This window comes from Arthrobacter echini (genome assembly GCF_008107445.1).
Taxonomy (GTDB): domain Bacteria; phylum Actinomycetota; class Actinomycetes; order Actinomycetales; family Micrococcaceae; genus Arthrobacter_D; species Arthrobacter_D echini_A.
The window spans coordinates 288,358-490,684 of sequence record NZ_VSLD01000003.1 but is presented as its reverse complement, the minus strand read 5'-3'; the positions used below and the strand labels follow the sequence as shown (position 1 = coordinate 490,684).

Annotated in this window: 188 protein-coding genes, 2 tRNA genes and 1 riboswitch (1 of these 191 cut by a window edge); of the genes, 50 read left to right on the top strand and 140 right to left on the bottom strand. The window is 69.1% G+C overall.

The annotated features are described in order from the left end of the window. Positions 1 to 221: 221 nt before the first annotated feature. The 8 genes from FQ377_RS09270 to FQ377_RS09235 all read right to left on the bottom strand — a co-directional run bounded on the left by FQ377_RS09270 (position 222) and on the right by FQ377_RS09235 (position 9,710). Positions 222 to 1,703 carry a gamma-aminobutyraldehyde dehydrogenase gene (locus FQ377_RS09270; protein WP_148600991.1) on the bottom strand — a complete coding sequence of 494 codons (1,482 nt, stop codon included), beginning with the start codon at positions 1,701 to 1,703 and terminating at the stop codon, positions 222 to 224. A 29-nt stretch (positions 1,704 to 1,732) separates the two neighbouring features. Next, positions 1,733 to 3,127, bottom strand: coding sequence for an NAD(P)/FAD-dependent oxidoreductase (locus FQ377_RS09265; protein WP_148600942.1), 1,395 nt, complete (start codon positions 3,125 to 3,127; stop codon positions 1,733 to 1,735). Between the two features lie 24 nt (positions 3,128 to 3,151). Further along, complete coding sequence (locus FQ377_RS09260) at positions 3,152 to 4,012, bottom strand: ABC transporter permease (protein ID WP_148600941.1); 861 nt, start codon at positions 4,010 to 4,012, stop codon at positions 3,152 to 3,154. Next, positions 4,005 to 5,012, bottom strand: a complete 1,008-nt coding sequence (locus FQ377_RS09255) for an ABC transporter permease (RefSeq protein ID WP_148600940.1) — start codon at positions 5,010 to 5,012, stop codon at positions 4,005 to 4,007. Before FQ377_RS09255 ends, FQ377_RS09260 begins: the two co-directional genes overlap by 8 nt. Next, complete coding sequence (locus tag FQ377_RS09250) at positions 5,009 to 6,184, bottom strand: polyamine ABC transporter substrate-binding protein (RefSeq protein ID WP_148600939.1); 1,176 nt, start codon at positions 6,182 to 6,184, stop codon at positions 5,009 to 5,011. The genes FQ377_RS09255 and FQ377_RS09250 overlap by 4 nt, the downstream gene beginning before the upstream one ends. Next, positions 6,174 to 7,313 (bottom strand): ABC transporter ATP-binding protein, encoded by a 1,140-nt coding sequence (locus tag FQ377_RS09245; RefSeq protein ID WP_148600938.1) that lies wholly within the window; start codon positions 7,311 to 7,313, stop codon positions 6,174 to 6,176. The genes FQ377_RS09250 and FQ377_RS09245 overlap by 11 nt, the downstream gene beginning before the upstream one ends. After that, on the bottom strand, positions 7,310 to 8,974 hold the full coding sequence (locus FQ377_RS09240; RefSeq protein ID WP_148600937.1) for an amidohydrolase: 1,665 nt from the start codon (positions 8,972 to 8,974) through the stop codon (positions 7,310 to 7,312). Before FQ377_RS09240 ends, FQ377_RS09245 begins: the two co-directional genes overlap by 4 nt. A gap of 103 nt (positions 8,975 to 9,077) precedes the next feature. Beyond that, the gene (locus FQ377_RS09235; RefSeq protein WP_187393308.1) at positions 9,078 to 9,710 is read right to left on the bottom strand and encodes a TetR/AcrR family transcriptional regulator; all 633 of its coding nucleotides are present in this window, start codon (positions 9,708 to 9,710) and stop codon (positions 9,078 to 9,080) included. A 154-nt stretch (positions 9,711 to 9,864) separates the two neighbouring features. On the opposite strand from FQ377_RS09235, the gene FQ377_RS09230 reads away from it, so the two are divergent. Further along, positions 9,865 to 10,296, top strand: coding sequence for a GNAT family N-acetyltransferase (locus tag FQ377_RS09230; RefSeq protein WP_148600935.1), 432 nt, complete (start codon positions 9,865 to 9,867; stop codon positions 10,294 to 10,296). 65 nt (positions 10,297 to 10,361) lie between these two features. Here FQ377_RS09230 and FQ377_RS09225 read toward each other — a convergent pair whose 3' ends face one another. The 3 genes from FQ377_RS09225 to FQ377_RS09215 form a co-directional block, all read right to left on the bottom strand. After that, a complete protein-coding gene (locus FQ377_RS09225) occupies positions 10,362 to 11,159 on the bottom strand; it encodes a GNAT family N-acetyltransferase (protein ID WP_148600934.1) in 798 nt (265 codons plus the stop codon). A gap of 95 nt (positions 11,160 to 11,254) precedes the next feature. Continuing rightward, a complete protein-coding gene (locus tag FQ377_RS09220; protein ID WP_262364359.1) occupies positions 11,255 to 11,734 on the bottom strand; it encodes a DUF421 domain-containing protein in 480 nt (159 codons plus the stop codon). 249 nt (positions 11,735 to 11,983) lie between these two features. Further along, positions 11,984 to 12,454: a hypothetical protein gene (locus FQ377_RS09215; protein ID WP_262364358.1), complete on the bottom strand. Its 471-nt coding sequence runs from the start codon at positions 12,452 to 12,454 to the stop codon at positions 11,984 to 11,986. Between the two features lie 51 nt (positions 12,455 to 12,505). Here FQ377_RS09215 and FQ377_RS09210 point away from each other — a divergent pair, with 51 nt between their 5' ends. Then, positions 12,506 to 12,943: a group III truncated hemoglobin gene (locus FQ377_RS09210; protein ID WP_148600931.1), complete on the top strand. Its 438-nt coding sequence runs from the start codon at positions 12,506 to 12,508 to the stop codon at positions 12,941 to 12,943. A gap of 73 nt (positions 12,944 to 13,016) precedes the next feature. After that, positions 13,017 to 13,982: a quinone oxidoreductase family protein gene (locus FQ377_RS09205; protein ID WP_148600930.1), complete on the top strand. Its 966-nt coding sequence runs from the start codon at positions 13,017 to 13,019 to the stop codon at positions 13,980 to 13,982. A gap of 51 nt (positions 13,983 to 14,033) precedes the next feature. On the opposite strand, the gene pheT is transcribed toward FQ377_RS09205, so the two are convergent. Next, a complete protein-coding gene (pheT, locus tag FQ377_RS09200; protein WP_148600929.1) occupies positions 14,034 to 16,577 on the bottom strand; it encodes a phenylalanine--tRNA ligase subunit beta in 2,544 nt (847 codons plus the stop codon). Next, on the bottom strand, positions 16,578 to 17,660 hold the full coding sequence (gene pheS, locus FQ377_RS09195) for a phenylalanine--tRNA ligase subunit alpha (protein ID WP_148600928.1): 1,083 nt from the start codon (positions 17,658 to 17,660) through the stop codon (positions 16,578 to 16,580). It lies immediately after the preceding gene. 204 nt (positions 17,661 to 17,864) lie between these two features. On the opposite strand from pheS, the gene FQ377_RS09190 reads away from it, so the two are divergent. Further along, complete coding sequence (locus tag FQ377_RS09190; protein WP_148600927.1) at positions 17,865 to 18,365, top strand: eCIS core domain-containing protein; 501 nt, start codon at positions 17,865 to 17,867, stop codon at positions 18,363 to 18,365. Here FQ377_RS09190 and pcp read toward each other — a convergent pair. Beyond that, a complete protein-coding gene (pcp, locus tag FQ377_RS09185; protein ID WP_148600926.1) occupies positions 18,343 to 18,981 on the bottom strand; it encodes a pyroglutamyl-peptidase I in 639 nt (212 codons plus the stop codon). The two genes, FQ377_RS09190 and pcp, sit on opposite strands and share 23 nt — an antisense overlap. 65 nt (positions 18,982 to 19,046) lie before the next feature. Between pcp and FQ377_RS09180 the strand changes: the two genes are divergently transcribed. Further along, positions 19,047 to 20,111, top strand: a complete 1,065-nt coding sequence (locus FQ377_RS09180; protein ID WP_148600925.1) for an Rv2578c family radical SAM protein — start codon at positions 19,047 to 19,049, stop codon at positions 20,109 to 20,111. Here the strand turns inward: FQ377_RS09180 and FQ377_RS09175 are convergent. Then, complete coding sequence (locus FQ377_RS09175; protein WP_187393307.1) at positions 20,093 to 20,572, bottom strand: (deoxy)nucleoside triphosphate pyrophosphohydrolase; 480 nt, start codon at positions 20,570 to 20,572, stop codon at positions 20,093 to 20,095. The genes FQ377_RS09180 and FQ377_RS09175 overlap by 19 nt on opposite strands. A gap of 156 nt (positions 20,573 to 20,728) precedes the next feature. On the opposite strand from FQ377_RS09175, the gene FQ377_RS09170 reads away from it, so the two are divergent. Continuing rightward, positions 20,729 to 21,940 carry an MFS transporter gene (locus FQ377_RS09170; protein WP_148600924.1) on the top strand — a complete coding sequence of 404 codons (1,212 nt, stop codon included), beginning with the start codon at positions 20,729 to 20,731 and terminating at the stop codon, positions 21,938 to 21,940. On the opposite strand, the gene FQ377_RS09165 is transcribed toward FQ377_RS09170, so the two are convergent. From FQ377_RS09165 to infC, 4 genes are all read right to left on the bottom strand, one after another. Continuing rightward, a complete protein-coding gene (locus FQ377_RS09165; RefSeq protein WP_148600923.1) occupies positions 21,925 to 22,872 on the bottom strand; it encodes a TrmH family RNA methyltransferase in 948 nt (315 codons plus the stop codon). The two genes, FQ377_RS09170 and FQ377_RS09165, sit on opposite strands and share 16 nt — an antisense overlap. 44 nt (positions 22,873 to 22,916) lie before the next feature. Beyond that, positions 22,917 to 23,306: a 50S ribosomal protein L20 gene (gene rplT / locus FQ377_RS09160; protein WP_148600922.1), complete on the bottom strand. Its 390-nt coding sequence runs from the start codon at positions 23,304 to 23,306 to the stop codon at positions 22,917 to 22,919. Positions 23,307 to 23,396: 90 nt separating this feature from the next. Then, a complete protein-coding gene (gene rpmI / locus FQ377_RS09155; RefSeq protein WP_148600921.1) occupies positions 23,397 to 23,591 on the bottom strand; it encodes a 50S ribosomal protein L35 in 195 nt (64 codons plus the stop codon). A 104-nt stretch (positions 23,592 to 23,695) separates the two neighbouring features. Beyond that, positions 23,696 to 24,886 carry a translation initiation factor IF-3 gene (infC, locus tag FQ377_RS09150; protein ID WP_395858480.1) on the bottom strand — a complete coding sequence of 397 codons (1,191 nt, stop codon included), beginning with the start codon at positions 24,884 to 24,886 and terminating at the stop codon, positions 23,696 to 23,698. 479 nt (positions 24,887 to 25,365) lie between these two features. Here infC and FQ377_RS09145 point away from each other — a divergent pair, with 479 nt between their 5' ends. Next, entirely contained in the window at positions 25,366 to 25,683 is a 318-nt protein-coding gene (locus FQ377_RS09145; protein WP_148600988.1) for a DUF1844 domain-containing protein, read from the top strand. Positions 25,684 to 25,750: 67 nt separating this feature from the next. On the opposite strand, the gene FQ377_RS09140 is transcribed toward FQ377_RS09145, so the two are convergent. The 8 genes from FQ377_RS09140 to FQ377_RS09110 all read right to left on the bottom strand — a co-directional run bounded on the left by FQ377_RS09140 (position 25,751) and on the right by FQ377_RS09110 (position 31,903). After that, complete coding sequence (locus tag FQ377_RS09140; protein WP_148600920.1) at positions 25,751 to 27,043, bottom strand: MFS transporter; 1,293 nt, start codon at positions 27,041 to 27,043, stop codon at positions 25,751 to 25,753. A 28-nt stretch (positions 27,044 to 27,071) separates the two neighbouring features. After that, the gene (locus tag FQ377_RS09135) at positions 27,072 to 27,923 is read right to left on the bottom strand and encodes an SseB family protein (protein WP_148600919.1); all 852 of its coding nucleotides are present in this window, start codon (positions 27,921 to 27,923) and stop codon (positions 27,072 to 27,074) included. Beyond that, complete coding sequence (gene priA / locus FQ377_RS09130; protein ID WP_148600918.1) at positions 27,920 to 28,678, bottom strand: bifunctional 1-(5-phosphoribosyl)-5-((5-phosphoribosylamino)methylideneamino)imidazole-4-carboxamide isomerase/phosphoribosylanthranilate isomerase PriA; 759 nt, start codon at positions 28,676 to 28,678, stop codon at positions 27,920 to 27,922. Before priA ends, FQ377_RS09135 begins: the two co-directional genes overlap by 4 nt. Before the next feature lie 38 nt (positions 28,679 to 28,716). Beyond that, positions 28,717 to 28,875 carry a hypothetical protein gene (locus tag FQ377_RS14835; RefSeq protein WP_187393306.1) on the bottom strand — a complete coding sequence of 53 codons (159 nt, stop codon included), beginning with the start codon at positions 28,873 to 28,875 and terminating at the stop codon, positions 28,717 to 28,719. Positions 28,876 to 28,879: 4 nt separating this feature from the next. Next, on the bottom strand, positions 28,880 to 29,515 hold the full coding sequence (gene hisH / locus FQ377_RS09125) for an imidazole glycerol phosphate synthase subunit HisH (RefSeq protein WP_148600917.1): 636 nt from the start codon (positions 29,513 to 29,515) through the stop codon (positions 28,880 to 28,882). Then, entirely contained in the window at positions 29,512 to 30,129 is a 618-nt protein-coding gene (gene hisB, locus FQ377_RS09120; RefSeq protein WP_148600916.1) for an imidazoleglycerol-phosphate dehydratase HisB, read from the bottom strand. Before hisB ends, hisH begins: the two co-directional genes overlap by 4 nt. Before the next feature lie 129 nt (positions 30,130 to 30,258). Continuing rightward, entirely contained in the window at positions 30,259 to 31,392 is a 1,134-nt protein-coding gene (locus FQ377_RS09115) for a histidinol-phosphate transaminase (protein WP_148600915.1), read from the bottom strand. A gap of 118 nt (positions 31,393 to 31,510) precedes the next feature. Continuing rightward, positions 31,511 to 31,903, bottom strand: coding sequence for a LysM peptidoglycan-binding domain-containing protein (locus FQ377_RS09110; protein WP_148600914.1), 393 nt, complete (start codon positions 31,901 to 31,903; stop codon positions 31,511 to 31,513). A gap of 416 nt (positions 31,904 to 32,319) precedes the next feature. Between FQ377_RS09110 and lexA the strand changes: the two genes are divergently transcribed. After that, a complete protein-coding gene (gene lexA, locus FQ377_RS09105) occupies positions 32,320 to 33,033 on the top strand; it encodes a transcriptional repressor LexA (protein WP_187393313.1) in 714 nt (237 codons plus the stop codon). 79 nt (positions 33,034 to 33,112) lie between these two features. Here lexA and FQ377_RS09100 read toward each other — a convergent pair whose 3' ends face one another. Both FQ377_RS09100 and hflX read right to left on the bottom strand, forming a co-directional pair. Beyond that, entirely contained in the window at positions 33,113 to 35,188 is a 2,076-nt protein-coding gene (locus FQ377_RS09100) for an ATP-dependent DNA helicase (RefSeq protein WP_148600913.1), read from the bottom strand. After that, positions 35,181 to 36,764, bottom strand: coding sequence for a GTPase HflX (gene hflX, locus FQ377_RS09095; RefSeq protein ID WP_148600912.1), 1,584 nt, complete (start codon positions 36,762 to 36,764; stop codon positions 35,181 to 35,183). The genes FQ377_RS09100 and hflX overlap by 8 nt, the downstream gene beginning before the upstream one ends. 123 nt (positions 36,765 to 36,887) lie before the next feature. Here hflX and FQ377_RS09090 point away from each other — a divergent pair, with 123 nt between their 5' ends. Further along, a complete protein-coding gene (locus FQ377_RS09090) occupies positions 36,888 to 37,496 on the top strand; it encodes a class I SAM-dependent methyltransferase (protein ID WP_148600911.1) in 609 nt (202 codons plus the stop codon). A 24-nt stretch (positions 37,497 to 37,520) separates the two neighbouring features. Here the strand turns inward: FQ377_RS09090 and dapF are convergent, their stop codons facing one another. From dapF to FQ377_RS09060, 6 genes are all read right to left on the bottom strand, one after another. Beyond that, positions 37,521 to 38,516 (bottom strand): diaminopimelate epimerase, encoded by a 996-nt coding sequence (dapF, locus tag FQ377_RS09085; protein ID WP_148600910.1) that lies wholly within the window; start codon positions 38,514 to 38,516, stop codon positions 37,521 to 37,523. Between the two features lie 4 nt (positions 38,517 to 38,520). After that, positions 38,521 to 39,432 carry a tRNA (adenosine(37)-N6)-dimethylallyltransferase MiaA gene (gene miaA, locus FQ377_RS09080; RefSeq protein ID WP_148600909.1) on the bottom strand — a complete coding sequence of 304 codons (912 nt, stop codon included), beginning with the start codon at positions 39,430 to 39,432 and terminating at the stop codon, positions 38,521 to 38,523. Further along, positions 39,429 to 40,964 (bottom strand): tRNA (N6-isopentenyl adenosine(37)-C2)-methylthiotransferase MiaB, encoded by a 1,536-nt coding sequence (gene miaB / locus FQ377_RS09075; protein WP_262364357.1) that lies wholly within the window; start codon positions 40,962 to 40,964, stop codon positions 39,429 to 39,431. The genes miaA and miaB overlap by 4 nt, the downstream gene beginning before the upstream one ends. Before the next feature lie 53 nt (positions 40,965 to 41,017). Continuing rightward, positions 41,018 to 41,521 carry a regulatory protein RecX gene (locus FQ377_RS15135; RefSeq protein ID WP_262364356.1) on the bottom strand — a complete coding sequence of 168 codons (504 nt, stop codon included), beginning with the start codon at positions 41,519 to 41,521 and terminating at the stop codon, positions 41,018 to 41,020. A gap of 573 nt (positions 41,522 to 42,094) precedes the next feature. Beyond that, entirely contained in the window at positions 42,095 to 43,138 is a 1,044-nt protein-coding gene (gene recA, locus FQ377_RS09065; RefSeq protein ID WP_148600907.1) for a recombinase RecA, read from the bottom strand. A 290-nt stretch (positions 43,139 to 43,428) separates the two neighbouring features. Then, positions 43,429 to 43,650 carry a DUF3046 domain-containing protein gene (locus tag FQ377_RS09060; protein WP_148600906.1) on the bottom strand — a complete coding sequence of 74 codons (222 nt, stop codon included), beginning with the start codon at positions 43,648 to 43,650 and terminating at the stop codon, positions 43,429 to 43,431. Positions 43,651 to 43,832: 182 nt separating this feature from the next. Between FQ377_RS09060 and FQ377_RS09055 the strand changes: the two genes are divergently transcribed. Beyond that, positions 43,833 to 44,336, top strand: a complete 504-nt coding sequence (locus FQ377_RS09055) for a MarR family winged helix-turn-helix transcriptional regulator (RefSeq protein ID WP_148600905.1) — start codon at positions 43,833 to 43,835, stop codon at positions 44,334 to 44,336. 50 nt (positions 44,337 to 44,386) lie between these two features. Here the strand turns inward: FQ377_RS09055 and FQ377_RS09050 are convergent, their stop codons facing one another. From FQ377_RS09050 to dapA, 6 genes are all read right to left on the bottom strand, one after another. Next, positions 44,387 to 44,815: a helix-turn-helix domain-containing protein gene (locus FQ377_RS09050; protein WP_148600904.1), complete on the bottom strand. Its 429-nt coding sequence runs from the start codon at positions 44,813 to 44,815 to the stop codon at positions 44,387 to 44,389. Between the two features lie 115 nt (positions 44,816 to 44,930). After that, a complete protein-coding gene (locus FQ377_RS09045) occupies positions 44,931 to 45,485 on the bottom strand; it encodes a CinA family protein (protein ID WP_395858479.1) in 555 nt (184 codons plus the stop codon). Further along, a complete protein-coding gene (pgsA, locus tag FQ377_RS09040) occupies positions 45,482 to 46,069 on the bottom strand; it encodes a CDP-diacylglycerol--glycerol-3-phosphate 3-phosphatidyltransferase (protein ID WP_148600903.1) in 588 nt (195 codons plus the stop codon). The genes FQ377_RS09045 and pgsA overlap by 4 nt, the downstream gene beginning before the upstream one ends. Before the next feature lie 9 nt (positions 46,070 to 46,078). Next, the gene (locus FQ377_RS09035; protein ID WP_148600902.1) at positions 46,079 to 49,042 is read right to left on the bottom strand and encodes an FtsK/SpoIIIE family DNA translocase; all 2,964 of its coding nucleotides are present in this window, start codon (positions 49,040 to 49,042) and stop codon (positions 46,079 to 46,081) included. 54 nt (positions 49,043 to 49,096) lie between these two features. Next, positions 49,097 to 50,797: a ribonuclease J gene (locus tag FQ377_RS09030; protein WP_148600901.1), complete on the bottom strand. Its 1,701-nt coding sequence runs from the start codon at positions 50,795 to 50,797 to the stop codon at positions 49,097 to 49,099. Next, the gene (gene dapA / locus FQ377_RS09025) at positions 50,794 to 51,720 is read right to left on the bottom strand and encodes a 4-hydroxy-tetrahydrodipicolinate synthase (protein ID WP_148600900.1); all 927 of its coding nucleotides are present in this window, start codon (positions 51,718 to 51,720) and stop codon (positions 50,794 to 50,796) included. The genes FQ377_RS09030 and dapA overlap by 4 nt, the downstream gene beginning before the upstream one ends. A 140-nt stretch (positions 51,721 to 51,860) precedes the next feature. Between dapA and FQ377_RS09020 the strand changes: the two genes are divergently transcribed. Next, a complete protein-coding gene (locus FQ377_RS09020) occupies positions 51,861 to 53,042 on the top strand; it encodes a heparan-alpha-glucosaminide N-acetyltransferase domain-containing protein (RefSeq protein WP_148600899.1) in 1,182 nt (393 codons plus the stop codon). Positions 53,043 to 53,061: 19 nt separating this feature from the next. Here FQ377_RS09020 and FQ377_RS09015 read toward each other — a convergent pair whose 3' ends face one another. From FQ377_RS09015 to FQ377_RS08985, 7 genes are read right to left on the bottom strand one after another with little or no spacing between them, the layout of a single operon-like run. Then, positions 53,062 to 53,547, bottom strand: coding sequence for a hypothetical protein (locus FQ377_RS09015; protein WP_148600898.1), 486 nt, complete (start codon positions 53,545 to 53,547; stop codon positions 53,062 to 53,064). Then, positions 53,544 to 54,314, bottom strand: coding sequence for a 4-hydroxy-tetrahydrodipicolinate reductase (dapB, locus tag FQ377_RS09010; RefSeq protein ID WP_148600897.1), 771 nt, complete (start codon positions 54,312 to 54,314; stop codon positions 53,544 to 53,546). The genes FQ377_RS09015 and dapB overlap by 4 nt, the downstream gene beginning before the upstream one ends. 9 nt (positions 54,315 to 54,323) lie before the next feature. Further along, positions 54,324 to 54,755 carry a molybdenum cofactor biosynthesis protein MoaE gene (locus FQ377_RS09005; protein WP_148600896.1) on the bottom strand — a complete coding sequence of 144 codons (432 nt, stop codon included), beginning with the start codon at positions 54,753 to 54,755 and terminating at the stop codon, positions 54,324 to 54,326. Beyond that, complete coding sequence (locus FQ377_RS09000; protein WP_148600895.1) at positions 54,742 to 55,227, bottom strand: MogA/MoaB family molybdenum cofactor biosynthesis protein; 486 nt, start codon at positions 55,225 to 55,227, stop codon at positions 54,742 to 54,744. The genes FQ377_RS09005 and FQ377_RS09000 overlap by 14 nt, the downstream gene beginning before the upstream one ends. Continuing rightward, positions 55,224 to 55,712, bottom strand: coding sequence for a cyclic pyranopterin monophosphate synthase MoaC (gene moaC, locus FQ377_RS08995; protein ID WP_148600894.1), 489 nt, complete (start codon positions 55,710 to 55,712; stop codon positions 55,224 to 55,226). Before moaC ends, FQ377_RS09000 begins: the two co-directional genes overlap by 4 nt. A 48-nt stretch (positions 55,713 to 55,760) precedes the next feature. Beyond that, positions 55,761 to 57,050 (bottom strand): molybdopterin molybdotransferase MoeA, encoded by a 1,290-nt coding sequence (locus FQ377_RS08990; protein WP_148600893.1) that lies wholly within the window; start codon positions 57,048 to 57,050, stop codon positions 55,761 to 55,763. Positions 57,051 to 57,108: 58 nt separating this feature from the next. Continuing rightward, positions 57,109 to 58,659: a molybdopterin-dependent oxidoreductase gene (locus FQ377_RS08985; RefSeq protein ID WP_316245920.1), complete on the bottom strand. Its 1,551-nt coding sequence runs from the start codon at positions 58,657 to 58,659 to the stop codon at positions 57,109 to 57,111. Between the two features lie 169 nt (positions 58,660 to 58,828). On the opposite strand from FQ377_RS08985, the gene moaA reads away from it, so the two are divergent. The 5 genes from moaA to FQ377_RS15230 all read left to right on the top strand — a co-directional run bounded on the left by moaA (position 58,829) and on the right by FQ377_RS15230 (position 61,029). Beyond that, a complete protein-coding gene (gene moaA, locus FQ377_RS08980) occupies positions 58,829 to 59,899 on the top strand; it encodes a GTP 3',8-cyclase MoaA (protein WP_148600892.1) in 1,071 nt (356 codons plus the stop codon). Between the two features lies 1 nt (position 59,900). After that, positions 59,901 to 60,152, top strand: coding sequence for a MoaD/ThiS family protein (locus FQ377_RS08975; RefSeq protein ID WP_148600983.1), 252 nt, complete (start codon positions 59,901 to 59,903; stop codon positions 60,150 to 60,152). A gap of 54 nt (positions 60,153 to 60,206) precedes the next feature. Continuing rightward, positions 60,207 to 60,500, top strand: coding sequence for a DUF503 domain-containing protein (locus tag FQ377_RS08970; protein WP_148600891.1), 294 nt, complete (start codon positions 60,207 to 60,209; stop codon positions 60,498 to 60,500). An 80-nt stretch (positions 60,501 to 60,580) separates the two neighbouring features. Continuing rightward, entirely contained in the window at positions 60,581 to 60,823 is a 243-nt protein-coding gene (locus tag FQ377_RS15235; RefSeq protein ID WP_316245919.1) for a maleylpyruvate isomerase family mycothiol-dependent enzyme, read from the top strand. Between the two features lie 32 nt (positions 60,824 to 60,855). Next, positions 60,856 to 61,029: a hypothetical protein gene (locus tag FQ377_RS15230; RefSeq protein ID WP_316245918.1), complete on the top strand. Its 174-nt coding sequence runs from the start codon at positions 60,856 to 60,858 to the stop codon at positions 61,027 to 61,029. 61 nt (positions 61,030 to 61,090) lie between these two features. Here the strand turns inward: FQ377_RS15230 and FQ377_RS08960 are convergent, their stop codons facing one another. From FQ377_RS08960 to truB, 8 genes are all read right to left on the bottom strand, one after another. After that, on the bottom strand, positions 61,091 to 62,467 hold the full coding sequence (locus FQ377_RS08960; RefSeq protein WP_148600890.1) for a M16 family metallopeptidase: 1,377 nt from the start codon (positions 62,465 to 62,467) through the stop codon (positions 61,091 to 61,093). 109 nt (positions 62,468 to 62,576) lie between these two features. Further along, complete coding sequence (locus FQ377_RS08955) at positions 62,577 to 64,829, bottom strand: polyribonucleotide nucleotidyltransferase (RefSeq protein WP_148600889.1); 2,253 nt, start codon at positions 64,827 to 64,829, stop codon at positions 62,577 to 62,579. 258 nt (positions 64,830 to 65,087) lie between these two features. Next, positions 65,088 to 65,357, bottom strand: coding sequence for a 30S ribosomal protein S15 (rpsO, locus tag FQ377_RS08950; protein WP_136452925.1), 270 nt, complete (start codon positions 65,355 to 65,357; stop codon positions 65,088 to 65,090). A 103-nt stretch (positions 65,358 to 65,460) separates the two neighbouring features. After that, a complete protein-coding gene (locus tag FQ377_RS08945; RefSeq protein WP_148600888.1) occupies positions 65,461 to 66,480 on the bottom strand; it encodes a bifunctional riboflavin kinase/FAD synthetase in 1,020 nt (339 codons plus the stop codon). Between the two features lie 155 nt (positions 66,481 to 66,635). Continuing rightward, entirely contained in the window at positions 66,636 to 67,301 is a 666-nt protein-coding gene (locus FQ377_RS08940; protein WP_148600887.1) for a DUF4345 domain-containing protein, read from the bottom strand. Between the two features lie 45 nt (positions 67,302 to 67,346). Then, the gene (locus FQ377_RS08935) at positions 67,347 to 67,766 is read right to left on the bottom strand and encodes a hypothetical protein (RefSeq protein ID WP_148600982.1); all 420 of its coding nucleotides are present in this window, start codon (positions 67,764 to 67,766) and stop codon (positions 67,347 to 67,349) included. Between the two features lie 47 nt (positions 67,767 to 67,813). After that, positions 67,814 to 68,182, bottom strand: coding sequence for a hypothetical protein (locus tag FQ377_RS08930; protein ID WP_148600886.1), 369 nt, complete (start codon positions 68,180 to 68,182; stop codon positions 67,814 to 67,816). A 2-nt stretch (positions 68,183 to 68,184) separates the two neighbouring features. Next, entirely contained in the window at positions 68,185 to 69,132 is a 948-nt protein-coding gene (gene truB, locus FQ377_RS08925; protein ID WP_148600885.1) for a tRNA pseudouridine(55) synthase TruB, read from the bottom strand. A 44-nt stretch (positions 69,133 to 69,176) separates the two neighbouring features. Here truB and FQ377_RS08920 point away from each other — a divergent pair, with 44 nt between their 5' ends. Continuing rightward, positions 69,177 to 70,358: a pyridoxal phosphate-dependent aminotransferase gene (locus FQ377_RS08920; protein WP_148600884.1), complete on the top strand. Its 1,182-nt coding sequence runs from the start codon at positions 69,177 to 69,179 to the stop codon at positions 70,356 to 70,358. Between the two features lie 78 nt (positions 70,359 to 70,436). On the opposite strand, the gene rbfA is transcribed toward FQ377_RS08920, so the two are convergent. From rbfA to FQ377_RS08895, 5 genes are all read right to left on the bottom strand, one after another. After that, complete coding sequence (gene rbfA / locus FQ377_RS08915) at positions 70,437 to 70,868, bottom strand: 30S ribosome-binding factor RbfA (RefSeq protein ID WP_148600883.1); 432 nt, start codon at positions 70,866 to 70,868, stop codon at positions 70,437 to 70,439. 107 nt (positions 70,869 to 70,975) lie between these two features. Next, a complete protein-coding gene (gene infB / locus FQ377_RS08910; protein ID WP_148600882.1) occupies positions 70,976 to 73,864 on the bottom strand; it encodes a translation initiation factor IF-2 in 2,889 nt (962 codons plus the stop codon). 124 nt (positions 73,865 to 73,988) lie between these two features. Continuing rightward, a complete protein-coding gene (locus FQ377_RS08905; protein ID WP_148600881.1) occupies positions 73,989 to 74,390 on the bottom strand; it encodes a YlxR family protein in 402 nt (133 codons plus the stop codon). A 41-nt stretch (positions 74,391 to 74,431) separates the two neighbouring features. Next, a complete protein-coding gene (gene nusA, locus FQ377_RS08900; RefSeq protein WP_148600880.1) occupies positions 74,432 to 75,421 on the bottom strand; it encodes a transcription termination factor NusA in 990 nt (329 codons plus the stop codon). Beyond that, entirely contained in the window at positions 75,411 to 76,061 is a 651-nt protein-coding gene (locus FQ377_RS08895) for a ribosome maturation factor RimP (RefSeq protein WP_148600879.1), read from the bottom strand. The genes nusA and FQ377_RS08895 overlap by 11 nt, the downstream gene beginning before the upstream one ends. Positions 76,062 to 76,234: 173 nt before the next feature. Between FQ377_RS08895 and FQ377_RS08890 the strand changes: the two genes are divergently transcribed. Further along, positions 76,235 to 77,230, top strand: a complete 996-nt coding sequence (locus FQ377_RS08890; protein ID WP_187393305.1) for a DUF4439 domain-containing protein — start codon at positions 76,235 to 76,237, stop codon at positions 77,228 to 77,230. A 6-nt stretch (positions 77,231 to 77,236) separates the two neighbouring features. Here the strand turns inward: FQ377_RS08890 and FQ377_RS08885 are convergent, their stop codons facing one another. From FQ377_RS08885 to dxr, 9 genes are all read right to left on the bottom strand, one after another. Beyond that, positions 77,237 to 78,049, bottom strand: coding sequence for a sulfite exporter TauE/SafE family protein (locus FQ377_RS08885; RefSeq protein WP_148600877.1), 813 nt, complete (start codon positions 78,047 to 78,049; stop codon positions 77,237 to 77,239). Positions 78,050 to 78,052: 3 nt separating this feature from the next. Continuing rightward, entirely contained in the window at positions 78,053 to 79,852 is a 1,800-nt protein-coding gene (locus FQ377_RS08880) for a proline--tRNA ligase (RefSeq protein ID WP_148600876.1), read from the bottom strand. 133 nt (positions 79,853 to 79,985) lie between these two features. After that, a complete protein-coding gene (locus FQ377_RS08875) occupies positions 79,986 to 80,888 on the bottom strand; it encodes a GNAT family N-acetyltransferase (protein ID WP_148600875.1) in 903 nt (300 codons plus the stop codon). Beyond that, positions 80,842 to 82,008, bottom strand: coding sequence for a flavodoxin-dependent (E)-4-hydroxy-3-methylbut-2-enyl-diphosphate synthase (gene ispG, locus FQ377_RS08870; RefSeq protein WP_148600874.1), 1,167 nt, complete (start codon positions 82,006 to 82,008; stop codon positions 80,842 to 80,844). The genes FQ377_RS08875 and ispG overlap by 47 nt, the downstream gene beginning before the upstream one ends. 98 nt (positions 82,009 to 82,106) lie before the next feature. Beyond that, on the bottom strand, positions 82,107 to 82,397 hold the full coding sequence (locus tag FQ377_RS08865) for a YciI family protein (RefSeq protein WP_148600873.1): 291 nt from the start codon (positions 82,395 to 82,397) through the stop codon (positions 82,107 to 82,109). Positions 82,398 to 82,407: 10 nt separating this feature from the next. Continuing rightward, positions 82,408 to 82,857: a hypothetical protein gene (locus tag FQ377_RS08860; RefSeq protein WP_148600872.1), complete on the bottom strand. Its 450-nt coding sequence runs from the start codon at positions 82,855 to 82,857 to the stop codon at positions 82,408 to 82,410. Positions 82,858 to 83,034: 177 nt separating this feature from the next. Continuing rightward, entirely contained in the window at positions 83,035 to 83,643 is a 609-nt protein-coding gene (locus FQ377_RS08855; protein WP_148600871.1) for a MarR family transcriptional regulator, read from the bottom strand. A gap of 39 nt (positions 83,644 to 83,682) precedes the next feature. Beyond that, on the bottom strand, positions 83,683 to 85,026 hold the full coding sequence (locus FQ377_RS08850; protein WP_148600870.1) for a M50 family metallopeptidase: 1,344 nt from the start codon (positions 85,024 to 85,026) through the stop codon (positions 83,683 to 83,685). Continuing rightward, complete coding sequence (gene dxr, locus FQ377_RS08845) at positions 85,023 to 86,294, bottom strand: 1-deoxy-D-xylulose-5-phosphate reductoisomerase (protein WP_148600869.1); 1,272 nt, start codon at positions 86,292 to 86,294, stop codon at positions 85,023 to 85,025. Before dxr ends, FQ377_RS08850 begins: the two co-directional genes overlap by 4 nt. Before the next feature lie 698 nt (positions 86,295 to 86,992). Between dxr and FQ377_RS08840 the strand changes: the two genes are divergently transcribed. Beyond that, complete coding sequence (locus FQ377_RS08840) at positions 86,993 to 88,327, top strand: HNH endonuclease signature motif containing protein (RefSeq protein ID WP_187393304.1); 1,335 nt, start codon at positions 86,993 to 86,995, stop codon at positions 88,325 to 88,327. Positions 88,328 to 88,347: 20 nt separating this feature from the next. Next, the gene (locus FQ377_RS08835; protein ID WP_148600867.1) at positions 88,348 to 88,536 is read left to right on the top strand and encodes a hypothetical protein; all 189 of its coding nucleotides are present in this window, start codon (positions 88,348 to 88,350) and stop codon (positions 88,534 to 88,536) included. A gap of 76 nt (positions 88,537 to 88,612) precedes the next feature. Here the strand turns inward: FQ377_RS08835 and FQ377_RS08830 are convergent, their stop codons facing one another. From FQ377_RS08830 to FQ377_RS08795, 8 genes are all read right to left on the bottom strand, one after another. Continuing rightward, complete coding sequence (locus FQ377_RS08830; RefSeq protein ID WP_148600866.1) at positions 88,613 to 89,677, bottom strand: hypothetical protein; 1,065 nt, start codon at positions 89,675 to 89,677, stop codon at positions 88,613 to 88,615. A 115-nt stretch (positions 89,678 to 89,792) separates the two neighbouring features. Beyond that, positions 89,793 to 90,632 carry an HpcH/HpaI aldolase/citrate lyase family protein gene (locus FQ377_RS08825; RefSeq protein WP_148600865.1) on the bottom strand — a complete coding sequence of 280 codons (840 nt, stop codon included), beginning with the start codon at positions 90,630 to 90,632 and terminating at the stop codon, positions 89,793 to 89,795. After that, entirely contained in the window at positions 90,629 to 91,159 is a 531-nt protein-coding gene (locus tag FQ377_RS08820; RefSeq protein WP_148600864.1) for a MaoC family dehydratase, read from the bottom strand. Before FQ377_RS08820 ends, FQ377_RS08825 begins: the two co-directional genes overlap by 4 nt. Continuing rightward, positions 91,156 to 91,803, bottom strand: coding sequence for a CoA transferase subunit B (locus tag FQ377_RS08815; RefSeq protein ID WP_148600863.1), 648 nt, complete (start codon positions 91,801 to 91,803; stop codon positions 91,156 to 91,158). Before FQ377_RS08815 ends, FQ377_RS08820 begins: the two co-directional genes overlap by 4 nt. A gap of 2 nt (positions 91,804 to 91,805) precedes the next feature. Beyond that, positions 91,806 to 92,603, bottom strand: a complete 798-nt coding sequence (locus FQ377_RS08810) for a CoA transferase subunit A (protein ID WP_148600862.1) — start codon at positions 92,601 to 92,603, stop codon at positions 91,806 to 91,808. A gap of 81 nt (positions 92,604 to 92,684) precedes the next feature. Continuing rightward, the gene (locus tag FQ377_RS08805) at positions 92,685 to 93,857 is read right to left on the bottom strand and encodes an acyl-CoA dehydrogenase family protein (RefSeq protein ID WP_148600861.1); all 1,173 of its coding nucleotides are present in this window, start codon (positions 93,855 to 93,857) and stop codon (positions 92,685 to 92,687) included. Beyond that, complete coding sequence (locus FQ377_RS08800; protein WP_148600860.1) at positions 93,854 to 95,950, bottom strand: acetyl/propionyl/methylcrotonyl-CoA carboxylase subunit alpha; 2,097 nt, start codon at positions 95,948 to 95,950, stop codon at positions 93,854 to 93,856. Before FQ377_RS08800 ends, FQ377_RS08805 begins: the two co-directional genes overlap by 4 nt. Before the next feature lie 4 nt (positions 95,951 to 95,954). Continuing rightward, positions 95,955 to 97,571, bottom strand: a complete 1,617-nt coding sequence (locus FQ377_RS08795) for a carboxyl transferase domain-containing protein (RefSeq protein WP_148600859.1) — start codon at positions 97,569 to 97,571, stop codon at positions 95,955 to 95,957. A 120-nt stretch (positions 97,572 to 97,691) separates the two neighbouring features. Between FQ377_RS08795 and FQ377_RS08790 the strand changes: the two genes are divergently transcribed. Both FQ377_RS08790 and FQ377_RS08785 read left to right on the top strand, forming a co-directional pair. Further along, the gene (locus FQ377_RS08790; RefSeq protein ID WP_148600858.1) at positions 97,692 to 98,303 is read left to right on the top strand and encodes a TetR/AcrR family transcriptional regulator; all 612 of its coding nucleotides are present in this window, start codon (positions 97,692 to 97,694) and stop codon (positions 98,301 to 98,303) included. A gap of 87 nt (positions 98,304 to 98,390) precedes the next feature. After that, entirely contained in the window at positions 98,391 to 98,858 is a 468-nt protein-coding gene (locus tag FQ377_RS08785; protein ID WP_148600857.1) for a GNAT family N-acetyltransferase, read from the top strand. A gap of 93 nt (positions 98,859 to 98,951) precedes the next feature. Here the strand turns inward: FQ377_RS08785 and FQ377_RS08780 are convergent, their stop codons facing one another. Genes FQ377_RS08780 through pdhA form a run of 3 tightly spaced genes read right to left on the bottom strand, consistent with a single transcriptional unit; the run spans position 98,952 to position 102,663 of the window. Further along, positions 98,952 to 100,448, bottom strand: coding sequence for a dihydrolipoamide acetyltransferase family protein (locus FQ377_RS08780; protein ID WP_262364354.1), 1,497 nt, complete (start codon positions 100,446 to 100,448; stop codon positions 98,952 to 98,954). Continuing rightward, positions 100,445 to 101,467, bottom strand: coding sequence for an alpha-ketoacid dehydrogenase subunit beta (locus FQ377_RS08775; protein WP_148600856.1), 1,023 nt, complete (start codon positions 101,465 to 101,467; stop codon positions 100,445 to 100,447). Before FQ377_RS08775 ends, FQ377_RS08780 begins: the two co-directional genes overlap by 4 nt. Next, positions 101,467 to 102,663, bottom strand: a complete 1,197-nt coding sequence (pdhA, locus tag FQ377_RS08770; RefSeq protein WP_148600855.1) for a pyruvate dehydrogenase (acetyl-transferring) E1 component subunit alpha — start codon at positions 102,661 to 102,663, stop codon at positions 101,467 to 101,469. The genes FQ377_RS08775 and pdhA overlap by 1 nt, the downstream gene beginning before the upstream one ends. 185 nt (positions 102,664 to 102,848) lie before the next feature. Here pdhA and FQ377_RS08765 point away from each other — a divergent pair, with 185 nt between their 5' ends. Beyond that, entirely contained in the window at positions 102,849 to 103,325 is a 477-nt protein-coding gene (locus tag FQ377_RS08765) for an Lrp/AsnC family transcriptional regulator (RefSeq protein ID WP_148600854.1), read from the top strand. 87 nt (positions 103,326 to 103,412) lie between these two features. Here FQ377_RS08765 and FQ377_RS08760 read toward each other — a convergent pair whose 3' ends face one another. Both FQ377_RS08760 and FQ377_RS08755 read right to left on the bottom strand, forming a co-directional pair. Beyond that, positions 103,413 to 105,050: a solute symporter family protein gene (locus FQ377_RS08760; RefSeq protein ID WP_148600853.1), complete on the bottom strand. Its 1,638-nt coding sequence runs from the start codon at positions 105,048 to 105,050 to the stop codon at positions 103,413 to 103,415. After that, positions 105,047 to 105,430 (bottom strand): DUF485 domain-containing protein, encoded by a 384-nt coding sequence (locus FQ377_RS08755; protein ID WP_148600852.1) that lies wholly within the window; start codon positions 105,428 to 105,430, stop codon positions 105,047 to 105,049. The genes FQ377_RS08760 and FQ377_RS08755 overlap by 4 nt, the downstream gene beginning before the upstream one ends. Before the next feature lie 203 nt (positions 105,431 to 105,633). Between FQ377_RS08755 and FQ377_RS08750 the strand changes: the two genes are divergently transcribed. Genes FQ377_RS08750 through FQ377_RS08735 form a run of 4 tightly spaced genes read left to right on the top strand, consistent with a single transcriptional unit; the run spans position 105,634 to position 109,462 of the window. Beyond that, a complete protein-coding gene (locus FQ377_RS08750; protein WP_148600851.1) occupies positions 105,634 to 106,821 on the top strand; it encodes a sensor histidine kinase in 1,188 nt (395 codons plus the stop codon). Positions 106,822 to 106,840: 19 nt separating this feature from the next. Further along, complete coding sequence (locus FQ377_RS08745; RefSeq protein ID WP_148600850.1) at positions 106,841 to 107,560, top strand: LytR/AlgR family response regulator transcription factor; 720 nt, start codon at positions 106,841 to 106,843, stop codon at positions 107,558 to 107,560. 47 nt (positions 107,561 to 107,607) lie between these two features. Further along, positions 107,608 to 107,985: a DUF485 domain-containing protein gene (locus tag FQ377_RS08740; protein ID WP_148600849.1), complete on the top strand. Its 378-nt coding sequence runs from the start codon at positions 107,608 to 107,610 to the stop codon at positions 107,983 to 107,985. Next, positions 107,978 to 109,462 carry a sodium/solute symporter gene (locus tag FQ377_RS08735; protein ID WP_148600848.1) on the top strand — a complete coding sequence of 495 codons (1,485 nt, stop codon included), beginning with the start codon at positions 107,978 to 107,980 and terminating at the stop codon, positions 109,460 to 109,462. Before FQ377_RS08740 ends, FQ377_RS08735 begins: the two co-directional genes overlap by 8 nt. 20 nt (positions 109,463 to 109,482) lie before the next feature. Here FQ377_RS08735 and FQ377_RS08730 read toward each other — a convergent pair whose 3' ends face one another. From FQ377_RS08730 to rpsB, 6 genes are all read right to left on the bottom strand, one after another. Beyond that, positions 109,483 to 110,097, bottom strand: coding sequence for a DivIVA domain-containing protein (locus tag FQ377_RS08730; protein ID WP_148600847.1), 615 nt, complete (start codon positions 110,095 to 110,097; stop codon positions 109,483 to 109,485). 61 nt (positions 110,098 to 110,158) lie between these two features. Next, positions 110,159 to 111,025, bottom strand: coding sequence for a phosphatidate cytidylyltransferase (locus tag FQ377_RS08725; protein ID WP_148600846.1), 867 nt, complete (start codon positions 111,023 to 111,025; stop codon positions 110,159 to 110,161). Continuing rightward, a complete protein-coding gene (gene frr / locus FQ377_RS08720; protein ID WP_148600845.1) occupies positions 111,025 to 111,582 on the bottom strand; it encodes a ribosome recycling factor in 558 nt (185 codons plus the stop codon). Before frr ends, FQ377_RS08725 begins: the two co-directional genes overlap by 1 nt. A gap of 114 nt (positions 111,583 to 111,696) precedes the next feature. Continuing rightward, the gene (pyrH, locus tag FQ377_RS08715) at positions 111,697 to 112,437 is read right to left on the bottom strand and encodes a UMP kinase (RefSeq protein WP_148600844.1); all 741 of its coding nucleotides are present in this window, start codon (positions 112,435 to 112,437) and stop codon (positions 111,697 to 111,699) included. A gap of 162 nt (positions 112,438 to 112,599) precedes the next feature. After that, positions 112,600 to 113,436, bottom strand: a complete 837-nt coding sequence (tsf, locus tag FQ377_RS08710) for a translation elongation factor Ts (RefSeq protein WP_148600843.1) — start codon at positions 113,434 to 113,436, stop codon at positions 112,600 to 112,602. Between the two features lie 120 nt (positions 113,437 to 113,556). Beyond that, entirely contained in the window at positions 113,557 to 114,501 is a 945-nt protein-coding gene (gene rpsB / locus FQ377_RS08705; protein WP_148600842.1) for a 30S ribosomal protein S2, read from the bottom strand. A gap of 509 nt (positions 114,502 to 115,010) precedes the next feature. Here rpsB and FQ377_RS08700 point away from each other — a divergent pair. Next, a complete protein-coding gene (locus tag FQ377_RS08700) occupies positions 115,011 to 115,613 on the top strand; it encodes a M23 family metallopeptidase (RefSeq protein ID WP_262364353.1) in 603 nt (200 codons plus the stop codon). Between the two features lie 9 nt (positions 115,614 to 115,622). On the opposite strand, the gene FQ377_RS08695 is transcribed toward FQ377_RS08700, so the two are convergent. The 6 genes from FQ377_RS08695 to FQ377_RS08670 all read right to left on the bottom strand — a co-directional run bounded on the left by FQ377_RS08695 (position 115,623) and on the right by FQ377_RS08670 (position 121,922). After that, a complete protein-coding gene (locus tag FQ377_RS08695; RefSeq protein ID WP_148600841.1) occupies positions 115,623 to 116,813 on the bottom strand; it encodes an acyl-CoA dehydrogenase family protein in 1,191 nt (396 codons plus the stop codon). Positions 116,814 to 117,004: 191 nt separating this feature from the next. Next, a tRNA-Ile gene (locus FQ377_RS08690) sits at positions 117,005 to 117,078 on the bottom strand. 59 nt (positions 117,079 to 117,137) lie between these two features. Beyond that, positions 117,138 to 118,403 carry a glycosyltransferase gene (locus FQ377_RS08685; protein ID WP_148600840.1) on the bottom strand — a complete coding sequence of 422 codons (1,266 nt, stop codon included), beginning with the start codon at positions 118,401 to 118,403 and terminating at the stop codon, positions 117,138 to 117,140. A gap of 49 nt (positions 118,404 to 118,452) precedes the next feature. After that, entirely contained in the window at positions 118,453 to 119,328 is an 876-nt protein-coding gene (locus FQ377_RS08680) for a DMT family transporter (protein ID WP_148600839.1), read from the bottom strand. Positions 119,329 to 119,545: 217 nt separating this feature from the next. Beyond that, positions 119,546 to 120,361, bottom strand: coding sequence for a phage holin family protein (locus FQ377_RS08675; RefSeq protein WP_148600838.1), 816 nt, complete (start codon positions 120,359 to 120,361; stop codon positions 119,546 to 119,548). 127 nt (positions 120,362 to 120,488) lie between these two features. After that, a complete protein-coding gene (locus FQ377_RS08670) occupies positions 120,489 to 121,922 on the bottom strand; it encodes a sugar porter family MFS transporter (RefSeq protein ID WP_148600837.1) in 1,434 nt (477 codons plus the stop codon). A 262-nt stretch (positions 121,923 to 122,184) separates the two neighbouring features. Between FQ377_RS08670 and FQ377_RS08665 the strand changes: the two genes are divergently transcribed. Further along, positions 122,185 to 123,411: a multidrug effflux MFS transporter gene (locus FQ377_RS08665; RefSeq protein WP_187393302.1), complete on the top strand. Its 1,227-nt coding sequence runs from the start codon at positions 122,185 to 122,187 to the stop codon at positions 123,409 to 123,411. Between the two features lie 88 nt (positions 123,412 to 123,499). On the opposite strand, the gene FQ377_RS08660 is transcribed toward FQ377_RS08665, so the two are convergent. The 5 genes from FQ377_RS08660 to dusB all read right to left on the bottom strand — a co-directional run bounded on the left by FQ377_RS08660 (position 123,500) and on the right by dusB (position 129,846). Then, positions 123,500 to 124,996 carry an SDR family oxidoreductase gene (locus FQ377_RS08660; RefSeq protein WP_148600836.1) on the bottom strand — a complete coding sequence of 499 codons (1,497 nt, stop codon included), beginning with the start codon at positions 124,994 to 124,996 and terminating at the stop codon, positions 123,500 to 123,502. 140 nt (positions 124,997 to 125,136) lie between these two features. Next, positions 125,137 to 125,209 (bottom strand) — tRNA-Asn (locus tag FQ377_RS08655). A gap of 54 nt (positions 125,210 to 125,263) precedes the next feature. After that, a complete protein-coding gene (gene dnaG / locus FQ377_RS08650) occupies positions 125,264 to 127,186 on the bottom strand; it encodes a DNA primase (RefSeq protein ID WP_148600835.1) in 1,923 nt (640 codons plus the stop codon). Positions 127,187 to 127,280: 94 nt separating this feature from the next. Further along, positions 127,281 to 128,561 carry a deoxyguanosinetriphosphate triphosphohydrolase gene (locus FQ377_RS08645; protein ID WP_148600834.1) on the bottom strand — a complete coding sequence of 427 codons (1,281 nt, stop codon included), beginning with the start codon at positions 128,559 to 128,561 and terminating at the stop codon, positions 127,281 to 127,283. A gap of 52 nt (positions 128,562 to 128,613) precedes the next feature. Beyond that, positions 128,614 to 129,846 carry a tRNA dihydrouridine synthase DusB gene (gene dusB, locus FQ377_RS08640; RefSeq protein ID WP_395858478.1) on the bottom strand — a complete coding sequence of 411 codons (1,233 nt, stop codon included), beginning with the start codon at positions 129,844 to 129,846 and terminating at the stop codon, positions 128,614 to 128,616. A gap of 143 nt (positions 129,847 to 129,989) precedes the next feature. Here dusB and FQ377_RS08635 point away from each other — a divergent pair, with 143 nt between their 5' ends. Next, on the top strand, positions 129,990 to 130,805 hold the full coding sequence (locus FQ377_RS08635; protein WP_148600833.1) for a lysophospholipid acyltransferase family protein: 816 nt from the start codon (positions 129,990 to 129,992) through the stop codon (positions 130,803 to 130,805). A gap of 22 nt (positions 130,806 to 130,827) precedes the next feature. Here the strand turns inward: FQ377_RS08635 and FQ377_RS08630 are convergent, their stop codons facing one another. The 3 genes from FQ377_RS08630 to FQ377_RS08620 all read right to left on the bottom strand — a co-directional run bounded on the left by FQ377_RS08630 (position 130,828) and on the right by FQ377_RS08620 (position 134,277). Further along, positions 130,828 to 131,739, bottom strand: a complete 912-nt coding sequence (locus FQ377_RS08630) for a GNAT family N-acetyltransferase (protein ID WP_148600832.1) — start codon at positions 131,737 to 131,739, stop codon at positions 130,828 to 130,830. Next, positions 131,739 to 133,127, bottom strand: a complete 1,389-nt coding sequence (locus tag FQ377_RS08625) for a glycine--tRNA ligase (protein ID WP_148600831.1) — start codon at positions 133,125 to 133,127, stop codon at positions 131,739 to 131,741. Before FQ377_RS08625 ends, FQ377_RS08630 begins: the two co-directional genes overlap by 1 nt. Positions 133,128 to 133,299: 172 nt before the next feature. Then, positions 133,300 to 134,277 carry a DMT family transporter gene (locus FQ377_RS08620; protein ID WP_148600830.1) on the bottom strand — a complete coding sequence of 326 codons (978 nt, stop codon included), beginning with the start codon at positions 134,275 to 134,277 and terminating at the stop codon, positions 133,300 to 133,302. Between the two features lie 40 nt (positions 134,278 to 134,317). On the opposite strand from FQ377_RS08620, the gene FQ377_RS08615 reads away from it, so the two are divergent. Next, complete coding sequence (locus FQ377_RS08615) at positions 134,318 to 134,548, top strand: RNA-binding S4 domain-containing protein (protein ID WP_148600829.1); 231 nt, start codon at positions 134,318 to 134,320, stop codon at positions 134,546 to 134,548. Positions 134,549 to 134,579: 31 nt separating this feature from the next. Here the strand turns inward: FQ377_RS08615 and FQ377_RS08610 are convergent, their stop codons facing one another. Then, a complete protein-coding gene (locus tag FQ377_RS08610; protein WP_148600828.1) occupies positions 134,580 to 135,254 on the bottom strand; it encodes an alpha/beta hydrolase in 675 nt (224 codons plus the stop codon). A 116-nt stretch (positions 135,255 to 135,370) separates the two neighbouring features. Between FQ377_RS08610 and FQ377_RS08605 the strand changes: the two genes are divergently transcribed. Further along, on the top strand, positions 135,371 to 136,252 hold the full coding sequence (locus tag FQ377_RS08605; RefSeq protein WP_148600827.1) for an SGNH/GDSL hydrolase family protein: 882 nt from the start codon (positions 135,371 to 135,373) through the stop codon (positions 136,250 to 136,252). Positions 136,253 to 136,291: 39 nt separating this feature from the next. Here the strand turns inward: FQ377_RS08605 and FQ377_RS08600 are convergent, their stop codons facing one another. The 3 genes from FQ377_RS08600 to FQ377_RS08590 all read right to left on the bottom strand — a co-directional run bounded on the left by FQ377_RS08600 (position 136,292) and on the right by FQ377_RS08590 (position 139,125). After that, positions 136,292 to 136,534: a hypothetical protein gene (locus FQ377_RS08600; RefSeq protein ID WP_148600826.1), complete on the bottom strand. Its 243-nt coding sequence runs from the start codon at positions 136,532 to 136,534 to the stop codon at positions 136,292 to 136,294. 113 nt (positions 136,535 to 136,647) lie between these two features. Further along, positions 136,648 to 137,796 (bottom strand): homoserine O-acetyltransferase MetX, encoded by a 1,149-nt coding sequence (gene metX, locus FQ377_RS08595; protein ID WP_148600825.1) that lies wholly within the window; start codon positions 137,794 to 137,796, stop codon positions 136,648 to 136,650. Between the two features lie 12 nt (positions 137,797 to 137,808). Next, positions 137,809 to 139,125 carry a bifunctional o-acetylhomoserine/o-acetylserine sulfhydrylase gene (locus FQ377_RS08590; protein WP_148600824.1) on the bottom strand — a complete coding sequence of 439 codons (1,317 nt, stop codon included), beginning with the start codon at positions 139,123 to 139,125 and terminating at the stop codon, positions 137,809 to 137,811. Between the two features lie 82 nt (positions 139,126 to 139,207). Beyond that, positions 139,208 to 139,323, bottom strand: a riboswitch (SAM riboswitch). Between the two features lie 138 nt (positions 139,324 to 139,461). On the opposite strand from FQ377_RS08590, the gene FQ377_RS08585 reads away from it, so the two are divergent. Continuing rightward, positions 139,462 to 140,103, top strand: a complete 642-nt coding sequence (locus tag FQ377_RS08585; RefSeq protein WP_148600823.1) for a VOC family protein — start codon at positions 139,462 to 139,464, stop codon at positions 140,101 to 140,103. Between the two features lie 25 nt (positions 140,104 to 140,128). Here FQ377_RS08585 and FQ377_RS08580 read toward each other — a convergent pair whose 3' ends face one another. The 6 genes from FQ377_RS08580 to FQ377_RS08555 all read right to left on the bottom strand — a co-directional run bounded on the left by FQ377_RS08580 (position 140,129) and on the right by FQ377_RS08555 (position 147,376). Then, complete coding sequence (locus FQ377_RS08580) at positions 140,129 to 140,926, bottom strand: CPBP family intramembrane glutamic endopeptidase (protein WP_148600822.1); 798 nt, start codon at positions 140,924 to 140,926, stop codon at positions 140,129 to 140,131. A 71-nt stretch (positions 140,927 to 140,997) separates the two neighbouring features. Next, positions 140,998 to 142,188 (bottom strand): imidazolonepropionase, encoded by a 1,191-nt coding sequence (gene hutI, locus FQ377_RS08575; protein ID WP_148600821.1) that lies wholly within the window; start codon positions 142,186 to 142,188, stop codon positions 140,998 to 141,000. After that, a complete protein-coding gene (locus tag FQ377_RS08570; protein ID WP_148600820.1) occupies positions 142,188 to 143,648 on the bottom strand; it encodes a formimidoylglutamate deiminase in 1,461 nt (486 codons plus the stop codon). Before FQ377_RS08570 ends, hutI begins: the two co-directional genes overlap by 1 nt. Continuing rightward, positions 143,645 to 144,868, bottom strand: a complete 1,224-nt coding sequence (locus tag FQ377_RS08565) for an allantoate amidohydrolase (RefSeq protein ID WP_148600819.1) — start codon at positions 144,866 to 144,868, stop codon at positions 143,645 to 143,647. Before FQ377_RS08565 ends, FQ377_RS08570 begins: the two co-directional genes overlap by 4 nt. 70 nt (positions 144,869 to 144,938) lie before the next feature. Next, on the bottom strand, positions 144,939 to 146,636 hold the full coding sequence (locus FQ377_RS08560) for a urocanate hydratase (RefSeq protein WP_148600818.1): 1,698 nt from the start codon (positions 146,634 to 146,636) through the stop codon (positions 144,939 to 144,941). Then, positions 146,633 to 147,376, bottom strand: a complete 744-nt coding sequence (locus FQ377_RS08555) for an IclR family transcriptional regulator (protein WP_148600817.1) — start codon at positions 147,374 to 147,376, stop codon at positions 146,633 to 146,635. Before FQ377_RS08555 ends, FQ377_RS08560 begins: the two co-directional genes overlap by 4 nt. A 102-nt stretch (positions 147,377 to 147,478) precedes the next feature. Between FQ377_RS08555 and hutH the strand changes: the two genes are divergently transcribed. Next, positions 147,479 to 149,074, top strand: coding sequence for a histidine ammonia-lyase (hutH, locus tag FQ377_RS08550; RefSeq protein WP_395858477.1), 1,596 nt, complete (start codon positions 147,479 to 147,481; stop codon positions 149,072 to 149,074). A 49-nt stretch (positions 149,075 to 149,123) separates the two neighbouring features. Here hutH and FQ377_RS08545 read toward each other — a convergent pair whose 3' ends face one another. The 11 genes from FQ377_RS08545 to FQ377_RS08495 all read right to left on the bottom strand — a co-directional run bounded on the left by FQ377_RS08545 (position 149,124) and on the right by FQ377_RS08495 (position 160,468). Further along, positions 149,124 to 150,317: a cation:proton antiporter gene (locus FQ377_RS08545; RefSeq protein WP_148600816.1), complete on the bottom strand. Its 1,194-nt coding sequence runs from the start codon at positions 150,315 to 150,317 to the stop codon at positions 149,124 to 149,126. A gap of 6 nt (positions 150,318 to 150,323) precedes the next feature. Beyond that, positions 150,324 to 150,806 carry a cation:proton antiporter regulatory subunit gene (locus FQ377_RS08540; protein WP_148600815.1) on the bottom strand — a complete coding sequence of 161 codons (483 nt, stop codon included), beginning with the start codon at positions 150,804 to 150,806 and terminating at the stop codon, positions 150,324 to 150,326. 9 nt (positions 150,807 to 150,815) lie between these two features. Beyond that, positions 150,816 to 151,805 (bottom strand): cation diffusion facilitator family transporter, encoded by a 990-nt coding sequence (locus tag FQ377_RS08535; protein ID WP_148600813.1) that lies wholly within the window; start codon positions 151,803 to 151,805, stop codon positions 150,816 to 150,818. A gap of 197 nt (positions 151,806 to 152,002) precedes the next feature. Beyond that, on the bottom strand, positions 152,003 to 153,100 hold the full coding sequence (locus tag FQ377_RS08530; RefSeq protein ID WP_148600812.1) for an NAD(P)/FAD-dependent oxidoreductase: 1,098 nt from the start codon (positions 153,098 to 153,100) through the stop codon (positions 152,003 to 152,005). Positions 153,101 to 153,138: 38 nt separating this feature from the next. After that, entirely contained in the window at positions 153,139 to 154,392 is a 1,254-nt protein-coding gene (locus FQ377_RS08525) for a glycine C-acetyltransferase (protein ID WP_148600811.1), read from the bottom strand. A 14-nt stretch (positions 154,393 to 154,406) separates the two neighbouring features. Further along, the gene (gene tdh, locus FQ377_RS08520; RefSeq protein ID WP_148600810.1) at positions 154,407 to 155,450 is read right to left on the bottom strand and encodes an L-threonine 3-dehydrogenase; all 1,044 of its coding nucleotides are present in this window, start codon (positions 155,448 to 155,450) and stop codon (positions 154,407 to 154,409) included. 121 nt (positions 155,451 to 155,571) lie between these two features. Beyond that, positions 155,572 to 156,468: an aminoglycoside phosphotransferase family protein gene (locus tag FQ377_RS08515; protein ID WP_148600809.1), complete on the bottom strand. Its 897-nt coding sequence runs from the start codon at positions 156,466 to 156,468 to the stop codon at positions 155,572 to 155,574. 34 nt (positions 156,469 to 156,502) lie between these two features. Beyond that, the gene (gene gatB, locus FQ377_RS08510; RefSeq protein ID WP_148600808.1) at positions 156,503 to 158,017 is read right to left on the bottom strand and encodes an Asp-tRNA(Asn)/Glu-tRNA(Gln) amidotransferase subunit GatB; all 1,515 of its coding nucleotides are present in this window, start codon (positions 158,015 to 158,017) and stop codon (positions 156,503 to 156,505) included. Then, positions 158,017 to 159,531 carry an Asp-tRNA(Asn)/Glu-tRNA(Gln) amidotransferase subunit GatA gene (gatA, locus tag FQ377_RS08505; protein WP_148600807.1) on the bottom strand — a complete coding sequence of 505 codons (1,515 nt, stop codon included), beginning with the start codon at positions 159,529 to 159,531 and terminating at the stop codon, positions 158,017 to 158,019. Before gatA ends, gatB begins: the two co-directional genes overlap by 1 nt. Before the next feature lie 3 nt (positions 159,532 to 159,534). Continuing rightward, on the bottom strand, positions 159,535 to 159,831 hold the full coding sequence (gene gatC / locus FQ377_RS08500) for an Asp-tRNA(Asn)/Glu-tRNA(Gln) amidotransferase subunit GatC (RefSeq protein ID WP_148600806.1): 297 nt from the start codon (positions 159,829 to 159,831) through the stop codon (positions 159,535 to 159,537). Positions 159,832 to 159,940: 109 nt separating this feature from the next. Further along, positions 159,941 to 160,468 (bottom strand): GNAT family N-acetyltransferase, encoded by a 528-nt coding sequence (locus tag FQ377_RS08495; protein WP_148600805.1) that lies wholly within the window; start codon positions 160,466 to 160,468, stop codon positions 159,941 to 159,943. A gap of 229 nt (positions 160,469 to 160,697) precedes the next feature. On the opposite strand from FQ377_RS08495, the gene FQ377_RS08490 reads away from it, so the two are divergent. Then, positions 160,698 to 161,762, top strand: a complete 1,065-nt coding sequence (locus tag FQ377_RS08490) for a 2,3-butanediol dehydrogenase (RefSeq protein ID WP_148600804.1) — start codon at positions 160,698 to 160,700, stop codon at positions 161,760 to 161,762. A 3-nt stretch (positions 161,763 to 161,765) separates the two neighbouring features. On the opposite strand, the gene FQ377_RS08485 is transcribed toward FQ377_RS08490, so the two are convergent. The 7 genes from FQ377_RS08485 to FQ377_RS08455 form a co-directional block, all read right to left on the bottom strand. Further along, on the bottom strand, positions 161,766 to 162,230 hold the full coding sequence (locus FQ377_RS08485) for a DUF2087 domain-containing protein (protein WP_148600803.1): 465 nt from the start codon (positions 162,228 to 162,230) through the stop codon (positions 161,766 to 161,768). A 33-nt stretch (positions 162,231 to 162,263) separates the two neighbouring features. Next, positions 162,264 to 164,588 carry an NAD-dependent DNA ligase LigA gene (gene ligA / locus FQ377_RS08480; RefSeq protein WP_148600802.1) on the bottom strand — a complete coding sequence of 775 codons (2,325 nt, stop codon included), beginning with the start codon at positions 164,586 to 164,588 and terminating at the stop codon, positions 162,264 to 162,266. A gap of 84 nt (positions 164,589 to 164,672) precedes the next feature. Continuing rightward, positions 164,673 to 165,611 carry a PP2C family protein-serine/threonine phosphatase gene (locus FQ377_RS08475; RefSeq protein ID WP_148600801.1) on the bottom strand — a complete coding sequence of 313 codons (939 nt, stop codon included), beginning with the start codon at positions 165,609 to 165,611 and terminating at the stop codon, positions 164,673 to 164,675. A 711-nt stretch (positions 165,612 to 166,322) separates the two neighbouring features. Continuing rightward, positions 166,323 to 167,630 carry an adenylate/guanylate cyclase domain-containing protein gene (locus FQ377_RS08470; protein ID WP_395858476.1) on the bottom strand — a complete coding sequence of 436 codons (1,308 nt, stop codon included), beginning with the start codon at positions 167,628 to 167,630 and terminating at the stop codon, positions 166,323 to 166,325. Between the two features lie 2 nt (positions 167,631 to 167,632). Beyond that, entirely contained in the window at positions 167,633 to 168,223 is a 591-nt protein-coding gene (locus FQ377_RS08465) for a PH domain-containing protein (RefSeq protein ID WP_187393301.1), read from the bottom strand. Between the two features lie 9 nt (positions 168,224 to 168,232). Continuing rightward, positions 168,233 to 169,204 carry a biotin--[acetyl-CoA-carboxylase] ligase gene (locus FQ377_RS08460; protein ID WP_262364352.1) on the bottom strand — a complete coding sequence of 324 codons (972 nt, stop codon included), beginning with the start codon at positions 169,202 to 169,204 and terminating at the stop codon, positions 168,233 to 168,235. Positions 169,205 to 169,240: 36 nt separating this feature from the next. Continuing rightward, on the bottom strand, positions 169,241 to 170,107 hold the full coding sequence (locus FQ377_RS08455; RefSeq protein ID WP_148600799.1) for an SDR family oxidoreductase: 867 nt from the start codon (positions 170,105 to 170,107) through the stop codon (positions 169,241 to 169,243). Positions 170,108 to 170,338: 231 nt separating this feature from the next. Here FQ377_RS08455 and FQ377_RS08450 point away from each other — a divergent pair, with 231 nt between their 5' ends. Together FQ377_RS08450 and FQ377_RS08445 are read left to right on the top strand one after the other, a co-directional pair. Further along, positions 170,339 to 171,922 (top strand): acyl-CoA carboxylase subunit beta, encoded by a 1,584-nt coding sequence (locus FQ377_RS08450; RefSeq protein WP_148600974.1) that lies wholly within the window; start codon positions 170,339 to 170,341, stop codon positions 171,920 to 171,922. A 2-nt stretch (positions 171,923 to 171,924) separates the two neighbouring features. Then, complete coding sequence (locus FQ377_RS08445; protein WP_148600973.1) at positions 171,925 to 172,149, top strand: acyl-CoA carboxylase subunit epsilon; 225 nt, start codon at positions 171,925 to 171,927, stop codon at positions 172,147 to 172,149. A gap of 2 nt (positions 172,150 to 172,151) precedes the next feature. On the opposite strand, the gene FQ377_RS08440 is transcribed toward FQ377_RS08445, so the two are convergent. Beyond that, the gene (locus FQ377_RS08440; protein ID WP_316245917.1) at positions 172,152 to 172,577 is read right to left on the bottom strand and encodes a hotdog fold thioesterase; all 426 of its coding nucleotides are present in this window, start codon (positions 172,575 to 172,577) and stop codon (positions 172,152 to 172,154) included. 116 nt (positions 172,578 to 172,693) lie between these two features. On the opposite strand from FQ377_RS08440, the gene FQ377_RS08435 reads away from it, so the two are divergent. From FQ377_RS08435 to FQ377_RS08415, 5 genes are all read left to right on the top strand, one after another. Beyond that, the gene (locus FQ377_RS08435) at positions 172,694 to 174,409 is read left to right on the top strand and encodes a DUF885 domain-containing protein (protein ID WP_262364351.1); all 1,716 of its coding nucleotides are present in this window, start codon (positions 172,694 to 172,696) and stop codon (positions 174,407 to 174,409) included. 161 nt (positions 174,410 to 174,570) lie between these two features. Continuing rightward, a complete protein-coding gene (locus FQ377_RS08430; protein ID WP_395858475.1) occupies positions 174,571 to 175,980 on the top strand; it encodes a dicarboxylate/amino acid:cation symporter in 1,410 nt (469 codons plus the stop codon). A gap of 135 nt (positions 175,981 to 176,115) precedes the next feature. After that, positions 176,116 to 176,676, top strand: a complete 561-nt coding sequence (locus FQ377_RS08425) for an AMIN-like domain-containing (lipo)protein (protein WP_148600796.1) — start codon at positions 176,116 to 176,118, stop codon at positions 176,674 to 176,676. A 90-nt stretch (positions 176,677 to 176,766) separates the two neighbouring features. Next, positions 176,767 to 177,399: a Maf family protein gene (locus FQ377_RS08420; protein ID WP_148600795.1), complete on the top strand. Its 633-nt coding sequence runs from the start codon at positions 176,767 to 176,769 to the stop codon at positions 177,397 to 177,399. A gap of 107 nt (positions 177,400 to 177,506) precedes the next feature. Continuing rightward, positions 177,507 to 179,330 carry an acetyl/propionyl/methylcrotonyl-CoA carboxylase subunit alpha gene (locus FQ377_RS08415; protein ID WP_148600794.1) on the top strand — a complete coding sequence of 608 codons (1,824 nt, stop codon included), beginning with the start codon at positions 177,507 to 177,509 and terminating at the stop codon, positions 179,328 to 179,330. Between the two features lie 80 nt (positions 179,331 to 179,410). Here the strand turns inward: FQ377_RS08415 and FQ377_RS08410 are convergent, their stop codons facing one another. Both FQ377_RS08410 and FQ377_RS08405 read right to left on the bottom strand, forming a co-directional pair. Next, complete coding sequence (locus FQ377_RS08410; protein ID WP_148600793.1) at positions 179,411 to 180,823, bottom strand: MFS transporter; 1,413 nt, start codon at positions 180,821 to 180,823, stop codon at positions 179,411 to 179,413. Between the two features lie 165 nt (positions 180,824 to 180,988). After that, positions 180,989 to 182,407 (bottom strand): NAD(P)H-quinone dehydrogenase, encoded by a 1,419-nt coding sequence (locus tag FQ377_RS08405; protein WP_148600792.1) that lies wholly within the window; start codon positions 182,405 to 182,407, stop codon positions 180,989 to 180,991. A gap of 95 nt (positions 182,408 to 182,502) precedes the next feature. Here FQ377_RS08405 and FQ377_RS08400 point away from each other — a divergent pair, with 95 nt between their 5' ends. The 4 genes from FQ377_RS08400 to FQ377_RS08385 all read left to right on the top strand — a co-directional run bounded on the left by FQ377_RS08400 (position 182,503) and on the right by FQ377_RS08385 (position 186,191). Beyond that, complete coding sequence (locus FQ377_RS08400) at positions 182,503 to 183,303, top strand: purine-nucleoside phosphorylase (RefSeq protein ID WP_148600791.1); 801 nt, start codon at positions 182,503 to 182,505, stop codon at positions 183,301 to 183,303. 67 nt (positions 183,304 to 183,370) lie between these two features. Next, entirely contained in the window at positions 183,371 to 185,113 is a 1,743-nt protein-coding gene (locus tag FQ377_RS08395; protein ID WP_148600790.1) for a phospho-sugar mutase, read from the top strand. A gap of 74 nt (positions 185,114 to 185,187) precedes the next feature. After that, positions 185,188 to 185,868, top strand: coding sequence for a deoxyribose-phosphate aldolase (gene deoC / locus FQ377_RS08390; protein WP_148600789.1), 681 nt, complete (start codon positions 185,188 to 185,190; stop codon positions 185,866 to 185,868). A 35-nt stretch (positions 185,869 to 185,903) separates the two neighbouring features. After that, positions 185,904 to 186,191: a DUF2207 domain-containing protein gene (locus FQ377_RS08385; RefSeq protein ID WP_148600788.1), complete on the top strand. Its 288-nt coding sequence runs from the start codon at positions 185,904 to 185,906 to the stop codon at positions 186,189 to 186,191. Positions 186,192 to 186,328: 137 nt separating this feature from the next. Here the strand turns inward: FQ377_RS08385 and mfd are convergent, their stop codons facing one another. Beyond that, positions 186,329 to 189,925, bottom strand: a complete 3,597-nt coding sequence (mfd, locus tag FQ377_RS08380) for a transcription-repair coupling factor (RefSeq protein WP_148600787.1) — start codon at positions 189,923 to 189,925, stop codon at positions 186,329 to 186,331. A 243-nt stretch (positions 189,926 to 190,168) separates the two neighbouring features. Between mfd and FQ377_RS08375 the strand changes: the two genes are divergently transcribed. The 4 genes from FQ377_RS08375 to FQ377_RS08360 are packed head-to-tail and all read left to right on the top strand — an operon-like array spanning position 190,169 to position 194,002. Continuing rightward, positions 190,169 to 190,666 (top strand): DUF2505 domain-containing protein, encoded by a 498-nt coding sequence (locus tag FQ377_RS08375; protein ID WP_148600786.1) that lies wholly within the window; start codon positions 190,169 to 190,171, stop codon positions 190,664 to 190,666. A 42-nt stretch (positions 190,667 to 190,708) separates the two neighbouring features. Continuing rightward, positions 190,709 to 190,930, top strand: coding sequence for an SCO4848 family membrane protein (locus tag FQ377_RS08370; RefSeq protein WP_148600785.1), 222 nt, complete (start codon positions 190,709 to 190,711; stop codon positions 190,928 to 190,930). A 41-nt stretch (positions 190,931 to 190,971) separates the two neighbouring features. Beyond that, positions 190,972 to 192,330 carry a Na+/H+ antiporter NhaA gene (gene nhaA, locus FQ377_RS08365; RefSeq protein WP_148600784.1) on the top strand — a complete coding sequence of 453 codons (1,359 nt, stop codon included), beginning with the start codon at positions 190,972 to 190,974 and terminating at the stop codon, positions 192,328 to 192,330. Continuing rightward, positions 192,308 to 194,002: an ATP-binding protein gene (locus FQ377_RS08360; RefSeq protein WP_148600783.1), complete on the top strand. Its 1,695-nt coding sequence runs from the start codon at positions 192,308 to 192,310 to the stop codon at positions 194,000 to 194,002. Before nhaA ends, FQ377_RS08360 begins: the two co-directional genes overlap by 23 nt. A gap of 30 nt (positions 194,003 to 194,032) precedes the next feature. On the opposite strand, the gene sufU is transcribed toward FQ377_RS08360, so the two are convergent. The 5 genes from sufU to pth all read right to left on the bottom strand — a co-directional run. Then, positions 194,033 to 194,485: a Fe-S cluster assembly sulfur transfer protein SufU gene (sufU, locus tag FQ377_RS08355; RefSeq protein WP_148600782.1), complete on the bottom strand. Its 453-nt coding sequence runs from the start codon at positions 194,483 to 194,485 to the stop codon at positions 194,033 to 194,035. Then, on the bottom strand, positions 194,486 to 195,805 hold the full coding sequence (locus tag FQ377_RS08350; RefSeq protein WP_148600781.1) for an aminotransferase class V-fold PLP-dependent enzyme: 1,320 nt from the start codon (positions 195,803 to 195,805) through the stop codon (positions 194,486 to 194,488). Between the two features lie 469 nt (positions 195,806 to 196,274). Continuing rightward, positions 196,275 to 198,950, bottom strand: coding sequence for a LuxR C-terminal-related transcriptional regulator (locus FQ377_RS08345; RefSeq protein WP_148600780.1), 2,676 nt, complete (start codon positions 198,948 to 198,950; stop codon positions 196,275 to 196,277). Next, positions 198,947 to 201,574, bottom strand: a complete 2,628-nt coding sequence (locus FQ377_RS08340; protein ID WP_148600779.1) for a LuxR C-terminal-related transcriptional regulator — start codon at positions 201,572 to 201,574, stop codon at positions 198,947 to 198,949. Before FQ377_RS08340 ends, FQ377_RS08345 begins: the two co-directional genes overlap by 4 nt. A 183-nt stretch (positions 201,575 to 201,757) precedes the next feature. Next, positions 201,758 to 202,327, bottom strand: partial view of an aminoacyl-tRNA hydrolase gene (pth, locus tag FQ377_RS08335; RefSeq protein ID WP_148600971.1) — the 3' portion only. Its footprint extends 12 nt past the window's final position; only the last 570 of its 582 coding nucleotides appear in the window; its start codon lies off the right edge, out of view; the stop codon is at positions 201,758 to 201,760.

Here is a 202,327-nt window from a genome sequence, read left to right as displayed (position 1 = left end):
TCATCGTGATGATGCCTTTCGAGTGTGATGTGAGAGTTTCCTCGAAGGATCACGCGGTGGCCGCCTTCATGTCCATCACGATGATGAACCCGGCAACCGCGCTACACCACCATATGGGGCACTACTGTCGGACTCGGAGAGCTCGCGGGCGAGGAGGGTACACAGGTGCCGACCGCGGCCTCAACCTCGGGGCCAGCTCGAGATCCGCGACACGAGCGCAGCTAACGAACCCGGAAGACCGTGTCCTGCCATTCCTTGTGAGCCGCGGAGTCGCGGCTGATCGACACGTGCTTGATGTTCGTGTACTCCTCCAGGGAGTAGATCGACATGTCGTTGCCGAAGCCTGAGGCCTTGTACCCGCCGTGCGGGAGTTCGGAGACCACGGGGATGTGGTCGTTGATCCAGACGCAACCTGCCTGAATCTCCGCGCTCGCGCGCATGGAACGGCTCACGTCCCGGGTCCAGGCCGATGCCGCCAGCCCGTACACGGTGTCATTGGCGAGGTCGATGCCCTCGTCGTCGGTATCGAAGGGCAGCGCCACGAGCACAGGTCCGAAGATCTCGTCCTGCACCACCTCCGAGTCCTGCTGCACGCCGGTGATGAGCGTGGGTCGGTAGAAGGCGCCCTCCGCGAGGTCGCCGTCGGGCGCGTACCCTCCTGCCAGCACCGAGGCTCCGGCCGCACGCGCCCGGTCGACGAAACCCGCCACCCTGTCACGGTGGTCGTGCGTGATCAGGGACCCCAGATCGGTGTCGGGGTCGGTGGGATCGCCCACGACGACGGCGTCCATCAGTTCCGCTACCCGCGTGGTGAATGCTTGGAAGAGGGGACGCTGCACGTACGCACGTGTGGCCGCCGTACAGTCCTGGCCGCCGTTGATGATCGCCCCAGCCACGGCACCGTGCGCCGCGGCTTCCACATCCGCATCGTCGAAGACCACCAGCGGTGCCTTGCCTCCCAGTTCGAGGTGGACCCGTTTTCCGGACTGCGCGGCACATGCCATGATGTGCCGGCCGACGGCGGTGGAACCGGTGAAGGAGACCATGGCGACGTCCTGGTGGCTCACCAGGTACTCGCCGATCTCGCGCCCGCGGCCTGTGACGATATTGATGACTCCGGGCGGGATGCCGGCCGCGCCAGCCGCTTCCGCGAAGAGCAGGGAGGTGCCCGGAGTATTCTCCGCCGGCTTGAGGACGATCGTGTTCCCCGCAGCAATCGCGGGCAGGATCTTCCAGGCCGCCATCTGCAGCGGATAGTTCCACGGGGCGATCGACCCGATGACGCCGACCGCCTCGCGGCGCACCATCGAGGTACCCCCGGTGCCGTACTCACCTGCTGCCAACCCACCAAGCTGACGTGCTGCGCCTGCGAAGAAGTAGATGTTGTCGATCGTCCCCGGTACATCGAACCCGCTTGCCAGGCGGATGCTCTTGCCCGTCTGCTCGGTCTCGAGCGCTGCGAACTCGACAGCCCGGCGCTCGACCTCGGCCGCGAAGGCCAGCATCGCCGTCGAGCGTTCGCCAGGGGTGCGGGAGGACCACCCTGGCAGGGCCGCCCTGGCAGCGGCGACGGCGTCGTCGACATCCTCGGTGGTTGCGTAGAACTGGGTTCCGGTGACCTTGCCGGTCGCAGGATCGATGCACGTGGCCTCGGCGCCGCGTCCGCGCCGGTAGGCGCCGTCGATGAACAGGTGCTTCTCCATGGTCTCCTCCTCCAGCCTGAACTGTTCCGTCACGAGTCGAAGCCGATCCCGATGGCGTCGAGCAGCTTCAGCAGCGGTCCCCTCTTACCTTCGTTCTGATCGGACTTGATCATGGCGCGGGTAGTCACCTTGATGCCGGCCCAGGCGAGGGGTTCGGGCGGGAAGGGCAGCGGTGTCTTCTTGACCATCTGCAGCTCGGTGCGTTCGGTGGAGGCGCCGGAGAGCAGGTCCAGCATGACGTTGCCGGCGAAGCGTGTTGCCCCGACGCCCAGTCCCGTGAAGCCCGCCGTGTAGACGACCCGGCCGGAGTAGGCCGTGGTGAAGAAGGGGAAGAAGCGCGAGCAGGTGTCAACGGCACCTCCCCACTTGTGCGTGAACCGCACCGTCCCCAGCTGCGGGAAGGTCTCATGGAACTGTCGGGCCAGCGTCTCGAAGGTTTCAGGGCGCTGGTCGTACTCGCGCTTGAGGGTCCTGCCGTAGTAATACACAGCATCCCAGCCGCCCCAGAGGATCCGGTTGTCCGCCGTCAGCCGGTAGTAGTGGAAGCGGTTCGCCAGATCAGCCATACCGAATCTTTCCGACCAGCCGATCGACTCGAGCTGTGCATCGCTCAACGGCTCCGTCATCAGTGCGTAGTCGTAGACCGGGACGGTGTGCCAGCGCATGCGCCGCAGCAATGACGGGAAAGCGTTGGTGGCCAGTGCCACCTGGCTGGCGGTGACGTCTCCCCCGTCCGTGCGCAGCACCATGTGCCCGTTCCGCCGCGACAGCGAGCGGACCGGGGTGTGTTCGTGGATCTCGACGCCGAGTTCGCGGGCCACGCGTGCGAGTTCCCAGACGAGCTTCGCCGGATGGAGCATCGCGGTGGAGCGCTTGGTCCACAGCCCGGCCTTGAACGTGGGAGAAACGATGTGCTCGGCCAGTTCCGCGGCATCCATGAAGTACGCGTCGGCGTCGGGATCGTGTCCCGCCGCCAGCTCGGGGATCTGGTAGTCCTCCGTCGCCACATTCATCTCACCTGTGCGTTCGAACTCGCAGTCGAGTCCGTACCGTTCTACCGCCTCCTGGATCTCGTCCAGATTCTGCAGGCCCATGCGGGTCAGAAGCTCGTTCTCCTCGGGAAGGTGCTTCTGCCCGTTGCCCTCGCCATGGGTCAGGCTGAAGTCGCAGAAGCCACCGTTGCGTCCGGAGGCCGACCACCCGAGGCGCTGGCCCTCCAACAGCATCACGCGTCGGTCAGGTTCACGTTCCTTGGCCAGCAGGGCGGTCCAGAGCCCCGTGTACCCGCCGCCGACGATGACCAGGTCGGTTGTCGAGGATCCCGACAGGGGCGGCAGGGCTTCCGGTCGGTTCGGATCATCGAGCCAGAACGGTGTGGTGGATGCACTGGCGAGGGAGGACGTCGGATCTGTGGAGTCTTGCATGGTGTGTGTCCTTTGCAGTCGGCTCTAGGAGCCGGCCATCGTTTTGACGATCTGGGAGGAGGAATTGCCCGAGCGCTTGAGCACCAGTCCTACCAGCGCCAGGGCCAGGAGGGTCAGGACCAGCATCGCCGTGGAAATGGCTGCCACTTCGGGTCGGAGGGCTACGCGGACGGCGGAGAAGATGTACACCGGCCAGGGCGTGTAGCCCGGCTGCTGGACGAAGCTGGAGAGGATGGTGTTGTCGAGGCTGAGGGTGAAGGCCATCAGGGCGCCGGCGAGGATCCCTGGCCCGGCCAGCGGCAGGGTGACATCGCGGAAACTTCGCCACTTGGTTGCGCCGAGGTCCTCAGCGGCCTCCTCGAGCGAACTGTCGATACCGGCCATGCGGGCCCTGATGATGAAGGTGACGATGGCCGTGGAGAACGCGGTATGCGCGATGACCAGGCGGAAGAGTCCGTTGTTGAAGGGAGTCAGACCGGCGTCGACACCGAGCGTGACGAACCAGGGCAGCATCGCGATGCCGTCCACCACTTCCGGGGTCACCAGGGTCAGTGCCAGGAGCGCCGTGAGGAGCACGGGCCACTTCGCCCCCTTCGTGGCGCGAGCCAGGGCGATGCCTCCGAAGGTGCCGAGCACGGTGGCCAACAGCGCCGTGCCGGTGGCGGCCTTCAGCGACGTCATGACCGAGGCGATGATGACGTCGTTCTGCAGTCCGGAGACGTAGGCCTGCACGCCGAGTTCATCGAAGGATGCCAGCAGCCGTCCATTGTTGAACGAGTAGAGGACGATCACCGCGATGGGCAGGAAGAGGAAGACGAAGACCACTGCTCCCCACACCCATAGTGCGGTATCGGTCAGCGAACGACGGCGGATGCGCTCAGGCATGTGGACCTCCTGTTGTGGTTCCGGAGACAGCAGGTTCGGCCTGCCGGACGCGGCTGCCCTCGGGCAGATCCGCGGCGGTTCCGGCGTCGGTTCCGGCGTGCTGCCCGGTTGGCAGTTCGACCCGGCCCACGTACCTGATGATCGCTTTCACGACCAGCGCCAGCAGGGCGGTGACGACCACGACCGCGAGGGTGAAGAGCATCAGGACCACCGCCATCGCCGAACCGAGCGCCCAGTTCTGCGCGTTCTGGAACTGGTTCGCCACCAGCTGGCCGATCATGGTCCCGTTGGCACCGCCGAGCACGGAGGCGGTGATGTAGTCACCGGTCAGGGGGATGAACACCAGGAGGCATCCGCTGACCACGCCGGGGGTCGCCAGCGGGAGGGTCACCTGGAAGAACGTGCGCCACTTGCCGGCACCCAGGTCGGCGCTGGCCTCGCGCAGTTGGACGCCGGCGGAGTCCATGGCCACGAACAAGGGCAGGATCATCAGCGGCAGGTAGTTGTAGATGACGCCGATCTGGACTGCGGCACGCGAATAGAGGATGTCCAGCGGTGAGCCGAGCAGTCCGATGCCCTGCAACGCCTCGGAGACGAAACCGTCGGGAGAGAGGATGATCTGCCAGCCCAGCGTCCGGACCAGGAAGTTGGTCCAGAACGGCACCAGGACCAACGCCAGCAGCAGCCCCCTGCGACCCGGTGGCACCTTCACGGCGAGCCAGTAGGCGAACGGCACCGCGATGACGAGGCACGCGAGGGTGCCGACGATCGAGATGCGCAGTGTGGCCGTGAAGACCGACAGGAACGTCGGACTCACAACCTCGCGGTAGCGGCCGAGGGAGAGCTGCTCCATCGAGTGCGTGGTGAACTGGTCGGGCTTGAACCCGAAGCTGTACCACATGACCAGCGCCACGGGCAGGGCGAAGAAGAACAGCATGTAGGCCCACGTGGGGAAGGAGAGCGCACTGTCCCCGAGGAACTTCCGGAACCTCGATGTCATGCTCCGCTCCTTGCCTGAGCACTGGAGAAGATCTCCACGCGCCGCTGCTGGGCTTCGTTCATCTCCGAGGGAGTGAGCCGGTCGAGGACGTCCTGCGCGGGGAAGATCAGCTCCGGCAGCTCCACGCCCTCCTCCTCCGCCCGCTCTTCGAGGCCCTTGGTCCCCACCGGGTATCCGATGTAGTCCATCTGTTCGAAGGCGACCTCAGGAGAGAGCATGTGGTTGATCAGTGCATGGGCGGCGTCAGGGTGCGGCGCACCGGTTGCGATCGCCCAATTGTCCATCCACAGGTTCGCGGACGGTGTCGGGTAGACGAACTTCCATTGCTCCGGATCATCCATCTCGAGCATGCCCTGCCGCGCGTCCCCGTTGTAGGACTGCAGGAGAGCGAGGCCGCCCTGGACCATCCCCGTCGAAGCCGCACCGAAGTAGGCGCGCACGTGCGGAGCGAGGTTGTCCAGCAGCACTCGCTCGCAGGCGTCGAGCTTCTCCTCGTCCGTGGTGTTCAGGTCCTCACCGGCAGCTCCGAGCGCGATCGAGCAGACCTCCCACGGATCCTCCAGCAGCGCGGTCCGACCCGAGGCCTCCCCCATGGCCGCCTCCAGGAAGTCCTGCCAGGACGCCATGGGCCGGGTGATCGTGTACGTGTCGTACACATACCCGGTGGTCCCCCAGGCCTTGCAGATCGTGTATTTGTTTCCCGGGTCCCAGACCTGATCGGTGAAGTTCGGGTCCATATTGGTGAAGTTGGGGATGAGCTCCTTCTGCAGGGGCTGCAGCAGGCCGTGTTCGGCCATCTGCGGGATCATCAGCCCGGTCGGGACGACGACGTCGTAGCCGGAAGTTCCGCGGGTGGCGGCGAGCTTGGAGATCAGCTCCTCGTTCGAGCCGAAGGAATCGACCTGCACGGTTGCTCCCGTGGCCGCCGTGAACGAGGAGATGCTCTCCGGCGGATCGTAGTCACCCCACGAGTACAGGTTGACGTTGTTCTCGATCTTCCCGTTCGGAGCCGGCGAACTGGCCATGGCACGATCGCCACCGCACCCCGCGAGTCCCAGCAGTCCGACGACGGCGGTGCCGGCGAACAAGCTGCGACGGGAGAGCTCGCGGCTCAGAATGGTGGGAGCGAGCAGCCGGATGTCTGCTGTGCCCGTTGCCTTCCTAGCCTTCATCGCAGTACACCGCCACATCCGCGCCGTCCCACTCGATGAGCACATCCTCGTCCGTGGGCAGGGGCACGGCGTCCGAGCGGGGGACCCGGGAGAGGATCTCCGTGTCCTCACCGATCAGCAGTACGTACTGGACCACGTCTCCGAGGAAGGAGACCCCGGCGATCCGACCGCGCACGGCATTTGGTGCCGAGGGCACGCCGTCGGCGACGCGGAGCCGCAGTGTCTCCGGCCGTATGGCAACCCGCACAGTGTCACCGACCGACGGCACCGGCCGGCCCGTTGCACCGGGATCGCCTGCCGCATTCGGCTCGGGCAGGATCGTGGTGTTGTTCACCGAACGCAACCGCAGCGCGCCGCCGTCGTCGGACACCACGACCGCTTCGACGAAGTTCTGCTTGCCGATGAATCCGGCCACGAAGCTGTTGGCCGGACGCGTGTACACCTCCTCCGCGCTGCCGATCTGCTGGATACAGCCGTCATACATGACCACGATCCGGTCGCTCATGGCGAGCGCCTCCTCCTGGTCGTGCGTGACGAAGATGAACGTGATACCCAGCCGCTTCTGCAGCAGCTTGAGCTCCACCTGCATCTCCTCGCGCAGCTTGCGATCCAGCGCGGACATCGGTTCGTCCAGCAGCAGGACCTTGGGCCGATTGACCAGCGCACGGGCCAGGGCAACACGCTGCTGCTGGCCTCCGGAGAGCTGTCCGGGGCTGCGGTCCGCGAACTCCCGCATCCGCACCATGGTCAGGGCCTCGTCCACCCGCTGACCGATCTCCTTCTTCGGAGTGCGCGACTGCTTGAGGCCGTAGGCCACGTTCTCGGCGACCATCATGTGCGGGAAGAGTGCATACGCCTGGAACACGGTGTTCACCGGTCTCTTGTGCGCGGGCATCTTGGTCAGGTCCGTCGATCCGAGCTCGATGACACCGGCCGTGGGCTCCTCGAACCCGGCGATCATCCGCAGCAGGGTGGTCTTTCCGCAGCCCGAGGGGCCGAGCAGGCACAGGAACTCGCCCGCACGGATGTCCAGGTCGAGGTCCTTGATGGCCGCTACACCGCCGAACTCCTTGTGCAGACTGCGGATCGAGAGTTCCCCGGCTATGGCTGGCGAGAGAGTGGCGCTCATGCTTCTCCTTCGGTTCGGTTGCGGGCATCGTGAACGATTGCTCCGGCCACCACGGTCAGGCGGTTGGAGAGACGGTGAAGATCGGATTCAGGGACGGCGAACGGATCGCGGTCGGCCAGCGCGAGATCGGCGGGTCCGCCGATCTCGATCCGCCCGCCTGCTGCGGACCGGTTCAGGCGGGCGGAACCGGAGGTGTAGGCGCGCAGCGCGTCCAGCAGCCCGATGGCCTCACTGGGGTTCAATGGCTCCCGCGGTTCCTCCGCGCCTCCCTCCGTACGGTTGACCGCGATATGGATCGCCTGCCACGGATCCGGGGTGGAGACCGACCAGTCCGATCCCATCGCCAACCGTGCTCCGGCGTCGAGCAGGGACCGGAAGGGGTACTGCCAGCCGGCGCGCTCCTCCCCGAGGACAGGCACCGTAAGGTCCCGCATGGAGTCGTCGTTGCAAGCCCACAGAGCCTGCAGATTCGCCGTCACATCGAGTTCCGCAAAACGCGGGACGTCCCTGGGATTCACGACCTGCAGGTGCGCGATGTGGTGACGTCGGTCGCGTCCCGGGTTGGCGCCGCGCATCGCCGCGAAGGCATCCAGTCCCTGACTGACCGCCCGGTCCCCGATGGCGTGCAGGTGGATGTCGAAGCCCGCCGCGTCGATCGCCGCGAACGCCTCAGCCAGGAAATCTGCCTCGAAATAGCTCAATCCGGACCCGGCACCGGGGCAGCCGCACGAGTGGTACGGCTCGGCCATCGCGGCCGTCCGACTCTCGACGACGCCGTCGAGCATGAACTTCACCGCCGTGGCCCGGAACCCGGTGCCGGACGAGGCGTGCCGGCGTCGTTCCCGGAAGATCCGTACCTGTTCCGGGATGTCCTGCACCTCGCGCGGCCACCAGAGGGCCCCGACGACGTCGGAGTGCAGTTCCCCGGCGGCATCGGCCGCGCAGTAGGCGGCGTACGGGTCGGCGTGGCCGGAGTACTGGCCGATGATGGCGTCCTGCCAGCCGGTGATACCGAAGGTGTTGAGGTAGCGCTGGCCCTCGAGCAGTCCGTGGCGCAATTGCTCCTGGGTCTCCTCTGGGATCAGGCGGCTGACCAGGTCCATGGCGCCCTCGTGGAGCGTGCCGGTGGGAGTGCCGGAGTCGTCGCGTTCGATACGGCCACCGGGTGGGTCAGGGGTGTCGGCCGTGATGCCCGCCAGTTCGAGGGCGTGCGTATTCACCCACGCGCTGTGGTGGTCACGGTTCACCAGAAAGGCGCCGCGGTCCGGGATGAGCTCGTCCAGCTCCACGGCTGTGGGAGTTCCGCCCGGGAAGTCGGACATGGTCCAACCTCCGCCGGAGATCCAGCCGTCGACAGCTTCGGTGCGAGCGGCGTACGAGCTGATGGCGTCCCGGCATTCTGTCGCATTTCCTGCGTCGCTCAGGTCACAGCCGAGCCGCTCCACACCCCCGGCGACTGCATGGACGTGCGCGTCGGTGAAACCTGGCGTGAGCAGACCGCCATGGGCATCGATGAGCTCGGTGTGGGGGCCGGCCGCTGCAAGCAGGTCCGAGCCCGTACCGAGGGCGACGACACTGCCGCCGGAGACCGCCACGGCGTCAGCAGCGATGAGCTGATTCCCATCGAAGATCCGGGCGTTGTGGATCAGCAGGACGGGCATAGTGCCCCGTAAAAGTGTCCGGAAGTGTGGTAGAGCTCACATAGCATGCGGCTCACACTAAGCGGGTAACAGTTTTTAGTCAACGATGTTGACTATCTGCCTGCTACCTCTTGGCCTCGGCGTCCGGAACGGCACGTCGGGCTACCGACTCAAGCAGCAGGTCCACTGCCAGCTCGTACGTGGGGTCTTCCTGGATGGTGGCCAGCATCGGTGCCGCCTTCGCGATGAATGGGAATCGTTCGGCGTCGAGTGCCGCGTACTCATTGCTCCACGCCGCGGTGTCCTTGGCCTGTTCCTCGCTGGGAAGGATCCGGAAGGCGGCGTCGAGCCCTGCGAAGGCCAGGTTCAGGTCGTCGATCACGCGATAGAGTCGCGCTGCCTCCTCCGGATCGAAGCCTCCTCGGGACAGCGCTGCGAGGATCTCCTCCACGATGCGGATCTCGCCGGGTCGGCGGGTGACACGCGTGACGCCGAGGACCGCTGCATGCGGGTGGGAGAGATAGGCGCGGCGGCCCCGGTGCATGAGGTCGCGGATGGTCCCGAGCCAGTCATCGTCGGGTTCGAAGTCGTCGAGCGCCGAGACCATGAGGCTGTCGGTGACGGCGAGGATGAGCTCATCCTTGTTGCGGAAGTGCCGATACAGGGCAGTCGGGTCGACGTTGAGGGCAGCTCCCAGCTTGCGGAAGCTCAACCCTTTGACTCCGTCGCGTTCGAGGGCATCCAGGGAAGCAGCCACGATCAATTCCGGCGATAGCGAGTTGCGGGGGGCCCTCATCTAACTACCCTATGTGAGGGCCTGCTACCGGGCGGGGCGGATCCGGGCCGAGAATTGCGGGCCCTCCCGAATGCGAGATTGCTGAGCCTAGCGCGCCGAGCGTCCCCGCTGACATTTGCCGGTCCACGACGTCGGTCCTGCGGAGGCCCAGCAGATCAAGGGCGACGAAACCGTCGACGGGTTCCATCCACCCGACCCGCTCCCTGTCTTCGGCCTCTTGTTGCTCAAGGTGGTGGGATACGTGGACCTGCACGATGCCGATCCGAGGGATAAGGAACTCGGCTTTCTCGTTGGACCCTCGCACCGCTGGGTGCACGGACTGGGTCGCCGGCTGGCGGAGGCCGGTCTCGCCTACGGTCTCGGCGAGCTGTCGCTCGACCGCATCTGGGCCGAAGCGCCTGAAGCGAACACAGCGTCCGTGAGCATCCTGCGCTCTCTCGGTATGAGCGAAACAGGTCGAGGTGCTCCCGGACAATTCCTGCAGATCGACAGCTACCAGCTGCAGTTCCGGATCAGTCGACAGGAGTGGCTGCAAGGTCCGAAGTGATCAAGCCGTCGTCGAGCTTTCGCATCGCTGAACGATGCACTGACGCTGTCACGTCGATCCAGTCCTCAGCGGCGCCAGAGATAGGGCGTTGTCGTCGATACCTTCACGAGCCCGGAACGCTCGAGAATGGGCCGCGAGTATTCGGTGGAGTCGCTGTGGATGAGGGTCTTCCCCCTCTCGATCGCTGACTGGGCCCGTCGAGCTGTCAGCGCCCGGTAGATACCGTGGCCGCGCCACTCCTTACGGGTCGCCCCTCCCCAGATGCCGGCGAACTCTGTTTCGGGAACCGGCTCCAACCGGCCGGCACAGACTATCTGTCCCTTCGCCTCGGCCACCCAGAGCTCCGTACCGTCACCGGCTGATAGCTGGCGGAGCAGGGCATCTGCCGACTCGCGGGTGACCGCGTTGCCGAAGACCTCGTCCTGCATGGCGCTTGCAGAGCGCACGTCCGGCTCGTCCGTGACCTGTCGGATCGTCACCTCGGCGGGTAGTGGAACCTCGACGCTCAATGCCTTCGCCTCGCCGATCATGATCGATTCCGGCTCGCCCCCAACGAAGCCGTTCTCCAGCAGAGCCTCATGCAGTCCGGGCGCATGGTCGTGTCCACGAGTCTTCCATTCGACCAGGCGAATCTCCGGGTTGGCCCGATAGTGGGCGACGACGTCCCCCACTATCCTCGGTATGCTCTCCGCGCCGACTTCGCCCAGCTCCTTGTAGGTGACGAAGCCACGTCCGTGCATGAACGTCACCAGATGCAATGCATGGTGCCGGGTCACTGTGATGGCACCGAGGATCTCGGCATCGGTGCGCAACTGGTCATCATACGCAGCGAGGAAGCGGGCGAGTCGATCGATCTCGGTCATTCCGCGACCCGAGCCTGAGCGCAATGGTCTGGATCGCCAGGACCCTTGAGGTCAGCCATCTTCCGCGGTAAAACGCGGCTGGATCCGAGGTCTATCTAGTTCTCCGGATCGGCGAGGAATGCTGCGGGAACCAATTCTGCACCCACCACATCTTCCAGCATGCCCCGCTCGATAGGCATGCCGCGCCGTAGAACGCTGATCTCTCCGGTCAATTCCAGGATCACACAGGCCACTTCCGACCAACTGCGGATGCCGGCCAGGCGCAGCCGCGCGGTGATCTCGTGCTCGGCGACATGGGTGCGCCGCAGGTTCGCCATCACGATGCGCTCTCCTGCCATGAGCACATACGCCCTGTTGCTGACCGCATTCAGTCCCTTCGGGAACCGGCGTAACTGTCCAGTAACCGCCTGCAACACCAGCAAGGTGATGACACCCAAGGCACCCGCCACCAGCGTCGGGGTGTAGCCGAGGATCGCGCGACCGATCACGGCTCCGAGTGCCACCGCTGCGGCGAGATCGAAATTGGACAGGCGCGCCATCGTCCGTTGCCCCATGACCCTGATGAGGGTCAGCATGAGCAGATACAGACCGACGGTGGAGACCACGACCCGGAGGGCGTCGGCCCACGTCAGTCCCATCTCATGCCACATGACCGCCCCTTCCTCAGGCGGTTCAGCCTAACCGACCCGTTCCGAACGGCAGCCCAGGATCGACGACGCCGCCGCACGGCGATGTCGTCGGCTGCACCTGGGGCCCGCGACGGGACAGGAGGACGCACGACGCAGAGTGGGCTCTGGTCCGCCGGTGCTCGGCCCGCTGCGGACCTACGGTGCGCGCAGGTGGGCCAGCGTCAGGCCGATAGGGATACTCGTGAGGATGACGACGAGCAGGAGCCGGTAGGTCCACAGCGCCCACGCAGGCCCGTCGCCCTTCCCCCGCACCGTCCGGATCAGCAGCGCGAGGGCGACCACGAGCACCACACCACCGGCGTCGACGATCAGCGGTGCGCCGAGCACTGTGCCGGCGAGTACCGCCAGACTGCCCAGATTCCAGGCGACCAGCTCCGTTGCGACAGTGCTCCGTGACAGTGGCTGCGGCGCCAGGGCTGCCTGCGCAATGCCGAAGGCACTCTGGGCAATGCCGGCCACGAGAACCTGATAGGCGGCGGCCCACGAGCCGTACTCGAGGTGCAGTGGCCCCGTCACTGCCGCGGTCAGTCCGCCGGCGATGATCCAGGCCGTCGCGATCACGCGGAACGTACTCGAGCTTGTCCATCGAAGGCGCTCAGAATCCATGCCGGCCATGCTGCAAATCTACAGCTTTTCTACGAAACGTAGAATGAGTGCGTGGCTACCATTCGAGCTGACCTGCAGGACCGCGACGACGTCGAGACCCTCCTCACCGCGTTCTACCGGCGCGCCTTCGCCGACGAGCTGCTGGGGCCGATCTTCGTGGACGTGGCCCGGATGGATCTCCAGGCGCACCTGCCGATCATCTGCGACTTCTGGGAGACCGTGCTGTTCAAGGCCGGGCTCTACCGTCGCAATGCCCTCGAACCGCATCTGGAGCTTCATCGACAGGTCCCGCTGACAGCCGCGCACTTCGAGCGCTGGCTGACACTGTGGTCGGCGACGCTCGACGAGCACTACGCCGGGCCGAAGGCCGAGCTGGCCAAGGTGCAGGCCTCCCGCATCGCACTGTCCATGCGCCGGCGGTTGCAGGGACGCTCCGGCAGCGCGATGGAGACGATCAGTATCGGGGACGCTCCGACGTCGGAGGGGTGACCCGAGCCCATCGGGGCCAACGGCGAAGCACCGGCCCTAGCATGGAGGGACGCCACGGAAAGGAACACTCATCATGTCCTCAGCAATCGTCGTCCAGCAGTCCGGCGGACCCGAGGTCCTCACCCTCGCCTCCGCCGACCGGCCGGAACCGGGTCCCGGCCAGCTCCTCGTGAAGGTCGCCGCCGCAGGAGTCAACTTCATCGAGACCTACCAGCGCAGCGGCGTGTACCCCGTGGAGCACCCGTTCACCCCGGGAGCCGAGGCCGCCGGGACCGTGGAAGCCGTCGGTGAGGGCGTCACCGACTACAGCGCGGGAGACCGCGTGGCCTTCGCCGAAGGCAAGGGAACCTACGCCGAGTACGCACTCGTGGACGCGGACCGCGCCCTGCCCGTGCCCGACGGCGTCGACCTCGAGACCGCGGCGGCGCTCCCCCTGCAAGGCATGACCGCGCACTACCTCATCAACTCGACCTTCGAGGTGCAGCCGGAGCACACGGTGCTCGTCCATGCCGGCGCCGGCGGCGTCGGGCTGCTCATCATCCAGCTCCTCAAGGCCAAGGGCGCCCGCGTCTTCACCACCGTCTCCACCCCCGAGAAGGAGGACCTGGCCCGCGGAGCCGGCGCCGACGAGGTGCTCGGCTACGAGGGCTTCGCCGACGCCGTCATGTCATTGACCGACGGCGTGGGCGTGGACGTGGTGTACGACGGCGTGGGCAAGGCGACCTTCGACGAGTCGCTGCGCTCGCTGCGCATCCGGGGCACCATGGTGCTCTTCGGTGGAGCTTCCGGCCCGGTACCGCCGGTCGATCCGCAGCTGCTGAACAGCAGCGGCGGGCTCTACCTCACGCGCCCGTCGATCGTGCACTATGTGCGCACCCCGGAGGAGCGGCGCTGGCGGTCCTCCGAACTCTTCGACGCCGTCCTGGCCGGACAGCTCGACGTGCGGATCGGAGCCCGTTACGCGCTGGGCGATGCCGCCCAGGCCCACGAGGATCTCGAGGGTCGGAAGACCACAGGCAAGGTTCTGCTGGTCCCGTAGGGTCCGGAACGGTCCTCTCGGCCGGGCGCCGGCCGGGTCGAGAGGACCGGTTCAGCGCTGCACGGCCCCGAACCGCTCCCCCGCGAGCGCCACCGCGGCATCGCGTGCAGCGCTGGCCTCCTCGGCCGTCAGCGTCCTGTCGGGCGCCCGGAAGCGCAGGGCGAAGGCGAGTGACGTGCTGCCCTCGGCGATGCCGGGTCCGGTGTAGACGTCGAACAGGCTGACGTCCTCGAGCAGTTCTCCCGCACCCTCCCGCAGGGTCTCCAGCACGTCACCGGCGACGACGGCGGAGTCCACCACGAGCGCCACGTCCTGCGTCGCCGTCGGATACGTGGACAGCGAGCGGGCCACGATGATGTCGGCGGCGGCGTCGAACAGGCGGTCGACGTCGATCTCGAACGCCACGGTCCGGGCCGGCAGATCGTGGAACGCGCTGACCTTCGGGTGCAGTTCCCCGGCGTGACCGAGCACCTCACCGCTGCGCAGCACGAACTCCGCGATCCGCCCGGGGTGGAACGCCTGGTGACTGCCCTGCCGCACCACCACGTCCACGCCGGTCACGCTCCCCATGAGCTGCACGACGTCGACGGCGTCGGCCCAGTCCCAGGCCCGCGCCTCCACTCCGGCGGACGGCGGCACCTCGAGACCCGTGAACAGCCCGGCGATGACCTGCGGCTGGTGCGGGATCCCGTCGTAGAGGGCGTCGAGGACGTCGTCGTCGGGCTTGATGCCCAGCGGCGGGATCGTCTTCGTTCCCATCTGCTCACCCGGCAGGAAGACGGACCCCGACTCGAACAGGGCGAGATCGCGGAAGCCACGCGAGTGGTTCCGCTTGGCCACCTCGATGAGGCCGGGCAGGACGGACCGCCGCAAGTAGGCGCGCTCCGCACTGAGCGGATTGGCGAGCCGGACCGCCGGTGCGGCTGCTCCCTCCTCGGACGTGCCGAAGAGCGCGTTGGCCTGCTCGCTGACGAACGGGTAGGACAGCACCTCGGTGAGCCCCGCCGCGGCAAGGGCGTTCAGGAGCCGACGGCGCTGCTGCTGCACGCGGGTCAGACCGCGACCGGGAGGCGCCACGGGAAGCGTGGACGGGATGGTGCTGTACCCCACGAGGCGGATGATCTCCTCGGTGAGGTCCTCGCGCGTCTCCAGATCCGAGCGCCAGCTCGGCGCCGTGACGCGGTAGCCGCCGTCGACCGGCTCCACCCCGGCACCGAGATCGGTGAGCGTGCCCGTGATCTGGTCCTCGGTGAACTCGCGGCCGATCAGGCGCGCCGGGAAATCGGCGGCGAGCTCGATCACGCGGGGCGCGGGTGCCTGCCCGACGTCGGTCACGGCGTCGTCTGCCGTGCCGCCGGCGAGCTCGAGGAGGAGATCGACGGCGCGCTGTGCGGCGACGTCGGCGATCTGCCAGTCGACATCGCGCTCGAAGCGCCTCGACGCCTCCGACGGGAGCTTGTGGCGACGGCGGGAACGTCCGATGCTCACGGGGTCGAAGTGGGCCGACTCGATGACGACGTCCACGGTGCTGTCCGACACCTCGGTGGACGCGCCTCCCATGACCCCGGCGATACCGATGGGCCCGGACGCGTCGGTGATGAGGAGATCCCCGACGTCGAGTGCGCGCTCCCTGTCATCGAGGGTCCGCAGCGTCTCACCCTCGATGGCGCGGCGCACCACGATCTCACCGGAGAGCGTGTCGCGGTCATAGAAGTGCAGGGGCTGACCGAGCTCGAGCATCACGTAGTTGGAGATGTCCACCACGAGCGAGATCGACCGGATACCGGCCAGGCGCAGGCGCGCGGACATCCACGGCGGGGTGGGGCGGGTGGGGTCGACGCCGCGAACGGTGCGGGCCACGAAGCGGTCGCAGCCGTCCACGCCGTAGATCGGCGCCTCGTCGGCGAGGCGCACCGGGTACCCCTCACCCGCAGCGGCGGGCACGACGACGGCGTCGGCCGGGTCGGTGAAGGCCGTCCCGGTGGCGTGGGCGTACTCGCGCGCCACACCGCGGATGGAGAAGCAGTAGCCGCGATCCGGTGTCACATTGATCTCGGCCGCCTCGTCGTACAGTCCGAGGAGGTCCATGGCGTCGGCACCCACCTCGGGGTCCAGCCCGAGGGTGGAGAGCACGAGGATGCCGTCGTGGTCCTCCCCGATGCCGAGCTCCTTCACCGATGCGATCATTCCGGCCGAGACGTGACCGTAGGTCTTGCGGGGGCTGATGCGGAAGTCACCGGGCAGGACGGCGCCCGGCAGCGTGACCACCACCTTGTCGCCCTCCTCGAAGTTGTGCGCGCCGCACACGATGCCCTGCACGCCCGAGGGGTCGATCCCCTCGCCCGTGAGGGTCTGCTCCTCACCCTCGGGCACCACGCGGACCTGGCACCAGTTGATGGTCTTGCCGTTGGTCTGGGGCTCCGCGATCTTGCTGAGCACCTGGCCCACCACGATGGGGCCGCTGAGCTCGTCGGTGGGACGGTGGACGTCCTCCTCCTCGAGGCCCACCTTCACGAGCTCGGCCATCACGTCTTCCGCGGTGGCGTCCGCGGGCACGGCTGCGTACTCGCGCAGCCAGGACAGTGGGATTCTCATCTAGATCTCCATCCCGAAGTGGTCGCTGAAACGGACGTCGCCCTCGATCATGTCGTGCATATCGACGACGTCGTTGCGGAACATGAGCGCCCGCTCGATCCCCATACCGAAGGCGAAGCCGGAGTAGACCTCCGGGTCTATGCCGGTGGCCCGCAGCACATTGGGATTGACCATGCCGCAACCACCCCACTCGATCCAGCGCGCGCCGCCCTTGGCGCCCGGGTGCCAGATGTCGAGCTCGGCGCTCGGCTCGGTGAAGGGGAAGAAGTTGGGGCGCAGGCGCACCTTGGCCTCGTCGCCGAAGAGCTGCTGCGTGAAGTACTCGAGCGTGCCCACGAGATCGGCCATGGTGAGGCCCTTGTCGATCGCGAGGCCCTCGAACTGGTGGAAGACCGGGGTGTGGGTGGCGTCGAGTTCGTCGGTGCGGAACACCTTGCCCGGGCACAGCACGTAGATGGGCAGCTCACGCTCGAGCATCGATCGGATCTGCACGGGCGAGGTGTGCGTGCGCAGCACGAGGTGCGCGTCGAGCGGCTCCACGAAGAAGGTGTCCTGCATCTCGCGTGCCGGGTGGTCCGGCTTGAAGTTCAGGGCGTCGAAGTTCAGCCACTCCGATTCGAGCTCGGGCCCCTCGGCGATCTCCCAGCCCATGCTGACGAAGACGTCGCTGACCCGCTCCTGCAGCGTGGAGAGCGGATGGCGCGCGCCGTGCCGCCGACGGCGGGGGGCTGCCGTCACGTCGACGGCCTCCTCGACGAGGATCCGCGCGTCGCGCTCGGCCTCGAGCTCAGCGGTCCGTGTGGTGAGTGCCTGGTTGATGCGGCCGCGTGCCGGGCCGATGTTCTTGCCCGCCGCCGACTTCTGCTCCTTCGGCAGCGCCCCGATCCCCCGGTTCGCCAGGCTAAGAGGCGACTTCTCACCCGTGTGCGCGATCCGCACAGCCTTGAGCCCGTCCAGATCTGCCGCAGCGGCGATGGCGGCCAGCGCGGTGTCGACGGCGGCTGCGACCGAGGTGGGATCCAGCGGGTCGGGAACCGTCGCCTCGGGGCCGGTGTGCCCGGGGTTCTCTGGGGTTTCGGTCATGGAGGTGGGATACCTTGCACTCTCGGACAGGCCGCGATGGCTCCACTACGGGGAGCCACTGCCGACGGGAACAGGAAAACTGGAAGGAACCGGTCCACGGCGGGGCCGCTCCGGCGTGTCAAGTCTAGGCGACCGGGTCGACGGCGCCGCAACCGTGGGGCGGCTCGCTCCGGAGCGTACCGGGGGCGTCACTAGGATGAGCGCATGCAGCGACGGCTCGTTCCCCTCCTCAACTGGATGAATCTGTCCACGCCCGTCGGCCTGGCGGTGGCTCGGCTGTCCGGCTGCCGGATCTCCCCCGGCCCGCTCGGCCTGCTGCTGGCCGAGGGGTATCGCCGGAGATTGCCCACAGCCCGGGCGTTCACGATCGGCAGCGTGGTGCTGCTCCGCGGCAGCGCTCCGCAGCGGGCACACGCCGGCTTCACCCGGCTGCTCGAGCACGAGGCGCGCCACACGCACCAGTACGCCGCCTGCCTGGGCCTGCCGTTCCTCCCCGCCTATCTGCTGGCAGCCGGCTACTCGCTACTTCGGACGGGCGATCCGGCGTCGCGCAATGCGTTCGAGCGCCGCGCGGGACTGGCCGACGGCGGCTACACCGAGCGTCCACTGCGGCCCGTCAGGGCGGCCCTGCGCTCCCTACGGGTACAGGGACCCAGCGGCGCGACGGGCGACGGATCCCGGGTCAGTGCTCCGCGCCGGCGGTGACGCGGAGGTCACGCGTGGTGCTCGCCGTCGTCGTCGCGATGGCCACGAGCCCGGCCGCCATGGCATCGATCGAGAGTCCCGGCTGACCGTTCGATCGCCCCTGCTCGAGGGAGTACGGCACGTGGATGAACCCGCCCCTCACCTCAGGACGATCCGCGAGTAGGTGCATGAGCCCGTAGAAGAGGTGATTGCACACGTAGGTCCCTGCCGTCTGGGACACCTCGGCCGGGATGTCGAGGGCGACCAGCGCCTGCCTGCAGGCCTTGATGGGCAGCGTGGAGAAGTACGCCGCCGGCCCGCCGTCCACCACGGGTTCGTCGATCGGCTGGTTGCCGGCGTTGTCCGGGATCCGCGCATCGTCGACGTTGATCGCCACGCGCTCCAGCGAGATGCGCTCCCGCCCACCCGCCTGCCCCACGCACAGGACCGTGTCCGGGCGGTGCTCGACGAGGGCGGCGTCCAGCACGGCGAGACCGGCTCCGAAGACGCACGGAATCTCGACGGCGACGGCCTCGTGCCCCTGCGCCCGCAGCAGCTCGGAAGCCTGGCGCGCAGCGAGCCAGGACGGATTGGTGGCCTCTCCCCCGAAGGGTTCGAAGCCGGTCAGCAGGATCATCCAGTCAGCCTAGGACAGGCGGACAGATCCTGACAGCGCACTAGAACACGTGTTCTAATAGTTCCATGCGGTGGCAGGAGCAGCGGATCACGGACGACGGCGATGCAGCCGCCTCGCCCGCGCTGCTGCCCCTCGCCGGTCTCGTCCGTTCCCTGCGCACCCCGGAGTTCGGCGGGATCACGTTCCACGAGGTTGCCGCCAAGTCGGTACTGAACCGGGTGCCGCCCACGTCGTCCATGCCCTTCTCCTGGACCATCAACCCGTTCCGGGGGTGCTCCCACGCCTGCGTGTACTGCTTCGCCCGCAAGACGCACAGCTATCTCGATCTCGACACCGGGCTCGACTTCGACGCCCAGCTCGTGGTGAAGATCAACGCCGCGGAGGTACTCAGGCGCGAACTGGCCCGCCCGTCCTGGAAGCACGAGCACGTGGCCCTCGGCACGAACACCGACCCCTACCAGCGCGCCGAGGGCCGGTACCGGCTCATGCCGGGCATCATCACGGCGCTCGCCGAGTCGGGTACCCCGTTCTCCATCCTGACGAAGGGCACCCTGCTGGCACGCGACATCCCCCTGCTCAGCGAGGCGTCACAATCTGTGAGCATCGGCATGGGCATCTCGCTGGCTCTCGTGGATCCGGCCCTCGCCGAGGCGATCGAACCCGGGACGCCCTCCCCGAGGGCGCGGCTGGCCCTGATCTCCCGGCTGCGCGAGGCGGGTCTGCCGTGCAACGTCATGGCCATGCCGATCCTCCCCTGGCTGACAGACGGCGACGAGTCCCTCGACCGGTTGTTCGGTGCTCTCGTTGCGGCCGGAGCCACTGGTGTCAGCGCCGGCCCGCTCCATCTGCGTCCCGGCTCACGGGAGTGGTTCATGCAGTGGCTCGCGCGCCACTACCCGCTCCTCGTGCCGAAGTACGAGCAGCTGTACAGCGGGGGCAGCTACGCGACCAAGGAGTACCGGGACTGGCTCACGGGCAGGATCAGGATCTTCCGGTCGAAGCACGGCCTGTCCGCCGGTGCCGGCTTCTTCCGCAATCTGTCGCCCACACCGGGCGGCGCGACCACACCTATGACCCCCGCGCCTCCCTCCGGTCTGCCGGTCGGACCGGCTCAGGCCTCCCTCTTCTGATCGGGTGATTCTGCGCCCGGGCCGGGAAGCAGTGAACGGAGCGCGGTGAGGATGGGTCTGTCGGCAGGGATCCAGGGAAGGTCCTCCACAGCGCCGCCCTCGGCCAGGTCCACCCACCGGAGATCGTCGTGGTCCTGCAGCGCCGTGGGCCGTCCGTCCGTCACCTCGGCGAACCACACGCGCATCGCGGCCCTCCCGTTCAGCGGCCACCCCTGCTCACCCGGCCCCTCGATCTCCCCGCCGAGCCGGAGGGCGACGCCCAGTTCCTCGTCGAGCTCACGGTGCAGAGCCTCCTCGCAGCTCTCGCCCGCCTCGACCTTCCCGCCCGGGAACTCCCAGAGACCGGCGAGCTGGGGCGGGGACGAGCGCCGGGCCACGAGGAGACGCGTGGGCAGCTCAAGGGAGTCGACGACGGCCGCTCCGACGATCTGGAGGAGCAATCCTGAGGCTGGGGTGGTCACCGATCGAGTGTAGCGAGGCCGGGCCGACGATCACCGGATCGTGCTGCGGCTAGTGTTGCTCAGGACGACGACGTCCGCGTCGCCCCTCTCCTCCGCCCACCCGGGCGTGCTCGGCGGCCGACCCACCTCCTCGACGATCTCTGCCGCAAGGACACCATGACCACTTCTGCTCCCCCGCTCCCCAGTCAGCGCCTGGCTGGTCGGCGACTCGCCCTCGCGATCGCGGCGCTGGCCGCAGGCGGCTTCGCGATCGGGACCACCGAGTTCACCATCATGGGACTGCTCGAGGAGATGCGGGCGGATCTCGGCATCGACTACGCGCAGGGCGGTCATGTGATCTCCGCCTACGCGCTCGGCGTGGTGATCGGCGCTCCCATCCTGGCGACCATCGGGGCGAAGAAGCCCCAGCGGGCCGTGGCGATCGCCCTCATGCTGGTCATCGCGCTGGCCAACCTGTCGTCCTTCTTCGCCGCCGGGTTCGGCTGGATGCTCGCCTCGCGCTTCCTGTCCGGGCTCCCCCACGGCGCGTACTTCGGGGTCGCGGCGGTCATCGCCGCGACCCTGGCGGACCCTGCCAGGCGCGGGCGCGCCATCTCCATGGTGATGCTCGGGCTGAGCATCGCGAACGTGGTGGGCGTGCCCTTCGCCACCTGGCTGGGCCAGCAGTTCGGCTGGCGCTCCATGTTCCTGCTGGTGGGCCTGATCGGTGGTGTGACCGTCGTACTCATCCGGATCTTCGTGCCCGATGTGCCCGTGCGGCCGGGCGCAAGCATCCGGGCGGAACTGAGCGTGCTCCGCCGGCCGCAGCTCTGGCTGACGCTGCTCATCGGGATCGTGGGTTTCGGCGGCTTCTTCGCCGTCTACTCCTTCATCTCACCGATCATGACGGAAGTGGCCGGACTCGACGTATCCCTGCTGCCACTCGTGGTGGCCCTGTACGGCGTGGGGATGGTGGTGGGGAACATCCTGGGCGGCCGGCTCGCCGACCGCTCGGTCATGGGGAGCATCTACGGTGTCATGGGAACCATCACGGTGGTGCTCCTGATGTTCCCGCTCGCTGCCACCACCCCGTGGTCGGCCTGCTTGTTCGTCTTCCTCGTCGGGGCCAGTGGGTCCACGCTCATCCCGCCGCTGCAGGCACGACTCCTGGACGTCTCCCCCGGCGCACCGTCGCTGGCCTCGTCGATGAACCACTCGGCGCTCAACACGGCCAACGCCCTGGGAGCAGCGGTGGGAGGAGCCGTCATCACCGCCGGATGGGGGTTCACCTCCCCTGCCCTCGTGGGCGCAGGTCTTGCGGTCCTCGGACTCGGCGTCGCCCTTCTCAGTGGGCGCCTCGACCGCGGGGCGGTTCAGGACTCGCGCTGAGCGCGTGCCGAGGCGTAGAGGCAGACCGTCGCGGCCGTACCGACATTGAGGGATTCGGCGCTGCCGTAGATGGGCACGGCGACACGGGCGTCGGCCTCCTCCGTGACAGTGTCGTCGAGTCCCTGCGCCTCGTTGCCGAACAGCCAGGCGGCCGGATCCTCCAGGCGCACCGTGTCCCCTCTCGGTGGGGCAGGTTGCGAGTCGAGCCGCAGGGCAATGCCCTCCGGCGTCACCCCGATACGGCGCGACGCACTGGCGTCCTGCAGCTCATCGAGATCGGTGGTCCCGTAGCCATCGGCGGCGAGGATCGTCAGGCCCGCTCCGCGCAGCCGATCGGTAAGGCCCTCGAGCTGGGCACCGTTGACGAGGGGCAGATGGAAGAGCGAGCCCACCGTGGAGCGGACGGTCTTCGGGTTGTAGGGATCTACACTGGACCCCGTGAGGATCACTGCATGTGCTCCTGCGGCGTCGGCCGCGCGGATGATCGTCCCCGCGTTCCCGGGGTCCCGCACCCCGACCAGGACGGCGATCAGCTGCGGTCCCGACGCGAGGACCTCGTCGAGGGACGTATCCACGAACCGGCACACGGCGATGAAGCCCTGCGGTGTGACGGTGGAGGACATCGCGGCGAGGACCTCAGGGGTGACCCTCCGGAGCCGGGGAGCGTCGGGGGACGCGAGCAGGGCCGCGAGGTCGTCATGACGAGCCAGTGCCTCGCCCGTGGCGAAGACATCCACGACGACGCCGTCGGCGCCGGCGTCGACTCTGCCGAGATGGAGCCGCACGGCCTCTCTCGCGGCTTGCGGGCCTTCGGCGAGGAACTCACGACGCCTTGAGCGCGAAGGACGCCCGGCCAGGCGTGCCACCTCCTTCACCCGGTCAGCTTGGGTGTTGGTCATCAGTGGCGCCTGGGGGCGTCCGTTCGCAGTCATCGTGGACAGCGGATCGGCCGATGGGCCGACCACAGCTGCTGCGCCTAGGCCGAAGCCTTGACGGGTGCCGACGTGTCGGCCGGAAGGGCGGTCCGGGCAAGCTCCACCAGGGCTGCGAAGGCAGGACCGTCCGTGACGGCGAGATCGGCGAGCATACGGCGGTCAACCTGGATCTCCGCGGCCTTCAGCCCCTGGATGAGGCGGTTGTACGTGAGGCCATTGGCGCGGGATGCGGCGTTGATGCGCTGGATCCACAGGCGACGGAAGTCACCCTTGCGCTTGCGGCGGTCGCCGTAGCTGTAGACGAACGAGTGGAGCAGCTGCTCCTTGGCCTTGCGGTACAGGCGCGAACGCTGCCCGCGGTAGCCCTTGGCGCGCTCGAGGACGACCCGGCGCTTCTTGTGGGCATTGACTGCCCGCTTCACACGTGCCACGTGTGTACTCCTTCAATTCTTGTCGGTCACGGCGTCAGCCGCAGCGCTGCGCAGTGCGCGCAGGCGCTTTCCCGAGAGGTGGGTGGGTGGTCAGATGCCGAGCATCTTCTTGAGGACCTTGGTGTCGGCCTTCGAGACGATCTGGTCGCTGGCAAGCCGGCGCTTCACGGTCGAGGACTTGTGCTCGAGGTAGTGGCGGCGGTTGGCCTGCTGGCGCTTGAGCTTGCCGCTGCCGGTCAGCTTGATGCGCTTCTTGACGCCGCTGTGGGTCTTCATCTTCGGCATGGGAACCGATCTCCTTCTGCTAGCCGGGCGGATGCACCCGGACGTCGGCACCCATAGGTGCCTGGTTGGTATGTGGACTGATCCCTCGGACCAGGACTGATGCCCTAGTCCGTGCTCTCGGGCTTCGACCCGCCGGACGGACTCCTGGGAGGCGCGGTCCGTCCAGCCGGCTTCGGGGTGGCCGACGGCTTAGGCGCGCCTGGCTTCGGCATCGGCCTGGGCTTGCCGGTCCCGGCGGGCTTGGGAGCTGCGCCTGTGCCGCCCGTGGCAGGTGCCTCGGACTGCGGCGCCGCCGGACGGCTCGCCTCGGGGCGTTCTGCCGCCGGCCGCGGTGCTGCTGCCCGAGGAGCCGCTGTGCGGGGTGCAGACGTCCGGGGTGCAGATGTCCGGGGTGCGGACGTCCTGGGTGCTGCCGCCCGAGGTGCCGACGCCGCTCGGGTCGGCGCTGCCTTCGGTGCCGCAGGAGCGGTGGTCTCGTTGGTCGCAGTCTCCTGCGCTGCAGGTGCGGGGGCAGTAGTGGTCGTCTCCGACGTCGTCGCCGCAGTGTCCGTCGAGGTGTTCCCGGTCGAGGTGTTCTCAGTGGAGGTGTTCTCCGTGGATCCGGCAGCCGCCGCTCCCTCTGCGGGAGCGTCCTTCGCGGGCGCCTCCGGCTCCGAGGTGATCGAGTAGCCCTCGGGCAGCAGATCCGCCAGGGACTGCGTCATGGGAGCGTTGCCCGAACCGGACGTCTGGACACGGGGGGGCTCACCGCCGGTCTTGGCGGCTTCGTTCGCAGCCTTCGCGTCGGCCCGCTGCGTTGCACGCCGCGCCTCGGCCTTCGCCTCGGCCTTGTTCTTGGTGGGTCCGATGACCATGACCATGTTGCGGCCGTCGATGCGCGGGGTGGACTCGATGACCCCTACCTCGGAGACGTCCTCGGCGAACTTCTGCAGCAGGCGGATGCCCATCTCGGGCCGCTGCTGCTCGCGTCCGCGGAATTGGATCATGGCCTTGACCTTGTCGCCGGCACCGAGGAAGCGCAGGGCATGCCCACGCTTCGTCTCGTAGTCGTGCGTGTCGATCTTGAGCCGGAAGCGGATCTCCTTCAGCACCGTGTTGGTCTGGTTCTTCCGCGCCTCGCGGGCCTTGACGGCCGCTTCGTACTTGTACTTGCCAAAATCCATGAGCTTCGCCACCGGCGGCTTTGCCTGCGGAGCTACCTCGACCAGATCCAGATCGGATTCGGCGGCAAGGCGGAGAGCGTCCTCGATACGGACGATGCCCACCTGTTCGCCGGCAGGCCCGACCAGCCGCACCTCGGGGACGCGGATACGATCGTTGATTCTTGGCTCGCTAATGTGTGACTCCTGTGGATTTCCGAGCGGACACCGCGTGCGGACGAAAGAAGGCCTCCCATCGCATGCGCAATCGGAGGCCTCGAGATCCGGTCCTGGGTGGTCGTCAGGAGTTCCCACTCCTGACCGATCAACAGGTCCGACCAGGTGACCCGGCTGCCTGCAATGCGGCCGTGGGGCTGCACCAGGCAAACGCGGGTGGGAGAGGTCTCCGCTTGCAGACCGGCACCTCGCTGCTCCCTCGCAGGAGCATGACGAGTAATCGTGACCGGTTGGTCTATGCCAAGCTTACCAGTATGAACATGCCACACGACAATCCGCAGCACTCACCCGACGACGATGGGCCGGAGGCATCACGGCGCAGCTTCGCCGAGGAGCAGGAGCGGGCGGCAGGAACCCCGGACCCCGCGGACGACGTGGAGCAGGGCGTCCGTCAGCAGATGCGGGACATCTCCGAGGTGGCAGCCGTCGAGGTGATCGTCACCTCGGCCGTCCATCTGATGAGCGCGGCGGCGGTGAAGTGCGGTCTGGCCCAGGAGGACGACGCCGAGCAGCTCAAGGATCTCGACGAGGCGCGGAAGCTGATCACCGCACTGGCCGGTTTCGTGACGGCGGCCGCACCGGAGATCGGCTCCCAGCATGCCGGACCGCTGCGCGACGGCCTGAGGTCGTTGCAGCTGGCGTTCCGCGAGGCGTCGATCATCCCCGATCCGCCCGGGAAGGGCCCTGGAGAGAAGTACACCGGCCCCGTCAACTGACTTTTCGCTCCCCGGCGGCCTGCTCTCCAGCTCCGGCCGGGGCGCTGGCTCAGGCCGGGAGGCGGCCTCAGGCTGACGAGCGGGCTGGGACCGCCCGCTGCCCCCGGTCACGAACCACGAGACCGATCAGGGCGATCGCGGCAGCCACTGCGGCCACGGCGGTGAAACCTGCCCAGGGATCGACGGCGTCGATGAGCACTCCCGCCACCGGTGCACCGAGCGCCACCCCGGAGGTCAGCGCGGAGCCGTACCATCCCATGGCCTCGCCCCTGCGGTCCTCGGCCACGAGATCGGCAACCTTCTCCGAGGCGGCCGAGAGCACCGGGGCCACGAGCAGACCCGCGGGGATGGAGAGCAGCGCCAGCGACAGGGTGCTGCCGGCGAGGCCCAGGGGAAGACTCAGGAGCGCCATGCCCAGCAGGAGCAGCGCGGGCGGGACGGGGCGGTGCAGCGCGCCGTAGATCAGCCCTCCCACCACGGAGGCGGCGCACCAGGCGGCGAAGACGATCCCGAGCCGGCCCTCGGCCCCCGAGAGTTCGAGCGCGGCGACCATGCCCACCTCGGACCCCGAGAGGACGAGGCCGGCTCCCACGGCGATCACCATGACCATGACCAGCGGTACGGTCAGCCACGGCAGCGCCCTCCTGACCCCGCGGCGCAGGAGTGAACCGCGTGGCCGGAGCGGGGGCAGATCGGTCGGCAGGCCGATGAGATCAGCGGCTGCTTCCATGACATCGGCAGGCGCTGCGGCGGACAGCAGGGCGGCGTCGGGCAACTGGTCCGAGCGGGTGGGCGGATTGAACCACAGGAGGAAGATCCCGGCGGAGGCTGTGGCCAGGCCCACCAGCGTCAGGCCGAGAATCGTGGACACCTGGGTTGCCAGCACGATGCCCACGGCCGGTCCTGCCATGAAGATGACCTCGGTGGAGATCGCGTCGAGGGTGAACGCCGTCCGCCGCCGGTCACCGTCCACGAGTACGCCCAGCGCCTGCCGGATCACGGAGAAGGCCGGGAGCGTGAACAGTCCGCCGACCAGCGCGGCAACCAGGAGCCACCGGTACGGCAGGTGCGGGGCGATCGACCAGATGAGCGCTTCCGCGACGATCGAGGGGATGAGCGCCCGGCGCAGGCCCACGGTATCGATGCGCCGACCCCGCCACGGCGCTCCGACGGCGATGCCGATCGTGACGATCGCCGCGACGGCACCTGCCTCGGCGTACCCGCGCTCGAGGGTCTGGACCACGTGCAGCGTGAGGAGCACGCCCGCGGCGGAGTGCGGGAAGCGGGCGATCATGCCGACCAGCAGGAGGGTCCTGACGGCGCGGATGCTGAGCAGGTCCCGGTATACGGCGAAGTTCACGGCCAGTCTTTCTGTGCCGACGGATTCGTCAGCGGAGGAGTTTGATGTCGAGCGAGTCCACGCGCTCCACAACGTCCGGGAGGGCGAGGAGCTTCGCGCGGAGGGACGAGACGGTGTGGCGCACGGCGTCGGGGGTCAGACCGGCTCTGAGCCGCAGGTCCAGGCGGAGCTCGGGGCCGGGCCCGCCACCGCCGGCAACGCTGCCGTCGGCGGTCCTTGTCACGACGCCGGCGGCGGGCCGGACTCCCACCGACACGACATCCGGCAGGGTCTGCGCGGTGGCCCCGATGAGCTCGGCCAACCCGGCGTCCTCGTAGGAGGGCGTCCACGCGAGCTGCTGCGCCAGCGCCCAGACGGCCGGTCGCCTCAGGACGAAGGTCAGGGCGGCCCCCGGATCGAGCACGAGCAGTTCGGCGCTCTCCGACGCCGCCGCGAGGGCTGCCCGCGCCGCGTAGACCGCCACGGGCCGGGCCTCCGGATGCCACCGCTGCAGCGCCGGGGTGGAGGAGAAGACCGGGAGTGCCTTGCGCCCGTCGGGTGCCGACAGGGTCACGAGGGACATGTCGGCCTCCTTGTCGGCCTGCAGCCCGGCGTCGGTCCGTGCGTGAGCACTCACCTCCGCCACGATCGGGATGAATACCCGGGCGGTGGTGAGTGCTCCGAAGACGGCGCGTTCACCGGGTCCGGGCTGATCGGTCGGCACGCGGAGGCTCTCCAGGGCTATGGTCAGTCCCGCGTCGGCCGCGCCGTCGTCGTCGTCGAAGGCGTGGAGGGGATTGTCCGGGCCGGAAAGGTCCCTGCCGGCCCACGCCTGCCCAGCGGAGTCCGCCCTGTTCCCCCCGAGGGCTGCGGCGATGTGGGCGGGCAGCTCGCGCTTCACGCGTCGGCGCCGGGCAGCCCTGCCACGTCCAGGGCCTGCGGGAGGGTGAAGGCCCCGGCGTAGAGCGCCTTGCCGACAATAGCTCCCTCGAGACCCTGGGGCACGAGCTCGCGGAGCGCTGCGATGTCGTCCAGGCTCGAGATGCCGCCCGAGGCCACCACCGGGCGGGCGGTGCGGGCGAGGACCTCCTGCAGCAGCTCCAGGTTCGGTCCCTTCAGGGTGCCGTCCTTCGTCACGTCCGTGACGACGTACCGGGCGCAGCCGGCGTCCTCGAGTCGCTGGAGGACCTCCCACAGGTCACCGCCCTCCTGCGTCCAGCCGCGGGCGGCCAGCGTGGTCCCGCGGACATCGAGCCCGACGGCGATCGCGTCGCCGTAGCGGGCGATCGCCCGTTCGGTCCACTCCGGATTCTCCAGCGCCACCGTGCCGAGATTGACGCGTGTGGCGCCGAGCTCCAGAGCCGCTTCGAGCGACTCGTCGTCCCGGATACCCCCGGAGAGCTCCACCTTGATGTCGAGGTGCCTCACCACCCGCTCGAGCAGGTCCTTGTTGGAGCCGCGACCGAACGCGGCGTCGAGATCCACGAGGTGCACCCACTGCGCCCCGTCCCGCTGCCAGGCCTCGGCGGCGTCGAGCGGATCGCCGTAGCTGGTCTCGCTGCCGGCCTCGCCCTGGACGAGGCGCACGGCCTGGCCGTCGGCCACGTCGACGGCGGGAAGGAGTTCGAGGACTGGGGAATCGGTGAGGGGGCTCATGGTCTGCTTTCGTGCGGTCGGTCGGCGGGGGGATCGGGCTAATCGCCCGGGAGGGTGAACAGGTAGGCGGCGACGAGGGCGAGGCCGGCCAGGGCGAGGAAGGCGATCCACACCCAGCGCGGGAAGTCCTGACCCCGCAGGGAGAAGGCTCCCCCGACGAGCAGGCCCGCGACGCCCATCAGGATCAGGCTCAGCACCGGGTCACAGCGCCCCGATCCAGTTCCGCAGCAGCTGGGCACCGGCGTCGCCGGACTTCTCCGGGTGGAACTGGGTGGCGCTGAGGGGTCCGTTCTCGACGGCGGCGACGAAGGGGCCCCCGTGGTCGGCCCAGGTGACCTGGGGCGGCTTCATGTCCGGCTGGGTGACGTCGAAGGACCAGTCCTGTACGCCGTAGGAGTGGACGAAGTAGAAGCGCTCGTCGGCGATCCCGTCGAACAGGACGCTCCGGGCGGGAGGCTGCACCGTGTTCCAGCCCATGTGCGGGACGACGTCGGCCTTGAGCCGCTCCACCGTCCCGGGCCATTCCCCCATGCCCGGCGTCCGGACGCCGTGCTCCACGCCCTCGTCGAACAGGATCTGCAGACCCACGCAGATGCCGAGCACGGGCCGGCCGCCGGCGACCCTGCGCCCGATCATGCGTAGGGCATCGACGCTCCTGAGTCCGTCCATGACGGCCGCGAAGGCGCCCACGCCGGGGACCAGCAGCCCGTCGGCGTTCAGGACGTCGTCGGGCTTCGCGCTCAGGACTACCTCGGCACCGACGTGCTCGAGGGCCCGCACCACGGACCGGACGTTGCCGGAGCCGTAGTCGAGCACGGTGACGGTCCGCGCGCTCACAATGCTCCCTTCGTGGACGGGATGCCCTCCACGCGCGGATCCGGTTCGACCGCCGTCCGCAGGGCGCGGGCGAGGGCCTTGAACTGGGCTTCGGCGATGTGGTGGGGGTCCCGCCCGGCGATCAGCGTGACGTGGAGGCAGATGTGGGCGTGCAGCGCGATGGCCTCCAGGACGTGCCGCGTGAGCGATCCGGTGAAGTGCCCGCCGATCAGGTGGTACTCCTGTCCCGCGGGCTCCCCCCCGTGAACCAGGAACGGACGCCCGGAGATGTCCACGACCGCCATGGCCAGTGCCTCGTCGAGCGGGACCGTCGCCTCGCCGAAGCGGCGGATACCCGCCTTGGTCCCCAGCGCCGTCCGGAGTGCCTCGCCGATGGCGATGGCGGTGTCCTCGACCGTGTGGTGGACGTCGATGTGCGTGTCTCCCGAGGCCTCGATCCGCAGGTCGATCAGGGAGTGCTTGGACAGGGCGGTCAGCATGTGATCGAAGAACGGCACGGTGGTGCTGATCGAGGACTCTCCGGTGCCGTCCAGATCGAGCTCCACGATCACGCTGGACTCGCTCGTGGACCGCTCGATGCGTGCCGTACGTCCGCGGGCATCATCAACTGTCATGGCATTCCTTCTGTGCGCCTCGAATCGTCCGGGCGCGGCTCGATGGGTGGTGTATCGCCTTGTCAAGGGTCGACCGGCGGTGGTCCGAAGCCTCTGGGCGACCTCCCGGAGGACCCTGCTCCCCGATGGCTATGACCCCGCTGTCTGCGGCGCCGACCCTCCTGCAGGCCCGAGGATACGCCTCAGTGCCGTGAGGAACGCCGTCGTCTCCTGCTCGGTCCCGGCGGTGACCCGCAGGGAGCCCGGGATCCCGACGTCACGGATGAGGACTCCGGCCTCGAGCAGTCCCTCCCAGACCAGCCGGGGATCCTCGAGTCCGGAGAAGAATACGAAGTTGGCATCCGACGGCGCCGGGGTCAGACCGAGCTGCCCGAGCTCCCGGACGATCCTGTCCCGCTGCACCTTGATGGCCTCGACATTGGAGAGCAGCGTGGCCGCATGGGTCAGGGCCGCGTTCGCCGTGGCCTGGGTGATTGCCGAGAGATGATAGGGCAGCCGCACCAGTCTGAGGGCGTCGGCGACCTCGGGAGCAGCGGCGAGGTAGCCGATCCGCGCGCCGGCCAGTGCGAATGCCTTGCTCATGGTGCGGGACACCAGGAGCCGGGGCCTACCGGGCAGCAGGGACAGGGCACTCGCGGTTCCCTCCTGGGTGAATTCTCCGTACGCCTCGTCGACGATGATGATCGCCCGGGCGTCCTCACCCGCCGCATAGGCCGCCTCGATGACCTCGAGATCGAGTGCCGTACCGGTCGGGTTGTTCGGCGAGCACAGGAAGACGATGTTCGCCCCGGAGTCGCGGACGGCCCGCGCCGTCCCCTCCGGCGTCATCGCGTAGTCACCCTCCCGCTCGGCGGTGATGTAGCGCGTGCCGGTCCCGCTCGAGAGGAGCGGGTACATGGAGTACGTGGGAGGGAACCCGAGCGCCGTCCGGCCCGGACCGCCGAAGGCCTGCAGGATCTGTTGCAGCACCTCGTTGGATCCGTTGCCCGCCCACAGCTGATCCGCCGTGAGCCCGTGGCCCAGGTAGGCGGCGAGATTCTTCCGCAGCTCCGTGAACTCCCGGTCGGGGTACCGGTGCAGACCCCGGCTTGCGTCCTCGACGGCCTGTACTATCGCCGCGTGGACATCCTCCGGGACACCGTGGGTGTTCTCGTTCACGTTCAGCAGGATCGGGACGTCCAGCTGCGGAGCCCCGTACGGGGCGAGCCCGACGAGATCCTCACGCAGGGGCAGATTCGCTAGGGACTCGGCAGAAGATGGCACCTCCCGAGTTTAAGCGATGCGACCGCGGGTCCCTAACCGGAGCTCCCACTGCCCACGAGGCCCTGACGGCACGTGGCGCGCTCCTGCAGGGTCAAGAGCCTCGACCCGCAGGAAGGACCTATCCGACGGGGATGGCGATGGGCTGCCCCGCCTGGACCACCGAGCTGCGCAGCTCGTTCAGTTCGACCATCTCGGCGACGACGTCACGCGGATCGCGCTCGGGTGCGTACTGCACGGCGAGGCCCCAGAGCGTCTCACCCGAGGACACCGCCACCTCGACAGTCTCCGTCACCTCCGGCTCCTCGCTTCCGGCCTGCGCCACCGAGGTGAGGAAGGCGCCGAGGAGGATCAGCGCGGCCACGCCCAGTGCGAGCGGCAGACCGACGAGCAGGAACCGGCCGCGACGGGTGAGGGTCAGCGGCCGCTCGGCGTAGTGCTGGGCGGTCACATCGCGCAGCGCTGTGCTGCCGTGCAGTACGGATACTCCGTGCAGTACGGGTACTTCAGCCATCGTGTGTCCTCTTTCCCTTCGACCGTCCGACGCACTTCTCGAACCACGTTCGAACATGCGTTCTATTTCTACTACGTCCATTCCTAGCACCTGCTCCGGCACGCTGTCGAGACTCACTCGAACATATGTTTGAAATTAATCGGTGTCTGTCCTACCGTGAAGGGAACAGGACGACGACGCCGTCCAGCGGCCGGGTCCGGTCACCGGACCGTCGGCGTTCTTCGAGACAATCACCCGCCACCGACATTCCGGCTCCCGGTCGGACGCACGGTACGGCGGACCACAGCGTGGATCAGGGTGCAGGATCCCAGGCGAAAGGCACCACAGTGGCGGACACCACACCGGCGGACTCCATCCCGACGGAACGGAGCGCGGAGGACCGGCAGGAATCCGGCGCGGACGGCCCAGGTGCTGCCATCCCCCTGACCACAGGGCGCGGACGGCCCCGTGGGCGTTCTGCCTCGAAGGGACTCTCGGCGCGCCAGCTGACCATCCTCGAGACGATCCAGCGCTCCATCGCCGACAACGGGTACCCTCCCTCGATGCGGGAGATCGGCGACACGGTGGGGCTGGCGAGCCTGTCCAGCGTGACCCACCAGCTCTCGCAGCTCGAACGCCTCGGGTACCTCCGGCGTGACCCGAAACGTCCGCGCGCCATGGAGGTACTCCTGCCGCTGACCCTGGCGCCGGAGATGGGCTCCGGCACGAACGGGGACGACGCCGAGGGGAAGCCGGCGGAACGCCAGATCGCCGTGGACACCGCGCTCGTCCCGCTCGTGGGGCGCATCGCCGCCGGTGGGCCGATCCTGGCCGACCAGGTGGTGGAGGACATCATGCCGCTGCCCCGACAGCTGGTGGGCCACGGCGATCTCTTCATGCTCCGGGTCTCGGGCGACTCGATGGTGGACGCCGCCATCTGCGATGGCGACTGGGTTGTGGTCCGGCGTCAGCAGAGCGCCCAGAACGGCGATATCGTCGCCGCGCTGCTCGACGAGGAGGCCACGGTCAAGACGTTCCGGCAGCGCGACGGCCACACCTGGCTGCTACCGCAGAACACGCGCTACGAACCCATCCTCGGGGACCACGCGAGCATCATGGGCAAGGTCGTCTCCGTCATGCGGGCCCTCTGACACTGCCCGTTCGACGTGGGCCCGTGCGGAAGGAGCGCGTGCGGAACGCGCCCGTCCCACACGAATCCGTCGGGGCCGATCAGCGGGCGGAGAGCCGCTCCAGGATGCCGGTCGCTGTGGCCCGGTCGGTGGTCGCCCAGAACGGCGGCAGGGCCGCGCGGAGGAAGCCGCCGTACCGGGCGGTGGCGAGGCGGCTGTCCAGTACGGCGACGACGCCGCGGTCGCCGTTGGCGCGGATGAGCCGGCCGGCGCCCTGGGCAAGGCGGACCGCCGCATGGGTCGCGGAGACACTCATGAAACCGTTCCCGCCATTGCGGGCAACAGCCCTCGTCCTGGCGGTCATGAGCGGATCGTCCGGCCGCGGGAACGGGATGCGGTCGATGGTCACCAGCCTGCACGCCGAGCCCGGCACGTCGACACCCTGCCAGAGCGACATCGTGCCGAAAAGGCAGGTGTCCGGTTCATTGGCGAATCTCCCCACCAGGGCGTTGAGCGAGGAGTCACCCTGGCACAGGATCTCGAAGTCGACCTCGGGCCGCAGCGCTTCCGCAGCCTCCTCGGCAGCCCGTTTGGACGAGAAGAGGCCCAGCGCTCCTCCCCGGGAGGCCTGCAGGAGCACGAGCAGTTCCGCCAGCTGGGCGTCGGACGTGCCGCGCTCGGGCTTCGGCAGGTCCTTCGCCACGTACAGGACGCCCTGGCGCGGGTAGTCGAACGGGCTGCCGACATCCACACCGCTCCAGGTCGGTGCTCCGGGGCCGTTGAGGCCCAGTGAACCTGCCACCGGCCCGAACTCGGAGCCGATGGCGAGCGTCGCGGAGGTCAGGATCACCGTGTGGTCCTCGAACAATCCCTCGCGGAGCCGCTGGGCCACGGAGAGCGGAGCCACGTTGAGCAGCGCCGGTGAGTCGTCCTCCGGCTGGCCGAAGCCCGACCCCGGAGAGAAGGTGCTCGGCCGCGACGCCCACACCACCTCGTCCAGGGCGGAGGCGGCGAGCAGGCGTTCGGAGAGCTCGAAGACGGCCGTGACGCGCGAGCGCGCAACCTGCCTGCCGCCGTCGGCGTCCGCCTCGGTCTTGCCCTCCGTCTTCGAGTCGGAGAGGGCAGCGCGCGCGGCGTCGCGCACCTGTCCCAGGGCCTGCTCCAGCTCGTCGGGGAGGCCTCCGGGCAGCAGGCCCGCGGCGATCGTCCCGGTCGCGGCCTCGAGGGCCTCAGCGGCGGCCTCCAGGGCCGCCGTCGTGATCGAGGCGTGACGCCGCATGGCCGTCGCGGCAGTACTGACCATCGCCGCCGAGAGCTGCCCGGACACTGCCCCGGTCACCCGGTCATGGAGTTCGTGGGCCTCGTCGATCACGACGACGTCGTACTCCGGCAGCACGGCGAGGCCCTCGAACGCACTGATCGCGAGCATGGCGTGGTTGGTGACCACGATGTCGGCCTCCGCCGCGGCGGCGCGGGCCTTCTCGCTGAAGCACTGCTGCGCCACGGGACAGCGGGCCGCGCCGAGGCAGTCCATGCTCGAGACGGAGACCTGGCGCCAGGCGCGGTCGCTCACGCCGGGCACGAGGTCGTCGCGGTCGCCCGTCGCCGATTCCTCGGCCCAGTCCCGGAGCCGCACCACCTCCGCGCCGAGCGCCGAGCCCGGCGCTCCGGTGGTCTCCGCGGGCGCGGGGTGCGGTGCGGCGTCCGGCAGGCTGAAGAGGGTGCCGGGGGCATCCTCCTCCGGGAAACCGCCTCCGGTCTTGTGCAGGCACACGTAGTTGGAGCGCCCCTTGAGCAGGGCGATGTCCACCGGGCGGTCGAGGGCCGGGCCCACGGCGTCGAGGAGCCTGGGCAGGTCCCGGGTGATGATCTGCGCCTGCAGTGCCAGGGTTGCCGTGGAGACGACCGAGGGGCGCCCGCTCCCCATGGCGTGGGCGATCAGCGGGACCAGATAGGCCAGGGACTTCCCCGTGCCGGTCCCGGCCTGGACGAGCAGGTGTTCGCGGGCTCCGATGGCCTCGCTGACGTGTCGCACCATCTCGTGCTGCCCGGGGCGGGGCTGGCCGTCCATCGCCGCGACGGCGGTATCGAGCAGGCCGAGGGACTGCCGGGCCAGGGCCGACCGGGGCGCGGACTCCGGCGCCCCGTCGGCGCCGGATCGCGTGCGCTCACTCATGCCGGAGATACGGCTCCAACTCCGCTGCCAGGCCCTCCCGGACCATCACTTCGAGCCGGGTGCCCTCGCTCTCGTGCTCCAGGCCGAGGATCTCCGCGTCCTCCTCGTGCAGTCGGCTCACGATCTCCCCGTGGTCGTACGGCACCATCAGGTCGAGCTTCACACCGGGACGCGGGATGCCCGCGCTGATGAGCTCACGGAGCTCGGTCAGACCGGCGCCGGTGCGGGCGGACACGACGACGGAGTGCGGCTCCCGCTGGCGGAGGCGTTCGACCACGAAGGGATCCGCGGCGTCGGCCTTGTTCAGGACGATGATCTCCGGGACCGCCCGGGCGTCCACGTCGCTCAGGACCGAGCGGACCGCCCTGATCTGTCCCTCCGGGTCAGGATGTGACGCGTCGACCACGTGCAGGATCAGATCGGCGTCGGCCACCTCCTCGAGGGTGGAGCGGAAGGCCTCGATGAGCTGCGTGGGGAGCGACCGGACGAACCCGACCGTGTCGGCCAGGGTGTAGCCGATGCCGTCGGGGGTCTCCGCCCGGCGCACCGTGGGGTCCAGGGTGGCGAAGAGGGCATTCTCCACGAGGACGCCCGCGTCGGTGAGCCGGTTCAGCAGGGACGACTTCCCCGCGTTGGTGTAGCCGGCGATAGCCACGGACGGCACCTGGTTCCGACGGCGGTTGGACCGCTTGGTCTCGCGCGCCGGCTTCATCCCGGAGATCTCCCGGCGCAGCTTGGCCATGCGCGTGCGGATCTTCCGGCGGTCGAGTTCGATCTTCGTCTCGCCCGGTCCACGCGAACCCATGCCTGCACTCGCGCTGCCCACCTGGCCGCCGGCCTGCCGGGACATCGATTCGCCCCAGCCACGCAGCCGCGGCAGCAGGTACTCGAGTTGCGCGAGCTCCACCTGCGCCTTGCCCTCTCGGCTCTTGGCGTGCTGGGCGAAGATGTCGAGGATCAGCGCGGTGCGGTCGATGACCTTGACCTTGACGATGTCCTCCAGTCCGCGCCGCTGCGACGGGGAGAGCTCGCTGTCGATGATCACCGTGTCCGCGCCGGTCGCCTGCACGATCGCCTTCAGTTCCTGGGCCTTGCCCGAACCGAGGAAGGTGGCCGGGTCCGGCTTGAGTCGACGCTGCACGATGCCGTCGAGCACCTCGGACCCTGCCGTCTCGGCGAGGGCCGCCAGCTCCTGCAACGAGTTCTCGGCGTCCTGGGCGGTGCCCTCGCTGCGAAGACCCGCGAGCACCACCCGCTCGAGCCGCAGCTGCCGGTACTCGACCTCCGTGACGTCCTCGAGTTCCGTGGAGAGTCCGGCCACGCGCCGCAGGGCGCGGCGCTCCGAGAGCTCCTCCTGGTCGCCGTCGGCGTCCGATGCCGTGTTCTCCCCGGACAGCGCAAGGGCCCGGGACCGCCAGGTGGACTCCTCGGGTGCGGCGGGCCGCTCGGGCTTCGTCGCCGCGCTCCGGGTCCGTGCCGCCACGGCTCCGTCGGTGTCGAGGATGCGGTCGATGACGGCCTGGATCTCGTCCGGGCCCATGTCGGCGGCGTCGGAGGATGCGTTGTTCTCGGTCATAGTCTCCCTAGCTGGATGTGATTAGAGTGTACGTCCGCCCACCGACCCCGGTACGGCCACTTCTCCCAGCGCTGAACCGGACCGGCCCAGGATGCCTGCCGGGAGGCCACTAGGCTTTCCCCCATGGAGTCCCAGCACTATTTCAGCGCGCAACCCACCGGACCGGATACGCGCCGGCCCCTGACCGTGGTGCTGGCCGGTGAGCGCCGCGACCTCGTGACGGCCTCGGGCCTGTTCAGCCCGGACGGCATCGACAAGGGGACGGCGATCCTCCTCGACCACGTTCCCGCACCGAGCGGCAGGCATCTGCTGGACATCGGCTGCGGGTGGGGACCGCTCGCACTCAGCATGGCGCTGGCCTCAGGGGATGCCGCGGTCCATGCGATCGACGTCAACGAACGGTGCGTGGCCCTGACCACGGAGAACGCGCGGCGCCTGGGCCTGGACCATGTCGTGGCGACCACACCCGACGCCGTGGATGGTGACCTCGAGTTCGACACCATCTGGTCCAACCCCCCGATCCGGATCGGCAAGCAGGAGCTGCACGCCCTGCTGCTGCGCTGGCTGCCGCGCCTCGCCCCGGACGGGCGGGCCTGGCTCGTCGTCCAGAAGAATCTCGGTGCGGACTCCCTGCAGCGCTGGCTCGGCGAGGCACTCCCCGAGCAGTTCGCCGTGCGCCGTGCACACACCGCGAAGTCCTTCCGCGTCCTCGAGATCCACCGGGCTCCGTAGACCGGGCGGCCCGGGTGCTCCCCGTCAGTACGCCGCGAGCAGTGTGCCCTCCGCGACCAGTTCCGCGGGGCCGCTGAGCTCCACGTGCTCCCGCCCGTCCGGACCGGGGAAGAAACGCACACCCACCACTCCGCCGGGGACCTCCACGAGCCAGCGGTCCGGTGCACCCGTTCCGGCCCAGAACCGGGTCGCCACCGCTGCCGCGCACGCGCCCGAACCACAGGACTGGGTCTCCCCCACCCCGCGCTCGTGCACGCGCATGGTCAGCCGCCCCACACCGTCGTCGCCGACGAGCGGCTCGGCCGGTACCACCACCTCCACATTGGTCCCCTCGGGCGGTCGCGGCTGGACGGTGGGAGCCCGGTGGAGCTCGGCCGCGCGCAGTTCGGCGAGTTCGGCCAGTGCCACGACCGTGTGCGGATTGCCCATGCTCACGGACAGGGCCGGGCGGTCCACCTCGAGCCCGGCGATCTCCACGAGTGAATCCATGCCCCGCGCCACGGCCGCGTCGGGGAAAATGAACTCCCAGGGGCCCATGTCCACCGCATAGCCGTTCCCCGCGCGCGTGACGCGCTTGACGCCGCTCCGCGTGCCGACCGCGAGCTCGCCGCCGTCCTGCAGCTCCACGGTGCCCTGGTCGAGGAGGAAGTGCACGAAGACGCGAACGCCGTTCCCGCACATCTGCGCCACCGAGCCGTCCCCGTTCCGGTAGTCCATGAACCACTCGGCCTCCGGGTCGCTCTGGAGGAGTGCCTGGCCCTCGGGGAGCGACGACGAGCGGACGGCCCTGATGAAACCGTCTGCCCCGATGCCGCGATGCCGGTCGCAGAGTCCGGCGACGAAGGCGGCGTCCGTGCGGCCCACGCCCTCCGGATCGAGGGTGAGGATGAAGTCGTTGCCCGTGCCATGGCCCTTGGTGAAGGCCAGACCACGGGTTTGCCGGTCGGCTCGGGGGACGGCGGTGTCAGTGACGGCGGCGTCAGTGGCGGCGGTGTCATGGGCTGCGGGGTCATCGGTCACCCCTCTAGGATAGGTCGCCGTGCGCGCGGAGGTGGTCGACGGCCCGGTCCACCAGGGCCGGGGACTCCGCGTCGAGCCAGGTGACGCGCGGGTCGCCACGGAACCAGGTCAGCTGGCGCCGGGCGAAGCGTCGGGTGGCCGCGATGGTGTCGGCTATCGCGTCGGTCTCGGTGAGGACGCCGTCGAGCACCTGCAGGAACTGCCCGTAACCGAGGGCGCGGGAGGCGGTGCGGCCCTCCCGCAGGCCGCGGGAGGCCAGCCGCTCGACTTCCTCTGCCAGGCCTTGCCGGACCATCGTGTGGACCCGCAGTGCGAGCCTCTCGCGCAGCATCCCGCGGTCAACGCCGAGCCCGAGCTGCACGGCCGGCTGGTGGTACTCGCGGCTGGGCATGAACGCACTGAAGGGACGACCGCTGATCTCGTGGACCTCCAGCGCCCGGACGAGGCGCCGGTCGTCCTGGATGCGGTCGGCCGACAGCGGGTCCACGGCACGGAGGCGCTCGCGGAGCACCTGCGCTCCGTGCGCCGCGAGATCGGCCTCGAGCCGGGTCCGCACTGCAGGATCCGTGGGCGGGAAGTCGAGCCGGTCGAGCGCGGCCCGGACGTAGAGCCCCGACCCGCCGATCAGGATGGGCACCCGTCCCCGGGCGCGCACCGCATCGACGGCGTGCCGCGCGTCCACCTGGTACGCGGCCACACTGGCTTCCTCCCGGAGGTCGAGCACGTCCAGCAGGTGGTGCTCCACACCGCCGCGTTCGTGGACCGGGAGCTTGGCCGTCCCGATGTCCATTCCCCGGTAGAACTGGAGGGCGTCGGCGTTGATGACCTCGCCGCCGAGTCGCTGCGCGAGAGCGACACCGAGCTGCGATTTACCGGAGCCCGTGGGCCCCACCACCGCGATGACCGGCAGGGTCAAGGGGCTGTGGACCGTGCGGGCAGGGAGGGCATCCCGAGCAGAACCGACCCGGAGGGTGTGGTGCCGGGGGTCGGGGCGCCGCAGGACTCGGCGAGGCTCCTGTCCCAGGCGTCCCCGGCCCGGGAGCGCCGCAGCGCGTACTCCGACGGGAGCGGGTCCGAGATGAGGTGGAAGGACGCGGCCTCCGTGACCGGCAGCGTCACGAAGTCCCCGGGGCGTGGGACGGACGCACCCTCGGGCACCGTGAAGTGCACGAGGCGCTGGTCCTGGGCCCTACCGGTCAGCCGGTGCGTCCGGTCGTCCTTGCGGCCCTGCTGGTCCGTCACGAGCACCTCGACCGTTCGCCCTACCTGCGCCGCGTTCTCCTCTGCCGCGATCCTGTCCTGCAGGGCGGTGAGACGTTCGAAGCGTTCCTGCACCACGGCCTTCGGCAGCTGGTCCGGCAGATCCGCGGCGGGCGTTCCGGGGCGCTTCGAGTACTGGAACGTGAAGGCGGTGGCGAAACGCGACTGCTCGACGACGTCCAGCGTAGCCTGGAAGTCCTCCTCGGTCTCCCCCGGGAAGCCGACGATGATGTCGGTGGAGATGGCGGCGTGCGGCATCCGGTCACGGACCCGTTCCAGGATCCCGAGGAAGCGGGTGGACCGGTAGGACCGTCGCATGGCCCTCAGGATGCGGTCCGAGCCGGACTGCAGGGGCATGTGCAGTTGTGGGGAGACGTTCGGCGTCTCGGCCATCGCGTCGATGACGTCGTCGGTGAAGGCCGCCGGGTGGGGGCTGGTGAAGCGCACGCGCTCGAGCCCCTCGATCGATCCGCAGGCACGCAGCAGCTTGGCGAAGGCTCCGCGATCGCCGAACTCGCTGCCGTAGGAGTTGACGTTCTGGCCCAGGAGCGTGACCTCCACCGCGCCGTCGGCCACGAGCGCCTCGATCTCCGCGAGGATCTCCCCGGGACGTCGATCGCGCTCCTTGCCCCGCAGGGACGGGACGATGCAGAACGTGCAGGTGTTGTTGCAGCCGACGGAGATCGAGACCCAGCCCGCGTAGACGGATTCGCGCCGCGTGGGCAGGGTCGAGGGAAAGACGTCGAGAGACTCGAGGATCTCGAGCTGCGCCTCCGCATTGTGCCGGGCGCGCTCGAGCAGAGCGGGCAGCGCCCCGATGTTGTGGGTGCCGAAGACCGCGTCCACCCAGGGCGCCCTCCGCAGGATCGTCTCGCGATCCTTCTGCGCCAGGCACCCGCCGACGGCTATCTGCATGTCCGGCCGGGCATCCTTGACGGCCTTGAGCATCCCGAGGTTCCCATAGAGCTTGTTGTCGGCGTTCTCCCGCACGGCGCACGTGTTGAAGACCACCACGTCGGCCACGGTTCCCTCGGCCCGGTCGAGTCCGGCGTCCTCGAGCAACCCGGAGATGCGTTCCGAATCGTGCACATTCATCTGGCAGCCGTAGGTGCGCACCTCGTAGGTGCGCCGTTCCGGGTCCGCATCGGTGTGCTGCCGGGCGTCGAGGCTGGGAAGTGTGATGCTCACGTGCCCAAGCCTACGGCGGCGGACGGCGACGGCGGCAATCGCGGACCACGGGATCACCCGGCCGCCTGTGCCTCCGCCACGACGTCCTTGACGATGGAGAACGCCGCGCCGGGACTATAGCCCTTGCGGGCGAGCATACCGACCAGACGGCGCACCTCCCGATCCCGCCCGGCTCGATCCGTGAGATCGGCGCTTCCGCGGAGTCGGCGCCGCACCATGTCATGGGCCTGGTCGCGCTCGTCGTCGTCGGTGACCTGGAGCAGGGCCTCCTCGGCGAGTTCGGGGTCGATGCCCTTGTCCGCCAGCTCGCGCCGCAGCGCGGCACGTGACAGGGCCTTCAGTGCGGTGCGACTGCGGACCCACATCATGGCGAACTCGGCGTCGTCGATCAGCTGCACTTCCTCGAATCTGTCGAGGAGAGCGGACACGACGGCGGGCGGCACCTCGCGTTCGGCGAGCTTCCGCTCGAGCTGATGGCGGCTCCGGGGGCCCAGGGCGAGCTGGCGCAGCAGGACGGAGCGACCCAGCGAGGTCCACTCGTCGGAGGTGCGAACCACCCCGGTGTCGCCCTGCCCGTCTGCACCGCCACTGCCAGGGGCAGTGGTCCGCACTCGATCATCACGGGTGCTGCGTCGCCGGGCCGACCGACGTGCTGCAGTGTCGGTGCTGTCCGCTGGACCGCTCTGTCCCGTTCCGGACGCAATCGCCGATCCCGACCCGGACAGGCCGGGATCTTCCGCGATGGTGTCCGGTGCGTCCGCCGACGAGCCGACGACGGGACCGAACGGATCCGCAAAGGAGCGTGTCCCCGCCCCCGGCCGCCCGCGGGAGCCGCGTTGGGACTTCCCGCTCCGTCCGGACGTCTGCTTCCCCAGCGACGACGAGCGACCGGCTGCCTGCCGCGAGCGGTCGCCACGACGGGCGGACCGGATGCCGCGAGGCTTGCCCGGTCCCGATTCAGCACCGCCCCGGTCCGTACCGTGACGATCATCACCGTCCCGATCCACACCGCCCGCCCCGGGCCCCGATGCTGCCGCCCGGTCGGCGTCCCCGGCGGAACTGTCCCTGCCGAACATCCCGAACGAGGTTCCCCAGTCGGTCGGCTCCGATCCCGCGCCCGCCGGCATCGGTTACTCGCCGCTGACGGCCTTGAGCTTGGGAGTGTCCTCTTCTTCCGGCTGCACCCCGATGCCCAGTTTCACGCGGATCTTCTGCTCCAGCTCGTCGGCCAGATCCGGGTTGTCGATGAGGAACTTGCGGGCGTTCTCCTTGCCCTGGCCCAGCTGGTCGCCGTCGTAGGTGAACCAGGCGCCGGACTTCTTGACGAGGGCGTTCTCCACGCCCACGTCGATCAGGCCGCCCTCCCGGGAGATGCCGTGACCGTACAGGATGTCGAACTCCGCCTGCTTGAAGGGCGGGGCCATCTTGTTCTTGACGATCTTGGCACGCGTCCGGTTGCCCACCGGATTGACACCTTCCTTCAGCGTCTCGATGCGGCGAACATCGATACGGACCGATGCGTAGAACTTCAGCGCCTTACCGCCCGTGGTGGTCTCGGGGCTTCCGAAGAACACGCCGATCTTTTCGCGCAGCTGGTTGATGAAGATGGCCGTGGTCTTGGTCTGGCTCAGGCGGCCGGTGATCTTCCGGAGGGCCTGGCTCATCAGCCGGGCCTGCAGACCGACGTGGCTGTCACCCATCTCGCCCTCGATCTCGGCCCTAGGAACCAGCGCGGCCACGGAGTCGATGACCACGATGTCGATGGACCCGGAGCCGATCAGCATGTCCATGATCTCCAGCGCCTGCTCGCCGGTGTCCGGCTGGGAGACGAGGAGGGCGTCGGTGTCCACACCCAGGCGCTTGGCGTACTCGGGATCCAGGGCGTGCTCGGCGTCGATGAAGGCGGCGATCCCCCCGTTGCGCTGCGCACTGGCGACGGCGTGGAGGGCCACGGTGGTCTTGCCGGAGGATTCCGGTCCGTAGATCTCGACGACCCTGCCCCGGGGAAGGCCTCCTATGCCCAGGGCGGCGTCGAGCGCGATGGAACTCGTGGAGATGGTCTCGATCGGCGCCCTGATCTCGTCACCCAGGCGCATGACCGAACCCTTGCCGTACTGCTTGTCGATCTGGGCGAGAGCTGCTTCGAGGGCTTTCTCGCGGTCTGGAGCGGCCATTCTTCACCTCGGTTGCTAATGGCCGTGAGGCCTGTGTTCGTATTCTGCTGGACTGTGGGGATCCGCACCGTGGGGGTGTGGACCGTCGATGCCGACCGTGTCGGTCCGGAATCCGTTGCTCAGGAATCTAGTAGCCCGCGCCGACACTTTGAGGTGCGGCTGCGTCCATGTGCACAAGAGCGCCACCGCCGTCACCAGTCTAGCGCGGTACGAACAGATATTCGATTGTTTGCCCCGCTCCCGAGCGTGTCCGCAGCGCAGTGTCCCGCGTGGTCCTACCGCCCCGGGCCTCAGGTCCGGGGCGTGATGTCCCGCCCGAGCCAGCGCTCCCGCGGGACGTCCTGGGCCGCACAGATCGCCTGCCAGACAGTCTTCGGATCCGCACCGGCCGCGAGTGCCTCCGCGGCGCTCCGATCACCCAGCCGGTCCACGACCAGCTCGCGGGCGAGGGTCCGCGAGTAGGCCTCCCCGAACTCGTCGTCCATCAGTCGCCAGAAATCGCTCACGCGCATCGATCATCCTTGCCGTCGTTGTTCCAGGGTGCCGCTCGATCGAACTCCGGGGACCATTCTGCCCGCCCGGTCCTCCCACGCGCACCGCCTCCCGGGCCGTCGGCCGCCCGTCGCCGCTCCGTCCGTTCTCCTCGCCGCGGCCGGGAGGCGCTCCCACGCCGCCCTGACCCTACAATTGCCCCATGGACGCGAAGCTCAACACCCCTGACCCCGGCCATGCCGTCGCGCCCGGGGACGACGCCGTCGCCGATGCCGCCGTCGAGGCCCTGGAACAGCAACTGAGCATGCTGTGGAGACGCGCGCGCTCGAACTCCTACAAGGTGGCGCGCCGGGTCCACCCCGACATGGAGCCCGCGGCCTACGGCCTCCTGGTCATCCTCCAGCGGGAGGGGTCCATGCGCCTGACCGACATCGCTGCGAGCGTCGGGGTGGGCAAGCCGTCGGTGAGCCGCCAGATCGCGATGCTCGAGCAGCTCGGGCTCGTGCAGAAGGAGGCCGACCCGCTGGACGGGCGCGCCCAGTCGATCTCCCTGACCGATGCGGGGAACCGGCAGCTCACCGCCGCCCAGACGGCGCGGAGGCAGGCGTTCCACGAGCTCATGGAGGACTGGGACGTCCAGGACCTCACCTGCCTCGGCACGCTGATCGCCCAGCTCAACGAGACGTACATCCAGGACAGCTGGTAGCGGACAGCAGAAAGGCCCGCCCCGGGCGGGGCGGGCCTTTCCTGTCGCGACTAGCGGTTCGTCGTCGCGAGTCCCCGACCGAAGTCGTCGGTCAGGTCGTCCCCGAACTCCCGCGCGAACTCCTGCGGGACGGTGTCGGGGATGGATACGCCTTCTGCTTCTGCCAGGCGGTCGCTGACTTCCCGCAGCATCGAGGAAAGAGGAACCTCGAGAGCGCTGCAGATCGATGAGAGGAGTTCAGAGGATGCTTCCTTCTGGCCACGCTCAACCTCACTGAGGTATCCGAGGGAGACCCTCGCACTATGAGACACCTCGCGCAGGGTTCGCCCCTGGCGCTGGCGGACGTCGCGGAGGACATCGCCGATCTCATGGCGAAGGACGACCATCTTGCGCTCCTTGGGCTTGCGCTGGGCATCATCTGCCAACCCCACATCACGCCAACGGACCACGCCGTTTACGGATACGGGCTGCTTTACCATCTGTATCGCCTTGCTCCCTCATGAAGGGGGCACCGCCCGCTGGTGGACGAGTGCCCGTGATGACCGACCCCTGTCTTCGGAGCCCGTCGCGCCAACCCTATCAAGGCAGCTATGTCTATAACCGACCCGATTCGCCGTTTGTTCCCCTGGACAGGACGCCGAACAGTTCGGTCAGTACGGCGTTGCACGCCGCCTGCCTGATCGCGGCCCGGTCCCCGGGGAAGTGGTATTCGAAGGTCGCTGTGGCCGTCGCGGAGGAGATGGCCGTGAAGACCGTCCCCACGGGCTTGCCACCGTGCGCGGACGGCCCCGCCACGCCGGTGGTGGAGACACCGATGTCGGCGTCCAGGGCGGTCCGTGCACCCTCGGCCATCGCCGCAGCGACGCGCGGGTCGACGGCGCCGGCGCGAGCGAGCAGCTCCGCGTCGACCCCCAGGAGATGCTGCTTGACCGAGAGCTGGTACGCGACGATCCCACCCTGCAGCACCGTCGAGGCGCCGGGAACCTCGGCGAGGGTGGAGGCGATCAGTCCCGCGGTGAGTGACTCGGCGGTGGCCACGGTGCGGCCGAGTCGTCCGGCCGCGGCCACGATGCCGGACGCCGTGGCCATGTCGAAGCCGGTCGCCCCGTCCACTGCAGTACCGACGCCGGACGCGGCACCGGCGTTCACCGGCGGGCTCCCGCCCGGAGCCGCGCCGCCTGCACGATGTAGTCGACGCCGGTCACGACCGTGATGAGGACGGCCACCGCCATCACGAAGGCAGCGATCCACCACGCCCAGTCACCGAGCAGTGACTGCAGCGGAAGGAGGAACAGGAGGATGGCGACAGTCTGCACGACGGTCTTCAGCTTTCCCCCGCGCGAGGCCGGCATCACGCCGTAGCGGATTACGGCGAAGCGCAGCACCGTGATGCCGAGCTCGCGGACCAGGATCACGATGGTCACCCACCACCACAGCTCGCCGAGCACCGAGAGCAGCACGAGAGCCGACCCGATGAGCAGCTTGTCCGCGATCGGATCGGCGATCTTGCCGAAATCGGTGATGAGCCCCCTGCTGCGGGCGAGGTCGCCGTCGAGCTTGTCCGTGTAGATCGCCACGGCGAAGGTCAGGACGGCGAGCCAACGGAACAGCTCGCCCCGCGCGTCGTCGAGCAGGAGGAACCAGATGAAGAAGGGCACCAGCAGGATCCGCACGACCGTCAGGACGTTCGCGATGTTCAGGACCGGCACCGCCGGGGTCGGGGAACTGTTCATGATGCCCACCTATCGTCCGGTCAGGTTCCAGGCGTCACTGGAGCCCTCGTCGCCCTCGCCGCTGTCGGCGCCGTCGTAGTACTCCACCGCCTGCGTCCTGGAGGCAAGATCGTCGGCCACGAGATCGACGGGCTCCCGGGGAGCAGCGGACGGCGCGGGCGGATCGTCGCCGCGCATGGCGGCCAGCACCGGCGCGAGGTCATCGGGTTTGACCAGCACGTCGCGCGCCTTCGAGCCCTCGGAGGGTCCGACGACGCCGCGCGATTCCAGCAGGTCCATGAGCCGGCCGGCTTTCGCGAATCCCACCCGGAGCTTGCGCTGGAGCATCGAGGTGGAGCCGAACTGGGTGGTCACCACGAGCTCGGTGGCCTGGAGCAGCACGTCGAGATCGTCCCCGATGTCGTCGTCGATCTGCTTCTTCGGCGCCTCCACGGCGACGTCCTCGCGGTACACGGCCTGCAACTGGCCCTTGACGTGCTCCACGACGCGATGGATCTCGGACTCTGTGACCCAGGCGCCCTGTACGCGGATGGTCTTGGAGGCGCCCATCGGCAGGAACAGGGCGTCGCCCTGGCCGATCAGCTTCTCGGCGCCGGGCTGGTCGAGCACCACACGGGAATCGGTGACCGACGACGTCGCGAACGCCATGCGGGAGGGGACGTTCGCCTTGATCAGGCCTGTGACCACATCCACCGAGGGTCGCTGCGTCGCGAGGACCAGGTGGATCCCCGCGGCCCGGGCGAGCTGCGTGATTCGCACGATCGAGTCCTCGACGTCGCGGGGGGCGACCATCATCAGATCGGCGAGCTCGTCCACGATGACCAGCAGATAGGGGTAGGGCCGCACCACACGCTTGGAACCCTCCGGCGGGACAACCTTGCCGTTGCGGACCGCCTTGTTGAAGTCGTCGATGTGCTTGTACCCGTAGTTGGCCAGGTCGTCGTAGCGCGTGTCCATCTCGCGGACCACCCACTGGAGCGCCTCGGCGGCCTTCTTGGGACTCGTGATGATCGGCGTGATCAGGTGCGGCACGCCCTCGTAGGCCGTCAGCTCGACGCGCTTGGGATCCACCATGACCATGCGTACCTCGTCGGGGGTGGAGCGCATGAGGATGGAGGTGATCATCGAGTTCACGAAGGACGACTTGCCCGCGCCGGTGGCACCGGCCACGAGCAGGTGGGGCATCTTGGCCAGGTTCGCGACGACGAAGCCGCCCTCCACGTCCTTGCCGACACCCATCACCATCGGATGGTCCGTCTTGCGGGCATTGCCCGAGCGCAGGACGTCGCCGAGCGAGACCGTCTCGCGATCGGTGTTCGGGATCTCGATCCCGATGGCGGACTTTCCGGGGATGGGCGAGAGGATGCGCACATCGGAACTGGCGACGGCGTAGGAGATGTTCTTCGACAGCGCGGTCACCCGCTCCACCTTGGTGCCCGGCGCCAGCTCGATCTCGTAGCGCGTGACGGTCGGCCCGCGGGAGAAGCCGGTTACCCGGGCATCCACGTTGAACTGGTCCAGCGTGTGCGTCAGGGCGGCGACGACGGCGTCGTTGGCCTCCGAGCGTTCCTTCGGCGGGGTCCCGGCAGGCAGGTAGTCCGAGGGCGGCAGCGTGTAGGCCACGTCGCCGGCGAGCTGCAACTGCTCGGTGCGCTGCGGGATCGGCGACGGCGGCGCCTGCGGCTGGACAGGGGTCGAGGGGACCAGCAGCGCCTTCGCCGCCGGGACGATGTCGATGGCCTCGGTGCTGCCCTCCGGAGCGTTCCGCGGCGGGCGGCCGGGAACGGCAGGGGCGTGGTCCGGCGACTCCGGGACGCCGATCCCCTGCGCTCGCTTGAGATTCTCCGCGGCGCGCTCCTGCTTAGTGGGACGGCGCACCCCCGGCGGCACGGCGGCACCGCCCTCACCGGCACCGCTCTCACTGGCACCGCTCTCGCGGGCGCGGCGCTCCTCGTCCTCGACGACGGCCCGCTCGAAGGCCTCGTCGCCCACGAAGCCGGTGTCGTCGTCGTCCGCCGGGCGGTCCTCCGACTGGTCCTTGCCGAACAGGCGCTTGCGCCGCTTGGGCTTGGGGGTGGCCGTGGAACCGTGGCCGGCGTAGAGATAACTCTGGTCGTGCTCCTCGGCATCCTCCGGGTGGTCGCCGGATCCACGCGCGTCCGCGAGGTCCTGGCCCATGAGGTGCTCGTACAGCGCCCGCAGCCGGGACGGGATGTGCCGGAAGGGTGTCGCCGTGATGATGAGCAGACCGAGGAAGACGACGACGGAGAGCAGGATCCCCACCGGCCAGGCGGTCAGGAGTGCGGTGAGGGGGCCGGCCACGAGGAAGCCGACCACTCCCCCGGCCCGCCACAGGGCGTCGAGTCCCTCCGAGAGCGTGGGCTGTCCGCCCACGAGGTGCGCGATCCCGGATCCGGCGAACAGGATGAACAGCTCACCGATGGCGATGCGGTTGTTGGCGCGCTGACGCTCCGGGTAGCGGAAGAGGCGGACGGCGCCGATGCCCAGCATGAACGGCACGAGCAGTGCCATCCAGCCGAAGGTACCCCCGGCGGCGGCGTGGACGCTGTCGGCGATGATCCCGGTCAGGGCCCACCACTCGACGGCGGCGACGGCCAGCGCGAGCAGGAGCAGGAAGAATCCCGAGCCGTCCCGCCGCAGTTCGCGCTCGGGATGCACGTCGTGACCGAACTTGCGGACTGCCGAACCGGTGAGGCGAGCCAGGGACATCCAGGTGGCACGGATCACCCGCACGGGGAGGGCCGGACGGTCGTCCTGCCGCGGCTCGGGTGTCGCCTCAGACTGGCGCGTCGCGGGAGTCGTGCGCCCCTGGTCCTTCGGGGAGCCGCTCGCCCTGGCGGGTCGCGCGGCGGCTGTCTTCCCGCGGGCCGTCGTCGTCGGGCCCTTTGCCGTCGCGCCCTTGCTGCGGGTGCGCTGCTGGCCGCGGGGGGCAGGGGACGTTCGAGTTGCCATGGTCATCACGGTACCCGACGGGGCCCGCGATCCAGCAGCTCCGGGGCGTGCGGATCAGGCCTCGAGGACCACGGGGATGATCATGGGGCGCCTGCGATAGCGGCGGTTGACCCAGGTCCCGATGATGCGCCGGACCACCTGCTGCAGCTGGTGGACGGTGTGGTCGGCGTCGGCCGTCACGGCCTCCTCGAGACCCGCACTGATCGCGGGCTTGATCTCGTCGAAGACTGCATCGTCCTCGGCGAAACCGCGGGCGTGGATGTCGGGGCCCGAGACGATCTTGCCGGTGGTCCGATCCACCACCGTGATGATCGAGATGAAACCCTCCTCGCCGAGGATCCTCCGGTCGAGCAGATCCGCATCGGTGATCTCACCGACGCTCGCCCCGTCCACGTAGACGTAGCCGCACTCCACGGTGCCGACGATCCCGGCCGTGCCGTCCACCAGGTCGATCACTGAGCCGTCCTCGGTGAGCAGCACATTCGACGCCGGTACGCCGGTCTGCTGCGCGAGCCTCCCGTTGGCGATGAGGTGACGGGTCTCCCCGTGCACCGGCATGACGTATCTCGGCCGGAGGATGTTGTAGCAGTAGAGCAGCTCGCCGGCCGCCGCGTGCCCGGACACGTGCACCTTCGCGTTGCCCTTGTGGATCACGTCGGCACCGAGTTTGAGCAGCCCGTTGATGACGCGGTAGACCGCGTTCTCGTTCCCCGGGATCAGCGACGAGGCGAGGATCACGGTGTCCCCCGTACCGACGGTGATGCGGTGCTCACCGGCGGCCATGCGCGAGAGCGCCGCCATCGGTTCGCCCTGCGAGCCGGTGGACATCAGGACCACACGGTCGTCCGGCAGCTCGTCCACGTTCTTGATGTCCACCAGGATGCCGTCCGGCACCTTCAGGTAACCCAGTTTCGCGGCGATGGCCATGTTCCGCACCATCGACCGACCGGCGAAGCACACGAAGCGCTCGTGGGCGGCAGCGGCGTCGAGGACCTGCTGGACCCGATGCACGTGCGAGGAGAAGGAGGCGACGATGATCCGCTTGCGGACCTGGCCGAACAGGGACTCGAGGACCGGGCCGATCTCACGTTCGCCGGTGGTGAAGCCGGGCACGTCGGCGTTCGTCGAGTCGACCATGAGCAGGTCCACACCCTCCTCGCCGAGGCGCGCGAAGGCCCGCAGGTCGGTGATGCGGCCGTCCAGCGGCAGCTGGTCCAGCTTGAAGTCGCCCGTGTGGAGCACGGTGCCCGCCCGGGTGCGGACGAAGACCGCCAGTGCATCCGGGATGGAGTGGTTGACCGCCACGAACTCGCATTCGAACGGCCCGAACTGCTCGATCTGGCCCTCCGTCACCGTGAGCGTGTACGGCCGGATGCGGTGCTCCTGGAGCTTCGCCTCGACGAGCGCGAGGGTCAGCTGGGAGCCGATGACGGGGAGGTCCGGCCTGTGCCGGAGGAGATAGGGCACCGCACCGATGTGGTCCTCGTGACCGTGCGTGAGGACCAGCCCCACGACGTCGTCCATCCGGTCCTCGATGAAGGAGAAATCGGGCAGGATCACGTCCACCCCGGGCTGGGTCACCTCGGGGAAGAGGACGCCGCAGTCGACGATCAGCAGTTTGCCGTCGATCTCGAAGACCGCCATGTTGCGCCCGATCTCCCCGAGGCCGCCCAGCGGGACGATCCGCAGGGTGCCCGGCGCGAGCTCCGGGGGCGGGCCGAGCGGCAGGGACGCGCGGGCGTCCGCGCGGCTCACGCGCGCTGTCCCGTGCCGGCGAGGTCCCAGCCTGCCTCCGCCAGGTCGGCGAGCACCGGTGCCAGTTCGGCCTCCGTGGGCTCCACGAGGGGCAGGCGCACGACGGCGTTCGGCAGCACTCCCGTCAGCTGCAGGATCCGCTTGGTGGAGACGGCTCCGGGGATGTGGGTCATGACGGCGCGGACCACCGGGTCGAGCTCGAAGTGGATCCGCCGGGCCTCCACCATGTCGCCGCGGGTCGCGGCGTCGACAAGGGACCGGAAGGCGGCGGTGGCCACGTGTGCGCTGACGCTGACCACACCGACGGCCCCCGCGGCCATCCAGGGAAGGGTGAGACCGTCGTCGCCCGAGTACACGTGGAGATCGGTGGAGGCGAGGACGCGGGTGACGGCCGCGAAGTCAGCCTTGGCGTCCTTGAGCGCGCCGATCCTCGGGTTCTCGGCCAGGCGCAGCATCGTCTCGGTGGCGATCGGGATAGCCGACCGGCCCGGGATGTCGTAGATCATGATCGGCAGCTCGGTCGCCGCGGCGATCGCCTCGAAGTGTGCCACGACACCCGATTGGGAGGGCTTGTTGTAGTACGGCGTCACGACGAGCTGTGCGTGTGCCCCGGCCCGCTGGGCGCGCCGTGCCATCTCGACCGAGTGCGAGGTGTGGTTCGTCCCCGTTCCGGCGATGACCCGAGCGCGGTCCCCCACCGTCTCCACGACAACGCGGTAGAGGTCCTCCTTCTCGGAGTCCTCGAGCGTGGAGGTCTCCCCCGTGGTTCCCGAGACCACCAGCGCGTCGCACCCGTCATCGACGAGCTTCGCGGCCAGGGCCGCCGTGGTGTCGAGGTCCACGGCGCCGTCGGCGGTGAACGGGGTGACCATGGCGGTCACGAGTGAGCCGAACGGAAGGGAGCGCGAGGGGGTGTCAGCCATGAAAACGAGATTACCCGTTCGGACTCCTCGGCGGTGCGAGCCGCGTGGGGCAGCGGGTGGCGGCATCGGGGGTATCGACGGCGACGGCGGTGGCGCGCGCGTCGGATCGGGCGCGCAGGCCCCTGTGGGACCATGGCTGGATGCACACGATGCCCGCTTCCCGGCGGCTGACCGGGATCGATGCTGCCCGCGGGGTGGCGCTCTTCGGCATGATGAGCACGCACGTGCTTCCCCTGTACGTCCCGGGGACCGTCGAGGCGACCTGGACGGCACTGCTGTTCGCGGGCCGCGCCTCGGCCCTCTTCGCCGTGGTCGCCGGTATCGGCCTGGCACTGCTCACCGGCGGCAGCACTCCCCACCGCGACCGGACCCTGTCCGCGGACCGGAGGGGCATCCTCGTCCGCGCCCTGATCATCGCCTGCATCGGTCTCGCGCTCGGCGGTCTCGAGACGAACATCGCGATCATCCTCTTCCATTACGGCGTCCTGTTCCTGGTCGCCCTGCCCTTCACAGGCCTGCGGGCCGGAGCGCTCGCCGGCTGGGCTGCGGCCTGGTTGCTCCTGTCACCGGTCGTGGCGTACCTGCTGCGGCCCCCGGTGTCCGCCACCGTCGACCCACCCGCCCTCGGCGACAATCCGGTCTTCGAGCATTTCCTCGTTCCGCAGACGCTGGCCGCCGACATCTTCCTCACCGGGTACTACCCGGTGCTGCAGTGGCTCGGACTGGTGCTCGTGGGCATGATGATCGGGCGGCTCGAGCTGGCCCGCCTGGGTGTCCAGCTGGCGCTCGTCGGTGGCGGTGTCGCCGCTGCCGTCGGCGCGAAGCTCGTCAGCGCGCAACTGCTCGGACCGGGCGGCGGACTGGCGGCCCTGCTGCAGACGCCGGACGGGAGCAGGTACCCGCTGGAGGCGATGCTCGACGTGGGGCTCGGCGGCGTGGACCAGTCGGGGTCCTGGTGGTGGCTCGCGGTGAGCGCGCCCCACGCGGGGACGCCGCCGGATCTGGTGCACGTGGCGGGGTGCGCGGCAGCCGTCGTGGGTCTGTGCCTCCTGCTGACCCGTAGATTCCCGCAGGTCCTGCTGCCACTCTCGGCGCCGGGTGCCATGACGCTGACCCTCTACAGCCTGCACGTCGCCGCCATGAGTGTCGCCGACCAGCTGGAGCAGCTGCCCGATCCGCTGCTGCTGCTCTGGGTGCAGATCCTCGTCGCGGTCGGCGTCGGCATCCTCTTCCGCCGCCTGAACTCCCGCGGACCGCTGGAGCTCCTCACCTCGGGAGCTGCGGGAGCTGCACGCGAGGGCGTCATCGAGCGCCAGCGCTAGGGGCGGTCCCGCGCCGGTCTCAGGCCGCGGATCCCTCGCCGTGCTCCCGGTACAGCCGAGCGGCGTCGCGCATCGCCTGCCGGGCGCGCTTGCGGTCCCCCGCGACGTCGTACGCGCACGAGAGCCTGAAGCGGCCTCGCCAGCTCTCCGGGTCGGCCTCGACCTCGGCCTGGTACGCGGGGAACGCCGCGTCCGCCGCGGACCGGACGATCCGCCCGGCCGGCGTCCTCGGCAGGTCGTCGACGGGCAGGCCGCCCTCGCTCTCGAGCTGCCTCGCCATGCGCTGCGTCCGGGCGCCGAACAGCAGTTCACGGATCATGGCCCAGGCGCCGATGCACGGCAGCAGCAGATAGCCCGCACCGATCGCCTTCGCCACGGGCTCCGGATCGCCGAGCAGCAGGAAACTGCGCTGGAAGGCGATGACGAGCCAGAAGACGAGCAGCGCGGTCACGAGCAGCACACCGAGCTTCACGCTGTGCTCCCGGTAGAACTCCAGGAGTTTCACGACGCGGCGCCGGTCTGCAGGTCCAGATAGCCGTCGAGTCCCACCGTGAGCCCGGGATGCTCCGCCACGGAGCGGATACCGAGCAGCACACCGGGCATGAAGGAGGCGTGATCGAAGGAATCGTGCCGGAGCGTCAGCAGCTCACCGGGACTGCCGAGCAGCACCTCCTGGTGCGCCGTGAGTCCGCGCAGCCGCACGGAGTGCACCGGGATACCGTCGATCGTGGCCCCGCGCGCGCCGTCGAGCGGGTCCCGCGTGGCGTCGGGTGCCTCCGGCACACCGGCTGCGCTGCGTGCTGCGGCGACGAGCCGTGCGGTGCGTGCCGCCGTGCCCGACGGTGCGTCGATCTTGTCCGGGTGATGCAGCTCGACGATCTCCACGGACTCGAAGTACCGCGCCGCCGTAGCCGCGAAGGCCGTGGCGAGCACGGAGCCGAGGGCGAAGTTCGGGGCGATCAGCACCCCGGTGCCGGGCGCTTCGACGAGGACCGCCGAGAGCTGCTCCAGCCGCTCCGGCGTCCACCCGGTGGTCCCCACCACGGCGTGCATCCCGTGCCGGACGGCGAACACCACGTTGTCGTACGTCGCGTCGGGGACCGTGAGATCGACGACCACACGGGCTCCGGCAGATACCAGCGGGTCGAGCGGGTCACTGCTGCCGAGCGCTGCGACGAGTTCCAGCCCGGGTGCGGCCCGGATCGCGGCGACGGCCGCGGCGCCCATGCGTCCGCGTGCACCCAGCACGCCGACGGGCATCAGTTCGGTCATGCCTCCAGCCTACTGTCCGATACCCACCCATTCGACGGTGCCGTCCGAGAAGAACTGCTCCTTCCAGACGGGTACGCGCTCCTTGACGAGGTCCACGAGATCGGAGCAGGCCCTGAAGGCCTCCCCGCGGTGTGCTGCCCCGACCGCGGCGACCAGCGCCTGGTCCCCGATGGCCAGCGGTCCCACCCGGTGCGCCACCCAGATCCGGATGCCGTCGTGCCTGCTCGCGATCTCCTCGGCCACCTCGCGGATGACCCGTTCGGCGCTCGGGTGCGCGGAGTAGCTGAGCGACGTCACGCCGCGGCCGCCGTCGTGGTCCCGGACGACGCCGCTGAAGCCCACGATGGCGCCGCAGTGCGGCGAGTCGACGCCGGTATGCGCCTCCTCGGGGGTGATCGCCTCAGCGGCGACGGCGGCGTGGACGACTTCACCGGTGGTCATTGTGGCCCTCCAGTTGGGAGCAGATGTGGTCGATGAGGGGTGAGAGCACGGCGAGCCCGTCGCGCACGCCGCCCGGGGAGCCGGGCAGATTGATGACGAACGTGGAGCCCGCGCTGCCGGCCAGACCACGGCTGAGGACGGCGGTGGGGATCTTCCCGGCTCCGGCGCCGCGGACGGCCTCCATGACGCCCGGCAGACTGCGGGTCAGGTACGGCAGGGTCTGCTCCGGGGTCGTGTCGTCGGGACTGAGACCTGTTCCCCCACTGGTGATCAGCACGGCGGGACGGTCCTCGAGTGCGGCGCCGATCGCGGTGCCCACGGGGTCGCCGTCGGCAACCACGACGGCGGTGCCGACGGCGAAGTCATGCTCGTAGAGCCAGGCCGCGATGATCGGGCCGCACTCGTCCTGATAGGTGCCGGCGGCCGCGCGGGTGGACGCGATGACCACGGCTGCGGGTCGAAGGGTCGTCATACGGTCCAGTCCCCGCTCTTGCCGCCGGACTTCGCGAGGACCCGCGTGCCGTTGATCACGGCACGCTTGTCCACCGCCTTGATCATGTCGTAGAGCGTCAGTGCGGCCACCGAGGCGGCGGTCAGCGCTTCCATCTCCACGCCGGTCAGCGCCGTCGTCCTGACGAGCGCGACCACGCGGATGCTGCCGCCGGCCGGTTCGAAGTCCACGGTGACCTTGGACAGCGGCAGCGGGTGGCACAGCGGGATCAGCGTGGAGGTCTGCTTGGCCGCCATGATGCCGGCCACCCGGGCCACGGCGAGGGCATCGCCCTTGGGCAGCTGCCCGTCGGCGACGAGGGCGACGACGTCGGCGGTGGTCTCGAGCGTCGCCTCGGCGACGGCCTCCCGGGTGGTCGCCTGCTTCCCGGAGACATCCACCATGTGGGCCGTGCCGTCGGCCCGGACGTGGGACAGCCCCTCGACGGAGGGGGGAGATTCACTCATGGCATCCTTCTCTGCAGTCCTGGTCGATCGATGATGTTCCCGCGGCACTCACCCCGTACCGACGCTCTCGGTGACGAGCACGTCGACCACGGCGAAGGGATCGCCCGGTACGGGGCCGATCAGGGTGATCTCCACACGCTCCCCCTCCCGCACCGCGGAGACCCCCTCGGGCAGGTGCACGAGGCAGTTCGACCTCGAGAGCGCATGGAGCAGATGTGAATCAGGGCCTCCCACCAGGGCCACCCTGCCCTCGCGGTAGAGCCCACGCCTCAGCTGGTGCTTGGCCTCCGGGCTGCGGACGTCCTCCACGAGGATCGCCTCCAGGACGGGCCGCGGTGCGGGAAGGCCGGTCAGCTGGTGCAGGGCCGGGCGGAGGAACATCTCGAAGGAGACGATGGCGCTGACCGGGTTGCCGGGGAAGCCCAGGAAGGGGATGCCCGAGATGGTGCCGTGGGCCTGGGGGCCTCCGGGCTGCATGGCGACGGAGGAGAATTCCACGCTGCTGTCGGCCAGCGCCTGCTTGACCACCTCGTACGCACCCTGGCTGATCCCTCCGGTGCTCAGGACGAGGTGGGTGCTGCCCGCGGTGATGGCCGCGAAGGCCTCCCGCAGCACGGCGGGGTCGTCGCCGAGCAGTCTGTGGCGGGTGACGTCGGCGCCGGCCTCCACCAGCGCCGACTCCAGCAGTGTGGTGTTGGCGTCGTAGATCCGGCCGGGGAGGAGCGCCGCTCCCGGTTCGGCGACCTCGTCACCGGTGGACAGCAGCAGGACGCGGAAACGGGGGCGCACGGGGACGGCGTCCACCCCGCAGGCGGCGAGCAGTCCCAGCTGCGAAGGTCCGAGGAGTGTCCCGGCCTCCAGCGCGGTCTCCCCCGCCGCGATGTCGCTGCCCGCACGCCGCACGTACTGCCCGTCCGTGCTGCCTCCGGGGAGCTGCACCTGCGCGTGCCCGTCGGCCAGCTCGGCCGCGGAGTAGAACTGCGCGGGCACGGCGCGCTCGATCGGGACGACGGCGGCTGCCCCGTCGGGCAGCATGGCGCCGGTCATGATGGGGGCGGCGGTTCCGGACTCGAGCCGGGAGGACCCCGATCCGGCGGCGATGGCGTCCGTCACCGTCAGCGTGACCGGCTCCGCGAGATCCTCCGCGCGCACCGCGTAGCCGTCCATCTGGGAGTTGTCGAAGGGGGGCAGGCTCACCGGGGCTCGGACGTCCCCGGCCAGCGCCCGCCCGAGCGCCTCTCCGAGCGGGAGGACCTCCGCCGCGTCGTCGTGGTACCCGCTGCTCCACCTGAGCAGTCCGGCGATGGCGGCACGGTGTTCGACGACGGTTCTTCTCATCACTGCCTCTCGTGCGGGGTCTGCGGACTGCGTCCTGCACGACGGTGGTCGCGGGGGTCTAGGTCACCGTGAACGATACCGTGTGCAGGCCCTCGGACCCGTTGGGCGCGGGAGCGACGTCGGCAGCCGACTGGACGCCCCCGTCCCGGTCGATCGCCCGCGACTGCACCGTGTGGGAACCTGCCTCCAGCGGCAGCGTGGCCCTGTACTGCACCCAGGTGTCCGCGGAGACGGGCGTGGCGAGGGTCGCTGCCTGCCAGGGGCCGCCGTCCACCCTCACCTCGACGCGCCCGATCCCTGTGTGCTGGGCCCAGGCGACGCCTGCCACCACGACGTCGCCCGCCGGGAGATCTCGGCCGGAACGGGGCACGTCGATGCGCGAGGACGTCTTCACCGGTCCGCGCGTCGACCAGCCGCGCGTGGACCAGTACGCGGAGGCGTCGGCGAAACGCGTGACCTCCAGCTCGGTGACCCACTTGGTCGCGGAGACGAAGCCGTAGAGCCCGGGGACCACCAGGCGGACGGGGAAGCCGTGCTCCACCGGCAGGGGCTCGCCGTTCATCCCGACGGCCAGGAGCGCATCGCGGTCGTCGGTCAGCGCATCGAGCGGTGTGCCGGCGGTGAAGCCGTCCACGCTGCGCGAGAGGACCATGTCGGCACCCGGGCGGACACCTGCCCGGGCGAGGAGGTCCCTGACCGGCCAGCCCAGCCATCGTGCGGTCCCCGTGAGATCCCCGCCCACGGTATTGGACACGCACGCCAGGGTGACATGGCGTTCCACCAGCGGCAGCGCGAGCAGCTCGTCGAAGGTGATCTCCACGTCGCGGTCCACGAGGCCTGTGACCTTCAGCGACCACCCGGCGGCGTCGACCACGGGTACCACGAGGGCGGTGTCGATGCGGTAGAAGTCGTCGTTGGGTGTCACGAGCCGGCTGATGCCCTCGACGTCGAGGACGGCGCCGTCGGGCACGAAGGAGCCCTCCGCCGGCGGCGTGGAGCCGACCGGTGCCGGGAGGGTGATCGCGGAGCGCTGCCGGGTCACCGTGGACTGGCCGGAGCGCACGACCGAGGCCGCAGCACCCGTGGCCGCGACGACGACGACGGCGCCCCCGGCCCCCTGGAGGAATCGCCGTCGTGCGGGGGCCGGGCCCACCTGATCGCTCCCGGGCTCACGCGTCCACCTGTCCAGGGACCGGAGGAGCGCCCGGAGCACGAGGATCGCCACGAGGGCGGCGGTGACAGGCGCCACGAAGGACACGAGCGAGGCCTGCGGCCGGGATGCGACAGCGAGGGCGCCGAGTACACCGAAGGCGAGAACCACCGCGCGCCCCGCGAAGGGCCGCCGGTGTTCGAGCACGCCCGCGGCGAGGGCCAGCACGAGGATCAGTACGGCGATGGTGAGAAGGAACACGGTCTTGTCCGCTGTACCGAACCAGGCGATGGCCCAGTCCTTGACGCCGGGGGGCAGCACATCGATCACGAACGACCCCACGGCGCTCACGGGTGACACCGACGGACTCACCGCGGCCGCGGTCAGCTCTCCCCCGATCACGCCCAGCGCGACGGCGAGAGCGCCGGACACGGCTGCCCAGGTGGTGGTCCGCATCATCCGCGCCTTCCCGGCCGCGCCCCCGACCACGACCCTTCGTCGGAGCTCGCGGGGAACGACCCGACCCTTACACGAGCGCCGGGGGCAGGGCGTTCCGTGGTCCGTCCCACAGGCTCCTCTGCCGCAGCCTGGTGCGCCCTCCGGGGGCCCGAGGGCGTAGGCTCGAGCCATGGGAACACACCTGGGAATGCCGAGTGTTGCCGGCCGATCCGCGACGACGGGCCTGCTGGACACCCACGGCCGACAGGCCACCGACATGCGCCTGTCCCTCACCGACAAATGCAATCTCCGCTGCACCTACTGCATGCCCGCCGAGGGCCTGAACTGGCTGCAGAAGGACGCCGTGCTGTCCCGCAAGGAGATCGTGCGCCTGGTCCGCATCGGCGTCGACGATCTGGGCATCCGGGAGCTGAGGCTCACCGGTGGCGAACCGCTCGTCCGCGCGGACCTGCTGGACATCATCCGCGACATCCGCGCGAATCATCCGGAGCTGCCCATCTCCATGACCACGAACGCGCTGGGGCTGGACCGCCGCGCCGTGCAGCTGAAGGAGGCGGGGCTCACGCGGATCAACGTGTCCATGGACTCGCTGCACCCCGAGACCTTCGCCCAGCTCACCCGGCGCCCCTTCCTGGACCGGGTGCTGAAGGGCATCGAGGCGGCGGCTGCGGCCGGACTGGGACTGGTCAAGATCAACGCCGTCCTCATGCGCGGCATCAACGATCACGAGGCACCCGATCTCGTGGAGTGGGCCGTGGCCCGCGGCTTCGAGCTGCGCTTCATCGAGCAGATGCCCCTCGACGCCGACCACGGCTGGACGAAGGAGGGCATGGTGACGGCAGCCGAGATGCGCGCCCTCGTCGAGACGCGCTTCGTCCTCACCCCGGATCCCCGCAACCGCGACGGCGCGCCCGCGGAGCGCTGGGAGGTCCGCTCGAAGGAGGCGCCCGACGTCGTCCTCGGCACCGTGGGCATCATCGCCTCCGTCACGGAGCCCTTCTGCGCCGACTGCCGCCGCACGCGCGTCACCGCGGAGGGCAAGATCATGAGCTGCCTGTTCTCCCGGGAGGAGACGGACCTGCGGGACCTGCTGCGGTCCGAGGCGGGCGACGACGCCGTGGCGCAGCGCTGGCGCGACGCGATGTGGCTGAAGCCCCGCGCCCACGGTATGGATCACACCGGCCTCGGCGCGGCAGACTTCGTACAGCCCGATCGATCGATGAGTGCCATCGGTGGCTGAGGTGCTGGTGAGGTATTTCGGGGCGGCTCGTGCGGCCTCCGGAGTCGACGAGGAACGCATTGCCGCCGGGCGCGAGCTGGGGGCCGTGCTCGAGGACCTGCGAAGCAGGACGGCCGTCGCCGGACTCCCACCGCTGGGCAAGGTCCTGGACCGGAGCAGTTTCCTGCTCAACGAGGTGGCCCTGCGGGACCATGGGACGGTACTGCAGGCCGACGACGTCCTCGACATCCTTCCGCCCTTCGCGGGCGGATAACCGAGCCCGAGCCCGCATCTCAGGCCGTGCTCCTGAGCGAGAAGGGAGACCGAGGTGTGGATCGGTTTCGTGGAATTCGACCTCCTGCTCGGCGACGTCCATTCACTGAAGGGCAAGCGGTCGGTGGTCCGCCCGCTGATAGCAGATCTGCGCAGGACGTTCGACATCTCCGTCGCCGAGGTGGGCCATCAGGAGCTGCACCGCCGGGCCGTCGTAGGAGCGGGCCTGGTGGGAGCGGACCGGCAGCACGTGGTGGATGTCCTGGACCGTGTGGAGCGCCACGTCGCGGCACGTCCCGAGCTGGAACTGCTCAGTGCCCGGCCGCGCGTCCTCCACAGCGAGGACTGACGTGACCGGGTCAGGGCAGGGCCTACCCTCGCCCCGGCGACATGCCGGGTCAGGTTGAGGTACGAAGCACTATGGCACCTGTGACGAAAGCTGAGACCTGGGCCGCGGTCCACGCCGAGCGCCAGGCCCTGATCGATGACCTGGCGGTACTCGACGCGGCTGGGTGGAACACTGCCTCGCTGTGTCCCGGCTGGGACATCCACGATGTCCTCGCGCACCTCGTCGATTCGGCCAGGACCACCCGACGGGGCTTCATGCGCGGGATGCTGGCGGCGCGGTTCGACGTCGACCGGGCCAACGCCGACGGGATCAGGCGCGCCTGAGAACGAGCGTCAGAATCGGCGGTGGCAAGGAGATGGCGCAGGGGTATCGCCTGATCGCCTCCGATACACCCTTCGATCACGGGAGCGGACCCGAGGTGCGCGGATCCGGCATCGCTCTTCTCCTCGCGGTGTCGGGCAGACCGATCGGGACCGACGAGATCGCCGGTCCCGGAGTCCTCGGTCTCCTCGGGACGGACGCCACTTGACCGGCCCGGCCGAGGACAGCCCGGCCGAGAACCCTGGACGCCGGGCCCTGGCGGCTTCGGCCTAGGCGCCTGCTGAGAAGTCCTCGGCCGAATCGAACGGCCCGACGACGACGGTGGTCCTGGGCGCGGCCGCGAGCTCACGGGCGAGTGACTGCACGTCCTCAGCCGTGACCGCGCGGATGCGCTCCAGGGAGACGTCCATGTCGGCGAACTCGCCGGACACCAGCTCCGACCTCCCGAGACGGGACATCCGGGAACTGCTGTCCTCGAGCGCCATGACGAGCCCTCCGGAGAGCTGGCCCACGGCCTTGCGCAGCTCCTCCGCGTCGATGCCGTCCGCTGCCAGCCGGTCCAGTTCGCTGCCCAGCAGCTCGATCACCTGGCCGGTCTTGGCCGGCGAGCACCCCGCATACATGCCGAAGTAACCGGTGTCGGCGTAGGCGGCCGAGAAGGAATAGGTGGCGTAGACCAGGCCGCGCTTCTCGCGGATCTCCTGGAACAGTCGTGAGGACATCCCCCCACCCAGGACGGCGTTGAGCACGCTCATCGCGAATCTGCGCTCGTCCGTCGCCGTCAGCGACGGGCAGCCGACGAGGATGTTCGACTGCTCCACGGCCCTGCGGATCACGTGCGTGCCGGACACACCGCGGACCGCGACAGGTTGCGCCAGGCGACGCCGAACCGGCACGGCGCCGTCCTCGAGCTCCCATCCCGCGCTCTCGAGGGCGCGCTGCACCAATCGGCAGACCACGTCGTGGTCCAGTCCACCCGCGGCCGTGATGACCAGTTCCCCGGGCTTGTAGTAGCGCCGGTAGTGCGCCAGCACTGCCTCCCGCGGAACCGCCTGGATGGCGTCCGGGGTGCCCCCGATCGGCCGGCCGAGACTGTGGTCGCCCAGGACGAGCTCCACGAACTTCTCGTGGGCGACGTCCGCGGGGTCGTCGCTGTCCATCGCGATCTCCTCGAGGATGACGTCGCGCTCCTGCTCGAGTTCCTCGGGGTCGAGCACTGCCGAGGTGACCATGTCCGCGATGACGTCGATGGCCATCGGCAGGTCGGTGTCCAGTACCCGGGCGTAGTAGCAGGTGTTCTCCTTGGCGGTGGCCGCGTTGGACTCTCCCCCCACCTCGTCGAAGGCGGAGGCGATGTCCATGGCGCTGCGCCGTGAGGTGCCCTTGAACAACAGGTGCTCCAGGAAGTGGGTGGAGCCGTGCTCACCCTCCGCCTCGTCGCGGGAGCCCACACCGACCCAGAATCCGATGGTGGCCGAGCGCTGGCCCGGCATGGCCTCGGTGAGCACCCTCACGCCTCCGGGCAGGACGCTGCGCCGCACCACATTGCCGCTCGGATCACCGGAGACGAAGGTGGGGTCACTGCCGTCACCGCTCGGGCGTGGCGTGGGTTGCAGGGGCAGGGAGACGACCGAGGACAGGGACATGCCGATCTTTCTTGAGGGTTCGGAAAAAGGCGGACGGCCCCGGCGCGATCCCGAAGGACCGGTGTGCGCCGGGGCCGTCCAGTGCTCAGCAGGAGCGGTACAGCTTCGATCAGCTCTCTGCGCCGACGGCTTCGGGCAGCTCGGTCCCGGCCTCGTCGTCGGCGACATCCGCCACGACGGGCGAGAGGGAGAGCTTTCCGCGGTCGTCGATCTTGGTGATCTCCACCTGGACCTTCTGGCCCACGGAGACGACCTCGTCGACGTTGTCGACACGCTTGCCACCGGCGAGCTTGCGCAGCTCGGAGATGTGCAGCAGTCCGTCCTTGCCCGGGGTCAGGGAGACGAAGGCGCCGAAGGTCGTGGTCTTGACGACCGTGCCCAGGTAGCGCTCACCGATCTCGGGGACCTGCGGGTTGGCGATCGCGTTGACGGCGGCGCGCGCGGCTTCGGCCGACTCGCCGTTCGTCGCGCCGATCAGCACGGTGCCGTCGTCCTCGATCGAAATGTCCGCTCCGGTGTCCTCCTGGATCTGGTTGATCATCTTGCCCTTCGGGCCGATGACCTCGCCGATCTTGTCCACGGGGATACGCACCGAGATGATCCGCGGAGCGAACTCGGAGAGTTCGTCCGGGGTGTCGATCGCGGCCTGCAGCACGCCGAGAATGTGCAGGCGGGCCTCGCGGGCCTGCTTCAGCGCCGCTGCGAGCACCGAGGCGGGGATGCCGTCGAGCTTGGTGTCCAGCTGGATGGCCGTGACGAACTCGGAGGTCCCCGCAACCTTGAAGTCCATGTCGCCGAAAGCGTCCTCGGCACCGAGGATGTCCGTCAGCGCCGCGTAGCGCGTCTGGCCGTCCACGACGTCGGACACGAGGCCCATGGCGATGCCCGCAACGGGCGCACGCAGTGGCACACCGGCATTGAGCAGGGACAGCGTCGACGCGCAGACCGAACCCATCGAGGTGGAGCCGTTGGAGCTCAGCGCCTCGGACACCTGGCGGATCGCGTAGGGGAACTCCTCGCGCGTCGGCAGGACGGGCACGAGGGCGCGCTCTGCCAGTGCTCCGTGACCGATCTCGCGGCGCTTCGGCGAACCGACGCGGCCGGTCTCACCGGTGGAGTAGGGCGGGAAGTTGTAGTTGTGCATGTAGCGCTTGCGCGTGACGGGCGACAGCGAGTCGATCTGCTGCTCCATCTTGAGCATGTTCAGCGTGGTGACACCCATGATCTGGGTCTCGCCGCGCTCGAAGATCGCCGACCCGTGGACGCGGGGCAGCACCTCGACCTCGGCCGTGAGCTGGCGGATGTCACTCAGGCCGCGACCGTCGATCCGGACCTGGTCCTTGAGGATGCGCTGGCGGACCACGGCCTTGGTGAGCGAGCGGAAAGCTGCGGACAGCTCCTTCTCGCGTCCCTCGAACTGGCCGCCGAGGCTCTCCATGAGCTCGGCCTTCAGCGCGTCGGATGCGCTCTCGCGCTCCTGCTTGTCGGCGATCTGGAAGACCTGGGTGAGCTTGTCGGAGCCGGCGGACTCGACAGCCGCGTAGACGTCGTCCTGGTAGTCGAGGAACACGGGGAACTCGACCGTGGGCTTGGCTGCGCGTCCCGCCAGATCCGACTGTGCATCACACAGTGCGCGGATGAAGGGCTTGGCCGCCTCGAGGCCGTCGGCCACGATCTCCTCGGTGGGAGCAGTGGCGCCGTTCTCCTTGATGAGGTTCCAGGAGTTGTCGGTGGCCTCGGCCTCGACCATCATGATGGCGACGTCGTCCCCGGTGACGCGTCCGGCCACCACCATGTCGAACACGGAGTTCTCGAGCTCGGAGTGCTTCGGGAAGGCGATCCACTGGTCGTTGCCGCTGCCGTCGGAGACGAGGGCCACGCGGACGCCGCCGATGGGGCCGGAGAAGGGCAGACCGGAGAGCTGCGTGGACATGGACGCCGCGTTGATGGCGACGACGTCGTAGCGCACGTCGGGGTTGATGGCGAGGATGGTCACCACGACCTGGACCTCGTTGCGCAGCCCCTTCACGAAAGCGGGGCGGAGCGGGCGGTCCATGAGACGGCAGGCCAGGATGGCCTCCGTGGAGGGACGGCCCTCGCGACGGAAGAACGAGCCCGGGATGCGCCCTGCGGCGTACATGCGCTCCTCGACGTCGACCGTCAGCGGGAAGAAGTCGAAGCCCTCGCGCGGGTGCTTGCCGGCCGTGGTGGCGGAGAGCAGCGCTGTGTCCTCGTCGATGTAGACCATGGCGGAGCCGGCGGCCTGCTGGGCGAGACGCCCTGCTTCGAAGCGGATGGTGCGTGTTCCGAAGCGACCGTTGTCGATCACTGCTTCGGCGAACTGGATTTCGGGACCCTCCATTGAGAGTCACCTCCGTTTCCTAGTAGCGGAGGCAATCGGCACCCGTCATGGTGTGTCCCTCATGGACCCACCACTGCACCTGGTCTTCGATGGAGATCCACGGAGCTCCCAGTGCGAGGCTCCGGAGATCACTACCGAGGACCGCGGATGCGCGGTGCCGGCTGGCTCCTGTTATGCGGTACGAACCTGCTCGGGCAGGTTCTTCGATGCGTGACAGAAGGCGGCTCCCCATCCGGGGACGCCGCCTTCGTGTGTCAGCTAGCGGCGCAGGCCGAGACGCTCGATGAGCGTACGGTAGCGCGTGATGTCGGTGTCGCGCAGGTAGTCCAGCAGACGACGACGGCGACCGACGAGGAGCAGCAGACCACGACGTGTGTGGTGGTCGTGCTTGTGCATCTTCAGATGCTCGGTCAGGTCGAGGATGCGGCGGGACAGCATGGCGATCTGTACCTCGGGCGATCCGGTGTCGCCTTCGGCGAGGGCGTACTGCTTGATGATGTCCTGCTTGATGGCGGCGTCAAGGGCCACGAGTAACTCCTGGGGTTGTACCGTGAGCATGAACCGTGCAGCACGTGCGTGCGTGCACGAAAAAATCCAGCCACCACGGACTGCAGCCGGATCAAAGCCCAGTTTAGCCTTCGGCCCGCTGTTCTGTCGAAAGCAGGGCGTGAGGCTGCGCCGAGAGCAGCGTGCGGGCCTGGCCCACGTCGAGCTTCATCTGCTCGATCAGCGCCTCGGGTCCCCGGTAGGTCACCTGGCCGCGCAACCGGTGCAGGAATTCGACCACCACGGACTGCCCGTAGAGATCGAAGTCCTGGACACGCTCGGGCGGACGGTTGATGACGTGGGCCTCGACCTGGCGCGAGACGCCCTCGAAGGTGGGATTGGAGCCGACGGAGATGGCCGCGGGCCAGCGGACCCCGGACTCGTCGATGAGCCATCCGGCGTAGATGCCGTCCGCGGGGATGAAGCCCTGCGAGGAGGGGGCAAGATTCGCCGTCGGATAGCCGAGCTCGCGACCCCGCGCCGCGCCGTGCACCACTTCGCCTCGCATGCGGTGCTCGCGCCCGAGGACACGACCGGCGGTCTCGACGTCGCCAGTCTCCAGGGCCTCCCGCACCCAGGTGGACGAGCAGCGCCGGTCCCCGTCGGCATCCGTGGACCGCAGCGGATAGCTCGCTCCGAAGTCCTCGATCGCGATGACCTCGAACCCGAGCTTCGCGCCGAGCTCGCGCATCGTGTCGAGATCCCCGCTGTTCCCCCGGCCGAAGCGGACATCATGGCCCACGACCACGGCCTTGGCCCCCAGTGCGCGGACGAAGACCTGCTCCACGAAGTCCTCCGGCGAGTTCGCAGCGAACTCCAGCGTGTAGTGCATCATCAGCAGGGCGTCGATCCCGGCATCGGCGAGCATCTCCACCCGGTCCTCGAGCCCCATGATCAGCTCCGGCGCGGACTCCGGACGGTGCACCTGGGCAGGGTGCGGGTCGAAGGACACCACGACGGCGGCGGCGGAACGCTCCCGTGCCGCATCGAGGACCTGCTGCAGCACCTGCTGGTGGCCTCGATGCACGCCGTCGAAGTTACCGAGGGTCAGGACGGACGGCCCGAAATCCTCGGGCACCTCGCCCAGATCTCTCCAGTAATACACACAGCTCCTTCAGGATCGGTCGACGACGCCACGAGCCCTCCTGCAGGGTCGCCGCTCCCATTATGGCCGAAAGGCGCGGCGCGGCGGTCACCGGCGCAGCGCACGCAGGCTGCGACCGGCGGGCTGTGACCGGAGCGCCGCCGGCGGCACGATGATCAGGCGCGCTCGTCGAACTCGCGGCGCAGCTCGCTGGTCTTGGCGATGAACTTGTGCCACACCAGGAGCGCAGGCGGGAAGGCCAGTTCCACGACCATCAGGATGATCATGATGTAGTTCGGTGTGCCCGAGAAGGCCCAGGACAGTACCCGGCCAATACCACCGATGAACACCATGAGGCAGACGAGCCACAGCATGTTGGCCCACTGGAACTTCACCGCTATGGTGATGAACGCCGCTCCCACGCCGATCATCATGGCCGAGAAGAAGCGGAACTGGCTCTCGAGCGTCGGGTTCACCACACAGGTCTCCGTGTCGGGCAGACCTGCCGATCCGAGGATCAGGTAGTACGCGCCGAAGCCGGCGAGGACGAGCCCGACCAGGATCACGACGGTGCGGAAGACACTCCAGTCACTCCCCCGGTCCTTTGCCCCGCCCTTGCCGGCACTGCGGTCGCCGGGTGTGCCGGAGGCGTCCACCCCCGCCTTCTTCGGGTTGGTGGCGCTGCTTCGTCCCGCGTCCTTGCGGGCGTCCCTGGCGGTGACCGGCGGCGTGCTACCGGGCGTCGCGCTACCGGCGCTGCGGCCGGCTCCGCTGCCGGAGCCCGTGGCCGCCGGGCGACCGGCCGGGGAGGCATCGTGGTTCTCGGGGCTCGTGCTCGTCATGTCGCTCCAAAGGGGCCGGGCGGATGGTGTTCCAGCGTCATACTCTCACGGGCCGTCCCGGCCCGGCCGGGTGCGACGCAGCCAGAGCAGCCCGAGCACGGGCAGGACGAGGGGCACGAAGCCGTACCCCCGGCCGAAGGCCGACCACACCGTATCGCTCGGGAACGCCTGCGCGTCGAAGATGCTCAGGGCGCCCACGGTGAGGACCCCCACGAGTTCGAGGCTCACGGCGATGAAGGACACGGCGTAGGCGCGCGCACCCGGGCGGGCGAGGGAGACCGTGGCGACGACATAGACGACGGCCGCGAGAGCGGAGAGGAGATAGGCCACGGGCGCCTCGGCGAACTTGGTCGCGATCTGGAATCCCGCCCGCGCGGTCGTGGCGAGGGCGAAGATCCCGTAGACCGCGATCAAGAGGCGCCCTGGCCCCTTGGCGCGGCTCGAGGGCAGCCCGTCGAGGCCGATCTCCGCGGAGCCGGGACGGTCCGCGCCGTCGGTGCGCTTCCTGCTGCTCACAGCCCGGCCACCCCTTCCCATATCTGCTGCATCCTGAAGAGCATGACGAAGACGGTCAGACCGGCCGCGGCGAGGACGATGTTGCTCCATCGCGTCTTGTCGAGGATCGACCACCAGAACGCCGCGACGGGGACCACGAGTGCGGTCAGCAGATAGCCCCAGAACTCCCAGGGCTCCCCGAGGACGGGCTCTCCGGTGAGCTGCCGGACGGCCGCACCCACGGCGTAGGCCAGCAGGAACAGCTCCACCGCAGCGACGGAGAGGATCGTGATGTCGTTGGGTGGCTGGCGCAGCAGCGCGGCTCCGACACAGAGCACGGCCGACAGCACACAGACCAGGACGCCTATGACGAAGAACGGATCCACGCTCAGCTCCCGCCGGGCGCGAAGACGAGAACGGTCCGCGCCGAGTCGGCACGATTCTCCAGCAGCGCCACGAGGGTGCCGTCCGGTGCGTAGGCCGCCACGGGGTCGGGTGCCTCGCTGGGGCCGATCCTGCGCCCGTGCGAGACGTCGGCAGCCTCTGAGTCGGTGAGTTCCCGGACGGGGAACAGGGCGCGCCCGGCGTCGTCGAGCGGGAGGAGCTCGAGGGACTCCGCGAGCTGGTCGAGCGTGCGCGCCTGCTCGATCGGGTAGGGCCCCACCCGCGTGCGGCGCAGCGCTGTCAGGTGGCCGCCGACGCCGAGGGCCTCGCCCAGATCCCGGGCCAGGGCGCGGATGTAGGTTCCGGAACTGCACTCCACGGTGACCTCGACATCCTGCATCCGGCCATTGCTGACGCGCTGGATGGCGTGGATCTCGAATCGGTGCACCGTGACGGCGCGCGCAGGGAGATCGACCTCCTGACCCGCACGGACCCGGGCATAGGATCTCTCTCCCTTGACCTTGATGGCGCTGACGCTGCTCGGCACCTGCTGGATGTCACCCGTCAGTGCGGCGGCTGCTGTGTGGATCTCCTGCTCGGTGACGGCGGCGGCGATGCTCCCGCCGGTGACCTCACCCTCGGCGTCGTCGGTAAGGGTGGACTGGCCGAGCCGGATCGTCGCCGTGTAGGTCTTGGTCGTGCCCACGATGAAGGTCAGGAGCCGGGTGGCACGATTGATCCCGATCACCAGGACACCGGTGGCCATCGGATCGAGGGTCCCCGCGTGTCCCACCTTGCGGGTGCCGGCGAGCCGACGCAGCCGTCCCACCACGTCGTGGCTGGTCCAGCCCTGAGGCTTGTCCACGATAATCAGTCCTGAGTGGACCTGCCCGGAATTCACGCCTCCCAGTATATGGTCCGCCACCCTGTCCCCCGCGCCGAACGGGCCCATCCGGGCAGCAGCCGCGCGGGCGCCCGCGCGATACGATCTGGGCTATGCCCTCCGCTCCAGCCCACGTGGTGAATGTCCCCGTCAACCAGATCCGCGAGATCACGCAGGCCGCCTGGGCCCTGCCCCACTCGATCGTCCTCAGTATCGGTGAGCCGGCCTTCCCCGTGGCGCGGCACGTACTCGAAGCAGGCATCGCCGCACTCGACAGGGACGACACGGACTACACGCCGAACGCGGGGATCGCGGAGGTCAGGGCCGCCTTCGCCGAGCGCTTCTCGCAGCTCTCCGGGGTGGCGGAGGAACCTCACCGCGCCTTCGTCGTCGCAGGCGCGCAGCAGGGCCTGCACCTGGCGCTGAGTACCCTCATAGCCCCCGGTGACGAGGTCCTCGTCCCGGACCCCGGATATCCCACCTTCGCCATGACCGTCGGTCTGCTCAATGGTGTGCCCGTGCCGTACGCGCTCTCACCGGAGCACGGTTTCCAGCCCCGGATCGAGGAACTGCAACGGCTCGTCACGCCCCGCACCCGGGTGCTGATGCTCAATTCGCCCTCGAACCCGCTCGGCTCGGTCTTCGACCACGACCTGACGCGGGACCTCGTGAGATTCGCCCACCAGAACGACCTCTGGGTCATCTCTGACGAGTGCTACGAGGCCTTCACCTACGACGTCCCGCACGTGAGCCCCGCACGGTTCGACGCCGGTGGCCCCGAAGCCGTCGACGAGGCAGGGGAAGCCCGGGTGTTCACCTCGCTCACGCTGTCCAAGACCTACGGTCTGACGGGTCTGCGGATCGGCGCACTCATCACGCCGCCCGGCATGGAGACCCTGCTCGCCAACATCATGGAGGCGACGGTCTCGTGCGTCTCGGCGGCGTCGCAGTACGCGGGCCTTGCCGCCCTGCGCGGACCCCAGGACTACGTCTCCGAGGCCCTGGCGCACTACCGCCGCAACCGCGACGCCGCCACGGACGTGCTGGGCGGCCTGGGGATCGCCTCCCTCGACGCGAAGGGAGCCTTCTACCTGTGGGCCGATGTATCGCACGCGACGGGCGGGGACGTGCGGGCCTGGACGAGGTCCTTCCTCGCGGAGCGTGGGGTGGCGCTCGCTCCGGGCACGGCTTTCGGCGCGATGGGCGAGGGGTGGGTCAGGATCGCACTCTGCGGCAGGACCGACGATCTCGTCGAGGGCCTCTCACGGCTGCCGCGTTCGCCTGGGCCCTCCTGAGAACCGCGTAGCAGCGAGAAGGGGAAGCGGACCATCCGGTCCGCTTCCCCTGCCCGTTCAGGTGGACCGTCCGCTTCTCTAGCGGTCCGCCTCGTCGGCGGTCCGGTACGGATCGGCGTCCCCCGCGAAGTCGGCGCCCTGGGCGATCTCCGCCACTTCGGCGTCGCGCTCACGGGCCCGCTGCAGGAGTTCCTCCAGATGACTCGCATTGACCGGCACCTCGTCCGGGACGAATTCGAGGGTCGGTGTCAGGCGCGCCGTGATGTTCCGGCCCACCTCGGACCGCAGCACACCGCGCGCTGATTCGAGGGCCATCCTCGTGGCCTGCTGCTCGGCCGGGTCACCCAGCACCGTGTAGTAGAGGGTGGCGTGCTGCAGGTCGTTGGTCACGCGGGAATCCGTGATGGTCACGGCTTCGAGTCGTGGATCCTTCACACGGCGCCGCAGTGCTTCGGCGACGATGACTTTGATGCGCTGCGCGAGCCGCGCGGCGCGGGCCGGATCTGCCATGGGTCTTTCTCCTACTGACACGAAGGTGGTCGGACCCTGCTGGGGGGTCCGGGGGTCCGACAGGAACAGGCGCCCCGTGCTCCGGGGCGCCTGTTCCGACCGAGGTACTACGCGCGGGGCTTCTCCCGCATCTCGAAGGTCTCGATGGTGTCGCCTTCCTTGACGTCGTTGAACGAGCCCAGGCCGATACCGCACTCGAAGTCCGTGCGGACCTCGGTGGCATCGTCCTTGAAACGCTTGAGCGAGTCGACGGAGAGATTGTCCCCGACCACCTTGCCGTCGCGGAGGACACGGGCCCTGGAATTTCGCCGGATGATCCCGGAGCGGACGATCGAGCCGGCGATGTTGCCGACCTTCGAGGACCTGAACACCTCGCGTACCTCAGCGGTACCGAGCTGCACCTCCTCGTACTCCGGCTTGAGCATGCCCTTGAGAGCCAGCTCGATGTCGTCGATCGCGGCGTAGATGACCGAGTAGAAGCGCATGTCCACGCCCTCGCGCTCGGCGAGATCCGCCACGCGCTCGGCCGGCTTCACGTTGAAGCCGATGATGATCGCGTTGTCCACCGTCGCCAGGTTGACGTCGTTCTGCGTGATCGCCCCGACCCCGCGGTGGATGACGCGCAGCTGCACGCCCTCGCCGACGTCGATCTTGAGGAGCGAGTCCTCGAGTGCCTCGACGGCACCGGAGACGTCACCCTTGAGGATGAGGTTGAGGGTATCCACCTTGCCGTCGGCGACGGCCTGGTCGAAGTCCTCGAGGCTGATGCGCTTGCGACGCTTGGCGAGGGCCGCATTGCGGTCCGCCGCCTCACGCTTCTCGGCGATCTGGCGTCCGGTGCGCTCGTCGTCGGTGACGAAGAACGTGTCGCCGGCTCGGGGCACGTTGGACAGACCCAGCACCTGGACGGGGCGCGAGGGCCCTGCCGTGGTGACCACGTCGCCGTTCTCGTCGAACATCGCACGCACCCGGCCGTGGGCCGTACCCGCGACGATGGTGTCCCCGACATTGAGTGTCCCGGACTGGACGAGCACCGTGGCCACTGCGCCGCGGCCGCGGTCCAGATTGGCCTCGATCGCGATGCCGCGGGCGTCCTTGTTCGGGTTCGCCCGCATGTCCAGCGCTGCATCGGCCGTGAGCAGCACGGCTTCGAGGAGCTCGTCGATGCCCATCCCCTGGAGTGCGGAGACGTGCACGAACATCGTGTCGCCGCCGTACTCCTCGGGAACCAGGCCGTACTCGGTGAGCTGGCCCTTGACCTTGTCCGGGTTCGCGCCTTCCTTGTCCATCTTGTTGACGGCGACGACGATCGGCACGTTGGCGGCCTGGGCGTGGTTCAGCGCCTCGACCGTCTGCGGCATGACGCCGTCGTCGGCAGCCACCACGAGCACCGCGATGTCCGTGACCTTCGCACCACGGGCACGCATCGCGGTGAACGCCTCGTGGCCCGGGGTGTCGATGAAGGTGATGGCACGCGTGGTGTCCTCGTGGACGTGCTGGATCTGGTAGGCACCGATGTGCTGGGTGATGCCTCCGTGCTCGCCCTCGACCACCTTGGTGTTGCGCACTGCATCGAGCAGGCGGGTCTTGCCGTGGTCCACGTGTCCCATGACCGTGACCACCGGCGGACGGGCCTCGAGCTGATCGTCGCCCTCGGCCTCGAGCTCGGCATCGAAGTCGATGTCGAAGCTGCTCAGGAGCTCGCGCTCCTCGTCCTCGGGCGAGACCACCTGGATCTTGTAGCCGAGTTCGGTGCCGAGCACCTCGAAGGTCTCCTCGTCCAGCGACTGGGTCGCCGTGGCCATCTCACCGAGGTGGAACAGCACGGTGACCAGTGCGGCCGGGTTGGCCTCGATCTTGTCGGCGAAGTCCGTGATGGACGAGCCGCGGCGCAGGCGCACCGTCGAGCTGCCGTCTCCGCGGGGTACGCTCACGCCACCCAGCGAAGGAGCCGACATCTGCTCCAGTTCCTGCCGCTTCGCCCGCTTCGACTTGCGCTGCTTGCCGCGACCGGCGCCACCCTTGCCGAAGGCTCCGGCGGTACCGCCGCGTCCGCGGCCGCCCTTGCCGAAGCCGCCACCGGCCGGTGCGCCGCTCGGGCTGTTGGGGGCTCCACCGGGCCCACGGCGTGGACCGGCTCCTGCACCGGGCGCTCCGCGGCCCGGCGCCGCCGGACGCTCGGTGCGATTCGGCATCATGCCGGGAGTGGGACGCGAGCCGGGTGTACCGGGACGCGGAGCCCCGGGACGGGGTGCTCCGGGGCGGGGCCCACCCGCACCTGCGGCCGGACGGGGTCCGCCCGCTCCGGCGGCCGGGCGCTGCTGCGTGTCGTCACGTCGGCCGGGACGGGGCATGCCCTGCGAGGGTGCGAAGGGGTTGTTCCCCGGACGCGGTGGGCGATCGGCGCCGCGGTCGGCACCACGATCGGTGTCGCCGCGACGGGATCCCATTCCCTGCGAGGGTGCGAAGGGGTTGTTCCCCGGACGCGGTGCACCGCCGGGGCGGGCGCCCGAGGGCCGGGTCGCTGCTGACGGCGCCGCGGGCGGGGTGGCCGGACGGGGTCCGGGCCGGTTGCCCGAATCCTGGTCGCCCTGTGCCTGCGGCGCGGGCGTCTCGGCTGCAGGGGCTTCCGCACCTGAGCCACCGGAGAAGGGTGAGGCCTGCGGTGTCGCCTCGGCCGCGGGCGGTGCCGCCGGCGAGGGTGCCGCGGGAGCCGGTGAGGGCGCCGCGGGCGTCTCCGGAGCGGGTGCTTCCGGGGTGGCCTGGGCAGCGCCCGGCTTGGGACCGGACGGTGCCGGCGCGGCCGGCCGCGCCGGAGCGGTGGCCGGCTTGGCCACGGCGTCGGGGAATGCGCCGCGAAGCTTCTTCACGACGGGCGCTTCGATGGTGGATGAGGCTGAACGGACGAATTCGCCCAGTTCCTGCAGTTTCGCAACTGCGTCTTTCGAGGTTATACCGAGCTCTTTTGCGAGTTCATGTACGCGGACCTTGGCCACATTTCTCCTGTCTCGGTCCGCACCGAGTCAGGCACGAACCGTCTATTTCCTACTGCTGGTCCCGGCCGCCGGAGCGGTCGGTACATCGAGTGCAGTGCGCAACGGATTGATCATCGTTGCGCACTCATCGCTGGGTGCTCATCGGATTTCCATGAGGGTGCTGACCCGCTTTCAGGGAGGGCGATGGTGGGTCGGAGCGTCCGTCTCGACGCTCCAGGTATGCGCGGAAGTCCACCGCGAACTGCGCGGTGTCCACCGGCCCGCGGAAGGCCCTGTTGAAGGCTCTCCGTTTGACGGCCGTGTCCAGGCATGCCGGGTCGGGGTGCAGCCAAGCTCCCCGTCCGGACAGTCGGCGCCGCTCGTCGATGACGGCGGCAAGCTGTCCGTCGATCGGTCGTGCGACGATCCGTATCACGTGTGACTGGCGGTCCCGCAGGCGACACCCCACACACGTGCGTCGCGGCTGGGTGTCCTCCTGTCGGCGCCCGAGTTCTTCCGGGCACAACTCGACAGCAGTCGGTTCCATTCTACCCCTTACATTCCCGGACGATGACCCGACCGCGGGTGTCAGGCCTGGGCCGCCTGCGTCGGTTTGGCCGCGTCCGAGATGATGTCGATCCGCCACCCGGTGAGCTTCGCCGCCAGGCGGGCGTTCTGGCCCTCCTTGCCGATGGCCAGGGAGAGCTGGTAGTCCGGGACGACCACGCGGGCCGACCGGGTCGCCTCGTCGGTGATGGTCACCGAGGTCACGCGCGACGGCGAGAGGGCGCTCGCGATGAACGCGGCGGCGTCGTCGTTGTAGTCGACGATGTCGATCTTCTCGTCGTTCAGTTCGCTCATGACGGCACGGACCCGGCTGCCCATCTCGCCGATGCACGCACCCTTCGCGTTGACACCCGGCAGATTCGCCTTCACGGCGATCTTGGTGCGGTGCCCGGCCTCCCGCGCGAGGGCGACGATCTCCACGGTCCTGTCCGCGATCTCCGGCACCTCGAGTTCGAAGAGCTTCCGGACGAGCCCCGGGTGGGAGCGCGACAGGGTGATGGAGGGCCCCTTCATGCCGCGGTGCACGTCGACGACGAATGCCCGGAGGCGTGATCCGTGCAGATACTTCTCGCCGGGGACCTGCTCGGGAGGTGGCAGGACGGCTTCCACGGTGCCCAGATTGACCTGCACCATGTGCGGGTTGTTGCCCTGCTGGATCATGCCGGCAACGAGCTCACCCTCCTTGCCGCGGAACTCGCCCAGGATGTTCTCGTCCTCCGCGTCCCGCAGGCGCTGCAGGATGACCTGCCGCGCGGTGCTCGAGGCGATCCGCCCGAAGCCCGTGGGCGTGTCGTCGAACTCGCCGACATTCTCGCCGTCCTCGTCCGTCTCGATGGCCCAGATGATCACGTGGCCGTTGCGTCGGTCCAGTTCCGCCCGCGCCTTCTCATGGGCGCCGGGCGTCCGGTGGTAGGCGATGAGCAGGGCCTGCTCGATCGTGGGGATCAGCCGGTCCAGCGGGATCTCCCGCTCCCGTTCCAGCAGTCTCAGCGCACTCATGTCAATGTCCATGTGGGTCTCCTTGCCCGTGGTGCACGTCGCCGGAGGTCTCCGGATCGGTCCCCTCGGAGTGTTCGTGGTGTTCGTCGTCGGCATGGGCGAATTCGACCTGGACCGTTCCCCTGCTGATCCTGCCGAACGGCAGCAGCTGCGGATCGCCCTGCTTGGGTTTCATGCCCTTCTTGACCGGCAGCTGCGGGAGGATCCGGACGCCGTCGTCGGTGACCTCCTGCAGTCGGCCGAGGACCAGGTCACCGTTCACCAGCTTGACCTCGATCATTCGTCCCACATTGCGGCGCCAGTGCCGTGGTTCGGTGAGCGGGCGGGAGACACCGGGCGAGGAGATCTCCAGGCTGTACGGGCGGTCGTCGTCCTCCGGGGCGGCGTCCATGGCCGCGGAGAGATCAGTGGAAATGGCGGAGATCACATCGAGGCCCACGCTTCCGGAGGCGCCCTCGGGAAGATCGACGACCACGTTCACGGTCCGGTGGGAGCCTGCCACCTTGATGTCCACGTCCTCCAGATAAAGATTGTGCCGCTCGACGACGGGCTGCAGTCTGGTGCGCACTCGCTGCGCTTCGACCCGGAGTTCGGCCTCGAGGGTGGTTCTGCGGATCGAGGCCTGCTGATCGTTCCCGGACCGGACTGCCATGGCTGCCTCCCACTCGATGATGTTGTCCTCCAAGAGTACCGATATTCCGCAGCGCCGCGTGTGGACGGGACGGCACGGGGCCGCTCGTGGGAGCATCATGAACTGTGACCGGGCGAGGGTGGGTGGAGGACGAGCACGTCGACCCTGCCCCCGGGCCCGGGCACTCAGCATCCGTGGGCCCTTGGCTCCTCCGGCTCGCCGCCGGGTTCGTCCTGGTGCTCATCCTGCTCACGCTCGGGGTGGGCGGTGGGAGTCCCGACGGGCACCGGATCGTGTCGTCCGCCGCCGAGCAGGCCCAGCTCGACACCGAGGGCCGCTTCAGGGCGCTCGCCGAGCAGGTGCGGGCTGCCACCGGCTCCGACAGCGCGCTCTCCGCACGGCTGGCCCCGCTCGCCGCTGATCTCGACGTGCAGGCCGACGCCGTCGCCCTGCCACGCCGTCCCGGCGGCGGAACCGGTTCCACATCCGCGGTGCCACCGACCACCGCTGCCGCGACCCCCGGGTCCGCCGCCGATCTGCTCCCGGCACTGCGGGAGAGTGCGCTCCGCAGCCTGCGGGACGCCGTGACCGCCGATCCCGGCCCCAGCCGGGTCCTCGCGGCGGCCGGCGCGAACCAGTGGCGCCACGCCGCCCTGCTCGGGGAGGCGCTCGACGTCGAACCCGGTCTCCCCCCGCCCGACGCCGTCGTGACCGCAGGAGAGACCCCAGCTGGGCCGGCGGAGGGCCAAGCCGATGCGTGCGCCGGTGCACCGCTGGGCCCGGAGGCCGACCGCGTGGCCCTGCAGTCCGCGCGGAGCGCCGAGGACCAGGCCGCATACGGGTACGAGGTTGCCGCGGGACTGCTGGACGACCCCGCGCCGGCACTCTCGCGTGCCCGGCTCCACGCGCACCTCGCGGACGCCGCGACAGCGAGGCTCGCCGAGCTGTGCGTGTCCGCCCCGACCGCTCCCCCCGCCTACACGATCGACGCAGCGTTCCGCGCCGACCCGGCGGCCGCACTTCGCGTCGTCGAACAGGACCAGGCCGAGCTCTACGCCGGTCTGTTGTCCACGGTCGGCTCGGGGGGCCGCGCCTGGATCGTCTCCTCCTTCAATGCAGCGGCCCAGCGCAGTCTCGCGGACGGGACGCCGCTGGGAGCCCTGCCCGGGCTGAGCACCGATGCGCCGTGACGTCGCTCAGGAAGCGGAGACGAGCGGGCGGAGATTCTCGATCCAGACGTCGTAGCCGAGTTTCAGGATCAGTGCCCCGACGACGACCAGGAACACCACCCGCACGAAGGTGCTGCCCCTGCTGACAGCCATCCGCGAGCCGAGGTACCCGCCGGCCATGTTCGCCGTCCCGAGCAGCAGACCGAGCCCCCAGAGGATGGAACCGTTGGGCAGGAAGAACATGAGCGCGCCGAAGTTGGTTGCCATGTTGACGATCTTCGCCTTCGCGCTGGCCCCGAGGAAGCTGTAACCGAGCAGGGTGACCATCGCGATGATCAGGAAGGATCCGGTACCCGGGCCGATCAGGCCGTCGTAGAAGCCGATCACCAGACCGATCCCCGCGGCCGTCCCATGGTGCCGCACACCCTGGTGCTTGAGCTTCGTCAGCGTTCCCACCGTGGGCTTGAGCGCGGTGAAGACCGCGACCGCGACGAGGGCGGCCACGATGACGGGCTTGAACACCGACGACGGCAGGGACGCCGCGAGGATCGCCCCGCCGAAGCTCCCCACCAGGGCCACCCCGGCCATGGGGAGCGCCGTCCGAAGATCCGGGTGCACCCGGCGGTAGTAGGTGACGGCGCTCGTAGTGGTCCCGAAGATGGAGCCAAGCTTGTTCGTCGCCAGCGCCTGCACGGGACTGATCCCGGGGACCAGGAGGAGCGCCGGAAGCTGCAGCAGTCCCCCGCCGCCCACGACGGCGTCCACCCAGCCCGCCGAGAAGCCGGCCATGAGGACCAGCACGATGGTGGCGAGGTGGATCTCCTCGAGTCCGGAGACCACGTCCTAGTGTGCCGTGAGCCGGCGCAGGAACGCCGCCGTCTCGTCCACGGCGACATTCTGGGCCTCGCCCGTCCGGCGGTCCCTGACCTCGATGACGCCTTCGGCGAGCCCGCGTCCGACGACCACGATGGTGGGCACCCCGATGAGCTCGGCGTCGCCGAACTTCACCCCCGGCGAGACCTTGGGGCGGTCGTCGTAGAGCACGGTCAGACCGTCGGACTCGAGCTCCGCGGCCAGCTTCTCCGCCGCCTCGTACACCTCGGTCCCCTTGCCCGTGGCCACGAGGTGCACGTCAGCGGGGGCCACGTTGCGGGGCCAGATGATCCCGCGGTCGTCGTGGTTCGATTCCGCCAGGGCCGCGATGGCGCGCGTGACGCCCACGCCGTAGGAGCCCATGGTCACGGTGGTGAGCTTGCCGTTGCGGTCCAGGACCTTGAGCCCGAGTGCCTCCGCGTACTTCCGACCCAGCTGGAAGATGTGGCCCATCTCGATACCGCGGGCCGCGATAAGGGGCCCGGACCCGTCGGGTGCCTCGTCGCCCTCGCGGACCTCGACCGCCTCGATGGTGCCGTCCCAGCCGAAGTCGCGCCCGGCGATCAGGCCGAACACGTGCCGGCCGGGCTGGTTGGCGCCGGTGATCCACGCCGTACCGCTGACCACGCGCGGGTCCACGAGATACCGCAGGCCCGTCGTGGCGTCCGCGCCGAGTACAGGGTCCTCGAGGGACAGACCGGGGCCGATGTAGCCCTTGACGAGGCCGGGGTGCTTCGCCAGGTCCTCCTCGGTGGCGGTCTCGACGGCCACCTCCCCACCGGAGCCGAGGTGCCCGGCGATGGTGGCCTCGATGCGCTTGAGATCCACGGCGCGGTCGCCGGGGACGCCGACCACGAGTATCTCCCGTTCCCCCGTGGGCAGCCGGGCGGCGAGGACCACGTTCTTCAGGGTGTCGGCGGCGGTCCACGCGCGGTCGTCCCGCGGCGCCGCGGCGTTGGCGTGGTCCACGAGCGTGCTGATGGTCGGGGTGTCGGGTGTGTCGTGGACCTCCGCCGCCGGCGCCGTCGTGAAGTCGAGGGCCGCGGGCACCACCGTGGAGACGGCCTCGACATTGGCCGTGTAGCCACCGGCGGAGCGCACGAACGTGTCTTCTCCGATGGGTGTGGGGTGCAGGAACTCCTCGCTCTTGGACCCACCCATGGCCCCCGCCGTCGCCGTGACCGGGATGATCTCGAGGCCGAGCCGCTCGAAGATGCGCACGTAGGCCGCGCGGTGGAGCTGGTAACTCTCCTCCAGCGCCTCGTCGTCGATGTCGAACGAGTAGGAGTCCTTCATGATGAACTCGCGTCCGCGGAGCAGGCCCGCCCGGGGACGGGCCTCGTCGCGGTACTTGGTCTGGATCTGGAAGAGCCGTACCGGCAGGTCCTTGTACGAGGTGTAGAGGTCCTTCACGAGCAGCGTGAACATCTCCTCGTGCGTGGGTGCCAGGAGATAGTCCGCGCCCTTGCGGTCCTGCAGGCGGAAGATGCCGTCGCCGTACTCGGTCCAGCGGTTCGTCGCCTCATAGGGTTCCTTGGGCAGCAGGGCCGGGAAATGCACCTCCTGAGCGCCGATCTCCTCCATCTCCTCGCGGATGACGGCCTCCACCTTCGCGAGGACCTTCAGTCCCAGCGGCAGCCAACTGTAGATGCCGGGAGCTGCGCGGCGGATGTAGCCGGCGCGCACCAGGAGGCGATGGCTTGCCACCTCGGCATCGGCGGGATCGTCGCGCAGCGTGCGCAGGAAAAGGGTCGAGAGTCGTAAGACCACGCGGGAATCCGTTCGTATGTATCGGGCACTGCCATGCGCTGTCCCGCCGGGCGGCGGGAGACAACAGGTATCAATCTAGCCGGTCCGCCGTCGTGCTCCTCAGGGCAGGGTCGTGCTCCTCGGAACGGACTCCTCAGAACAGGATGGTCGCGAAGGTGTCCTGCTGCTCGAAGCCCACGCGCTTGTAGGCGGCGATGGCGCGGGCGTTGTAGGAATTCACGTAGAGGCTCACGGTCGGCGCCAGGGAACGGGCCGCGACGACGACCCCGGCCATGTAGGCGGCGCTCAGCCCCTTGCCGCGGTGGTCCGGGTTCACCCAGACACCCTGGATCTGGGCCACCTGCGAGGAGACGGTTCCCAGCTCGGCCTTGAAGACCACCTCGCCGTCGTCCCCGGTGGCGACGAGCGAGTGCCGCTTGCCGATCAGGGTGGCCACGCGGCGCCGGTAGTGTTCCGAGCTACCGATGAAGGGCGAGTAGCCCACCTCCTCCTCGAACATCGCCGCGCACGCGGGGAGGAGCAGGTCGAGTTCGTCGGATTGCGTGAAGCGCAGATCGGGTGCCGCATCGATGAGCGGCTCGGAGTCGATGACCAGCAGGGGCTGGCTGGGCCGCACGTCGAACGGCTCTCCCCCGTAGTCCTCCAGGGTGGACCAGAGATCCATCACACCCTCGGAGAGCCCGAAGATGGACGAGAACGATCGCCCCGACCGTCCCAGATGGTCCCCGAAGATGGCACCGGTCTCGTCCGTCACGCCGATCGGCACGAGATTGACCCCTGCCCAGCAGGCCGCCCGGAGCACGCCGTGACGGAACATGCCGACGATCTCGCCGCCGGCCGGCGACGGCGCTGCGCTGCCCATCGCCTCGAGATGCGCGGCGATGAACACATTGGCCACGGGGTCCGTATTGACGATGGACCACAGGTCCCTCGTGTCGTCCGCGCCCAGGACGCGGAAAGACCAGGGGCCTTCCGGATCGGCGGCAGATTTAGCTAACGGTAACCATGGGGCCACCCGGGCCAGCAGTCTCGCCATCAGCCTCACCCATCTCCTCCGCGAGCCGCATGGCTTCCTCGATGAGCGTCTCGACGATCTGGTCCTCGGGAACGGTCTTGATGACCTCTCCCTTGACGAAGATCTGCCCCTTGCCGTTGCCGGAGGCGACGCCGAGATCCGCTTCGCGGGCCTCGCCCGGTCCGTTGACCACACAGCCCATGACGGCGACGCGCAGGGGGACCTCCATCCCCTCGAGGCCCGCCGTGACCTCCTCGGCGAGGGTGTACACGTCCACCTGTGCCCGGCCGCACGAGGGGCAGGACACGATTTCGAGCTTGCGCGGGCGCAGGTTCAGCGACTGGAGGATCTGGTTGCCCACCTTGATCTCCTCCACCGGCGGGGCCGACAGCGAGACCCGGATGGTGTCGCCGATGCCCTGGGAGAGCAGGGCGCCGAAAGCTGTTGCCGACTTGATGGTGCCCTGGAACGCGGGGCCGGCCTCGGTGACGCCGAGGTGGAGGGGCCAGTCACCGCGTTCGGCCAGCAGCTCGTACGCGCGCACCATGACCACGGGGTCGTTGTGCTTGACGGAGATCTTGAAGTCGTGGAAGTCGTGTTCCTCGAACAATGACGCTTCCCAGACGGCGGACTCCACGAGGGCCTCGGGGGTCGCCTTGCCGTACTTCTCCATGAGCCGGGGATCCAGGGATCCGGCGTTGACGCCGATGCGGATCGAGGTACCGGCGGCCTTCGCGGCGGCCGCGATCTCCTTGACCTGGTCGTCGAACTTCCGGATGTTCCCCGGGTTCACGCGGACCGCGGCACACCCGGCGTCGATCGCTGCGAAGACGTACTTCGGCTGGAAGTGGATGTCGGCGATGACGGGGATCTGGGACTTCTTGGCGATGATCGGCAGCGCAGCGGCGTCATCGGGTGACGGGCAGGCCACGCGGACGATGTCGCACCCGGTGGCGGTCAGCTCGGCGATCTGCTGCAGGGTGGCATTGATGTCGGTGGTCGGCGTGGTCGTCATCGACTGGATGCTGATCGGCGAGTCCGAGCCGACGCCCACCGAGCCGACCTTGATCTGCCGGGTCTTGCGTCGGGGTGCGAGAACGGGCGGTGGTGCTTCTGGCATTCCTAGGTTGACCGAGGTCAAAACATCCTCCATGCTGGCGGCCGTGGCCGCGGGTCAGACGAACTTCCTGTGTTCATTATCCACCCGGTCCGCGCCCATGGACGCCGCCTTGACGTGGCTCACACGAGGTCCTTGAACACACCGATCACAGGATTCCAGGCGGTGGTCTTGACGGCCGAGATGACACCCTCCCGGGCAAAGGGATCCTGACCCACCAGCTCGTTGAGGTGGGATTCGGTCTCGGAGGAGACCACGAGGAGGGCCCCGCTGCCATCGGCGAACGGTCCGGATGCGAGAACGCGGCCCTGCTCAACGAGCCCTTCCAGCCACGCCCTGTGCTCGGGGCGGTGCTCGGCCCGGAGGCCCTCCTGGTCGGGGTCGTACACGTACTCGACGGCAAAGATACTCATGTTCCTCACCCTACGTGACTCCCAGCAGGTAGACCTTGACGAGCGTGGCCACGCCCGCGGCCCACAGCAGCGACGTCAGCGTGCCGATGATGAAGCGCTCCGAAGCGGCCGGGGACTCCCTGAGTTCGGAGTAGCGTCCGAGGGCCTTGACCGCGACGACATAGGCGATGGCCACCGGCTGACCACCGAGGATGGCGACCGTCACGGCGAGCCGCTCGAGGACCCCGATGACGAGCCCGCCACGCAGCACGCCGGGGGGCACCGCGCTGACCTCGATGCTGGGTGGCTCGGCCGGTGGAGCGGGCAGATCGAGCTGTGGCTGGTCCGCCGGTTCGGGAGGTTCGTCCCGGCGTCGCTGCGCCGAGTCCACCGATCGCGCCAGGCGCAGGACGAGCGTGGTCACGGGTGAGCCCAGGGCTCCCGCCACGAGCAGCGCCAGCACGATCCACAGTGCGTCCATCACCCCTCCTGTTCTTACTACCCGCTGTTCCCTCTGTCTGCTGGTCCCTGTCTACAGCACGGCACCCCCTTCACCGCCCCTCGACGTCCCTCATCGATGCCGCTCCTCGACGCCGCCGAGAGCGCAGATACCACCGCTCTGCGGCTGCCGGCCGGTCATGTCTGCTTGTTCGGCCGGTCAGGTCCGTTGAGACTCCACGCCGTCGTCGGCCCAGGTGAGCAACCGCGCGACGGCGGGACGGACGGCGAGCTCCTCCTGCCACGCAGCGCGGGCGGCGGCCTTGCTCACGGCCTGCGGGCTGATGCCGAGGGTGCGCGCGACGGCGGTCTGCGTCCCGCGCGTGTCGGGCTGCAGCAGGTCGAGGATCCGCCACTCGGCCTCGGAGCGGGCCATGATGTGGCGGCCGAGGAGGGCGAGCACCCCTTCCGCCTCGGCGGAACCCTCCGGTCCCTCCACGGACACCGGCGCCCTGTCCCCCGTTCTCTTCGCGCGCTCCACGGCCGTCCTGGCCGACACGAAGGCCGAGCCGCGTCCCTCGCGGGAGGATTCCGGGTAGGGCTGCTCCACCTCGCCGATACCTATCCCCACGTACCACCCGCCGTCGCGCAGGCAGGCCAGGGCGGCATCGACGACGTCGGACGCGCGGGCCACGACCCCCTGCGCCTCGTCGCCCACCGAGCGCTCCCACGGGAGGATCGTCGGGACAGACCGGAGGAGGTCGAGCAGCTCCGGGATGCGGTCGGGGCTGGAGCGGCTTCCCTGCTGATCGATGGTCAGGACAAACATTCATCAACCGTATTCGGTTGAATTATGAATTACAACCGATCACCCGAAAAGATCCACCGGCTTCACGATATCCGCATAGATCAGCAGGACGCCCATCCCCATGAAGAGGATGGCCACGGCATAGGTCAGCGGCAGGAGTTTCGCCATGTCGAACGGCCCGGGGTCGGGGCGCTTGAGCAGGCGCGCGACGCCGCGGCGCAGTCCCTCCCAGAGAGCACCTGCCACGTGCCCGCCGTCGAGCGGCAGCAGCGGGATCAGGTTGAACACGAACAGGGCCAGATTGACGCCGGCCACGAGGCCTACCAGTGTCGCCGCGCGGGAAACCACGGGGATCTCCTCCATCGCCGAGATCTCCCCCGCGATGCGCCCCACACCGACCACGCTGATGGGCCCCTCGGGGTCGCGCGGCGCATCCGAGAAGGCCGCCTGCCCCACCTCGACCACGCGCTGCGGCAGGTGCAGCACCACGCCCGCCACGCTCGTGAGCGACTCACCGACGGTGGGCAGCACCTCACTCGCCGGCTGCGGCACCAGCTCCTCCAGCGACCCGACGCCGATGAAGCCCACCTCCTGCATCACGGCCACGCCGTCGTCGTCGACCAGCGCCGTTCCGTCGTCGGCCGCAACCGGCCGCTCGGTGAGCAGGGGCCTGATGGTGGCGTCGATGCGCCCTCCGTCGCGCAGGTAGGTGATGCCGACGTCGCGGCCTGCTGCCTCACGGATCCAGCCGGAGAGTTCGTTCCAGTCGGTGACCTCGCGGCCGTCGAAGGCGACCACACGATCGCCGGGGAGGAGGCCGGCCTCGTACGCCGGCGCGGCGGGGTCGTCGACGGTGCACTCCGTCTGGGCGGTGGCGGCCTGCCGGCTCGCGGGGACGACGCACTCGGACACCGAGGAGATGGTGGTGGTGGGCTGCGCGGTGCCGAAGCCCATGATGAGGACGGCGAAGAGCACCGTCCCGATCAGGAGATTCATCAGCGGCCCGCCCAGCATGATGATGATGCGCTTCCAGATGGGCAGGCGGTAGAAGACGCGGTCCTCGTCGCCGGGCTGCAACTGCTCCGCCGCGACCTGCCGGGCGTCGCTGGCCAGCTGCTGGAAGACTCCGGTGCTGGACTGGCGCACCGCACTCGTGTCCGTCGTCGGGGGTGGGAACATGCCCACCATCGAGACGTACCCGCCGGCGGGGATCGCCTTGATCCCGTACTCGGTCTCGCCGCGCCGCCTCGACCAGAGCGTGGGGCCGAAGCCCACCATGTATTGCGTCACGCGGACCTTGAACAGCTTCGCCGGTACCAGGTGGCCCACCTCGTGCAGCGCGATCGATGCGGCGACACCGACCACGACGACGAGCACCCCGACGATGAACAGGAGAACGGTCACGAGTCTTCCTTCTGGCCTGGCGAGCCTGCTGCCGCACCCTGCGGCGATACCTCCACACCACAACGGATCCGCGCCCTCGTCCGTGCCCAGCGCTCGGCCTCGAGGACGGCATCGAGCGTCAGTTCCCGGTCGGTTGCTGCGCTCCCGAGGGCGCGCTGGTCCTCGACGACGGCGGCGACCGTATCGACGATGTCCGTGAACCCGATGAGTCCGCTGTGGAAGGCGTCGACGGCCTCCTCGTTCGCGGCGTTGAAAACGGCCATGCGAGTGCCACCCTCGGCAGCTGCCCGTTTGGCCAGGGTGATCGCTGGGAAGGCGTCCTCGTCCAGGGGTTCGAACTGCCAGGCGGCGGGCTGGGACCAGTCGCAGGCCTTCGCTGATCCGGGAACGCGGAACGGCCAGCCGATGCCCAGGGCGATGGGCAGGCGCATGTCGGGCGGTGAGGCCTGCGCCAGCGTGGAGCCGTCCACGAACTGGACCATCGAGTGGATCATGGACTGCGGGTGGACGACGACGTCGATGCGCTCCAGCGGGATGTCGAACAGCAGATGTGCCTCGATGACCTCAAGGGCCTTGTTGACCATGGACGCTGAGTTGGTGCTGATGACCCGACCCATGTCCCAGGTGGGGTGTGCCACGGCCTGCGCCGGTGTGCCGTCCTGGAGTTGGGCTCGCGTCATGCCGCGGAACGGGCCGCCCGAGGCCGTCAGGACCAGCCGGTCCACCTCGTCCGGCGTGCCGCCGCGCAGTGCCTGGGCGATGGCCGAGTGCTCGGAGTCCACTGGGACCAGCTGCCCTGGAGCTGCTGCCGCGCGGACGAGGGCGCCGCCTGCGATCAGCGACTCCTTGTTGGCCAGGGCCAGCAGGTGCCCGGCTGCGAGCGCCGCGAGGGTGGGCTCCAGTCCGATCGATCCGGTGATCCCGTTGAGGACGACGTCGGCGCCGGGCCAGGAGGCGACGGCTGCCGCGGCGCCGGGCCCGGTGAACAGCTGAGGAGCGTACCCACTGATCCCGGCAGCATCGGCTGCCGCGCCGATCGCTTGCTCGAGGTCTGTCTCCGAGCCCTGGGCCACCCCGACCGCCGGGGCACGGACGGCCACGGACTGCCGGGCGAGGAGATCCAGCTGACGTCCGCCTGCGCTGAGTCCGGCGACACTGAACCGATCGGGTGCGGCGGCGATGACGTCGAGGGCCTGGGTGCCGATCGACCCCGTGGACCCGAGGATCGAGACACGTCGGTGGTCACGGGTGGGGTTGCTGAAATCCATGACCCCAGTATCCCGCAGTCGCCTGGCACTCACCCCTACGCGGGCGGGGGCGTGCATGGCCGCTCCTCCAGGGTGGTGGGCTGAGCGCGGAAGAGGTGGTTCTCCTTCCGACCGATGCACTCACCGGGAAGTACTGGCGGCTACAGGGACGGCACGCACGCACACACCGAGACGGCCACACACGTGACGAGCCGCCCTTCGTCCGGTCGATGACCGGAGAAACTGTTTCCACATCCGGCCCTGGAGAACCTCCTGCCGGACGGCTATTTTGTCGGTGCCGGGTGATCGAATGAAGTATGTCCACAGGACCGGCAACGCTGACCACCGAGGACGCCTACGACGAGGCGAACTGGGAATGGCCTGCGGATTCGTACGAGGCGGCCCTCGAGTCCGCGTACCGGAACGTGACTGACGATCCACGATTCGGCGCTGAGGATCTCGGTGTGATCTGGGCCGCCGTTTGCGGGCCCGATACTGCCTACCGTTGTGGGTCACGGGACGGCATCTCAGCGCCCGATCGTGCAGGGTCTGATGCCAGGGATTTCGGTGCAGCACGATCCGATGTTGCAGCGAGCGATTGCGCTCGATGGGAGGCACCAGACTCCGGTGGCCGTCGGTCGGAAGGGGCGGGGTCTGATTCCGCGAGTTCCGAGGAGCACGCTCGTGCCCGTGTCGAGGAAGCGTCGCCCGCTGGACTCGTGGGCCTGTTGCAGGATTCCTTCGCGGGCAATCCCTCCAGTCTCGCAAGGACCCTCGATCTGCTGCGTGCAGCAGATCGGCTGGCGTCATGGGCCGCTGCTCAACGAGCACGCCTGATCGCGAAGGTCCACTCCTTCAGTAGCCCCGAGCACCATTCCTGGTCCGGCACATCCTCGTCCCTGGCATTGACCGAGACGGTCGCCGAGACGGCAGCACTGCTCAAGCTGTCGGAGGGTGCCGCCGCCCGCGTCGTCTCGGAGTCACTGACCCTGACCGGCGAGCTGACGAATACTCTGGCTGCTCTGGAGAAGGGCACCATCTGTACCTCACGGGCCTCGGTCGTCGTCGAGCAGTCCCGCACCCTGCCGGATGACGCCGTACACGCGTTCGAGTCCGAGATCCTGCAGGTGGCGGGAGACCTCAACCGGCCTCGACTGACGGCGCGATGCCGGCGCCTCCGTGAGAGGCTCCACCCGGAGACGTTGCTCGCGCGTCGGGTCAGGGCGGAGTCCGACAGGTGCGTGGTCTTCGAGCCGGATCGTGACGGCATGGCGTGGCTGAGCGCCTATCTGCCCGCCGAGCAGGCACTGACGATCCATACCTCGGTCGATGCTGTTGCCCGTAGTCTTCGGGCGCCGGACGATCCTCGCACCCTGGCACAGCTGAGGGCCGATGTCCTGGCAGGCATGCTGCTTGACCCACGTGGCTCTGCACACGCAACCTCTACCGCCAGCACCAGCGCAGAACAGGTGTCCAGGTCGCAGTCGGCGAAGATCATTGTCACCGTCCCTGTGTTCTCCCTCATGGGTCTCACTGATGAGCCAGCGGAACTCGAGGGCTACGGTCCGATCCCCGCCGACGCAGCCCGGAAGCTCGCCGCAGAGGCCACCTCCTGGATGCGCCTGCTCACCCACCCCTACACCGGAGCGGTCCTCGGTCTGGACCGCACACGATACCGGCCGAGCGAGGACCTCCGAACCTGGGTCCAGGTGCGGGAAAAGACCTGCAGCTTCTACGGGTGTTCGCGTCCGGCCAGTCAGTGCGATCTCGATCATCTGCTGGCGTGGGCCCACGATGGTTCGACCAGTGCAGAGAATCTCTACCCCGCATGTAAACGGCACCACATGCTCAAGCACCAGACGGACTGGACCCCGACGCCGGATCCCGACGGTGCGCTGACCTGGCTTTCACCGGGTGGCCGCACCTACACGACGCCGCCCGAGCCACCGCCGACAGAACCCGGAGTGTCTGCCACAGCGCGCATACTGCAAAACCTGTCTGTCGCGACGCGCACGGAGCATCTCCCCGAAACCATCCCACTGCCGCCCTTCTGAGCAGCACTTACGCTCAGGGCATGAGCCGAACGGTGTGGATCGTGTGCCACGACGATACGCCGGACAATACTGTGCTGGGAGTCTTCGAGACCGAAGCTGAGGCGGCAGCGCTGGCTGATGAGATCCAGGGTCGATTCGGGAATGGAGTCAGCTATTTCAGCTGGGTGGTCGGGACACGGTACGACGGCGGAACGCGCTACACCTCGTGAATCGGTCGGCCCGGCGCCGGACGAACGATGTCCTCCCGAGTGTCCACCCGCAGGACGGGCCGAGGACGAACTCGTCTCAGGCATCGACTCTGTCCCAGGGGTCCTGATAGGTAGGACGTCGCCACTGCCGTCGAGGGCCGACCCACTCCTGTGCGGAGTCCGTCAGCCAGATCGTCGTGTCGGGGTTCCACCCAGCGATGACCGTCGCCGTATCCACGTCCACCTGCAATGCACGGTTCGCGCTGCCGAGATAGGCCAGAGCCGTCAGGTGCACGGCGTCCCACTGCTGGGCAACCTTCTCCCAGTCCGGGATCACCCATGCGCCGTCGCGCCCGGTACAGCGGAACCAGTCGTGCCGCCGGGAGGCAGTGACCTCCAGGGGGTAGGCACGACACAGTGACACCCAGTCGTCCTCGCCCCGGATCTCGTAGGTCCGGCCGACCCCACGAAGCGGGATCGTCGTGGCGTGCTCCCAGCCGAACGAGTCCTCGATCAGGTCCAGACCCAGCGGTATCCGTCCGACCGACTGCAGGGCCCCGTCCGGGATCGACCACCACGTACCTGACCAGAAAGCCCCGGGGTCACGCGGTCTTTCCTTCTCTGCACGGACCTCCTCGACCCGTGCGGCGCGCGCCCAGGTCGAGAGCAGCTGGGCCGGATTTCTCCCCAGCGGTGCACGATCGTCGGGTGATCGCCAATCGATGGCCCACTGCTCGATCTGCCTGCCCTGCGCCCACCACTGTGTGGACGGCAGCGCCACCAGGCGTCGGGCAACAGGGGCAAGAGCGTTCCTGACCTCGGGGAGGCCCGCGAGGACGTCCCCCCCGTCCGGCTCCTGCCACGGACGGGATGTATTCACCGCCTGGGCCAGCGCCCGGTCGAGGAGCTCGCCGTCCACCCGCGCCACGTCGAGCGAGCCCACAACGGTTACGAAGTCCGTCATGGACGGTGTCGGCAACGGATCGTCGATGCCGTCGGCGGTGGCAGTCAGCATCACCCGGGACGTCCCCTTCCCCGGGTCCAGGTCGTGCGCGAGCCAGAACGCGGCAGACCTGATCTCGGAACTCATCTCCATGACCAGTTCCAGGCACAACCGCCGTCCGCGGGGTCCTGCCAGCAAGACCTCAGCATCCGTGATCATCGCCCCACCCTAAGCGAGCCGTTCGTGACACACACGCAAGGTCAGCACCGCGCCATTCGCTCGGGCTACTGTCCTCGAACGCCCGGTCCCGTCCATCACGCGAGCCCCGCGGGAGCTAGAGCGCCCCAGCCCGCGCCACGACACTGCGGGCATGCCGCAGGATCGGCTCGTCGACCATCCTGCCCTCGTAGGTGAACACGCCACGCTCGTGCTTCGCAGCCGCAAGCAGGGCCCTGGCATGCTCAACCTCGTCGTCGGTCGGCGCGAAAGCTGCACGGATCGTCGCGACCTGACCGGGATGGATACAGGCCTTCGACCCGAATCCTGAGGCGACGGCGTCGTCGGCCTCCTCCTTCAGCCCTGCAGTGTCCGCGATGTCCACGTACACCGCATCCATCGCCTGTTTGCCTGCAGCGCCCGCCGCGAGCAGTACCTGCGACCGCGCGTGGAGCGCCACCGCACGATAGGCTCCCGACGCAGTACGGCTCGAGGTCCCCCCGAGGGAGGCCACGAGATCCTCCGCACCCCACATGAGTGCCGTAACACCCTCCGCCCGAGCGATCGACACAGCCTCGACAATGCCCCGCGCCGTCTCGCACAGAGCAATGACGTCAACATCTCCGAGGGCCTCACGGAGCGCTGCTACATCGGCTGCGGCCTCCGTCTTGGCGAGCATGATGGTGCGGTAGGCGGTCTGACGGACAGCCTCGCAGTCGAGCGCGAACTCCGGTGTCCCCACGGGATTGACCCGCACGACCGTTCGCGAGGGGTCCAGCGGAGACTCCTCCAGCGCGGACTCCACGAGAGCATCCCGCGCGGCGGCCTTGGCAGCGGGAGCTACGGCGTCCTCCAGATCGAGGATCACGGTATCGGCCCGCTCGGCCGCCTTGGCGTAGCGCTCGGGCCGGTCGGCAGGGCAGAAGAGCAGGGCCGGGCCCAGGACGCCGCGGCTCACGATGCGCCGTCCTGCTGCGCCGACGAGGACCACATGAGCACCGAGCGGGTTGCAGTCGCCACGACGTCGCCGTGCTGGTTCCGCCCGGTGTGCGCCATGGAGACGATCCCCTGCCCCGGGCGCGACGACGACGGCCGCACCCCGGTGATCTCCGTCTGCGTGTACAGGGTGTCGCCGTGGAACAGCGGCTTCGGGAAGACGACGTCGGTCAGTCCGAGCTGCGCCACGATGGTGCCCTGCGTGAGCTGCGAGACCGACTGTCCCACGAGCGTCGCCAGGGTCAACATGGAGTTGACCAGCCGTTGCCCGAACGGCTGCTCCGCGGACCACGCGGCGTCGAGGTGCAGCGCCTGCGTGTTCATGGTGAGCGTGGTGAACAGGACGTTGTCGGCCTCGGTCAGCGTGCGCCCCGGCCGGTGCGCGTACACAGCGCCGACCTCGAGCTCGTCGACGTACAGTCCGCGCTGCACGATGACGTCCCGGGTGGAACCAGTCTCCTGGGTGTCCTGTCCAGGAGCGTCGCTCACGCCCTCGCCTCGAGCTCGATCCGCAGGGGCGCTCCCGTGGCGGCTACGACGTCGTCCGCAGAGACACCCGGTGCGGTCTCGCGCAGCACGAGGCCATCCGGCCCGACGTCGATCACGGCGAGATCGGTGACGATCCTGTCGACGCAGCCCTTGCCGGTCAGCGGCAGCGAGCAGGCCTCGAGGATCTTGGGGCGTCCGGAGCGGTCCACGTGCTCCATCATCACGATCACGCGCTTGGCGCCGAACACCAGATCCATGGCCCCGCCCATGCCCTTGACCATCTTGCCTGGCACCATCCAGTTGGCCAGGTCGCCGTTCTGCGCCACCTCCATGGCACCGAGGACGGCGACGTCCACGTGCCCTCCCCGGATCATGCCGAAGGACGCCGCCGAATCGAAGAATGCCGCCCCGGCGTTGGCGGTGACGGTTTCCTTGCCGGCATTGATCAGATCCGGATCAAGCTCCTCCTCCGTCGGGTAGGGCCCCACGCCGAGAATGCCGTTCTCCGAGTGCAGCACCACCTCCACGCCGTCGGGGATGTAGTTCGGGATCAGCGTGGGCATGCCGATCCCCAGATTGACGTACTGGCCGTTCTCCAGCTCCTGCGCCACCCTGGCGGCGAGTTCGTTGCGCGTCAGTGCCATGCTCATGCTCCTTCGGGTGCGTTCAGGCCGGCCTGCGGATCGGGGGCGCCGTGGAGGGAGACGGTCCGCTTCTCGATGCGCTTCTCCACCTCGGGGGCGACGACGACGCGCTGCACGAAGATGCCCGGCGTGTGGACCTCGGCGGGATCGAGCTCCCCCAGCTCCACGAGCTCCTCGACCTCGGCGATCGTGATCCTCCCGGCCTGGGCGCAGAGCGGATTGAAGTTCATCGCCGTGGCGTGGAAGACCAGATTGCCGTGGCGGTCGCCCTTCCAGGCATGGACCAGCGCATAGTCGGGGCGCACCGACTCCTCGAGCACGTAGTCCACGCCGTCGAACGTGCGCACCTCCTTGGGCTTCGAGGCGAGGGCCACGTGGCCCTCGGCGTCGTACCGCTGCGGCAATCCGCCCTCGCTGACCTGGGTACCGACGCCCGCCGTCGTGTAGAAGGCAGGAATCCCGGCACCGCCCGCACGGAGCTTCTCGGCGAGCGTGCCCTGCGGGGTGAGTTCCACCTCGAGCTCACCGGAGAGGTACTGGCGGGCGAACTCCTTGTTCTCCCCCACATAGGAGCTGATGGTCCGGCGGATCCGGTGATCGGAGAGCAGCCTCCCGAGGCCCCAACCGTCCACACCGCAGTTGTTGCTGATCGTCTCCAGCTCCGCTGTACCCTGCGCATGCAGGGCGTCGATGAGCGCCACGGGGATGCCGCAGAGCCCGAAGCCTCCGACGGCCAGGGATGCGCCGTCGGGGATGTCCGCGACGGCCTCCTCCGCACTGTCGAGCACCTTGTTGATCACTGCGCCTCCTTCGCTGCTGTCCGCTGTCGCCCGGGATTCACGGGAGAGTTCGAGCCTAGAGTTCGAGCCTGAAGTTCGAGCCTAGAGACCTAGCTCCCGCGCGATGAGCATGAGCTGGACCTCCGTGGTCCCCTCGCCGATCTCGAGGATCTTCGAGTCACGGTAGTGCCTGGACACCACGAACTCGTTGATGAAACCGTAGCCGCCGAAGATCTGCGTGGCATCGCGTGCGTTGTCCATCGCGGCTTCCCCGGCCACGAGCTTGGCGATCGAGGCCTGCGTCTTGAACGGCTTTCCCGCGAGCATCCGCGACGCGGCGTCGTAGTAGGCCAGGCGGGCCATGTCGGCACGAACCTTCATGCGGGCGATCTTGAACTGGATGGACTGGTAGGCGCCGATGTTGCTGCCGAAAGCCATGCGCTCACCGGCGTACTTGATCGACTGCTCCACGCAACCCTGCGCGGCACCTGTGGCGAGCGCGGCGATGGCGATCCGGCCCTCGTCGAGGATCTGCAGGAAGTTGGCGTAGCCGCGGCCCCTCTCGCCGAGCAGATTGGCCTCGGGGACACGGACATCCTTGAGGGTCAGCGGGTGGGTGTCGGAGGCGTTCCAGCCCACCTTGTTGTAGGCCTTCTCGGCGGTGAAGCCCGGCGTGTCCGAGGGCACCAGGATGGTGGAGATCTCCTTCTTCACCGTGCCGTCCGGCCGCTCCGACGTCCCGGTCACGGCCGTGACGGTGACGAGCGAGGTGATGTCGGTGCCGGAGTTCGTGATGAATTCCTTCGTGCCGTTGACCACCCACTCCGAGCCGTTCGCGCCGTCCTCGAGCTTCGCCGTCGTCTTCGTCCCGGAGGCATCGGACCCTGCCTCGGACTCCGTGAGCCCGAAGCCACCGAGGGCCGTACCCGCTGCGAGCGAGGGCAGCCACTGCTGCTTCTGCTCCTCGGTGCCGAACCGGTACACCGGCATGGCGCCGAGGGAGACCCCGGCCTCGAGGGTGATGGCCACGGACTGGTCCACGCGCGCCAGTTGCTCGAGCGCGAGGCAGAGCGCGAAATAGTCCCCACCCATTCCCCCGTACTCCTCCGGGAACGGCAGGCCGAACAGGCCCATGTCCGCCATCTGCTTGACCACCTCGTAGGGGAAGCTGTGCTCGGCGTCGTGCTTGGCGGAGACCGGAGCCACCACCTCGTCGGCGAACTCGCGGACCGTGTCGACGAGATCCTGGTATTCCTCGCTCAATTCGAAGTTCATGCTGCGCTGCCTTCCGTGGGACTGGTGGGACTGGCTGTAGGACTGGCTGTAGGACTGTCTGTGGGACTGGCCTGTGTGTCTGCGTGGCTCTCGATGGTGGCGACGATTTGCTGGGCCCGGACCAGATCGCCGGGCTTCAGCGACAGGCGGACGACGCCGGAGAGGCCTGCGGTGAGCTGATGCTCCATCTTCATGGCCTCGACGGCTACCAGCACGTCCCCGGCCTCCACGAGTGCGCCGTCCTCCACCGCCACCGAGACGACCGTGCCCGGCATGGGGCTGCGGACCGCCGGATCGATCGCGCCCTCCTCGCGCTCGATCCGCGACAGGACGACGTCGAGCAGTTCCCTCCGACCCGGTCGGCGGAGGTGCGCGGAGAAGCCGGCGTCGCCCAGCCAGACGGTGTTTCCGTCGACAGTGTGCTGCCGCCGTGACCGGAGGCCGTCGATCGCTGCGCCTCCGGCGCTGACGTGGATGGTCCGGTCGCCGATCGTGGCACTCCACCCGGTCCCCTCCTGCCGGAGGCCGACGACGGTGGTGGCGCCGTCGTGCTCCAGGTGGAGCGCACGGGGCCGGGATGCGCCGAGCCGGAAGCCGTCGCCGCGCCGCCACGGTGAGGCGCCGGCCGTCGGCACATCCGCCTCGACGAGCATCACCGCGGCGAGCGCCAGTTCCTCCGGGCTCACCGTGCGGAACGCGAGATCGGGGAGCTTGCGCTCGATCATGGTGGTGTCGAGCCGGGCCGCCCGCACGTCGTCGTCGTTCACGAGCAGGCGGAGGTACTCGATATTCGTGTCCACTCCCAGCACCACGGTGTCGGCGAGCGCCGCATCGAGCCGGTCCAGCGCCTGGCTCCGGTCCGCCCCCCAGGCGATCACCTTGGCCAGCATGGGATCGTACGACGACGAGACGGTGCCTCCCAGCAGGAGCGAGCTGTCCACCCGGACACCCTCACCTGCGGCCTCGACGAGCGCGACGATGGTCCCCGTGGACGGCAGGAATCCGGCTTCCGGATTCTCGGCGTACACGCGGGCCTCCACAGCGTGACCGGTGAGGACGACGTCGTCCTGCGCGATGGGCAGGTGCTCCCCCGCGGCGATGCGGATCTGCCACTCCACCAGATCCACTCCGGTGACGAGCTCCGTGACCGGATGCTCCACCTGCAGACGTGTGTTCATCTCCATGAAGAAGAACTCGTCCGGCGCGGCGTCCGAGACGAGGAACTCGACCGTCCCGGCGCCCGTGTAGTCGACACTGCGCGCGGCGTTGCAGGCGGCCTCGCCGATCCGTTCCCTCGTCGCCTCGTCGAGCAGGGCCGACGGCGCTTCCTCGATCACCTTCTGGTGGCGGCGCTGCAGGGAGCACTCGCGCTCTCCGAGGTGGATCACGGATCCGTGACCGTCGGCGAGGACCTGCACCTCGATGTGCCGGGGACGCTCGATGAGCCGCTCCAGGAAGAGGGTGTCGTCGCCGAAGGCTCGCGCGGCGACGCGGCGTGCCGTGAGGAGCACCTCCGGCAGCTCGTCGGCGCGCTGGACGGCATGCATGCCCTTGCCTCCACCCCCTGCCGAGGGCTTGATGAGCAGGGGGAAGCCGACGTCGTCCGCTGCCGCGAGGAGATCCTCGTCGGACAGGCCGGGTTCGGCGATGCCCGGCACCACGGGCACGGCGAAGCCTGCCACGTGGTTCTTGGACCTGATCTTGTCGCCCATGATGTTCAGTGCGTGGACGGACGGCCCGATGAACACGATGCCGGCGTCCTCGAGCGCCTCGGCGAACGCTGCGTTCTCGCTGAGGAAGCCGTACCCGGGATGGACGGCGCCGGCGCCCGTGCGACGGCAGGCCTCGAGCACGGCGGGGATGGACAGGTAGCTCTCCGACGGCGCCGCAGAACCGATGCGCACCGCGAGATCGGCATCGCGGACATGGCGTGCGTCGGCGTCGGCGTCACTGTGGACGGCGACCGAGCGCAGCCCGAGGGCGCGCACGGAACGGATCACGCGGCTGGCGATCTCACCGCGATTCGCCACGAGCACTGTGTCGAAGGACCACGAGGAAATGTCCGGGTTTGAGGAATGGGTGCTGGAGCTCATCTGGTCACATCCTGAAGAGGCCGAAGGAGGTATCGGGCAGCGGCGCGTTGGCACAGACCTCCAGGGCGAGGCCCAGGACGGTGCGCGTGTCCGCCGGATCGATCACGCCGTCGTCCCACAGGCGCGCCGTCGAGTAGTAGGGATTCCCCTGGGCCTCGTACTGCTCGCGGATGGGCGCCCGGAAAACCTCCTCGTCCTCGCTGGACCAGTCCTCGCCGCGGGCCTCGAGCTGATCACGCTTCACCGTCGCGAGGACCGACGAGGCCTGGTTGCCGCCCATCACCGAGATGCGGCTGGCCGGCCACATCCACAGGAAACGGGGGGAGAACGCGCGCCCGCACATCGAGTAGTTGCCGGCGCCGAAGGAACCGCCGACGACGACGGTGAGCTTCGGAACCCGGCACGTGGCGACGGCGGTGACCATCTTCGCGCCGTTCTTGGCGATCCCCCCGGCCTCGTAGTCCCTGCCGACCATGAAGCCGGAGAGATTCTGCAGGAACACGAGCGGGATGCCGCGCTGGTCGCACAGCTCGATGAAGTGGGCGCCCTTCAGCGCCGACTCGCTGAACAGCACGCCGTTGTTGGCGACGATCCCCACCTGATGGCCGTGGATGCTCGCGAAGCCCGTGACGAGCGTGGTGCCGTACTCACGCTTGAACTCGTGGAACAGTGAGCCGTCCACGATCCGGGCGATGATCTCGCGTGCGTCGTACGAGGCGTTGACGTCCGTGGGTACGGCGCCGTAGAGCTCGTCCATCGGCACCGCGGGTTCCTGCACTCCATCCCGATCCGCAGCCGCGACCGGGGCATCGGCTGCCGGGGGCAGGGTGGAGATGATGTCGCGGACAATCTCGAGGGCATGCTGGTCGTTCTCCGCGAGATGGTCCGTGACACCCGAGATCTTCGAGTGCACGTCCCCGCCACCGAGCTCCTCGGCCGTGACCACCTCGCCGATCGCGGCTTTCACGAGCGGGGGCCCGCCGAGGAAGATGGTGCCCTGGTTGCGGACTATCACCGTCTCGTCGCTCATGGCCGGCACATAGGCGCCGCCAGCCGTACAGCTGCCCATGACCGAGGCGATCTGAGGGATCTTCCGCGCGGACATGGTGGCCTGGTTGTAGAAGATCCGGCCGAAGTGGTTGCGGTCGGGGAAGACCTCGTCCTGCCGGGGCAGGAAGGCCCCACCGGAGTCCACCAGGTAGACGCAGGGCAGGTTGTTCTCCAGCGCGATCTCCTGCGCCCGGAGGTGCTTCTTGACCGTCATGGGGTAGTAGGTGCCGCCCTTGACCGTCGCGTCGTTCGAGATGACGAGCACATGGCGCCCGTGGATCAGACCGATCCCGGCGATCACGCCCGCACCCGGGGACTCGCCGTCGTACATCCCGTCCGCAGCGAGCGGAGCGATCTCGAGGAAGGGGCTGCCGTCATCGAGCAGCTGATCGACGCGCTCGCGGGGCAGTAGCTTGCCACGGGCCACATGCCGCTCCCGGGAGCGCTCCGGACCCCCCAGCGCAGCCGTGGCAAGGCGGTCGCGCAGCTCGACGACGAGTTCCGACTGGGCCGCCTCGTTGGCCCGGAAGGACGCCGAGAGCGGATCGACCTTCGATCTGAGAGTCTCCATCGACTACTTCCTCGAGGTATTCAGTTAGCAAATACTAACCGGAATTCAGGCTAGTGGTCATCACTCCCCGTGTCCACCACAATGAGGGAGGAAATCACCGTTCTGACGACAAGGACCCGCATGGAGGCACTGCCCACGGAAGACCGGGTCACCGGGCGGAGTATCGCCAAGGCGACCCGCCGGGCCGCCCTCTTGGATTCCGCCGCCAGGCTCTTCGCGGATCGAGGCTACAACGGTGTGTCGATCGAGGATCTGGGCGCGGCCGCCGGAGTCAGCGGCCCTGCCGTCTATCGGCATTTCGCCGGCAAGCCCTCCGTCCTGTCCGCGCTGCTCACCGGTGTCAGCGAGGAACTCCTCGAGGGGGCGCGGGCCGTCGTCGCGAGATCCAGCTCGGCGGAGCGGTCCCTCAGGGATCTCATCGGCTTCCAGGTGGAGTTCGCCCTCACCAACTCCGATGTCATCCGGGTCCAGGACCGGGATCTCGGCTCACTGGCGCCCGACGACGAGCGCACCGTCCGCTCGCTGCAGCGCAGCTACGTACAGGTGTGGGTGGACGAGCTCACCGCGTATCGACCGGACACGGACCGCTCCCTGCAGCGAAGGCGGGTCCACGCGGTCTTCGGCCTCATCAACTCCACGCCGCATGCCGCCCACGGCACAGGATCGGGACCGGAGCGGGACCTGCTGCGGAACCTGCTCGAGGACATGGCGTGGGCCGCCCTCACCGTGTGAGCCGCGCACCGCTCCGCTGTACGCTGAAGCACGAGACGCCCCGGCCGCGCTGACCAGCCGGCCACTCCACCGACCGGGAGACCCGCTGTGACCACGTTACGTGCCGTTGAAGCCACCGACCTCGACGAGTTCTTCTCGCACCAGCTGGACCCCCGCGCCAATCACATGGCCGCATTCGGCGCCAAGAACCCCTCGGACCGCGGTGTCTTCGACCACCACTGGCAGGACATCCTCGACGATCCGAAGACCACGGTGCGGACCATCCTCTCCGACGGCGAGGTGGTGGGCAGCATCCTCGCGTACAACGACGGCGACGCTCCGGAGATCAGCTACTGGATCGATCGCTCGCACTGGGGCGAGGGCATCACGACGGCCGCCGTGGGGCAGTTCCTCGACGAGGTGACGGAGCGGCCCATCCGCGCGCACGCCGTGGCCGACAATGTCAGCTCCATCCGCATCCTCGAGCGCTGGGGCTTCACGGAGATCGGCAGGACGCAGGGCTTCGCGCCGGCCCGCGGCGCCGTGGTGGAAGAGATCATCCTCGAACTGCGATAGCGCGGGTTGGGCGGCAGGTCCGTCGAGATGGCGGAAAATACCACGACATCCGACCGTACGCGGTCATATCTGCCATCTCGGTCCGGCTGACCGCTACACCATGGTCAGGACCATCGCCGGATTCCGCAGGATCGTCCCGATGTCGGCGAGGAACCGTGAGCCCTGCTCGCCGTCGACCAGTCGGTGATCGAAGGACAGGCTGAGCGTCATGACGGACCGGAGCGCCACGGCACCCTGGTACTCCCACGGCATGCTGCGGACCGCTCCGACGGCCAGGATGGCCGCTTCCCCCGGATTCAGGATCGGCGTGCCCGCATCGATGCCGAAGACACCGATGTTCGTGATCGAGATGGTACCCCCGGTCAGATCCGCAGGAGGGGTCTTCCCGGCACGGGCGGTCTCGGTCAACGAGCCCAGGGACCGCGCGAGCTCGACGAGCGGCAGGGACTGCGCGGCCTTGATGTTCGGCACCAGCAGGCCGCGCGGGGTCGCGGCGGCGATGCCGAGATGAACGTCCGCGTACTGCACGATCTCCTGGGCGCGCTCGTCCCACGACGAGTTGACCGTGGGATTCCGTGCCACCGCGATGCACAGCGCCTTGGCGACGATGGTCAGGGGTGTGACCCGGGTACCCTCGAACGCACGACTCGCCTTGAGCCCGGTGAGCAGCTCCATGGTCGGCGTGACGTCGATGGTCAGGAACTCCGTGACGTGGGGCGCGGTGAAGGCACTGGCCACCATGGCGGCGGCGGTGTGCTTGCGCATCCCGCGGATGGGGGTGCGCGTCACACCGGCGGTGGGGCCGGCCGTCGGTTCCGCGCTGTCGGATGCCGCTACTGAAGAGTGCAGGGCCGAAGAGTGCAGGGCCGGGAGCTCTGCCGGGCTTCCACCGACCGCCGACAGGACATCGTCCCGCACGATCAGGCCTTCCGGCCCCGAACCGGTCAGGGTCTCGAGGGCGATCCCGAGATCCCGTGCGAGCTTGCGCACGGGAGGTGTGGACCGCGGACGCTCGGCAGGAGGTTGCGCGGAGGATCCGGCAGGCGGCTCCAGCGCTGTCACCGGCGTCGCGGCAGGGGCAGCTGTCTCCGGAACGCTGACCGATCGGGTGCGGCTCCGACGCTGGGGTCGTCCACTCTTCTCGACCGCAGCTCCGTAGCCTACGAGATTCGGCTCGCGCTTCGCCGGAGCAGCATCGGTGGCAGCGTCGGTGTCGGTGGCGGAATCCATGGCGGGATTGGGATTGGGAGCCGCATGCTCGTCGGATGCCGTCGTGGGCGCGGACGCAGGCGGAACAGAGGGGGTGATGGCAGGGGCCGCCCCGGGCTCCCCCGCCACCTCGAAGGAGACGATCGGTGCACCGACATCGACGACGGTGCCCGCCGCCTCGTGCAGGCGCAGGACCGTTCCAGCATAGGGAGAGGGGAGTTCCACGACGGCCTTGGCGGTCTCGACGTCGGCGATGATCTGGTTCAGCTCCACGGTGTCGCCCTCGGCGACGTGCCACTGGACGATCTCGGACTCGGTCAGCCCCTCCCCCAGATCGGGGAGACGGAATTCCTTCACCCGGGCGGGCGTAGTGGTGGTCACTGGGACACTCCTTCGCGGGTCAGCCCGCTGAGCGAGTTGTGCCGGCGCATCACGCGGTCCACCCCGTCGAGGATCCTGTCCAGATCCGGCAGGTGGTGGAACTCGAGCTTCGAGTAGGGATACGGGATGTCGAAGCCCGTGACCCGCACGGGCGCATGCTCGAGGACGTCGAAGCAGCGCTCGGTGATGCTCGCCGCGATCTCCGCGCCGAGTCCGCCCGACTGCGCTGCCTCGTGCGTGATGACGAGCCGCCCGGTCTTCCGGACGGAGGCCTCGACGGTGGCGTAGTCGATCGGGGCGAGGGAGCGCAGGTCGATGACCTCGATGGACGTGCCCTCGTCCGATGCCGCGACAGCGGCGTCGCGCGCCGTCGGGACCAGCGGACCATAGGTGACGAGCGTGACGTCGGTTCCACGAGCGACCACGCGTGCCGTCCCCATGTCCGACGCCGAACGGTCGCTGGCCTCGTCCACCTCACCCTTGACGTGGTACCGGCGTTTGGGCTCGAAGTACAGCACGGGGTCGTCGCTGGCGATGGCCTGCTGGATCATCGTGTATGCGTCCTGCGGATCGGACACACTGACCACCCGCAGCCCGGAGGTATGGGTGAAGTAGGCCTCGGGGGACTCCGAGTGGTGCTCGGGCGAGCCGATGCCACCACCGAAGGGCACGCGGATGGTGATGGGCATCTTCACGGCGCCCTGCGTGCGGTAGTGCAGCTTGGCCACCTGGCAGACGATCTGGTCGAAGGCCGGGTAGATGAAGCCGTCGAACTGGATCTCCACCACGGGACGGTACCCCCGGTAGGCCATGCCGACGGCGGTCCCGAGGATCCCGGACTCGGCAAGGGGGCTGTCCAGCACGCGGTGCGCCCCGAAATCCTTCTGCAGCCCGTCGGTGATACGGAAGACACCGCCGAGCTTGCCGATGTCCTCGCCCATGAGGATCACCTTCGGATCATCCTCCATGGCGCGTCGCAGGCCGGCGGTGATGGCACGGCCGAAAGTCATGGTGGTCATCAGCGGGATCCTTCCTGGGGTGCCTGCTCGAACGAGGCGAGATAGCGCTCGTAGTGGTCCTGCTGGCGGTCGAGCCACGAGTTCGGCGCACTGTAGACGTGCTTGAAGACGTCCGTCGGTTCGGGCTCGGGCATGGACAGGCAGCCCTGCCGCAGGTCGGCGGCGATGGCATCGGCCGTGGCCTTCACCGCGTCGGTGTAGTCGGCGTCGAGCAGGCCGAGTGAGTCGAGGAGCGTGGCGAGGCGGGCCAGTGGATCACGGGAGGCCCAGTCCTCGAGCTCGTTGGCGTCGCGGTAGCGCTTGGGATCGTCGGCCGTGGTGTGCGGGCCCATGCGGTAGGTCACCGCCTCGATGAAGGTGGGGCCTCCGCCCGAGCGGGCGCGTGCGAGGGCCTCGCGGGTGACGGCGAGACAGGCCAGGACGTCGTTGCCGTCCACACGGACGGACGGGATGCCGAAGCCGGGCGCCCGGCGTGCGATCGGCACGTGGGCCTGCAGGCCCACCGGCTCGGAGATGGCCCAGTGGTTGTTCTGGCAGAAGAACACCACCGGGGCCTGGTAGCTCGCGGCGAAGACCATGGCCTCGTTGACGTCGCCCTGGCTCGTCGCCCCGTCGCCGAAGTAGGTCACCGCGACGGCGTCGTCCCCGTCCTGGAGGATGCCCATGGCGTAACCGGTGGCGTGCAGGGTCTGGGCCCCGATGATGACCTGGGGCGTGGCCATGTTGATGGTGTAGGGATCCCAGCCGGACGACGCATTGCCGCGCCAGACGCGCAGCAGATCCGTGAGATCGACGCCGCGGCAGTAGGCCACGGCGTTCTCGCGGTAGCTGGAGAAGACGAAGTCGTCCTCGCGCAACGCGCGTCCGGAGCCGATCTGGGCGGCTTCCTGGCCGAGGAGCGGCGGCCACAGCGCCAGTTCACCCTGGCGCTGGAGGGCCGTGGCCTCGGCGTCGATGCGCCGCACCACCACCATGTCCTCGTAGAGCTTGCGCAGTTCAGCGCCGTCCACGTCGGCCACCAGGCCGTCGTAGTGCTCGTGCGCGTGGCGGACACCATGACGATCGATGAGCTGGACCGGCTCGTCCGCGCCGTCATGGGCCGGGCCGGGCAGAACCGTGCCGCTCGCCGTCCCGGCACCCGGCACGCGGGGTCCGCCGTGGAACTCCGATCCTTGCAGGGCGTGGTCCTGGGTCATATCACTCAACCTTCGCGTGGGGAGCAGCTCCTCCGCCGGGGGAAGGAGGCGCAGGTGGGCTCCGGGCACCATTGTCCGGAGTTGCTGTGACCCTACTCACACGGCGCAGGTAGCACAACCGATTCTGGTTTCACTGAGCACAGTGCCCTATTCCCGCGATGAAGCCCCTGTTAGCGTTGGGCAGTATGCAACCCCTGGATCTCACCGACATGCGCCTCCTGCTGGCGATGGCCAAGGACCCCCGGCGCACCGTCGTGGCGCTCGCCCAGCGTCTGGGTCTGTCGCGGAACACAGTGCAGGCCAGGATGGCCCAGCTGGAGAAGAAGTCGGTGTTCCTCTCCTTCGAGCGGCGCATCAACACCGTCTCCCTCGGCTACCCGCTCACCGCCTTCATCCATGTGCACGTCCAGCAGCAGAAGCTCGCCGCCATCACGGGCAGCATCGCCGCGATTCCCGAGGTCATCGAGGCCTTCGGAGTGACGGGTCAGGCCGACATCCTGGTGCGCGTGGTCGCCGTCGACGCGGAGGATCTCTTCCGCATCAATGGCAAGGTCCTCGCGTGCGACGGCGTGGAACGGTGCGACACCTCCCTGGCGATGGGCGAACTCGTCCCGTTCCGCGTGGAACCGCTGCTCGAACGGGGTCCCCTACCTCCCACGTGAGCGGCACTCCCCCGTGAGCGGCACTCCCCCGGACGCGGCCGAGGCCGCCCCGACAGGGACGGCCTCGGCTCACAGGAGGGCTGAGCGTCAGTGGTCGGTGGCCTTCTCCGCCCCGACACCTGTGAGCGAGCGGACCTCCATCTCCGCCTGCTTCATGGGGTCCTCCGCCGTCCGCGAGAGCACGGTACCCAGCCAGCCGAGGAAGAAGGCCAGCGGGATCGAGACGATGCCGGGGTTGCTGAGCGGGAAGACCGAGAAATCGGCGCCGGTGATCATCGACTTCTCCCCGCCGGAGACCACGGGCGAGAGGGCGATCAGCAGGATGGCCGACCCGAGACCGCCGTACATGCTCCAGACCGCGCCCTGGGTGTTGAACTTCTTCCAGAACAGCGAGTAGAGGATGGTCGGCAGATTGGCGCTGGCCGCCACGGCGAAGGCGAGCGCAACGAGGAACGCCACGTTCTGGCCCTGGGCACCGATACCGCCGGCGATCGACAGGAGCCCGATGACGACCACGGTGCGGCGTGCCACCTTCACCTCGCCGTCCGGATCGACCTTGCCCTTGCGGATGACACTCGCGTAGATGTCATGGGCGAAGGAGGCTGCAGCCGTGATGGTGAGACCGGCCACCACCGCGAGGATGGTCGCGAAGGCGACGGCCGAGATCAGTCCGAGCAGGACCGAGCCGCCGAGTTCGTAGGCGAGCAGTGGTGCCGCCGAGTTGACGCCCCCGGGTGCCGCCTTGATGCGGTCGGCCCCGATGAGCGCACTGGCGCCGTACCCGAGCACGAGCGTGAAGAGGTAGAAGGCGCCGATGAGCCAGATGGCCCAGACCACCGACCGGCGGGCCTCCTTGGCGGTGGGCACCGTGTAGAAGCGCATCAGGACGTGCGGCAGGGCCGCCGTGCCGAGGACCAGTGCGAGCGCCAGGGACAGGAAGTCCAGCCGTGTGGTGCCGCTGACGCCGTACTGCAGGCCCGGGCTCGTGATCGCCGCGTTGCCGGAGGTCTCGATCGCCGCGCCCAGCAGGGTGGAGAGATTGAAATCGTGCAGGACCAGTACCCAGATGGTCATGACGAAGGCGCCGACGATCAGCAGGCAGGCCTTGATGATCTGCACCCAGGTGGTGCCCTTCATGCCGCCGATCAGGACGTACACGATCATGAGCACGCCGACCACGGTGATGACCAGGGACTGGCCGAGGCGGTCGTTGATACCCAGCAGGAGTGAGACCAGGCCGCCGGCGCCCGCCATCTGCGCGAGGAGGTAGAAGAAGCAGACCGCGAGGGTGGTGATGGCGGCCGCGATGCGGACGGGGCGCTGCTTCAGGCGGAAGGACAGCACGTCGGCCATCGTGAACTTGCCGGTGTTACGGAGCAGCTCCGCCACGAGGAGCAGCGCCACGAGCCACGCGACGAGGAAGCCGATGGAGTAGAGGAAGCCGTCGTAGCCGTTGATGGCGATGGCGCCCACGATGCCGAGGAAGGAGGCAGCCGAGAGATAGTCCCCGGCGATCGCCGTCCCGTTCTGGCCTCCGGTGAATGAGCGGCCGGCGGCGTAGTAGTCGGCCGCCGTCTTGTTGTTCCGGCTGGCGCGCAGCACGATCACGAGGGTGATCGCCACGAAGGCGCCGAAGATGGAGATGTTGAGGACCGGGGAGCCGACACTCGTCGCCTCCGCGGTCTGGAGCGGTACGCGGAGCACCGCACTGCCGATGGAGATCATTTGGTTCCGCCTGCCGGATCGATGAACACTTCTGGTGCAGCTTCCTCGAGCTCGTGGCGCAGTTCTGCCGCGATCGGGTCGAGGCGCCTGTTGGCATAGCTCACGTACCACATGGTGATGACGAACGTGGTGACGAACTGCAGGAGTCCGAGGATGATGCCGATGTTGATGTTGCCGAAGACTGGCGTCGCCATGAAGTCGTGCGCGTAGTCGGCCAGCAGCACGTAGGCGAAATACCACAGCAGGAAGAACACAGCCATGGGGAAGACGAAGCTGCGATGGCGTTTGCGCAACTCCCTGAACTGTTCTGTCTGCTGGACCTCGGTGAAGTCCACGGCAGCACCGGAGCCGGCGACCGGCTCCACTGGGTGGGAACCCATGATTGCTCCTTCGGTTGGGATGTCACCCTCGCCGCGAGGGCGGCCTCCCCGCCGTTCGGCAGGACGCATCGGTGTGACTGTCATCACTCTGGGTCACGACGGCGGCCATCACCAGCAGCACCCGGCGATACGTCGGTGAACGTGCAGCACGCTGCGGTGAACGGTACGAAGAGCAGGCCCTGCCCGGCGGCTAGTCTGGAGCGATGGTCAGCGCCGCCGTCGATACCGCCCTGGTGTTCTCCGTCGTTGTCATCACCCTCGCCGTCGTCGCCTCGCTCGGCTTCCGCCTCTCGCGCTCCTCACGGGATCTCGGCTCCGACGCCGACCGCGCCACCTACGCGACCCTCCACACCGCAGCGCTTGCCTCCGAGCACCTGCGCGAGGGGCTCACACCGGCCGGCGCCCGGAAGGCGAGCCGCCATCTGCGCGGACTCCTGCGCTGCGACGTACTGCTGATCAGTGACGACGCCGGCGTCCTGGCCTGGGAAGGCGGTCGTGGAGCCCAGCCGGATGTCATGGCGCTGGTGCAGCAGGTCCTCGAGAGCGGCCGCACACAGATCTTCAGGGGCCAGACCGTGCTCGACGTCGACCTCGCGGAGCTGGGCGAGCTGGTCCTGTCCCCGGTGCGCGTGGAGAACCGGGTGGTGGGGACGGTCGGGGCATTCGCGGGCGTGGTCAACGCGGGCCTGGTGCGCGCCACCAACGAACTCGCCGGCTGGGTCTCCACCCAGGTGCAGCTGGCCGAACTGGACTCGTCCCGCCGGCTGCTCGCCGAGGCCGAGCTACGCGCCCTGCGCGCCCAGATCAGCCCGCATTTCATCTACAACTCGCTGAACGCGATCGCCTCGTTCATCAACACGGATCCCCAGCGGGCCCGTGAGCTCGTCGTGGAGTTCGCCGACTTCACGCGCTACTCCTTCCGGCGCCACGGCGACTTCACCACCGTCGCCGAGGAGCTGCTGAGCATCGACCGCTATCTCCTGCTCGAGCGGGCCCGGTTCGGGGACCGGCTCAGGGTCAGCCTCAACGTGGGCCCTGAGGTCCTCAGCACCGTGATCCCGTTCCTGAGCCTCCAGCCGCTCGTCGAGAACGCGGTGCGCCACGGCCTGGACTCGAAGGACGGTATCGGCAACATCACCATCACAGCGCACGACGTCGGCCCGTACGCCGAGGTGACCATCGAGGACGACGGCGTGGGGATAGACCCGGAGCATCTGCGCTCCGTCCTCGCGGGCCACACGGAAGGGGTCCACGTGGGACTGCGCAATGTGGACTCGCGCCTGCGCCAGGTCTATGGGGACGACCACGGACTCGTGATCGACACCGCACCCGGTGCGGGCACCCTCATCACCATGCGGGTGCCCAAGTCGCAGCCCGGACACCGCGTGTGAGGCGCGTAGCCTAGGATCCATGGTCAATGTTGTCGTCGCCGATGATGAGCTCCCCGCTGTCGAGGAACTGGCGTTCCTGCTCGGGAAGGACTCCAGGATCGGCACGATCCACCGGGCGTCCAGCGGAGCCGAGGCCCTCCGGGCACTCGAACAGCATCCCGTCGACGCCCTCTTCCTCGACATCCACATGCCGGCCCTGTCCGGCCTGGACATCGCCCGGGTCATCTCGCGTTTCGCCCGCCCACCCGCCGTCGTCTTCGTCACGGCGGACGAGGACCGCGCCCTGGAGGCGTTCGACCTGCGCGCCGTGGACTATCTGCTCAAGCCCGTCCGGGTCGAGCGCCTCGCCGAATCCGTCCGGCGGATCAGCGAGCTGATGGACGGTCCACCTGCCGCGCCGGAGGTGATCACGGTGGACCAGGGCGGTGTCAGCCGGATGATCAGACGCGACGAGGTCCGGTACGTCCAGGCCCAGGGCGACTACGCCCGCCTGCACACCGTGGCGGCCAGCTATCTGATCCGCATCCCGCTGAACGACCTCGAACGGCAGTGGGCCCGGTCCGGCTTCCTGCGCACCCACCGCTCCTATCTCGTGGCGATGGACCAGGTGCGCAAGGTCCGCATCAGCGCCGGGCGCGCGAGCCTCTTCGTCGGGGACGCGGAGCTGCCGGTGAGTCGGCGCCACCTCCCCGACGTCCGGGAGAAGCTGGAAGCCACCCGGCTCCGTCCGGGCCACTGACCCGTGGACCGGCGACAGCGCTTCCGCGTGTTGCAGGCAGCCGCGCGATGAGCGGAGAGGCTCCCCGTCGCGTCCGCGTGACGGCGCCGAGGACGGCTGCCCGCGCCACGGGGGCCTCCTTCCCGGTGGCCCGAGAGATGGCCGAGCAGTCGGAGGTGGGTCAGCTCTTCGTCGCGTCCCTGATCAGATCGCAGCTGCGCCTGGCCCTCGTGGTCGCGGCGGGGTTCCTCGTGATCCTCATCGGCATCCCGGTGCTGCTGGCCGTGTTCCCGGACATCGACCGCGTGAGGATTGCGACTATCCCGGTCCCCTGGCTGCTCCTGGGGCTCGGGATCTACCCGCTCGTCATCGGTAGTGCCGTCCTGTTCGTGCGCAGCGCCACCCGCAACGAGCGGCGCTTCCAGGATCTCGTGGACGATGACTGAGGTGGCCGTCGTGGACCTCAACCCAGCCGTCGGTTACACGGCGCTCGTGCTGGTGGCCCTGAGCACCGTCCTGATCGGGATCTATGGCCTGAGGGTCTCCCGCACCACGGACGATTTCTATGTGGCGTCGCGGACGGTCCGTCCGTGGTGGAACGCCTCCGCGATCGGCGGCGAGTACCTCTCGGCGGCGAGCTTCCTCGGGATCGCCGGCCTGATCCTCATCTCCGGTGTCGACGCCCTCTGGTTCCCCATCGGCTACACGGCCGGCTACCTCATGCTCCTGCTGTTCGTCGCGGCACCACTGCGCCGGTCGGGGGCCTACACGGTCCCGGACTTCGCGCAGTCCCGGCTGGACTCCCTGCTGGTGCGCCGGGTGACCAGTGTGCTGGTCATCGTGGTGGGCTGGCTGTACATCGTGCCGCAACTGCACGGGGCCGCCCTGACCGTCCGCATCACCACCGGGCTGCCGTCCTGGGCGGGACCGGTCGCCGTCGTCGTGGTGGTGTACCTCAGCGTGGTCACCGGCGGGATGCGGTCCATCACCTTCGTCCAGGCGTTCCAGTACTGGCTCAAGCTGACGGCCCTCGCCATCCCCGTGGTCTTCATCCTCCTCCGGCTCGGCCTCGACGGGCTCCCCGTCACCGACGGCGGCAGCGCGTTCACCGCCGCACTGGACACGACGGCGGACGCCTCCCTCTACGGGACCATCTCGCTGGTCATCGCGCTCCTGTTCGGCACGCTCGGGCTGCCCCATGTCCTAGTCCGGTTCTACACCAATCCCGACGGCGACTCGGCGCGCAGGACCACGCTGATCGTCCTGGGCCTCCTGTCCGTCTTCTACCTCTTCCCCACCGTGTACGGGGTCCTGGGGCGCATCCACACCCCCGAGCTCGCGTCCAGCGGGATGGCCGATGCCACCGTCCTTCTCCTGCCCGGGCGCATCCTCGACGGCGCGACGGGCGACATCCTCTCCGCCCTCGTGACCGCCGGGGCGTTCGCCGCGTTCCTCTCGACGACGAGCGGGCTCGTGGTCTCGCTCGCCGGCGTGGTCAGCCAGGAATTCTTCCAGGGCAGTGTCGTGGGCTTCCGCCGGGCCGCGCTGCTGTCGGCGCTCGTCCCCCTGGGCGTTGCGCTCCTGACGGACAGTTCGGCCCTGGCCGGCAGCGTGGGCTCCGTGTTCGCCTTCACGGCCTCGACCATCTGCCCCCTGCTGCTGCTCGGGATCTGGTGGCGCGGTCTCACCGATGCCGGAGCAGTGGCCGGCATGCTCATGGGAGCGGTCCTGTGCGGTGGGGCGATCACCGCGAGCGCCCTTCTCGGCCCGGATACCGGGTACGTCTGGCTCGCCCAGCCCGCCCTGTGGACGGTGCCGGCGGCCTTCGCCACGATGGTGGTGGTCTCCCGCGCCACGGCCCGACGACGGCCGGCCTCGGCCTCGCGCGTCCTCGCCCGGCTCCACACGCCCGAGCAGCGCTAGGCGCCGTCAGCTCCTGCGGCTCAGGCGATGGCCTTCAGGAGACCGATCACGCGGTCCAGGAACGCATCGACCTGGTTCTCCTCGTAGCCGTCCGCTCCCCGAGCCTCACGGAACACCGCGTGGCGGACGTCGTCCACGCCGAGGGGCGCGTCGTGGTCGAGGTACTGCAGGACGTCCTCGCACAGCCTGTCGACGTCGCCGACGTGGTAGCTGCGGGTCCTCTCCTTCGCGGGACGGCGGAAGCGCTTCCCCGCCCCCCGCCGCAGGCGTCGATGGAGTATTGCGACGGTCTCCTCGAGCTCGCGGAGCCAGGCGTCCGCGCCGCGGGCGGCGATGACCCTGTCGCGCTCGTCCCGTGCCAGCTCGTCCTCGAGCCGGTCCAGGTCGGCGTCGACCGCCTGCGGATCGTAGCCGCCCTTCGCCGGGTCGAAGACGGTGGTCCGCACCTCGTTGCTCGCGAGGACCCCGCCGGTACTCCCGCCAGTACTTCCGGGGGTACTTCCGGCCTCGCCCTGCCCCGCGGCGTCCTCGACGGGTACCCTCGCCAGGAAGCGGTCCACCTGGCGCGGCGCATACCCGAGTGCGGCCCGATCGACGCGGGCGAAGGCGGTGCCGCGTGGGCGAGCCGTGACCATACTGACCTCCTGCTGGTGGTGTCCTGGGGTGTCCCGTGGTGTCCCGCATCCTGACCAGTGGTCAGAGCAGGCCCGGGATGAGGGTGGCGGACAGCAGGTACGCCGTCGGCGCGGCGAAGACGATCGAGTCGAGCCTGTCCATGACCCCGCCGTGGCCGGGCAGGATATTGCTCATGTCCTTGACGCCGAGTTCCCGCTTGATCATCGACTCGGCGAGATCGCCCGCGGTCGCGGCCGCGACGACGGCGACGGCGAGGGCGAACCCCAGCCAGACGGGCTGCCCGAGCAGGAACACCGAGCAGAGCCCGCCGACCACGAGTGCCCCACCGATCGATCCGCCGAAGCCCTCCCACGACTTCTTCGGACTGATCTTCGGTGCCATGGCGTGCTTGCCGAAGGATGCTCCGACCAGATAGCCGAACGTGTCATTGGCGACGACCAGCAGTAACAGGGTGGCGATGACCAGGAAGCCGCCGTCGGCGCGCATGAGGACCATGGCGAAGCTGAGCATGAAGGGCACCCACAGGAGTGCGAAGGTCCCGGCGACGATACCCTGGGCGCTCCCCGGAGCCGGGTCGAGCGACCGCCACAGGAACAACCCGAGCAGCGCACCCACCGTGGCCGCGGCGAGTCCCTCACCTCCTCCGAAGTACGCGGCGAACGGCATGACCAGAGATCCTGCCATCGCCGGGACGAGCGGTATCCGGATGTGCCGGATGGCCAGGGCCCGGCGGAGCTCCCAGACACCGACCACTCCGAAGAGGGCCACGATGCCGACGAAGACGAGGGGGAAGAACAGCAGGCCCACCAGGACCGGCAGCAGGAGCGCCACCCCGACGCCGGTGGCCGCAGGGAGGTTGCGTCCCGCGCGCGACGTACGCCCCGTGTCCCTCGTGAGCTTGCGACGGGGAGGATCGAGAGCAGGCATCAGACCTCGAGCAGCTCGGTTTCCTTGCGCTTGAGCAGCTCGTCGACCAGATCCACGCGCGACTTCGTCAGGGCGTCGAGTTCCTTCTCGGCGCGCGACCCCTCGTCCTCGCCCGTGTCGCCGTCCTTGACCGCGCGGTCGATGCCGTCCTTCGCCTTGCGGCGGATGTTGCGGATGGAGATCTTGGCGTCCTCGGCCTTCGTCTTCACCAGCTTCACGTACTCCTTGCGGCGCTCCTGGGTCAGTTCGGGCAGGACCACGCGGATCACGTTGCCGTCGTTTGACGGATTGGCGCCGAGGTCGGACTCGCGCAGCGCCTTCTCGATGTCGTTCATGGCCCCACGGTCGAAGGGCGTGATGAGCAGGGTCCGTGCCTCCGGATTCTGGAAGGATGCCAGCTGCTGCAGCGGGGTCGGCGCCCCGTAGTACATCACCACGACCTTGGAGAACATGGACGCGTTCGCCCGCCCGGTCCGGACGGTCGCGAAGTCGTCCTTCGCCACCTCCACGGCCTTGTCCATCTTGTCGGTGGCTTCCAGCAGGGTCTCTTCGATCACAATGTCTCCTTGGTACGCGCTCGGTCGCCGGGCGACCTCTCCAGTGCTCAATCCTAGTTCACGGGCCCTCGCCCCCGGCCGGACCCGACCGGCGACCCAGGACCCCGGCCCCGGTTACCGCGTGATCACCGTGCCGAGCTTCTCCCCGCGGATCGCGCGGGAGACATTGCCCTCGCCCTCCATCCCGAACACCACCATGGTGAGATCGTTGTCCTTGCACATGGTCATGGCGGTCTGGTCCATGACGCGGATGTCCCGTCGCAGCGCGTCGTCGTAGGACAGCGTGTCCAGCTTCTCGGCCGTCGGATCCCGGTGCGGGTCCGCCGTGTACACACCGTCCACGCCGCTCTTGGCCATCAGCACCTCGTCCGCGTGCACCTCGAGCGCGCGCTGGGCCGCCACGGTGTCCGTGGAGAAGTAGGGCAGGCCCGCGCCGGCACCGAAGATCACCACGCGGCCCTTCTCGAGGTGACGGATGGCACGCCGGGGAATGTAGGCCTCGGCCACCTGACCCATCGTGATCGCGCTCTGCACGCGGGTCTCCACGCCGGCCTGCTCGAGGAAGTCCTGCAGTGCCAGGCAGTTCATCACCGTGCCGAGCATCCCCATGTAGTCGGCCCTGGACCGGTCCATGCCGCTCTGGGACAGTTCGGCACCCCTGAAGAAGTTGCCGCCACCGACCACGATCGCCACCTCGACGTCGTCGACCGTCGCGGCGATCTGCCCGGCAACGGCCCTGACGGTCTCCGGATCGACGCCCAGCTTGCCGCCGCCGAACACTTCTCCGGAGAGTTTGAGCAGCACGCGCCTCCTGCTGCCGGGACCACCTGTCGGAGCCGTGGTTGAACTGTCCATGAAGTGCCTCCCGGGCATAGTGCTTTTCACCGTTCCTGGTGGGACGGCGGAGGGGGTTCGGGTGCCGGACCCGTTACAGGATACGGCGTGCTGATCGGGCGCAAAGAAAGGGCGGCCACCCTGCCGGCGGCCGCCCTTTCCCGTGGAACTGTGGATCCGGTCTCAGGCTCCGACGCGGAACCGCGCGAAGGCGGTGGCCTTCGCGTCGGCCTCCGAGAGAACCGTGGCAACGGACTTCTTCGCGTCCTTGGCGAACGCCTGGTCCAGCAGTACGCCCTCCTTGAAGAAGCCGGTGAGGCGCCCCTCCACGATCTTCGCCAGGGCCTGCTCGGGCTTGCCCTCGGCGCGAGCCGTCTCGTCCGCGATACGGCGTTCCGACTCGACGAGTTCCGCGGGGACGTCCTCGCGGGTCAGGTAGGTGGGTGAGTAGGCCGCGATGTGCACGGCGACGTCGTGCGTCGCCGCTGCTGCGGTGTCCCCGGAGCCCTCGACAGCGAGGAGCACGCCGACCTGGGCGGGCAGGTCCTTGGACGTCTTGTGCAGGTACGCGTCCACGAGCTGGCCCTCAACCCGGGCGATCCGGCGGACATCCACCTTCTCGCCGAGCAGCGCGCCGGCCTCGATGACGTGCTCGGAGACAGGCTTGCCATCGAGCTCGAAGGCCAGGAGCGACTCCACGTCGGTCGCTTCCGAACGAACGGCCGCATCGAGGACCTTGTTCGAGAACTCGATGAAGGGTCCGGCCTTGGCGACGAAGTCGGTCTCGCAGTTGACCTCGACCATGACGCCCACGCCGCCGTCCACCCGAGCGGCGACGAGGCCCTCGGCGGTGGAGCGACCCTCGCGCTTGGTGGCGCCCTTCAGCCCCTTGATACGGATGAGTTCCAGGGCCTTGTCGGCATCGCCGTCGGCCTCGTCCAGGGCCTTCTTGACGTCCATCATGCCGGCGCCCGTGCGCTCGCGCAGGGCCTTGATGTCAGCGGCAGTGAAATTTGCCATTCGTACTCCTAAGTTGATGTGTTTCTACGAAGCGCCCCGCCCGGTCACAGCGGGCAGCGAGGAGGAGCTCTGCGGACATCCGTGCCGGGGTCGTCGTCGGACGCCCCCGGCACGATGGGCCTACTCGCCGGCCGGTGCTTCCTCGGTGGTGTCCGGGACGGTCTCTGCTGCACCGGGAACCTCGTCGGCAGGCACCTCGGCCGCCGCGGGGGTCTCTGCTGCGAGCGTCTCGGCGTCGGCCGGAGCCTGGTCCGCGGCGGGCGACTCCGAGGTGGCCGGTGCGGTCTCCTCCGCAGCCTTGCCCTCGAGCAGTTCACGCTCCCACTCGGCCATGGGCTCCTCCGCTGCGGAGGCATCCGAGGAGTTGGAGCGGTTGTTCCGGGCGATCAGGCCGTCGGCCACGGCATCGGCGATCACACGCGTGAGGAGATTGACAGCGCGGATGGCGTCGTCGTTGCCGGGGATGGGGAAGTCGACCTCGTCGGGATCACAGTTCGTGTCGAGGATGGCGACCACCGGGATGTTCAGCTTCTTCGCCTCGTCGATCGCGAGGTGCTCCTTCTTGGTGTCCACCACCCAGACGGCCGAGGGCGCCTTCGTGAGGTTGCGGATGCCGCCGAGGTTGCTCTGCAGCTTGGTGAGCTCGCGGCGCAGGAGCAGCAGCTCCTTCTTGGTGTGGCTCGACCCGGCGACGTCGTCGAAGTCGATCTCCTCGAGTTCCTTCATCCGCTGGATCCGCTTGGAGACCGTCTGGAAGTTGGTGAGCATGCCGCCGAGCCAGCGCTGGTTCACGTAGGGCTGGCCCACGCGGGACGCCTGGTCGGCGATGGCTTCCTGGGCCTGCTTCTTGGTGCCGACGAAGAGGACCGTGCCGCCGTGCGCAACCGTGGCCTTGACGAACTCGTAGGCGCGGTCGATGTAGCCCAGCGACTGCTGGAGATCGATGATGTAGATGCCGTTGCGCTCGGTGAAGATAAAGCGCTTCATCTTCGGGTTCCAACGGCGGGTCTGGTGACCGAAGTGCACGCCGCTGTCGAGCAGCTGGCGCATGGTTACTACTGGCATGTCATGCCTTTCTTCAGCTTCGGCTCGAGCGCAGGGCGCTGCCTGAAGCTTGTTGACGGTTCTCGTAGTAGGACCGGGGGTGGCCGCTACATCCTGGTGCCGCCTCGTCTCGCTGGACGTCCCCGTCCCCACCAGATTCCTCCGGACCGCTGGACAGGCACCCCGGCGCCGTGGACGGGCGACGGGCAGATGGCACGCGTAGTCAGCCCGCTGCTTCCGTGACTGATCGGTGCCATGGCACGCACAGGGGTAAGCAGCAGACTGCTGGTTCGAGTGTACTACAGCCGTCCTCGGCACTGCTGCCCGACGACCACGGCTGGTGCAGCTCCGAGCAGGCCGATGTCCACATAGCACACGGCCACCGGACACCGGTCGGAGGTCTCCGGCTCAATGGGGTCATGGACGTTCCACGACTCCTCCCACGGCACTGCCCCGCACACTGCCCGCCGTCCGGCCGGGTTCGGAATCCGGCGTTGAACCCGGCGCGGCATCGAGCGCAGGGACGATGGATGATCGCGGTGCTCCTCGTGCTCCTCGGCGCTCAGGGCATGTCCCCGGACACGCCCGTGGTGGCGGCCCCGGCCGCCGTCAGGGAGCACACTGCCACATCCGCGACCGAAACCACCTCCAGCTCCGCCCCGGTTCGAGTGGCGGGTGCCGGGCATCAGCCGTTCGTCCCGCAGTGGTCCTGGCCCCTCGAGCCCACCCCCGAGGTGATGCGCCCCTTCGACAGGCCGGCGCAGCGATGGGAGCGCGGGCATCGCGGGGTGGATCTCGTCCCTGGCGTCGGCCCTCCCGTCCCGGTGCTCAGCCCGGACGACGGCGTGGTCTCCTTCGCGGGGACGGTGGTGGACAGGGGCGTCCTGTCGATCGATCACGGCGACGGACGGATCAGCAGTTTCGAGCCGGTCGCCACGTCCCTCGTCCGGGGAGACCGGGTGTCCAGGGGTCAGGAGGTGGCTGAGCTGACAGCTCCGGGCGGTACGCACTGTTCAGGCCGCTGCCTGCACTGGGGCGTGCGGGTCCATGGGGAGTACGTCGACCCCCTCGTCTTCGTGCTAGACCCCGGACCCTCGGTCCTCCTGCCCCTGGACGGCGGAGCGGAGAAGTAGGGCACCTGCCTAGACGAAGGCGGCGATACCCGTGATTGACCGGCCCGCCACGAGCGTATTGATCTCCTGCGTGCCTTCGTACGAGTAGATCGCCTCCGCATCGGAGAAGATCTTCGCCATTCCGTAGTCGGCCACGATCCCGTTGCCTCCGAGGACGTTGCGTCCTGCGGCGACGCTCTCGCGCATGCGCGCGGTGGTGAAGGCCTTGGCGAGGGCGGACTGCTCGTCCTTGGCCTTGCCGGCATCCTCGAGCTGTGACAGGCGCACCATCATGCCCATCGAGCTCATCGTGTTCCCCAGGATCTGGACGAGCTGCTGCTGGACGAGCTGGAAGCTCGCGATGGGCCTGCCGAACTGCTCACGCTCGACGGCGTACTTGCGTGCCACGTCGAAGGCCGCGAGCTGTTGGCCCACGGCCTGCCAGGCGACGGCGAGGCGGGTCACCTTGAGCACCTTGTTCGTGTCGCGGAAGCTGTTGGCGCCCTTGAGGTGGAAGTCGTCCGAGATGACCACGTCCTCGAGGACGATATCGGCGTTCTCCACGGTGCGCAGCGCGATCTTGTTCTCGATCTTCGTGGAGGTGAACCCCGGCGTCGAGGTGTCCACCATGAACCCCTTGACCTGGTTGTCCTCGACATCCCGCGCATAGATGACCACCCAGTCCGAGAAGGTCGCGTTCCCGATCCAGCGCTTCGCTCCGTTCAGGATCCAGGAGTCACCGTCGCGGCGGGCCGTGGTCCGGGTCCCCCCGGCCACGTCGGACCCGCCCAGCGGTTCGGTGAGACCGAAGGCGCCGATCTTCTTCATCGCGTAGATGTCCGGGAGCCATTCCTCCTGCTGCTCCTTCGAGGCGAGGGCCTCGATCGAGCCGGTGAAGAGACCGTCGTGCACACCGAGGAAGGTGGCGATCGATGCATCGGCACGCGTGAACTCCGCATGGCAGATACCGGCGAAGAGGTTCGAGTAGCCCTGGCGGTGGACCGGACTCATGGGGTCCAGCTCGGCGATCTTCGGGATGAGCTCCTGCGGGAAGACCCCCTGGTTCCACCAGTCGACGGCGTGCGGGCGGACCTCCCGTGCCAGCCAGGCACGGATCTCCTCGAGTCGCGCACGCTCCTTGTCGCTCAGGAGCTCCTCGAAGGCGTAGAAGTCTCCGTCCGCATAGGGGAGATTGTCTACATCGATGGTCGTCTTGCTCATGGAATTGCCTCACTCCGGTCAGCGGCCGCCAGTGTTCCTCGATCACGCGGATCGCGCGAGAGGGCCACTGCACTCGTAGCATCATGTTACCCACGAGTAACTTAGGGCGCCAGTACCGACTCCGGCGGGGGTACGACGTCCGCGCGGTCGACTCCGCCGCCGGGCGTGCCGCCCGCCGGCGCCGATCATCGTAGGGCTGCTGGGGCTTGAACCCAGGACAAACGGATTATGAGTCCGCTGCTCTAACCAGCTGAGCTACAGCCCCCGGGATACGTGACCCCCGGTGGTGCGGGCTCCGGAGACCCGGGGAGCCACACGCACGTTTCATTGTATGCGGAGGGCGGAGTCCACCGTGCTCGTCGCCGGCCCGCCCAGCGCTTCCCCGCCGGAGTCGTCGGCGCCGCCACCCGTGGTGTGTGACCCGTAGTACAGGGCCTCGAACGTCCGCAGGGTCGCCTCGATGCCGTGCCGGCCGACCAGCTCCCGGCTCGCCGCCCCCATCCGTCGCCGCTCCTCGGCCGGGAGTTCGAAGATCTCGGTGATGCGGTGCGCCAGCGCATCCGCGTCGCCCGGCGGGAACAGGTAGCCGTTCTCGCCCTCGACGACGAGGTGGGGCAGGGCCATGGCATCGGCGAGGAGTACCGGGGTGGAGGCGGACATGGCCTCGAGCGTGACCAGGGACTGCAGCTCCGCCGTACCCGGCTGGCAGAACAGATCAGCAGCGAGATAGCGCCTGCGCAGCTCGGCGTCGCTGACCAGACCGAGGAAGGTGACCCGATGCCCCACGCCGAGTCGTGCCACCTGTGCCTGGAGTGCGGCCTTGACCTCACCACCACCGACGATCTCGAGCTGGACCTTCAGCTGCTCGGGCACCCTCGCCACGGCGTCGATGAGCACATCGACGTGCTTCTCCTCCGCCAGCCGGCCCACGAACAGGACCGTGGGGTGTGGATGCCGATCGAACCGCTCCCCCGGCTTCAGCTCGTAGGAGGCCGAGTCGACGCCGTTCGAGACAGGCAGCACCCCGGGCAGGAAGGCTTTCTCGAGCATGGCCTTCGCGGCGAGCGGGGTCGGCGTCGTGACGGCGGCAGCCCTGCCCATGAGTTTGCCCATGTCCCTCCAGGAGTTCTTCGCGATGACCCTCTTCAGCCAGCGGGGGAACGGCAGGAACGGATTCAGGTTCTCCGGCATGAAGTGGTTGGTGGCGACCACACGGATGCCACGCCGCACGGCCTCGTTGAGGGTGTACTGCCCGATCATGTAGTGGCACTGGATATGGACGACATCGGGCGACACCTGGTCCAGGAGCAGGCCGATATCGCGCTTGATCTCCCACGGGTAGCAGAGGCGCCAGTAGTCATGGGTGGGAACGCTGTGGGAGCGCAACCGGTGGACCGCCCAATCGCCGCCCTGCTCGGTGAAGCTCCCACCGTTGGAGGCACGCGGTGCCAGGACGTGCACCTCATGGCCCCGAGCAGTCATCCCCCTGGCGAGCCTGTAGCCGAACTGGGCCGCGCCGTTCACGTTCGGAGGGTAGGTCTCGGCGGCAATCAGGATGGTCAGAGGCTTGGAATCAGCCGGGTCACTCACGGGTGGATCCCCTACGTCGGTGGGTCTGGAGGCAAAGAGTGCAGTGCGGTCAGCGCTGCCGCTGGATAACATCGGGGTGATGGCGGGACAGGGTGATGACCCCAACAATAGCAACGAGGGCAGCGATGCCCATGGGGAACGCCGTCAGCATGCTCACCTGGGCCTGCAGTTCGTCGAGGATGGAGATGCCGATCGCGATACCGACGATCGGGTCGATCACCGTCAGGCCCGCGATCACGAGATCGGGTGGGCCCGTGGCATAGGCATTCTGGACGAACCACGAGCCGAGCGCGGCTGCCGCGACCAGCGCGGTCAGGGTCAACGGGGGGACGTCGAGGAGGAACCGGCCGTTCGAGGCGAGCAGGTGACTGGCGACGATCTTGGTCAGCACGGCGACGAAACCGAAGAGGATACCCGCTCCGAGAATGTAGACGAAGGCGCTCAAGCGGCGTCGGCCGAGGAATGCGAGGGTCCCGAAGAGAACGACGGCGACGCCGAGAAGGATCACCACGGACTGCTCCTGCGCGGCATCGATGGCGCGGTTCTCACGCGTGACGGTCACGGCCAGCAGCACGAAGAGGACACTGCCGCTCACACAGGCGGCGATGGCGACGATGGTCCCCCGGTTGATCCGGATGCCCTGGTCGCGGGAATTGACGACCGTCGTGATCACGAGGGCAATGGCACCGAGCGGCTGCACGATCGTCAGGCTCGCGAGCGTCAGTGCCGCCACGTTGAGCGCCATGCCGATACCGAGCAGGAGCAGGCCGAACAACCATCGGGGGTGCCTCAGGACCCGCGCGAAGCCGCCGGGGCTGAGGGCCTCACCACCCGTGTCGGCCCGGACAGCCGTTCCCTGGCGCTGCGCCCCGAAAGCGAGGAAGAAGGCGCTGAGCACGGCCAGTCCGATGGCTAGCAGTGGCACGGGGACCCTTTCGTCGGGACCCACCGGAGCGCGATCCTCAGCGAGGACTCCGGGACGCGCTGCAGCGGACGCCCGGTGTGCACGTGGGTGGTCACGGTGCTCACCTGTCCTGATCTATGGTCAATCGCTCGCCTCCACCTCACGCTGGAGCGGCCACCGGCCCTGTTCGTCAGCGGCGGATCGCGACGAACAGGCCGATGGCCGCCCGTGGTGGGTGCTACTTGGTGAGCAGCCGGCGCAGCATGACGATCATGGCGGCCACCGATGCAGTGAGCACGCTCAGCGGCTTCCACCGGTCGGCGAGGCTCGTGTTGTGCGGGACGACACGGCGGACGGACACCGCGGCTACCTCGTCGCTCCGCGATGCCGCAGTGGAGCCGCGGGCGCTGGTGCCCTGCGCGGAGCGATGGCGGGCCTTCTCGATCCTGGTCTTGACGTCCACCTTCTCGCCGAGCGAGTCCCGTGCCTCGGCGATGTGAGCACGACGCTCCCCCGAGCGTCCGCGCAGTTCCTCGTACGACGGCGTGGGCTCCTTCGGCTTGGAGTCCTTCTTGTCCTGCTTCTCCTTCTCCTTCTCGTCCTTCGACTTCTTCACGTCGAGGGTGGCCGGATCGAACTTCCGTCCTTCCTTGAGGACACCGAGGTCGTAGCGGAGCCCGTAGATCGCGTCCTCCGGGAGCAGCGGCAACTGCTTCTTCAGGCGGGAGACACCGATGAGCGCGAGGATCCCGCCGATCACCAGGAAGAGCAGCGCCACCGCCAGGGCCGCGAGCCATGCGGGCATCAGTTCGGCTACGCCCATGATGGCCGCGACCACGAGGGCCACGGCGAAGAACAGGACGAAGATCAGGGCGACGACGAGGAACGCCGCCGCGATCCCGGCCTTGATGCCCTTCTGCTTCATCTGGTTGACGGCGATCGAGAACTCGTCGCTGACCTGTCGGGGCGTCAGGCGACCCAGGACCTTGATGAGCCCGAAGAGCGAGAGGGAGCCCGGGGATCGTTTCACGCGTGTGCTGGCCGAGCTGTTCATAGGCCCTGCCTCCGTTCCTGAGAGTTGTGCCGAATTATCGCTGGATCAAAATTACCACTGGGAGTACGGCCCGCCCGCCGGTTCCACCCGTGGGAGGTCGACCCGCTGCGCGGGTCACCCTGGCCCGTCAGGGCGATCGGAGCTCGGTGTTCTCCTCGAGGTCCTTGTTCATGAACTCGGGGAGCCTGGTACGCACGAAGGCGAACGAGAGCACGGCGAACACCGTGAAGGCCGCGTACATCACCCAGAGACCGAGGTTCTCGCTCACCCAGGGGAACGTGACGGTGACGATGAAGTTGAAGACCCAGTTGACCATGGTGGCGACGCCGAGGGCGATCGACCGGATGCGGTTGGGGAACATCTCCCCCAGCGTGACCCACATGACCGGCCCCCAGGTCGCGGCGAAGAAGACCACGAAGAGATTGGCGCCGACGAGGGCGACCGGCCCCCAGGCGCCGGGCAACGCGATGTTCTCCCCGGAGCCCTCCGCCTGGAGGAAGGACAGCGTCGCGGCCAGCAGTCCCACCGTCATCCCGACGGAACCGATGAGGAGCAGGCGACGGCGCCCGATCCGGTCCACGAAGAAGATCGCCACGAAGGTCATCGAGACGTTGATCACGGAGGTGATCACCGACGTCGTGAAGGAGTCCGATTCGCTGAACCCGACCGACTTCCAGAGCGTCGTGGAGTAGTAGAAGATCGCGTTGATACCGACGAGTTGCTGGAGCGCTGCGATGGCCATGCCGATCCACAGGATGGGCTGCAGCCCGAAGGCGCTGCCCCTCAGGTCGCGGTACGAGGCCCGCTCCTCGCTCTCGAAACTCTGCCGGATCTGCTCGATCCTGCTGTCGGTATCGGCCACCCCGGACACCCGCGAGAGGACCCCGGCTGCCTCGGCGTCGCGATTGGCACGGATGAGATACTGCGGCGACTCCGGGATCACGAGCGCCAGGATGCCGTAGATGACCGCGGGTGCAACACCGACCAGGAGCATCCAGCGCCAGGCGGCGAGTCCCCACCAGAGCTCGTTGCCCGCACCCCCGGCGGCGTCGGCGAGCGTCGCGTCCGAGAGCAGCGCTGCGAAGATGCCCACCGTGATCGCGAGTTGCTGGATGGACGCCAGGCCGCCACGCCACTTCGTGGGTGCGATCTCCGCGATGTAGCCCGGCACGATCACGGAGGCAGTACCTATGGCGAGTCCGCCCACGAGGCGCCAGGCCATGAGATCCCACTCGGAGATCGCGTAGGCGGATCCCGCGGAGTTGAGGGCGAACAGGATGGCCGCGGCGATCATGACCTTCTTGCGCCCGAAGCGGTCCGCGAAGCCACCGGCGAACCAGGCGCCGACGGCGCAGCCGAGGAGCGTGATCGCGACAGTGAATCCCAGGACGCCGGCACTCAGCTCGAAGTCCGCCTGGATGGAATCCACGGCTCCGTTGATGACGGCGGTGTCGAATCCGAAGAGCAGCCCCCCGACGGCTGCGGCGACACTGATGGCGATGACCCGGACGAGGTGCTTCGGTGATTCCGCTGCGCCCGCATCGACGTCGTTCTTGTCCATGATCGATCTCCCTGCTCGTTCCGTGACCATCACCCTACGTCAGGGTGATGGAGGAGCCGCGATCCACGGCAGACCGGCGCCGGCGTCCCGGACGGGGGGAACGGATCCAGGACATATCATCGAGAGGTCACCTGCGGGAGTCGTACCGTCGTACCTCGCTCCTCCGACGACGTCCCGTTCGTCGATCCACCCGTGCCGAGGCGTATCCGCCGAGCCAGCAGCATCCGATCCCCGGCACCCATCCGATCCGTGAGGCACTACCGTGAGCACCACACACCCCGGCGATCTGCTCTCGCGCCGGGAGAAGATCGTGTACGTGGTCATTCTCGGCACCCTCACGGCGCTGGGTCCCTTCACGATCGACCTCTACCTCCCGGCATTCCCCGCGCTGCAGGCCGATCTGGGCGTCTCGGAAGCCGCGATCCAGCTCACGCTCACCGGGACCATCATCGGTTTCGCAGGCGGCCAGCTGCTCGTGGGTCCGCTCAGCGACATGATCGGGCGACGCCTTCCGCTCATCATCGCCACCACGGTGCACGTCGGAGCCTCCATCGGCGCCGCATCATCCGACGACATCAACGTGCTGATGCTGTTCCGCGTGCTCCAGGGCGTCGGAGCCGCAGGCGGCGGAGTCGTCGCGATGGCCGTGGTGCGCGACCTCTTCGGCGGGTACACGCTCGTCCGCATGCTCTCCTACATGGCCCTGGTCAACGGGATGGCGCCCATCTTCGCGCCGGTGATCGGCTCCCAGCTCCTGTTGTTCTTCCCCTGGCCCGGGATCTTCTGGTTCCTTGCCGGCTACGGTGTGCTGGTCATCGTCGCCGTGTCCGTCTTCATCATCGAGACCCTGCCCCGGCAGAACCGCCGGCAGTCGGGATTGACCGCGGCCCAGCGGTACCGGGTGGTGCTGGGCGACCGCATCTTCATCGGGATCCTCCTGGTGGGCGGCATGAACTTCTCCGGGCTCTTCTCCTACCTCTCCGCCTCGCCGTTCCTCTTCCAGGGGCCGTACGGCCTGAACGAGCAGCAGTACGGTCTCCTGTTCGCCATCAATTCCCTCGGCATCGTCGCCGGGGTCCAGATCAGTGCTCGGGTGCTGCGACGCGTGGGACCGCAGTGGGTGATCGCGCTGGCGACGGTCGTCCAGCTCGTCATGGCCCTGCTGATCGTCGCCTTCGACCAGCTGGGCCTCGGTTTCTGGGGCACGGCCCTGCCGCTGTGGTTCTACATCATGGCGACCGGCTTCATCTTCCCGTGCGTCCAGGTCCTCGCCCTCATCAACAACGGCGCACAGGCGGGAACGGCGGCTTCCCTGCTCGGAGCGGTGACCTTCGGGACGGCCGGCATCATCTCGCCGCTCGTGGGGTTGCTCGGCGAGGGCATCGACTCGGCCACCCCGATGGCACTGGTCATGGCCGCGTGCATCGCTCTCGGCGTGACATTCCTGTGGACCGTGGTGCGGCCACGGACGGTGCCGGCGCTGGAGTAGCGCCCGTACCGCGCTGGAGTGACGTCCACACCGCACCGGTGTCGCAACGCGGCAGTGCCGGTGTCGCAACGCGGCGGTGCCGTCCGGGTCAGGCGCGGGCGGGCTCCTGACCCGTGGGCAGCGCTTCCGCCGCCTTCGCCACGTTGCGCGCCATCGCCTTGAAGATGAACCCGTGGAAGGGCAGCACCGCGAACCAGTAGAGCCGCCCGGAGAGACCGTAGGGGAAGAAGACCGCTCGCTGGTAGTAGGCGCTGCCGGATCCCTCCGGTTCCACCCGGAACTCGAGCCACGCCCTGCCGGGAACCTTCATCTCGGCGCGGAGCCGCAGCCGCTCTCCGTGCACGAGTTCCTCGACCCGCCAGAAGTCGAGCGCCTCACCCGTGAGGAGCTCGTTCGCATCCCTGCGTCCGCGGCGCAGGCCCACGCCGCCGGCGATCTTGTCCATCCAGCCGCGGGCGGCCCAGCCCACGGGCCAGGAGTACCACCCGTTGTCGCCGCCGATCCCCTCGACGATCTTCCACACCCTGTCCGGGGACGCCGTGGAGCTGTAGGTCTGGACATCCGTGTAGACGGTGTGCCCCGCCCAGAGGGGGTCGGAGGGCAGGGGGTCCGCGGCGGTGTCGACCTGCGAGGCCCCCGCCCAGCTCGTCTCCACCTCTCCCCCGCGCATCTTGCCCAGGGCCAGGTCCACAGCGCGCCGGTAGCCGGTGAGTCCGCCGTCGGGCAGCTCGATGTGCGCGTCGATGTCGTGCTCGGCGGTGACGGCGTCGTGCTGCAGGGATTCGATGAGGGGCATGGCCATGGCCCTCGGAATGGGTGTCACGAGATTCACCCAGTGGCCGGCGAGCCGTGGCGTCAGCACGGGCAGGGCGAGGACGGTCCGGCCCGACAACCCTGCGGCCTGCGCGTACTGGTTCATCATCTCCGCGTAGGTCAGGACCTCTCGGGAGCCGATGTCGAAGGTCCGGTTGAGGTCCTCCGGCAGATCCAGCGCTCCCACGAGATAGTGGATGACGTCCCGCACCGCGATCGGTTCGATGTGATTGAGCACCCACTTGGGTGCGGGCATGACCGGCAGGACGTCCGAGAGATGCCGGATCATCTCGAAGGACGCCGACCCCGACCCGATGACCACGCCGGCCTGGAATGCGATGGTCGGTGTCCCGGAGGCGAGGAGGATCCTGCCCACCTCGGTGCGGGAGCGCATGTGGGTGGAGAGCTCCACACCGTCGGGATGGAGCCCACCCAGATAGACGATGCGTCGCACACCTGCCTCTGTCGCCGCCGTCGAGACGACGCGGGCGATCTCGGCCTCGCGCCGATCGAAGTCCTTCCCGGACCCCATGGAGTGCACGAGGTAGTACAGGGTGTCGACACCCTTGCTGACCTCGCGCAGGGTGGCGGGATCCTGCAGATCACCCTGCACGATATCCACGGCTCCGGCCCAAGGGACGTCCTTGAGCTTCTGGGGCGACCGCACGATCACCCGGACCTGGCGACCCTCGGCGACCAGCTTCGAGACAAGCCTGCCGCCGATATAGCCCGTGGCTCCGGTGACCAGGATGAGCTTGCCCTCGTTGTCCATGGGCACAGCCTACGCCCGCCCACCGACCACCGACCGGGTGATCTCGGAGGCGCCCGCGGTGGGAGCGACGGAAGCGCACGCTCCGGCTCGCACACGAAAATGCCCCTGACCGGTGTTTCCACGGGTCAGGGGCACAGGAGCTCCTCCGACTGGACTTGAACCAGTAACCCTTCGATTAACAGTCGAATGCTCTGCCAATTGAGCTACGGAGGAAAGCGCAGGCCCAACATTACAGATCTTCCGGAGCGAAGTGAAATCGCAGTCGGCTCAATCCTCGCGGAGCTGCCGGCGCTGCATCTCCAGCTCCATGAGGTCGCGCTGGACCTGGTTGTACAGCGCCGGATCGGCCGCGGGGTCCATGCGCTGGAGCTGCCCGAGCTTGTCCGCCTTCTGCTGGGTGATCCGCAGTTCGGTGAGTCGGTTGAGGATGTCGCGGCAGTAACTCACCATCGCCTCGGCGTCCTTCGCGGGCAGCGGCCGCACGGCGAGTTCGCTGACGAGCGGACGCAGGACGTCGGGCACCCCCTCCCGGACCGATTCCACCCACCGCGACAGCTCCGTACCCGCCGCTCCGGCGGCGAGGACGGCGGTGTGCACCACCTCGTGGACGGGAGCCGTGAACCGGAAGGCCGAGAAGCTCTCCCACTGGAGGGCGGTGAGCAGCGTCGGCTGCTGGAGGACCACCTCCAGGGCCTCGCGCTCCATCCGGGCAATCGGGTCCCGGGGGTCGGGCCGCTCGAAGAACGGCTCGGACGCGGCTCCGTCGGTACCGATACCATCCGACGCCCCGTCCTGCTGCTGGACGGCGGCGACCGACCGACGCTGCCCGGAGGCCGGTGTCCCCTCCCGGCGGGCCGCTGCGTTCACGGCGCGGGCCACCTGGTCCTCGCCGACGTACTGCATGCCGAGCCAGCGGGAGAGCTCCCGCGTGTAGGTGGAGCGGAGGGAGACGTCGCGGATCTGCGCCACGATCGGCGCGGCGTGCCGCAGGGCCTTGACCTGCCCCTCGCCCGAGGAGAGATCGTAATTGGCGAACGACGCCTTGATGGCGAATTCGAACAGGGGCCGACGGTCGTCGATCAGGGCGCGGACGGCGTCGTCGCCCCCGGTCTGCCGCAGCTCGCAGGGATCGGCGCCGGAGGCCTCGACGGCCACGTAGGTCTGCGCATTGAAGCGCTGGTCCTCCTCGAACGCCCGCAGCGCGGCCTTCTGCCCTGCGGCGTCGCCGTCGAACGTGAAGATCACTTCGCCCCCGGCGCCGTCGTCGGACAGGAGCCGCCGAGCGATCTTGATGTGGTCCGTGCCGAACGCTGTGCCGCAGGTCGCAACGGCCGTGCCGATACCGGCGAGATGGCAGGCCATGACGTCCGTGTACCCCTCGACGACGACGAGCTGCCGGTTCTTCGCGATCTCGCGCTTGGCCAGGTCGATGCCGTACAGCACCTGGGACTTCTTGTAGAGGGAGGTCTCGGGCGTGTTCAGGTACTTGGGGCCCTGGTCGTCCTCGTACAGCTTGCGCGCACCGAAGCCCACCGTGTCGCCCGTGATGTCGCGGATGGGCCACATGAGGCGCCCGCGGAAGCGGTCGTAGTAGCGGGAGGCGTTGGTGGAGGAGGCGCTGAACATCCCGGTGAGCTTGAGTTCGTCGAGGGTGAAGCCGCGCCCGGTGAGGTGGTTCAGCAGGCCGTCCCAGCCCTGCGGGGAGTACCCGACGCCGAAGTGCTCGGCGGCCACGCGGTCGAAGCCGCGGTCCTGGAGGAACTGGCGGGCCGTGGCGGCGCCCTGCGTGAGGAGCTGGTCGCGGTAGAACTCGGCGGCGATCTTGTGGGCGTCCAGGAGGCGCTGGCGCTTGCCGACGTCCTCGCGGCGCGGTCCCGTGCCGCCGTCCTCGTAGTGCAGCTCGTGGCCTATCCTGGCCGCCAGCTTCTCCACGGTCTCGCTGAAGGACGTGTGGTCGAGCTTCTGCACGAAGGAGATGACGTCACCGCCCTCGCCGCAGCCGAAGCAGTGGTAGGACCCCATCTGCGGCCGCACATGGAACGACGGCGAGCGCTCGTCATGGAACGGGCAGAGTCCCTTCCAGGAACCGATACCCGCCGATTTCAGCGTCACGTACGCCTCGACGACCTCTTTCAGGTCTGTTCGCTGGCGGATCTCATCGATGTCTTCGCGCTTGATGAGTCCGGCCATGGGACCAAGTTTAGGCCCGTCGCGCAGACCCACCGACCGTCGTCGTCCATGTGCGCAAACCCACAGCGCAGGTCCGCGCCGCCTGCACGCCTGCCTACCAGAGGGTGGGGACGGGTCCCACGATCCGCTCGTGGAGACCCAGCGCCGAGACGTCCGTCAGGGATGCCACCTGGTCGATGACCACCCGGAGCCGCGCCGTGTCGTCCGGGGCCTCCCGCCAGTCGGCGGCGAACATCGGTTCCAGGTGGCGGTCCCCGGCGGCGTGGATCCGCGCGACGAGGGAGGCGAGGATCTCCCGCTGGCGTTCGTACAGGGGCTGGCGGTGCTCCGTGGTCATCACGTAGGTGGTGGCAAGGCCCTTCATCACCGCGATCTCCATGCTCGTCTCCTCCGGCACCACCATCTGCGCGTTGTACCGGGTGAGGGCGTCGGGACCGTAGATGGCACGGGTGGCCTGCATCGCATCGAGGCAGAAGCGGCCGATCAGCTGGCTCGTCATGTTCTTCAGTGCCGCCATCGACCGCCGGGTGCCGTCCGCCTCCCGGACCCACACCGGCGTCGCCTCGAGGCGGGCCAGCGCGGCGTCCACCGCGGCCGGGTCGCTGCCGGGGAGGTACCACTGCTGCGTGTAGCCCACTACCCGCGCCCGCGCGTCGGCACTGTCCATCCAGCGCAGCTGCAGGTGCCCTGCGACGATCGCGTCCTCCACATCGTGCACCGAGTAGGAGATGTCGTCGGCGAGATCCATGACCTGAGCCTCGAGGCAGGACCGCGCCTCGGGGGCTCCCGTGCGCAGCCAGTCGAAGACCGGGAGGTCGTCCTCGTACGCACCGAACTTCGTGGTGCGCTGCCCGCTGATGACGGGCGCCGACGCCGCGGTCCACGGATATTTGCAGGAGGCATCGAGACTGGCGCGCGTCAGATTCAGTCCGGCCGGGCCGCCGTCGGCCTGCATGACCTTCGACTCCAGCCGGGTGAGCAGGCGGAGGGTCTGGGCGTTGCCCTCGAAGCCACCGATGGCATGGGCGATGTCGTTCAGCGCCGACTCCCCGTTGTGCCCGAAGGGAGGATGACCCAGATCGTGGGCGAGGCAGGCGGTGTCGACGATGTCGGGGTCGCACCCGAGCGTCCTGCCCAGCTCCCGACCGACCTGGGCCACTTCCAGCGAGTGCGTCAGGCGGGTGCGGACGAAGTCGTCGGTGTCCGGGGCCACGACCTGCGTCTTCGCCCCGAGGCGGCGCAGTGCCGAGGAGTGGAGCACACGGGCTCTGTCCCGCTCGAAGTCGGTGCGGTGCAGGCTCTTGGGCGGCTCCTGCACCCAGCGCTCGGTGTCGGTGGCGCTGTAGGCGGTCGCTGCTGGTTCGGGGAAGCTCATGGTGCCTTTCTGCTGAGACAGCGTGGCTCTCTGGGCGGGCGGCGCGGGCAGCTCAGCCGCCGGACACGTCCACCTCGGCCGCGGCGATATCGGCTTGCTGCGCACTGTCGAGGACGCGCGCCTCGAGCCAGTGCTCGGGCAGGGCGGTCCGCTTCGGGGATCCGGCACGACCCCGCGGTCCCTCGGCGTCCTGCCCGGGATACGGCGAGTCCCTGTCCAGCTCGTCCAGGAGTCCGTGCAGTACCTCGAGGGTGGGCACGGCGGCCAGCCTGGCCCGCAGGTCCCCGCCCACCACGTAGCCCTTGAAGTACCAGGCCATGTGCTTGCGGATGTCACGCAGGCCCATCATCTCGCTGCCGAAGGTCTCGACGAGGAGCTCGGCGTGCCGGTAGACCGTGTCGGCGACCTGCCCCAACCCGGGACGGAAGCGGTCGGAGCTGCCCTCGAAGGCGTTCATGAGATCACCGAACAGCCAGGGCCGGCCCTGGCAGCCGCGGCCGATCACGACGCCGTCGACGCCCGTCTGGCGCACCATGCGGACCGCGTCCTCGGCGCTCCAGATGTCCCCGTTGCCGAGCACGGGGATGTCCGGCAGGGCTTCGCGCAGCTCTGCGATGGCGTCCCAGTCCGCCTGTCCGGAGTAGAACTGCGACGCGGTGCGGCCGTGGAGCGCGACGGCGGCCACTCCGCTGTCGCGGGCGATCCTGCCCGCCTCCCGGAACGTGAGGTGGTCCTCGTCGATCCCCTTGCGCATCTTGATGGTCAGCGGGATACCGCCCCTGGAGGCTTCCTGGACCGCGGTCCTGACGATGCCGGTGAACAGATCGAGCTTCCACGGCAGGGCTGCTCCCCCGCCCTTGCGGGTGACCTTGGGCACCGGGCAGCCGAAGTTCAGGTCGATGTGGTCCGCGCGATCCTCCTCCACGAGCAGGCGGACGGCGGCACCGACGGTCTTGGGATCCACCCCGTAGAGCTGCACTGAGCGGACCTGCTCGTCGTCGTCGTGGGAGATGATGCGCAGGGACTCCGGGCTGCGCTCCACGAGCGCCCGCGACGTGACCATCTCGGAGACGTAGAGGCCGCCGCCGTACTCGCGGCAGAGGCGGCGGAAGGCCCGGTTCGTGATGCCCGCCATAGGAGCGAGGATCACCGGTGTGTCCACGGTGATGTTCCCGAGGGTCAGCGGCGGCAGGTCCAGCTTCAGGGCACCCGCTGCGGAGGGGGCTCCGGGCTCGGCGGGGACCGGCGTGCTGGACTGGGCGGGGAGGGTCGATACTGCACTCACTCCTCCATTGTCGCAAGCAGCCGCAAATCCGTGGACGCGACCGGCGGAACGCCGGTGGCACGCAGGGTCGCGGTCGGGAGGGTAGAAAGGACACAGGCGCGCAGAGACCATCCTGCGGCCGTCGAGGGACGAGGGAGCTGGACATGGGCTGGAAGCCGCAGCAGAACGACCGCATGTACCGATTCGTGGTGTACGCCGGCAAGCTTGTCTTCGGTGCCCTGCGCCTGCCCGTCCGGGTCACCGGCACGGAGCATCTGCCGGCGTCCGATCCGCTCAATGGCCGATCGCGCCGCGCGGTGCCCGGGCACGGCGCCGTCGTGGCCATCACCCACTTCGGCTACCTCGATTTCGCCTTCGCCGAACTGGTCCTCTGGAACCATGCACGCGTCCAGGCACGCTTCATGATCTCGAAGCGAGCGGCCGACCACTGGTTCGTCAGTCCGTTCGTCTTCGGACTCGGTCACGTGGTGACGCACCGCTCGGACGGCGCCGAGGCCTACGACGGCGCCCTCGCCAAGCTGCGTGCCGGCGAATACGTGGCGGTGCTGCCCGAGGCGGGCGTCTCGCGGAGCTACACCGTCCGCGCGCTGAAGACCGGAGCGGTGCGGCTCGCCGCGGAGGCGGGCGTGCCCGTGATCCCGGTCTCGGTCTGGGGTGCGCACCGGCTCCTGAGCCGCGGGCACGGGTTCTCGCTCCGGCGCGCCTGGAAATCGCCCGTACGCCTCCATGTCGGCCCGCTCCTCCACCCCGCGCCGGGCCTGGATGTCGCGGAGGAGACCGGAAGGCTGCGCCGCGCACTCCAGGAGGGCATCGAGACCTGCATCGCCGACTTCCCGGTGACACCGGAACCGGGCGCCTGGTGGATGCCGGCGCACCACGGAGGCGGTGCGCTGACCGAGGACGAGCGTGACGCCGCCGACCTTGCCGACAAGAAGGCCGGCCGGCACGACCGCGGCTGACGATCGCCGTGCCCGGCCCGGGTCAGCCGGTGGCGACGACGAGCGTCTCTGCCCCGACGACCCGTGCCGTGCCGGTCTCGAGCAGGGGACCCACGACGGTGACGAGCGCCTCCATCGAATCGTCCAGCTCCAGCCGGACCGGGTACTGGTGGACGAGCATGGCGAGCAGGGTGGCCACTGCGCCCTGCTGTTCCGGTGCCGCCAGTGCCGTGTCGTAGCCGATGAGCACATCCGCCGGATCGTCCGTCCGTGCTTGCGTGTAGCTGACGGCGAACGCGGCGATGGTCCCGCCCTCGGTCTTCGGCTTCTCGCGCAGCACGATCGCTCCCCCGGCGCCGCTCGTGTCGGCCAGGAAGAGCTGCTGGGCGCGTCCCAGGCTCAGGTCCGCGCGGTCCCACGTGTGGACGGCCTCGTAGAAGGCGGCCAGTGCACGCGTCAGCTCCACGGAGCCGGTGGCGGCTTCCTCGAGCTGGGGACCTGCGGCGTCGTCGAACGCCGAGGGAGCCAGTGCGCCGGGCTCGACGACGACGAGGCGGGAGCGCTGCAGCGTCACCAGTCCCAGTGCCTCGGCGAACAGGGCGCCGCTGGTGTGGGGCGTGACCTTCGAGCGGAGCGTCGTGACACCGGTCGGTGAGCCGGCGGCCTCGTGCTGGAGCATGGCGAACAGGGTCGACCCGATGCCGGAGCGACGGTGGTCGGGGGCCACCTCGAGGTAGCACCAGAGTCGGTCGGGATGGAGTGCGGCTCCGTAGACGCAGCCCGCCGCGACGGGCACGCCCTGGTCCACCACGGTGATGCAGCGGTTCCACGGGGTGTCCGAGGAGGGCTGGAACGAGCCGCGGAACTGCTCCACCGTGGCCGACTCCGGACCACCCCAGAGCTGGATCAGCTCGAGCTCGTCGCCGTCCTGCCAGGGCCGGTACTCGAGTACCATCAGGCCCCGATCAGGCGTGCGGCGAGGTACCCCTGCACCTGGTCGAGGGCCACGCGCTCCTGCGTCATGGTGTCGCGCTCGCGGATGGTCACGGCCTGGTCCTCGAGGGTGTCGAAGTCGACCGTGATGCAGAACGGCGTGCCGATCTCGTCCTGGCGACGGTACCGCCGGCCGATGGCGCCGGCGTCGTCGAAGTCGATGTTCCAGCCCCTGCGCAGTTCTGCCGCGAGCTGCTTCGCCTTCGGCGAGAGCTCCTCGTTGCGGCTGAGCGGGAGGACAGCGGCCTTGACCGGAGCGAGGCGCGGATCGAGCTTGAGCACGGTGCGCTTGTCCACGCCGCCCTTCGAGTTCGGCGCCTCGTCCTCGGTGTAGGCGTCCACGAGGAACGCCATGAAGGAGCGGGTGAGCCCCGCGGCGGGCTCGATCACGAAGGGGGTGTACCGCTCGTTGGTCGCCTGGTTGAAGTAGCCCAGATCCGTCCCCGAGTGCTTCGAATGGGTGGACAGATCGAAATCGGTCCGGTTCGCCACGCCCTCGAGTTCGCCCCACTCCGAGCCCTGGAACCCGAAGCGGTACTCGATGTCCGTGGTGCCCTTCGAGTAGTGGCTCAGCTTCTCGAGGGGGTGCTCGAAGAGGCGCAGGTTGTCCGGATCGATGCCGAGGCCCGTGTACCAGGAGAACCGCTCGTCGATCCAGTACCGGTGCCATTCCTCGTCGGTGCCGGGCTCCACGAAGAACTCCATCTCCATCTGCTCGAACTCACGCGTGCGGAAGATGAAGTTGCCGGGGGTGATCTCGTTGCGGAAGCTCTTGCCGATCTGGCCGATGCCGAACGGTGGCTTCTTGCGTGCCGTGGTCAGCACGTTGTTGAAATTGACGAAGATGCCCTGGGCGGTCTCGGGGCGCAGGTAATGCATGCCCTCCTCCGAGGCGACGGGACCGAGGAAGGTCTTGAGCAGACCGGAGAACTCCTGCGGCTCGGTCCAGCGACCCTTGGTGCCGCAGTTGGAGCACGTGATGTCCAGCAGTCCGTTCTCGGGCGCCCGGCCCTTCTTCTCCTCGTACTCCTCCTCGAGGTGGTCGGCGCGATACCGCTTGTGGCAGGAGAGGCATTCCACGAGCGGGTCACTGAAGACGTCCACGTGCCCGGAGGCTTCCCAGACCTGGCGCGGCAGGATCACGGCGGAATCGAGCCCGACCACGTCCTCGCGGCCACGCACCATGGTCTGCCACCACTGGCGCTTGATGTTCTCCTTGAGTTCCGCACCGAGGGGCCCGTAGTCCCACGCCGAGCGGGATCCGCCGTAGATCTCCCCCGACTGGAAGACGAAGCCGCGCCGCTTGGCGAGGGAGATGATGGGGTCGAGTGCCGACTTGGCTGCTGCCATGGGATATCTCTCCAGTCCTGGGCAGGCCGCTGGGTGCGGTCCGCGGGGGTAGTGCGCTTCGGGAGGATCACCCGCGAGGGGGCCGAAGACACCGATCAATCCTAGCCGCTCCGTCGTGCGGCCCTCGGCTGCTGGTGGGTCCCGGCTCAGGGTTCCGGCTCAGGGTTCCATTTCAGGGACGTCCGGGAGGCAGCAGGGACCGGCGCGGCCAAGGCAGGGTCGTGAGGACGATCGCCCCGAGGGTCAGCAGGGTCCCGGCAACGGTGGCGAACGCCACGATGGTGCCCGGTGCCGGGAACACGAGGTCCAGCGCGAGCGAGCCGATGAGCTGCCCGCCGATCATGCACAGCCCGGTGAGCAGCACGCCGAGACTGCGCACGAGCAGTGCCCCGAGGCCGATGAAGATGCACCCCATGGGGCCTCCCAGGTAGTACCACCACTGGGTCGGCAACGGATCGGCCGCTCCAGCGACGGCAACCTTGATCAGCCAGGCTGGCAGCAGGACCAGCGTACCGGCGATGAAGTTCATGAGGGTCGCGGCGAGCGGGGTCCCGTAGTGCACCGACGCCGTCCCGTTCATGGCCTGCTGGAAGCTCAGGAGGACACCTGCGGCGATCGGGAGCAGCACCGGCAGCAGCCAGCCGGAGACCTCCCCGGCCGCACCGAAGCGCGGCGAGACGGCCCACACCACGGACAGGACCGTCAGCGCCACCCCGATCACCCGTGTGGGGGTGGCTGCACGTCTGCCGCCGGGTCCTATGCCTGCCCGGTCCACGAGGATGCCGCTCAGGGACTGGCCCATGACGGCCGCCACGGTGAAGAGCGCCACCCCGAGCAGTCCGATGGTCAGTGACTGGGAGAAGACGAAGAACGCGCCGATCGCACCTGCGGCGATGTAGTAGGGCGGGAAGCGACGCTCGCGGACGGACGGGAGGATCTGCCGCGCCCCCGCCCGGGCCCGCGGCAGCACGAGGGTGATGACGATCATGAGGACGAGCCCGGTACCGAAACTGATCAGGGCCGCCGCGAGACTGTCGTCGAGCCTGAGACCCAGCGCTCCGTTGATCCTGCCCTGCACGGGGATGGCCAGACCCGCGGTGAGGGCCAGGGGGAAGCCGACGGCGGGGGGAAGCGGGGACGCGGCAGACACCAGTACAGCCTAGGGCGCGGGCTCGGGCATCATGGACAGCATGAGCAACGACGCATCCAGCCCACACCTGTCCATCCGGGACGACATGATCCGGCTCGGCCAGCTGCTGAAGCTCGCCTCGCTCGCGGAGGACGGCGTCGAGGCCAAGGCCCTGATCGACAACGGTCTGGTGCGGGTCAACGGAGAGATCGAGGAACGCCGGGGCCGCCAGGTCCATCCCGGCGACACGGTCAGCGTGAACGGCGTGACGCTGCGGATAGTGCGCGGCTGAGACCCGCCCCGGATCGCGACGGACCTCCTGTTCAGCTCCGGACCGTCAGGGTCAGGAACTCCCGGACATGGGCGAGCTCGCGCTGCGAGATGCTGTGGAACATGTTCGAGTAGAGGATCTTGGTGAGCTGGGTGTGTGTGGTCAGCCAGGCGTGCGTGGTCTCGATCATCTCGGCGGAGATGATCGGGTCCTCCTGGTCCCGCCCCCAGAAGAACGGCACCCGGGCGGCGGCCGCCTCCTCGTCGCGGAAGAAGCCGTGACCTTCGGCCGGGATGCAGTATCCCGAGAGGCCCACGACGCACGTGAAATCCCGCGGACGGTGGCGGAGCAGCGAGGTCGCCACCGCCATCCCCTGCGAGAAGCCCAGGAGGCTCACGCTCGCGTGGGCGCCGCACACGCCGTCGAGCCACGAGGCCACGGCACCCACACTCTCCACGACGCTCTCCATGGAGTAGTCGGGCTCGTCCGGGAGCGGGAACCAGGAGAAGCCGGGCCCGGCGGGCCGCGGAGCGCGCACCGAGGCCACGGTGAACTCCTCCGGCAGATGATCGGTGAGACCCATCAGGTCCTCCTCGTTCGCCATGTACCCGTGGAAGAGGACCAGCAGGGGCGTCCCCGGGCGCTCCGCCTCGGGCTTGGACCACAGGACCACCGGCTCGCGGGAACCGGAGGAGGACGCGGCCGAATCACGGGTGGTATCAGTCATGGCACCCATCTTGGCACCCATCCCAGCACGCGGCAGCCAGGCGCCCGGCGGACGGGAGCCGGCCGCGGGAGGTCCAGGGGTGGCCCGGCGACCGGACCGGGTTGGACAATGGACGCATGGAACCCCAAGTCGACCCAGCGCCCGAGCAGGACGAGAGTGCGCCCGCGCCTGACCGGAGCGTGGTCGCGGCGGAGCAGGACGTCGACTCGCACCCCTGGCACCGGTTCGTGGCTCTCGGTGATTCCTTCACCGAGGGCATCGGCGACCCCGATCCCGGCAGCACGGGTGGCTATCGGGGGTGGGCGGACAGGGTCGCGGAGGAACTGGCGAGGGGGCAGGAGGACTTCGCGTATGCGAATCTCGCGGTGCGTGGCCGGCTGCTGCACCAGATCGCCGACCAGCAGGTGGCACCGGCGCTCGCCCTCCGACCGGATCTCGTCACCATCTCGGCGGGCGGCAATGACCTGCTCCGCCCGGGCGGAGATCCGGATCTGCTGGCCGCCGGGCTCGACGACGTCGTCGCCAGCCTCGCCGGGTCCGGCGCCACGGTGGTGCTCCTGACGGGCCCGGACGTTCGCGAGACGGTACTCGGCGGCCTCCGCTCCAAGACCGCCATCTACAACGAGAACCTGCGGACCATCGCTGCCCGCCACGACGCGGTGATCGCCGACATGTGGGCGCTGCGCCAACTCATGAATCCACAGATGTGGGCACCCGACCGGCTGCACTTCTCACCGCTGGGGCACCATACGATCGCCGTCATGGTCCTCGACACGCTCGCCGTGCCACATTCCCTGGACCCGCTCGAGCCGAAGGAGCCGGCACAGCGGACCTGGCGGGCTGCGCGCGCGGAGGATCTGGTCTGGGCTCGCGAGTACTTCGTGCCCTGGGTCCTGCGGCGGATCAGGCGGCGGTCCTCGGGCGACGGCGTACTCGCCAAGCGTCCGGAGGCGACAGCGATCTTCGGTCCTGGCATGCCACCGGGAACCGCCCACTGACCGACCCTGGACCTTGCCGGCGAGAGGGGTCCGGCGTCCTCAGTTCCCCAGCGAGACCTCTCCGTTGGCGACGGCGTCGGCGCACTCGCTGAGATCGGGCCCGGGCTTGAAATCCACGAACTGCGGCTTCAGCTTCTCGAAGAGGAACTCGTAGACCTCGTCGCGGGTCTTCCCGTCCATGGTCTCGGCAGCCTCGCGGACGGCTTCCTGCAGCGCCCGGTCGGCGTCGAGCAGGATCTTGTCGCGGGCTTCCTGGTTCCAGCCAATGGTGCTCAGTTCCATGAACAGCTCCTCATGATCGCGGGTGGTCGGTCCGGCGCTCCGGACCCGCCTGCCGTCCTTCACTAAGCAGGCTTGGCTCCAAGACTAGATGCGGGCTCCGACAAACCCAACCGTCACTGCGCCCGCCCGAAGAAGGCGGCCCGGAGTGCGCCGTCGAGCTGGAGGATCTCGGTCAGGAACGCATCGTGGCCCATGACGGAGTGGATCAGGTGCACGGGCACCGTCCCGGGCAGTGCCGCCGCCAGCTGCCGGGACTGCTCCGGGACGTACAACCGGTCCGTGTCCACCGCGGCGACGAAGAAATCCGCGCTCGCCCCTGCCAGAGCCTCGCTGAGACTGCCCCGGCCGCGAGCGGCGTCGTGGCTCATGAGCGCTTCGGTGAGGACCACGTAGCTGTTGGCGTCGAAGCGGCCCGCGAGCTTCGCGGCCTGGTGATCGAGATAGCTCTCCACCCGGTACCGGCCACGCTCGGCGGGCAGCACCGCACCGAGGACCTGCTCGTCACCCTGCTCGGAGCGGCCGAAGCGCGCGTGGAGCTCCGGCTCCGACCGATAGGTGATGTGGGCTATGCGCCGGGCGAGCCCGAGACCGCTGCTGGGAGGCGGGCCGCCGTAGTAGTCGCCGCCCCGGTAGGCGGGGTCGAGGCGGATGGCCTGCACCTGCGCCTGGGCGAACGCTATCTGTTCGGCCGAACTGGCGGCGGTGCAGGCGATGACGGCACAGCGTCGGACGCGCTCCGGGTACAGCAGGGCCCATTCGAGTGCGCGCGCTCCTCCCATGGACCCCCCGAGGACCGAGTGCCAGCTCCGGACGCCGAGCTGGTCGGCGAGGAGCGCCTCGGCGCGGACGGAGTCGCGGATGGTGATGAAGGGGAAGCGGGAGCCCCAGGGGCGGCCGTCGGGCGCCGGGCTCGCCGGTCCCGTGGAGCCGTAGCACCCGCCCAGCATGTTGCCGGACACCACGAAGTACTCATCGGTGTCCACGGTCCGCCCGGGGCCGACGAGCGTGTCCCACCAGCCCTCCTCCCCGGTCGCGCCCCGCGCCACGTGGGTGCTGCCGGTGAGCGCGTGCAGCACCAGCACCGCATTGGAGGCATCGCTGTTGAGCTCACCCCACGTCTCGAAGGCGAGCTCGACCTCCGGCAGCTCACCCCCGGTCTCGAGGGCCAGCGGTCCGAGCTGAGCGGTCCGGAGCTGCCCGTCCTGCGGAGCTCGCGCCCGGTGGGACCCGCGCTGCAGCTGCGCAGGTGGGTGGGTGGTCATGGCCTGCACCAGTCAGACGCCCTTGGCTGCCCGGAACCCGGCGTCGAGATCGGCGAGGATGTCCGCGATGTTCTCCAGGCCCACGGACAACCGGACCAGCCCCGGACGCACGCCTGCCGCGACCCGGGCCTCGGCGTCGAGCTGGCTGTGCGTGGTGGACGCAGGATGGATGACGAGCGAGCGGACATCACCGAGATTGGCCACGTGGGAGTGCAGTTCGAGGGCGTCCACGAAGCGCTTGCCCGCCTCGATGCCGCCCACGATGTCGAAGCCGACGATCGCACCGATGCCGTTGCGCCCGTAGGTCCTGCCGCGTTCGAACCACGGGCTCGAGGCCAGTCCCGCGTAGGAGACCCGCTCGACGTCGTCGTGCCCCTCGAGCCATTCGGCCACGGCGACCGCGTTCTGCACGTGGCGTTCCATGCGCAGGCTGAGCGTCTCCAGCCCCTGCGCCACGAGGAAGGCGTTGAACGGCGACAGTGCGGGTCCCAGGTCTCGGAGCAACTGGACCCGGGCCTTGAGGATGTACGCGAGATTGGCTCCGAGCGCGCTGCCCACCCCCAGGTCCCTCGCGTACACGAGTCCGTTGTAGCTCTCGTCCGGCGTGTTCAGGCCGGGGAACCGCTCGGGGTCCTGCGCGAAGTCGAAGTTGCCGGAGTCCACGATGACGCCGGCGATCACGGTGCCGTGGCCGCCGAGGTACTTGGTCGCCGAGTGGACCACGATGTCGGCACCCCATTCGATGGGGCGGACGAGATAGGGAGTTGCCAGCGTGTTGTCCACGATCAGCGGCACGCCGTGCTCGTGGGCGACGGCGCTGATGCCCTCGATGTCGAGCACGTCCTGTCGCGGGTTCGAGACCGTCTCACCGAAGAACAGCCTGGTACGGGGCCGGACGGCCCGGCGCCACTGCTCGAGATCGTCCGGGTCCGCCACGAAGGTGGTCTCGATGCCGAACTTCCTCAGGGTGTGCTTGAAGAGATTGTAGGTACCGCCGTAGAGACTCGGGCTGGCCACGATGTGATCGCCCGCCTCGGCGATGTTCAGCACCGCCAGGAGCTCCGCGGCCTGCCCGGAGGCGACCAGCAGCGCACCGGCCCCGCCCTCGAGGCTGGCGATCCTCGTCTCCACCGCCTCCTGGGTGGGATTCCCGATGCGCGAGTAGATGGGGCCCAGCTCGGCCAGCGAGAACCTGTTCGCAGCACTCTCCGCGCTCGGGAAGACGAACGACGTCGTCTGGTAGATGGGCAGCGCTCGCGCTCCCGTGACTGCGTCCGGCTCCTGGCCGGCGTGGATCTGGCGGGTCTCGAACGACCAGTCGTTGCTCATGGTGCTCCCTGTCTCGAAGGGGCTCCACCTCGTCCGGCACCCGGGCCGACGAATGCCGCTCCAGGAGACCGGACCCCGGAGGAGCCCGCGCTTGCCCGACGCCGAAGGACGACGGACCTGGTCCTCACCCGGGGCACCCCACCGCGGTTGGAGGGTTGCCGGCCAGCAAGCCGGGGCTGTGTGCTGGCACTCATGACCTGCCACCATGAGAACCCATGCGGCTCGATCCGGCAAGACTGTGACGTGGGATGAAGACCGGACGCCGGCCCGGTGGAGCCCGCGGGTTTTAGGGCACCCTAAGTCGAGACGCACATCACTTAGTGCCAAGATGACGGCATGAGACTGGACCACGTTTCTTTTGCCTGTGAACCCGATGGACTTGCTGCAACGGCGGAGCGGATTGCGGCCAAGCTCGACATGGAACCCGTGAAGGGCGGTGTGCATCCGCGCTTCGGGACCCGCAACATGATCTTCCCGCTGGTCAACGGCCAGTACCTGGAGGTCGTGGAGGTCCTGAACCATCCGGCGTCGGACAAGGCGCCCTTCGGCCAGGCCGTCCGCGCCCGCTCGGAGGCCGGCGGCGGCTGGATGGGGTGGTGCGTGGCCGTGGACGATCTGGGCCCCTTCGAGGAGCGCCTGGGCCGCAACGCGGTACCCGGCAACCGCAAGTTCCCCGATGGCCAGGAACTCACCTGGCAGCAGATCGGCATCAAGGGCCTCATCGCGGATCCGCAGGTGCCCTACCTGCTCCGCTGGGACGACGGCACGGATCCCCTGCATCCCTCGAAGGCACGTGCCGCCTCCGTCAAGCTCGACTGCCTCACCATCGCCGGATCGTCGGAGCGCGTCACCGAGTGGCTCGGCACGGAGGTCGAGGAGACCCTCGACGGCGTCCAGGTCCAGTGGATCGCCCCGAACGGCACGCCCGGCATCATGTCGGTGGTCTTCGAGACGGGTGACCGGCGCGTGGAGATCTGACGCGTACATACGCCGTGGCGGACCCTCAGCCCCCGATCCCGATGGCCGGGCCGAGCAGGGCGAAGCCGACGAAGCCCGTGATGTCGATCAGCGCGTGCGCGATGACGAGCGGGAGCACGCGGCGGGTCCGCGTGTAGAAGAAGGCGAACAACAGTCCCATCAGGACATTGCCGATGAACGGCCCGAAGCCCTGATACAGGTGGTAGCTGCCCCGCAGGACGGAACTGGCCACGATGATGACCGGGGTGGACCAGCCGAGCTGGCGCAGCCGGACGAACAGGTATCCCACCACGATCACCTCCTCGAGCACCGCGTGCCGGAGGGCTGACAGGACGAGGACCGGGATGGTCCACCAGTAGTCGTCGAGGGCCGCGGGAACGAGGGCGGTGGTGATGCCCAGTGCCCGCCCGCCGGCGTAGACCCCGAGGGTACCGACGCCGACGATCGCGGCGAGTCCCACACCGAAGGCGATGGTGCGCACGGGCCGGTCGAACGTGAGACCGAGCCGGTGGACGGCCGAGGTCGGGCGCCCGCTGAGCAGGAGGAGCACCAGGGCCACCGGCACCAGTGCGAACACGATCCCCAGGAGTTGATAGGTGAGATCGAAGTACGGGCGCTCGTCCAGCACGGGGTTCAGGGTGGTGGTCTGCCCGGCCAACGGACCCCGCGACAGCTTCTCGAGAAGCCGGACGATCGCGTAGACACCCGACTGCCCGAGGGAGAGCCCGAGGACGATCAGCACCTCGGCCGTGATCAGACGCCTCGGGACACCTTCCTCCGCCGCTCCCGGGTGATCGCTGATCGGGGCGGGCTCGGCAGGCATGGCGCCATAATGCCAGTGGTCGCCGGGGATTCCCAGTTGCCCCGCTGACCACCCCGCCGTGGGTCGTGCAGCTAGCGGACGCGCACCCCGGCCCGCCAGACGGCGTGCACGAGCGGCATCCCGGGACGGTAGGCCAGATGCGACGCCGACGGGGCATCCAGCACCTGCAGGTCGGCCCTGTGCCCCACGGCCAGGGACCCGACGGCCCTGCGCCCGTCGACGTCGTCGCCCGTGTGCCGGCGGAGGGCGAGGGCACCCCCGAAGGTGGCTGCACGCACCGCCTCGTGCACGGTGAGTCCCATCTGCAGCACCGCCGTGGCCACGCAGAAGCCCATGGAACTCGTGTAGGACGTGCCCGGATTGCAGTTGCTGGCGAGCGCGAGCTGCGCTCCCGCCTCGAGCAGTCTGCGCGCCGGGGGGAACGGCTGGCGCGTGGAGAGATCGCACGCCGGGAGGCACGTGGCGACGGTGCCGGCGCCACCTCCGCTCCAGGAGGCCCCGAGCGCGTCGACGTCGGCGTCGGACAGGTGGTTGACGTGATCCACGCTGGCTGCCCCGAACTCGACGGCGAGCCGCGTGCCTGCTCCTGGTCCGAGCTGGTTGCCGTGGACCCGCAGGCCCAGGCCGGCCGCGGCACAGGCCTGGAGGACCCGCCGCGACTGCTCCGGGGTGAAGGCACCCGCCTCGCAGAACACGTCGGCCCAGCGGACGTAGGGTCGTACGGCGTCGAGCATGGGCCCGCAGACGAGATCGGTGTACTCGTCGGCGTCCCAGTCCCTCGGCACGAGGTGCGCCCCGAGGAAGGTGACCTCGTCCGCGACCCCGGCGGCGATGCGCGCGCTGCGCGCCTCGTGCCCGACGTCGAGGCCGTAGCCCGTCTTCGTCTCGAGGTAGGTGGTCCCGCCGGCTGTCGCTTCCTCGACGCGGGACAGCAGGAGCCGGGTGAGCTCGTCGTCCGTGGCGGCGCGGGTCGCCTCGACGGTGACGGAGATCCCGCCGGCGGCATAGAGCTCCCCCGCCATCCGGGCCTCGAACTCGGCCGTCCGATCGCCGGCGAAGACGAGGTGCGTGTGGCTGTCCACCCAGCCGGGCACTCCGGCCCGCCCGCCCGCGTCGAAGGACTCGTCCGCAGCCGGGGCTCCCGCCGCGGGGCCGATCCAGCTGATCCGCTCGCCCTCGAGGACCACGGCGGCGTCGCGGAGGACACGGTGCTCGGCGTCCTGCGTCATGAGTTCACCGAGGTTGGTGATGAGCAGTGACATCAGTGGTGCTCCCTCGTGGGGTTGTCGGAGACGAACCGGTGCGTCCGGTCGCGGGCCACCCCGTCCAGCCGGGCGATGGCGGCGACCAGCAGCTCGGCCGGGTCGCCGAGCGCGGTGTGGACACCGTCCCGGGCCACGAGGACTCCCCCGACGACCACGGCCCGCACGTCCTGCGCCGTAGCCGTGTAGACGAGTTGATCCCGGGTGGAACCGGCGGTGCGCATCGTGTGTGGATCGACGGCCATGAGATCGGCGACCGAGCCGGGACAGATGCCCGCACCGCGGCGCCCCTGTGCCCTCGCTCCGCCGGACGATGCGATATCGAGCAGGATCTCCGGGTCGAAGTGGCCGCGTGTCCCGGTGCGGAGCCGTTCCCCGTGCTCGAGGGCCCGCAGCTCCAGCCAGGGGTCGATGACGGCGTGCTGGTCGGTGCCGAGGGCCAGCGTCGCCCCGGCCACCCGGAGGGGCCCCGCAGGGCCGAGCCCGTCGGCGAGATCCGCCTCGGTGGTGGGACACAGGACGACGCCGGCGCCGGCGTTCCCGAGGAGATCGATGTCCTCCCCGGAGGCATGGGTGGCGTGGACGACCGCCAGCCGCTCGTGGACGAGTCCGTGGCGGTGGAGCAGGCCGGTGGGCGTCAGACCCGTCGCCTCGAGGCAGTCCGCGTTCTCCGCGGGTTGCTCGGAGAGATGGACGTGGAGCGGCAGAGCCTCCGGCAGGTGGTGCGCGATCACGGCGAGGTCCCGCTCGGGGACGGCGCGGACCGAGTGCAGTGCTGCGCCGACCGACACCAGGTGCTCCGGGTGGAGGGCGGCGACGGTCTCGCGCAACGCGCCGAGCCGCTCGAGCCACCGCTCGGCCGTGCCGTCGGAGAACCGGCGCTGACCGTCCTCGAGCGGCTGCCCGAAGCCGCCGGCGAGATAGCAGGTGTCCAGCAGGGTCAGGCGGATGCCGGCCCGCACCGCGGCGCGAGCGAGGGCGAGCTCCATGGCGTGGGGCTGACCGGTCCCCTGGCCGTACGGCGTGCCGTCCGGGAGGTGGTGGACGTAGTGGAACTCGGCGACGCTCGTCCAGCCCGCCGCGACCATCTCGGCGTAGACGGCGGTGGCGAGCTCCTCGTAGAGCTCCGGGGTCAGTGCTCCCGCCACGGCGTACATCGTCTCCCGCCACGTCCAGAAGGTCCCGCCGCGGTCGTGGGTCCGTCCGCGGAGCGCGCGATGGAAGGCGTGGGAGTGGGCGTTGGCCGCTGCGGGGAAGACGACCCCCTGGAGGACCACGTCGCCCTCCTGCGCCGGTACTCCCGGCAGCACACTGCTCACGTACCCCTCGGCGTCGATCTGGATGCGCACGGCAGCACCGATGCCCTCCGTGCCGAGCCAGGCGTACTCGCACCAGACGGCCCGGTCATCCGGAGCGAGCCCCTCGGATCCGCTCGCCTGTGCGAGGACCTGCTGTGTCACAGCAGGTCCTCGAGCACATCCGCGAGCGCTAGTGCGCCGGCGTCGGCGTCGTCGCGCTCCACGAACTCCTCGGGCGAATGGCTGATGCCGGTCGGATTGCGGACGAACAGCATGGCCGTGGGGGCTACGGACCCGAGGATCCCGGCGTCGTGCCCTGCGCCCGTGGGCAGCGTCGGGGCTCCCGGGAAGGAGCGCGCCAGTGCGTTGCCGAGGGTGCGCTGGAGGGCGCCGTCGAAGTGCACGGTGCCGCTGTGCGACTCCTCGGTCAGCGTGGCGCGGCAGCCCTCGAAGGCGCAGATCTTCTGGGCCTGGCCGTGGATCCTCTCGATGAGCGTGGCCGTGACGGCGTCGTCCTCGTGGCGGATGTCGAGCCACAGGTCCACGCGGGACGCGATGACGTTCGTCCCACCCGGGACCGGCTGGAGCCGGCCCACCGTGGCCCGGGCGCCGTCCTGCTCCGCAGCGATCTTCCGCGCCGCGAGGACCACCTGGGCCGCAGCGATCATGGGGTCGGCGCGATCGGACATGAGCGTGGTGCCGGCGTGGTTGCCCTGGCCGGTGATGGACAGGCGCCAGCGGCCGTGACCCAGCATGGTGGAACCGATGGCGACGGCGGAATCGAGATCGATCAGTCCTCGGCCCTGCTCCACGTGGAGTTCCACGAAGTCGCCGATGCGCCCGATCGCCTCCTCGTCCCGGCCGAGGTGCGCGGGATCGATTCCCGCGGCACGGGAGGCCTCGGCGAAGGTGGTGCCGTCGGCGTCCTTCAGCGAGCGTGCATGGTCGGCATCGAGGGTGCCGGTGAGCAGGCGGGAGCCGAGGCAGGACACCCCGAAGCGCGAGCCCTCCTCCTCCGGGAAGACGGCGACGGCGAGGCAACGGCGCGGCTGCACCCCGCGCTCGCGCAGCAGGTCCAGGGCGACCAGTGCCGAGGCCACCCCGAGCGGTCCGTCGAAGGCGCCACCCCCGGGCACCGAGTCGAGGTGGCTGCCCGTGACGAGGGCTCCCTCGCGCGTCCCTGTCGCATCCCACCAGGCCCACAGGATCCCGTTGCGATCGGTCTCCACGGCCAGGCCCCGCCGACCGGCCTCGGCCTGGAACCACTCGCGCAGGGTCGCCTCCGCCGGGGTGTGGACGCCGCGCGAGTAGCCGCCGCGGGCCGGGTCACGCCCGACGTCGTCGATCGTGTCGAGCAGTGAGCTGACGGTGGTGGTTGGCATCTGGTGACGCTCCGATCAGGAACTGGGTGATGGGTGGTCGGGGACGGACCGGAGTCAGGTGTCCAACGGGTCAGCCCTCGTGCATGGGGATGCGGACGCCACGCTCCGCGGCGACGGCGGCGGCCTCGGGGTAGCCGGCATCGACGTGGCGGATGACGCCCATCCCCGGGTCGTTGGTCAGGACGGCCTCGAGCTTCGCCGCGGCGAGCTCGGTGCCGTCGGCGACGCACACCTGGCCGGCGTGGATGGACCGGCCGATGCCGACGCCCCCGCCGTGGTGGATCGACACCCAGGTGGCCCCGGAGGAGGCGGCGGTCAGCGCGTTGAGCAGCGGCCAGTCCGCGATGGCGTCGGAGCCGTCCAGCATCGACTCCGTCTCACGATAGGGCGAGGCGACCGACCCCGAATCGAGGTGATCGCGGCCGATCACCAGCGGAGCCGACACCGTGCCCTCGGCGACGAGTCGGTTGAACAGCAGTCCGGCCTTCGTGCGGTCGCCGTAACCCAGCCAGCAGATCCGGGCGGGAAGACCCTCGAACTCGACGTGCTCCGCGGCGGCGTCGAGCCAGCGGTGCAGATGCGCGTTGTCGGGGAAGAGCTCCTTCAGCGCCGCGTCGGTGACGCGGATGTCCTCCGGGTCCCCGGACAGCGCCACCCAGCGGAACGGTCCGAGACCCTCGCAGAACAGGGGCCGGATGTAGGCCGGGACGAACCCCGGGAAGTCGAAGGCCCGGGTGAAGCCGCCCTGCCGTGCCTCGTCGCGGATGGAGTTGCCGTAGTCGAAGACCTCGGCCCCGGCGTCCTGGAAGCCCACCATGGCCTCGACCTGGACCGCCATGGACTCCTGGGCCTTCTTCGTGAAGCCGATCGGATCCGCCGTGGCCTCGTCGTCCCACTGGTCGGGCGTGTACTCCACGGGCAGGTAGCTCAGCGGATCGTGGGCGCTGGTCTGGTCGGTGACGATGTCGATGGTGAACTCGCCTGCGCGGTGGCGCCGCAGCAGCGCGGGGAAGACCTCCGCGGCGTTGCCCACATAGCCCACGGACAGGGCTCGCCGCTCGGTCTTCGCGGCCAGCACCTTCCCCAGCGCAGTCTCGAGATCCGTCTCCACCTCGTCGAGATAGCGCTTACCGGCGCGCCGGCGCAGCCGTTCCTCGGAGACGTCGATGATCAGGCAGGCACCCCCGTTGAGGGTCACGGCCAGCGGTTGGGCCCCTCCCATGCCCCCGCAGCCCCCGGTGAGCGTCAGCGTTCCGGCGAGGGTGCCGCCGTCGTCCGCGTACAGTTTCCGGCCGATCGCGCCGAAGGTCTCGTAGGTCCCCTGCAGGATGCCCTGCGTCCCGATGTAGATCCACGAGCCGGCGGTCATCTGCCCGTACATCATGAGACCCTCCGCCTCCAGGCGCCTGAACTCGGGCCAGGTGGCCCAGTCGCCCACCAGGTTCGAGTTCGCGATCAGCACGCGCGGAGCCCAGCGGTTGGTGGTGAAGACACCCACGGGCTTGCCGGACTGGATCAGGAGCGTCTCGTTGTCCTCGAGCGTCTCCAGCGTGCGCGTGATGGCGTCGAAGGCTTCCCACGAGCGTGCGGCCCGCCCGGTTCCGCCGTAGACCACGAGATCCTCGGGGCGTTCAGCCACCTCGGGGTCGAGATTGTTCATCAGCATGCGCAGCGGAGCCTCGGTCTGCCATGATCTGGCGGAGAGTTCCGTGCCGCGGGCTGCACGGATGGAGCGCGTGGGGTCGTGCTGGGTGAATGACTGGCTCATGCGATGTCCTCCTTGGCGGCTGTGCCGCCGGTCCCGGTGTACTCTTTGTCCGTCCGCCCCGTGGTGGCCGGATCAGCTGATGTTCCGGACCCTCCCCCCAGGACGGTCGATGCCTCTGCTCCGACGCGGCGTCCGATCGTCGCGACGAGCTCCGGAGTGACCCGGTAGGACGGCGCGATGACGGAGATGACGGCGACGACGCGCGTGCTTCCGCCGTGGCCGACCGTGACGGGCGCCGCGATGGCTGTGACATCCGCCTGCAGGCCGTTCCGCACGGCGACGAAACCCTCGGCGGGCAGCTCACCCTCGAGGACCGCTCCGACGGCGGTTCCCTCCAGCGGGATGCTCCTCCCCACCCAGCTCGCATGGCGGACGGAGTGCGTGCCCTCGCGCATCGCCAGGTAGACGGCGGCGCCGTCGTGCGACCGGACGCTCAGATAGGCCGATTCTCCCGTCAGCTCGACCAGCCGGTCGAGGGCCGGCCCGGCCAGGGACACGAGGGACTCGTGACCCAGTGCCTGTGCTCCGAGTTGAACCACGCGGAGTCCGGGGCGATACCCTCCCTCGGTGTCGCGTCTCACGAAGCCTGTGCCCTCGAGGGTGCGCAGGAGCCTCAGCGCCGTCGACGCCGAGAGGTCGGCCCGGCGCGCAGCATCCGTGAGCGAGAGCGAGCCGGCGTCGCAGACCGCACCGAGCAGGACGAGCGCGCGCTCCACGGTGCGGGTCGAGGATTCAGCCACGGTGCCGTCCTTGCTTTCAGGTTCTCCATGTATTTCACTTATTGAAACTTGATTTTCATTCAATGGCAAGAGCGGCCGCGGCCGCGGGAACCGAGGCTCATCGTGAACCAGCAGACCGTGATCGTGGGACCGCACCCGCTGTCCCCCGCCGACGTCGTCGCCGTGACCCGGCGCGGCGCAGCCGTCGAACTGGCGGCCGAGGCCGTGGAGGCCATGACCGCAACTCGCGCGGTCATCGATGCCCTCGTGGACGACGGCACGCCGCACTACGGTGTCTCCACCGGGTTCGGTGCCCTGGCGACCAAGAACATCCCGCTCCACCAGCGCAGCCAGCTCCAGCGCAGCCTCATCCGCAGCCACGCGGCGTCCTCCGGCGCGGCCGTGGACAACGAGGTGGTGCGCGGGCTGATGCTGGGGAGGCTGTCCACACTGGCCACCGGCCGGACCGGGGTGCGACCGCTCGTGGCCATGGCCTACGCGGACCTGCTGAACGCCGGGATCACGCCCGAGGTGGGCGAGTACGGTTCACTCGGCTGCTCCGGGGATCTCGCTCCGCTCTCCCACGTGGCCCTGGCCCTCATGGGCGAGGGCCACGTGCGCGACCGGTCCGGTGTCCGCCTGCCTGCGGCGGAGGCCCTCGCCGCGGCCGGCATCACTGCCGTGGAGCTCCGCGAGAAGGAGGGCCTGGCACTCATCAACGGCACCGACGGGATGCTGGGGATGCTGATCCTGGCCTCGGCGGATCTGCACCGCCTGCTGGACACCGCGGATCTGGCAGCCGCCATGAGCGTCGAGGGTCTGCTGGGCACCGACGCCGTCTTCGCGGCGGATCTCCACGCCCTGCGCCCCCATCCCGGGCAGGTCACCTCCGCGGCGACCATCCGCGCGCTGCTCGAGGGTTCACCGCTGATCGCGGAACAGCTCACCTCGGAGACGGGCCGGCACCGCTTCACGCGCGTCCAGGACGCGTACTCCCTGCGGTGCGCCCCACAGGTCCACGGGGCCGCCCGCGCCACCCTCGCACACGCCGAGTCCGTGGCCGCCGTCGAGCTCTCGTCGGCGATCGACAACCCGGTGGTCACCCCCGACGGCCGCATCGAGTCCAACGGGAACTTTCACGGCGCACCGATCGGCTACGTACTGGACTTCCTCGCGATCGCCGTCGCCGATGTCGCCTCGATGAGCGAGCGCCGCACCGATCGCTTCCTCGACAAGGCCCGCAGCCACGGGCTCAACGCCTTCCTCGCCGATGACCCGGGCGTGGATTCCGGGCACATGATCGCCCAGTACACGCAGGCCGGGATCGTCTCCGAGCTGAAGCGGCTCGCCAGTCCGGCGTCCGTGGACTCGATCCCCTCCTCCGCGATGCAGGAGGACCATGTGTCCATGGGCTGGGCCGCGGGCCTGAAACTCCGCCGGGCGCTCGACGGGCTCACGCGGGTGCTCGCCATCGAGATCCTCACCGCCGCACGGGCGCTGGACATGCGCGACGGCGGCGCGGCCGGGCGCCCCGGAGCCACCGGCGGGATGCGCAGCTCCGTCCCGATCACCGCGGCACGGACGAGGCTCCGCGAGGACGTCGCAGGGCCCGGGACGGACCGCTACCTGGCGCCGGAGATCGAGGCGGCACGCCTGCTCGTGGACGACGGCTCGTTGCTCGCGGCCGCTCTCGGGGCGCTCCCTGCAGCTCAGGGGTAGCGCTGCAGGTGACCCGGGACCCCTGGAGGACGCAGCTCCGCGCTGCGGCTCAGGTGGCCGGCAGCGGACCCAGGGCGCGCCTCGTCAGGCGATCGAGGAGTTCCATGCCCGGCTCGGCAAGTCTGGCCAGGACGGGTCCGATGACGGCCATCAGCAGCACGTAGGTGGTGGCCAGGGCCGCGAGGTCCGGCACCACGGCTCCCGAGGCGACGGCGAGCCCGGCAATGACGATCGAGAACTCACCGCGTGCCACGAGCGCCGTCCCCGCACGCGCCCTTCCCATGCGCCCGATCCCCTGCCGTCCTGCCGCCCACCAGCCGGTCATGATCTTCGTGACGGACGTCGCCAGCGCCAGCAGCAACGCGAACCCGAGGACCGGCGGGATAGTCGACGGGTCCGTGTTCAGGCCGAAGACCACGAAGAAGATCGCTGCGAAGAGATCGCGCAGGGGTTCGAGGACGCGCGCCGCGTTCTCCGCCGTCGCTCCCGAGATCGCAATGCCGAGGAGGAAGGCACCCACCGCGGCGGAGACCTGGAGTGCCGAGGCGATACCGGCCACGAGGAGGGCCGCGCCGATGAGCGTCAGCAGGAAGACCTCGCGATCCTTGCTGTCGACCACCGCCGACACCGCGTTGCCCCAGCGCAGGGCGATGACGAGCACGAGCGTGACCACGAGGAGGGAGATCCCCACGGTCCCGAGTCCGCCGGCGAAGCTCAGCCCGGCGAGGACAGCGGTGAGGACGGGCAGATAGACGGCCATCGCGAGGTCCTCGAAGACGAGGATGGCCAGGACCGTGGGGGTTTCACGGTTGCCGAGCCTGCCCAGATCGCCGATGACCTTCGCCGCGATACCGGAGGACGAGATGTAGGTGACGCCGCCCATCACCAGAGCGCCGACGGGGCCCCACCCGAGAATGACGGCCACGAGCGCTCCCGGCGTGAAGTTCAACACCAGATCCACGATGCCGGCCATCCACGACTGCCGCAGCCCGGTGACGAGTTCCTTGGCCGTGTACTCGAGGCCGAGCATGAGCAGGAGGAGCACCACGCCGATCTCGCTACCCACCTGGCTGAAGGTGAGGACACCCTCCAGCTCGATGAATCCACCGCGGCCGAAGAACAGGCCGCCGAGCAGATAGAGCGGGATGGGAGAGAGCCCGATCCGGCCTGCGAGCCGCCCCAGGATACCGAGCGACAGGAGGATGGCGCCTAGTTCGATCAGCGTCAGGGCGGTCGAGTGCACGGGTCCTCAGCCGTTGCGCAGAATATCCGCTGCAGAGTCGAGGCCCTCGGACGTGCCGACCACCACCAGCAGGTCGCCGGCGGCGAGGACGAAATCGGGTGCGGGAGAAGCCTGGACCTGCCCGGAGCGGAGGACCGCAACGAGGGAGGCGCCGGAACGGGTGCGCATGCACGTCTCCCCGAGTGTCCGGTTCTCGAAGGGAGACCCGCGCTCGACGAGGATCTGCCGGGTGGAGATACCGGGGAGGTCCCGGTGCTCCTCCGTCAGCTGCGCGACGAGCTGGCGCGAGCCGAGCAGGTTGCCGAGGGTTGCGCCCTCGTCGGCGGTCAGCGGGATGGACGCGATGCAGGCGTCGGGATCGTTGGCCTTCGAGATGATCAGGTCGAGCTCGCCGTCGCGCTGCGAGACGATACCCACCCTGCGGCCGGAGCCGGTGACGATCTCGCGCCGCACGCCGATGCCCGGGAGCCTGGTTTCGATGACGTTCATGCGCCCATCCTAGTCCGGCAGTGAGCCCTCGTTCTCCGCTGCGGACCTCGTGGAGCTACCGTTCGCCACCGGCGTCGGGTCGGTCTCCGGGCGGTACAGATCGGGCTCCAGATAGATGGCGGAGGCGATGGGCACAGCTGCACGGATGCGGCGCTCCGCGTTGTTGATGTCCGCTGCGATCTGCGTGCCGCTCTCCCTGCTCTCCACCGTGATCTTCGCTGCCACGAGTAGTTCGTCCGGGCCCAGGTGCAGGGTCTTGAGATGGATGATCCGGGTGGAACCATCGCTGCCGATGGCCGCCTCGATCTTGGCGACATCGGCTTTCGAGGCCGACTCCCCGAGGAGCAGGCTCTTCGTCTCGATGGCGAGCACGGCTGCGATGATCACCAGGAGGATGCCGATCATCGCTGTGCCGAAGGCATCCCAGATGCCGTTGTCGGTCAGGAGGGTCATGCTCACGCCGAAGAGCGCGAAGACGAGACCGATGATGGCTCCGAGATCCTCGAGCAGGATCACCGGCAGTTCGGGCGACTTGGCGGTGCGGACGAAGCGGACCCAGCCCATGGAGCCGCGCACCTCGTTGGATTCCCTGATGGCGGTGCGGAGGGAGAAGCCCTCGGCGACGATGGCTCCGATCAGGACGGCCAGGGGCACCCACCAGAAGGAGCCCTCGATGGGGTGCGGATCCTGGTACTTGTGGTACGCCTCGTAGAGGGCGAACAGTCCGCCCACGCTGAAGAGCACGATCGAGACGATGAAGGCGTAGATGTAGCGCTCGCGGCCGTAGCCGAAGGGGTGTTCGGGACTCGCCTGCCGCTGGGCGCGTTTCCCGCCGACGAGCAGCAGGACCTGGTTGCCGGAGTCGGCCACGGAGTGGATGCCTTCCGCCAGCATCGAGGACGACCTCGTGAGCGCGAAGGCCACGAACTTGAGGACGGCGATGGTGAGATTCGCGGCGAGCGCCGCGATGATCGCCTTGTTGCCTCCGTGAGCTGCCATGATCCGATTCCGTTCCTTCTGCCCGCGTCAGTGGCGGGTGAGCCGTTGACGACGCCGGCCCTCGATCCATCCGGGCGCGGCGTCCGGCACTACTCTACGGACTCCCGGCGTACCGATCGGCACCGCTTCCGCACCGGCAACCCGGTGCCGCTCACGCTCGGGCATCCTGTGTCGCTCACGCGGGCATCCCGTGTCGCTCACGCGGGCCGGAGCGCCTCGGCGGCGGCACCGAGCCGGGCTGGATCGGCGCCCAGGTCCTCGGGATCGACGTCGGCCAGCAGGCTCACGGCGAGCTCGGCGATGCCCGAGGACGTCTGGAATCCGTAGCCGCCCTGCCCTGCCAGCCAGAAGAACCCCGGCTGGGCGGGATCGAAGCCCACGACCGGCAGACCCGAGTCTCGCTGCGTCCGCAGACCGGTCCACGCGCGCCGGACCGCAGTGATCCCGAGCGTGGTGCAGGCCCCCAGGCGTGTGACGAGACGATCGACGTCGCCGAGCCTGGGCCGCGCGTCACCCGGTTCGGCGAGCTCCGTCTCGCTCGGTGAGATGAGCATCCCGTCCGGATCGGGGCGGTAGTAGAACGAGTCGTCGGCGGCGGCGATCATCGGCGAGCCGGGCGCCGGGGCATTCGCAGCGGCCACGATGGCAGCGGTACGCCGGTACGGCAGCAGGTGCTGGGGCGCCACCCCGCACAGGCGGGCGACGCCGTCGGCCCACGCTCCTGCGGCGTTTACCACCACGCCGGCGCCGATGCTCCGCCGGCCCGCCCGGACCGTCCACGTGGTCCCGTCGAAGCGCGCGGCCGTGACGGGGGCACTCGTGCTGATGATGACGCCGTCGTCTCCGGCCCGGCGCCGGTGGTACTCGAGGAGCAGATCCGTGTCGGCGCCCACGCAGTCCGTGTCGATCGCCGCAGCGGTGAATGCCTCCGGCCGCAACTGCGGGCCCAGACGGAGCGCCTCGGCGTGCGAGAGCTGCCGCATGGATCCGTGGGCCTTCGCCGCGACGTCGGACTCGGAGCCGACGAGCATGAAGGACCGCGGTGCGGTCAGGGCGAGCCCGGTGGCTGCCTGGACGTCAGCGAGCAGGTCGAGCGTGCGTCGGGTCAGGTCCTGGACCGGGGCCGGGCCGTAGCTCGGGATGAGCTGCCGGGCCGAGCGCGATGACGTGTGGTACCCCAGCGTCGGCTCCGACTCGACGAGGACGACGGCGGCGAACGGGGCAAGGGCCGAGGCCAGCGAGAGCCCGGCGATCCCACCTCCGATGATCAGGACATCGCAGTCGAGGCCCCTCATGCGCCTCTCCCCCGCTCGGGCGTGTGGAGGCTCACCGGCTACCTGGCGCCTCCGACGTGCGCGCCCGGAGTGCCGTCCGTGGCCGGTTCCTCGTGCTCGGCTGCGATCTCGGCCCGTGCGGCCACGAAGGCTGCGACGCAGGCCTCGATGTCCTCGGGGGTATGGGCGGCGGAGAGCTGGACCCGGATGCGTGCCGCACCCTTCGGTACCACGGGGTAGCTGAAGGCCGTGACGAAGACACCGTGGGCCAGCATCGCGTCGGCGGCGCGGGCGGCCTGCACGGCGTCGCCGAACATGACGGGGATGATCGCGTGTTGGCCCTCGAGCAGTTCGAAGCCCTCCTCCGTCATCCGGCGGCGGAACAGAGCGGCGTTGGCCGTGAGGGTCCCGCGCAGCTCGCCGCTGTTCTGCACCAGGTCCAGTGCGGTCAGCGTCGCGGAGACGATCGACGGAGCCAGTGAGTTCGAGAAGAGATACGGCCGCGCACGCTGGCGCAGGAGGGCGACGATCTCGGACCGCGCGGCAACGTAGCCGCCGGACGCTCCGCCGAGCGCCTTGCCGAAGGTGCCCGTGAAGATGTCCACGCGGTCCGCGACGCCTGCGTGCTCCGGGGTTCCCGCCCCGGTGTGGCCCATGAAGCCGACAGCATGCGAATCGTCGACCATGACCATCGCGTCATAACGCTCGGCGAGATCGCAGATGGCATCGAGCGGGGCGAGATAGCCGTCCATGGAGAACACGCCGTCGGTGACCACCAGCCGACGCCGTGCACCCGAGGCCTCCTGCAGCTTCGCCTCGAGATCGGCCATGTCCCGATTCGCGTAGCGGAAGCGCTGGGCCTTGGACAGGCGGATGCCGTCGATGATGGAGGCGTGGTTCAGCGCGTCCGAGATCACGGCGTCCTCGGCGCCCAGGAGCGACTCGAAGACCCCGCCGTTGGCGTCGAAGCAGGAGGAGAACAGGATGGTGTCCTCGGTCCCGAGGAACCGGGACATGCGCTGCTCGAGCTCCAGATGCAGGTCCTGCGTACCGCAGATGAAGCGCACGGACGCCATCCCGAAGCCGCGCTCGTCCAGCGCCGTCTTGGCCGCGGCGATGATGTCCGGGTGGTCCGCGAGCCCCAGATAGTTGTTGGCGCAGAAGTTCAGCACCTTCGCGTCGCCGGCATCCAGCGCGCCGGCCATGATGTGGCTGGACTGGGGCGAGGTGATGCGCCGCTCGTGCTTGAAGAGGCCTGCATCGCGGATGTCGTCGAGTTCACTGGCGAGCTGGTCGCGGACTGCTGTGTACATGGTGTTCCTGCCTCCTAGAACTTGGTCCAGTCGAGGACCACTTTGCCGCCCGCGCCGTCGCGTGCGGTGGTGAAACCCTGCTGCCACTCATCGGCGGGCAGGCAGTCGGTGACCACGGAGGAGACCGCGTCCCGCAGCGTCCTGTCGGACTGCAGCATGGCGCTCATCGCGTACCAGGTCTCGAACATCTCGCGCCCGTAGATCCCCTTCAGGGTGAGCATGTGTGTGACCACCTTGCCCCAGTCGATGGTGATGGGCCCCGCGGGCAGGCCGAGCATCGCGATCCGCCCGCCGTGGTTCATGTTGTCGATCATCTCGGGCAGCGCGGTGGCGTGACCGGACATCTCCATCCCGACGTCGAACCCCTCCTTCATGCCCAGCTCGGTCTGGGCGTCCGCGATGCGCGTCCGGGAGACGTCGATGGCCAGATCCGCTCCGGCACCGCGTGCCAGCGCCAGCCTCGGCGCCGAGACATCGGTGATGGCGATCTTCCGGGCGCCCGCGTGGCGGGCCACCGCAACGGCCATCAGACCGATGGGGCCGGCCCCGGTGATCAGGACGTCCTCGCCGACGAGCGGGAAGCTGAGCGCAGTGTGGACGGCGTTGCCGAACGGATCGGACACGGCGCCGAGTTCGGGCGTGATGGTCGCATCGTGGACCCAGACGTTGGTCTCGGGGATGACGACGAACTCCGCGAAGGCGCCATCGCGCTGCACCCCGACGCTGGAGGTCCGGATGCACATCTGGCGGCGCCCGGCCCGGCAGTTGCGGCAGATCCCGCAGACGATGTGCCCCTCGCCGGAGACACGATCGCCCACCCGTACATCGCGGATACCGTCGCCGAGGGCCACCACCTCGCCGTAGAACTCGTGGCCGGGAATCAGCGGGGCCTCGATCATGCCCTGTGCCCAGGAATCCCAGCTCTCGATGTGGAGATCGGTGCCGCAGATACCGGTGGTCATGACCCGGATCTTGACCTCACCGGGTCCCGCCTCGGGCTCGGGTCGGTCCACGAGTTCGAAACCGGGGTGCGCCCCGGATTTGTACAGCGCCTTCACCGGACAGTTCCTTCCATACCGCGTCCGGACCGTGGCGGTGTGGGCCGGGTCCGGGCGGTGCGAGTACCGGGCGGGATGTGCCCGGATGCAACGATATCAGCGGCACGCGAGCCCGATCCGGTCATCCTTCGTCCTCGAGCACGGCGGCGAGGGTCTCCGCGCCGAGTTCGAACAGGGTCGGCGCGTCGGACGAGGAGGCGAGCAGGGCGCTGCCGATACTCAGAGCCCACCCCCGCGCCCTCGTCCAGGTCTCCGCATCCGTGGGCCGGAGGCGCTCCAGCTCCGCACGGAACGCTGCCCGGCCGACGGCATCGAAGTGCAGCCAGGCTGCGGCCAGATCCGTGGCCGGGTCCCCACAGCACAGATCACCGAAGTCGACGACGCCGGCCAGGGCGCCGTCGGGGGCGAGGACCGTGTTCGCCGGATGGAGATCGCCGTGCAGCCAGAGCGGCGCAGCGGACCAGGGCGGTGCGGCGAGAGCCGCGGCCCACACCTCCAGCAGACGATCGGTGGGCACATCCGGCAGCGACCGGAGGCGCGCATGCACGACGGCGTCGCGCGCAGCGAGCGGGCCACCGCGCCCCACCGGACTCACGGGCGCATCGGGCGGGGCAGGGCGTTGGACGTGGACGAGGAACCGCGCGAGCGCAGGCGCTGCTGCTCCGCGACCGGAGCGCGGGACGGTGTTACCACTCGAGCCCTCGATCCAGCGGCAGACCGACCAGTGCCACGGGTAACCGGCGCCCGGCACGCCCGTGGCCAGCGGCGCCGACGTCGGCACGTCCAGCCCGTTCACGAGGTCCGGCAACCACCGCTGCTCCGCAACCATGAGCGGCTCGGCCACCTCGCGCCGCGGGAGCCGCGCCACCAGATCATTTCCCAGCCGGAACAGGGTGTTGTCCCAGCCGTGGCCCGCGTAGGTGAGCGGCAGAGCCGCCAGCTCGGGGTGCTGGTCGGCGAGCAACGAGGCGACGAGGGAGGGTGTGAGGTGAACCTCCGCCGGCGGCATCAGCGCCATCGTGCCCTCCCTGGAGTCCTCACGCGGGGCGGAGTCAGCCCTCGACGCCGAGGCGCTGCAGGATGAGCTCGCGTACGCGTCCGGCGTCGGCCTGGCCGCGGGTGGCCTTCATGACCCCGCCCACGATCGCGCCGACGGCCTGGATCTTGCCGCCACGGATCTTGTCGGCCACGTCGGGCTGGGCCGCCAGTGCGCCGTCGATCGCGTCGAGCAGCGGGCCGTCGTCGGACACGACGGCGAGGCCGCGCTGCTCCACGACCTCGGCGGGTGTGCCCTCCCCCGCGAGGACGCCGTCGAGCACGTCGCGCGAGAGCTTGTCGTTGATCTTCCCGGCATCGATGAGGCCCTGGAGCTCCACCACCAGCTCGGGTGTGACACCGAGCTCGGAGGGCTCGACGTCGGCGAGCTTCGCGCGACGCGAGATCTCGCCCATCCACCACTTGCGAGCGGCGACGGCGCCCACCCCGGCGGCGACGGTGTCCTCGATCGAGGTCATCACGCCGGCGTTGACCACATCCCGGAACTCGGCGTCGGAGTAGCCCCAGTCGGCCTGGAGGCGTTTGCGTCGTTCGGCGGGAGGCTCGGGCAGCGAAGCGCGCAGCGTCTCGATCCATGCCTCGTCCGTCACCACGGGTACCAGATCAGGCTCGGGGAAATACCGGTAGTCGTCGGCATCGGACTTGGGGCGCCCCGACGTCGTGGAGCGGGTGTCCTCGTGCCAGTGACGCGTCTCCTGGAGGATCGGGGTACCGGAATCGAGTACAGCGGCGTGCCGCTGGATCTCGTAGCGGACGGCATGCTCGACGGCGCGCAGCGAGTTCACGTTCTTCGTCTCGGTGCGCGTGCCGAACTGCTCGCGGCCGTGCGGACGGAGCGAGACGTTCGCGTCGCAGCGCACGTTGCCGCGCTCCATGCGCGCATCGGAGACACCGAGATTCTTCACGATCTCGCGGATCGCTGCGACGTAGGCCTTCGCGAGCTCGGGAGCCCGTGCTCCTGCCCCCTCGATCGGCTTGGTGACGATCTCGATCAGCGGGACCCCGGCCCGGTTGTAGTCCACGAGCGAGTATTCGGCGCCCTGGATGCGGCCCGTGGAACCACCCACGTGCGTGAGCTTCCCGGCATCCTCCTCCATGTGGGCGCGCTCGATCTCCACCGTGAACACCGTGCCGTCGGCGAGTTCGATGTCGATGGACCCGTCGTACGCGATCGGGTCCTCGAACTGGGAGGTCTGGAAGTTCTTCGGGGTGTCCGGGTAGAAATAGTTCTTCCGGGCGAAATAGCACTTCTCGGCGATGCTGCAGTTCAGCGCGAGACCGATCTTGATCGCCGATTCCACGGCAACGCCGTTGACCACGGGCAGCACCCCGGGCAGACCCAGATCCACCGGCGTCACGTTGGTGTTCGGCACGTCCCCGAAGGCGTTCGGCGCGGAGGAGAACATCTTGGTCCTCGTGTTGAGCTCCACGTGGACCTCGAACCCGAGCACGGGATCGTACTTCTCCATGGCCTCGTCGAAGGAGAGGACCTCATCGGTACCAGCAGTCATTACTTCCCACCTGCAATCTCTGTGATCTCCGGGGCCCTGGACAGCAGCGGTCCGCCCCACGACTCTTCGAGCAACGCCTCGAGGACGGCCCCCACGCGGTAGAGCCGCGCGTCCTGACGGGCTGGAGCGAGGAACTGGATCCCCACCGGCAGGCCGTCCTCGTCCGCGAGTCCGCCCGGTACCGAGAGGCCGGGGATGCCCGCCAGATTCGCCGGTATCGTGGCGACGTCGTTGAGGTACATGGCCAGCGGATCTCCCAGCTTCTCCCCCAGCTTGAAGGCGGTGGTCGGCGCGGTGGGCGAGATGAGCACGTCGGCCTGTTCGAAGGCAGCGGCGAAATCGCGCTGGATGAGCGTACGTACCTGCTGCGCAGAGCCGTAGTACGCGTCGTAGTAGCCGGCGCTCAGCGCGTAGGTGCCCAGGATGATGCGGCGCTTGACCTCGTCGCCGAAACCGGCGGCGCGGGTGGCACCCATCACGCGCTCGATCGTCGGAGCGCCGTCCGGCACCACGCGCAGACCGAAGCGGACGCCGTCGTACTTGGCCAGATTGCTCGAAGCCTCCGACGGCATGATCAGGTAGTAGGCGCCGAGTGCGTACCGGAAATTGGGGCAGGAGACCTCCACGATCTCGGCGCCGGCGGAGCGGAGGAGCTCCAGCGCCTCCTGGAAGCGCGTGAGCACCCCCGCCTGGTAGCCCTCACCCTGCAGTTCCTTGATGACGCCGATGCGCATGCCCTCGACCTCGCCCCTGCGGGCCGCCTCCACGAGCGCACCGACCGGGTCGGTGAGCGACGTCGAGTCCTGGGGGTCGTGCCCGCCGATCACTTCGTGCAGCAGGGCACTGTCCAGGACCGTGCGCGAGACGGGGCCGATCTGGTCGAGCGAGGACGCCATGGCGATGGCCCCGTAGCGGGAGACCCCGCCATAGGTGGGCTTCACCCCGACGGTCCCCGTGACGGCGCCGGGCTGGCGGATGGAACCGCCCGTGTCGGTGCCGAGTGCCAGCGGTGCCTCGAAGGCGGCGACGGCGGCAGCCGACCCTCCGCCGGAACCGCCGGGGATGCGGTCCAGATCCCAGGGGTTGCGCGTGGGACCGTAGGCGGAGTGCTCGGTCGAGGAACCCATGGCGAACTCGTCGAGGTTGGTCTTGCCGAGGAGCGGCATCCGCGCGGCGCGGAGCTTGCTCACGACCGTTGCGTCGTACGGGCTCTGCCAGCCCTCGAGGATCTTCGAGCCCGCCGTGGTGGGCTGGCCTCGCGTCACGATCAGGTCCTTCACCGCGATGGGCACGCCGGCCAGCGGGTGCAGGGTCTCCGCGCCGGCCCGGGCGCGGTCGACCTCGGCGGCGACACGCAGCGCCTCGTCGGCGTTGACGTGCAGGAAGGCGTTGATGGCGCCGTCCACGGCATCGATGCGGTCGAGATGGGCCTGCGTCACCTCGACGGCGGAGACCTCCTTCGACGCGAGCTTCCGGGAGAGGGCGTCGGCGGAGAACCGGGTCAGGTCTGTCATGGTCTACTCCCCGTCCAGGATGGCCGGGACCCTGAACCGGCCGTCGGCGTTGTCGGGTGCGCCCAGGAGCGCTTCCTCGTTCGTGAGCGTCGCGCCCACCACGTCCTCGCGGAACACATTGCTCAGGGGGATCGGGTGGCTCGTGGCGGGCACGTCGTCGCCCGCCACCTCGCTGATGCTCTTGACGGAATCGACGATCACGGCGAGCTCTCCGGCCATGCGGTCGAGTTCGTCGTCGTACATGTCGATGTGGGCGAGACGCGCCAGATGCGCGACGTCGTCCCGGTTGATCTCAGCCATGGATCTCCCCTGGAAGTCGGAGTGGATTTCTGCATCCAGTCTAGTGCTGGCACGGCGGGGCGCGGCACGCGAGGTGCGCGGGACCGGCTCGGTCCGGTGCGCGGGAAGCTCAGAGCGGCAGGCGGAACACCCAGAGCAGGATGTCCTCGTTCGGGACTTCCCAGTCCCGCTCGGGAACCCGGGTGAAGCCCATCGACAGGTACAGCCGGTGGGCGCGCACCATGTCGGAGCCACTGGTCAGGCTCACGGCCTCGATGCCGGGCAGCGCACGCGCGTGCTCGATGATGCGCTCCACCATCGCGCGGCCGATCCCGCCCCGCTGAACCATGGGATCCACGGCCAGCATGCGGAACTCCAGCTCGCCCTCGACCGCGATGTCCGTGTACCGCTGGCCCGCGAACGTGAGCGCGACCGATCCGACGACGGTACCGCCCCGCTCTGCCACCCAGACCTCCGCGTGCTGGGCGCGGTGCTCGATGTCGGACAGGACGACGACGTAGGGGTGGGCCGCATCGGTGAAGTAGCCGGCCTCGAGGTAGGCGTCGCGCGTGATGCGCCGGACGTCGTCGTAGTCCTCGGGACGGACGGGGCGGATGGTGGTGGCGGAGTCGGTCGGCGGCGTGGGCGCTGTGGTCACCGGCCTATTTTGCCATGGGAAACCAAAGGGCCGACGCCCCCACTCCCGACGGCGGATCTGCACTGACGCATTATCGGGGAATTGACGGAGAATTAGTTGGGAATAATAGCGTGGACCTGCTCATCCGATAATCCCCTGTGGAAATCATTATTGATATCACGTACAATTCAAGGTGGTTTGTGCAATTCACATGAATCGTAGGTCCACAGGGCCTGATGAAGGGAGAGTCATGAAGGCCGTCATGTACTACGGCAAGGAAGATCTACGCATCGAGGACGTCGAGGCGCCGCAGGTACGACCCGGAAGCGTCAGGATCAAACCCGCGTTCAACGGCATCTGCGGGAGTGACCTCCACCTGTACCAGGACGGTCCCATTCCTCCGGCTCCGTCCACCGAGCAGCCGCACCCGCTCTCCGGGGAGACCCTGCCCGTGGTGCTCGGTCACGAGTTCTCCGGTGTCGTCGACGAGGTCGGCGAGGGTGTGGACGGAATCTCGATCGGCGACTCGGTCGTCGTCGAACCGCTCATGGTCGACGGCACGTGTCCTGCATGCCGCAAAGGTAAGTACAACCTGTGCGAGCAGATGGGATTCGTCGGCATCTCGGGGGGCGGTGGAGGTTTGAGCGAACAGATCGTGGTGGAGCAGCAATGGGTTCATCGGATCGGCGACATGCCACTCGACCAGGCTGCGATGATCGAGCCGCTGGCTGTCTGTGTGCACGCGGTCGAGCACGCCGGTGCCACGGCCGGTCAAACCGCTGTTGTCGGTGGCGCGGGTCCTATTGGCCTCCTCACGGCCGCGGTGCTCAAGGCGAAGGGGATCACGACAATTGTCAGTGAGGTCTCGAAGACACGTCGGGAGAAAGCTCTGTCGGCAGGTGTCGCCGATACCGTCGTCGACCCGTCCAGCGAAGATCTTGCTGCGGTGGTCGCGGACCTCACCGACGGCGCCGGAGCGGACGTGGCCTTCGACGCCGCTGGGGTGGGCGTCGTCGTCGGTCAGCTGCTCGGAGTGCTCGCCGCCGGTGGCCGGCTGGAAGTGATCGCCCTCCACTCGAAGCCCGTCGAGCTCGACATCACGGATGCTCTGACGATGCAGGAGCGCGTCCTGTCCAGCTGCATCGGGTACGCGAACAACCATCCGGAGGCCATCCGGCTGGTGCAGGAGGGCAAAATCGACCTGGCGCCGTTCATCACCTCGAAGATCAAGCCTGAGGACATCGTCGAGAAGGGCATCAAGCGCCTGCTGGACAACACCGGTGAAGAAGTGAAGATCCTCGTGGCGATGGAGTAGGGCTCAGTCCTCGGTCACCCGCCGATATCCCGTACCGTCCGGATAGCGCTCCACCAACCCGTGGTCGACGAGCGCGCGGCGGAGCGTCGGGATGTCCTGGGTGACGGTCGCGATCAGTCGGTTGACCTCCGGCTCGGAGAGCTCCTCGTCGGCCGGAAGGAGCCGCTCGGCGAGGTGGGCGAGCAGATCCGCCCGGTCCTGGCCGGCGCGTGGCAACCCGTCGATCCGACCGTCGCGGAAGAACCTGTCGACACCCCTCGGCGTACTCGGAGCCGCAGCCGCCAGGACCGTTTTGAAGAGTTGCTCGTCCACGGTGAGGTCGGCGCCGAGCAGACCGGCGTCGACGAGGCGCTGGGTCTCCTTGCGCGTCGCTCCCAGCGGCTGGTGCAGGACCGCCAGCGCGTACAGCTCCCGCGCGCGGGCTCCGGCCAGGGTGGAGAAGATCTGCTGCCAGGACGGCGTGCTCATGGAATTCTCTCGGAGAGTCGGGCGAAGGACGCGTCAGGTGATGTCGGATTCGGGGGGCTCGGCACTTCCGGCGTGCTGGACGCTTTCGGCGGGCTCGGAACGTCCGACGGTGGCGCCGTCGTCGTCCGCTGTGTCGGCTGCCTCCGCCGCGCTCTCCGCCGCGCTGTCCGCCGGGCCGTGCTCGAGGAGGTCGATGAACCCCTCCTCGTCCAGCACCGTGACGCCAAGCGCCTCGGCCTTCTCGAGCTTCGTCCCGGCGTTCTCACCCGCCACCACGTAGCTGGTCTTCTTCGACACCGACCCGGACGCCTTGCCTCCGCGCGCGATGATGGCCTCCTTGGCCTCGTCGCGGTTGTACCGTTCGAGCGAACCGGTCACGACGACGGTGAGGCCCTCGAGCGTGCGGGGTGTGTTCTCGTCGACCTCGTCCTCCATCCGGACGCCCGCTGCGGCCCACCGATCCACGATCTCGCGGTGCCAGTCCTCCTCGAACCACTCGGTCAGGGCGACGGCGATGGTGGGCCCGACGCCGTCGACGTTGGCCAGGTCCTCCTCGCTCGCTGCGCGGATACGCTCCATCGATCCGAACGCGGTGGCCAGCGCCCGCGACGCCGTGGGTCCCACATGGCGGATGGACAGAGCGACCAGCACGCGCCAGAGCGGCTGGTTCTTGGCCTTCTCGAGCTCGGTGAACAGCTTGCGGGTGGTGGCGCTCGGTTCGGAGGGCTTCTTGGCCGTGCCCTTCGAGAAGAAATAGGGGACGAGCTCGCGGCCGGTCACCACGCCCTTGACCTTCTTGTCCCGTTCGATCCGCACGTCGGCAAGCTTCTCCGGGGTGAGATCGAAGATGTCCGCCTCGGTGGTGATGGGCGGAACGGCGGGTTCGCTGGGCTGGGTGAGGGCGATCGCCGCCTCCCAGCCCAGCGCCTCGATGTCGAAGGCACCGCGTCCGGCGAGATGGAAGACCCGCTCACGCAACTGGGACGGGCAGGAGCGGGCGTTGGGGCAGCGGATGTCGACGTCGCCCTCCTTGGCCGGTTGCAGTGTGGTCCCGCAGGACGGGCACTCGGTCGGCATGACGAACTCCCGGACCGCGCTCTCGTCGCGCAGGGCCATGACCGGCCCCACGATCTCCGGGATGACGTCGCCTGCTTTCCGCAGCACCACGACGTCGCCGATCATCACACCCTTGGCCTTGACGACCTCCTGGTTGTGCAGGGTGGCCATGCTCACGGTGGAGCCGGCGACCTTGACGGGCTCCATCAGGCCGAACGGGGTGACGCGGCCGGTCCGCCCCACGTTCACGAGGATGTCCAGCAGCTTCGTGTTCACCTCCTCGGGAGGGTACTTGTACGCGACCGACCAGCGCGGCACGCGGGAGGTGTGGCCCAGGGCCCGCTGCAGCGCGAAGCTGTCCACCTTCACCACGATGCCGTCGATCTCGTGCAGCAGACCGTGGCGGTGATCGCCGTAGTGCTCGATGAACTCCACTACCGCGCGCTGGTCCGCGAGAACTTTGTAGTACGGGGACGTGGGCAGACCCCAGGACCTCAGCAGGTCGTAGGTCTGGGATTGCGTCTCGGCCGTGAGCCCCGTGCGGGCTCCGATGCCGTGCACGTACATGTCCAACGGACGCTCCGCCGTCATGGCCGGGTCCTTCTGCCGGAGTGAACCGGCCGCGGCGTTGCGCGGATTGGCGAACGGCGCCTTGCCCGCGGCGACCATGCGCTCATTGAGCTGCGCGAACTCCTTCGTGGGGAAGAAGACCTCGCCGCGGATCTCCACCTCTTCCGGGTGCCCGCTGCCCGCAAGGTGGCGCGGGATCGAGGCGATGGTCAGGACGTTGTGGGTGATGTCCTCCCCTGTGACGCCGTCGCCGCGGGTCGCTGCCCGCACCAGCTCGCCGTCGCGGTACAGCAGATTCACGGCGAGACCGTCGATCTTCAGTTCGGTCAGCCACGCGATGGACGAGCCGGGACTGCGCTGCTCCACGCCCGCCGTCGCGCGCTCCAGCCAGACGGTGAGTTCGTCGAGGGAGAAGACGTCCTCGAGGCTGTACATCCGGGCCAGGTGATCCACGGGGGTGAACGCCGAGGAGACCTCGCCTCCCACCTCCTGCGACGGCGAGTCGTTCGACACCAGCTCGGGGTGGAGGGCTTCCAGCTCCTCGAGCCTGCGGAACAGGGCGTCGAACTCGGCGTCCGAGATGGTGGGCGCCGCGTCCTGGTAATAGGCGGACCGGTGAGCGCGGATCTCCTCGGCGAGCTGCGCGTACTCCTCCCTGAGAGCGTGATCGGGGGTGCCGGACTGCTCCGGGGAAGGGGCTGCTACCGATGCGCTGCCGGATTCTGGGGTCACTTTTCCATCTTGCCCTACCGCACGATGCCGGGCTACCGGGTCCTCACCCGCGTGCTGGAACGCGACCGGTGGGGGGGGGCTACGCTACCCGTCCGAGCCGACGCCGTCGGCCGCGAAGAACCCCCGCACCGGTGCGGCTGGGGCCCCGCTGCCCGTCATCCCTCCGAACGTCGCGTCGACGACGATCACGGTCACGTTGTCCCGGGCCCCGGCGCCTAGGGCTGCGGTGATCAGCTCGTTGCAGGCATCCTGTGGATCACCGGCCAGGCTCAGGATGCCGCAGATCTCCTCGTCCGTGACTTCTCCGCTGAGACCATCGGAGCACAGGAGCAGACGATCTCCCTGCTCCACGGGCAGCAGCCAGAAGTCGGCCTCGGTGTCATCGCCCGCCCCCAGCGCTCGCGTCACGACATGCCGTCTGGGATGGGTGCGCGCCTGCTCCTCGGTGAGCTGACCGGTGTCGACGAGTTCCTGGACCTCGGAGTGATCCACCGTGATCTGGCCGAAGGTGTCGTTGCTCAGGCGGTAGACCCGCGAGTCGCCCACATTGAAGAACAGCCAGTGGGGCATCGTGGACTCCTCGACCAGCACCACCCCCGTCAACGTGGTCCCCGCATCGCCTCCCGCCTCGTCGCGAATGGCGTGATCGGCCCGCTCGATCAGGTCCTCGAGGTCACCCACGGAGACGCGCGCGTACCCGGTGCCCGCGATGTCGCTGGCCTCGAGGGTGCGGACGCAGATACTGCTCGCCACCTCGCCGGCCTCGTGCCCGCCCATACCGTCGGCGATGGCGAAGACCGGCTCCACGGCGATGAAGGAATCCTCGTTGAGCTCCCGGAGCAGGCCCACATCCGTCCCGAAGCCATAGGTGAGCCGGACATCTCCCCCTGAGAGGGGGCTGGTGCCGGACGCTTGATTCCCGCCGTCCTCCGCGGGTGGGGCCGAGCTCCCGCCCGGATCCGGGGCGAGCGCAGCAGGCGTGATGTCGATGGCGTGCGCGCCGTGCACCTGCCGTTCACGCATGACGGATCCCGTGGTTCGAGCCGGGAGCTGGGCTGGTGCCTTCGGGGAAGGCTCGGCAGACTGGCATGGTCCCATTCTGCCCTCCGCCTCCCCCGTAGTCCGGAAGCGCTGCGCTTGGATCCCACTCAGCGATGCCGCACAGAGGGTCAGAGCTCTAGATCCCACCCGACGGGCATCAATGATGGGAGCGAAGGGACGAAGCTGACGAACCCTGGGCGTCGATCCCATTCTGCGACGCCGAGCGGTGGGAGGGAGTGCCCGGTCCCACCTTTCAGGCCTCCGTAGTGGGAGCGAGTGCCCGGTCCCACCTTTCAGGCCTCCGTAGTGGGAGCGAAGGGACGAAGCGGACGAACCCTGCGCGTCGATCCCATTCTGCGACGCCGAGCGGTGGGAGGGAGCTGACGGGGAGCTTCGGTCCCAACCGATAGGCCTGAGTAGTGGGAGCGAGTGCCCGGTCCCACCTTTCAGGCCTCCGTAGTGGGAGCGAAAAGAGGAAAAGGAGCAACCCTGCGCGTCGATCCCAGCCCACGACGACGACCAGTGGGAGGGAGTGCCCGGTCCCACCTTTCAGGCCTGAGTAGTGGGAGCGAAAAGAGGAAAAGGAGCAACCCCGCGCGTCGATCCCAGCCCACGACGACGACCAGTGGGATCGAGCCGTGGGCCAACGCCCGATCCCACCCCGGACAGCCGACCAATGGGACGAAGGGCTGCTCAGTCGAGAATCAGGCCCGAACCCGTCCCGCGCGCCAGCGTTGCGGGCCGCACCTCACCGAAGCCGCGCACGTTACGGGCGTCGTGGAAGGTGAGGACGAACTTCTCGTTCTGCTCGAGCGTGGCGGCCGTGACGGAGTCGACGAGCACCTGCCCCGGCTCGGCGAGTGCCGTCAAGCGTGCAGCGAGGTTGACGGTGGGACCGTAGATGTCCCCGAGGCGGGACAGAACGCGGCCCCACACCAGGGAACAGCGCGCGGAGGGGAGGAACTCGTCGTCGGAGAAGGCCTTGGCGAGGGCCAGTGAGATCTCCGCCCCGGCTTCGGGAGATTCCGCGATGTACAGGACCTCGTCGCCGATCGTCTTGACGAGCCGGCCGCCGCCCACGGAGATGATCTCGGAGCTCTTGTTCTCGAAGCGCTGCACCAGCTGGGCGAGGGTGCGCTCGTTCATCCGACGCGACAGGCTCGTGTAGGAGACGAGATCCGCGAAGCCCACAGCGCGCGCCAGTGGCAGGGGTGCGTCCTGCTCGTCGCCGTCCCGCCCGACCTCGCTGGAGCGCAGGCCCGACTCCGCGCGGAGCGCCAGGCGCTGTACTCCCGCGTTCATCTGGCGGCGCCATGCATAGACGAGCGTCTTCTCGAGCGGCTCGATCAGGTCCGGCAACTCGGTGACGAGGGTCTTGCGTGCGTCGGAGTCCGACAGGCCACGCTGTGCAACCATCTCCTCGACGATCGCCTCGATCTGCCAGACCACCATGCGGTCCGTCATCTGCCCCACGGCACGCGTGATCGAGATGGCGGCGTCCTCGGTGAGCTGCTCCTGGCGCACCATGTCGATGATCGTGGTGAGTGCGCCGAGGTCCTTCTCCGTGAAGGCGACGTCGTCGTCCCCGATGTTGGGAAATCCCATGGCGCGCCAGAGCTTGCGCGCCGACAGCAGCGACACGCCGGCAGCAGCGGCGATGTCACGGCGCCTCAGGGTGCGCTCGGCGCCGAGGAGCTCGCGTTCGAGCCGGCGGATCGTCTCGCGGTCGAGTTCCAACGGCGCCGATGCGTCCTCCCGCTCGCCGCCGCCGGTCATATCAGGATGCAACTGCCAGACCTCCTTCGCCGCTCCGGCGGAAGGCTGGCCACCCTGCCCGACGGCGCTGCCGCCGTCCTGCCCTGCCGGCGCGGGTCCGGGCAGCGGGGTCGTAGGCTGTGGGGTTGTAGGCAGCGGGGCCGACGGCGACGTGGCCGCAGGCATGACGGCAGGACCGTCCGAGCGGCCTGGCTCGCCGGATCCGTGCCGGTCCTCGACTGTCATGATTACTCAGGTCTCCCTCTGTGCCATTCCTCCCACGGGCCGGAGGTCCCTTCGCGGGAGTACTGCGGACCGCTGTCCCTGTCTACACCATCGATGCCGTGGATCGATGGGAGCTCGCTGACCACCAGGCCCAGGTATTCCTTGAACCGCCTGACCTGCGGTACGTCGCGATACCGTTCCGCATGGGCGGCATGGGCCCCGACCATGAGCGTCCCGCTGCCGGTCAACCGCTGCAGCAGGCTCTGCTCCGTCCGCACCTGCAGGCCGGACGACAGGGGGATGTCGTGCTCGGTACGACGACCCGCGCCACGCCGGTGGATGAGCCGTAGGCTCGTGAGGACGTAGCGGGTGCTGGACCAACGGACCAGGGGCCGCACCACCACGAGCACGAGCAGGAGCACGACGACGGCGATCGCAAGCAGCAGAAGCACCACTTGCCATTCACCCAGCTCCGGCAGCTGCCTGCCGCCGAGGTAGCCGAGACCGAAGCCCCCGGCAGCGAGGACCACGAAGCCGCCGACGACGGGCCCCGCGAGCGGAAGCAGGGAGGGGCGGGTCCGGACGATCACGCGCTCGCCCGGCAGGAGATTCACCCGCACGGACTACACCAGTGGACGCAGGTGCACGACGTCGCCCGCCGAGACCGTGTGCCGTTCGCCGTCGTCGTCGCGCACCACGAGGGCACCACGCGCGTCGAGGGAGAGCGCGCGGCCGCTCAGTGTGCCGCCGCCCGGCAGCTCGGCCCGCACGTCCTGCCCGAGGGTGCTCATGCGGGCCCCGACCCGGTCCTGGAGCGCCGGGCCGTCCGTCCAGGGAGCCGCGGCGTCGCCGTCGGCGTCGCAGAAACTGCGGTAATGATCCGCGAGGGTACGCAGGAAGGACTTGAGCAGGATGTTGCGATCGGTGGTTCCTGCGTACTCCAGCAAAAGGCTCGTCGCGGTGGGGACCGGAAGCTCGTCCTCGGTGAGGCTGACGTTGAGTCCCACCCCCACGACGACGGCGGGAGGCTCGGCCCCGGCTCCGGGCACGAACGTGGCGAGCACACCGGCGAGCTTGCGTCCGTCCACGGTGACGTCGTTGGGCCATTTGAGCTGCGGAGCGATCTTGGTCCGGTCCTCGACGCTCTCGGCCAGGGCCAGCGCCGCCAGGAGTGAGAACCAGGGGTAGGACGTGGTGGGGACGGGGCGGCCCTGCCGGTTGACGGGTCGCAGGAGCACGCTGACGAACAGCGACGACCGCTCCGGGGCGCTCCAGGAGCGATCGAGCCGGCCGCGTCCGGCGGTCTGCATCTCCGCCGCGACAACACTCAGATCAGGCCATCCGGCGGGCTCCCGCTGCGTGTGCTGCACCAGATCCGCATTGGTCGAGCCGGTCTGCGCCACGACCTCGAGCCTGGGAATGGGACCCGACGGCATGCAGACGGCTGCCCTCAGGACGCCCACGTCCAGGCCCGGGCGTTCGAGATTCGAGTAGCGGGAGGACATGTCACCGATCCTATCCGCCTCGGCCTGCGCCGGGCGGACCGGCGTCGCCCCGCCGGCGTCAAGGACGCCCGGCCGGCGCTCGGCCCGCATGCGCGGCGCCCCGGGCGGACCGGCGTCGCCCTACCGTCAGAGGAAGATGTCCGGGATGAGCCCGCCCTCCGGGGCGCCGAGGCTGTAGCCGGTGAGGTCGGTGACACCCTCCTCCCGAAGAATCTGCTCGTCGGTGAAGAAGTTGCCGGTGCAGGTCCGGGCCCCACGGACCAGCACGGCGTGCGCGGCGTCCGCGACGATCCGCGGGCTCCTGGCCGCCTGCACCAGCCGATCGCCGCCCGGCATGGCCCTGATGGCAGCAGTGTCGATCAGGGTCGCCGGCCAGAGCGAGTTCACCGCCACCCCGTCCTCACGGAGCTCCTCCGCCAGACCGAGGGTGGTCAGGGACATCCCGTACTTCGCCATGGTGTAGGCCAGGTGCAGCCCGGCCCAGTGCGGATCGAGGTTCAGCGGCGGCGACAGGGTGAGGATGTGGGGATTCCCCGACCGCTTGAGCGCATCGAGGGAGAACTTGCTGAGCATGAAGGTGCCGCGGACGTTGATGTCCGCCATGAGGTCGTACCGCTTCATGGCGACGTCGGCGGTCTTGGAGAGGTCGATCGCGGAGGCGTTGTTCACCACGATGTCGATCCCTCCGAAGGTGCTGACGGTCGTGTCGACGGCGGCCCTGACGTCGTCGTCGTTGCGCACGTCCCCCACGATCGCCAGCGCCCGTCCACCCGCAGCCTCGATCTGCTCGGCGGCCGTGTGGACCGTGCCCTCGAGCTTGGGGTGGGGCTCACCGGTCTTGGCCATGATGGCCACGTTCGCACCGTCGCGGGCTGCCCGCAGGGCGATCGCCAGCCCGATACCGCGACTCCCGCCCGACATGAGCACGGTGCGCCCTGCGAGCGATCGGGGTGCGCCAGGAGTGGATTCGTGGTCCTCGGGGGAAGCTGTCATGGCTCCACCATATGCAGCGGGGTGGAGCCATGCTCCTCCGACCCACCGGGCTGCCCTGGACGCGGCAGCGGCCCGCCGCTAAGCGATACCCGACGAAACTGTAGGAGTCATACAACCCGCCACCCCGAACGGGTCATTAGACTGGACCGAACGCGCTGCACATTGTCGGAATCCTCCAGTTCCCACCGGCGCCCCATCCATCCGCCGACCGGAGTACCCATGCGCCAGGACCTGCAGCCCGATCTGACCACCACGGCCGGGAAGCTCGCCGACTTCCGCAGGCGCGAGGCCCTCTCCCGCGAACCCTCCGGCCCGGCCGCGATCGAGAAGCAGCATGCGCGGGGCAAGAACACCGCCCGCGAGCGCATCGACCTCCTCGTGGACGAGAACTCGTTCGTCGAGTTCGACGCCCTCGCCGTGCATCGCTCCACCGCCTTCGGGATGGAGCAGAAGAAGCCGCTCGGCGACGGCGTGGTGTCCGGGTACGCGACGGTGGACGGACGGCTGATCGCGATCTACAGCCAGGACTTCACCGTGTACGGCGGCTCGCTGAGCCAGGTCAACGGCGAGAAGATCGTCAAGGTCCAGGAGTTCGCACTGCGCAACGGCTGCCCGGTGGTCGGCATCAACGACGGCGGCGGCGCCCGCATCCAGGAGGGCGTGGCCTCCCTGGCCATGTTCGCCGACATCTTCCGCAACAACGTCCACGCCTCCGGTGTGGTCCCGCAGATCTCCCTCATCATGGGTCCGTGCGCCGGTGGGGCGGCCTACTCCCCCGCGCTGACCGACTTCGTGGTGATGGTGGACAAGACCTCGCACATGTTCATCACCGGCCCCGATGTCATCAAGGCCGTGACCGGCGAGGACGTGGACATGGAGACCCTCGGTGGGGCCCGCCAGCACAACACGGCCACCGGCACCTCGGCCTATCTCGCCACGGACGAGGCGGACGCCGTCGGCTTCGTCCGGGAACTGCTCGACTACCTCCCCTCGAACAATCTCGCCGAGGCGCCGCTGACCGAGTGGGTGGAGGAACCGGAGCCTTCCGAGGAGGACCTCGCCCTCGACACGCTCGTGCCGGACGCCGCGAACCAGCCGTACGACATGCACGCGGTGATCGGGGCGATCGTCGACGATGGTCACTTCCTCGAGCTGCAGGCCCTGTACGCGCCCAATCTCGTCATCGGCTATGCGCGGGTCGAGGGGCACACCATCGGGATCGTGGCGAACCAGCCGCTGCAGTTCGCCGGCACCCTGGACATCAATGCCTCCGAGAAGGCCGCGCGCTTCGTGCGCCACTGCGACGCCTTCAACATCCCCCTGCTGACCCTGGTCGACGTGCCCGGCTTCCTGCCCGGCAAGGACCAGGAGTTCCAGGGCATCATCCGGCGCGGGGCCAAACTCCTGTACGCCTACGCGGAGGCCACGGTGCCCAAGCTGACCGTCATCACGCGCAAGGCCTACGGCGGCGCCTACATCGTCATGGGCTCCAAGAAGCTCGGCGCCGATCTGAACCTGGCCTGGCCCACGGCGCAGATCGGTGTCATGGGCGCCCAGGGTGCGGTGAACATCCTGTACCGCGGGCACCTCAAGGAGGTGACCGACGCCGGCGGGGACGTGGAAGCAGCCCGCGCGGACGTGGTGCAGCAGTACGAGGAGGAGCTGCTGAACCCCTACCAGGCCGCGGAACTCGGTTACGTCGACGCCGTCATCGCGCCCTCCGAGACGCGACTGCACATTGTCCGGGGGCTGCGGGCCCTGCGCGACAAGCGCGCGTCGAACCCGGCCAAGAAGCACGGGAACATCCCGCTGTGAGCATGCAGGCGGGCACGGACGACGCATCCTCCCGGGCGACCTTCTCGGTGGTGGCGGGCTCCCCGACCGCCGAGGAGCTCGCCGCCCTCACCGCCGTCGTCATCGCCCTGCAGGGAACACCCCCGACGACCGGCGATCCGGCGCCGGGCCGCTCATGGGTGCGCCGCGCACTGCTCTCCCTCGGTCCGAGACCCGGGCCTGCGTCCTGGCGGCGCAGCGGCCGCTGAGCTCACGTCGCGGGACGAGCGATGGTCCGGCTGCGGCCGCGGAACTCGGCGACGACCCTGTCACCGACGGTGACACGGACGTCGTAGACGCCGCTCCTGCCGGTCCGCGACACCAGGGCGCCGACCGCGGTGAGCGTCTCGCCCTGCCGGGCGGGAGCCACGAAATTGATGTCCGCGCCCGAGGCCACCGTGATGACGGCCGGATCACCGGCAGGATCGTTGCACGCCAGGGCGAAGCAGGTGTCGGCGAACGCGAAGATGATGCCGCCGTGGGCGATGCCGAAGCCGTTCACCATCTCCTTCCTCAACCGCAGGGAGATCCGCGCCGCCTCGGCCGTCGACTCCTCGACCACGATGCCCATCCACTCCGACATGTGATCCGCGGCGAGGATCGGATGGGCCTGGGACTGCTGGTCGATCTGTGGCACGGGTGTACTCCTCATCGGCAGGGTGCGGGGCTGCGGGTGCAGGACCTGGGGCCCACGCTACCGACCCGCCACCCGATCGGTAGCCTCCGGCAACCGTATGCCACTAGGCTCTGACCGTGACCCATACCACTGACGACTCCGCCCTGCCCTCCGCTCCGGCCCGGCAGTCCACCGCCATCGACGCCGTCGCCACCTCGTACTACGAGACCCTGCTCCGGCTGCTGCCCGACTACGCCACCCAGCTGGGACTGCCCGGCCACGAGACGGAGTACCGCGACTACTCCCCCGCCGGGCTCGAGGCCCTCGCGGAAGCGGCACGCGAGACCCTTCTCCTCCTCGAGGACCTGACACCGGCCGACGACGTCGACACCGTGACCCTCGACGCGATGCGGGAACGCCTGGGCCTCGACGTCGAGATCCACGAGGCGGGGCTCGACTACGCCGACCTGAACAACATCGCCTGCCCGGCCCAGAGCATCCGCGCCATCTTCGACCTCATGCCGACAGCCACCGCCGAGGACTGGAGCCATATCGCCGGACGCCTCGCGAACGTGCCCGACGCGATCGACGGGTACATCTCCTCGCTGCGAGCGGGCCGCGAGCGCGGACGCGTTGCGGCCCGCCGCCAGGTGTCCATCGTGATGGAACAGGCCGGCAAGTACGTGGAGGACGGCGGGTTCTTCGACTCCCTCGGCAGCACCACGAGCACGGACGACGGCGTCCTCCCGGAATCGCTCACCCAGCAGCTCCGGGCCGGGGCCGACGCCGCCCGGACCGCATACCGCTCCCTGGCCACGTTCCTGGGCGAGGAGCTCCTGCCCGCCGCACCCGAGCAGGATGCCGTGGGGAGGGAGCACTACGCCCTCACGTCCCGCCTCTTCCTCGGCTCCGGCGTCGATCTCGAGGAGACCTACCGGTGGGGCGTCGAGGAACTCGACCGGGTCATCGCCGAGCAGGAAGCGGTTGCGGACGAGATCCGCCCGGGTGCCACGATCGAGGAGGCGATGGCCCTCCTCGACGCGGATCCCGCACGTCAACTGCACGGGACCGAGGCGCTGCAGGCATGGATGCAGGAGCTCTCGGACACCGCGATCGATGCCATGGCCGGGGTCCACTTCGACATCCCGGACGTGATGCGGCGCGTCGAATGCCGGATCGCGCCGACCAGTGAGGGCGGCATCTACTACACGGGGCCGAGCGACGACTTCTCCCGGCCGGGCCGCATGTGGTGGTCGGTCCCGGAGGGCGAGGACTCCTTCACCACCTGGAAGGAGACCACCACCGTCTACCACGAGGGCGTCCCCGGGCACCACCTGCAGATCGCGACGGCGGTCTTCCAGCGCGCCCTGCTCAACCCCTGGCGCCGCAACGGCATCTGGGTCTCGGGACAGGGTGAGGGCTGGGCCCTGTACGCGGAGCGGCTCATGCAGGAGCTGGGCTTCCTCTCCGACCCGGGGGACCGCCTCGGCATGCTGGACGCCCAGCGCATGCGCGCGGCCCGCGTGGTCTTCGACATCGGTGTGCACCTCGAGCTCGAGATCCCCGAGCGCTGGGGCACCGGGACCTGGACGGCGGAGAAGGGCTACGTGTTCCTGCAGCAGAATCTGGCCATCAGCGAGGGGCAGCTGGACTTCGAGTACACGCGCTATCTCGGCTGGCCCGGGCAGGCTCCCGCCTACAAGATCGGGCAGCGGCTCTGGGAGCAGATCCGCGACGAGGTCAGGACGTCCGAGGGTGAGGCCTTCGACCTCCGTGCCTTCCACACGCGGGCCCTGAATCTCGGCTCGGTCGGCCTCGACACCCTGCGCCGCGCACTCGTCCCGGCGACGTAGAGGTTCATCACAGGCGGACGGGGAATATTCTCCGTCCGCCCGTGTGCGCCCGTCCCTGCGCGGATCCGCCGCAGCACCCTCGACGACGTCCACAACCACGCCCGTAATATTTCGCAACCCCGCCTTCGACCAGCTGCGCACCGGGCCCTAGTGTTCTGGGCGTGTCTACCGAAAACAGCCCTTCCTCCACCCGGCGCAGGCTACCCCGCTGGGTCACCTCCTTCGGACCGCAGATCATCGCTGCCCTCCTCGTCGGAGTGGCCCTGGGCCTGCTGGCGAAATACACCGGCCACACCGCGGAGGCGCCGAACGGGCTCGGCACAACCCTCGCCACGCTGGGTTCGAGCTATGTAGCCCTCCTGCGCACCGCCGTCGTGCCTCTGATCTTCACCGCCGTGGTCAGCTCCATCGCCAATCTCCGCGCCGTCACCAACGCCGCGCGGCTCGCGGGCCGGACGCTGCTGTGGTTCGCCATCACGGCCCTGATCGCCGTGGTCATCGGCATCGGACTCGGGCTGGTCTTCCAGCCCGGCGCCGGCACAGGAGCCGCTCAGCCCGACGAGTACACGGGCAACACCGGCAGCTGGTGGGCCTTCCTCACCGGACTGATCCCCGCGAACGTCCTCGGCCTCCAGGCGTCCTCGACCGTCGCCGATACGGGCGCTGTCGCCACCGCGCTGAACTTCAACGTGCTGCAGGTGCTCGTGGTCGCCGCTGCCGTCGGGATCGCCGCGCTCAAGGTGGGCCCACCGGCCGAGGCGTTCCTCGTCTTCAACGCCTCGGCCCTCGCCGTGATCCAGAAGGTCCTCTGGTGGATCATCCGCATCGCTCCGCTCGGCACCGTCGGCCTGATCGGCAATGCCGTGGCCGTGTACGGCTGGGACACCATCGGATCCCTCGGGAAGTTCACGCTGGCCATCTACGTGGGCCTCGCCCTCGTCCTGTTCGTGGTCTACCCCGTCCTCATCAAGACCCATGGGCTGTCGGTCAGGCAGTACTTCTCCGGCGCCTGGCCCGCCATCCAGCTGGCCTTCGTCTCGCGCTCCTCCGTGGGCACCCTGCCACTCACCCAGCGCGTCACGGAGCGCAATCTCGGCGTCCCCCGCGCGTACGCATCGTTCGCCGTGCCCCTCGGAGCGACGACGAAGATGGACGGCTGCGCGGCCATCTACCCGGCCGTCGCCGCGATCTTCGTGGCACAGTTCTTCGGCATCGAGCTGGACCTCACGCAGTACCTGCTCATCGTGCTCGTCTCCGTGCTCGGGTCTGCGGCGACCGCCGGCACCACCGGCGCGGTCGTGATGCTCACCCTGACCCTCTCCACCCTCGGCCTGCCCCTGGCCGGTGTGGGCCTGCTGCTGGCGGTCGACCCGATCCTCGACATGGGCCGCACGGCCGTGAACGTCGCCGGCCAGGCCCTCGTCCCCACGATCGTGGCCCGGCGCGAGGGGCTGCTGGATCTTGCGCTCTACAACGCTGAGCGGACAGGTGACCCGTTCGTCGACGACAGCGGCACGACCGGGCCCGTGGACGCCGTCCCGGCTGAAAGTATGGCCATGCCGGCCCGCTGACCGGAACACAGTCTCGGCCCCACCGCACCGTCCTCCGACGCTAACGATTCGGCGCCGATCGCCGAACGGCGGCGCTTTTGCCTTGCGGCGAGCGCATCATAGTGGCACCTATCCAGTTCGACAAGGTGGTGCGACATGAACCAAACGCGCTTGACGGGGAAACTCTCCGCCACTCTCGCCGCCCTCGCCCTCACTGCAGGCCTCGGCCTCGCAGGGGCACCCCCGGCGTCCGCCGCTTACTGCGGCATCACGTGGGGATCGACCGTCAAGGCCGCCCCCAGCTACTCCTCCGCCCCGGTCACCGACGTCCGCTCCGGCCGCCACGGCTGCTTCGACCGCATGGTCATCGATGCGCGCGGGCCCGTCTCCGGGTACCGCGTGGCCTATGTGGACCAGGTCACCCGACCCGGCTCCGGCTCCGTGGTTCCGCTGCGCGGCGGCGCACGCCTCTCGGTCACGGTCATGGCACCGGCCTATGACGGTTCGGGCCGGGCGACCTACTCCCCGTCCAACCGGAACGAGCTCGTCGATACGGCGGGTTACTCCACCTTCCGGCAGGTGGCACTCGCGGGGAGCTTCGAGGGACAGACGACCATCGGCCTGGGCGTCCGCGGGCGACTTCCCGTCCGCGTCTTCGTCCTGCCCGGCCCCGGGAACGGCTCGAGGGTGGTGATCGACGTCGCGCACTACTGGTGAAGGATCCGTGCCCGGTCCCGTCCTGACGGGACCGGGCACGCCCCTGACCGCCGGACACCGATGCCTGCTCCCTGCGCCTAGGCTTGGTCCATGACGGCTCGCCTGATCCTCGCCTCCAAGTCCCCGGCCCGCACCAGGCTCCTCACCGAGGCCGGGATCCGCCATGACGTGGTGATGTCCGCGGTGGACGAACCGGCCGTCGTCGCCTCCTACGGTGCGATCGATCCGCACGACACCGCCCTGCTCCTTGCGCGCGCGAAGGCCGAAGCCGTCGCAGCGCTCGACGACGCCGGGGACGGACTCGTGATCGGGTGCGACTCCGTCTTCGAGTTCGACGGCGAAGCCCATGGCAAGCCCTACGAACCCGAGGTCGCGATCGAACGGATCACCCGGATGCAGGGCCGCTCGGGCATCCTGCACACGGGCCACTGGCTCATCGACACACGTCGGGGCGGAAGCGGTGGCACCCTCGGAGCCGTGGCCTCCGCGCGCGTGACCTTCACCAGGATGACCGCTGCGGAGATCGGCGCCTACGTCGCCACCGGTGAGCCCCTGCACTGCGCCGGGTCCTTCACCATCGACGGTCTGGGAGGAGCCTTCGTCGAGCGCGTGGACGGCGACCCCCACGCCGTCGTCGGACTCAGTATCTCGACCCTGCGGGGTCTCCTGGGCTCCCTCGGCATCTCGATCACCGAGCTCTGGTCCCCCGCCGCTCTGTTGTAGCTTCCCTACAACGGAACAGCACCAGACACTTCCATGCGGCACGATTCATGGGTGGAACCGACAAAACCGGTCTAGGCTCCCAACGGAGAAGAAGGAGTCCCCGCCCCATGAACCAAGCCCCGCGCACCCCATCCGGATCACCTGCCACGACCGGCACTACGCCGCACCATCCGGTGACGAAGGTCCTCGTCGCGAACCGCGGGGAGATCGCGGTCCGCGTGATCCGGGCCGCCCGCGACGAAGGGATCACCTCCGTCGCCGTGTATGCGGACCCTGATCGCGATGCCCTGCACGTCCGCATGGCCGACGAGGCCTTCGCGCTCGGAGGGAACACCGCGGCGGAGTCCTACCTGGTCATGGACAGGATCCTCCAGGCCGCCCGGCACGGTGGTGCCGACGCCATCCATCCCGGCTACGGTTTCCTGTCCGAGAACGCGGAGTTCGCCCAGCGCGTCATCGACGCGGGCCTCACCTGGATCGGCCCCTCCCCCGAGGCCATCTCGAAGCTGGGCGACAAGGTCCGCGCGCGACACATCGCCGCCCTCGTCGGCGCGCCCCTGGTACCGGGTACCAAGGATCCCGTCTCCTCCGCCGGGGAGGTCGTCGGCTTCGCGGAAGAATTCGGCCTGCCCATCGCCATCAAGGCCGCCTTCGGGGGCGGCGGTCGCGGGATCAAGGTGGTGCGCAGGATCGAGGACATCCCTGAGATGTTCGAGTCCGCCGTCCGCGAGGCCACGGCGGCCTTCGGCAACGGAGAGTGCTTCGTGGAGCGGTTCCTCGATGCACCGCGCCATGTGGAGACCCAGTGCCTGGCTGACGCCCACGGCAACGTCGTCGTGGTCTCCACGAGGGACTGCTCCCTCCAGCGCCGCAACCAGAAGCTCGTCGAGGAAGCCCCCGCACCCTTCCTCACGGACGAGCAGAACGAGCGTCTCTACGAGTCCTCGAAGGCCATCCTCCGCGAAGCCGGGTACCAGGGCGCGGGAACGTGCGAGTTCCTCGTGGGCCAGGACGGCACCATCTCGTTCCTCGAGGTCAACACCCGCCTGCAGGTGGAGCATCCGGTGTCCGAGGAGGTCACGGGGCTCGACCTCGTCCGCGAGCAGTTCCGGCTCGCTCGCGGCGAGGAGCTCGGCTACGGGGATCCGGCCGTCCGCGGCCACTCCTTCGAGTTCCGCATCAACGGCGAGGATCCCGGTCGGGGCTTCCTCCCGACCCCGGGAACCGTCCGGACACTCCAGCTGCCCACTGGCCCCGGCGTCCGCGTGGACGCGGGGATCGAGGCCGGGGAGGTGATCGGCGGCAACTTCGACTCGCTGCTCGCCAAGCTCATCGTGACCGGATCCACGAGGGAGCACGCGCTCCAGCGTGCACGGCGGGCGCTGTCCGAGCTGGTGATCGAGGGGATGCCGACCGTGGTGCCCTTCCACACCGCCGTCGTCGTCGATCCCGCCTTCGCCCCCGCCGCCGGTCCGTTCTCGGTCCACACCCGCTGGATCGAGACGGAGTTCCACAATGCCATCGGACCATGGAAGGGCCCCGGAGAGCCCTCCGCGGAGCCGGGGCCCCGGCAGCGCATCACCGTCGAAGTGGGCGGCCGCCGCCTCGAGGTCTCTTTGCCGGCCGGACTGGGTGCCTCGACGAACGGCAAGAACGGCAATGGTCAGAAGTCGAAGAAGTCCCCGCGCGCCCGGGCCGGGAGGGCTACCGGCGGTGGTGACGAGCTCACCTCGCCGATGCAGGGCACCATCGTGAAGGTCGCAGCAGCCGAGGGTGACGTGGTGTCGGAGGGCGACCTCGTTGTGGTCCTGGAGGCCATGAAGATGGAGCAGCCACTCACCGCGCACAAGGCGGGCACCCTGACCGGGCTGACGGCCGCCCCCGGGGACACCGTGTCCGCCGGCGCCGTGATCGCCACGATCAGCGACTGACGCCGGGACCTGAACACAGGATCTGAGCGCGGAGACCGACCGCTGCGACCGACCGAACGGGTGGCAGCGGCCGAACCGGCTCAGGAGACGTTGTTCTCGTAGTCGTGGTCGCGCGTCTCGCGGGACAGGAACAGGGCGACGAAGGTGGCGACGGCCGCGAGGCTGAGGTAGACCCCGACCAGCACGGTGCTGCCGCCGGCCGCCTGCCACAGCGCCACAGCGATGAAGGAGGCCGGGGCGGCGCCGATCATGCTCGAGACGTTGTACGCCACGGCCGAGCCGGTGTACCGCACATTGGCCGGGAAGAGCTCGGGAAGCACAGCTGCCATGGGGCCGAAGGTCAGACCCATGAGGATGAACCCGAGGATCAGCAGCGCCATGGCTCCGATGGTGCCCGCCCCGAAGAGCGGCGCCCAGAGGAGCCCGAAGATCCCGATGCCGACCGTGGTGGCGAGGAGCATCCTGCGCCGCCCGAAGCGCTCGGCCAGCGGACCGGACACCAGCGTGAAGATCCCGAAGAACACGACGCCGATGATCAGCATCCACAGGAAGTCGGGGCGGCTCATGCCCAGACCCGGCACGAAATTGTCGATCTGCTCCTGTCCGAAGGCCTTGCCCGCGGCATCCGCGCGCTCGCGGGCCTGCTCGACGGTGGCGGGAGCCGTGCCGTAGGTCAGCGTGAAGGCGGTCATGAAGTAGAAGAGCACGTAGGTGGCAAACATGATGAACGTCCCGAGCAGCAGTGGACGCCAGTGGCTGCTGAACACCGTGCCGAGGGGGAGCTTGACCACCCTGCCCGTCGTCTGGACCTTCTGGAAGGAGGCGCTCTCGATGAGCTTGAGCCGCACGTACAGACCGACGATGACCATGACGGCACTGAGCAGGAACGGCACACGCCAGCCCCACTGCAGGAATTCCTCCGGAGTCAGGAGTGTGCTCAGGAGCACGAACAGAAGATTCGCGAGGATGAAGCCGATCGGTGCGCCGAGCTGCGGGAAAGTCCCGAAGATGGCACGTTTGCCCTCAGGGGCGTTCTCCGTGGCCAGCAGCGCAGCCCCGCTCCACTCGCCGCCCAGGGCCAGTCCCTGCAGGAACCGCAGCACCACCAGGAGGAACGGCGCCCAGAACACCCAGCCCGCCCCTTCCGCGGTCGGCAGCACCCCGATGAGGAACGTGGCCACGCCCATGGTCAGCAGCGACGCCACAAGGGTGGCTTTCCTGCCGATCCGGTCCCCGAAATGGCCGAACAGGACGGACCCGAGCGGCCGGGCCACGAAGGCGACGCCGAAGACGGCGAAGGAGGCCAGGAGCTGATTGGCCGAGGTCTGGTTCGGGAAGAACAGGGTGGGGAACACCAGTACCGCGGCGGTGGCGTAGATGTAGAAGTCGTAGAACTCGATGGTGGTGCCGATGAGACTGGCGAAGATCACCCGGCCCCTCGAGTTCAGGGGTGCGGTGGTCCCGCTCGGACCGGCCGAGGTCGAAGGCGTCATGGCGAGGGCTCTCTGTGGTGGGGCGCCGGGGCCGGCGGCCCACCGGGGCCATCAGCGTCCGGAACCGGTGCAGCGGATGATCCCTGTCATCCGATCATGCGTGTCCATCATGTGGATAGCCATGTCCACATGACGGACCTCAGCCTGCCCCGCCCGGGGTCTCCGCTAGAGGTGCACGTGCAGCCTGCGCGCCGCCTCCGAGATGGAGCCGGTGAGCGAGGGGTACACGGTGAAGGTATTGGCGACGTCGTCCACGTGGAGCTTCTTCGTCACGGCGAGCGCGAGGGGGAAGATGAGCTCGGACGCCCGCGGCCCGACGACGACACCACCGATGACCGTGCCCGAGCCCTTGCGCGAGATCACCTTCACGAAGCCGTCCTTGACGTTCATCATCTTCGCCCGCGCATTGGTGTTCAGGGAGAGCTTGACCACGTCGCCCTGGAACAGGCCGGATTCGAGCTCCTCCTCCGTCACACCCACCGTGGCGATCTCCGGTGAGGTGAAGATGTTCGAGGCCACCTGCTTGAGCTTGATGGGGGTCACCGAGTCGCCCATGAGGTGGGCGATGGCGATCCTGCCCTGCATCGCGGCGACGGAGGCGAGGGCCAGGACCCCCGTGCAGTCCCCTGCCGCGTAGATGTTCGAGGCCGTGGTGCGCGAGACGCCGTCCACCTGGATGTGCCCCGACTCGCTCAGCTCGACCCCTGCTTCCTCGAGGCCTATCCCGGCGGTGCGCGGGACGGCCCCGACCGCCACGAGGCAGTGGCTGCCCTCCACGCTGCGGCCGTCCGCCAGCCCGACGATCACGCCGTCGTCGGTGCGTTCGACGGCGCTGGCCCTGGAGCGTGACAGGACGGTCATACCGCGGTCCTTGAACACGCCCTCGAGGACCTCGGCTGCGTCGGCATCCTCGCCCGGGAGCACACGATCGCGGCTGGAGACCAGGGTGACCTTCGAGCCGAGGCCGTTGTACGCACTGGCGAACTCCGCACCGGTGACGCCGGAGCCGACGACGATCAGGTGCTCGGGGATCTCGCGCAGGTTGTACAGCTGCGTCCAGTTGAAGATGCGCTCGCCGTCGGGTTGGGCGCTCGGGAGCTCGCGGGGTGTTGCGCCGACGGCGAGGAGTACGGCGTCGGCCTCGACGATGCTGGTGTCCCCGTCCGCCTCGACCTCCACCCGGAGCTCGTCCAGCAGCTTCCCGCTGCCGATGATCACCCGGACGCCGAGGCGCTCGAGGGTCGCCCGGATGTCCGAGGACTGCTCCATCGCCAGTTTCAGCAGGCGCTGGTTGACCCGGTCCAGGTCCGCGACGACCTTGCTGTCGGCGGAGAACCGCACACCGAGAGCGCTCGCATCCGTGAAACGCGTCATGGTGTCCGCGGTGGCGATGAGGGTCTTCGACGGGACGACGTCGGTGAGGACAGCGGAACCGCCGAGTCCCTGGCGCTCCACGATCGTGACCTTCGCGCCGAGCGAGGCGGCGACCATGGCGGCCTCGTAGCCGCCGGGCCCGCCACCCAGGACGGTCAGGCGCAGTGAGCTGAGATCGAGTTGATTAGGCACGCACCGATTATCGCGCATGCCACCGACAGGCCGAAACGGTGCCCGGGCAGGCCACACGAGGCGCCCTCGCGCCGTGACCTGTGCCCGGACGGCACAGGAGGTACGTTGGAGGAGTGACCTCAGAATCTTTCGAGCTGGCGCGCGACGCCGCCGCCCACATCGCCCGCGCCACGGGGATCGACCACCACGACACCGCACTCGTCCTCGGCTCCGGCTGGGGCGAGGCCGCGGAGCTGATCGGCGAGACCACCCACACCCTCGACGCAGCGGACATCCCCGGCTTCTCCGCACCGGCCGTCGTGGGGCACACGGGCACGGTCCGTTCCATCCTGACACCGGGCGGTTCCCGGGCGCTGGTGCTGGGAGCCCGGACCCACTTCTACGAGGGCAAGGGGGTCCGGTCCGTGGTGCACGGTGTGCGGACCGCCGCCGCCACCGGCGCGACGACGATGATCCTCACCAACGGCTGCGGTGGGCTGCAGGAGCACTGGCAGCCCGGCACCCCCGTGCTGATCAGCGACCACATCAATCTGACCGCCACCTCCCCCCTCGAGGGCGCCACCTTCGTGGATCTGACCGATCTTTACTCCGCCCGGCTGCGCGAGGTGGCCCGCCGGGTGGATCCCACGCTGGAGGAGGGCGTCTACGCCCAGTTCACCGGCCCGCACTACGAGACTCCTGCCGAGGTCCGCTACGCCCAGCGGATCGGGGCCGACCTGGTGGGGATGTCCACCGCACTGGAAGCCATTGCCGCCCGCCACGCCGGAATGGAGGTCTTCGGCATCTCGCTGGTGACGAATCTGGCGGCGGGCATCAGCCCGGTCCCGCTCAGCCACGCCGAGGTCATCGAGGCCGGTACACAGGCCGGGCCGCGGATCTCGCGCCTGCTGGCCGATATCGTCGGCTCGCTCTGACCTCCCGGGTCCGCACACCACCACTCTTCGCTGCTCAGGCCGCTGTCGCCCACCGAGAAGGACCAGCATGACCACCCCCGACCTGCACACCCTCCTCGTCACCGCGGACGCCTGGGCCGAGCACGACCCGGATCCGCACACTGCGGCGGAACTCCGGGCACTCCTGGTCGACGTGCGCTCGGGCGCATCCGGGGAACCGGAGCAGGACCTCCGCGACCGATTCTCCGGGCCGCTGGCCTTCGGGACCGCGGGCCTGCGGGCCGCCCTCGGCGCCGGACCGAACCGCATGAACCGCGTGGTGGTGCGCCGGGCCGCCGCCGGTGTCGCCGCCCACGCCCGGGACCTCGCAGCCGGCGCCTACGCGCCGCGCGCCGTCGTCGGCTTCGATGCGCGCCACAACTCGCGCATCTTCGCCGAGGAGACCGCGGCCATCCTCACGGCTGCCGGCGTCGACACCTTCCTGTTGCCGCGGGAACTACCCACGCCGGTGCTCGCCTACGCCGTCCGCGCCCTGGAGTGCGAGGTGGGCATCATGGTCACGGCGAGCCACAACCCGCCGCAGGACAACGGCTACAAGGTGTACCTCGGCGGCAGGGCGGTCGAGGAGGACGCACGCGGGGTCCAGATCGTCGCCCCCCACGACACCGCGATCGCCGCACGCATCGCGGCCGTGGAGTCCGTGGACCTCGCGCCGGACGGCTGGACGGTGCTGCCCGAGAGCCTCGAGGACGAGTACGTGGCCTCCGTGGCGGCCCTCGCCGACCCGGCGATCACGGCCCGGGATTTGCGGATCGTCCTCACCCCGCTCCACGGGGTGGGCGGCAGGACGGCGCTGTCAGTGCTCGCTAGCGCCGGGTTCGACGACGTCACCGTGGTCGAGGCCCAGGCCGAGCCTGATCCGGACTTCCCCACCGTGGCCTTCCCCAATCCGGAGGAGCCCGGCGCGCTCGACCTCGCCCTGGAGACGGCCGCCCGGGTCGACGCCGACCTCGTGATCGCCAACGACCCCGACGCGGACCGCGTGGCACTCGCTGCCCGCGAGCCCGCCGGCGGCGCATGGCGGATGCTCCGGGGCGACGAGGTGGGGACGCTGCTCGGCCTGCACCTGGCGGCGCGCCTGGTGCAGGCGCGCACGGAGCCGGCGGACGCGACGGCAGCCGCGGACGGGACGGGCGTCTTCGCGAATTCGATCGTCTCCTCGCGCCTCCTGGAGCGCGTCGCCAGTGCCTCCGGCATCGAGCACGCGACGACCCTGACCGGCTTCAAGTGGATCGCCCGCGTGCATGACCTCGCGTTCGGCTACGAGGAGGCCCTCGGCTACTGCGTCGCCCCGGAGCTCGTGCGTGACAAGGATGGCATCTCCGCCGCACTGCTGCTGGCCGAACTCGCCGCGGCGACGAAGGCCGCAGGACGCACGCTGTTCGATCTGCTGGACGACGCTTATCTGGTGCACGGCCTGCACGCCTCCGACCAGCTCTCGGTGCGGGTGGACACGCTCGATCTGCTGGGAACCATGATGGGCCGCCTGCGACAGGATCCGCCGCGGTCGTTCGCGCAGTCCCCGGTCGACCTCGCCGAGGACCTCGCCAATGGGTCGGCGCAGCTGCCGCCCACTGACGGGCTGCTCTATCTGACCCGGGATCAGACCCGCGTGATCATCAGGCCCAGTGGCACCGAGCCGAAGCTGAAGTGCTATCTCGAGGTCGTGGAGCCCGTCGCATCCGCTGCCGCCCTGGCCCAGACGAAAGACACCGCACGCCTTCGGCTCGACGCCGTCGAGCGAGACGTCGCGGAAGCCCTCGGCCTCTGACGGCGGACCGCCACAGGACCGCAGGGGCGCCGCACGGCGTCCACCCACGGGCGGCGCCGTGGAAGGATGGACCCATGCCTAACGACGCCTCCCTCGCCACCTATATCGACCACACCCTGCTCAAACCCGACGCCAGCCGTGAGCAGGTCCTCACGCTGTGCCGGGAAGCGGTCGAGTACTCGTTCAAGTCCGTCTGCGTGAATCCCCTCTGGGTCAGCACCGTGCGGACCGTCGTGAAGGACACCGGGGTGCTGACCTGCTCCGTGATCGGCTTCCCGCTCGGCGCCACCCCCACCGAGGTCAAGGTCTTCGAGGCCCGCGGCGCGGTCGCCGACGGCGCCGACGAGATCGACATGGTCATCGACATCGCAGCAGCCCGCGCCGGTGAGAAGGATGCCCTCGTCCAGGACATCCGCGCCGTGGCCGAGGCCGTCCACGAGCAGGACGCCGTGCTCAAGGTGATCATCGAGACCGTACTGCTCACCGACGACCAGAAGATCCTTGCCTGCGAGGCTGCGGTCGAGGCCGGGGCGGATTTCGTGAAGACCTCCACGGGCTTCAACGGGGGTGGAGCCACCGTCGAGGATGTTGCGCTGATGCGCCGGACGGTGGGCCCGGACATCGGAGTCAAGGCTTCCGGGGGCGTCCGCTCGCTCGCCGACGCCCGCGCCATGATCGAGGCCGGAGCCACACGTATCGGTGCGAGCTCGGGAGTCGCTATCGTTAGTGGTGAGCAGGGCACAGCAGAGTACTGAGCAGCACCCCGAACCAGTCGAATCAAGGAGAGCAGATGTCACACGAAGCAGCCGTCGAGCGGGAGCCCGAGCATGCGGGCAAGGGCCACCTCGTCGAGAACATCGTCGTCTTCGTGCTCATGTTCGGCATGTTCGTGCTGGGCGTCTACCTGCTGACCTGGTTCACGCCGCAGAACATCTGGCCCATGGGCGCGCTCGTCGTTCTCGCGTTCATCGCGTTCTTCATCCCGCAGGGCATCATCGGTCGGGCCGACACGGGCTACGATCTGGCCGAGGGCAAGCAGAGCGATGCGAAGGAGACCTCAGCGGGCGTCAGCTCCTGAGGCTCCCGGGGAGCTGATCCGGCGCCCGAGCGCCGCGCACCACGGAAGGAGGCCGTCCCTGTCGGGACGGCCTCCTTCTGGTGTCGGGCAGGCTTCGTTCCTGTCGGGCTCCGACCCAGAGGACCGGAGCCCGAGAGTCAGGGCGTGAAGACGGCGTCGAGCACAGTACCGGCCCACGCCAGGATGTCGGCGTCCACGAGGTCCCGCCCGCCGATCCGCGCGGTCTTCGGCTTCGGTACGAGCACCGCATTGAGCGCCGGCTTGATCGTCGCACCGGGATACAGGCGGGCTAGCCTGAGTTGCTTGGACTCCGGCAGCTCCGCCGGCGAGAACTTGATGAAGTTCCCCTGCAGCGCCACGTCCGTCAGACCGAGCGCCCGGGCGGCTACCCGGAAGCGGGCGACCGCGATGAGATTGTCCACCGCCGCCGGAGGCTCGCCGTAACGGTCCTTCAGCTCGGCGACCACCGCGTCGATCGCCTCGTCCGTCACGGCCGAGGCCAGCTTGCGGTAGGCCTCGAGGCGGAGCCTCTCCCCCGGCACGTAGTCGTGCGGCAGATGCGCATTGACGGGCAGTTCGATCTTCATCTCCGCAGCCTTCTCCTCCGCCTCCCCCCGGAAGGACGCGACGGCCTCTCCGACCAGCCGGATGTAGAGATCGAAGCCGACGCCCTGGATGTGCCCCGACTGCTCCCCGCCCAGCATGTTCCCCGCGCCACGGATCTCAAGATCCTTCAGGGCCAGCTGCATGCCGGCACCGAGCTCGTTGTGCGCGGCGACCGCCTTCAGGCGCTCCAGCGCCACCTCACCCAGCGGCTTCTCCGACGGGTAGAGGAAGTAGGCGTACGCACGCTCCCGCCCGCGTCCCACCCGCCCGCGCAGCTGATGGAGCTGCGAGAGCCCGTAGGAGTCGGCGCGGTCCACGATCAGCGTGTTGGCGTTGGAGATGTCCAGCCCGGTCTCGATGATGGTGGTGCAGACCAGCACGTCGAAGCGCTTCTCCCAGAAGTCCACGATGATCTGTTCGAGCCGGGACTCCGTCATCTGCCCGTGCGCCACGGCGATGCGCGCCTCCGGTACCAGCTCCCGCAACTGGGCGGCGGTGCGGTCGATCGACGAGACCCGGTTGTGCACGAAGAACACCTGCCCCTCGCGCATCAGCTCCCTCCGGATGGCGGCGGAGGCCTGCTTGTGCGTGTACGGACCCACGTAGGTGAGCACCGGGTGGCGCTCCTCGGGCGGAGTGGCCAGCGTCGAGGTCTCGCGGATCCCCGTCAGCGACATCTCGAGCGTCCGCGGGATCGGTGTGGCACTCATGGCCAGGACGTCCACGTTGGTGCGCATCTTCTTGAGCGCTTCCTTGTGCTCCACGCCGAAGCGCTGCTCCTCGTCGACGATCACGAGGCCCAGATCCTTGAAGGCGACCTCCTTGGAGAGCAGGCGGTGCGTCCCGATCACGACGTCGACCGCCCCGGAGGAAAGGCCCTCACCGGTCTCGCGCGATTCCTTCGCTGTCTGGAAGCGCGACAGCGCCCGGACATTGACGGGGAACCCGGAGAACCGTTCGGAGAACGTCTCGAAATGCTGCTGCACCAGGAGTGTGGTGGGCACGAGCACGGCGACCTGCTTGCCGTCCTGCACCGCCTTGAAGGCGGCGCGCACCGCGATCTCCGTCTTGCCGTAGCCGACGTCGCCGGAGACGAGCCGGTCCATCGGCACCTCTCGCTCCATGTCGGCCTTGACCTCGTTGATGGTGGTGAGCTGATCGGGTGTCTCCACGTAGGGGAAAGCCTCCTCGAGCTCGCGCTGCCACGGCGTGTCGGCGCCGAAGGCGTGACCACGGGAGGCCATGCGGGCCGAGTAGAGCCGGATCAGCTCGCCGGCGATCTCCTTGACGGCCTTGCGTGCGTGGCTCTTCGTCTTGCTCCAGTCCGAACCGCCCATCTTGCTCAGTGCCGGTGCGTCACCGCCGACATAGCGCGTCACCTGGTCCAGCTGATCGGTGGGCACGAAGAGGCGGTCGCCGGGCGCCCCACGCTTCGAGGGTGCATATTCGAGCACGAGGTACTCCCGCGTGGTCCGGGTGGGACCGGCGCCGGTGGAGCGCTGCATCAGCTCGACGAATCTCGCCACCCCGTGCTGCTCGTGGACCACAAAGTCGCCGTCCTTGAGCTGCAGCGGATCGACCGCGTTCCGTCGCCGGGAGGGCATCCTGCGCATGTCGCGCGTCCCCGAGGCGCTCGTGCGCCCGAGCAGGTCCGCCTCCGTCAGCAGTCCCATGCGGAGCCCGTCCACCACGAATCCCCGGCCGGCACATGCCGTCGTGATCTCGATGATGCCCGGCTGCGGGGAACCCTCCAGGGAGTCCACGATGCGCGAGGGGATGTCGCTGTCCCGGAACAGTTCGGCGAGGCGCTTTGCCGGCCCTGGCCCCTCGGTGGCCACCACGACGCGCCACTGGTCCCGTACCCTGCTCCCGATGAAGTCCATCATCTCGGCCACATCGCCCTGGTAGCCGCGTGGCTCCCGTGCCCGCAAGGTGAAGCTGTCGACGTCGCTGAGCTCCTCGTCCGCCCCGAACGAGGTGATGCCCCACCACGCGATCGAGTTGGCGAGCATCGTGGCCCGCGTGTCGGTGAGCGAGCGGAAGCTGGCCTCCCGCAGATCGAGTCCCAGTCCTTCCCCGAGGTCGAGCGGTGCCGCGCCTCCGTCGGACGCCGTGGACCACGCGGCGGCCAGGAATTCCTCGTTCGTGGCCGCGAGGTCGTGCGCGCGCGAACGCACCTTCTCGGGCTCGATGACGACGGCGATCGATCCTGGCGGCAGCTGATCCGCGAACGGGACCAAGGAGTCGACCAGCACCGGCGCGAGCGATTCCATGCCCTCGACGGCGATGCCGCCGGCGATCTTCTCCAGCATGTCCGCGGCCGCAGGGAGTTCGGTGCGCAGCTTCGCGGCCCGGGACATGACGGCGGGCGTGATGAGGATCTCCCGGCACGGCGGGGCGTAGAGTGCGGCGGGCGGCTCCCCCGAGGTCAGGGAGCGCTGGTCGGCGACGGCGAACCAGCGCATCTGGTCCACCTCGTCACCGAAGAAGTCGATCCGGACGGGGTGGTCCTCTGTGGGTGGGAAGACGTCGATGATGCCGCCGCGGACGGCGAATTCGCCGCGGTGCGTCACCATGTCCACGCGAGCGTAGGCCGCGTCCGCGAGGGCCTGCACGACGGCGGAGAATGCCACCTCATCCCCGACCTTCAGCGAGACGGGCTCGAGCTCCCCGAGACCCGCGACGAGCGGCTGGACGACGGCGCGGACGGGCGCTGTGATGACCCTGATCGGCGTGCCCTCCGGGTGGGCGAGCCGCCGCAGGACGGACAGGCGCCGACCCACGGTGTCCGAGCGGGGCGAGAGCCGCTCGTGCGGCAGCGTCTCCCAGCTCGGGAACTCCTCGATGGAGGAGTCGGGCAGATAGCTGCGCAGCGCCGCGGACAGGTCCTCGGCCTCACGGCCGGTCGCGGTGATCGCGAGGACGACGGGCGGGGCGGATCCGTCGTCCGCCGGTGCGAGCTCCGCCATACCTTCGATCAGCTCGATGATCAGCGGAGCACGCATCCCGGCCGGCGCCCCGATCTGGAGGTCCGCACTGCGCTGGTCCACCGGTCGGGACGCGTTGGTGCGGACACGCGCGTAGGACGCGTCCTCGGCGAGCGCGGCGCGCAATCCGTTCAGGCTCATCTACTGGACTCCTCAGGCATGGTTCCTCCGCTGCCGGCCCCGGCCCGGGCGGATCGCGGGGATCGGCAGCGGTAGGGAGGACAACACAAAAACCCGGCAACGTCGATCGTCGCCAGGTGTTGCTCCACAGTAGCAAGCCGCCCCGACGCTTTGCCCCGTCGGGGCGGGAATCAACGGGCCACGTCGTAGGATGGCGAAAGACCCCGCCCCCACCGGCTGCCCGCCACCACCCCCGGAGGATCCATGGCACTGAATGCTTCCACCAGCCTCCCCTACGACGCCTCGACCATCGTAAGGGTGTTCACCGACGAGGGCTTCATACGGCACATGAGCGCACACGTCGGCGGCTCCCTCGAATCGCTCGTCGTCGACGGCGACACGGCCGGAGCCTTCACGGTCACGATCGTGCGCACCCTGCCGACGGAGCGCCTCCCGGACGTGGCCCGCAAGTTCGTGGGTGAGACCCTCTCCGTCACGCAGACGGAGCGGTGGGACCCGCCGTCGCCGGACGGCGGTCGTCAGTCGACGCTCGAGATGACGGTCGCGGGCGTCCCCCTGAACGTCACCGCCGTCCAGCGGTTGATCCCGAGCGGGGCGGACACCGTGGTGGACCTGCAGGGCGCCGTGACATCGTCCGTCCCCTTCCTCGGGAGCAGGATCGCCGGGGCGGCCGAGCCGATGATCGGGAAGGCGCTGAATGTCCAGGCCGCCGAGGCCCGGACCTGGCTCGAGCAGCACTGATCCGCCCCGCTCCCGCTGCACTCGATCGCGAAAGACACTCCAGTGAACCTACCCACTCCCCTGGCCCTCGTCCTGCTCCTCTCCGGCGTCTGGTCGCTCGTCGTCTGGCCACCCTTCCTGCGCCGTGTCCTCAGGGACCCGCGCTCCCGCGACGACAACGGTAAGGGAACCCGTTTCCTGAAGGTCCACATCATGCTGGTCTCCACGTCCATGATCCTCGGCGCGGCGACCGCCGTCATCGGCGTGCGCGCCCTCGTCGCCTGATCGTCCGTTCAGACGAAACGCCCACCAGTGGAAGAGACCTGATGGCACACGACAAGTCCCCGGAGCCCGTCCGCGCACGTGCGGTCATCCTGCAGCGGCCCAGCTACCCCGAGTACATGCGCATCAGCGAACTCATGCGCAAGGAGACGGTAGGCGGCATCCTGCTGCTCATCGCGGCGGTGCTCGCCATCCTCTGGGCCAACTCGCCGTGGGGTGATGCCTACTTCGCCGTCCGCGACTTCGAGTTCGGCTACGAGCCGTGGCACCTGAAGCTCTCCGTCGGGGCGTGGGCCTCGGACGGACTGCTGGCGGTCTTCTTCTTCCTCACCGGACTCGAGCTCAAGCGCGAGTTCGTCGCGGGGGATCTCCGGAAGATCAGCCGCGCCATCGTCCCGGTGGCGGCTGCCTTCGGCGGCGTCGTCGTGCCGGCCCTGATCTACACGGCGGTCAATCTGTCCTCGCCGGACACACTGCGCGGCTGGGCCATCCCGACCGCGACGGACATCGCGTTCGCCCTCGCAGTCCTGGCCGTCATCAGTTCGCACCTGCCCGGCGCCCTGCGGCTGTTCCTGCTGACGCTGGCCGTCGTCGACGATCTCATCGCCATCGCCATCATCGCCTTCTTCTACTCCGAAGACGTCAGCCTCGTCTTCCTGCTCTGGATGCTCCTGCCGCTGGGCCTGTTCGCCCTCCTGGCGCAGCGCAAACCCAAATTCTTCGGCAGGACCACGCGCGGTCCCTGGCTGATCCTGCTGCCGCTCGGGGCCGCCACCTGGGCGCTCATGCACGCCTCCGGGGTGCATGCCACGGTGGCCGGTGTGCTGCTCGGTTTCTGTGTCCCCGTGCTGCGCCGCAAGCCCAACGGCAAGCCCGCCCTGCCGCGACCGAACAAGCCCGGTCTCGCCGAGGTGCTCGAGCATCGTTTCCGTCCCCTTTCCACGGGGTTCGCCGTGCCGGTCTTCGCATTCTTCTCCGCGGGCGTCGCGATCGGAGGAATGGAGGGTTTCTTCTCCGCGCTCTCGGACCCGGTCCTGATCGGTATCGTGCTCGGGCTCGTCCTCGGCAAGCCCACCGGGGTGCTGCTCACCACCTTCCTCGTCACCAAGACCACGCGGGCCAATCTGGACCCGGGCCTGAGCTGGTGGGACCTGCTCGGCGTCGGAGTCCTGGCGGGCGTGGGCTTCACGGTCTCGCTCCTCGTCAACGATCTGAGCTTCGGGGCCGGGTCGCCGCACGACGACCACGCCAAGGTCGCCATCCTCATGGCATCGCTGACAGCCGCCCTCCTGGCGACCGTCGTCCTGCGCATCCGCAACAGGAGATACCGCGCGATGGCCGAGGAGGAGAAGATCGACTCCGACGACGACGGCGTGCCCGATGTCTTCGACAACCGCGATTAGCGGGTCCTCCGACGCCCGCGGCGAACGGCAGATCGCAGCGGAATCCGCCCTCGCCGATCCGGCCGGTCCGGCCCGCCGACGGTCGATCGTCCTGAGCCAGGTGGGGCTCACCGTGATCCTGACGGTCACCGTGGTGCTCGGCCTGCTGATCCGGGATGCCACCGGTTCGCCCGGCGTCCTTCTGGCCGGCTGGATCCTGAGTCTCGTCGTCACGTCGATCGCCGTGGTGACGCCCTGGTCGAGGATTCTTCCACAGTCGCCCTTCGCCCTGCCCCTGCTGAATCTGCTGGTGATCGGCCTGGTGCGCTTCGGTGCGGGCGAGACACTCTCGGGCACGGGCCTGCTGGCGGCACTCCCGGCCGTGTGGATCGCCGCGTCGCACGTCCGGACGGCGACGGCTGTTGCCCTGACCTTCGGCGCGACGAGCCTCCTCGTCTCGTTGCCACCGATCCTCGGGGGCGCTCCCCTGCTGACCGGGGGCCTGCCGGGTCTGGTTCTGCTCCCGGTGGTCCTCGCCGGGCTGACCTGGTTCGTGTCCAGCCTCGTGCGGGACAACCGCGGGCGGCAGGTCGCCCTCTTGGCCTCGGAAGGCGCCCTGCGGCGGAGCGAGAAGGAGGCCCGGGCACGCGAGCGGCTGCTGGACACCGTGCTCGAGACCGTCCGCGTGGGGCTCCTGGCCGTCGACGCCGACGGCCACGACATCCTGATGAACGCCCGACAGCGGGAGTCCCACCTCGCGGCAGCGCCGGAGGGCAACACCGACCCGAGCGAGAGCGACCTGCTGATCTTCGGGCCGGACGGCCAGACCCCGCTGCCGCCCGCGGAGCGCCCGGTCCGGCGGGCCATCGACGGTGAGGACCTCGAGTCCATCCAGATCTGGGCCGGCACCCCTCCGATGCAGCGTGCCATCAGTGTCTCCTCGACCAGCCTGCACGACGACGACGGAGCCTTCGCCGGGACCGTGGTGTCCTTCAGCGACATCACGGAGCTCATGCTCGCCCTGCAGGCCAAGGACCGCTTCCTCGCGAGTGTCTCGCACGAGTTCAGGACGCCCCTGACCTCCATTCTCGGCTATCTGGATGTCGCCCTGGAGCTCGAGGCCGAGCTGCCCGAGCAGGCCCGGCACTATCTCCGGGTGGCACGCCGAAACGCGCTGCGGCTGGAACGGCTGGTCGAGGACTTCCTGGCCATCAACGCCGGCACTTTCGAGGTGAACCCTGTCCGCACGGATGTGGGCCTGATCCTGGCGGAGGCGGCCGAATCGGCGCTCGTCCGAGCAACGCGGGCGGGGCTGCGCCTCGTGAACCGGGCGCCGGCCTCCCTCCCCGCCGTCGTGGACCCCGACCGGCTCGGACAGGTCGTCGACAATCTGCTCAGCAACGCCATGAAGTACAACCGGCCCGGCGGCTGCATCACCCTCGACGCCGCACTCGACGGCACCACCCTGCGGATCGAGGTGGAGGACACCGGCATCGGTATCGCGCCCGAGGAGGTCCAGCACGTGTTCGACCGCTTCTTCCGATCGGCATCCGTCCGCTCCACCGGCGTGACCGGCGTCGGTCTGGGGCTGCTGATCACCAGAAGCATCGTCGGCGAGCACAACGGGTCCATCTCGGTGACGAGCGAGTTGGGCGAGGGGACCTGCTTCACGATCCTGCTCCCCCAGGGGTGAGGCGGGCGCGTAGCTGAGCCGAGGCGGTGCCTAGGTGTTGGCCGCGAGCAGCGATTCCTCGAGTGCCACCCAGCCGAGCATGGCGCACTTGACCCTGGCCGGATAGCGCGAGACACCTGCGAACGCCGCGGCATCGCCGAGCACCTCCTCGTCGGCCTCGATCCTGCCGCGGGACCGCAGGACCTCGCGGAACGTGTCGACCAGTGAGATCACTTCGTCCCGCGGAAGCCCCTGCACCAGCTCCGTCAGCACCGAGGCCGACGCCATGGAGATGGCGCAACCCGCTCCGTCCCAGCTCAGCTCCGACACGGCACCGTCCCTCACACCGACCCGCAGGGTGATCTCGTCCCCGCAGACCGGATTGAGCTGGTGCGACTCCCCCATCACACCCTCGCCGGTGTGGTCCTGCAGGGGCGAGCCGTGCCGGGCCCTCGCATGGTCGAGGATGATCTGCTGGTACAGCTGCTCGAGATCCGACCCCATCTAGCGCGCTCCGAAGAAGGCGCGGATCTGTGCGACGGCCTCCAGGAAGGTGTCCACCTCGTGGGTGGTGGTGTACAGGTAGGTGCTCGCGCGCGTGGTCGCCGTGAGTCCCAGCCGCCGGTGGAGCGGCTGCGCGCAGTGGTGACCTACCCGGACGGCGATCCCCTTGTCGTCGAGGAACTGCCCGACGTCGTGGGCATGCACCCCGTCGACGTCGAACGCCGCGAGGCCGATGCGCGGCAGGCCTGCCGCAGGGCCGAGGACGCGGACACCCGCGATGGCGTCGAGGCCCGTCACGAGCCTCTCGCCGAGGCGCATCTCCCAGTCCTCGATACGCTCCATCCCGGTCTCGTGGAGATAGTTGGCGGCAGCACCGAGAGCGATGGCCTGGGAGATCCGCTGTGTTCCCGCTTCGAACCGGTTCGGGGCCGGCAGGTACTCGGCCCGCTCCATGGTGACCGTGGTGATCATCGATCCGCCGGTCAGGAACGGAGGCATCGCGTTCAGGAGCTCCCTGCGCCCGTAGAGCGCACCGATGCCGGTGGGTCCGAGCATCTTGTGACCGGAGAACACGAGGAAATCGACGTCGAGCGCCTTCACGTCGACCGGGAGGTGGGGCACGGACTGGCAGGCGTCCAGGAGCGTCAGGGCACCCGCGGCCTGCGCGAGCCCGACGAGCTCGGTAACGGGGGCGATGCTTCCGAGCACATTGGAGGCATGGGAGAAGGCCACCATCCTCGTGCCATGGTCGATGACGTCCGCGGCGCGCTCTAACCGCAGCGCGCCGTCGTCGTCGATCGGGATGAAGCGCAGTTCGGCGCCCGTGCGGGCGGCGAGTTCCTGCCAGGGGATCAGGTTCGCGTGGTGCTCCATCTCGGTGACCACGATGTTCTCCCCCGGACCGATGGAGAAACGGCGGGCGGCCTCTCCCCCGCGTCCCAGCGCCGCATTCGACATCGCGTAGGCCACCAGGTTGATGCCCTCGGTCGCGTTCGAGGTCCAGACGAGTTCGTCGGTGCGGGCGCCGATGAATCCTGCGACGGCCGCGCGGGCGTCCTCGTACGCGTCGGTCGCATCGACCGCCAGGGCATGGGCCCCCCGGTGCACGGCCGCGTTGCGCTGCTCGTAGAATTCCTGCTCCGCCTCCAGCACGCTCAGCGGATTCTGCGAGGTGGCGCCGGAGTCGAGGTACACGAGCGGTGTGCCGTTGACCTCGGTACCCAGGATCGGGAAGTCGTTGCGGATGCGGTGCACCTCGGCGTCGGTCATCGCGGCGCCGGGCGTCGGGGTGAGTGTCACGGGTGTTGCGACCACTGTCACGCGGGACTCCTCGGATCAGGCGGTGGTCCAGGCATTGATTACGCAAGGACTCTCTGCGCCAATTCTGCCACCCGCGTGCGGCGCTCGGCATCCCAGTGGAACCTAAGAAGGACCGGGGTTCCGCGGGCGCCACTGTTCTGTCTGCCCCGGCTAGCGCGCCACCGCGCCGCGACGACCAACGGCCTCCGTGGCCCTGGGCGGCTCCGACAGATCGACGCAGACCGGGCCGGGATCGCCCGGGCCGTAGGTCTCGTCCGCGGCGGCAGGAGCAGCTCGAGTGAACTGTGGCTTGCGATCAGGTCCACGCGCAGTACGCGTAGAGGGCGTGGTCCTTGCCTAGCAGCGCATGGCCGGAGCTCCGGGGCTCAGTACACGATCGAGCGTCCAGGGGTGCGCCGGAGCGGCCGAGTAGTCCTCAGGGCCACCTGAGACCCGAGCCTGAGCTTCGGGTAGCACTCTCTGGTCCGGATCACGATTCGCGCAAGTCCGCCCGACGAGTCACGCCGAGCTTCGCGAAGATCCTGTACAGGTGGCCCTCGACAGTCCGCACCGAGACGTCCCTGTCCTCGGCGATCTCCCGATTCGAGTGTCCTTCCCTGACCAGTGCGACGATCTTGCGCTCGGTGGGTGTCAGCTGGGTGTTCGCGCCCGGTGTCGGTGCGTCTCCCCGCGGTACCGGGTCGGACCCTTCCCGCTCCTCACCGAGGAGCACGAGCCGTCGTTGGAGGGCACGCGTCTGGCGGCCGAGGGCCCTGGTCTCCAGCGAGCGCAAGGCCAGCGCCAAGCCTGCGTACTCGAACGCCGTATCGCCGTCACGGCCGGCCTGCGTTGCTGCGGCCACCATCGACTCCGTATCCCTGTTCTCAACGGCATCGGCGAAATCGGCCAGGCTCCGGACGCCCCCACCTTGGAATCCGGCGAGGGTCCGGAGGAGGTCGTCGACAATCGAGGTATCCCCGAGCAGCAGAGACAAGCGTCGTGCGGTCACAGCAAGATCTGTCATCCGGTCCTGCTCCGCGGCCGCGGCGAGCTCGATCAGATCTGCCGGCGCCGCATTCCCGAGCACAGCTGACGCCGCCGTCGCGAAGATTTGACCTCCCAGCCGCAGCGAGCGAGAACCGCCTGCTGGGAGCTGGGCGACCTCGCCGACGAGCCCGGCGGCCTGTTCCGGCTCATCGGCGAGGGCGCAGGCGTAGGCGGACATGCCGAGGAGAAGGGCTACCACCGGCGTGTCGACGGTACCCCTGAGACCCTCGGCCGCAAGGAGGAAGCGGTCTCGCGCCTCCCTGTTCCGGGCGGCACGCAGTGCGATGGCGCCGTCCACGAAGTCCCCCCACGCCGCCAGGTACACAATGCTGCGGGGGGATGCGCGGATTTCGGCCCGGACGAGCTCCACCGCCTCCCGCAGACGCCCGCTGCTCGTGAGCAGCAGCACCTGTCGGCTGATCGCGAGGTCGCGATGGGCGAGCAGTGATGCTCCAGCTCCCTCGATCAGGTCGAGGGCTTGGCTGCTGTGGGCGAGGCCGTCGCCGGACCGTCCGAGCGTCGCGAGCAGCTCGGCGAGCAGGATCAGGCAGCGGACACGCGACTCCGCCGTCCTTCGGGGATCCGCGAGGAGTCCGAGCACCTCTTCCTCGAGTCCGTCGAGCCGTCCCTCGAGGAAGCGGGCGTGGCATTCGAGGATGGCGCAGTCCAGTCTGGCCCGGGCATGATCGTCGGTCGCACCGGCTCCCGGGGACGACTCCTCGATCTGGTCGAGCAGAGCGGTCCAGCGCGCCGTCTCCTGCCGCAGGTCGCGGTGCGATGCTCCCTGGGTCAGCTTCAAGTGGAAGGACAGATGTGCTGCGCGCCCGATGAGCTGCGGGTCCTCCCCGGGACCCAGGATGCCGTCGACGAGATCCTGCGCGTACTCGCAGTGTCCGCGCCCGGCATGGCTGCGGGCCAGCTCGAGCAGTGCACTGCCGCGCAACCCGGAGGTGGACACCGCCCGTGCCGCGCGGAGCGCGAGGTCGTGGTTCCCCACTTCGTTGGCCAGCACCGCTGTGCTCAGCAGTGTCGCGTCGTCGACAGATCTGCCGCGATCCAGGCCCCACGACATGGTGCGGAGCAGCGCGGCGGGCGATTGCGGTGCAGGCACCTGTGCGTCGAGTAGCTCGAGCCGGGCGGCCATGCTGCGCGCCGCGGGTGACTGATGACGCAGCACGGAGCCGTAGAGCGGCGGGTGCAGGCTGACCAGGTGCTCCGGGCCTTGCCCGACGACGACGACCGGGTCGTTCTGTACGCGCCTGAGACCTTCGTCGTCGACGCGGTCCGCCAGCGTTTCGAGGGCGATGGGCTCGACGAGCGCGATCAGTTCCAGTACGGCCAGTGCCGCGTCGCTCCGTGGACGCAGTTGTGAACGGACGAGATCGCCGAGCCGCGGGGAGATCGACGGTCGGTCGGAGGTCGAACGCCAGATACCGTTGCTCTGCTCCAGATAGCCCTCGCCCACCCCGTGCACGAGGATCATTCCGAGCAGTCGCGGATTGCCCCCGGTCTGGCGCATCAGGGTGTGCACGGTCCCCGACAGGACAGGACCACCGAGCACGCCGGCACTCATCGCTGTGACCGCTTCCAGATCGAGCGGCGCGAGATCGAAGCGGACCAGGAGGTTGTCGGCGCTCAACTGATGGAACTCGGTGGGCGCGGTCGATGATTCCCGGACCAGGACGAGTGCCTTGACGCGTCGGGCGCTGACGAGCTGCGCGAGCAGGGCACTCGAGCTGTCATCAAGTTCCTGGGCGTCGTCAACGACGAGCAACGGCAGATGTTGTTGCGCCCGGACGGAGCGCACCTCCGCGAGATGCGCCAGGACGGCTCGCAGGATGGCGACCGGTGACCCGGCGTCCGTGACCGCGAGGCTGTGCAGGAAAGGCGCGAAGGCTCCGAACGGAGTTCCGCGGAGCGTGGAGCCGCCGGCGATGCGGAGAACCGGCGCGGTCCACCTGGTCTGCTCCAGGACGGCCCCGGCCACGGCTGTCTTGCCCATCCCGGCATCGCCGACGAGCAGGGCTCCGAAGCTGCTGGTGTCCTCGAGTGCGGCGCAGACCTCCCTGATCAGGTCGGATCTACCCGCCAGGGACGGCTTCGACTCCCCGCCGCTCATCGTTTCCGTCCGAAGATCAGGGAGAGCTGCTTACGACTCGACAGACCCAGTTTGGACATGATCTGGTGAACGTGGCCCTCGACGGTCCGCGGCGAGATGTGTTCCTGTTCGGCGATCTCCCTGTTGGCGACGCCGAGGGCCACCTGTCGGGCGATGGCACGTTCCCGCTCACTCAGGAGCCGGCGCCGCACGTGGCGGCGAGCAGGGGTGGCCGTCTTCCTCAGGGTCTGTTCGGCGTGGACGAGGATCATCGGGTCGTCGGTCTCCGTGAGATATTCGATACTCAAGCCGGCAAGATCCCCGGCGAGGTTGTTGTTCCCGAGCCCGAGCGCCTCCAGGGCGGCCTGCTTCAGCACCCCCGGATCGTGAGAGGCCAGCCCCTTCGCGAGATCCTGCGCAAGCCGCGAGAAAGGCCCCTGCGACGCCGTGGCAGAGGCGGCCAACGCGTCGGCCGCCTCGTATCGACCGAGTTGCACGGCCTGGCAGAGGAAGAAGAGCTCGACGCCGCGTCGGCCGCTGTCGGCGAGGCTGCGAGCGTGATCGAGGAGTTCGACGGACACGGCGTCGCTGGTGTCCAGCCAGGCGTCGGTCAGGAGCCGGAAGTACAGCACCGCTTCGCGCAGGTACCAGGGGTACCGCCGTCCCGTGAGGTCGATGGTCCGCAGATATTCGTCGGCGTCGTCGGTGTCACCCTCGAGAACACTCGCATACGCAGCCGCAGCTTCCGCGAGCGGCAGGAGGCCGTGCTGATCACCCAGTCGGAACTGGCTGATGGCCGGCACGAGCTTCTCCAGCGCCTCGCTGCTCCTTCCGAGGAAAGCGAGCAGCACCCCCTCCAAGGATTCGAGCGGTGATCCGGCGAGCAGGGAATGGGCCGCCCGGCCGTCCAGGCTTCGCAGCAGCTCGAGGCATTCGTTCCAGCGACCCGCCATGAAGAGCGCCGAGCACAGGCCCAGGATCGCGGTATCGCGATCCTGGGGGTTCGATGCGGTGTCCATCAGGCGCACGAGAACCGCCTCCATGCTGCTGGCGGCCTCCTCCTGGGCTCCCATTCCCGCCCGGGCCGCGGAGAGGATGCTCGAAATCCCGACCCTCTCGTGCGAGGCGTCGCTCCACCTCGCGAGGATCGCCGGAGCCCGCTCGCACGCGGCTGTCAGCGCGCCGTCGAAGACGTCGCTCTCGAGCACGGCCAGGTCGAGCTTCCCCCGCAGGTCGTCGGCGGTCGGGTGCCGTTGCAGTCTCACGCCTACGTCGTCGAGCAGGGCCCGCGCCTCCGGGTCCCTGCCATCGGTGCTGCGCAGCAACCAGGATGCCAGCAGACGAGTGTCGACCCACTCCGGGAGACCGTCGTCCGGGAGTTCCGGCAGCAGGAGATCTTCGACCACGGCGAGCGCATCGTCCCCACGGCCGTCGGACCATAGGGATCGCGCGCGCTCGAGTACCGCCCGGGGTGTCGTCCGGTCCGGGTCGAGACCGTCCAGCAGGTGGCCCGCGAGGGCCCCGAGCCCGTGATCATTCGCCAGGCCCGCAAGTCCTACCAGGTCCTCGTCCGCGATCGGGATCCCATGGCCGAGAGCCCACACCGCGATCGCCGTCCGGCCCTGGACCGGCATGCCCGGTTCGTCTCGGAGCCGGTTGAGCGCCTCCAGCGCCAGTACCCCCGGGGAGGAGACGAGGTCGGCCAGGACAGTGTCCGCGACCAGACCGTGGGTGAGACCGAGGACGGGCTCGTCCGTGTCCGCGAGTGTCAGCGTGCCGTCTGCCTGCAGCGCATCGAGCGAGGTGGACTGCACCGCCCGCAGGAGGATGCGCACGGGCAGTGGCCCGCAGACGGCAAGGACCTCGATCACAGTGCGCTCCGACGGTAGCAGCGCGGCGAGGTCGGCTGTGAGCCAGTCGACCACCGACCGCCCTGTCGCCCGACGCGGCACATGCCGGGCCACCCAGACGCCGTCCTGAAGCACGAGATGACCGGCATCCAGGTCGGTCCTCGTGACCCGCTGGAGATGCCTCGGACTTCCACCGCTCGCGACCCACAGTTCCTGTGCTGCGGAACGGGAGACAGGCGAGTCCAGCGCTGCGGCCAACAGCTCGGTGGTGGCCTCGAGCGTCAGCGGCCGGACGTCGACCCGCTCGAGCTGATCGTCCTTCCACAGGTCGAGGAGAGCGTCGGGAGCCCGCAGGAGCGACTCACTCGTCACGATCAGGCGGACTGCTCCGGTCCGCGCCAGATGAGCCATCACCGCAGCCGAGGAGGCATCGATCTCCTCCACCCGATCGATGTGCACGAGCGTGGGCTGCCCGGTCCCACGGTCACCGAATCTGCGCTGCAGGGCGCTGAGGACGAGCAGTGGACTCTCCGCCGTTTCCTCGTCGAGATCCGCCAGCAGGACGTTCAGCGCAGCATACTGAGTAGAGGCCTGCGCGGCGGTTCCACGCAGATGAACGGGATCGACGTCGGGGGCAAGGCCGTCCACCGCGTGCTGGGCGATCGTCGTCTTACCTACCCCGGGCGGACCCACGATGACAACCCCGCATCCCGCAGCCGAGCGGATCGCGGCCCTGACCGCAGTCACTTCCTCGCGCCGACCGGAGAACGGCCAGCGTGCGTCGATCCGGGTCACGGAGCACGGCCGATGAAGGCCTCAGCTGTGCGGTGCCGATCCTGATCCGGCCTCACTCCGCCCGCGTGGTTCTTCCCCATGGTGCATTACCGCCCTGCAACGCTTGCATTATCGGTTCACTGTACCGCGGGAGTTGCCGCGCACGGCGTCGGACAGACGCAGGCTCACCGCAGCATTCCCCGATTATTTCGCGGGGTGGAAGCGCTGTTGTGCAGCGAGCAGGCCATCGGTGATGAGGAGTTCCACGGCGTCGGCGGCATCGTCGAGCAGGAACGGAAGTTCTTTCTTCTCGGCCGTCCCGAAGTCCTTCAGCACGAAGTCGGCCGGATCCTGGCGTCCCGGCGGACGCCCGACGCCGACACGCACACGGTGGTACTCCTTGGTACCCAGTGCCCTGCTGATGTCTCGCAGGCCGTTGTGCCCGCCCTCTCCCCCTCCGAGCTTGAGCTTGAGGGTGCCGGCCGCGATGTCGATCTCGTCATGGACGGCAATGACGTGATCAGGCGCAATGTCGTGGAAGCGTGCCAGGGCGGAGACAGGACCCCCGGTCAGGTTCATGTAGGTGAGGGGTTTGGCCAGCACGAGCCTCGGTCCACCGAGGCCGAGCCGCCCTCCGAGGGTCACGGCCTGTGCCTTCGACGTCGTGAAGCGGCCGCCCAGTCGCGCCGCCAGCACATCGAGCACCAGCTGTCCCACATTGTGTCGATTACCGGCGTAGCCGGGCCCGGGATTCCCGAGCCCGACTACGAGCCA

Excerpts from the sequence above, each read along its gene's own strand:
- FQ377_RS09270 (WP_148600991.1), bottom strand. The coding sequence starts at position 1,703 with ATGGAGAAGCACCTGTTCATCGACGGCGCCTACCGGCGCGGACGCGGC.
- FQ377_RS09265 (WP_148600942.1), bottom strand. The coding sequence starts at position 3,127 with ATGCAAGACTCCACAGATCCGACGTCCTCCCTCGCCAGTGCATCCACC.
- FQ377_RS09260 (WP_148600941.1), bottom strand. The coding sequence starts at position 4,012 with ATGCCTGAGCGCATCCGCCGTCGTTCGCTGACCGATACCGCACTATGG.
- FQ377_RS09255 (WP_148600940.1), bottom strand. The coding sequence starts at position 5,012 with ATGACATCGAGGTTCCGGAAGTTCCTCGGGGACAGTGCGCTCTCCTTC.
- FQ377_RS09250 (WP_148600939.1), bottom strand. The coding sequence starts at position 6,184 with ATGAAGGCTAGGAAGGCAACGGGCACAGCAGACATCCGGCTGCTCGCT.
- FQ377_RS09245 (WP_148600938.1), bottom strand. The coding sequence starts at position 7,313 with ATGAGCGCCACTCTCTCGCCAGCCATAGCCGGGGAACTCTCGATCCGC.
- FQ377_RS09240 (WP_148600937.1), bottom strand. The coding sequence starts at position 8,974 with ATGCCCGTCCTGCTGATCCACAACGCCCGGATCTTCGATGGGAATCAG.
- FQ377_RS09225 (WP_148600934.1), bottom strand. The coding sequence starts at position 11,159 with ATGACCGAGATCGATCGACTCGCCCGCTTCCTCGCTGCGTATGATGAC.
- FQ377_RS09220 (WP_262364359.1), bottom strand. The coding sequence starts at position 11,734 with ATGCTGACCCTCATCAGGGTCATGGGGCAACGGACGATGGCGCGCCTG.
- FQ377_RS09215 (WP_262364358.1), bottom strand. The coding sequence starts at position 12,454 with ATGGATTCTGAGCGCCTTCGATGGACAAGCTCGAGTACGTTCCGCGTG.
- FQ377_RS09205 (WP_148600930.1), top strand. The coding sequence starts at position 13,017 with ATGTCCTCAGCAATCGTCGTCCAGCAGTCCGGCGGACCCGAGGTCCTC.
- pheT (WP_148600929.1), bottom strand. The coding sequence starts at position 16,577 with ATGAGAATCCCACTGTCCTGGCTGCGCGAGTACGCAGCCGTGCCCGCG.
- pheS (WP_148600928.1), bottom strand. The coding sequence starts at position 17,660 with ATGACCGAAACCCCAGAGAACCCCGGGCACACCGGCCCCGAGGCGACG.
- FQ377_RS09190 (WP_148600927.1), top strand. The coding sequence starts at position 17,865 with ATGCAGCGACGGCTCGTTCCCCTCCTCAACTGGATGAATCTGTCCACG.
- pcp (WP_148600926.1), bottom strand. The coding sequence starts at position 18,981 with ATGATCCTGCTGACCGGCTTCGAACCCTTCGGGGGAGAGGCCACCAAT.
- FQ377_RS09180 (WP_148600925.1), top strand. The coding sequence starts at position 19,047 with ATGCGGTGGCAGGAGCAGCGGATCACGGACGACGGCGATGCAGCCGCC.
- FQ377_RS09170 (WP_148600924.1), top strand. The coding sequence starts at position 20,729 with ATGACCACTTCTGCTCCCCCGCTCCCCAGTCAGCGCCTGGCTGGTCGG.
- FQ377_RS09165 (WP_148600923.1), bottom strand. The coding sequence starts at position 22,872 with ATGACTGCGAACGGACGCCCCCAGGCGCCACTGATGACCAACACCCAA.
- rpmI (WP_148600921.1), bottom strand. The coding sequence starts at position 23,591 with ATGCCGAAGATGAAGACCCACAGCGGCGTCAAGAAGCGCATCAAGCTG.
- FQ377_RS09145 (WP_148600988.1), top strand. The coding sequence starts at position 25,366 with ATGCGGGACATCTCCGAGGTGGCAGCCGTCGAGGTGATCGTCACCTCG.
- priA (WP_148600918.1), bottom strand. The coding sequence starts at position 28,678 with ATGAGCCCCCTCACCGATTCCCCAGTCCTCGAACTCCTTCCCGCCGTC.
- hisB (WP_148600916.1), bottom strand. The coding sequence starts at position 30,129 with ATGACAGTTGATGATGCCCGCGGACGTACGGCACGCATCGAGCGGTCC.
- FQ377_RS09110 (WP_148600914.1), bottom strand. The coding sequence starts at position 31,903 with ATGGCTGAAGTACCCGTACTGCACGGAGTATCCGTACTGCACGGCAGC.
- FQ377_RS09100 (WP_148600913.1), bottom strand. The coding sequence starts at position 35,188 with ATGAGTGAGCGCACGCGATCCGGCGCCGACGGGGCGCCGGAGTCCGCG.
- hflX (WP_148600912.1), bottom strand. The coding sequence starts at position 36,764 with ATGACCGAGAACAACGCATCCTCCGACGCCGCCGACATGGGCCCGGAC.
- FQ377_RS09090 (WP_148600911.1), top strand. The coding sequence starts at position 36,888 with ATGGAGTCCCAGCACTATTTCAGCGCGCAACCCACCGGACCGGATACG.
- recA (WP_148600907.1), bottom strand. The coding sequence starts at position 43,138 with ATGGCCGCTCCAGACCGCGAGAAAGCCCTCGAAGCAGCTCTCGCCCAG.
- FQ377_RS09060 (WP_148600906.1), bottom strand. The coding sequence starts at position 43,650 with ATGCGCGTGAGCGATTTCTGGCGACTGATGGACGACGAGTTCGGGGAG.
- FQ377_RS09055 (WP_148600905.1), top strand. The coding sequence starts at position 43,833 with ATGGACGCGAAGCTCAACACCCCTGACCCCGGCCATGCCGTCGCGCCC.
- FQ377_RS09050 (WP_148600904.1), bottom strand. The coding sequence starts at position 44,815 with ATGGTAAAGCAGCCCGTATCCGTAAACGGCGTGGTCCGTTGGCGTGAT.
- pgsA (WP_148600903.1), bottom strand. The coding sequence starts at position 46,069 with ATGAACAGTTCCCCGACCCCGGCGGTGCCGGTCCTGAACATCGCGAAC.
- FQ377_RS09035 (WP_148600902.1), bottom strand. The coding sequence starts at position 49,042 with ATGGCAACTCGAACGTCCCCTGCCCCCCGCGGCCAGCAGCGCACCCGC.
- dapA (WP_148600900.1), bottom strand. The coding sequence starts at position 51,720 with ATGGCTGACACCCCCTCGCGCTCCCTTCCGTTCGGCTCACTCGTGACC.
- FQ377_RS09020 (WP_148600899.1), top strand. The coding sequence starts at position 51,861 with ATGCACACGATGCCCGCTTCCCGGCGGCTGACCGGGATCGATGCTGCC.
- dapB (WP_148600897.1), bottom strand. The coding sequence starts at position 54,314 with ATGACCGAACTGATGCCCGTCGGCGTGCTGGGTGCACGCGGACGCATG.
- FQ377_RS09005 (WP_148600896.1), bottom strand. The coding sequence starts at position 54,755 with ATGACCACCGGTGAAGTCGTCCACGCCGCCGTCGCCGCTGAGGCGATC.
- FQ377_RS09000 (WP_148600895.1), bottom strand. The coding sequence starts at position 55,227 with ATGACGACCCTTCGACCCGCAGCCGTGGTCATCGCGTCCACCCGCGCG.
- moaC (WP_148600894.1), bottom strand. The coding sequence starts at position 55,712 with ATGAGTGAATCTCCCCCCTCCGTCGAGGGGCTGTCCCACGTCCGGGCC.
- FQ377_RS08990 (WP_148600893.1), bottom strand. The coding sequence starts at position 57,050 with ATGAGAAGAACCGTCGTCGAACACCGTGCCGCCATCGCCGGACTGCTC.
- FQ377_RS08985 (WP_316245920.1), bottom strand. The coding sequence starts at position 58,659 with ATGATGCGGACCACCACCTGGGCAGCCGTGTCCGGCGCTCTCGCCGTC.
- moaA (WP_148600892.1), top strand. The coding sequence starts at position 58,829 with ATGGGAACACACCTGGGAATGCCGAGTGTTGCCGGCCGATCCGCGACG.
- FQ377_RS15230 (WP_316245918.1), top strand. The coding sequence starts at position 60,856 with ATGGCGCAGGGGTATCGCCTGATCGCCTCCGATACACCCTTCGATCAC.
- FQ377_RS08960 (WP_148600890.1), bottom strand. The coding sequence starts at position 62,467 with ATGTCCCTGTCCTCGGTCGTCTCCCTGCCCCTGCAACCCACGCCACGC.
- FQ377_RS08955 (WP_148600889.1), bottom strand. The coding sequence starts at position 64,829 with ATGGAGGGTCCCGAAATCCAGTTCGCCGAAGCAGTGATCGACAACGGT.
- FQ377_RS08940 (WP_148600887.1), bottom strand. The coding sequence starts at position 67,301 with ATGACGAGCACGAGCCCCGAGAACCACGATGCCTCCCCGGCCGGTCGC.
- truB (WP_148600885.1), bottom strand. The coding sequence starts at position 69,132 with ATGGGCCCGTTCGGCGCGGGGGACAGGGTGGCGGACCATATACTGGGA.
- FQ377_RS08920 (WP_148600884.1), top strand. The coding sequence starts at position 69,177 with ATGCCCTCCGCTCCAGCCCACGTGGTGAATGTCCCCGTCAACCAGATC.
- rbfA (WP_148600883.1), bottom strand. The coding sequence starts at position 70,868 with ATGGCAGATCCGGCCCGCGCCGCGCGGCTCGCGCAGCGCATCAAAGTC.
- FQ377_RS08905 (WP_148600881.1), bottom strand. The coding sequence starts at position 74,390 with ATGGAACCGACTGCTGTCGAGTTGTGCCCGGAAGAACTCGGGCGCCGA.
- nusA (WP_148600880.1), bottom strand. The coding sequence starts at position 75,421 with ATGGACATTGACATGAGTGCGCTGAGACTGCTGGAACGGGAGCGGGAG.
- FQ377_RS08895 (WP_148600879.1), bottom strand. The coding sequence starts at position 76,061 with ATGGCAGTCCGGTCCGGGAACGATCAGCAGGCCTCGATCCGCAGAACC.
- FQ377_RS08875 (WP_148600875.1), bottom strand. The coding sequence starts at position 80,888 with ATGGCGAGACTGCTGGCCCGGGTGGCCCCATGGTTACCGTTAGCTAAA.
- FQ377_RS08865 (WP_148600873.1), bottom strand. The coding sequence starts at position 82,397 with ATGAGTATCTTTGCCGTCGAGTACGTGTACGACCCCGACCAGGAGGGC.
- FQ377_RS08860 (WP_148600872.1), bottom strand. The coding sequence starts at position 82,857 with ATGGACGCACTGTGGATCGTGCTGGCGCTGCTCGTGGCGGGAGCCCTG.
- FQ377_RS08855 (WP_148600871.1), bottom strand. The coding sequence starts at position 83,643 with ATGTTTGTCCTGACCATCGATCAGCAGGGAAGCCGCTCCAGCCCCGAC.
- dxr (WP_148600869.1), bottom strand. The coding sequence starts at position 86,294 with ATGGATTTCAGCAACCCCACCCGTGACCACCGACGTGTCTCGATCCTC.
- FQ377_RS08835 (WP_148600867.1), top strand. The coding sequence starts at position 88,348 with ATGAGCCGAACGGTGTGGATCGTGTGCCACGACGATACGCCGGACAAT.
- FQ377_RS08830 (WP_148600866.1), bottom strand. The coding sequence starts at position 89,677 with ATGATCACGGATGCTGAGGTCTTGCTGGCAGGACCCCGCGGACGGCGG.
- FQ377_RS08815 (WP_148600863.1), bottom strand. The coding sequence starts at position 91,803 with ATGGCACTGACGCGCAACGAACTCGCCGCCAGGGTGGCGCAGGAGCTG.
- FQ377_RS08805 (WP_148600861.1), bottom strand. The coding sequence starts at position 93,857 with ATGAACTTCGAATTGAGCGAGGAATACCAGGATCTCGTCGACACGGTC.
- FQ377_RS08800 (WP_148600860.1), bottom strand. The coding sequence starts at position 95,950 with ATGAGCTCCAGCACCCATTCCTCAAACCCGGACATTTCCTCGTGGTCC.
- FQ377_RS08795 (WP_148600859.1), bottom strand. The coding sequence starts at position 97,571 with ATGGAGACTCTCAGATCGAAGGTCGATCCGCTCTCGGCGTCCTTCCGG.
- FQ377_RS08790 (WP_148600858.1), top strand. The coding sequence starts at position 97,692 with ATGGAGGCACTGCCCACGGAAGACCGGGTCACCGGGCGGAGTATCGCC.
- FQ377_RS08775 (WP_148600856.1), bottom strand. The coding sequence starts at position 101,467 with ATGACCACCATGACTTTCGGCCGTGCCATCACCGCCGGCCTGCGACGC.
- pdhA (WP_148600855.1), bottom strand. The coding sequence starts at position 102,663 with ATGACCCAGGACCACGCCCTGCAAGGATCGGAGTTCCACGGCGGACCC.
- FQ377_RS08765 (WP_148600854.1), top strand. The coding sequence starts at position 102,849 with ATGCAACCCCTGGATCTCACCGACATGCGCCTCCTGCTGGCGATGGCC.
- FQ377_RS08760 (WP_148600853.1), bottom strand. The coding sequence starts at position 105,050 with ATGATCTCCATCGGCAGTGCGGTGCTCCGCGTACCGCTCCAGACCGCG.
- FQ377_RS08755 (WP_148600852.1), bottom strand. The coding sequence starts at position 105,430 with ATGGGTTCCCACCCAGTGGAGCCGGTCGCCGGCTCCGGTGCTGCCGTG.
- FQ377_RS08750 (WP_148600851.1), top strand. The coding sequence starts at position 105,634 with ATGGTCAGCGCCGCCGTCGATACCGCCCTGGTGTTCTCCGTCGTTGTC.
- FQ377_RS08745 (WP_148600850.1), top strand. The coding sequence starts at position 106,841 with ATGGTCAATGTTGTCGTCGCCGATGATGAGCTCCCCGCTGTCGAGGAA.
- FQ377_RS08740 (WP_148600849.1), top strand. The coding sequence starts at position 107,608 with ATGAGCGGAGAGGCTCCCCGTCGCGTCCGCGTGACGGCGCCGAGGACG.
- FQ377_RS08735 (WP_148600848.1), top strand. The coding sequence starts at position 107,978 with ATGACTGAGGTGGCCGTCGTGGACCTCAACCCAGCCGTCGGTTACACG.
- FQ377_RS08730 (WP_148600847.1), bottom strand. The coding sequence starts at position 110,097 with ATGGTCACGGCTCGCCCACGCGGCACCGCCTTCGCCCGCGTCGATCGG.
- FQ377_RS08725 (WP_148600846.1), bottom strand. The coding sequence starts at position 111,025 with ATGCCTGCTCTCGATCCTCCCCGTCGCAAGCTCACGAGGGACACGGGG.
- pyrH (WP_148600844.1), bottom strand. The coding sequence starts at position 112,437 with ATGGACAGTTCAACCACGGCTCCGACAGGTGGTCCCGGCAGCAGGAGG.
- tsf (WP_148600843.1), bottom strand. The coding sequence starts at position 113,436 with ATGGCAAATTTCACTGCCGCTGACATCAAGGCCCTGCGCGAGCGCACG.
- rpsB (WP_148600842.1), bottom strand. The coding sequence starts at position 114,501 with ATGCCAGTAGTAACCATGCGCCAGCTGCTCGACAGCGGCGTGCACTTC.
- FQ377_RS08700 (WP_262364353.1), top strand. The coding sequence starts at position 115,011 with ATGATCGCGGTGCTCCTCGTGCTCCTCGGCGCTCAGGGCATGTCCCCG.
- FQ377_RS08695 (WP_148600841.1), bottom strand. The coding sequence starts at position 116,813 with ATGAGCAAGACGACCATCGATGTAGACAATCTCCCCTATGCGGACGGA.
- FQ377_RS08675 (WP_148600838.1), bottom strand. The coding sequence starts at position 120,361 with ATGAACAGCTCGGCCAGCACACGCGTGAAACGATCCCCGGGCTCCCTC.
- FQ377_RS08670 (WP_148600837.1), bottom strand. The coding sequence starts at position 121,922 with ATGGACAAGAACGACGTCGATGCGGGCGCAGCGGAATCACCGAAGCAC.
- FQ377_RS08660 (WP_148600836.1), bottom strand. The coding sequence starts at position 124,996 with ATGGACAACGAGGGCAAGCTCATCCTGGTCACCGGAGCCACGGGCTAT.
- dnaG (WP_148600835.1), bottom strand. The coding sequence starts at position 127,186 with ATGGCCGGACTCATCAAGCGCGAAGACATCGATGAGATCCGCCAGCGA.
- FQ377_RS08645 (WP_148600834.1), bottom strand. The coding sequence starts at position 128,561 with ATGAGCTTCCCCGAACCAGCAGCGACCGCCTACAGCGCCACCGACACC.
- FQ377_RS08635 (WP_148600833.1), top strand. The coding sequence starts at position 129,990 with ATGGGCTGGAAGCCGCAGCAGAACGACCGCATGTACCGATTCGTGGTG.
- FQ377_RS08630 (WP_148600832.1), bottom strand. The coding sequence starts at position 131,739 with ATGGTACTCGAGTACCGGCCCTGGCAGGACGGCGACGAGCTCGAGCTG.
- FQ377_RS08625 (WP_148600831.1), bottom strand. The coding sequence starts at position 133,127 with ATGGCAGCAGCCAAGTCGGCACTCGACCCCATCATCTCCCTCGCCAAG.
- FQ377_RS08615 (WP_148600829.1), top strand. The coding sequence starts at position 134,318 with ATGAGCAACGACGCATCCAGCCCACACCTGTCCATCCGGGACGACATG.
- FQ377_RS08610 (WP_148600828.1), bottom strand. The coding sequence starts at position 135,254 with ATGACTGATACCACCCGTGATTCGGCCGCGTCCTCCTCCGGTTCCCGC.
- FQ377_RS08605 (WP_148600827.1), top strand. The coding sequence starts at position 135,371 with ATGGAACCCCAAGTCGACCCAGCGCCCGAGCAGGACGAGAGTGCGCCC.
- FQ377_RS08600 (WP_148600826.1), bottom strand. The coding sequence starts at position 136,534 with ATGGAACTGAGCACCATTGGCTGGAACCAGGAAGCCCGCGACAAGATC.
- metX (WP_148600825.1), bottom strand. The coding sequence starts at position 137,796 with ATGACCACCCACCCACCTGCGCAGCTGCAGCGCGGGTCCCACCGGGCG.
- FQ377_RS08590 (WP_148600824.1), bottom strand. The coding sequence starts at position 139,125 with ATGAGCAACGACTGGTCGTTCGAGACCCGCCAGATCCACGCCGGCCAG.
- FQ377_RS08585 (WP_148600823.1), top strand. The coding sequence starts at position 139,462 with ATGAGACTGGACCACGTTTCTTTTGCCTGTGAACCCGATGGACTTGCT.
- FQ377_RS08580 (WP_148600822.1), bottom strand. The coding sequence starts at position 140,926 with ATGCCTGCCGAGCCCGCCCCGATCAGCGATCACCCGGGAGCGGCGGAG.
- hutI (WP_148600821.1), bottom strand. The coding sequence starts at position 142,188 with ATGTCACTGCTCATCACCAACCTCGGTGAACTCATGACGCAGGACGCC.
- FQ377_RS08565 (WP_148600819.1), bottom strand. The coding sequence starts at position 144,868 with ATGCCAACCACCACCGTCAGCTCACTGCTCGACACGATCGACGACGTC.
- FQ377_RS08560 (WP_148600818.1), bottom strand. The coding sequence starts at position 146,636 with ATGAGCCAGTCATTCACCCAGCACGACCCCACGCGCTCCATCCGTGCA.
- FQ377_RS08540 (WP_148600815.1), bottom strand. The coding sequence starts at position 150,806 with ATGAACGTCATCGAAACCAGGCTCCCGGGCATCGGCGTGCGGCGCGAG.
- FQ377_RS08535 (WP_148600813.1), bottom strand. The coding sequence starts at position 151,805 with ATGGCAGCTCACGGAGGCAACAAGGCGATCATCGCGGCGCTCGCCGCG.
- FQ377_RS08530 (WP_148600812.1), bottom strand. The coding sequence starts at position 153,100 with ATGAGGGGCCTCGACTGCGATGTCCTGATCATCGGAGGTGGGATCGCC.
- FQ377_RS08525 (WP_148600811.1), bottom strand. The coding sequence starts at position 154,392 with ATGTACACAGCAGTCCGCGACCAGCTCGCCAGTGAACTCGACGACATC.
- FQ377_RS08515 (WP_148600809.1), bottom strand. The coding sequence starts at position 156,468 with ATGGCGCTGATGCCGCCGGCGGAGGTTCACCTCACACCCTCCCTCGTC.
- gatB (WP_148600808.1), bottom strand. The coding sequence starts at position 158,017 with ATGACTGCTGGTACCGATGAGGTCCTCTCCTTCGACGAGGCCATGGAG.
- gatA (WP_148600807.1), bottom strand. The coding sequence starts at position 159,531 with ATGACAGACCTGACCCGGTTCTCCGCCGACGCCCTCTCCCGGAAGCTC.
- gatC (WP_148600806.1), bottom strand. The coding sequence starts at position 159,831 with ATGGCTGAGATCAACCGGGACGACGTCGCGCATCTGGCGCGTCTCGCC.
- FQ377_RS08490 (WP_148600804.1), top strand. The coding sequence starts at position 160,698 with ATGAAGGCCGTCATGTACTACGGCAAGGAAGATCTACGCATCGAGGAC.
- FQ377_RS08485 (WP_148600803.1), bottom strand. The coding sequence starts at position 162,230 with ATGAGCACGCCGTCCTGGCAGCAGATCTTCTCCACCCTGGCCGGAGCC.
- FQ377_RS08475 (WP_148600801.1), bottom strand. The coding sequence starts at position 165,611 with ATGCGTGAACGGCAGGTGCACGGCGCGCACGCCATCGACATCACGCCT.
- FQ377_RS08470 (WP_395858476.1), bottom strand. The coding sequence starts at position 167,630 with ATGACAGTCGAGGACCGGCACGGATCCGGCGAGCCAGGCCGCTCGGAC.
- FQ377_RS08460 (WP_262364352.1), bottom strand. The coding sequence starts at position 169,204 with ATGCGGGCCGAGCGCCGGCCGGGCGTCCTTGACGCCGGCGGGGCGACG.
- FQ377_RS08455 (WP_148600799.1), bottom strand. The coding sequence starts at position 170,107 with ATGACAGCTTCCCCCGAGGACCACGAATCCACTCCTGGCGCACCCCGA.
- FQ377_RS08445 (WP_148600973.1), top strand. The coding sequence starts at position 171,925 with ATGCAGGCGGGCACGGACGACGCATCCTCCCGGGCGACCTTCTCGGTG.
- FQ377_RS08425 (WP_148600796.1), top strand. The coding sequence starts at position 176,116 with ATGAACCAAACGCGCTTGACGGGGAAACTCTCCGCCACTCTCGCCGCC.
- FQ377_RS08420 (WP_148600795.1), top strand. The coding sequence starts at position 176,767 with ATGACGGCTCGCCTGATCCTCGCCTCCAAGTCCCCGGCCCGCACCAGG.
- FQ377_RS08415 (WP_148600794.1), top strand. The coding sequence starts at position 177,507 with ATGAACCAAGCCCCGCGCACCCCATCCGGATCACCTGCCACGACCGGC.
- FQ377_RS08410 (WP_148600793.1), bottom strand. The coding sequence starts at position 180,823 with ATGACGCCTTCGACCTCGGCCGGTCCGAGCGGGACCACCGCACCCCTG.
- FQ377_RS08405 (WP_148600792.1), bottom strand. The coding sequence starts at position 182,407 with ATGCGCGATAATCGGTGCGTGCCTAATCAACTCGATCTCAGCTCACTG.
- FQ377_RS08395 (WP_148600790.1), top strand. The coding sequence starts at position 183,371 with ATGACCACCCCCGACCTGCACACCCTCCTCGTCACCGCGGACGCCTGG.
- deoC (WP_148600789.1), top strand. The coding sequence starts at position 185,188 with ATGCCTAACGACGCCTCCCTCGCCACCTATATCGACCACACCCTGCTC.
- FQ377_RS08385 (WP_148600788.1), top strand. The coding sequence starts at position 185,904 with ATGTCACACGAAGCAGCCGTCGAGCGGGAGCCCGAGCATGCGGGCAAG.
- mfd (WP_148600787.1), bottom strand. The coding sequence starts at position 189,925 with ATGAGCCTGAACGGATTGCGCGCCGCGCTCGCCGAGGACGCGTCCTAC.
- FQ377_RS08375 (WP_148600786.1), top strand. The coding sequence starts at position 190,169 with ATGGCACTGAATGCTTCCACCAGCCTCCCCTACGACGCCTCGACCATC.
- nhaA (WP_148600784.1), top strand. The coding sequence starts at position 190,972 with ATGGCACACGACAAGTCCCCGGAGCCCGTCCGCGCACGTGCGGTCATC.
- FQ377_RS08360 (WP_148600783.1), top strand. The coding sequence starts at position 192,308 with ATGTCTTCGACAACCGCGATTAGCGGGTCCTCCGACGCCCGCGGCGAA.
- sufU (WP_148600782.1), bottom strand. The coding sequence starts at position 194,485 with ATGGGGTCGGATCTCGAGCAGCTGTACCAGCAGATCATCCTCGACCAT.
- FQ377_RS08345 (WP_148600780.1), bottom strand. The coding sequence starts at position 198,950 with ATGAGCGGCGGGGAGTCGAAGCCGTCCCTGGCGGGTAGATCCGACCTG.